The organism is Serratia sp. Z4, from assembly GCF_009900725.1.
GTDB lineage: Bacteria > Pseudomonadota > Gammaproteobacteria > Enterobacterales > Enterobacteriaceae > Serratia > Serratia nematodiphila.
Map to the genome: position 1 here is coordinate 1,072,434 of NZ_JAAABD010000001.1, position 220,271 is coordinate 1,292,704.

At 59.6% G+C, this 220,271-nt stretch carries 235 protein-coding genes, 2 tRNA genes, 1 other RNA gene and 4 pseudogenes (2 of these 242 cut by a window edge); 121 read left to right on the top strand and 121 right to left on the bottom strand.

Annotated elements, in window-relative coordinates:
• The 5 genes from mltG to ptsG form a co-directional block, all read left to right on the top strand.
• Positions 1-485 carry the final stretch of an endolytic transglycosylase MltG gene (gene mltG, locus GT753_RS05255; protein ID WP_015377454.1) on the top strand. 541 nt of this gene lie to the left of the window's left edge, so the window shows 485 of its 1,026 coding nt (coding positions 542-1,026); its start codon lies beyond the left edge, outside the window; the stop codon is at positions 483-485.
• On the top strand, positions 475-1,113 hold the full coding sequence (gene tmk / locus GT753_RS05260) for a dTMP kinase (RefSeq protein WP_015377455.1): 639 nt from the start codon (positions 475-477) through the stop codon (positions 1,111-1,113). The genes mltG and tmk overlap by 11 nt, the downstream gene beginning before the upstream one ends.
• The gene (holB, locus tag GT753_RS05265) at positions 1,113-2,120 is read left to right on the top strand and encodes a DNA polymerase III subunit delta' (protein WP_160125331.1); all 1,008 of its coding nucleotides are present in this window, start codon (positions 1,113-1,115) and stop codon (positions 2,118-2,120) included. The genes tmk and holB overlap by 1 nt, the downstream gene beginning before the upstream one ends.
• 19 nt (positions 2,121-2,139) lie before the next feature.
• A complete protein-coding gene (locus GT753_RS05270) occupies positions 2,140-2,916 on the top strand; it encodes a metal-dependent hydrolase (RefSeq protein WP_076740341.1) in 777 nt (258 codons plus the stop codon).
• Between the two features lie 343 nt (positions 2,917-3,259).
• Positions 3,260-4,693, top strand: coding sequence for a PTS glucose transporter subunit IIBC (ptsG, locus tag GT753_RS05275; protein WP_016928184.1), 1,434 nt, complete (start codon positions 3,260-3,262; stop codon positions 4,691-4,693).
• Between the two features lie 176 nt (positions 4,694-4,869).
• On the opposite strand, the gene GT753_RS05280 is transcribed toward ptsG, so the two are convergent.
• A complete protein-coding gene (locus GT753_RS05280) occupies positions 4,870-5,118 on the bottom strand; it encodes an ogr/Delta-like zinc finger family protein (protein ID WP_072062302.1) in 249 nt (82 codons plus the stop codon).
• Between the two features lie 45 nt (positions 5,119-5,163).
• Positions 5,164-6,318 (bottom strand): phage late control D family protein, encoded by a 1,155-nt coding sequence (locus tag GT753_RS05285; RefSeq protein WP_160125332.1) that lies wholly within the window; start codon positions 6,316-6,318, stop codon positions 5,164-5,166.
• 151 nt (positions 6,319-6,469) lie between these two features.
• Here GT753_RS05285 and GT753_RS05290 point away from each other — a divergent pair, with 151 nt between their 5' ends.
• From GT753_RS05290 to GT753_RS05315, 6 genes are read left to right on the top strand one after another with little or no spacing between them, the layout of a single operon-like run.
• Positions 6,470-7,651 (top strand): phage tail sheath subtilisin-like domain-containing protein, encoded by a 1,182-nt coding sequence (locus GT753_RS05290; RefSeq protein WP_160125333.1) that lies wholly within the window; start codon positions 6,470-6,472, stop codon positions 7,649-7,651.
• Complete coding sequence (locus GT753_RS05295) at positions 7,652-8,167, top strand: phage major tail tube protein (protein WP_160125334.1); 516 nt, start codon at positions 7,652-7,654, stop codon at positions 8,165-8,167.
• A gap of 58 nt (positions 8,168-8,225) precedes the next feature.
• Positions 8,226-8,525, top strand: coding sequence for a hypothetical protein (locus GT753_RS05300; protein WP_046687325.1), 300 nt, complete (start codon positions 8,226-8,228; stop codon positions 8,523-8,525).
• A gap of 8 nt (positions 8,526-8,533) precedes the next feature.
• Positions 8,534-8,698 carry a GpE family phage tail protein gene (locus tag GT753_RS05305; RefSeq protein WP_072055827.1) on the top strand — a complete coding sequence of 55 codons (165 nt, stop codon included), beginning with the start codon at positions 8,534-8,536 and terminating at the stop codon, positions 8,696-8,698.
• Complete coding sequence (locus GT753_RS05310) at positions 8,688-11,657, top strand: phage tail tape measure protein (RefSeq protein ID WP_160125335.1); 2,970 nt, start codon at positions 8,688-8,690, stop codon at positions 11,655-11,657. Before GT753_RS05305 ends, GT753_RS05310 begins: the two co-directional genes overlap by 11 nt.
• Before the next feature lie 14 nt (positions 11,658-11,671).
• Complete coding sequence (locus GT753_RS05315; protein WP_048233367.1) at positions 11,672-12,163, top strand: phage tail protein; 492 nt, start codon at positions 11,672-11,674, stop codon at positions 12,161-12,163.
• A 93-nt stretch (positions 12,164-12,256) separates the two neighbouring features.
• Here the strand turns inward: GT753_RS05315 and GT753_RS05320 are convergent, their stop codons facing one another.
• From GT753_RS05320 to GT753_RS05400, 18 genes are all read right to left on the bottom strand, one after another.
• Positions 12,257-13,348 carry a phage tail protein gene (locus GT753_RS05320; protein WP_160125336.1) on the bottom strand — a complete coding sequence of 364 codons (1,092 nt, stop codon included), beginning with the start codon at positions 13,346-13,348 and terminating at the stop codon, positions 12,257-12,259.
• 3 nt (positions 13,349-13,351) lie between these two features.
• On the bottom strand, positions 13,352-14,254 hold the full coding sequence (locus GT753_RS05325; protein ID WP_160125337.1) for a hypothetical protein: 903 nt from the start codon (positions 14,252-14,254) through the stop codon (positions 13,352-13,354).
• Between the two features lie 4 nt (positions 14,255-14,258).
• Positions 14,259-16,565 carry a hypothetical protein gene (locus GT753_RS05330; RefSeq protein WP_160125338.1) on the bottom strand — a complete coding sequence of 769 codons (2,307 nt, stop codon included), beginning with the start codon at positions 16,563-16,565 and terminating at the stop codon, positions 14,259-14,261.
• Positions 16,558-17,169 carry a phage tail protein I gene (locus GT753_RS05335; protein ID WP_160125339.1) on the bottom strand — a complete coding sequence of 204 codons (612 nt, stop codon included), beginning with the start codon at positions 17,167-17,169 and terminating at the stop codon, positions 16,558-16,560. The genes GT753_RS05330 and GT753_RS05335 overlap by 8 nt, the downstream gene beginning before the upstream one ends.
• A complete protein-coding gene (locus GT753_RS05340; protein ID WP_160125340.1) occupies positions 17,162-18,061 on the bottom strand; it encodes a baseplate J/gp47 family protein in 900 nt (299 codons plus the stop codon). Before GT753_RS05340 ends, GT753_RS05335 begins: the two co-directional genes overlap by 8 nt.
• Positions 18,048-18,416: a GPW/gp25 family protein gene (locus GT753_RS05345; protein ID WP_160125341.1), complete on the bottom strand. Its 369-nt coding sequence runs from the start codon at positions 18,414-18,416 to the stop codon at positions 18,048-18,050. Before GT753_RS05345 ends, GT753_RS05340 begins: the two co-directional genes overlap by 14 nt.
• Positions 18,413-18,997 (bottom strand): phage baseplate assembly protein V, encoded by a 585-nt coding sequence (locus GT753_RS05350; RefSeq protein ID WP_160125342.1) that lies wholly within the window; start codon positions 18,995-18,997, stop codon positions 18,413-18,415. Before GT753_RS05350 ends, GT753_RS05345 begins: the two co-directional genes overlap by 4 nt.
• Positions 18,997-19,635, bottom strand: a complete 639-nt coding sequence (locus GT753_RS05355; protein WP_094143755.1) for a phage virion morphogenesis protein — start codon at positions 19,633-19,635, stop codon at positions 18,997-18,999. The genes GT753_RS05350 and GT753_RS05355 overlap by 1 nt, the downstream gene beginning before the upstream one ends.
• Positions 19,632-20,093 carry a phage tail protein gene (locus tag GT753_RS05360; RefSeq protein ID WP_160125343.1) on the bottom strand — a complete coding sequence of 154 codons (462 nt, stop codon included), beginning with the start codon at positions 20,091-20,093 and terminating at the stop codon, positions 19,632-19,634. The genes GT753_RS05355 and GT753_RS05360 overlap by 4 nt, the downstream gene beginning before the upstream one ends.
• Positions 20,090-20,212, bottom strand: a complete 123-nt coding sequence (locus GT753_RS25910; protein ID WP_255612211.1) for a hypothetical protein — start codon at positions 20,210-20,212, stop codon at positions 20,090-20,092. Before GT753_RS25910 ends, GT753_RS05360 begins: the two co-directional genes overlap by 4 nt.
• Positions 20,213-20,234: 22 nt before the next feature.
• Positions 20,235-20,618 (bottom strand): DUF2570 domain-containing protein, encoded by a 384-nt coding sequence (locus GT753_RS05365; RefSeq protein ID WP_160125344.1) that lies wholly within the window; start codon positions 20,616-20,618, stop codon positions 20,235-20,237.
• A complete protein-coding gene (locus tag GT753_RS05370; RefSeq protein ID WP_160125345.1) occupies positions 20,615-21,169 on the bottom strand; it encodes a lysozyme in 555 nt (184 codons plus the stop codon). Before GT753_RS05370 ends, GT753_RS05365 begins: the two co-directional genes overlap by 4 nt.
• Positions 21,166-21,447: a hypothetical protein gene (locus GT753_RS05375; protein WP_049200211.1), complete on the bottom strand. Its 282-nt coding sequence runs from the start codon at positions 21,445-21,447 to the stop codon at positions 21,166-21,168. The genes GT753_RS05370 and GT753_RS05375 overlap by 4 nt, the downstream gene beginning before the upstream one ends.
• Positions 21,438-21,638, bottom strand: a complete 201-nt coding sequence (locus GT753_RS05380; RefSeq protein ID WP_033640714.1) for a tail protein X — start codon at positions 21,636-21,638, stop codon at positions 21,438-21,440. The genes GT753_RS05375 and GT753_RS05380 overlap by 10 nt, the downstream gene beginning before the upstream one ends.
• On the bottom strand, positions 21,638-22,135 hold the full coding sequence (locus GT753_RS05385; protein ID WP_160125346.1) for a head completion/stabilization protein: 498 nt from the start codon (positions 22,133-22,135) through the stop codon (positions 21,638-21,640). Before GT753_RS05385 ends, GT753_RS05380 begins: the two co-directional genes overlap by 1 nt.
• 101 nt (positions 22,136-22,236) lie before the next feature.
• Positions 22,237-23,106: a phage terminase small subunit gene (gene gpM / locus GT753_RS05390; RefSeq protein ID WP_160125347.1), complete on the bottom strand. Its 870-nt coding sequence runs from the start codon at positions 23,104-23,106 to the stop codon at positions 22,237-22,239.
• A 44-nt stretch (positions 23,107-23,150) separates the two neighbouring features.
• Complete coding sequence (locus GT753_RS05395) at positions 23,151-24,197, bottom strand: phage major capsid protein, P2 family (RefSeq protein WP_049200208.1); 1,047 nt, start codon at positions 24,195-24,197, stop codon at positions 23,151-23,153.
• Positions 24,198-24,236: 39 nt separating this feature from the next.
• Entirely contained in the window at positions 24,237-25,070 is an 834-nt protein-coding gene (locus GT753_RS05400) for a GPO family capsid scaffolding protein (RefSeq protein ID WP_160125348.1), read from the bottom strand.
• 159 nt (positions 25,071-25,229) lie between these two features.
• On the opposite strand from GT753_RS05400, the gene GT753_RS05405 reads away from it, so the two are divergent.
• The gene (locus GT753_RS05405) at positions 25,230-26,951 is read left to right on the top strand and encodes a terminase large subunit domain-containing protein (RefSeq protein ID WP_126171267.1); all 1,722 of its coding nucleotides are present in this window, start codon (positions 25,230-25,232) and stop codon (positions 26,949-26,951) included.
• Between the two features lies 1 nt (position 26,952).
• A complete protein-coding gene (locus GT753_RS05410; RefSeq protein ID WP_079449391.1) occupies positions 26,953-28,008 on the top strand; it encodes a phage portal protein in 1,056 nt (351 codons plus the stop codon).
• Positions 28,009-28,422: 414 nt separating this feature from the next.
• Here the strand turns inward: GT753_RS05410 and GT753_RS05415 are convergent, their stop codons facing one another.
• The 19 genes and pseudogenes from GT753_RS05415 to GT753_RS05505 form a co-directional block, all read right to left on the bottom strand.
• Positions 28,423-28,788 (bottom strand): type II toxin-antitoxin system HicB family antitoxin, encoded by a 366-nt coding sequence (locus GT753_RS05415; RefSeq protein ID WP_160125349.1) that lies wholly within the window; start codon positions 28,786-28,788, stop codon positions 28,423-28,425.
• Positions 28,785-29,060, bottom strand: coding sequence for a type II toxin-antitoxin system HicA family toxin (locus tag GT753_RS05420; RefSeq protein ID WP_049197967.1), 276 nt, complete (start codon positions 29,058-29,060; stop codon positions 28,785-28,787). Before GT753_RS05420 ends, GT753_RS05415 begins: the two co-directional genes overlap by 4 nt.
• Positions 29,061-29,152: 92 nt before the next feature.
• Positions 29,153-29,326 (bottom strand): annotated as a pseudogene (locus GT753_RS05425) (ClpX C4-type zinc finger protein); the annotation flags it as partial.
• Between the two features lie 192 nt (positions 29,327-29,518).
• A complete protein-coding gene (locus tag GT753_RS05430) occupies positions 29,519-30,214 on the bottom strand; it encodes a DNA adenine methylase (protein ID WP_160125350.1) in 696 nt (231 codons plus the stop codon).
• A 120-nt stretch (positions 30,215-30,334) separates the two neighbouring features.
• Positions 30,335-32,875: a replication endonuclease gene (locus tag GT753_RS05435; RefSeq protein ID WP_160125351.1), complete on the bottom strand. Its 2,541-nt coding sequence runs from the start codon at positions 32,873-32,875 to the stop codon at positions 30,335-30,337.
• Complete coding sequence (locus GT753_RS05440; RefSeq protein ID WP_254071032.1) at positions 32,872-33,921, bottom strand: phosphoadenosine phosphosulfate reductase family protein; 1,050 nt, start codon at positions 33,919-33,921, stop codon at positions 32,872-32,874. The genes GT753_RS05435 and GT753_RS05440 overlap by 4 nt, the downstream gene beginning before the upstream one ends.
• Positions 33,915-34,175, bottom strand: coding sequence for a DUF3850 domain-containing protein (locus tag GT753_RS05445; RefSeq protein ID WP_239505020.1), 261 nt, complete (start codon positions 34,173-34,175; stop codon positions 33,915-33,917). The genes GT753_RS05440 and GT753_RS05445 overlap by 7 nt, the downstream gene beginning before the upstream one ends.
• Positions 34,172-34,993: a Dam family site-specific DNA-(adenine-N6)-methyltransferase gene (locus GT753_RS05450; protein ID WP_160125352.1), complete on the bottom strand. Its 822-nt coding sequence runs from the start codon at positions 34,991-34,993 to the stop codon at positions 34,172-34,174. Before GT753_RS05450 ends, GT753_RS05445 begins: the two co-directional genes overlap by 4 nt.
• The gene (locus GT753_RS05455; protein WP_160125353.1) at positions 34,990-35,841 is read right to left on the bottom strand and encodes a 3'-5' exonuclease; all 852 of its coding nucleotides are present in this window, start codon (positions 35,839-35,841) and stop codon (positions 34,990-34,992) included. Before GT753_RS05455 ends, GT753_RS05450 begins: the two co-directional genes overlap by 4 nt.
• 3 nt (positions 35,842-35,844) lie before the next feature.
• Complete coding sequence (locus GT753_RS05460; protein WP_046687301.1) at positions 35,845-36,063, bottom strand: TraR/DksA family transcriptional regulator; 219 nt, start codon at positions 36,061-36,063, stop codon at positions 35,845-35,847.
• On the bottom strand, positions 36,063-36,788 hold the full coding sequence (locus GT753_RS05465; RefSeq protein WP_160125354.1) for a hypothetical protein: 726 nt from the start codon (positions 36,786-36,788) through the stop codon (positions 36,063-36,065). The genes GT753_RS05460 and GT753_RS05465 overlap by 1 nt, the downstream gene beginning before the upstream one ends.
• Positions 36,789-36,947: 159 nt before the next feature.
• Positions 36,948-37,145 (bottom strand): hypothetical protein, encoded by a 198-nt coding sequence (locus GT753_RS05470; protein ID WP_033640694.1) that lies wholly within the window; start codon positions 37,143-37,145, stop codon positions 36,948-36,950.
• Between the two features lie 74 nt (positions 37,146-37,219).
• Entirely contained in the window at positions 37,220-37,528 is a 309-nt protein-coding gene (locus tag GT753_RS05475; RefSeq protein WP_160125355.1) for a hypothetical protein, read from the bottom strand.
• Between the two features lie 95 nt (positions 37,529-37,623).
• The gene (locus GT753_RS05480; RefSeq protein ID WP_160125356.1) at positions 37,624-37,887 is read right to left on the bottom strand and encodes a hypothetical protein; all 264 of its coding nucleotides are present in this window, start codon (positions 37,885-37,887) and stop codon (positions 37,624-37,626) included.
• A gap of 11 nt (positions 37,888-37,898) precedes the next feature.
• On the bottom strand, positions 37,899-38,156 hold the full coding sequence (locus GT753_RS05485) for a hypothetical protein (protein ID WP_160125357.1): 258 nt from the start codon (positions 38,154-38,156) through the stop codon (positions 37,899-37,901).
• On the bottom strand, positions 38,153-38,401 hold the full coding sequence (locus tag GT753_RS05490) for a hypothetical protein (RefSeq protein ID WP_160125358.1): 249 nt from the start codon (positions 38,399-38,401) through the stop codon (positions 38,153-38,155). The genes GT753_RS05485 and GT753_RS05490 overlap by 4 nt, the downstream gene beginning before the upstream one ends.
• The gene (locus GT753_RS05495; RefSeq protein WP_160125359.1) at positions 38,398-38,610 is read right to left on the bottom strand and encodes a DUF4761 family protein; all 213 of its coding nucleotides are present in this window, start codon (positions 38,608-38,610) and stop codon (positions 38,398-38,400) included. The genes GT753_RS05490 and GT753_RS05495 overlap by 4 nt, the downstream gene beginning before the upstream one ends.
• 9 nt (positions 38,611-38,619) lie before the next feature.
• Positions 38,620-39,051 (bottom strand): GPO family capsid scaffolding protein, encoded by a 432-nt coding sequence (locus GT753_RS05500; RefSeq protein WP_160125360.1) that lies wholly within the window; start codon positions 39,049-39,051, stop codon positions 38,620-38,622.
• 31 nt (positions 39,052-39,082) lie between these two features.
• On the bottom strand, positions 39,083-39,352 hold the full coding sequence (locus tag GT753_RS05505; RefSeq protein WP_142815474.1) for a DNA-binding protein: 270 nt from the start codon (positions 39,350-39,352) through the stop codon (positions 39,083-39,085).
• A gap of 87 nt (positions 39,353-39,439) precedes the next feature.
• Here GT753_RS05505 and GT753_RS05510 point away from each other — a divergent pair, with 87 nt between their 5' ends.
• From GT753_RS05510 to GT753_RS05525, 4 genes are all read left to right on the top strand, one after another.
• Positions 39,440-39,739, top strand: coding sequence for a DNA-binding transcriptional regulator (locus GT753_RS05510; RefSeq protein ID WP_160125361.1), 300 nt, complete (start codon positions 39,440-39,442; stop codon positions 39,737-39,739).
• 121 nt (positions 39,740-39,860) lie between these two features.
• Positions 39,861-40,478 carry a type VI secretion system-associated protein TagO gene (locus GT753_RS05515; RefSeq protein WP_160125362.1) on the top strand — a complete coding sequence of 206 codons (618 nt, stop codon included), beginning with the start codon at positions 39,861-39,863 and terminating at the stop codon, positions 40,476-40,478.
• A 6-nt stretch (positions 40,479-40,484) separates the two neighbouring features.
• Entirely contained in the window at positions 40,485-41,483 is a 999-nt protein-coding gene (locus tag GT753_RS05520; RefSeq protein ID WP_160125363.1) for a tyrosine-type recombinase/integrase, read from the top strand.
• Complete coding sequence (locus tag GT753_RS05525; protein WP_160125364.1) at positions 41,476-41,724, top strand: hypothetical protein; 249 nt, start codon at positions 41,476-41,478, stop codon at positions 41,722-41,724. Before GT753_RS05520 ends, GT753_RS05525 begins: the two co-directional genes overlap by 8 nt.
• 150 nt (positions 41,725-41,874) lie before the next feature.
• Here the strand turns inward: GT753_RS05525 and GT753_RS05530 are convergent, their stop codons facing one another.
• Together GT753_RS05530 and mntR are read right to left on the bottom strand one after the other, a co-directional pair.
• Positions 41,875-42,240, bottom strand: a complete 366-nt coding sequence (locus GT753_RS05530) for a DUF4180 domain-containing protein (RefSeq protein WP_160125365.1) — start codon at positions 42,238-42,240, stop codon at positions 41,875-41,877.
• A 14-nt stretch (positions 42,241-42,254) separates the two neighbouring features.
• Positions 42,255-42,725 carry a manganese-binding transcriptional regulator MntR gene (gene mntR / locus GT753_RS05535; RefSeq protein ID WP_015377460.1) on the bottom strand — a complete coding sequence of 157 codons (471 nt, stop codon included), beginning with the start codon at positions 42,723-42,725 and terminating at the stop codon, positions 42,255-42,257.
• A gap of 230 nt (positions 42,726-42,955) precedes the next feature.
• Here mntR and GT753_RS05540 point away from each other — a divergent pair, with 230 nt between their 5' ends.
• Positions 42,956-44,260, top strand: a complete 1,305-nt coding sequence (locus tag GT753_RS05540; RefSeq protein WP_015377461.1) for an Nramp family divalent metal transporter — start codon at positions 42,956-42,958, stop codon at positions 44,258-44,260.
• A gap of 37 nt (positions 44,261-44,297) precedes the next feature.
• Here the strand turns inward: GT753_RS05540 and GT753_RS05545 are convergent, their stop codons facing one another.
• Complete coding sequence (locus tag GT753_RS05545; RefSeq protein ID WP_015377462.1) at positions 44,298-45,047, bottom strand: SDR family oxidoreductase; 750 nt, start codon at positions 45,045-45,047, stop codon at positions 44,298-44,300.
• A 99-nt stretch (positions 45,048-45,146) separates the two neighbouring features.
• Here GT753_RS05545 and GT753_RS05550 point away from each other — a divergent pair, with 99 nt between their 5' ends.
• Complete coding sequence (locus tag GT753_RS05550) at positions 45,147-45,524, top strand: helix-turn-helix domain-containing protein (RefSeq protein ID WP_075685547.1); 378 nt, start codon at positions 45,147-45,149, stop codon at positions 45,522-45,524.
• Here GT753_RS05550 and GT753_RS05555 read toward each other — a convergent pair.
• A complete protein-coding gene (locus GT753_RS05555) occupies positions 45,521-46,426 on the bottom strand; it encodes a transporter substrate-binding domain-containing protein (protein ID WP_160125366.1) in 906 nt (301 codons plus the stop codon). The genes GT753_RS05550 and GT753_RS05555 overlap by 4 nt on opposite strands.
• 221 nt (positions 46,427-46,647) lie before the next feature.
• Here GT753_RS05555 and hinT point away from each other — a divergent pair, with 221 nt between their 5' ends.
• The 9 genes from hinT to GT753_RS05600 all read left to right on the top strand — a co-directional run bounded on the left by hinT (position 46,648) and on the right by GT753_RS05600 (position 53,816).
• Positions 46,648-46,998 (top strand): purine nucleoside phosphoramidase, encoded by a 351-nt coding sequence (hinT, locus tag GT753_RS05560; RefSeq protein ID WP_004928776.1) that lies wholly within the window; start codon positions 46,648-46,650, stop codon positions 46,996-46,998.
• Between the two features lie 11 nt (positions 46,999-47,009).
• Positions 47,010-47,399 carry a YcfL family protein gene (locus tag GT753_RS05565; protein ID WP_015377465.1) on the top strand — a complete coding sequence of 130 codons (390 nt, stop codon included), beginning with the start codon at positions 47,010-47,012 and terminating at the stop codon, positions 47,397-47,399.
• A gap of 26 nt (positions 47,400-47,425) precedes the next feature.
• Positions 47,426-48,016: a penicillin-binding protein activator LpoB gene (gene lpoB / locus GT753_RS05570; protein ID WP_021504924.1), complete on the top strand. Its 591-nt coding sequence runs from the start codon at positions 47,426-47,428 to the stop codon at positions 48,014-48,016.
• Positions 47,997-48,863: a thiamine kinase gene (gene thiK / locus GT753_RS05575; RefSeq protein WP_015377466.1), complete on the top strand. Its 867-nt coding sequence runs from the start codon at positions 47,997-47,999 to the stop codon at positions 48,861-48,863. The genes lpoB and thiK overlap by 20 nt, the downstream gene beginning before the upstream one ends.
• 37 nt (positions 48,864-48,900) lie before the next feature.
• On the top strand, positions 48,901-49,920 hold the full coding sequence (nagZ, locus tag GT753_RS05580; protein WP_160125367.1) for a beta-N-acetylhexosaminidase: 1,020 nt from the start codon (positions 48,901-48,903) through the stop codon (positions 49,918-49,920).
• A 79-nt stretch (positions 49,921-49,999) separates the two neighbouring features.
• Positions 50,000-50,542 (top strand): alpha/beta hydrolase YcfP, encoded by a 543-nt coding sequence (ycfP, locus tag GT753_RS05585; RefSeq protein ID WP_015377468.1) that lies wholly within the window; start codon positions 50,000-50,002, stop codon positions 50,540-50,542.
• 332 nt (positions 50,543-50,874) lie between these two features.
• On the top strand, positions 50,875-52,179 hold the full coding sequence (locus tag GT753_RS05590) for an NAD(P)/FAD-dependent oxidoreductase (RefSeq protein ID WP_004928794.1): 1,305 nt from the start codon (positions 50,875-50,877) through the stop codon (positions 52,177-52,179).
• 356 nt (positions 52,180-52,535) lie between these two features.
• The gene (locus GT753_RS05595) at positions 52,536-53,072 is read left to right on the top strand and encodes a glycine zipper 2TM domain-containing protein (RefSeq protein ID WP_004928798.1); all 537 of its coding nucleotides are present in this window, start codon (positions 52,536-52,538) and stop codon (positions 53,070-53,072) included.
• A 264-nt stretch (positions 53,073-53,336) separates the two neighbouring features.
• Positions 53,337-53,816, top strand: a complete 480-nt coding sequence (locus GT753_RS05600; protein ID WP_015377469.1) for an Rrf2 family transcriptional regulator — start codon at positions 53,337-53,339, stop codon at positions 53,814-53,816.
• 64 nt (positions 53,817-53,880) lie between these two features.
• Here the strand turns inward: GT753_RS05600 and sdeB are convergent, their stop codons facing one another.
• The gene (gene sdeB, locus GT753_RS05605) at positions 53,881-57,024 is read right to left on the bottom strand and encodes a multidrug efflux RND transporter permease subunit SdeB (protein WP_021504928.1); all 3,144 of its coding nucleotides are present in this window, start codon (positions 57,022-57,024) and stop codon (positions 53,881-53,883) included.
• A gap of 24 nt (positions 57,025-57,048) precedes the next feature.
• Positions 57,049-58,236, bottom strand: coding sequence for a multidrug efflux RND transporter periplasmic adaptor subunit SdeA (sdeA, locus tag GT753_RS05610; RefSeq protein ID WP_076740337.1), 1,188 nt, complete (start codon positions 58,234-58,236; stop codon positions 57,049-57,051).
• A 295-nt stretch (positions 58,237-58,531) separates the two neighbouring features.
• On the opposite strand from sdeA, the gene GT753_RS05615 reads away from it, so the two are divergent.
• Positions 58,532-58,888, top strand: coding sequence for a helix-turn-helix domain-containing protein (locus tag GT753_RS05615; RefSeq protein WP_004928813.1), 357 nt, complete (start codon positions 58,532-58,534; stop codon positions 58,886-58,888).
• A 54-nt stretch (positions 58,889-58,942) separates the two neighbouring features.
• Here GT753_RS05615 and GT753_RS05620 read toward each other — a convergent pair.
• From GT753_RS05620 to GT753_RS05630, 3 genes are all read right to left on the bottom strand, one after another.
• A non-coding RNA gene (locus GT753_RS05620) (RtT sRNA) lies at positions 58,943-59,062 on the bottom strand.
• Between the two features lie 46 nt (positions 59,063-59,108).
• Positions 59,109-59,198, bottom strand: a tRNA-Ser gene (locus GT753_RS05625).
• Between the two features lie 472 nt (positions 59,199-59,670).
• Positions 59,671-59,760, bottom strand: a tRNA-Ser gene (locus tag GT753_RS05630).
• 447 nt (positions 59,761-60,207) lie between these two features.
• Here GT753_RS05630 and GT753_RS05635 point away from each other — a divergent pair.
• The 6 genes from GT753_RS05635 (at position 60,208) to GT753_RS05660 (ending at position 67,105) form a co-directional block, all read left to right on the top strand.
• On the top strand, positions 60,208-61,674 hold the full coding sequence (locus tag GT753_RS05635; protein ID WP_160125475.1) for a peptide MFS transporter: 1,467 nt from the start codon (positions 60,208-60,210) through the stop codon (positions 61,672-61,674).
• Positions 61,675-61,801: 127 nt separating this feature from the next.
• A complete protein-coding gene (ghrA, locus tag GT753_RS05640; RefSeq protein WP_015377473.1) occupies positions 61,802-62,743 on the top strand; it encodes a glyoxylate/hydroxypyruvate reductase GhrA in 942 nt (313 codons plus the stop codon).
• A 90-nt stretch (positions 62,744-62,833) separates the two neighbouring features.
• Positions 62,834-63,571: a phosphatase gene (locus GT753_RS05645; protein ID WP_004928821.1), complete on the top strand. Its 738-nt coding sequence runs from the start codon at positions 62,834-62,836 to the stop codon at positions 63,569-63,571.
• 42 nt (positions 63,572-63,613) lie between these two features.
• Positions 63,614-64,192 carry a molecular chaperone gene (locus GT753_RS05650; protein ID WP_160125368.1) on the top strand — a complete coding sequence of 193 codons (579 nt, stop codon included), beginning with the start codon at positions 63,614-63,616 and terminating at the stop codon, positions 64,190-64,192.
• 157 nt (positions 64,193-64,349) lie between these two features.
• Positions 64,350-65,003 (top strand): tellurite resistance TerB family protein, encoded by a 654-nt coding sequence (locus GT753_RS05655; RefSeq protein ID WP_099982672.1) that lies wholly within the window; start codon positions 64,350-64,352, stop codon positions 65,001-65,003.
• 68 nt (positions 65,004-65,071) lie between these two features.
• On the top strand, positions 65,072-67,105 hold the full coding sequence (locus GT753_RS05660) for a S9 family peptidase (RefSeq protein WP_160125369.1): 2,034 nt from the start codon (positions 65,072-65,074) through the stop codon (positions 67,103-67,105).
• A 35-nt stretch (positions 67,106-67,140) separates the two neighbouring features.
• Here the strand turns inward: GT753_RS05660 and exoX are convergent, their stop codons facing one another.
• Positions 67,141-67,809, bottom strand: coding sequence for an exodeoxyribonuclease X (exoX, locus tag GT753_RS05665; protein WP_033644251.1), 669 nt, complete (start codon positions 67,807-67,809; stop codon positions 67,141-67,143).
• 26 nt (positions 67,810-67,835) lie between these two features.
• Entirely contained in the window at positions 67,836-68,579 is a 744-nt protein-coding gene (locus tag GT753_RS05670; RefSeq protein WP_160125370.1) for a carbon-nitrogen hydrolase family protein, read from the bottom strand.
• Positions 68,580-68,948: 369 nt separating this feature from the next.
• On the opposite strand from GT753_RS05670, the gene dksA reads away from it, so the two are divergent.
• Positions 68,949-69,374, top strand: a complete 426-nt coding sequence (gene dksA / locus GT753_RS05675) for an RNA polymerase-binding protein DksA (RefSeq protein WP_019456414.1) — start codon at positions 68,949-68,951, stop codon at positions 69,372-69,374.
• Positions 69,375-69,378: 4 nt separating this feature from the next.
• Here dksA and GT753_RS05680 read toward each other — a convergent pair whose 3' ends face one another.
• Positions 69,379-70,275 (bottom strand): LysR family transcriptional regulator, encoded by an 897-nt coding sequence (locus tag GT753_RS05680; RefSeq protein ID WP_160125371.1) that lies wholly within the window; start codon positions 70,273-70,275, stop codon positions 69,379-69,381.
• Positions 70,276-70,423: 148 nt separating this feature from the next.
• Between GT753_RS05680 and GT753_RS05685 the strand changes: the two genes are divergently transcribed.
• Both GT753_RS05685 and pip read left to right on the top strand, forming a co-directional pair.
• Positions 70,424-70,819 carry a RidA family protein gene (locus tag GT753_RS05685; RefSeq protein WP_076740331.1) on the top strand — a complete coding sequence of 132 codons (396 nt, stop codon included), beginning with the start codon at positions 70,424-70,426 and terminating at the stop codon, positions 70,817-70,819.
• Positions 70,820-70,975: 156 nt separating this feature from the next.
• The gene (gene pip / locus GT753_RS05690; protein ID WP_025159932.1) at positions 70,976-71,929 is read left to right on the top strand and encodes a prolyl aminopeptidase; all 954 of its coding nucleotides are present in this window, start codon (positions 70,976-70,978) and stop codon (positions 71,927-71,929) included.
• Between the two features lie 31 nt (positions 71,930-71,960).
• Here the strand turns inward: pip and GT753_RS05695 are convergent, their stop codons facing one another.
• Entirely contained in the window at positions 71,961-72,191 is a 231-nt protein-coding gene (locus tag GT753_RS05695; RefSeq protein WP_019454717.1) for a DNA polymerase III subunit theta, read from the bottom strand.
• A 344-nt stretch (positions 72,192-72,535) separates the two neighbouring features.
• Here GT753_RS05695 and ftnA point away from each other — a divergent pair, with 344 nt between their 5' ends.
• From ftnA to GT753_RS05715, 4 genes are all read left to right on the top strand, one after another.
• On the top strand, positions 72,536-73,054 hold the full coding sequence (ftnA, locus tag GT753_RS05700) for a non-heme ferritin (RefSeq protein WP_015377481.1): 519 nt from the start codon (positions 72,536-72,538) through the stop codon (positions 73,052-73,054).
• A 291-nt stretch (positions 73,055-73,345) separates the two neighbouring features.
• The gene (yobA, locus tag GT753_RS05705; RefSeq protein ID WP_046686875.1) at positions 73,346-73,762 is read left to right on the top strand and encodes a CopC domain-containing protein YobA; all 417 of its coding nucleotides are present in this window, start codon (positions 73,346-73,348) and stop codon (positions 73,760-73,762) included.
• A 2-nt stretch (positions 73,763-73,764) separates the two neighbouring features.
• The gene (copD, locus tag GT753_RS05710; RefSeq protein ID WP_160125372.1) at positions 73,765-74,646 is read left to right on the top strand and encodes a copper homeostasis membrane protein CopD; all 882 of its coding nucleotides are present in this window, start codon (positions 73,765-73,767) and stop codon (positions 74,644-74,646) included.
• A 69-nt stretch (positions 74,647-74,715) separates the two neighbouring features.
• Positions 74,716-75,057: a YebY family protein gene (locus GT753_RS05715; RefSeq protein ID WP_004940890.1), complete on the top strand. Its 342-nt coding sequence runs from the start codon at positions 74,716-74,718 to the stop codon at positions 75,055-75,057.
• Positions 75,058-75,372: 315 nt separating this feature from the next.
• Here the strand turns inward: GT753_RS05715 and GT753_RS25805 are convergent, their stop codons facing one another.
• Complete coding sequence (locus tag GT753_RS25805; protein WP_021504855.1) at positions 75,373-75,543, bottom strand: tyrosine-type recombinase/integrase; 171 nt, start codon at positions 75,541-75,543, stop codon at positions 75,373-75,375.
• Positions 75,544-76,019: 476 nt separating this feature from the next.
• Between GT753_RS25805 and GT753_RS25955 the strand changes: the two are divergent.
• Positions 76,020-76,181: pseudogene (locus tag GT753_RS25955) on the top strand (hypothetical protein); the annotation flags it as partial.
• A 1-nt stretch (position 76,182) separates the two neighbouring features.
• Here the strand turns inward: GT753_RS25955 and GT753_RS05730 are convergent.
• The 3 genes from GT753_RS05730 to GT753_RS05740 are packed head-to-tail and all read right to left on the bottom strand — an operon-like array spanning position 76,183 to position 78,903.
• Positions 76,183-77,637: a glucosyltransferase domain-containing protein gene (locus GT753_RS05730; protein ID WP_230857978.1), complete on the bottom strand. Its 1,455-nt coding sequence runs from the start codon at positions 77,635-77,637 to the stop codon at positions 76,183-76,185.
• A 1-nt stretch (position 77,638) separates the two neighbouring features.
• Positions 77,639-78,550, bottom strand: coding sequence for a glycosyltransferase family 2 protein (locus GT753_RS05735; protein WP_160125373.1), 912 nt, complete (start codon positions 78,548-78,550; stop codon positions 77,639-77,641).
• Positions 78,547-78,903: a GtrA family protein gene (locus tag GT753_RS05740; protein WP_072271515.1), complete on the bottom strand. Its 357-nt coding sequence runs from the start codon at positions 78,901-78,903 to the stop codon at positions 78,547-78,549. Before GT753_RS05740 ends, GT753_RS05735 begins: the two co-directional genes overlap by 4 nt.
• A gap of 373 nt (positions 78,904-79,276) precedes the next feature.
• Between GT753_RS05740 and GT753_RS05745 the strand changes: the two are divergent.
• From GT753_RS05745 to GT753_RS05760, 4 genes and pseudogenes are all read left to right on the top strand, one after another.
• Positions 79,277-79,816: pseudogene (locus GT753_RS05745) on the top strand (DNA polymerase V subunit UmuC); the annotation flags it as partial.
• Positions 79,817-79,949: 133 nt separating this feature from the next.
• Positions 79,950-80,150, top strand: coding sequence for a hypothetical protein (locus GT753_RS05750; RefSeq protein WP_160125374.1), 201 nt, complete (start codon positions 79,950-79,952; stop codon positions 80,148-80,150).
• A gap of 177 nt (positions 80,151-80,327) precedes the next feature.
• Complete coding sequence (locus GT753_RS05755; protein ID WP_021504851.1) at positions 80,328-80,876, top strand: hypothetical protein; 549 nt, start codon at positions 80,328-80,330, stop codon at positions 80,874-80,876.
• Positions 80,877-81,189: 313 nt separating this feature from the next.
• The gene (locus tag GT753_RS05760; protein ID WP_160125375.1) at positions 81,190-81,594 is read left to right on the top strand and encodes a hypothetical protein; all 405 of its coding nucleotides are present in this window, start codon (positions 81,190-81,192) and stop codon (positions 81,592-81,594) included.
• On the opposite strand, the gene GT753_RS05765 is transcribed toward GT753_RS05760, so the two are convergent.
• On the bottom strand, positions 81,591-81,809 hold the full coding sequence (locus GT753_RS05765) for a hypothetical protein (RefSeq protein WP_044032093.1): 219 nt from the start codon (positions 81,807-81,809) through the stop codon (positions 81,591-81,593). The genes GT753_RS05760 and GT753_RS05765 overlap by 4 nt on opposite strands.
• A 74-nt stretch (positions 81,810-81,883) precedes the next feature.
• The gene (locus GT753_RS05770) at positions 81,884-82,234 is read right to left on the bottom strand and encodes a hypothetical protein (RefSeq protein WP_099982658.1); all 351 of its coding nucleotides are present in this window, start codon (positions 82,232-82,234) and stop codon (positions 81,884-81,886) included.
• A 248-nt stretch (positions 82,235-82,482) separates the two neighbouring features.
• On the opposite strand from GT753_RS05770, the gene GT753_RS05775 reads away from it, so the two are divergent.
• The gene (locus GT753_RS05775; RefSeq protein ID WP_004940949.1) at positions 82,483-82,833 is read left to right on the top strand and encodes a DUF4377 domain-containing protein; all 351 of its coding nucleotides are present in this window, start codon (positions 82,483-82,485) and stop codon (positions 82,831-82,833) included.
• A 39-nt stretch (positions 82,834-82,872) separates the two neighbouring features.
• Here GT753_RS05775 and GT753_RS05780 read toward each other — a convergent pair whose 3' ends face one another.
• The gene (locus tag GT753_RS05780) at positions 82,873-83,709 is read right to left on the bottom strand and encodes an aminoglycoside phosphotransferase family protein (protein WP_075685384.1); all 837 of its coding nucleotides are present in this window, start codon (positions 83,707-83,709) and stop codon (positions 82,873-82,875) included.
• Positions 83,710-83,910: 201 nt separating this feature from the next.
• On the opposite strand from GT753_RS05780, the gene fabV reads away from it, so the two are divergent.
• The 4 genes from fabV (at position 83,911) to GT753_RS05800 (ending at position 86,416) form a co-directional block, all read left to right on the top strand.
• Entirely contained in the window at positions 83,911-85,110 is a 1,200-nt protein-coding gene (gene fabV / locus GT753_RS05785) for an enoyl-ACP reductase FabV (RefSeq protein ID WP_021504847.1), read from the top strand.
• 226 nt (positions 85,111-85,336) lie between these two features.
• Positions 85,337-85,555 (top strand): hypothetical protein, encoded by a 219-nt coding sequence (locus tag GT753_RS05790; RefSeq protein ID WP_021504846.1) that lies wholly within the window; start codon positions 85,337-85,339, stop codon positions 85,553-85,555.
• Positions 85,556-85,726: 171 nt separating this feature from the next.
• The gene (locus GT753_RS05795; protein ID WP_004940954.1) at positions 85,727-86,032 is read left to right on the top strand and encodes a hypothetical protein; all 306 of its coding nucleotides are present in this window, start codon (positions 85,727-85,729) and stop codon (positions 86,030-86,032) included.
• A gap of 48 nt (positions 86,033-86,080) precedes the next feature.
• Entirely contained in the window at positions 86,081-86,416 is a 336-nt protein-coding gene (locus GT753_RS05800; RefSeq protein WP_004940957.1) for a hypothetical protein, read from the top strand.
• A gap of 37 nt (positions 86,417-86,453) precedes the next feature.
• Here GT753_RS05800 and dcuR read toward each other — a convergent pair whose 3' ends face one another.
• The 3 genes from dcuR to GT753_RS05815 all read right to left on the bottom strand — a co-directional run bounded on the left by dcuR (position 86,454) and on the right by GT753_RS05815 (position 89,747).
• On the bottom strand, positions 86,454-87,173 hold the full coding sequence (gene dcuR, locus GT753_RS05805) for a two-component system response regulator DcuR (RefSeq protein ID WP_004940959.1): 720 nt from the start codon (positions 87,171-87,173) through the stop codon (positions 86,454-86,456).
• Positions 87,166-88,779, bottom strand: a complete 1,614-nt coding sequence (locus GT753_RS05810; RefSeq protein ID WP_004940962.1) for a sensor histidine kinase — start codon at positions 88,777-88,779, stop codon at positions 87,166-87,168. Before GT753_RS05810 ends, dcuR begins: the two co-directional genes overlap by 8 nt.
• Positions 88,780-88,904: 125 nt before the next feature.
• The gene (locus tag GT753_RS05815) at positions 88,905-89,747 is read right to left on the bottom strand and encodes a class I fructose-bisphosphate aldolase (RefSeq protein WP_015377543.1); all 843 of its coding nucleotides are present in this window, start codon (positions 89,745-89,747) and stop codon (positions 88,905-88,907) included.
• Between the two features lie 483 nt (positions 89,748-90,230).
• Between GT753_RS05815 and GT753_RS05820 the strand changes: the two genes are divergently transcribed.
• The 5 genes from GT753_RS05820 (at position 90,231) to GT753_RS05840 (ending at position 95,663) form a co-directional block, all read left to right on the top strand.
• Complete coding sequence (locus tag GT753_RS05820; RefSeq protein WP_015377544.1) at positions 90,231-91,160, top strand: sugar ABC transporter substrate-binding protein; 930 nt, start codon at positions 90,231-90,233, stop codon at positions 91,158-91,160.
• A 75-nt stretch (positions 91,161-91,235) separates the two neighbouring features.
• Positions 91,236-92,720: a sugar ABC transporter ATP-binding protein gene (locus GT753_RS05825; RefSeq protein WP_015377545.1), complete on the top strand. Its 1,485-nt coding sequence runs from the start codon at positions 91,236-91,238 to the stop codon at positions 92,718-92,720.
• Positions 92,721-92,735: 15 nt separating this feature from the next.
• On the top strand, positions 92,736-93,776 hold the full coding sequence (locus GT753_RS05830; RefSeq protein ID WP_004940978.1) for an ABC transporter permease: 1,041 nt from the start codon (positions 92,736-92,738) through the stop codon (positions 93,774-93,776).
• A gap of 63 nt (positions 93,777-93,839) precedes the next feature.
• The gene (locus GT753_RS05835) at positions 93,840-94,760 is read left to right on the top strand and encodes a sugar ABC transporter substrate-binding protein (RefSeq protein ID WP_004940980.1); all 921 of its coding nucleotides are present in this window, start codon (positions 93,840-93,842) and stop codon (positions 94,758-94,760) included.
• Positions 94,761-94,898: 138 nt separating this feature from the next.
• Positions 94,899-95,663: an SDR family oxidoreductase gene (locus tag GT753_RS05840; protein ID WP_004940984.1), complete on the top strand. Its 765-nt coding sequence runs from the start codon at positions 94,899-94,901 to the stop codon at positions 95,661-95,663.
• Positions 95,664-95,709: 46 nt separating this feature from the next.
• On the opposite strand, the gene metQ is transcribed toward GT753_RS05840, so the two are convergent.
• On the bottom strand, positions 95,710-96,525 hold the full coding sequence (gene metQ, locus GT753_RS05845) for a methionine ABC transporter substrate-binding lipoprotein MetQ (RefSeq protein WP_048322963.1): 816 nt from the start codon (positions 96,523-96,525) through the stop codon (positions 95,710-95,712).
• A gap of 236 nt (positions 96,526-96,761) precedes the next feature.
• Here metQ and GT753_RS05850 point away from each other — a divergent pair, with 236 nt between their 5' ends.
• Complete coding sequence (locus GT753_RS05850) at positions 96,762-97,280, top strand: hypothetical protein (protein ID WP_015377547.1); 519 nt, start codon at positions 96,762-96,764, stop codon at positions 97,278-97,280.
• A gap of 148 nt (positions 97,281-97,428) precedes the next feature.
• Positions 97,429-97,854 carry a universal stress protein gene (locus tag GT753_RS05855; RefSeq protein WP_015377548.1) on the top strand — a complete coding sequence of 142 codons (426 nt, stop codon included), beginning with the start codon at positions 97,429-97,431 and terminating at the stop codon, positions 97,852-97,854.
• A 43-nt stretch (positions 97,855-97,897) separates the two neighbouring features.
• Here GT753_RS05855 and ygjK read toward each other — a convergent pair whose 3' ends face one another.
• Together ygjK and ygjJ are read right to left on the bottom strand one after the other, a co-directional pair.
• Positions 97,898-100,267 (bottom strand): alpha-glucosidase, encoded by a 2,370-nt coding sequence (gene ygjK, locus GT753_RS05860; protein ID WP_160125376.1) that lies wholly within the window; start codon positions 100,265-100,267, stop codon positions 97,898-97,900.
• Between the two features lie 17 nt (positions 100,268-100,284).
• Complete coding sequence (gene ygjJ, locus GT753_RS05865; protein ID WP_021504841.1) at positions 100,285-101,355, bottom strand: protein YgjJ; 1,071 nt, start codon at positions 101,353-101,355, stop codon at positions 100,285-100,287.
• A gap of 336 nt (positions 101,356-101,691) precedes the next feature.
• On the opposite strand from ygjJ, the pseudogene ebgR reads away from it, so the two are divergent.
• From ebgR to GT753_RS05900, 7 genes and pseudogenes are all read left to right on the top strand, one after another.
• Positions 101,692-102,671 (top strand): annotated as a pseudogene (ebgR, locus tag GT753_RS05870) (transcriptional regulator EbgR).
• A 167-nt stretch (positions 102,672-102,838) separates the two neighbouring features.
• Complete coding sequence (ebgA, locus tag GT753_RS05875) at positions 102,839-105,928, top strand: beta-galactosidase subunit alpha (RefSeq protein WP_015377552.1); 3,090 nt, start codon at positions 102,839-102,841, stop codon at positions 105,926-105,928.
• Positions 105,925-106,377, top strand: coding sequence for a beta-galactosidase subunit beta (locus tag GT753_RS05880; RefSeq protein ID WP_015377553.1), 453 nt, complete (start codon positions 105,925-105,927; stop codon positions 106,375-106,377). The genes ebgA and GT753_RS05880 overlap by 4 nt, the downstream gene beginning before the upstream one ends.
• Positions 106,378-106,435: 58 nt before the next feature.
• Positions 106,436-107,938: an amino acid permease gene (locus GT753_RS05885; protein WP_015377554.1), complete on the top strand. Its 1,503-nt coding sequence runs from the start codon at positions 106,436-106,438 to the stop codon at positions 107,936-107,938.
• 102 nt (positions 107,939-108,040) lie between these two features.
• Positions 108,041-108,355 carry a helix-turn-helix transcriptional regulator gene (locus tag GT753_RS05890; RefSeq protein WP_004941008.1) on the top strand — a complete coding sequence of 105 codons (315 nt, stop codon included), beginning with the start codon at positions 108,041-108,043 and terminating at the stop codon, positions 108,353-108,355.
• Positions 108,352-108,681, top strand: coding sequence for an SRPBCC domain-containing protein (locus GT753_RS05895; protein ID WP_015377555.1), 330 nt, complete (start codon positions 108,352-108,354; stop codon positions 108,679-108,681). Before GT753_RS05890 ends, GT753_RS05895 begins: the two co-directional genes overlap by 4 nt.
• 45 nt (positions 108,682-108,726) lie before the next feature.
• The gene (locus GT753_RS05900; protein ID WP_015377556.1) at positions 108,727-109,320 is read left to right on the top strand and encodes an ATP-dependent Clp protease proteolytic subunit; all 594 of its coding nucleotides are present in this window, start codon (positions 108,727-108,729) and stop codon (positions 109,318-109,320) included.
• 5 nt (positions 109,321-109,325) lie between these two features.
• Here GT753_RS05900 and GT753_RS05905 read toward each other — a convergent pair whose 3' ends face one another.
• From GT753_RS05905 to GT753_RS05930, 6 genes are all read right to left on the bottom strand, one after another.
• The gene (locus tag GT753_RS05905; protein ID WP_160125377.1) at positions 109,326-110,192 is read right to left on the bottom strand and encodes a hypothetical protein; all 867 of its coding nucleotides are present in this window, start codon (positions 110,190-110,192) and stop codon (positions 109,326-109,328) included.
• 43 nt (positions 110,193-110,235) lie between these two features.
• Complete coding sequence (locus GT753_RS05910) at positions 110,236-110,985, bottom strand: molecular chaperone (RefSeq protein ID WP_015377558.1); 750 nt, start codon at positions 110,983-110,985, stop codon at positions 110,236-110,238.
• A complete protein-coding gene (locus GT753_RS05915) occupies positions 110,985-112,325 on the bottom strand; it encodes a fimbrial protein (protein ID WP_015377559.1) in 1,341 nt (446 codons plus the stop codon). Before GT753_RS05915 ends, GT753_RS05910 begins: the two co-directional genes overlap by 1 nt.
• A 27-nt stretch (positions 112,326-112,352) precedes the next feature.
• Positions 112,353-114,884, bottom strand: a complete 2,532-nt coding sequence (locus tag GT753_RS05920; protein WP_160125378.1) for a fimbria/pilus outer membrane usher protein — start codon at positions 114,882-114,884, stop codon at positions 112,353-112,355.
• A 20-nt stretch (positions 114,885-114,904) separates the two neighbouring features.
• A complete protein-coding gene (locus GT753_RS05925; RefSeq protein ID WP_160125379.1) occupies positions 114,905-115,627 on the bottom strand; it encodes a molecular chaperone in 723 nt (240 codons plus the stop codon).
• A gap of 88 nt (positions 115,628-115,715) precedes the next feature.
• Complete coding sequence (locus GT753_RS05930; protein ID WP_118892123.1) at positions 115,716-116,249, bottom strand: fimbrial protein; 534 nt, start codon at positions 116,247-116,249, stop codon at positions 115,716-115,718.
• 480 nt (positions 116,250-116,729) lie between these two features.
• Here GT753_RS05930 and GT753_RS05935 point away from each other — a divergent pair, with 480 nt between their 5' ends.
• Positions 116,730-117,305 (top strand): LuxR C-terminal-related transcriptional regulator, encoded by a 576-nt coding sequence (locus tag GT753_RS05935; protein WP_031300100.1) that lies wholly within the window; start codon positions 116,730-116,732, stop codon positions 117,303-117,305.
• 7 nt (positions 117,306-117,312) lie between these two features.
• Here GT753_RS05935 and GT753_RS05940 read toward each other — a convergent pair whose 3' ends face one another.
• Complete coding sequence (locus GT753_RS05940; RefSeq protein WP_015377565.1) at positions 117,313-117,807, bottom strand: helix-turn-helix domain-containing protein; 495 nt, start codon at positions 117,805-117,807, stop codon at positions 117,313-117,315.
• Between the two features lie 155 nt (positions 117,808-117,962).
• On the opposite strand from GT753_RS05940, the gene GT753_RS05945 reads away from it, so the two are divergent.
• Both GT753_RS05945 and GT753_RS05950 read left to right on the top strand, forming a co-directional pair.
• The gene (locus GT753_RS05945) at positions 117,963-118,409 is read left to right on the top strand and encodes a tautomerase family protein (protein WP_021504831.1); all 447 of its coding nucleotides are present in this window, start codon (positions 117,963-117,965) and stop codon (positions 118,407-118,409) included.
• A 135-nt stretch (positions 118,410-118,544) separates the two neighbouring features.
• A complete protein-coding gene (locus GT753_RS05950) occupies positions 118,545-118,766 on the top strand; it encodes a hypothetical protein (protein WP_015377567.1) in 222 nt (73 codons plus the stop codon).
• An 84-nt stretch (positions 118,767-118,850) separates the two neighbouring features.
• On the opposite strand, the gene GT753_RS05955 is transcribed toward GT753_RS05950, so the two are convergent.
• A complete protein-coding gene (locus tag GT753_RS05955; protein WP_160125380.1) occupies positions 118,851-119,381 on the bottom strand; it encodes a hypothetical protein in 531 nt (176 codons plus the stop codon).
• A gap of 282 nt (positions 119,382-119,663) precedes the next feature.
• Positions 119,664-120,755 (bottom strand): redox-regulated ATPase YchF, encoded by a 1,092-nt coding sequence (gene ychF, locus GT753_RS05960; protein ID WP_033633304.1) that lies wholly within the window; start codon positions 120,753-120,755, stop codon positions 119,664-119,666.
• A 334-nt stretch (positions 120,756-121,089) separates the two neighbouring features.
• Here ychF and GT753_RS05965 point away from each other — a divergent pair, with 334 nt between their 5' ends.
• On the top strand, positions 121,090-122,619 hold the full coding sequence (locus GT753_RS05965; RefSeq protein ID WP_160125381.1) for a SulP family inorganic anion transporter: 1,530 nt from the start codon (positions 121,090-121,092) through the stop codon (positions 122,617-122,619).
• Positions 122,620-122,656: 37 nt separating this feature from the next.
• Here GT753_RS05965 and pth read toward each other — a convergent pair whose 3' ends face one another.
• The gene (pth, locus tag GT753_RS05970; protein ID WP_021504829.1) at positions 122,657-123,247 is read right to left on the bottom strand and encodes an aminoacyl-tRNA hydrolase; all 591 of its coding nucleotides are present in this window, start codon (positions 123,245-123,247) and stop codon (positions 122,657-122,659) included.
• Positions 123,248-123,548: 301 nt separating this feature from the next.
• Here pth and ychH point away from each other — a divergent pair, with 301 nt between their 5' ends.
• Positions 123,549-123,827 (top strand): stress-induced protein YchH, encoded by a 279-nt coding sequence (gene ychH / locus GT753_RS05975; RefSeq protein ID WP_004941056.1) that lies wholly within the window; start codon positions 123,549-123,551, stop codon positions 123,825-123,827.
• A gap of 185 nt (positions 123,828-124,012) precedes the next feature.
• On the opposite strand, the gene prs is transcribed toward ychH, so the two are convergent.
• From prs to lolB, 3 genes are all read right to left on the bottom strand, one after another.
• A complete protein-coding gene (gene prs / locus GT753_RS05980; RefSeq protein WP_004941061.1) occupies positions 124,013-124,960 on the bottom strand; it encodes a ribose-phosphate diphosphokinase in 948 nt (315 codons plus the stop codon).
• Positions 124,961-125,134: 174 nt separating this feature from the next.
• Positions 125,135-126,001: a 4-(cytidine 5'-diphospho)-2-C-methyl-D-erythritol kinase gene (gene ispE, locus GT753_RS05985; RefSeq protein WP_088381484.1), complete on the bottom strand. Its 867-nt coding sequence runs from the start codon at positions 125,999-126,001 to the stop codon at positions 125,135-125,137.
• Positions 125,998-126,621 carry a lipoprotein insertase outer membrane protein LolB gene (gene lolB / locus GT753_RS05990; RefSeq protein WP_160125382.1) on the bottom strand — a complete coding sequence of 208 codons (624 nt, stop codon included), beginning with the start codon at positions 126,619-126,621 and terminating at the stop codon, positions 125,998-126,000. The genes ispE and lolB overlap by 4 nt, the downstream gene beginning before the upstream one ends.
• Positions 126,622-127,088: 467 nt before the next feature.
• Between lolB and hemA the strand changes: the two genes are divergently transcribed.
• Genes hemA through kdsA form a run of 6 tightly spaced genes read left to right on the top strand, consistent with a single transcriptional unit; the run spans position 127,089 to position 132,462 of the window.
• Positions 127,089-128,351 (top strand): glutamyl-tRNA reductase, encoded by a 1,263-nt coding sequence (gene hemA / locus GT753_RS05995; protein ID WP_019454778.1) that lies wholly within the window; start codon positions 127,089-127,091, stop codon positions 128,349-128,351.
• A 31-nt stretch (positions 128,352-128,382) separates the two neighbouring features.
• Positions 128,383-129,468: a peptide chain release factor 1 gene (gene prfA, locus GT753_RS06000; RefSeq protein WP_015377573.1), complete on the top strand. Its 1,086-nt coding sequence runs from the start codon at positions 128,383-128,385 to the stop codon at positions 129,466-129,468.
• Positions 129,468-130,301, top strand: a complete 834-nt coding sequence (gene prmC / locus GT753_RS06005) for a peptide chain release factor N(5)-glutamine methyltransferase (protein ID WP_049188211.1) — start codon at positions 129,468-129,470, stop codon at positions 130,299-130,301. Before prfA ends, prmC begins: the two co-directional genes overlap by 1 nt.
• A 40-nt stretch (positions 130,302-130,341) precedes the next feature.
• Positions 130,342-130,743, top strand: a complete 402-nt coding sequence (locus GT753_RS06010) for a SirB2 family protein (RefSeq protein ID WP_172575150.1) — start codon at positions 130,342-130,344, stop codon at positions 130,741-130,743.
• Positions 130,740-131,549, top strand: a complete 810-nt coding sequence (gene sirB1, locus GT753_RS06015) for an invasion regulator SirB1 (protein WP_015377575.1) — start codon at positions 130,740-130,742, stop codon at positions 131,547-131,549. Before GT753_RS06010 ends, sirB1 begins: the two co-directional genes overlap by 4 nt.
• A 58-nt stretch (positions 131,550-131,607) precedes the next feature.
• Positions 131,608-132,462 (top strand): 3-deoxy-8-phosphooctulonate synthase, encoded by an 855-nt coding sequence (gene kdsA, locus GT753_RS06020; protein WP_004941087.1) that lies wholly within the window; start codon positions 131,608-131,610, stop codon positions 132,460-132,462.
• Between the two features lie 47 nt (positions 132,463-132,509).
• Here the strand turns inward: kdsA and dauA are convergent, their stop codons facing one another.
• The gene (gene dauA / locus GT753_RS06025) at positions 132,510-134,198 is read right to left on the bottom strand and encodes a C4-dicarboxylic acid transporter DauA (RefSeq protein WP_160125383.1); all 1,689 of its coding nucleotides are present in this window, start codon (positions 134,196-134,198) and stop codon (positions 132,510-132,512) included.
• A 232-nt stretch (positions 134,199-134,430) separates the two neighbouring features.
• Positions 134,431-134,916 (bottom strand): heme-degrading domain-containing protein, encoded by a 486-nt coding sequence (locus GT753_RS06030; protein WP_004941092.1) that lies wholly within the window; start codon positions 134,914-134,916, stop codon positions 134,431-134,433.
• A 200-nt stretch (positions 134,917-135,116) separates the two neighbouring features.
• On the opposite strand from GT753_RS06030, the gene GT753_RS06035 reads away from it, so the two are divergent.
• Positions 135,117-136,217, top strand: coding sequence for a GGDEF domain-containing protein (locus GT753_RS06035; protein ID WP_015377579.1), 1,101 nt, complete (start codon positions 135,117-135,119; stop codon positions 136,215-136,217).
• 32 nt (positions 136,218-136,249) lie between these two features.
• On the opposite strand, the gene mfd is transcribed toward GT753_RS06035, so the two are convergent.
• A complete protein-coding gene (mfd, locus tag GT753_RS06040) occupies positions 136,250-139,723 on the bottom strand; it encodes a transcription-repair coupling factor (RefSeq protein ID WP_160125384.1) in 3,474 nt (1,157 codons plus the stop codon).
• 309 nt (positions 139,724-140,032) lie between these two features.
• Here mfd and lolC point away from each other — a divergent pair, with 309 nt between their 5' ends.
• Genes lolC through cobB form a run of 5 tightly spaced genes read left to right on the top strand, consistent with a single transcriptional unit; the run spans position 140,033 to position 145,001 of the window.
• Positions 140,033-141,235, top strand: a complete 1,203-nt coding sequence (lolC, locus tag GT753_RS06045; protein WP_004941116.1) for a lipoprotein-releasing ABC transporter permease subunit LolC — start codon at positions 140,033-140,035, stop codon at positions 141,233-141,235.
• Positions 141,228-141,932 carry a lipoprotein-releasing ABC transporter ATP-binding protein LolD gene (gene lolD, locus GT753_RS06050; protein WP_075684739.1) on the top strand — a complete coding sequence of 235 codons (705 nt, stop codon included), beginning with the start codon at positions 141,228-141,230 and terminating at the stop codon, positions 141,930-141,932. Before lolC ends, lolD begins: the two co-directional genes overlap by 8 nt.
• Positions 141,932-143,179: a lipoprotein-releasing ABC transporter permease subunit LolE gene (lolE, locus tag GT753_RS06055; RefSeq protein ID WP_015377581.1), complete on the top strand. Its 1,248-nt coding sequence runs from the start codon at positions 141,932-141,934 to the stop codon at positions 143,177-143,179. The genes lolD and lolE overlap by 1 nt, the downstream gene beginning before the upstream one ends.
• A gap of 53 nt (positions 143,180-143,232) precedes the next feature.
• Entirely contained in the window at positions 143,233-144,153 is a 921-nt protein-coding gene (nagK, locus tag GT753_RS06060) for an N-acetylglucosamine kinase (RefSeq protein ID WP_015377582.1), read from the top strand.
• 11 nt (positions 144,154-144,164) lie between these two features.
• Positions 144,165-145,001: a Sir2 family NAD+-dependent deacetylase gene (gene cobB / locus GT753_RS06065; protein ID WP_015377583.1), complete on the top strand. Its 837-nt coding sequence runs from the start codon at positions 144,165-144,167 to the stop codon at positions 144,999-145,001.
• A gap of 45 nt (positions 145,002-145,046) precedes the next feature.
• Here the strand turns inward: cobB and potD are convergent, their stop codons facing one another.
• Together potD and GT753_RS06075 are read right to left on the bottom strand one after the other, a co-directional pair.
• Positions 145,047-146,090 (bottom strand): spermidine/putrescine ABC transporter substrate-binding protein PotD, encoded by a 1,044-nt coding sequence (potD, locus tag GT753_RS06070; RefSeq protein ID WP_033633291.1) that lies wholly within the window; start codon positions 146,088-146,090, stop codon positions 145,047-145,049.
• Positions 146,020-146,337 (bottom strand): hypothetical protein, encoded by a 318-nt coding sequence (locus tag GT753_RS06075; RefSeq protein ID WP_158497933.1) that lies wholly within the window; start codon positions 146,335-146,337, stop codon positions 146,020-146,022. Before GT753_RS06075 ends, potD begins: the two co-directional genes overlap by 71 nt.
• On the opposite strand from GT753_RS06075, the gene GT753_RS06080 reads away from it, so the two are divergent.
• Positions 146,327-147,037, top strand: coding sequence for a MurR/RpiR family transcriptional regulator (locus GT753_RS06080; RefSeq protein ID WP_160125385.1), 711 nt, complete (start codon positions 146,327-146,329; stop codon positions 147,035-147,037). The genes GT753_RS06075 and GT753_RS06080 overlap by 11 nt on opposite strands.
• 12 nt (positions 147,038-147,049) lie before the next feature.
• Here GT753_RS06080 and GT753_RS06085 read toward each other — a convergent pair whose 3' ends face one another.
• The 6 genes from GT753_RS06085 to GT753_RS06110 all read right to left on the bottom strand — a co-directional run bounded on the left by GT753_RS06085 (position 147,050) and on the right by GT753_RS06110 (position 153,275).
• Positions 147,050-148,435 (bottom strand): glycoside hydrolase, encoded by a 1,386-nt coding sequence (locus GT753_RS06085; protein WP_160125386.1) that lies wholly within the window; start codon positions 148,433-148,435, stop codon positions 147,050-147,052.
• Positions 148,436-148,459: 24 nt separating this feature from the next.
• The gene (locus tag GT753_RS06090) at positions 148,460-150,019 is read right to left on the bottom strand and encodes a PTS transporter subunit EIIC (RefSeq protein WP_015377586.1); all 1,560 of its coding nucleotides are present in this window, start codon (positions 150,017-150,019) and stop codon (positions 148,460-148,462) included.
• Positions 150,020-150,238: 219 nt separating this feature from the next.
• Complete coding sequence (gene potC / locus GT753_RS06095) at positions 150,239-151,021, bottom strand: spermidine/putrescine ABC transporter permease PotC (RefSeq protein ID WP_021504822.1); 783 nt, start codon at positions 151,019-151,021, stop codon at positions 150,239-150,241.
• Positions 151,018-151,878: a spermidine/putrescine ABC transporter permease PotB gene (gene potB, locus GT753_RS06100; RefSeq protein ID WP_004941149.1), complete on the bottom strand. Its 861-nt coding sequence runs from the start codon at positions 151,876-151,878 to the stop codon at positions 151,018-151,020. The genes potC and potB overlap by 4 nt, the downstream gene beginning before the upstream one ends.
• Entirely contained in the window at positions 151,862-152,977 is a 1,116-nt protein-coding gene (potA, locus tag GT753_RS06105) for a spermidine/putrescine ABC transporter ATP-binding protein PotA (protein ID WP_004941151.1), read from the bottom strand. The genes potB and potA overlap by 17 nt, the downstream gene beginning before the upstream one ends.
• 25 nt (positions 152,978-153,002) lie before the next feature.
• A complete protein-coding gene (locus GT753_RS06110) occupies positions 153,003-153,275 on the bottom strand; it encodes a hypothetical protein (RefSeq protein WP_126180994.1) in 273 nt (90 codons plus the stop codon).
• Positions 153,276-153,332: 57 nt separating this feature from the next.
• Here GT753_RS06110 and pepT point away from each other — a divergent pair, with 57 nt between their 5' ends.
• The gene (pepT, locus tag GT753_RS06115; RefSeq protein ID WP_004941154.1) at positions 153,333-154,562 is read left to right on the top strand and encodes a peptidase T; all 1,230 of its coding nucleotides are present in this window, start codon (positions 153,333-153,335) and stop codon (positions 154,560-154,562) included.
• An 87-nt stretch (positions 154,563-154,649) separates the two neighbouring features.
• A complete protein-coding gene (locus GT753_RS06120; RefSeq protein WP_075684745.1) occupies positions 154,650-155,738 on the top strand; it encodes a malate/lactate/ureidoglycolate dehydrogenase in 1,089 nt (362 codons plus the stop codon).
• Positions 155,739-155,779: 41 nt separating this feature from the next.
• On the opposite strand, the gene GT753_RS06125 is transcribed toward GT753_RS06120, so the two are convergent.
• The 3 genes from GT753_RS06125 to phoP all read right to left on the bottom strand — a co-directional run bounded on the left by GT753_RS06125 (position 155,780) and on the right by phoP (position 159,120).
• Positions 155,780-156,901: a cupin domain-containing protein gene (locus tag GT753_RS06125; RefSeq protein WP_004941161.1), complete on the bottom strand. Its 1,122-nt coding sequence runs from the start codon at positions 156,899-156,901 to the stop codon at positions 155,780-155,782.
• An 84-nt stretch (positions 156,902-156,985) separates the two neighbouring features.
• Positions 156,986-158,443, bottom strand: coding sequence for a two-component system sensor histidine kinase PhoQ (gene phoQ, locus GT753_RS06130; RefSeq protein ID WP_004941164.1), 1,458 nt, complete (start codon positions 158,441-158,443; stop codon positions 156,986-156,988).
• Positions 158,444-158,448: 5 nt separating this feature from the next.
• Positions 158,449-159,120 (bottom strand): two-component system response regulator PhoP, encoded by a 672-nt coding sequence (gene phoP, locus GT753_RS06135; RefSeq protein WP_004941169.1) that lies wholly within the window; start codon positions 159,118-159,120, stop codon positions 158,449-158,451.
• Positions 159,121-159,499: 379 nt separating this feature from the next.
• On the opposite strand from phoP, the gene GT753_RS06140 reads away from it, so the two are divergent.
• Positions 159,500-160,519 carry an ADP-ribosylglycohydrolase family protein gene (locus GT753_RS06140; protein ID WP_160125387.1) on the top strand — a complete coding sequence of 340 codons (1,020 nt, stop codon included), beginning with the start codon at positions 159,500-159,502 and terminating at the stop codon, positions 160,517-160,519.
• Positions 160,520-160,523: 4 nt separating this feature from the next.
• On the opposite strand, the gene GT753_RS06145 is transcribed toward GT753_RS06140, so the two are convergent.
• Entirely contained in the window at positions 160,524-161,288 is a 765-nt protein-coding gene (locus GT753_RS06145; protein ID WP_160125388.1) for a GntR family transcriptional regulator, read from the bottom strand.
• Positions 161,289-161,427: 139 nt separating this feature from the next.
• Here GT753_RS06145 and GT753_RS06150 point away from each other — a divergent pair, with 139 nt between their 5' ends.
• From GT753_RS06150 to GT753_RS06160, 3 genes are all read left to right on the top strand, one after another.
• Complete coding sequence (locus GT753_RS06150; protein WP_160125389.1) at positions 161,428-162,942, top strand: PLP-dependent aminotransferase family protein; 1,515 nt, start codon at positions 161,428-161,430, stop codon at positions 162,940-162,942.
• Between the two features lie 116 nt (positions 162,943-163,058).
• Positions 163,059-163,511 carry a GNAT family N-acetyltransferase gene (locus GT753_RS06155; protein ID WP_015377605.1) on the top strand — a complete coding sequence of 151 codons (453 nt, stop codon included), beginning with the start codon at positions 163,059-163,061 and terminating at the stop codon, positions 163,509-163,511.
• Between the two features lie 15 nt (positions 163,512-163,526).
• Positions 163,527-164,231: a GNAT family N-acetyltransferase gene (locus GT753_RS06160; RefSeq protein ID WP_015377606.1), complete on the top strand. Its 705-nt coding sequence runs from the start codon at positions 163,527-163,529 to the stop codon at positions 164,229-164,231.
• Positions 164,232-164,282: 51 nt separating this feature from the next.
• On the opposite strand, the gene purB is transcribed toward GT753_RS06160, so the two are convergent.
• Positions 164,283-165,653, bottom strand: coding sequence for an adenylosuccinate lyase (gene purB, locus GT753_RS06165; RefSeq protein ID WP_004941193.1), 1,371 nt, complete (start codon positions 165,651-165,653; stop codon positions 164,283-164,285).
• Positions 165,654-165,675: 22 nt separating this feature from the next.
• Positions 165,676-166,302, bottom strand: coding sequence for a high frequency lysogenization protein HflD (gene hflD, locus GT753_RS06170; RefSeq protein ID WP_004941196.1), 627 nt, complete (start codon positions 166,300-166,302; stop codon positions 165,676-165,678).
• Positions 166,303-166,633: 331 nt separating this feature from the next.
• Between hflD and kup the strand changes: the two genes are divergently transcribed.
• Positions 166,634-168,502 carry a low affinity potassium transporter Kup gene (gene kup / locus GT753_RS06175; RefSeq protein ID WP_015377607.1) on the top strand — a complete coding sequence of 623 codons (1,869 nt, stop codon included), beginning with the start codon at positions 166,634-166,636 and terminating at the stop codon, positions 168,500-168,502.
• A 50-nt stretch (positions 168,503-168,552) separates the two neighbouring features.
• On the opposite strand, the gene mnmA is transcribed toward kup, so the two are convergent.
• The 4 genes from mnmA to rluE form a co-directional block, all read right to left on the bottom strand.
• Complete coding sequence (mnmA, locus tag GT753_RS06180) at positions 168,553-169,653, bottom strand: tRNA 2-thiouridine(34) synthase MnmA (RefSeq protein WP_015377608.1); 1,101 nt, start codon at positions 169,651-169,653, stop codon at positions 168,553-168,555.
• 106 nt (positions 169,654-169,759) lie between these two features.
• Complete coding sequence (locus GT753_RS06185; protein WP_160125390.1) at positions 169,760-170,206, bottom strand: NUDIX hydrolase; 447 nt, start codon at positions 170,204-170,206, stop codon at positions 169,760-169,762.
• 9 nt (positions 170,207-170,215) lie between these two features.
• Positions 170,216-170,554, bottom strand: a complete 339-nt coding sequence (locus GT753_RS06190; RefSeq protein WP_015377610.1) for a lysozyme inhibitor LprI family protein — start codon at positions 170,552-170,554, stop codon at positions 170,216-170,218.
• Between the two features lie 22 nt (positions 170,555-170,576).
• Positions 170,577-171,203, bottom strand: a complete 627-nt coding sequence (gene rluE / locus GT753_RS06195) for a 23S rRNA pseudouridine(2457) synthase RluE (RefSeq protein ID WP_021505540.1) — start codon at positions 171,201-171,203, stop codon at positions 170,577-170,579.
• A 131-nt stretch (positions 171,204-171,334) separates the two neighbouring features.
• Between rluE and icd the strand changes: the two genes are divergently transcribed.
• A complete protein-coding gene (gene icd / locus GT753_RS06200; protein WP_015377612.1) occupies positions 171,335-172,588 on the top strand; it encodes an NADP-dependent isocitrate dehydrogenase in 1,254 nt (417 codons plus the stop codon).
• Between the two features lie 85 nt (positions 172,589-172,673).
• On the opposite strand, the gene uspF is transcribed toward icd, so the two are convergent.
• Positions 172,674-173,129, bottom strand: a complete 456-nt coding sequence (gene uspF, locus GT753_RS06205) for a universal stress protein UspF (RefSeq protein WP_004941216.1) — start codon at positions 173,127-173,129, stop codon at positions 172,674-172,676.
• Positions 173,130-173,957: 828 nt separating this feature from the next.
• On the opposite strand from uspF, the gene GT753_RS06210 reads away from it, so the two are divergent.
• The 3 genes from GT753_RS06210 to GT753_RS06220 all read left to right on the top strand — a co-directional run bounded on the left by GT753_RS06210 (position 173,958) and on the right by GT753_RS06220 (position 176,320).
• The gene (locus tag GT753_RS06210) at positions 173,958-174,557 is read left to right on the top strand and encodes a hypothetical protein (RefSeq protein ID WP_015377613.1); all 600 of its coding nucleotides are present in this window, start codon (positions 173,958-173,960) and stop codon (positions 174,555-174,557) included.
• A gap of 214 nt (positions 174,558-174,771) precedes the next feature.
• On the top strand, positions 174,772-175,269 hold the full coding sequence (tolA, locus tag GT753_RS06215; RefSeq protein ID WP_230857984.1) for a cell envelope integrity protein TolA: 498 nt from the start codon (positions 174,772-174,774) through the stop codon (positions 175,267-175,269).
• Between the two features lie 148 nt (positions 175,270-175,417).
• Positions 175,418-176,320: an HNH endonuclease gene (locus GT753_RS06220; RefSeq protein ID WP_015377615.1), complete on the top strand. Its 903-nt coding sequence runs from the start codon at positions 175,418-175,420 to the stop codon at positions 176,318-176,320.
• A gap of 30 nt (positions 176,321-176,350) precedes the next feature.
• On the opposite strand, the gene GT753_RS06225 is transcribed toward GT753_RS06220, so the two are convergent.
• Entirely contained in the window at positions 176,351-176,641 is a 291-nt protein-coding gene (locus tag GT753_RS06225) for a hypothetical protein (RefSeq protein WP_160125391.1), read from the bottom strand.
• Positions 176,642-176,787: 146 nt separating this feature from the next.
• Here GT753_RS06225 and GT753_RS06230 point away from each other — a divergent pair, with 146 nt between their 5' ends.
• Positions 176,788-177,207, top strand: a complete 420-nt coding sequence (locus GT753_RS06230; protein ID WP_015377617.1) for a GNAT family N-acetyltransferase — start codon at positions 176,788-176,790, stop codon at positions 177,205-177,207.
• On the opposite strand, the gene GT753_RS06235 is transcribed toward GT753_RS06230, so the two are convergent.
• Positions 177,204-177,416 (bottom strand): hypothetical protein, encoded by a 213-nt coding sequence (locus GT753_RS06235; protein ID WP_075684882.1) that lies wholly within the window; start codon positions 177,414-177,416, stop codon positions 177,204-177,206. The genes GT753_RS06230 and GT753_RS06235 overlap by 4 nt on opposite strands.
• A gap of 93 nt (positions 177,417-177,509) precedes the next feature.
• Entirely contained in the window at positions 177,510-178,625 is a 1,116-nt protein-coding gene (locus tag GT753_RS06240) for an AI-2E family transporter (protein WP_015377619.1), read from the bottom strand.
• Between the two features lie 294 nt (positions 178,626-178,919).
• Between GT753_RS06240 and GT753_RS25685 the strand changes: the two genes are divergently transcribed.
• Positions 178,920-179,057 carry a hypothetical protein gene (locus GT753_RS25685; RefSeq protein ID WP_004941229.1) on the top strand — a complete coding sequence of 46 codons (138 nt, stop codon included), beginning with the start codon at positions 178,920-178,922 and terminating at the stop codon, positions 179,055-179,057.
• Between the two features lie 84 nt (positions 179,058-179,141).
• Here GT753_RS25685 and GT753_RS06245 read toward each other — a convergent pair whose 3' ends face one another.
• Together GT753_RS06245 and GT753_RS06250 are read right to left on the bottom strand one after the other, a co-directional pair.
• On the bottom strand, positions 179,142-179,351 hold the full coding sequence (locus GT753_RS06245) for a 4-oxalocrotonate tautomerase family protein (RefSeq protein WP_015377620.1): 210 nt from the start codon (positions 179,349-179,351) through the stop codon (positions 179,142-179,144).
• 17 nt (positions 179,352-179,368) lie between these two features.
• A complete protein-coding gene (locus GT753_RS06250; RefSeq protein ID WP_015377621.1) occupies positions 179,369-180,109 on the bottom strand; it encodes an SDR family NAD(P)-dependent oxidoreductase in 741 nt (246 codons plus the stop codon).
• 122 nt (positions 180,110-180,231) lie between these two features.
• Here GT753_RS06250 and GT753_RS06255 point away from each other — a divergent pair, with 122 nt between their 5' ends.
• Positions 180,232-181,134, top strand: coding sequence for a LysR family transcriptional regulator (locus tag GT753_RS06255; protein WP_015377622.1), 903 nt, complete (start codon positions 180,232-180,234; stop codon positions 181,132-181,134).
• On the opposite strand, the gene GT753_RS06260 is transcribed toward GT753_RS06255, so the two are convergent.
• Entirely contained in the window at positions 181,109-182,317 is a 1,209-nt protein-coding gene (locus GT753_RS06260) for a CynX/NimT family MFS transporter (protein ID WP_160125392.1), read from the bottom strand. The two genes, GT753_RS06255 and GT753_RS06260, sit on opposite strands and share 26 nt — an antisense overlap.
• 228 nt (positions 182,318-182,545) lie before the next feature.
• On the opposite strand from GT753_RS06260, the gene GT753_RS06265 reads away from it, so the two are divergent.
• The 5 genes from GT753_RS06265 (at position 182,546) to GT753_RS06285 (ending at position 186,920) form a co-directional block, all read left to right on the top strand.
• Positions 182,546-183,004, top strand: a complete 459-nt coding sequence (locus GT753_RS06265) for a hypothetical protein (protein ID WP_004941243.1) — start codon at positions 182,546-182,548, stop codon at positions 183,002-183,004.
• Between the two features lie 98 nt (positions 183,005-183,102).
• Positions 183,103-183,519 (top strand): DUF2000 domain-containing protein, encoded by a 417-nt coding sequence (locus GT753_RS06270; protein WP_004941246.1) that lies wholly within the window; start codon positions 183,103-183,105, stop codon positions 183,517-183,519.
• 72 nt (positions 183,520-183,591) lie between these two features.
• Positions 183,592-184,623: a LacI family DNA-binding transcriptional regulator gene (locus GT753_RS06275; protein ID WP_015377625.1), complete on the top strand. Its 1,032-nt coding sequence runs from the start codon at positions 183,592-183,594 to the stop codon at positions 184,621-184,623.
• A gap of 186 nt (positions 184,624-184,809) precedes the next feature.
• Positions 184,810-185,733 (top strand): TIM barrel protein, encoded by a 924-nt coding sequence (locus tag GT753_RS06280; RefSeq protein ID WP_160125393.1) that lies wholly within the window; start codon positions 184,810-184,812, stop codon positions 185,731-185,733.
• Between the two features lie 14 nt (positions 185,734-185,747).
• Complete coding sequence (locus GT753_RS06285) at positions 185,748-186,920, top strand: Gfo/Idh/MocA family protein (protein ID WP_015377627.1); 1,173 nt, start codon at positions 185,748-185,750, stop codon at positions 186,918-186,920.
• A gap of 13 nt (positions 186,921-186,933) precedes the next feature.
• Here the strand turns inward: GT753_RS06285 and GT753_RS06290 are convergent, their stop codons facing one another.
• Complete coding sequence (locus GT753_RS06290) at positions 186,934-187,284, bottom strand: GFA family protein (RefSeq protein ID WP_044031402.1); 351 nt, start codon at positions 187,282-187,284, stop codon at positions 186,934-186,936.
• A gap of 141 nt (positions 187,285-187,425) precedes the next feature.
• Here GT753_RS06290 and GT753_RS06295 point away from each other — a divergent pair, with 141 nt between their 5' ends.
• From GT753_RS06295 to GT753_RS06305, 3 genes are all read left to right on the top strand, one after another.
• Positions 187,426-187,635 carry a hypothetical protein gene (locus tag GT753_RS06295; protein WP_004941260.1) on the top strand — a complete coding sequence of 70 codons (210 nt, stop codon included), beginning with the start codon at positions 187,426-187,428 and terminating at the stop codon, positions 187,633-187,635.
• Positions 187,636-187,789: 154 nt separating this feature from the next.
• Positions 187,790-188,911: an SMP-30/gluconolactonase/LRE family protein gene (locus GT753_RS06300; protein ID WP_160125394.1), complete on the top strand. Its 1,122-nt coding sequence runs from the start codon at positions 187,790-187,792 to the stop codon at positions 188,909-188,911.
• 26 nt (positions 188,912-188,937) lie between these two features.
• On the top strand, positions 188,938-189,582 hold the full coding sequence (locus tag GT753_RS06305; RefSeq protein WP_015377630.1) for a Qnr family pentapeptide repeat protein: 645 nt from the start codon (positions 188,938-188,940) through the stop codon (positions 189,580-189,582).
• Here GT753_RS06305 and GT753_RS06310 read toward each other — a convergent pair.
• The gene (locus tag GT753_RS06310; protein ID WP_015377631.1) at positions 189,572-190,189 is read right to left on the bottom strand and encodes a LysE family translocator; all 618 of its coding nucleotides are present in this window, start codon (positions 190,187-190,189) and stop codon (positions 189,572-189,574) included. The two genes, GT753_RS06305 and GT753_RS06310, sit on opposite strands and share 11 nt — an antisense overlap.
• A 279-nt stretch (positions 190,190-190,468) precedes the next feature.
• Between GT753_RS06310 and GT753_RS06315 the strand changes: the two genes are divergently transcribed.
• A complete protein-coding gene (locus tag GT753_RS06315; RefSeq protein WP_033633267.1) occupies positions 190,469-190,897 on the top strand; it encodes a universal stress protein in 429 nt (142 codons plus the stop codon).
• 315 nt (positions 190,898-191,212) lie between these two features.
• Positions 191,213-191,968, top strand: coding sequence for an SDR family NAD(P)-dependent oxidoreductase (locus GT753_RS06320; protein ID WP_015377633.1), 756 nt, complete (start codon positions 191,213-191,215; stop codon positions 191,966-191,968).
• Between the two features lie 43 nt (positions 191,969-192,011).
• Here GT753_RS06320 and GT753_RS06325 read toward each other — a convergent pair whose 3' ends face one another.
• The 4 genes from GT753_RS06325 to puuD are packed head-to-tail and all read right to left on the bottom strand — an operon-like array spanning position 192,012 to position 196,131.
• Positions 192,012-193,292 (bottom strand): FAD-binding oxidoreductase, encoded by a 1,281-nt coding sequence (locus GT753_RS06325; protein ID WP_160125395.1) that lies wholly within the window; start codon positions 193,290-193,292, stop codon positions 192,012-192,014.
• An 11-nt stretch (positions 193,293-193,303) separates the two neighbouring features.
• The gene (puuC, locus tag GT753_RS06330; RefSeq protein ID WP_160125396.1) at positions 193,304-194,800 is read right to left on the bottom strand and encodes an aldehyde dehydrogenase PuuC; all 1,497 of its coding nucleotides are present in this window, start codon (positions 194,798-194,800) and stop codon (positions 193,304-193,306) included.
• A 15-nt stretch (positions 194,801-194,815) separates the two neighbouring features.
• A complete protein-coding gene (puuR, locus tag GT753_RS06335) occupies positions 194,816-195,373 on the bottom strand; it encodes an HTH-type transcriptional regulator PuuR (RefSeq protein ID WP_015377636.1) in 558 nt (185 codons plus the stop codon).
• Positions 195,370-196,131, bottom strand: coding sequence for a gamma-glutamyl-gamma-aminobutyrate hydrolase (gene puuD, locus GT753_RS06340; RefSeq protein ID WP_160125397.1), 762 nt, complete (start codon positions 196,129-196,131; stop codon positions 195,370-195,372). Before puuD ends, puuR begins: the two co-directional genes overlap by 4 nt.
• 219 nt (positions 196,132-196,350) lie before the next feature.
• Here puuD and GT753_RS06345 point away from each other — a divergent pair, with 219 nt between their 5' ends.
• From GT753_RS06345 to GT753_RS06365, 5 genes are all read left to right on the top strand, one after another.
• On the top strand, positions 196,351-197,769 hold the full coding sequence (locus GT753_RS06345; protein ID WP_015377637.1) for a glutamine synthetase family protein: 1,419 nt from the start codon (positions 196,351-196,353) through the stop codon (positions 197,767-197,769).
• A 308-nt stretch (positions 197,770-198,077) separates the two neighbouring features.
• Positions 198,078-199,448 carry an APC family permease gene (locus GT753_RS06350; RefSeq protein WP_004941289.1) on the top strand — a complete coding sequence of 457 codons (1,371 nt, stop codon included), beginning with the start codon at positions 198,078-198,080 and terminating at the stop codon, positions 199,446-199,448.
• Positions 199,449-199,539: 91 nt separating this feature from the next.
• Positions 199,540-200,433: an aromatic amino acid DMT transporter YddG gene (gene yddG, locus GT753_RS06355; protein ID WP_048323071.1), complete on the top strand. Its 894-nt coding sequence runs from the start codon at positions 199,540-199,542 to the stop codon at positions 200,431-200,433.
• 73 nt (positions 200,434-200,506) lie between these two features.
• Positions 200,507-200,779, top strand: a complete 273-nt coding sequence (locus GT753_RS06360) for a hypothetical protein (RefSeq protein WP_004941292.1) — start codon at positions 200,507-200,509, stop codon at positions 200,777-200,779.
• Positions 200,780-201,141: 362 nt separating this feature from the next.
• Entirely contained in the window at positions 201,142-202,020 is an 879-nt protein-coding gene (locus tag GT753_RS06365; RefSeq protein WP_031300510.1) for a nucleoside-specific channel-forming protein Tsx, read from the top strand.
• A gap of 55 nt (positions 202,021-202,075) precedes the next feature.
• Here GT753_RS06365 and GT753_RS06370 read toward each other — a convergent pair whose 3' ends face one another.
• The gene (locus tag GT753_RS06370; RefSeq protein ID WP_031300509.1) at positions 202,076-202,255 is read right to left on the bottom strand and encodes a hypothetical protein; all 180 of its coding nucleotides are present in this window, start codon (positions 202,253-202,255) and stop codon (positions 202,076-202,078) included.
• A gap of 442 nt (positions 202,256-202,697) precedes the next feature.
• On the opposite strand from GT753_RS06370, the gene GT753_RS06375 reads away from it, so the two are divergent.
• Both GT753_RS06375 and GT753_RS06380 read left to right on the top strand, forming a co-directional pair.
• Positions 202,698-203,201 carry an anti-virulence regulator CigR family protein gene (locus GT753_RS06375; RefSeq protein WP_004941297.1) on the top strand — a complete coding sequence of 168 codons (504 nt, stop codon included), beginning with the start codon at positions 202,698-202,700 and terminating at the stop codon, positions 203,199-203,201.
• A gap of 114 nt (positions 203,202-203,315) precedes the next feature.
• Complete coding sequence (locus tag GT753_RS06380) at positions 203,316-203,846, top strand: chorismate mutase (RefSeq protein ID WP_031300507.1); 531 nt, start codon at positions 203,316-203,318, stop codon at positions 203,844-203,846.
• Positions 203,847-203,849: 3 nt separating this feature from the next.
• Here the strand turns inward: GT753_RS06380 and GT753_RS06385 are convergent, their stop codons facing one another.
• The 4 genes from GT753_RS06385 to hutC form a co-directional block, all read right to left on the bottom strand.
• Positions 203,850-205,385 (bottom strand): serine hydrolase, encoded by a 1,536-nt coding sequence (locus tag GT753_RS06385; RefSeq protein ID WP_015377642.1) that lies wholly within the window; start codon positions 205,383-205,385, stop codon positions 203,850-203,852.
• Between the two features lie 237 nt (positions 205,386-205,622).
• Positions 205,623-206,426, bottom strand: a complete 804-nt coding sequence (hutG, locus tag GT753_RS06390) for an N-formylglutamate deformylase (protein ID WP_004941302.1) — start codon at positions 206,424-206,426, stop codon at positions 205,623-205,625.
• Positions 206,423-207,646, bottom strand: coding sequence for an imidazolonepropionase (gene hutI / locus GT753_RS06395; protein ID WP_160125398.1), 1,224 nt, complete (start codon positions 207,644-207,646; stop codon positions 206,423-206,425). Before hutI ends, hutG begins: the two co-directional genes overlap by 4 nt.
• A gap of 157 nt (positions 207,647-207,803) precedes the next feature.
• Positions 207,804-208,559: a histidine utilization repressor gene (gene hutC / locus GT753_RS06400; RefSeq protein WP_015377644.1), complete on the bottom strand. Its 756-nt coding sequence runs from the start codon at positions 208,557-208,559 to the stop codon at positions 207,804-207,806.
• A gap of 181 nt (positions 208,560-208,740) precedes the next feature.
• Here hutC and GT753_RS06405 point away from each other — a divergent pair, with 181 nt between their 5' ends.
• From GT753_RS06405 to GT753_RS06415, 3 genes are all read left to right on the top strand, one after another.
• Positions 208,741-210,111 (top strand): formimidoylglutamate deiminase, encoded by a 1,371-nt coding sequence (locus GT753_RS06405; RefSeq protein ID WP_021505522.1) that lies wholly within the window; start codon positions 208,741-208,743, stop codon positions 210,109-210,111.
• The gene (locus GT753_RS06410; protein ID WP_021505521.1) at positions 210,111-210,674 is read left to right on the top strand and encodes a HutD family protein; all 564 of its coding nucleotides are present in this window, start codon (positions 210,111-210,113) and stop codon (positions 210,672-210,674) included. The genes GT753_RS06405 and GT753_RS06410 overlap by 1 nt, the downstream gene beginning before the upstream one ends.
• Positions 210,675-210,743: 69 nt before the next feature.
• Complete coding sequence (locus tag GT753_RS06415; protein ID WP_075684875.1) at positions 210,744-211,745, top strand: LacI family DNA-binding transcriptional regulator; 1,002 nt, start codon at positions 210,744-210,746, stop codon at positions 211,743-211,745.
• A gap of 41 nt (positions 211,746-211,786) precedes the next feature.
• Here the strand turns inward: GT753_RS06415 and GT753_RS06420 are convergent, their stop codons facing one another.
• From GT753_RS06420 to GT753_RS06430, 3 genes are all read right to left on the bottom strand, one after another.
• Positions 211,787-213,229, bottom strand: coding sequence for a glycoside hydrolase family 32 protein (locus tag GT753_RS06420; protein ID WP_075684874.1), 1,443 nt, complete (start codon positions 213,227-213,229; stop codon positions 211,787-211,789).
• Positions 213,226-214,485: an MFS transporter gene (locus GT753_RS06425; RefSeq protein WP_004941315.1), complete on the bottom strand. Its 1,260-nt coding sequence runs from the start codon at positions 214,483-214,485 to the stop codon at positions 213,226-213,228. The genes GT753_RS06420 and GT753_RS06425 overlap by 4 nt, the downstream gene beginning before the upstream one ends.
• 161 nt (positions 214,486-214,646) lie before the next feature.
• A complete protein-coding gene (locus GT753_RS06430; RefSeq protein ID WP_160125399.1) occupies positions 214,647-215,588 on the bottom strand; it encodes a LysR family transcriptional regulator in 942 nt (313 codons plus the stop codon).
• Positions 215,589-215,695: 107 nt separating this feature from the next.
• Between GT753_RS06430 and GT753_RS06435 the strand changes: the two genes are divergently transcribed.
• Positions 215,696-216,907: an MFS transporter gene (locus GT753_RS06435; protein ID WP_076740299.1), complete on the top strand. Its 1,212-nt coding sequence runs from the start codon at positions 215,696-215,698 to the stop codon at positions 216,905-216,907.
• A gap of 28 nt (positions 216,908-216,935) precedes the next feature.
• Here GT753_RS06435 and GT753_RS06440 read toward each other — a convergent pair whose 3' ends face one another.
• Positions 216,936-218,240: an MFS transporter gene (locus tag GT753_RS06440; protein WP_088381506.1), complete on the bottom strand. Its 1,305-nt coding sequence runs from the start codon at positions 218,238-218,240 to the stop codon at positions 216,936-216,938.
• A gap of 222 nt (positions 218,241-218,462) precedes the next feature.
• On the opposite strand from GT753_RS06440, the gene GT753_RS06445 reads away from it, so the two are divergent.
• Together GT753_RS06445 and GT753_RS06450 are read left to right on the top strand one after the other, a co-directional pair.
• Positions 218,463-219,374, top strand: a complete 912-nt coding sequence (locus GT753_RS06445; protein ID WP_160125400.1) for a LysR family transcriptional regulator — start codon at positions 218,463-218,465, stop codon at positions 219,372-219,374.
• Between the two features lie 167 nt (positions 219,375-219,541).
• On the top strand, positions 219,542-220,271 hold the 5' portion of the coding sequence (locus tag GT753_RS06450) for an alcohol dehydrogenase catalytic domain-containing protein (protein ID WP_160125401.1). Its footprint extends 293 nt past the window's final position; the window shows 730 of its 1,023 coding nt (coding positions 1-730); its start codon is at positions 219,542-219,544; its stop codon lies off the right edge, out of view.

Sequence of the window (220,271 nt, forward strand, 5' to 3'; positions counted from 1 at the left end):
GCGCACACGTGCGCATGAACAAAGCGCTGCAGGCCGCCTGGGCCGGCCGCGACACCAGCCTGCCGTACAAAACGCCGGAGGAGCTGCTGACCATGGCTTCGATCGTCGAGAAAGAGACCGCGGTCCCGGAAGAGCGCAGCAAGGTGGCGTCGGTGTTCGTCAACCGCTTGCGTATCGGCATGCGTCTGCAGACCGATCCGACGGTGATCTACGGCATGGGCGAAAGCTATAATGGCAACATCACGCGCAAGGATCTGGAGACGCCGACGCCTTATAACACCTATGTGATCGCCGGCCTGCCGCCAACGCCGATCGCCATGCCGGGTGAGGCCTCGTTGCAGGCGGCCGCCAATCCGGCCAAAACGCCTTATCTCTATTTTGTCGCTGACGGCAAGGGTGGGCATACCTTCACCACCAATCTGGCGAGTCATAACCAGGCGGTGCGCGTGTACCGTCAGGCGTTAAAGGAAAAGAATGAAAAGTAAATTCGTTGTTATCGAAGGGCTGGAAGGCGCGGGTAAAACCACCGCGCGCGATACGGTGGTCAATGTGTTGCGCGAACACGGCGTCAGCGACATCGTCTTCACCCGTGAACCTGGCGGTACGCCGCTGGCGGAGAAACTGCGCGATCTGTTCAAGCGCGGCATCGACGGCGAATTGCCGACCATCAAGGCCGAAGTCTTGATGCTGTACGCTGCGCGCGTGCAGTTGGTGGAAACCGTGATCAAACCCGCCCTGGCGCGTGGCGCCTGGGTGGTGGGCGATCGCCACGATCTCTCTTCACAAGCCTATCAGGGCGGCGGCCGTGGCGTGGATCCGCAGCTGATGGCCTCGCTGCGCGACACCGTACTGGGCGATTTCCGCCCGGACCTGACGGTCTATCTCGATCTGCCGCCGCTGGTCGGCCTGCAACGCGCGCAGGCGCGCGGCCAATTGGATCGTATCGAACAGGAGGCGCTGCCGTTCTTCGAACGCACCCGCGCGCGCTATCTCGAGCTGGCGGCGCAGGATGAAACGATCGTCACCGTTGACGCGGCCCAGCCGCTGGAGCAGGTGACTGCGGCGATCCGCGACTGCGTCTGCCGCTGGCTGCGGCAGCAGGAAGGCGCATAATGAACTGGTACCCGTGGCTGAATGGCCCTTATCGCCAACTGATTGGGCAGTACGCCGAGGGCCGCGGCCATCATGCGCTGCTGCTGCACGCGGCGGCGGGCAACGGTGACGACGCGCTGGCCTACGGCCTGAGCCGTTGGTTGATCTGTCAGCAGCGCAACGGTGAAAAAAGCTGCGGCGAGTGTCACAGCTGTCGGCTGATGCTGGCGGGCAACCACCCGGATTATCACGTGCTGGCGCCGGAAAAGGGCAAGAGCAGCCTGGGCATCGAACCGATCCGCCAGGTGATTGAAACGCTGTATGCCCACGCGCAGCAGGGCGGCGCCAAGGTGATTTGGCTGCCGCAGGCGGAACAGCTGACCGAGGCGGCGGCCAACGCGCTGCTTAAAACGCTGGAAGAGCCGCCGGAGAAAACCTATTTTCTGCTGGGTTGCCTTGAGCCGTCGCGGCTGATGGCGACGCTGCGCAGCCGCTGCCTGTACTGGCATTTGGCCAGCCCGGAGGAGCAGCTCAGCCTGCAGTGGCTGAGCCGGCAGGCGGCCGGCTCTCAGACGGACCGCCTCACGGCGCTGCGCCTGCACGACGGCGCGCCGCTGGCCGCCGAACAGCTGTTGCAGCCGCAGCAGTGGCAGCAGCGCAGTGCGCTGTGCGCCGCGTTGAGCGCCGCGCTGCCGCAGCGCGATATGCTGTCGATGTTGCCGGTGCTGAACCATGAAGACGTCGCCGAGCGCCTGCACTGGCTGTGCGCGCTGCTGGTGGACGCCATGAAGTGGCAACAGGGTGCACATCACTATGTATTGAATCAGGATCAGCAGCCGCTGGTGCATCAGTTGGCCAGCCTGCTGAGCAGCGCCTCGTTGCAACAGATCGTGCAGCAGTGGCTGAACTGCCGCCATCAGTTGCTCAGCGTGGTGGGCGTCAATCGCGAGCTGCTGCTGACCGAACAGTTACTTCGCTGGGAACAGATGCTTGGCGCCGCCGGCTATTCCCACCCTCACTCGCTGTAAAGTTAAAGAGTTAAAAATTATGTTGTTAGTCGATTCTCATTGCCACCTTGACAGTCTGGATTATCAGACGCTGCACCAGAATGTGGACGATGCGCTGGCCAAGGCCAAAGCGCGCGACGTCGGCTATGTGCTGGCGGTCGCCACCACGTTGCCGGGCTACCGCTCCATGACCGAACTGATCGGCCAGCGCAACGACGTGGCCTTCTCGTGCGGGGTGCATCCGCTCAATCTGGAAGAGGGCTATGATTACGCCGAGCTGCGTCGCCTGGCGGCGGCGGAGCAGGTGGTGGCGCTGGGGGAGACCGGGCTCGATTACTTCTACCAGAAGGACAACCTTGAGCTGCAGCAGGACTCTTTCCGCGAGCATATCCGCATTGGCCGGGAGCTGAACAAGCCGGTGATCGTCCACACCCGCGATGCGCGCGCGGATACGCTGGCGATCCTGCGTGAAGAGAACGCACAGGACTGCGGCGGCGTGCTGCACTGCTTCACCGAAGATCTGGCCACGGCCGAAGCTTTGCTGGATCTGGGCTTTTACATCTCTTTCTCCGGCATCGTGACCTTCCGCAACGCCGAACAGCTGCGTGAAGTAGCGCGCTATGTGCCGCTGGATCGCATTCTGGTGGAAACCGACTCGCCTTACCTGGCGCCGGTGCCGCATCGCGGCAAAGAAAACCAACCCGCCTATGTGCGCGATGTGGCTGAATACATGGCGGTATTGAAGGGCGTTAGCCTGGAACAGCTGGCCGAAGCCACCACTGCCAACTTTTCACGCTTATTTCACCTCGATCTGTGATCTTTGACCTAGGCTATAGCTGTAGGTCATTGTCTGCGTAATTTTTTTTAAGCTCGTAATTAATCACTGAAACGGGTAAGGTTCCCTCCCGTTTCAAGGTGGTTGGTGCGCGTTTTTTGTTCTGTTTTGCCAAAAAACAGCCGGTTTATGCAAAGTTACCGCGGCTCGATCATCGAAACGTGATTGTCATCAAACATTGCGCAGGCTATTTATTTTACTCTGCGTAATAAATTCAAGGGGTGCTCAGACACCCTGAATTGCAGGGGTTTTTCTCCCCCCCTTGCAGCGCGACGTATCGCGACAAGAAGTAGCAAAGCATTATTACTCAGGAGCACACTCAACTATGTTCAAGAACGCATTTGCAAACCTGCAAAAAGTAGGTAAATCGCTCATGCTGCCGGTGTCCGTGTTGCCTATCGCAGGTATCCTGCTGGGCGTCGGCTCCGCCAACTTTAGCTGGCTACCTGCGGTAGTCTCCCACGTGATGGCGGAAGCGGGCGGTTCGGTCTTCGCCAACATGCCGCTGATTTTCGCCATCGGCGTCGCCTTGGGCTTCACCAACAACGACGGCGTTTCCGCGCTGGCGGCGGTGGTGGCTTACGGCATCATGGTGAAAACCATGGCGGTGGTTGCGCCGCTGGTGCTGCACCTGCCGGCTGAAGAGATTGCGGCCAAACACCTGGCGGATACCGGCGTGCTCGGGGGGATTATCTCCGGCGCCATCGCGGCCTATATGTTCAACCGCTTCTTCCGCATTCAACTGCCGGAATACCTGGGCTTCTTTGCCGGTAAGCGTTTCGTGCCGATCATTTCCGGTCTGGCGGCGATCGTTCTGGGCGTAGTGCTGTCCTTCATCTGGCCGCCGATCGGTACGGCTATCCAGACCTTCTCGCAGTGGGCGGCTTATCAGAACCCGGTTGTAGCCTTCGGCATTTACGGCGTGGTTGAGCGTGCTCTGGTGCCGTTCGGTCTGCACCACATCTGGAACGTACCGTTCCAAATGCAAATTGGTGAGTTCACCAACGCGGCGGGCCAGGTGTTCCACGGCGACATCCCTCGCTACATGGCGGGCGACCCAACTGCGGGCAAACTGTCCGGCGGCTTCCTGTTCAAAATGTACGGTCTGCCTGCTGCGGCCATCGCCATCTGGCACTCGGCCAAGCCGGAAAACCGCGCGAAAGTCGGCGGCATCATGATCTCCGCCGCGTTGACCTCGTTCCTGACCGGTATCACCGAGCCGATCGAGTTCTCCTTCATGTTCGTCGCGCCGATCCTGTATGTGATCCACGCTATCCTGGCCGGCCTGGCGTTCCCAATCTGCATCCTGTTGGGCATGCGTGACGGCACCAGCTTCTCGCACGGCCTGATCGACTTTATCGTACTGAGCGGCAACAGCAGCAAAATCTGGCTGTTCCCAATCGTCGGCATCGTCTACGGTCTGGTGTACTACACCATCTTCCGCGTGCTGATCGCCAAGCTGGATCTGAAAACGCCAGGCCGTGAAGACACCGCTGCCGAGCAGACTGCGCAGGGCGGTTCCGAAATGTCCGCGGCGCTGGTTCAGGCCTTCGGCGGCAAAGAAAACATCACTAACCTGGATGCTTGCATCACCCGTCTGCGCGTCAGCGTGGCCGACGTGTCCAAAGTTGACCAGGCGGGCCTGAAGAAACTGGGCGCAGCCGGCGTAGTCGTCGCTGGCTCCGGTGTGCAGGCCATCTTCGGCACCAAGTCCGACAACCTGAAAACCGATATGGACGAATACATCCGTAATCACTGATTCAGGCAGGGGAGTTGCAAAGGGAGGCGAAAGCCTCCCTTTTTTGTTATTTATTTAATTGAAAAATATAAGTTTTATATTTTTATTGACCACATTTTTACCCATCTGGTTTGCTCTGTGGCTGGCATCTCTATGAAAACAGATGATAAAAAACCCCGCTCAAAGGCGGGGCCGGTTCATAGTGACAGGTTGAGCTGGTCACGCCCATAGTGGGACGTAGGGAAGGCGTCTTGCGGGATAAAGTCTGGCGGCAGCTCTTCGCGCGGGCCGCGCTTTGTTACCAGCTTTTCAACGCTGTTTAGCGTCGTGAACGTGATACTGCATTCGAAATTCTGACACTGATGATATTGGCGTATCGTCATTTCACTGAGACGGCGACTGGTGCGGGTGCGGGCCATAGCACCGCAGATCGGGCAAACAAACATGATGGCCTCCCATGGCGGGAGTTGAACTCCCCGTTATTATGGCCGTCACTTCTCACTTTCCGCAATCCATTCAGGTATTTTAGCCTCCAGTTCCAGCCGCGTGGTAAAGCCGTTCCCGTCGATCGAATGGCTCGCCCTGGCGATTATCCAATCCTGATTATCAATATCGGTTTTAAATCCTGATACCGTGCCGTGCTGCTCCGGGTATAAATCGGCGCGGCCGTAGGCCAGGGTAAGGGTAAATTCAGCCGCGCCGCGTTTCAGCTGCTGCCATTTTGCGGCCGCGGCCCGTTTGGCGGCCGTTTCGTTATTGTAGGTTTTGCGCAGGACATAGACGTTACCGTCGGCCCCCTCGATGTAATCACCCTCGCGGCTGCTGCTGCGCTGCACTTTCTTTTTCGCCGGCTTGCGGGCCTTCACCGTGACCTTTTTCTTTTTCCCGAACTCCAGATCGAGCCAGTACGCGCGCACGCCGGTATAGGCATCACGATCGGCAATGCGGAAGGCGTGACGATCACCGCTGCTGCGGGTGATGGCGAAGGAGGGCAGCGCCTTACCGTTGGCGCTGACGCCGCCACCGGGCAGGATGAACAGCAGACTGCCATTTTTCACCGTGGCAATGGCGCCCAGCATTTCGGCCATGCGCGTCAGGAAGGACATATCGCTTTCTTGCGTCTGGTCGGCGTGGTCGATCTCCAACTCCATCAATTGCTGCGAGATGATGGCCTTCAGGTTGTAGCGCCTGGCGATCGCTGACACCACCCGCTCTACGGTGACGTCATGCCAGGACACTTCTCGCTTGACGTTGAACTCGTCGCGAAAATCGGCACTTCTGGCGGTAATCGTCAGGGTGTCAGGCGGCCCGGCGTGCGCCACTTCATCGACGATAAAAATGCCTTTGTAAACCAGCGCTTCACCATGCCAGCCCATCGACGCGGACACTTCGGCACCGCGCGGCGGCAGCTGCAGCTGACCGTCAGTATCGTCCACGGTGATCGTCAGCTCGTCGGCCTCAAAGCCGCGGTTGTCGGTCATTTCCAGCGACAAAACGCGCTCATCCAGCGCGGTCAATTCTTTGCCGCCAAGCAGGACGCTGAACGCCGGCACGCGCGACAGCTCTGCCTGGTAATCGTTGAACGTGCTGGCGCCGCCACCCAGCAGTGATTTGGCCTTGTCGATTGCGTCAGTAGTCAGTGCCATGGCTCCCCCTTTGGCGCTGATGGTTTCATGCGCGCGCGACGGGGAAAACCGCGCGTTGTTGTCGCCGGCGGATGACAACCAGCGCCGCGTGTTGCGCCGGCGTTTTTCGGCGAATATCACCACGAACTCACAAGCATGATGGCGGTACAGTATGACCGACAATTTCTTCCATGGTGCGCGCGTCAAGGAAAACACCGACCTGCAGACCGCAATCAATGACGTTGACTCAACGGTCATTGGTCTGGTCGCGGTGGCGGATGATGCTGACGCAACCACCTTCCCGTTAGACACGCCGGTACTGATCACGCGGGTAATCAGCGTACTCGGCAAGGCCGGTAAAACCGGTTCGCTCTATAAATCCCTGAAGGCCATTTCCGATCAGGTCAGCACCCGCGTGATCGTGGTACGTGTAGCGGCAGCCGGCACGGAAGACGGCGCAAAAACGCAGTCGCAGCTGATTATCGGCGGTTCCCAGGCGGACGGCAGCTATACCGGCATGTTCGCGCTTTTGACCGCCGAGCAGAAAGTTGGCTACCGGCCGCGCATTCTTGGCGTGCCGATGTATGACACGCAGGAAGTCACCGCACAGCTGCGGGTGATTGCCAAGCAGCTGCGGGCGTTTTCCTACAGCTATTGCGACGGCTGCAAGACGATCGCCGAGGCGAAAATCTATCGCCAGCAGTTTGCCGAGCGTGAGGGCATGCTGATTTGGCCGAACTTTATCGCGTATAACCCGGTGAGCGGCGAAAACGAAGAGTTCCCGGCGGTGGCGTATGCGCTGGGGCTCCGGGCGAAGATCGATAACGAGCAGGGCTGGCACAAGTCGCTGTCAAACGTGGCGGTTAGCAATGTGCTGGGTATCTCGAAAGATGTGTTCTGGGCGTTGCAGGCGGAAGACTCCGATGCCAACGAACTGAACGCCAACGAAATCACCACGCTGATTAAGCGTGATGGTTTCCGCTTCTGGGGCAACCGCACCACGGACAAAGACGAGTACATCTTCGAGGTGTACACCCGTTCCGCGCAGATCCTGGCGGATACCATTGCGGAAGCGCAATTTACTACAGTTGACACCCCGCTTACGCCGGCAAACGTCAAAGATGTGACCAGCGGTATCAATGCCAAGTTGCAGGGGGAGGTCACTGCCGGCCGGCTGATTGGCGCCGCGTGCTGGTTCGATATCGTCGATAACCCGACAACCGGCATCCGCCAGGGTTCGGTTGTGGTGCGTTACAACTACAGCCCGGTGCCGCCACTCGAAGATCTGACCATGATCCAGACCTTCACCGATCAATACTACGAAGCGGCCTTCGCGTCGCTGGGAGGGGCATAAGTGGCTATCCCTAAAAAGCTCCGGCTGTTCACGTTGTATGCGGACGGCACCAACCACATCGGCAAGATCCCCAGCGTCACCTTGCCAAAAGTCACCCGCAAGACGGAGGACTATCAGGGCGGCGGCATGCAAGGCGCCGTAGCGGTAGACCTCGGCCTTGACGGCGGCGCGCTGGATGCGTCGATGGTGGTCGGCGGCGTCGTTGAAGAGCTGATCCTCAAATACGGCGGCGATATTGACGAAATGCGCCTGCGCTTCGTCGGTGAAATCTACAGCGGCGGCACCAGTTCACTGATGGAAGTGGAGATGCGCGGCCGCATCACCGAAATCGATCCGGGTGAGGCCAAGCAGGGCGATGACACCAACCACACCTATGCCATCAAGAACACCTACTACAAGCTGTCGGTGGATGATAAGGCGCTGCTGGAAATCGACCTGCTGAACTTTATCTACAAGCGCGACGGGAAAAACCTGTACCCCGATCGCATTGTGTCAGCTCTCGGCCTTGGCGGCTGATCGTTAACCCTTAACCTACTTTGAAGGCGGCACGCGTGGCCGCCTGGAGAACATGCACATGTCCGTAACGCTCACCACGCCGATTAAACGCGGCAACAGCGAGATCACCACTGTCACCATCACCGACACCATCAAGCAGGCCGGCTCGCTGCGTGGCCTGCGCCTGGTCGACGTGCTCAACTTCGACTATGACGCCGTTTCAACGCTGCTAACGCGCGTCACTGCGCCAGCGCTGACTGCCGCCGAGATCGCCACGCTGGATACCGGTGACTTTGTGGCGTTCATTGAAGAGATGACGCCTTTTTTGACCAAAGCGGCGCCGTCCGTACCGAACGTGGCGGAGACGGGGAACAAGTAAGGGAACCGCTGTTTGTCAGCGTTGACGATCTCATCGCTGACATTGCTGTAGTTTTTCACTGGCCGCCCTCCGAGATGTACGGCATGGAGCTGCGCGAGCTGATGGCATGGCGCCAGCGCGCCGCCATCCGCAGCGGCAACCATGACGATGACGAGGATGACCATGGATCTTAGTATTCGCGTCGCGTTCAACGCGATCGACAAGCTCACCCGCCCGGTTAAAGCCGCTAGCAAAGCTGTTAGCGGCCTTTCTGACTCCCTCAAGAAAACGCAAAACGCCGTTAAAGACCTGGACAAGCAAGCCGCCAGCTTTGACCGCTTGCGCTCGCAGGCCAACGACACGGCACAGAAAATCAACCGTGCGAAGCGCGAGTTTAACGGGCTGAATCAGACCGTTCGAGAGGGCGGGCAACTGACCGACGCCCAGGCCGCGCACCTGGAAAACCTGCGCGGCAAGCTCACCCGACTGACGCAAACCTACAGCCAGCAAACGGCCAAGCTGCGAGAGGCGGCCCAGGCGGTACGTCAACACGGGATTAATCTGTCTGCCGGCAGCGGTGCGGTACAAAGCGCCATTCGTCGAACAGAGCAATACAACCAGCAGCTTGAGCGGGAGCGGCGGCAGCTGGCCGCCGTTACCCAGGCGCAAACTGGCTACACCCGCGCCAAAGATGCCGCCGGCAAACTGCGCGGCGCTGGCATGGGGATGGTTGCCGGGGCATCGGTTGCTGGTTATACCGGCGGCCGCTTCCTGGCGCCGGCTGTGGGATTCGATGCCGAAATGTCGCGGGTGCAGGCACTGACGCGCCTGGATAAAAGCTCGTCGCAGCTGGCCGACCTGCGCGCCCAGGCGAAAAAGCTCGGCGCCGAAACGGCCTTTACCACCCGCGACGCGGCCAGCGGGCAGGCGTTCCTGGCGATGGCCGGCTTTACGCCGCAGGCGATTCAGGCCGCGTTACCTGGCGTGCTCAACATGGCGCTGGCCGGCGGCATGGATCTCGGCGAATCCGCGGATATTAGTTCGAACATCCTTTCTCAGTTCCGCCTCGATCCGAAGGAGATGGATCGCGTCAGTGACGTATTAACTGCGGCATTCACCCGTACAAATACAGGGTTAGCCGAAATTGGCGAAGCTATGAAATATGCGGGCACCGGCATGTCAGGCCTCAATGTTAGCGTTGAGCAGACAACGGCAATGCTCGGCATGTTGGCTAATGCTGGCTTGCGCGGCAGTATCGCCGGTACTGGTTTACAAACTACATTCTCCCGCCTAGCTGCCCCTACGGGGAGAGCAAAATCGGCTCTGAAAGAGCTGGGTGTCAGTGTGGCCGATGCTACTGGCAAGATGCGTCCCGCAGAGGTAGTTCTCGCCGATATCTATAAATCAATCAAAAAGTACGGTGATACCGATCAACTCTCGTTCTTCAAGGATATCGCGGGTGAGGAAGCTGCAAAGTCATTCCAGTCTCTGGTTTTATCTGCCGGCAGCGGGGAGTTGCAGAAGCTACTGGCCGACCTGAAGAAATCGCAGGGCGAGGCACTGAAGGCCGCCAAGGTGATGGCGGATAACCTCGGCGGCGACCTGAAGGAGCTGGACTCCGCCTGGGAAGGATTTCGTATTCAGGTTGAAGAGACTGCCGATGGCCCGCTGCGCAAACTGACGCAGGGGCTGAGTGAGGTGATCAACGCTGCGAGCCAGTGGGTGAAAGAAAACCCGCGGCTGGCGCAATCCATTCTGTTGACCGCCGGCGCTGTCACCGCCCTGGTGGCCGCGCTGGGGATCGCCAGCCTGGCGACCGGTCTGCTGATTGGGCCGCTGGCTAAGCTGCGTCTTGGCTTCATGCTGTTGACGGGCGGGCGCGGTCTGATGGGAACCGTTAGCGCGCTGCGGGGCTTCGTTGGCGCCGGCGGCAACGCCATGGCTAGGGTTAGCGGCTGGTCGCGTGTGCTGGCTTCGCTCTCTGGTGGCTTCCGTGGTCTGCTTGGCTCGCTGGTGCCGCTGCGCAGCATACTGATGGGCGTATTTATGGCGCCGTCGGCAGCGCTGGGTTCATTGGTGCGTGGTGTGATGGGGCTGGCGCTACGGCTGACGGGCCTGTCAACGCTATGGGGCATTCTCACCGGTGCTATTTCAGCGCTGGGGGCGGCGCTTTCGTTCCTGCTGAGTCCGATCGGGTTGATTGGCGCCGCCTTTGTCGCGGCCGGCGTGCTGATTTGGAAATACTGGGAGCCGATCAAGGCGTTCTTTGTCGGCTTTGGTGCTGGCGTCATGGCGGCGCTGGCGCCGCTGCGTGACGCATTTGCACGTATCGCACCGATCTTTGGCGTGATTGGCGACGCCCTCGGCCGCGTGTGGGACTGGTTCACCAAGCTGCTGACGCCGATGCAGACCAGCAAAGACACGCTGGACAAATGCGCCAGCGCCGGCGAGACGTTCGGACGAGTGTTCGGCACCGCGCTGCAGGTGCTGCTGTATCCGCTGTCAAAACTGATGGATGGTGTGGGCTGGCTGCTGGAGAAGATGGGCCTCATCCCGGATGGCATCGAGCAGGCCAGGCGTAAGGCCGAAGAGCTGCGCAATCAGCCCGCGATGTGGGAATGGGATCCGCAGCAGAAAAAAATGGTGAAGAAGGGGTGGAGCTGGGCCGGCCCCGGTCTGCCTACTGGCCCGGCAACTGTTGATCCGAAGCTGGGCGGCTCGCCACCCCCGGCACTGACTGGCGACACGGGCACGCTACGCCGCCTGAACGAGATCGCCGGCAATACCAAGGCGACCGCCGACAATACCAACGCCACCAAACGCATCGGGCCGGGGGATATCGTCTTCAAAAATCTGCCGCGCGCGCTGGCACTGCGTGGGGCGTACCAGGAAGCGCGGGTGATGCCGCAACCGGTGCCGCGTGTAGCGGCCGCTGCCGGCGGCGGGGTGCTCTCGGTGCCGTCGGCGTCACAACCGGCCGCGATGGCGCCCGTGTCCGCGCCTGGCGGCGGTGGCCCCATCTTCCAGTTGGTCTTTAACGACGTCGGCCAGCGTTCGGATCAGGATCTGGAACGGATGGTGCGCAGCGCGGTGCGCGATGCAATGGCCAGCACAGTCAGGGGTAACCGCGGGTCATTCCGCGATCGCGATTAACGGGAGTCAAAAACATGATGATGGTATTCGGGATGTTCGTTTTTACGCTGCGCACGGCACCTTATCAGCAGCTGCGCCATTCGCAGGACTGGCGTCACGTCAAGAACGATCGCATTAACCAGTCTGCCGGCTGGCAGTATATCGGGGCAGGGGATGACAGTATCACGCTTGATGGCGTGCTCTACCCGGAGATCACCGGCGGAAATCTGTCGCTGTCGAGCCTGGAAACGATAGGCTTTACCGGCCGGCCCTGGCCGCTGATTGAGGGGGACGGGCGAATTTACGGCATGTACGTGATGACGCGGTTAGAACGGGGTAAGTCGGAGTTTGACCGCTACGGCAACCCGAAAAAAATCGAGTTCTCCATCAGCCTTAGCCGTGTCGACAGCGATTTTCGCGAGAAGCTGCAAACGACGTCGGCGAGTGACGTGCTCGGTGAGCTGCGCACCAGCGCCAGCCGGGCGATCAACTCGGTGACAAAATCGGTAAACGGTCTGTTCGGGTGAGGTATAGCGTGATCTGTCTGTACTCGATACCGGCAGATATAGACGGCGCCGGCTGTACTGCAGGCGAAGAAAAAGCCCCGAAAGGGGCTTTTTTTATGCGGCTCGATACCAGCACATCAGCTTGATGTGGCTTTCAACAATGCTAAATTCCTTGCCGCCGCCGACTTCGGCAGACGTCAGTTCGATGCTGTGGCCGTGCCTACCAATGTCGACGGTGTGATTGTGCATGCCAATATCGACGGTGTGGCTATGGTTGCCGTTCTGGCTTGTCCAGTTCCGGGTGCGGTGGCTGTCATTGTCCGAACCGACGACGTAATCGCTATCCCACGCTTCACCGGGGGCCACCATGCCGCCCTGGTGCGCGTGCTCGCCGCCTTCTGACGTCCATTTCGTACCGTGGTCAAACTCCGACGCCCACTTGGTGCCGTGGTCAAACTCGCCCACCTTGCCGCTGACGCCGTGGTTGTGCTTCGGCATATTTTCAACGCTCAGTGTTACCGTGTCCGAACCGCCGGCGGTCATCACATCCGTTCCATCGGCCTTGCCAATGCGGATCGTTTTATTCTCGCCGGTATAGTGCCAGGTGGTGCCGGGCCACCGCTCGTTAGGGTTCAGGTTCGTCGCAAAGAAGATACTGATCCCCGGCGGGTAAATGTCATCGAACGCGGCTTTATTTTCCGCCAGCGCGTAGGCGTCGTCTGCACGGCCTTTTGCCTCATTGAACTTATTATCGACATAAGTCACTGGTGCTATTATGACGTCGGGGTCAACGATTAGCTCAACATCTGCCGTACTGCTAACCATCAACTCCATGCGTATAATCTGTAACCGGCCCGATCCCTCATCAAGCAGCGGTTTATACGTCTCCGGCATATTCGCAACGGCGATAAGATCACCATCATTGTCATATACACCGATCTCGCGCATCCACCATCCGCCAATATTCGCGGGTATCACCATATCAACAGCAATAACACGCTGATCGGCATTGCTGATGTTGAGTGAGTTGATGTCAGCGCGATAGCGCTCGTTCAGCAACTGCGTTTGCTCCGGGTGCGGTTGCGGTAGTGTCCCCAATCCGTCCCCGACCGCCATCACGGTTATCGAGAGCTTTTCCCCGATGGCTGCGGCCGCGGCGATTTTCTCCGCGCCGCGGTTGGTTATGATGCTGAAGAACTTGCCCATAAATTACGCTCGCTGTGAAATCAGTTTTGCCAGGTCTTCAGTGGCCTGCGAGAGTACTCGAATGCGGCCAATACACCCGTACGCGCCGTCTGATGATGTGAGATCGCTGGGATATCGGCCGGCGACTTGCAGATAACCCATTACGCCTGAAATATTCGGCGGCGGCGTTTTAATATCCTCTTTATACAACGTGCCGTTTTCGTACCCACGCATACGCTCACCCACAACATCAACCAGCGCAGCGGTGCGGGTGATCGTGCCGTCGAATGGCGCACGTGAAACATTCGCGCCGCCGGCGCCGGTCGGCGGATTAAACTGATCACAGGCGTAAAACCATGAGTATTTTTGGGACTGGCGACTTACCGACCAAAAATAGATGGCAGGGAAGTTTGAATTGATGAACGACACGGCGATACCGGTGTTGTCATTCAGATCGAGATCTAATGCACGTACGGCCATCAGGTACTGTGCATTTCGCGTTTTCTGGATCGGCAACATTCGGGCGGTGCGTAAATATGTCCCGCCGTTTTGCAACTTAATGTTCAGAACGGGGATTTCGCGTGCAGTGTCGAGCGTGATTGGGTTCACCGTTGTGCCTGCGACGACCGCCTCATAATCGGGGGTATCTCCCAGCCCGTACATTTTAATCACGTTCCCGTCGGCGTTCTTTTTTATCCCCCACTCAGGCGCTGCAAACGACGCCATATTTGTCCAGGCATCCTTTTCAACCAAAAAGTTGATTTCATCCATGAGCGACGCCTCATTGAGGATAATTCCGCCATCGTCAATTACGCGTTTTTTATGCTTGTCGAATATTTCTGCCGGCTTCAACAGGGAGCCAGCCAAATTAATAGAACTGCGAGAACCGTCGTACAGCTTACCCGTATCCATCGCCAGTGATGCCATTTTTTTACCCTCTTTCTGCTGGAACTGCAATGCGTGACAGTACGCACCAGTTTGTTAATTTGAATCCCTTTTTGTAATCGCTCATGATATTGGATTCGTCGCTGATGTTGACCAATGGATGTGTCCAATTGACGCCATTGAAATCTTTGTTGTCGATTGCATTAAACCCGAATCTGAAATAATCACCGGCGGCCGGTGGCCCGTTGGTGACAATGCGAAATACCCGATCCGAATTTTGCTGGACACTGTTTACTTCTGTTGATTTGAGGCTGAGATCGATACCCAGATTGGGTGCGGTGCCGATATCCGTGTTGATGCGTAGCGCACCGCCGAGTGGGCTATTGAGTGTGACATCAAATGTATTTTCATTGATGGCAACAATTGATTCCGGCTCTACCGGTCGCCACTTGCGCCCCTGTGGGTTGGTGAGGCGGTCATACAATGTAAAGTCCTCTGCCTGTCCCTGATACTCGCCCAGGATGCAATATCCCAGTCCGTTCAGGTGCTGGAAATCGCTGGCGAACTGGCGGTTCAAATGATATTTGGGGGTGCTCATGAATACATCCATGCGCGCTAACGATAATTCCCACTGATCGATAGCGATAATGTCGCCCCGCAGCGTGGACTTGCCCGGGCGTGGCACCACCATCACCGAACCTATCTGATCGAGGTCAATCAGAATGCGCGAGGCCTGGCCGGTAATTTTCATCAGGTCGGCCTGAGTGTCATTAATCCACTCATCCTGCATGGCCCTGAATTGCCCAAATTCGGAAACGAGTGCGGAGTCGTGTTCACCAAATGTATAGCCAACGCATTTGACAATAGGGATTTTCCCCACGGCGATGGCGCGATTTGTGAACGCCTGACAGGACGTCAGCCCATCAAGATACGGCAACGTGCCTTTTTTCAATCCCTCGTAGCCGGTTCCTGATTTTGCATCCATTCGCGTCAGAAGGATTGGCATGTCGTCTACTGCGATGCCGCGTTTTTTATGGCGGCGCAGCACATGCAGAGCGCCAGGCACCTGGCAGTTTTGTCGATACGGCAGGGGCTGCGCGTCGGTAAATCCGCCCAGGGTCGTGTCTGTTACCGGGCCATCTGGCGGCCATTGACAGCCCCTATCTTGCCCCGCGCCGGAAAACATGAGCAGGTGCCCCGCATACTCGGGATCGAAATCGGACAATCTGGCATCCTGTCCCACGCGCAGCGATTGCCCCCGGCCGTACAATGCGTGTATTTCTGCCGGTTTTAACGGCAACTCCCGGATAGGGTAGCCCTGATTAACGGGATATCTCAGGGGGAACAATCCGGCGCGCAGAACCGCATTTTCCTGAAAGATGAAGCTGACACCGTCGCGGGTGATGGGCGTGGCGCTTACCACGGGGGCGCGATCCCATACTGGCGTTTCAGCTGTTTTGTCTGCAAAGAGGGCGGGAATACCATTATGCGGACGCACCAGCCCCGGCCCGCTCGCGCTGAGAGCGTCTTGCACTGGTTCATTCATTCCCGGCAACCACAGCCCGCCATCATTATCAATCGCAAGAATCGCATCGCTGAGAGCCTTTGCGAACAGCACGAACTGGTATCCCTCAATGCGGCTACTGAAACCGGCCGGCTGGATGGGGGTGAGGTAATTTTGTACTGGCTCATCCATGCCCGGTAGCCATGCGCCGCCATCGTCATCAATGGCGAACAGGGCGTTTTTCATATCCTGCGCAAAAATAACAACCTGATAGCCCGCAATACGGTTAGAAAATGACGTTGAGACCATATTGCGCAGATAATCCTGCATTGGTTCATCTAACCCGGTTGCGACGAGGCCCCCGTCATCATCAATACCAAATAAACCCTTAATACCTGTACTGTCAGTTATCATGAACTGGTAGCCGGCCAAATTTGCGCCCAATTGACGCGGAATACGGGCATTGAGAAAATCAAGAGCTGAAGACAGCACTTCAACAAAAGCCAGGCTGGCGTAACTGTCACCGGTCGGCGTGGCGGTGCCGTTCTCATTTTTATATAGCTCTACGGCTTTTTCATTGTCTGCTGACAGAACGCTGAAAACTGCATCAAGGGGGATCGTCCCGCTATCTATTGCGGCCTGCGCCTTCTCAACACTGGAGTAGGGGCTTTCGCCGAGGGATACCATAGACATCAGTGTTTCAAACAGATTTTTTAGGTAGGTAGTTCTGGCGGCTAACTGCGATGCCTGGATATTTCCTACGCCGCTTTCTCCACCCTTAACTAAATCGCTATCTTCGATTTGATAGATATTTTCCGTCCACAATGAACGATTATTTAAATTACCCATAGTTTTTCCCACTGTAGGTGTGATTACCGATGTATTTAATACTGCCGTTGTAAGTAACGTCTGATTCAGGGATATACCTATCTGGATAAACAGTTATGATGTTTCCATCATGCACAGCAGTAGCGGCATAAATAAAACCGCTGACTTTTACTGCGATATTCAGCTGTGCAAGATGTCGGCTAACCGGTTTGGCATCAGAAATTAGACGATTTAGTTCAGCCAGCGTTTTTTCTGTTAATCCTACATCCCGAACGTCAATTTCAAGACGAAAGGTTCCTGGCCGATCGCCGGTGTCGAACCATTCGGCAAAGGTGGCCGAAAATCCCATGCTCTCTATCACCCGCCGCACAGCGGCGCGGGTGCCCTTACGACGGTGAATCCAGTAGGATTGCTGGATCGCCGCTATCTTTTTCTCTGCCGGCCAGTTCTTGTCCCAGCGGTCGACCGACAGTGCCCAGGCGAGATACGGCAGCAACTCAACCGGGCAGGCGGTCGGCGTCCACAGCGTGCGCAACGCGACGGTGATCGCCGACAACCGCGCGGTGACCGTTTCGGTGTGGCGCATCCAGGCGCTGGCGGACGGGGGGAGCAGGGTATTATTCATCCGTCCCGCCGTTCTCTACTGCATAGCCAACGTTGCGTGCGGCTTGCGTGTCGGAGATCTGCAGGTCAGTCGACGGCGAACGCAGCACCACACGTTGAACCCCCTGCACATGCAGTGAGGCGGAGATCGCCGACCTGGCAACGTCACGCCCGATCTTCTTGTCGTTGTCGGCCAAAAAACCACGCAGCGACGCCATGGCGGCGTTGATGATGGGTTCCGACTCCGGCCCCGGATACAGGAACAGCTCCGCATCAATCGAATAGTCGACGATATCCGCGCTGCGAACCGTCACGCGGTCGCCCAGCGGTCGAACTTCTTCATCGTTGACCGCGGCTGTCACGGCGGCCAGCAGCTCGGGCGAGGCAGTGCCATCGCCGTCGGTCGACAGGATGGCGATCACCACCTCCGCCGGCGCCGGGCTGGTTGCCCTGGCGTCGGCAACCTTGCCGCTGGCACTGCGGGCGAAATATTCATACGCCGCCGACGGGCCGGCCACGCTCATGCCCTCGAACGCGGATTGCGCGCGCAGGCGCAGGGCTTCGTCACTTTCCATCACCGCGTCGGACGTGTCCGTTTCCGGGGTGATCGTCAGGCGCTCGGTGTCGAGGTTGGCGGCTAGGTTGTCCAGGTCGGTGCCTTCGGCGTGACTCAGCATGCAGGCGGCGGCCCCCTCGTTGATTCGCCGGCGCAACAGCAACTCGCGGTAGGCCATCGCCTGGGCGATCACGTTGAGCGGCTCAGACTCCAGTGACAGGGCGGCGGCAACCGACGCCTGCTGGTCAGCAGGGAAGGCGGCGATCATCACTGCCTTGACGTCAACGAGGATCGTCTCGAAGTCGAGCGGCTCGATGATCTGCGGCGATGGCAGCTGCGACAGGTCAATCGTTGGCATCGTTGTGGCTCCTTAACTCAATCGTCCCTGCGCTTTTCTCCATGCTTTCCGTCAGCATGCCGGCCATCTCGGCCGTGACGGCGCCGGTGGGTGAATAGCTGATGTTGATGGCGTCCAGTGCGAGGCGAGGCTCCCAGGCCGCCAGCGCGATCACGGTCGCGCTCATGAGCTGCAGGCGGGTGACGTCGTTCTGCGGGCTGTCGAGCAGGTCTGGCACCAGGGAGCCATAGTTACGGCGCATGATGCGCGAACCGATGGGCGTCAGCAGAATGTCATTGGCTGACTGCCAGACGTGATCCGCATCGGTCAGCGTGCCGGTGCCGTTGTTATTCATGCCGCGGTACTTCTCGCTCATTGGATGCCCTCCGTCCAGTCGCCACCGCGCTGCACGCCGCCGTGGCCGTGATTGTCGACTTGCACGCCGTTCGACACGAAGGCGCCGCCGGTGTGATTGAAGTCACCGTGCATCTCGCCGCCCTCGGTGACGTCGAATCGCTTGGTTTTGAGCAGCTCGGTGCATTCGACGACGGGCGAATCCAGGATCACTTTGACCTCGGCAGTTAATTTGGCTGTTTTGATGCCACTGACTTCCAGCGCACCGGCGTCGGCGTCATAACGGAATTTGGCGCCGTCCGGGGCGGTGATCACCATCTCGTTACGCGAGCCGCCGGGGGCGGGGTGATCGTTGCTGTACAGGCTGCCGCCGATAATGGCCGTCTCCGGGTTGCCGCCGATGCACACCATCCAGACCTGCTCGCCGATGGATGGCGGCATCCAGATGTTGAATTCGCCGGCCCGCTGCGCATTCCAGCGCAGCCAGGTGCAATCCAGCTCGCCGCTGGCAACGCGCACGCGCCAGGCGTCTTCGTCGATTTCAGTGACCACGCCGATGCGGATCACGTTTTCCAGCAGGCGAATGAGTTCAGCCGTGTCCACTATTTCACCCCCAGCGAGTCAATTACCGAACGGGCGATCGCCATGCGGTCGGCCTTGGTGATCCCCAGCACCTCACGGCGTGGGTAGGACGCCATCGCGCCGGACTTGTTTACCCTGTCGCGCAGGCCGTACTGGTGCGTGCGTGCAATACGTCCCGCAACGCCGGTAAAACCGACGGTAGCGCCGCCGGCATCGGCGCGCGCCTTCAGGAAGCGCGCGGTGCGCAACCGGCGAAACATCGGATCGGTCTTGGTGGTGTCCTTGCGCGTCTGGCTGAAGTTGATATCGAGGTAACGCTCGATATCCTCGCGATAGAAGGAGCGGACTGCGCCGCGGCCTTCATCGAAACCGGTCAGCATGCGGCCGCGGCTGCCCTTGGTTGCCCGCCAGTTTTTCAGGCGGCGGGTTTCGCCGTTCCAGATAAAGCCAATCCCGGCCTGCGAGCGCAGCACCTTTCGGCGGCGCTTCTCGAATTTTGAGCCGTCCGGGTTTTCCTGGCGTGCAATGCGCCGCGACTGGCTCTGGCGCAGCATGCGGCCGACCTCGCGCGCGGTGCGTATACGCCCGGCTGGGGACATGCCGCCGAGAATATCGGCGAACACCTGATCCAGTTCATGAAACAGCGCGGCATCGGTCATGGCACAAGCTCCCCGCCACTATCAGGATCGAATACGATTTGCCAGTCGCCGCCGTTGATGCGTGGCTTGTCTTCCGCCAGGTGCTGCGCGACGGGCTTGCCGTTCTCGATAGTGACAATCACGCGCTCCCACACCGGCACCTTCAGCAGAATGTCGGCGCTGTCGTCGCTCACGATATCGGCGTCAAACTCAATCTTTTTGTTGCTGTCCGGGTTCAGCAGCAGGTCGGGCTGGTTCTCCCAAATCCACGCCAGCAGCGGCAGCATGAGGTCATCCAGTTGACCGGGGAAGTCCATTGCCAGTATCTGGATCGGGTAGACGTACATGAACGAGCTTTCGCCGGTGGACTGGATCTCGATATGGCCTTTTTCCACCCACACCGTAAACAGCTCAGGGTTGGCCTTGCACCAGGTGTTGGCCGCGATCAGCGCGTCGCGCAGCAGCTCGGTTTTTTTCACTTCATCCCCCTGGCGATACGCCGTAGTTCGAGTTCTCGTATGGCCGCCTTGTCGGCGTTGCAGGTGTCCAGCGCATCCAGCAGCCGATCCGCCCAGGGCGCCAGGCTGCCGTAAGTCATCGGTGACGGTGCTGCAGGTACATCAGTGTTTGCTGTCATGCTGGCCGGCAAAGGCTCCTGAATAATCTGCGGCGCGGACTTCCGCGGCACGCTTTTGCAGGCTGTCAGCGACAACAGCAGGCACAGGAGTAACGGCACACGTTTCGCCGTCCAGCGCAGTCTTGATGGTTTCACGTCGTTGTTCTCCGTTGGTGCCGCGCTTCTCGCTCAGCTTCTTCATTCCGGCCTCAATCTCGCCGACGTCGGCACGCAGGGCGCGCACTTCGGCCAGCACATCCCCGGTTTGCTCGACGGCGCGCTCGGCAATATCGCGGCGCTGTTCGGCCAGTTCCCGCTGATGCTTCTGCCATCCCATCCCGGCCAGCGCCGCCAGAAACAGCAGGATCAATACCGCGGCCGCTTTCATTCGGCGCCCCTGAGTGCCGGGTCAGACAGACACCAGGCTTTGAACTCTTCCCGACGGTTAACCAGCCCTTGCAGGCGCTTGCCGCCGGCGTTCACAAAGTCGGTCAGGCGCTGGCATGCGCCGGGCCAGTTGCCCGCCTGCGCATATTTCCACAGCGTGGTGCGCTGCTTTTTGCCCTGGCGATCGGTGAACCAACTGATCCCGGTGCAACCCACGTTGAAACTGACGTCGGTCAGCGCTTCAAACACGAATTGCGGGGCGGCGGCGCCGTTAAAGTTGCTGTTGATACACTTTTCCGCGCGTACCAGGTCGTTTACCCAACGCTCGGCGATCTCCGCTTCCGAGTACTGCCGATCCTCGACGCGGGTCGTTGAGCCCATGCCGATGGTCAGCACGCCGGCGGGGCAGTAGTAGGGCGTCTTGCGGCAGTCTTCATACTTCGCCATTTTTAACTGTGCCGCCTGGCTGGTGCGCACCTTCTCGGGCCACAGGGCACCGGCCAGCGCCACAATGGCGGCTACGCTGCAGGCGATAACGCTTTTTCGTCTCACCGGTGGCCCCCTTTCAGCTCGCTGATAAGCGCCTTCACATCCTGCCGGTTCTCGGCATCGCTGCGCACCGCGTCAACCAGCTGCGCCAGCAGGGCGTTGGTTGTCGCCTGGCTGCGCGCCACCCGGCGGCGGTGGATTTCGCCCAGCGCCGCGGCGATAAGGCCGATCACCAGCCCGCCGGTCGCCAGCCATTCGCGCTGCGTCATCATGCCGATGCCCATCAGCACGGTGGAATAGGAGTAGATCACCCAGCTCCAGAGGCGGTCGATTACGTCCATAGCTGCACCGTCTCCTGTTGGGTTGAACGTTCGATCTCCGGCAGCTCGACCACCTGGCCGGCGGTCAAAAATATCTGTTCGGCGATCCCCGGGTTGGCGGCCAACACGATTTCTGTCACGCCTTGCGTGGTGCCGTAGTGTCGCTGGCACAGCAGATCCAGCGTGTCGCCCTGCATTGCTTGCACCTTCACTAAAATGCCTCCGCAAAATTGCGCACTTCGTCGCGAATATCGGCGATAGCCCAGCGGGCATCCCGCCACAGATCTGCCGCCTGCAGCGTCAACCCGGCGGCGCGTTTCTCGCCGGCGTCGCCGGTGGTGTCGACGTCGCGATAGTTTTCGATCAGCAGCGCGCGGGTGATGCTGAATACCGCGCGGCGGTAGCGGTGGATCTTCACGCTCACGTCATTGATTTGACGGGCTGGCACGGTCTCCAGCGACGCGAAGCCGGCTTTTAACTGGTTTTCTTGCCAGCCCGTCAGCTGGTCGATCACATGGCCTGTCGCTTCAATCGCGGCCTGCTTTAAGCGGGTGGTGGTCACCGCGCCGGTGATGCGCATCTCAAGGCGCACGTCCTTGAGCGCAATCGTGGGCCAGAAGGGGCTGGCGGTGATGGTCTCGCCGCCATCGTCGGTATCTGGCACATCGTCAGCGGCGGGGGTGACGGTACGCCCGGCAACAAGGCTCATCCCAATCTCCTCAAAAGGTGGCGGTGAGCGGACGGGGAAAAGCACACGCGAAGCGCTGCAGATCTCCGCCCGCGCCGCCAGCGCACGGGGCGCAAGTCGTTTTATTCGGTGGCGTCCTGCTTGGCTTTCTTACCGGCGGCCTTGCCGGCGGGTTTTTTAGCGGCTGACGGCTTACGCGCGGTGCTGCTGCGCTGCCGGCGCGGGGTGGCCGGTACAGTCGTTTTTGATGCTGCTGCAGCGTCGGTTGTTGTCGCGGTGCCGGAGGTGTCGGCATCGTTATCGCCGGCGCCGCCGGTGTTCTGGCCGGCTTTCTTGACCTGGCGTGCCAGGCTCTCGATCGCTTTCTTCACGCCGGCGTTGGCGTCCAGTTTCAGCGCCTGGCGCAGCAGTTCCAGCGCCTTCGCCTGGGCGGCATCATCGCCACCGCGCAAGGCAAAGCCGCGCACCTTGAACAGCTTGGCGAGCACGACGTCAGGCATATCCTTGCCATCGACGATTTGCGCGAGCTCGTCCAGCACCTGCAGGTGTGCGGTCAAATCGGTGCTCTCGTCGGCCTTGACCTGCACCAGAATAGGATCGCAAAGCTCTTCCACGAGGGCCGTCGCTGCCGTGCGGCGGAACTGGTCAGGCATCGCGAGGTTGTGCTCGATGACATAGCGGCCGATACGCACCGCGAGCGGATAATCGCCGGCGTCAATCGCCCAGATCATCAGGGTGACGATGACCTCGTCCTGCCTGCCGCTGTTGCCGTCGAGCGTGCCTTCGATCCAGCCGTCGTACTGTGGCAACAGCTGCTTTTTCATCTCCGCTTTCGCCTGGTCGGACTGCACGCGTTTGAGTGCACTCTGATCCATGCGCAGGCGGTGCAGGATTTGTTCATGCGCGGTGCGGGCGGCTTCTGTGAACTCCTCGGTCTTACCGTGGCGTTCCGCCATCACGCGCTGAAAATGTCGTTGTGCCGGTGTCAGCATTGTCCTGTCCCCAAAGGGGGGCGGGCAGGTGCCCGCCCGGGTGATTAACCGCCGTTCTCAGGCTGCGCGAAGGTGATGCCGTCGATAAAGGCGACGTTGCCGTAGTCCTCGACCACGAAGTCATCGTTCGATGACTGGTAGGTCGCGACGCGGTTGTACTCCGGCTCTTCCTTGATGGTGCGACGCAGGCCGCCGCGCTGGTAGTAGATCGACAGGTTCTTAAACGGCGTGATCAGGATGCCGTTAACCGGGAAGAACGGCGCGATAAAGGTCGGCATGTTCCCGACGCGCTCCTGCGCAACAATGAGCTGACCGGCCAACATTTCGGTGTTCGGGTTGGTTTGGCTCATGGCGTTGATTGCCGGGAAATTGCTGGTTGTCAGCAGATCGCCGGCCAGGATCACCACGTTATCCGGGTTACGCTTGTGCCATTCGTCCATCAGGCTGTTTTTGGCGTCATACACCGCAGCCGATACGTTGCCGTAGGTGCCTTTGGTGATGATCTTGTTGTCGTCATCCCGCGAGGTGACCGTGATATTTGAAATAACGCGGTGTGGCGCTTCCTTACGGATTTTCTCAAGGAAGCCGATGCCGCAGTCCTGCAGCAGCGGGTTGGCGGCGCGGTTGGACGGATCGGCGTAGCTGGTGCCGTTGAAACCGATCATGATACGGTCAAGCGACATCTGGCGCGCCATTGCGCTGCTGATCAGCGGCTGGAAGTTAGGCTGATGCGCCCAGGCGTCCAATTGCTCGTAGCTGATGCCGTAGTCGTAGTTGACCTTGCGGCACATGTAGTCGTACGGCTCCATTTTGCTGTTATCGGCTGGATTGCGGCGCGTGGTGGTGCTGTTGTTCACGCCGGCCAGCGGGCCTTTGCTGCCGATCAGCACTTTCTGGCCGATCTGTTGGGTCACGCCGAAGACGTTAATCTTGCTCAGGAAAGAGTCGCTTTCCTGCGCAGCGGCTTCCAGCTTCTGCTGCACCGTCGGATCGACAGCGAATTTTGCCGCGACGGCGGCCGGCGATACGCGGTTTAGCTGGGCCTGCCGGCTGATGTACTGGTCGAACAGCTCGCGGGTAATGTTTTCCATGTTCGTTTCTCTTGTAGTGAATATCGGTCAGGCGCTGGCTTAGTAGTCAGCCAACTGCGCGTTGCCACCACCGCCAGCCGGCGGGCGACGGCTGAAGTTACCGTCCGTGGTTTCAACCTTCTGCTGCATTGCAGCCAGGTCAGCGGTCAACTTCGCGATGGCCTGCGTGTTGCTGGCGCTTTCCTGCGCAGTGGCGCTGAACTGGTCGGTCAAATCGGCCTGCGCCGTCGCCACGGCCTCTACCGCCTGATGCACCTGGCTGAAGCGTTCATCGTCGGTTTTCTTGCCCTTGCCGAGGATGCCCATGACGCGGGAGAACCACTCGTTGCCGGTGGTTGAGCGCGACTGGTCTGCCTGCATCAACTCAGCTTCGAAAGCGGCGGTGAACATCGTCGGCTCGGCATCTGCGGTGTTGAAGCGCATGATCTCCCCGCGCTTCTCTGCGGCGAATTTCAGCTTGTCAGTGCCCAGACTGGCCGGGGTATCGGTCATCGCCAGGCCGACCAGGTACGGGCCGTTGGTCAGTGAAAACTTTGGATGGATCTCGACGCTGGAATAAATCTTCTTCCCGTCGTCGGTCATGGTCTTCATGCGTGCCGTAGGCTCGATCTCTGCGTACAACGCAGCTTCGCCAGTCAGCGGGCCGTCGGAAATGTCCTCGGCGGACAGGGCCATCACGTCACCCATGGCGCAGAAGGTGCTGTCAGGGAACGGGGAAAGGTAGTGCTCGATATTGACGCGGGCGCCATACACCGCCGGGTTATACGACGCCGCCATCGCATGGATCTGATCGCGGGTGACCTGACGGCCGTCGATAGTGACGCCGGAGGTCATAACGCGGAATTTCTTACGGGTGCTCGTTGTGCTTGCCATGTCTGCTTGCTCACGATTCTGTTGAGTTCCCGGTGATGATGGCAGGGCGCCCGGCCCCGTCTCAACGCGTTGTTGTTGTCGGAGAACGGCGACAGCCGGCACCGCGAGAAAGCCCCCGCGCGCGCGGGTTAACCTCCCCGGCAGGACATGGGGGAGACAATGACGGTTCAGGAAACATTCACTAGGCACCGCGCACGACAGCTTTACTGGCAGGGCTATCCGCCGGCGGAAATCGCGCGCCTGATGGGTATCAACCAGAACACGGTTTACGCCTGGAAGAAGCGCGACGAATGGGACGAAACGCCACCGATCCAGCGCGTCACAACCTCGATTGATGCGCGCCTGGTGCAGCTGACGGGCAAGGACAAGAAGAGTGGCGGCGACTTCAAGGAAATCGACCTGCTGACGCGCCAGCTGAAGAAGCTGGACAACGGCACGCCGGCCACCCAGCCGAAAAAGAAGGTGCGCAAGAAGCAAAACTTCTTCTCTGAGTCGCAGATCGCGCAGCTACGGCAGAACATTCTGGGGTCGCTGCACTGGCACCAACGGGGCTGGTATGACAATAACCACCACCGCAACCGGGCGATCCTTAAATCTCGTCAGGTGGGGGCGACCTGGTATTTTGCGCGCGAGGCGCTGCTCCGCGCGTTATCTGATGATGTGAAAGAGACCTACCAGCGCAATCAGATCTTCTTATCGGCCAGCCGCCGGCAGGCGTACCAGTTCCGCAACTTCATTCGCTCCGCTGCGGCGGAGGTCGACGTCGAGCTGAAAGGCGGCGACATGATCCAGCTGTTCAACGGCGCCGAGCTGCATTTTCTCGGCACGTCGGCAGCGACGGCGCAGTCCTACACCGGAAACCTCTATTTCGATGAGTTTTTCTGGGTGGGCCAGTTCGCCAACCTGAAGAAGGTGGCCGGCGCTATGGCGACGCTGAAGGGGCTGACGCGTACCTACTTCTCCACGCCGTCGGCGGAAAGCCATGAAGCGTATCCGTTCTGGACAGGGGAAGCATTCAACAAGGGGCGCGCCAGCAATAGTCGCGTGGAGTTCGACACGTCCTGGAAGACGCTGAACAGCGGGCTGATGTGCCCGGACAAAGTCTGGCGCCAGATCGTCACGCTACAGGACGCCATCGATCACGGCTGGGATTTTACCGATCTCGATGAAATTCACGACGAGAACAGCCCGGAGGAATACAACCAACTTTACGGCTGCCAATTCATCCGCGACGGTGAAGCGGCCTTTGACTACAACATGCTGTTGACCTGTGCCGCTGATAGTTATGACGACTGGCTTGACTGGAAACCCTACGCCATGCGGCCGTTGGCCGACCGGCCGGTTTGGATTGGTTATGACCCCAACGGCGCCAGCGGGAAGGGTGATAGCGGGGGCATCTCCGTCAACGCCGTGCCGCTGGTCGCCGGTGGCAAGTTCCGCACCATCGAGACGCAGCGCATTCGCGGCATGGAGTTCGAGGCGCAGGCCAATCTGATCATTGGCATGCTGGATCGATATAACGTGCAGCATATCGGCATTGACGGGCAGGGGATTGGCGAGGCGGTTTGGCAACTGGTGAAGAAGCGGTTTCCGGCGGCGGTCTGCTACCAGTTCAACCCAGCCAGCAAGCGCATGCTGGTATTGAAGATGCTTCAACTCGTTCGTGGCGGTCGCTGGGAGTTCGACAGGGGAGAACGTGATCTGCTCACGGCATTCAGCGCGGTGCGCAAAGTGGTCACGCCTGGCGGGGTGATCACATATGACACCGACCGCAGCCGCGGCGTCAGCCATGGCGATCTTGCCTGGGCGACGATGCTGGCCATTATCAACGAGCCGCTGGGACAAGATGGCGGCAGCACTATGACGGTTATGGAGTATTAACGTGAGTAAACGAAAAACAGCGCGGCAGCGCCAGCAGCCCGCCGCAGACACGCAGCTTGATCTGGCGACCGAGCTGCAAAAACTCCCTGGCCTGAGTACCTTCTCATTCGACGGCCCCTGGCCGGTCAGCTCGTCCTATGACCTGCTCGACTCGATGTACTGCGCCGACAATGGCCGCTACTACGACACGCCGATCAGCTGGTACGGTCTGGCGCGCCAGTTCGGCCACGCCAGCTGGCACCAGTCGGCGCTGATATTCAAGCGTAATGTGCTGGCCGGTTGTTTCATCCCGCACAAGCTTCTGTCGCGCCAGGCGTTCTCGGCCTTCGCCATGGATTGGGTGGTGTTCGGCAATGCTTATCTGGAGCTGCGCCGCAACGTGTTAGGCGGGCCGCTGGCACTGCACCACACGCTGGCGAAGTACACCCGCCGCGGCTCTGACCTGGATACTTACTGGTTTATCCAGGCGGGGTTTGATGATTATCAGTTCCCTACCGGCGCCGTCTGCCATGTGATCAACCCGGACATTCACCAGGAGATCTACGGCATGCCGGAATACTTCGCGGGCCTGCTGTCCGCGAACCTTTCGCACTCGGCCGACACGTTCCGCAAGCTGTACTACGACAACGGCAGCCATGCCGGCTGCATCGTCTACGTCAACAGCGCCATCGCCGATCAGGAGAGCCTCGACAAGCTCAAGAAGACGCTGACCGACACGCGCCGCGGCGGGGCATTCAAAAACATCCTGCTGCACGCGCCGAACGGCGGTAAGGACTCGGTGCAGATCCTGCCGTTCAGCCAGATCTCAGCCAAGGATGAATTCCTGGGCGTCAAGTCCGCCACGCGTGACGATATCCTCGCCGCGCACCGCGTGCCGCCGCAGCTGATGGGCGCCATGCCGGAAGGTAATGGCACCTTCGGCGACGTTGAGAAGGCGGCGCGGGTGTTCGCCATCAACGAGCTGACGCCCATCATGGAAGCCATGAAGCACGTCAACGACTGGATGGGGGAGGAGGTGATCCGCTTCAACCCGTATGCACTGCTCGATGTAGAGTAGCCCCGGCGCTGCAGCACGGCCGCCGCTGTCTATGGCGGCCATCCCCCGCATCACGCGCCACGCCCATCACTTCTAACCGCTCCCCACCGCCAGCCGCGCTATGCGGGCCGCTGGCGCGTTAACGCTCGTTCATCACCTCAATAGCACCACGACGACGAGAGCCTCACAGCGGCCGATTCAGGCAACACACGACCCCCTTCCCATACCCCAAAGCGCGCGCTTGCTCCCCCGCCTCGCCTGCGCGCCTCACACCCTCTTTTTTGTGCAAGATCCAAAGTAGATCTAACCCGCGCCAGTACTGGCGCAGGTTCGCAATGGGGGAGATCGAATTATTGTGCAAAATTGTGCACGTTTTTGCATTGCAGATGACGCATTTTTGAGGCTCAACGGTTGAGCCTCGTGTGAGATGGAAAATCAGGCGTGTTTCATGCGCTCGTTGAGGGTTTCAACGATAAAAGCATTGACCGAAACCTCATGTTCTGCCGCTGCCTGATTCAGCCGTTCGCCGAACGATTCCGGGTAGCGCAGGGTAAACGTCTTGATTTTCTCCTGGCGCGCGTATGGCTCGATGCCGGCGGTGCTGCAATCGTCCAGATATTCGCGCAAAGAGATCTCGCCCTCTTTTTTCAGCCCCTGGATGCTGTCGGAAACGAAATCGCAGTAACCGGACAAGCCGAGGAATTTACCGCGGAACGCGCCCAGTTCCGGCACAAAACTGATTACCGCCGGTTGCCCGGCGATCTCCATGGTGTTTGGGGTTGCTGCTGCTGTCTTCGTCATGGCTTAACTCCTATGCTTTCCAGCCATTCGCGGAGGTTGACCACCGCGCCTTTGTCCGTGTCCGGCGATGGGTGGGGGCGGTGAAAGTTGGCGATGCTGCCATTAAGCAGGAACTTGCAACGTGAACCGCGGCCCTCTTTGACTTCGCCACCCAGCGCTTTTATCAGTGATTCCACATCTGACCATTTGATCCCGGAGAGAACAGGCGTTTTAAATATCTGTTCTAACGTGTTTTTTTGCCGCTTCCTTAACGCTGAAACTTGTTCTTTCATTTCGCAGTCCGTGAAGTCACTTTATGAAGTCATTTTGATGGTTTGATAATGTGAAGTCAAGTTGTGAAGTCACTTTATTAGCTTGTCCTAAAATCACTGATGATATCCTCGCAAAGATCGACACATTCATTGCAGATGTATACCCGCGGGCCAGCTATCATCCTGTTAACTTGATGATTACTCTTTCCACAAAAGCTGCAAAAGTACTCTTTGATTTCACCGATTTCTGATGGTGCAGGGGATTGGCGTTGCTCTTTTTCTCCCATTCCTTCAAATAGTTCGTGATTTTTCCTCACGATGCGGGCACACCCAACTAATTCATCTGCGGTGATGTTCGCGGTCAGCATGACGTTTTGTAGGCGGCTGGTGATACCGGCCATCTTTTTGGCGTGGTCGCTGTGATGATCTGGTTCTGGAATGTGGTGACGGTGTAGTTCGTGTGGCATAAATCCCCCTTATTACGGTTCTTGATGCGTTTCTAATAATGCGGCCATGATCGCTGCGCGCTCGGCAGCAGGCAGGGCGCTGTAGTTCTTGGCCCAGCGCTTCGCCTTACGCTTGATTCGTTGGCGATCGATGTAGTTCGCGCCGGCAAAGGCGTGGCTGTAGGCGTTCCCTTCGGCAAAGTTCATCCATAGCTGCTCGGTGCGCGGGCCGCCGCGAGTCATCACTTGAAATTGGATGCTGCGCCAGTCGCCGAGCAACTCGTCATAGAGCGCGGACGGATAGCCGGAGATCATGACGTTGGCGGGCACAGTGCGCAGCACGTCGATCAGGCGGCGGTGATCGTCGACGGTATACTCGTGACGATACCGCGCGCGGCTGGTGCGAGTTTCTGGGAGATAGGGCGGATCGACGTATATCAGCGTGCGGCCGTATTTTTCAAAAGGAACGGCACGCAGCAGCTTCACCGCGTCACCGATCTCAATCATAAGGCGCTCGGCCTGTTCGTCCAGGTAGTCTGGGTTTCCCTGGCAAAATGCTTCAACGGTTTCCGGATCGATATCCCACCCAATGGAGCGGGCCGCGGGTGGTTTACGTAACATGATGGTGCCACCGCCGAGGTGCGTTTCGATGTAAGTATCATGTGGCGGCATTTGGCTGATGATCGCCTGGTATGCTCCGCTCGCCGCTTTGCTCCCCAAATATCCCATTTGTCGGTACCTCATAGTTGTTAATGACGGTGCTGCAGCGCAGCTGTTTTTGTCTATGCCGCGTTATGGCCAGAACAGACAAATTCGTCTGTGCGCTCCGGCCAACATCGCCGGCTATGGCTATGAAATGCGGCGCAGCCGCTCGACGCGTGCCAGCAATTCCAGTGATTTGTGAAGATGATCCGGCTGGAGTGCCGACAAACTGCCATCGTGATTTGCGCGATAACGCTGTCCGGCCACGTTTAGCGTGGCGCCGTCAGCCAGGCTGAACGCCTCGCGCCTGGTTAACTCGATGCCAATACTGGATGCGGATTCGGCTATCAGTGCCGCGCGTGGTGCCAGCTGCTCTCGCCGCTTCTGCCGCTGCTCTTTTTGGCGGTGTAAATCATCCTCTGCGCGCAGTTCTTCAACTGATAACGGCGCTTTCTCCGACGGTGGGCCACCGTCCGGATCGTTTTTCAGTCGCCGGAGCAGTGCCCGCCGTTCTTTGCGGTCGAGGCTTTCAAAATCTATTGGCGCGTCAGCTGGCACAGTCGGCGCTGGCTGTACTCGATGCATTTCACTCGTGGATAAACTGCCGCTGTTTTTGCTCGGTTCTTGCTCAGGCGGACAGTTATTGCCACGAGTCCAAGGGGCGGCGGCTGCGCCGCCACCCTCAACGTCAACCCCCTGGCGCGCGGCTTCGCCACTCGCAGGTTTACGTTTGCGCTTCAGTGTCCAGGTGTCTGGGTGGGTGCAAATACGCGACGCCTCTCCGAGCATTGGTGACCAGACGCCGAAGATCTGAATGCCGAGTTCGCCGTAGTCGTTGGGTTTTTCTGCCTGAAGGTAGGCGGTGTGGACGATGTGATCGTTACGCGGCGTCAGTACGCCGCCTTGTTTCAATATGTACGTTGCAATGCAGCCGGCATCGGCGGCATTCATCACGTCATCCATGGCTTTATCGCTCAGTCGCTGGGTTTTCTTGGCGTCGATACCCTGCCGATCAAGCTGGGTCGCCAGCCGACGCAACTCGCGGTAAACCTGGCGTGATGGGATGCCGAAAAACTGGAATTGGTGCACGCGGTGCAGGCTGGCCCAGCCGAGCGCATGCTCGACCGTGTCGGCCATACTTTTGCCGCTTTCGTGGTCGACCGGCGGCTCACCGGTATCTTTGTTCGCTTTTCGCAAGGGCTCGGCGTCCAAGTTCTTACCGATATAGGTCGCGATGTAGCTGATTGGCGATCCCTTTTCCGCAGTGATCAGTTCGGTCTTGAAGCGCGGCGTTATGTCGTCGCCAAGCTCGGCGCGATCGTCGCGAATGGCGAACTCCTGCAGGATGCTGACAATGCCGTCGCGGTCATCTGGACGGCAAAAAACCATCATGTGCCAGTGGACAGTGCCGTCGTGATGCGGCTCGGCGACGCGAATACCGTACCAGCGCAGCCCCTGACGGTTCAGCTTTTTGCGGACGCTGGCAAAGAATCGGTTAACCAAATAATCGTTACTGTCTCGAACGGTTTTCGTTGCCCATTTAGGGTTTAGTCGCCCGTCGATCATGGTGGCGTGAAAACGTGATGGGGTGGTGATCGTGCACCAGACCGCGCAATCGCCGCGCATTTCGGCAATATCCTGCATGCCTTTGACCGTGGTCATCATCTCTATGCGGCGGTGGCGTGGATTGCTGGGGCCGGCGTAATAGGCATCTTCAAGATCGATGGAAAAGCCGTCTTCGTTGGTCAGCTCGAAGGCTTTCAGAAATTCACGGGTGCGCCGGCGTTGCTCGCGGAAGTGTGTCAGCGCGTCGGCGCTGATGTAGGCGGAATCCTGCTTACGTACCAGACCGGCGGCGCGCAACAGCTCTTCGCGCCAGCGGGAACGTAACGCCCACAAATTCGTAAACCACCAGTTCGCGCAGCACATTCTGGCGATGGCGCCGGGGATTTTGTCGTAAGGCGGTTCACCGCGTCGGCGCAGATAAGGGTTCAGCGAATGCCAGCAGGGCGGCGTCACGTTGAAGCGTTCGGCCTCAGTACCCAGCGACACGTAAACGCGCAGGATTTGTTCAAGCGTGGGATCGCAGGAAATATGGCGCGAGCTCTGCTGCTCGAGCAGGGTTTCAAAGTGGGCGGCGGTGAAGGTTGCCAGCAATTTTACCGCGCGCTTGTCCAGCTCAGGCAGGCGCAGCAAATCGTCTAGCCGCTCACGGCGGGCAACGAGCTGCAGGCCAAAGGTGAGCTGTTTGGCCTGCATCTTCTCGACGCGGGCCAGTATTGTCTTGATCGTCCGCAAGATGTAATTGCGGGAGAGTTTCTCACCGTTGCCTTTCTTGCTCTTACGAATGGCACTGATGCGTGCCAGCAGCGGCGAGCGAATAAAATCGGGCTGCGCCATCAGTGCGCCAAGTACCAACTGAACCTTGCCTTCACCGCGGCGCTGTTCCGCCAGAATGGAAAGCTGCGAATCGCGATCACGCTCCTGATCCGCGGTAACCTCAAGCCAACGTTGCCGGCGACGCTGCGCGTCGGTGAGTTTCAGTTCTTTTTCAGCGTCTTCGGTATACGGGTTGATCCCCCGCTTCGGTGCATTCCAGGGATAGGGCCAATCAAAAGCAACTGCGCCGCGGCCCGGGTAGGGGCGCGGCGGGGATGGTTCGCGACGGCCTTTGGTACTTTTAGTCATTCGCAAACGCCGGCGTAAACGCTACTGCAAGCGGTGTGATCGTTCATGGCGGCGATCAGATCGAACTGCTGCCCGCCCCTGGTGGTTAGGGCCCAATCGCGATAGGTTTCGATGCCATGCGATTCAACCGTGATGCACTCGATTCGGCTTTCCGCTTTTTTCGGATCTTGAGTCGCGGGAAAGAAGGTGCTGTTCTGGCGGCGAGAGCAAGCGGCGACCAGCTTTTCCCATCGTGCAACGCGGGCTATCTCTTCCGGCCAGCGGGTAAAGATCTCGGCCAGCTCGGATTTGCGAGCGTGAATACATGGCATGCAGCCGACGCGGCTACAGCCTTGTGTATACAGCGGATTCGGCTTGATGCCGTGGTGTTTGGCAATCGCGAAAACGTCGGCATGTTTCCAATCGAGAATTGGCCGATAAATATTTAGGCCCGGCGTTTTATCGGCATCGCTTTCCCACGCGGGCAACCCCGCGCGTTGCGGCGATTCCTCCGCCCGAACCCCTTGCCAACTGATCACCTCGTCATACTCGTCTAGCAAAGGCGCAACCAACTGATCGCGGATCGGGATGTGCTTTAACTCGAATGTGCAGAAGCGGGCCATTGTTGACGGAAAACGACCCTTCCACATGCAGAGATCAAGGAATGGCACGCCGGTTGGATGAAGGGTTTCAAGTGCCAGGGCAACGGTCTTTTTTGCCTCTTGCTCAGTCAGCCCACACTCAGTAACAAGTGTTACGGGCCAGTGCTCGGCAATAAACCGGCGCTTACCTTCAATGCGCGCGGTAAAGTCGGCTTTGACGCGGCGAATCGGCCCTAACTTGGATTCGAGATAATCCAGGTATTTCATTGTTAACGGGTGTTCGTGGCCGGTGTCAGCAAATGCGGGAATAATCTTGACGCCGGCAGCAAGTGCAAGCAGCCATTGCGCCAGGCTGTCTTTGCCGCCGGAAATACTGATCACGTTTATGGCGTCGGTAGCGAAGACACGATCGTCGATCAGCGCCGTTCCGGCAGGATATGAGATAGCACGCAAAGGCATCAGCATTTGAACGGCCCCCGCTCGATACTCAGCATCACGTAACCCGGCGCCCATTCGGCCAGGTCGGTGATGTGGGTGATACGCACCCAGATGTGCTCGCCGGTAAATCCTTCCAGGTGACCAAACTTTGTATAGCCGTTCAGACTCAGCAGATCGCCGACGGCAAAGTCACGGTCGTTAATACGGAATTCGGCTCTTTTCGCGCCACAGTTGACGGCGGCGAGGTGTTCCGGGTGGATCTTCAGGTGGTGTTTTTTCACGATGCCGCCCTCATGGTCGCGATGATCTCGCCAGCGTCTGCACGGCTGGCAGCTTTGGCGCTGACAGAGCGGCGGGCAGCGATCGAGGTGATAGTGAAATCGGCGTACAGCGCTTTGGCTGCATCCGTCTCACTGTTCGAGGCTACGACGTGGCGGCCCAGCTTGGCGGCGATACGAAGCATGCGCGCCAGCTTGCTCTGCTGCTCGTTGGTAAAGCCGTCAGTGTGATAACTGGTAAAGTTGGCGGATGCACTGGCTGGAATGTACGGCGGATCGCAATAAATCACGTCGCCGGCCTGAGCCATCCTGATCGCCTCGGGGAAGCTGCAGCACAGGAAAATGGCTTTCTTGGCCTGCGCCTTTTCCGCAAAGGCTCTGATCTCGTCTTCTGGGAAGTAGGGAGCTTTTCGATGACCGAACGGCACATTAAACTCGCCGCGTAGGTTGTAGCGGCAAACACCATTGAAGCCGTGGCGGTTCAGGTAAAGGAACTGAGCGGCGCGGTACAGGAAATTGCTATCACAGCGCAGATTGAATTCGGCCCGCACAGCGTAATATCCAGCCTCGCTGGCGTGCTCTTTGAACAGGTTGCGCGCTTCACGGATCAGAACGTCCGGCAGGCTTTTGGCGACGTTGTGGAAGTTGATCAGATCGCTGTTGATATCGCACAGCAGATAGCTGTCATAGTCGGTATTGAGGAAAACAGCGCCGGAGCCGACGAACGGCTCAACCAGGCGCTTACCTTCCGGCAGGTGCCGGCGCAGCGTGTCGATAATGCGAGCTTTGCTGCCGAGCCACTTCAGCGCCGTGCGGTTCATGCGTCACCGCCTGCAAAAACGACATCAGCTACAGCGAAACCCTTCAGCTCATTACCATCATAAATTGCTGCTATCACTTCAGGTGAAATCAGTGCATTGATGACGCCAATCATTCCGATGATATAGGTGCTGTCGCAGATACCTACCGTTGCCGCTGTCTTTTTGGCGAAATATTCAGAACACTTAACGCGATTATCAACCAGAGCTGTGATCGCATCTGGGTCTACCTGAAATAACCCGTTAAGGATATCGACAGCTTTCTGTGCCGTTATTCCGTGCGATGCGCGGCGATCACCTCCTGCCGCCATTTTCTTAATCACGCCGAGGGTGGTCAGGCAGTCAGAAAGGGCGCGATGCGGCGTTCCTTCAATAATGACGCCTTGCTGTTCAGCGGCGGCGGTCAGCTTTTGCCATTTATATCCGCCGCGCTCGCTTTTCTGGCCGTAAAATTCAGCGTATGCCAGCATGGCGCATTCAAACTCTGGTCGCTCGATATAAGATGGTTCTGTAAGCCCCCAATCATCATTGGTCTGATCTAACAGCCTGGTGTCATAGTCGCTGTTATAAACCACAATTTTTCGGCCGCTGATAAGTTGGTAAAACTTGGAGCGCACGTCCGGCCATGATGGCGCATCAGCTACCATTTCGTTTGTAATACCGTGAATGGCTATCGCGGAAGCTGGGATTACGCTTCGTGGTTTTATCAGCGTGTTGAGTAGAATCGTGCCGTCAGTGTCGATGATGGTGACTTCTACGATCTCGGCGTCATCGCCAAGCCCGGTGGTTTCGGTGTCCAGAATCAGGACGTTGTCGCGTAACCATTGCTGCGCTTGCTGTTGTGGTGTCATGACTTACCCCTTGATATGCCGTGCTTTGGCTTCGTGGATTTCCTGGCAGGTAACGCAGCGCGTTACGCCATGGACGATGGCGCGGCGCGCTTCAGATATCGGCGCGTCGCAGGTTTCACAGGTGAAAGCAGAAGGCCCGCATTGCTGCGGGCGGGCGTTGGCGATTTGAGACTCAAGAATCAGCTGGTGCCGTTCTTGTGCCATATCGATCTGATCAGCCATTACCATGTAACCCCGTTAGCTTCCGTTACTGGCTCTCCCGGGCGCTTTGCATAGGGCAGGTTGATCAGTACACGGATTGCCATGGCGCCAACTTGAGCGGCCTCGCGGCGCACTTTTTCTAGTGATCCGTTGTGATAGTGGTAATCGATCGCCGCCTGGGTCAGTTCGCCGGCCTCTTCGTTGAGAATGGCGGTTGCATGAACAACATCCGTCGGCCAGGTAGGGTGTTTGTTCTCAGCTGCGCTCAGCTCTTCCCTGATCTGAGTAATAGCAACGCTTCTCAGTACATCGCGGAAATACACGCCCCCTCCATAACGGGAGAATTTCGGGAAGGGGGAACTTACGTTAAATAGAAGATCTTCCTGGATTTGCTGACTGATGTTTTCGCTAACGGTTGCAGCAAAGTCGACGCCAACATAGGTGCATTTCAATTTGTCTTGTTCGGCAGTGACCTTTTTTAATGCCTGATTCTGATCTGCAATAAAATTGCGGGCTTTTTCCCACTCGCTTTCGCCGGTGTACTTTTCTAACCATTCCGGGTCAATTGAATGGATGATATTAACGAGGCTTAACCAAGCAGCTTTATATTCTTCATGCTGCCCAGCCTCATTAATGAAGTTTGCCACCGAGTTTAATTCACGTATTGAGTCATTACATGGTTCAATAGCACGAACAAAACCGATAGCACGATTTACAGCGTTCATTGCGTCTTGTTTGTTAGTCATCATTTTCACCTTTAAGTGATTAATCGTAATTACGTTGTTCAGGCTGCAAACACTGCCGATTGAATGCGCGGCAGAATTTGCAATAGCGGTAGGCAACCCAGCCAACCAGCCCAAACGCGACAACCGCCCAAACGGCGGCGAGAGTGAAGCAGAAAGCCATCATTGGGGCTTCTCCACTTTTGGTGCGTCGGTAGACCGGCGGATGTTGATCCAGTCCTTCAACGTGCTTAATACCTGATCGCGGGTGAAGTTATCCGCGGCCAGTCGGTCAAGTTTGCTTTCCAACAGCTCAAGCAGTTGCAGCCGCTCAGAGCGGCGGGCATTCATAAACGCTTTGTGTAATTCGTCGTCTTGCATATCCCCCTCCTGATTTCAGGGTGTAAGAAACCCGCCACCATGAAGGCGGCATTATTTTTAACAACGCTGTTTAATTAATCGCAGTCAGCAATATTTATTAGTGACGGGATATCGCGATTTAACTTTTGTAGAAGTTTTATTCCTCGGAAAACTGCACGCCTTTCTGCACGACTCATTTCCTCGAACTTCATTTCGATGTGTTGAGCTGTTAACTTTATGCGGCTATCAATATTACCTAATGTGCAAATGGCTTTTTTTTCACTCGCCATCAGCTTGTTATAAAAACAGGCAGTGTGATTTTTGTTTTTAGCGCGCGCCAGTAATGACTTGGCGTTATTGACGAAACGCTCACCGGATTTTATTTGCTCAACTGTCATGCTCATAAAAGCCCTCACACTGTTGCCTATCTGGGAGCGCATCCCGTGACGCCAATCACCCACCGTTAAAGGTTGAGATGCGCTCTCAGATAGGGCCGGGCTTACCCGGCTACGATTTTCTTGCTGACAACCGCTAACCAGTTTTCGTAAAAATTGACCTGGCTTTTCATGCCGTTGTAATACCAAGCGCGAGTTTCCTCTGCAATGAACAGGGAAAGTTTGTGATCAATGTTGTAGAGCGCATCTGCCGTGTGTTCGAGCGCCGTCAGAACAGACACAGCATCAAAACCGTCATTTTCATCCGGTTTGAAATACTCGGCGACCAGACTGTCAGCGGCTTTAAGCCAAATCTCTCTAATATCCATTGTTCGGCTCCTTACACTTCAGGTTGCGGAATATCGCCGTTGTTACAGCGCATGATCAAGCGATCGATAACGGCGGCGGCCGGGCCATCGCCAGCAGCCTCTGCCGTACTCAGCAGGCCAGTCAGTCCGATGCACAGGCGGAAGGCGTAATCGTTCAGCGATACCTGGCGAACCTCTGGCGCCACAGCGGAAGCTCTGTTCAGATTGGTCGCTTTGGTGTGGTACTGCAGCAGCAGCGTGTCGATCAGAATGCGGTAAGGCTGTTTCATGCTGGTGTGTCCTCTGAAAATGTCGCCGGCTTTTTGCCGTAGCACTGCCAATACTTCGCGGCGTTCTCGATAACGATGCTGGCAGCAGGGTGACCGGCATAGCGCGCGGCGTCTGCGATACGTCCGAGATTGATCACTGCATTCGCCGATTCGCCGACCGCGCGTTCGGGTTTCATGTACTGCATGCGCTTGGCGTATTGAGCGATCACGGCGTTTGCTGCGTCGTAGAATGGGTTGCCGCTCATGCTGGCCTCTTGCCGTTGATCATCTTGTCCACGGTGCGCATGGCTTCCGCAAGCGCGAAATCACGACCGAAATAATCCCCGTTGCTCACCAGCTGGTAGGCCGTGCGATTCGTTTCGCTATGGCGCGGGCACTTTTGAATAGTGAACCCGCGATAAACGAAAGTGTGTTTCGACAGCTGGATAAGGGCTTTAGGCTGGCAGTTGCTCATTATTCCGCCTTATTCCATCAACATGAATTTATTCAATGGTTGGAGGTTTTTAATTGCAGGTTTATCCGTCAACGTCACTCCGACTACGGAACCATCAACACGTTTTTTCCCCAAAGCATTAGATTCTTCGACGAATTCAATGGCTGGAAATATTTGTATTCTTTCCAGATAGTCGCGAGATCTGTAGCTAAACCATAATTCGTTTGGTTCTATGAGTGCGTACAGGCAAACATTATCGTTTTCAACTTCTGACTTAATCTCGATAACGCTCCCCATACTCACTAGGTATTCCTTCCTTGCATATCCAGCGCGTACGGAAGCTTGATATCTATGGCATGCATAATTTTCAGCCAATGCAATTAACTTTTCTGCGCTGATATAACGGCCGTCTGTTGTTTCCCCTTCACGCGCCAGCAAGATCCAGAATGGTGTTTTGTTCATGCTTTCTTCCTCAGCCCGATTGTGATTGGATTTATGACCCCATGCGCTCGACGTATTTTTCGGCGTTCCGTTTGGCGTTCAGATAAATCGCGTAAAGATTGACGCGGCGCTTTGCGCCTTTCTTCGCCTGCAAGATTGGCAGGGCTCCAGTGTCCGCCTGTGTGCGGATGGTCTGCGGATTCTTGCCGATACGACGCGCATACTCCGAGATCGACTCTTCCAGTAATTCACCGAAAGGGTAGTCGGCTGGAAGCTGGTTGCCCCTTGGCCCAATCACCTTTTTTTGTCGGTTTTTGCTCATAGTGATAACCTCTAGGATCGCGCAGTTTTAAGTTGTTACAGGTTCATATCTATGAACCAAGGTGACTTTAGTTCATAGGGATGAACCATGTCAAGCACTCTAGGCGACAAAGTAAAAGCGATCCGCAAGAGCGAAGGGGTCAGTCAGAGCGATTTTTGCGAATTAACAGGCATTTCAATTAGCACCGTGAAGAAATATGAAACCGGTGTGATAGAGCCTGGCGGGACAACACTGATGAAGATCACGCAACACCCTCGGTTTAAAAAATACACTATGTGGTTAATGACTGGGGATGCCGCACCGGAAATCGGGCAGATTTCTCCGGCTCTCTCCCCTGATGGGCTAGAGAGCACATCCAACCCCCCAAAAGGCCAGAAGGCTGGCTGATAGCTTGGAAGCTTATGAACGCGTGGGGCAGAGGTGGGATATGTGCAGAAAAAATAGCTTGGTCTGAGTGATAACCAAGAAGACAGGAAACAACTAATAATAGAACCTATGGGATATTAAAATGAAAAAAACATTATCTTTTATTGTATTTAGTTCCTTTTTTGGAATCGTTCATGCTGAAGCTAATATTTCTGACAAAATAGGCCAGTGTCAGAAACTCACCAGTGACACTGATAGACTGGCGTGTTTCGATAAGGTCGGTAAACTGAAACCAGATGCTAAAACTGAAAGCGCAGAATCTTTGTCTGTTGGTAAATGGGACTCAAGAACTGAAAAATCCCCCATTGATGATTCTAATAATGTGTATGTTTTTCTGCCGGCTGAAAATGAAGTCCAAGTTCAGTTTAAGGGAGCAATAGTCCCCACATTATATGTCACTTGTAGAGAAAAAAAGACAGAGCTATTTGTCGACTGGAATACTTTCATTGGGGTTGACCGGACACGTGTTCTTACCCGCATTGATGCCCAAAAAGCAGTGAATAGTACATGGCTCATTTCCAGTGACAGCAAGGCAACATTCCATAGCGGGCAAACTGTTTCATTTATTAAGCAGCTTATGAAAAGCAAAAAGATGTTCGTACAGGTCACCCCGTATGGTGACAGCCCTGCTCAAACCACTTTTGATTTATCAGGGCTTAGCAATGCCATTAAGCCATTGCGTGAATCTTGCAAGTGGTAAGTAAGCATGAGCATTAAATCTCTTGGTGCTGATGGCTACATGGTGGACGTGCGCCCCCAGGGTAGAACAGGAAAGCGTGTCCGCAAAAAGTTTAAGACGAAATCCGAGGCCCAACAGTTCGAACGTTGGATCATTGCGACGCGGAACAATAAAGACTGGATAGACAAACCAGCCGACCAACGACCGTTAACTGACCTTATCGATCTCTGGTGGGATCACCATGGTCAGCATCTGAAAGACGGGGTGAAGAGAGCGCAGAAATTACGCGTGATGGCTGAAAAAATGGGGTATCCCAAAGCCAGCCAGATCACCCGCACTTTCTTTGCCGATTACAGGGCGCTGCGATTTGCTGAAGGCAAGAAGGCCAAGACAGTCAATCTTGACCAGGAAATGCTGGGCGGCGTGTTCTCCGTTCTCATTGAGCTGGGGCATTACCACGGCGAGCACCCGCTCAAGGCCATGAAAAAAATGAAGCTGCCGGCGCAGGAAATGGGCTTTCTTACCCAGGCCGAAATTGCAGCGCTGCAAGGGCGGCTCGACGGCGAACACCTGAAAGCTGTCCGCCTTTGTCTGGCTACAGGGGCCCGGTGGGGCGAGGTGGTCAAGTTACGTAAAGAAGAGGTGATCGGCAACAAAGTCACCTATCTGAACACCAAGAACAACAAGAACCGGACGGTACCGATCTCGCCCGAACTCTGCAAAGAGATCACCAGTGGCGTCAAATCTGGGCCGTTGTTCAAGGATTTGAATTACCCCTACGTCAGGTTGTGCGTGAAGGAAGTGGCGCCCGGCCTGCCGGCGGGACAGGCGGTGCATGTGCTGCGGCATACGTTCGCCAGCCACTTCATGATGAACGGCGGCAACATTCTGGCGCTGCAGCGGATTTTAGGGCATTCGAGTATTTTGCAAACTATGGTTTATGCGCATTTTGCGCCTGATTATTTGGAAGACGCAGTAAGATTTAACCCACTTGTAAGCGTAAAGGAGAGCGTTACCCATGAGTGATAAAAATGAAATTCCTATGGAGGGATTGTATGTTTCCACGATCCCTGGCGGCGTGCGTTTAGTTGTAGTCGATGTAAACGTGGTCGATGAAGAGGAAGACGAGGAAGGGGATGACGTTTTCTTCCTGGTAACAGCAGTGAGAGAAGGCGACGAAGACGATATGTCTGCATCAAGCTGGGAGTATGATCCGGAGGAATGGCGTGAAGTTGTTGAGAGGAAAAAACTAAAATTCGTTGGCTAGGGCCATGATCCACAAATTGACCCAAACGCCCACGCTATACCCATTTTAAGCACGCAGTTACAGGTATCTAAATTACTGATAATCCTGTAACTGCTTGTTTTTATTACCCTCGAAATGGCGGCGAAAGCCTCCCTTTTTTATTGCCTGCTTTCAGGCGCCAAGGCGCTGTTCGAGCTCGGCGAGAGAAGGGAGGAACCAGACCTGTTCGCCGCGATTGGCTTCACGCACAAAGTCTTGCAGCGCGTTGCTTTGTGCCAGCCAGGGAGTGATATCGCCCAGCAGCGCCACACGCAGGCGGTAGTTGATGAATTTCTGCAATACGGCGCCGGCCACGCCGCTCCTCAGCTGGAAAAAGGCGGCGTCCAGGCGGCTGACGGGGAGGACGATCATCTCGGCCTCGTGTTCAAAGGCGGGCGCGATAAACAGGCTGACGTCATTTCCATCTTTCAGCATCGGCCCGGCCTCGGCGAAAACCACCAGGCGCAGATCATGAATTTGCTGCACGGCGTAGCTCATCGGCGCTCCGGGGCTCAGGGTTTGGCGTGCTGCTGCAGGTAGTGCTCGAACACCGCCAGCGTTTCGTCCGAGATATGGTGTTCAATCCCTTCGCTGTCCAGCTCGGCGGTTTCGCTCGGCACCCCGAGGCACATCAGCAGATCGACCACGATGCGGTGACGGCGGCGCACCTTCTGCGCCAGCTGCTCGCCTTCCTCGGTTAGAAACACCCCGCGATAAGGGCGCGACTCCACCAGCCCGGCGCTTTTGAGCCGCGCGATATTTTTGATCGCCGTCGGGTGAGACACGCCGAAACGGCGCGCGATATCGGTGGTTCTGGCTTCGCGGGTGCTTTGCAGCAAATCGGCGATCAGCTCAACGTAATCTTCGATCAGCGCATTGGACTGCGCTTCGCGGGCGCGGCTAAAACGCAGGGCGTGCTCGGCCTCGTCCGGCATGTCGGTCAGGGCGGAGCGGTCGGCGTTATCTGGCGCGCGGGTAACCATAGCGTGGGGCGTCCTGTAAGCATAAAAATGGTGTCTCCCGGCAATGCGGGGAGGGTTGCCCTAAGTTAGTCCAAATAGCACACATTATCAATTCGATGCCACGCATTGTGGTAGTTAGAAATATCTCTACACAAAGCCAATGAATTTCGCCTGTTGCATAAAGTGTAGCCGATGCTACATTGTCAGCATGACCGGTGGAAAAATAACCAGCAAAAGATTAAGGGCAATTCATGCGTGACGCGGCAACCCCCTCATCGTTAACCGAACGGACCAACATCGCGATTGGCGCCGCCCTTGCCGGACGCAAGCGCGGTGCCTTCACGCCGTTGCTGTTCGCCGGCCCGGCGGTGATTGCCTCTATCGCCTATATGGATCCCGGTAATTTCGCCACCAACATTCAGGCCGGGGCGAAATACGGCTACAGCCTGCTGTGGGTGGTGGTGATGGCCAACCTGATCGCCATGCTGTTTCAGGCGCTGTCGGCCAAACTGGGCATCGTCACCAACCGCAATCTGGCGGAAATGTGCCGTGACCAGTTTTCACGGCCGGTGGTGATCGGCATGTGGCTGCTCAGCGAAGTGGCGGCGATGGCCACCGATCTGGCGGAGTTTCTCGGCGGGGCGATCGCGCTGGCGCTGCTGTTCCATATGCCGCTGCTGGCGGGGATGGGGGTGACGGCGGTGATCACTTATGCGCTGCTGATGGTGGAGAAAAAAGGTTTCCGCCCGGTCGAGCTGATGATTGGCGGTCTGGTGGGCATCATCGCGCTGTGCTACCTGGTGGAGATGTTCATCGTGCCAGTGGACTGGCAGGCGGCCGGCCTCGGCATGGTGACGCCGCAGTTGCCGGATGCGCAGGCGCTGACCATCGCCGTCGGCATTATCGGCGCCACCGTGATGCCGCACGCCATTTTCCTGCACTCGGGGCTGACCCAGCACCGCAGCCCGGCCAGCGACAACGGCGAGCGGCGCAAGCTGCTGCGTTTTTCCAATATTGAAGTAGTGATCGCGCTGGCGCTTGCCGGGCTGGTGAATATTGCGATGGTGATCATGGCCTCGAGCGCCTTCCACGCCGGTAACAGCGACGTGGCCGAAATCGGCACTGCCTACCATACGCTGACGCCACTGTTCGGCGCGGCGGCGGCCGGCATCTTCCTGGCTTCGCTGATCGCCTCCGGCATTTCCAGTTCGGTGGTGGGTACCATGGCCGGGCAAATGATCATGCAGGGCTTCGTCGGCTTCCGCATTCCGGTGTGGGTGCGCCGCCTGGTGACCATGGTGCCGGCGTTTATCGTGGTGGCGATGGGCGTCAACGCCACCGACGCGCTGGTCTACAGCCAGGTGGTGCTGAGCCTGGCGCTGCCGGCGCCGATGATCGCGCTGGTGATGTTCACCCGCCGCCGCGACATCATGGGCGAGTTCGCCAACGGCCGCTGGACCAGTCTGGCGGCGGTGGTCGGCACGGTGGTGATCGTGCTGCTCAACGTGGTGTTGCTGCTGCAGACCTTTGGCGTCGACATCCCTGGATTGGGGTGATCTTGCGGGCCGCGCGGGGCGCGGCCGCGTCGCTAAATTATAAATTCCCCACGCCGCCGTCCATTTGCAGCTCCGCGCCGACCATAAATGCCGACTCGTCCGCCGCCAGAAACACCGCCGCTTTGGCCAGCTCCAGCGCGCTGCCCATGCGGCCGATCGGCACCAGCGCGCGGATATCGTCGCGTAAGGCCCGCTCGTCCGCTTCCGCCAACCCCAGTTTACCCAATGCCGGGGTTTCGGTCGGGCCGGGGCTGAGGCCATTAACGCGAATGCCGCGCGCGTGCAGCTCGCCGGAGAGCGTTCTGGCCAGCGATAACAAACCGGCTTTGCTGGCGGCGTAGGCGCTGCTCTGCGGCAGGCCGATATGGGCGCTGACCGAACCGCACAGGATCACCGAAGAAGGGTTGGCCAGCAGCGGCAGCAGCGCCTGGATCAGAAAGAACGGCCCCTTCAGGTTGATGTCCATCAGCCGCTGATAGCTTTGCTCATCCCACTCCTGCAGCGGGCGATGCGTGACGTCGCCGGCGTTGATGTACAGCACGTCCAGCCGCGGCCACCGCTGCTCCAACTGCTGCGCCAGCGCGCGCTGCTGTGGGATGTCGCCGGCGTCGCTCAGCAGCAACAGCGCCTTGTCCGCCAATGCCTGGCCCGCCGCGTCCAGGGCGCGTTGGCTGCGGCCGGTGATCGCAACCAAAGCGCCCTCGGCGATGAACTGGCGAGCGGTTTCCAGCCCGATGCCGCTGGTGCCGCCGGTAATCAATGCGTATTTGCCTTGCAGTCGTGACATAACCGATTCCTCTTTAGCGTCTGTTACGGCATTATTTGCGCTATAGTTCCTTTTGCATAGTAGGCACCTTTTGGATACTAAAGGACGAGGAGGGATGAAATGACGACGCAAGCGCCCTTAGAGGCAGAAAATAATTTGGCGGCCTTGCCGACGGCGGGCGAACCCTGCCCGATGGTGGACTTCGTCAATCTGGTGTCGGGTAAATGGGCGATACCGATCTTGTACCGGCTGATCATGATCGACGGCCCGGTGCGATTCAGCGAGCTGCAGCGGGCGGTGGCGCCCATTGCGCAGAAGGAGCTGACGCGCCAGCTGCGGCTGTTCGAACAGCGCGGCCTGGTGACGCGGCAGGTGTTTCCCGAAGTGCCGCCGCGGGTGGAGTATCAGGTCACCGCGCTGGGCAAATCGCTGCGGCCAACGCTGGACTCGCTGGCCGAGTGGATGCGTCGGCATGCGCCGCAGCTGATCGGCGGCTAGTCGCCGATGCCCGGCGGGTTGATGGTGGAACGCTCGACCTTTTCGTCGCCTTCGCCCCAGCGTTCCAGCACCTGCGCATATTCGCCGCTGACGATCGCGCCATTGATCGCGGCGTTGACGGCGTTCACCAGCCCGTTGCCTTTTTTGGTGGTGACCGCGACATAGGCCACGCTGGGGCCGATGCCGACCATTTTGGTTTTGCCGGTCAGCGCCGCCTTGTAGGCGCCGGTGGAGTGGGGGCCGAAGAACGCATCGGCGCGCCCGGACTGAATGCTGAGGTTGGTGGCGGCGTCGTCGGTCACGTAGATCGGTTGTACCGGCGGCAGCCCGGCGGCGCGATTTTGCTTATCCCATCCCAGCAGAATGTTTTCCTGATTGGTGCCGGATCCGACGATGATCCGCAGACCGGCGACGTCCTGCGGCCGGTTGATCGCGGTGATGTGGCTGGTGGATTTGACGTAAAAGCCCAGCGTGTCCACTCGGTAAGTGGCGAAGTCGAATTTGGTTTTACGCTGTTTGGTGACGGCGATGTTGAAGATTGCCGCATCGTATTTGCCCGTGCTGATGCCCAGCGGCCAATCTTCCCAGGAGGTGGGCACCAGATTCAGCTCCAGTCCGAGGCTATCCGCCACCAGGCGGGCGATGTCCGGATCGCTGCCGATCAGCGTTTTATTGTCTTCGGCGAACAGCGCCAGCGGCGGGGAGTTCTCGAATGCCACCGCCACCGTCAGCTTGCCTGGCACCGCGAAGTGAAAGTTCGCCGGGATCAGCGCGATAGCGGCGGGATTCTTCTCTGCGTGTATCGGCTGTCGGTTAGCCTGCAGGTCGATACCGCCCGTCGTGGCCGCCTGCACGGCGGCGCTCAGCAACAGCGCGCACAGCGCCGAAATTCTCGGTAACATAACACCCTCTATCCTTTGTTAATCATGGAGTTACTATTGGCGGCGGCGCGGGGCAAGTAAAGCAACAATAGTGAATAACCAAAGTGAAAAGATGCACAAGCGGGGGGCCGGGCTGCGCGAATCTGCAGCACTCGACGTGGAAAGTGCGCAATCAGGTTGAAAGCAGTAGAATTTGTCACTCATACTGCGTACAGATAATTGTGTAAAACAAGGAACGCCAGATGGCCGAAGAAACGATTTTCAGTAAAATTATCCGCCGCGAAATCCCTGCTGATGTGGTTTACCAGGATGAACTGGTGACCGCTTTCCGTGACATCTCCCCCCAGGCGCCCACCCATGTGCTGATCGTTCCCAACGTGCTGATCCCAACCGTCAACGACGTGACCGTGGAGCACGAAGCCGCGCTGGGCCGCATGATCACCGCCGCGGCGAAAATCGCCGAACAGGAAGGCATCGCCGAGGACGGCTACCGCCTGATCGTCAACTGCAACCGCCACGCCGGTCAGGAGGTCTATCATATTCATATGCACCTGGTCGGTGGCCGCTCGCTGGGGCCGCTGCTGTCACGTTAAGCGAGGAAATCATGCGCGGTAAAAAAACTCTGCGTGGTCTGATGGCGCTGGCGCTGCCCGCCGCGTTGTTGATGGGATGCAGCTCACCGCCCGGCATCGCGGTCAACCAAGGGCAGACGGTGGTGATGGATCCCTCGGTGCTGACCGCCGGAATTCTGGCCGATACGCCCTCGATTTCGAACGCTTCCGGGCGGGTGATGGCAACCTCGGTGCTCAATAACAGTCAGCCGACGCCGGTCACCGTACATTACCGTTTCTATTGGTACGACGCGCAGGGGCTGGATATTCGCCCCTTCGAGAAACCGCGTGAGATCGTGGTGGCGCCCGACTCGGACGCCAAAATCTACTCGATTAACGGCAATCTGGACGCTAAAAGCGCGCGTCTGTATCTGTACCTGTAAGCGCTTGCCAGGTTTGGAGAAAAAGCATGAAAAAGTACGTCTTAGTGGCGCTGGCCGCATTAACCCTGAGCGGCTGTCTGTCGCGCCCGCCTGAGCCGGAACAACCGTTGCCGCCGGTCACCGTCGAGCCGGATCAGCCGACGCCGCCGGTGGAGCAGCCGCAGCCGCCAACTACCGAGCCGGTGCCGCAGCCGCCGAAAATCCAGCAGCTCGACTGGCTGGGCAGCGTTCAGCCGCTGGTGGGGCAGATGTTGAAGGCCGATGGCGTCACGGCCGGCAGCGTGCTGCTGCTGGACAGCGTCAAGAACAACACCAACGGCTCGCTGCAGATGGGCAAAGCCACCGCGGCACTGTATAAGGCGTTGGCGTCGAACTCCACTTTCAGCGTGGTGCCGGAAGCGAAGCTGACCAGCGCCAGACAAACGCTGGGCCTGTCGGCGGATGACAGCTTCGGCTCGCGCAGTAAGGCGATTGGCCTGGCGCGCATCGTCGGCGCGCAGTACGTGCTGTACAGCGATGTCAGCGGCGACGTGAAGTCACCGGCGCTGGATATGCAGCTGATGCTGGTGCAAACCGGCGAGATCGTCTGGTCGGGCAATGGCGCCGTTAAACGCTGAGGCCGCGCTGCGACGACTGATGGAAACCAGACTGCCGGCGGTGAATACCGCCGGTTGTCATTTCAGCCCGGTGCAGGGGCTGACCGGCGAGAGCTGGCGCATCGACGGCTCGGGCGTCACGCTGCTGGCGCGGCAACATAGCGCGGAGAAACGCGCGCTGGGCGTGAGCAGGCGGCGGGAGGCGCAGGTCCTGCGTCGCTGTGCGCCGGGGCTGGGGCCACGGGTTTTCGCACAGAATAATCAGTGGCTTATCCTCGAATGGCTTGAAGGTGACGTCGTCACAAATTCCGAATTTGACGCGCTGAATCAGCGCGGCGAGCTGGCGGCGATGGTGGCGACGCTGCATCGGCGGCCGCTCAGCGGTTACCGGCTGGATCTGCGGCGGCAATTCCTCCGCTACTGGCAGCAGCTGGATACGCGGCGTTTAACCCCCGCCTGGCTGCGCCTGCAGCGTCATTTTTTACGCAGCGCCTTGCCACGGCCGCTGCGCCTGGCGCCGCTGCACATGGATATCCATCCGGGCAATCTGCTCACCACCGGCGAAGAGCTGCGGCTGATCGACTGGGAGTATGCCGCCGACGGCGACATAGCGCTGGATATCGCCGCGCTGTTTCGCAGCAACGGCTGGTCGGCCGAACAGCAGCAGCGCTTTTTGCAGCACTACGCGCATCAGGGCTATCGCGACGTCGCCCGGTTGCAGGCGCAGGTGCGCCGTTGGCTGCCGTGGGTGGATTATCTGATGCTGCTGTGGTTTGAAGTGCGCTGGCAGCAGAGCGGCGACGTTGAATTTTTGCGCTGGGGCGCTGCGGTGCGCCGGCGATTCTGTTTATCATCATCTGAATTCTGAACGAACAAAATGAAGTGAGGTGCCCGTGGGCCCAGTAATGCTAGATGTCGCCGGCTACGAGCTGGATGCAGAAGAACGCGAGATTTTGAAACACCCGCTGGTTGGCGGATTGATCCTGTTTACCCGTAACTTCCACGATGCGGAGCAACTGCGTGAGCTGGTGCGCCAGATCCGCGCCGCCTCGCACGATCGGCTGGTGGTGGCGGTAGACCAAGAGGGCGGGCGCGTGCAGCGCTTCCGCGAGGGTTTCACCCGTTTGCCGGCGGCGCAGTCGTTCGCCGCGTTGCACGATGCGCAGGAAGGCGGCCGTCTGGCGCAGGAGGCCGGCTGGCTGATGGCGGCGGAGATGATCGCGCAGGATATCGACATCAGCTTCGCGCCGGTGCTGGACATCGGCCACGGCAGCGCGGCGATCGGCGAGCGTTCGTTCCACAGCGATCCGCCGCAGGCGCTGGCGATGGCGGAGCGCTTCATCCTCGGCATGCACAGCGCCGGCATGAAAACCACCGGCAAACACTTCCCGGGGCACGGCGCCGTCAGCGCCGATTCGCACAAGGAAACCCCGCGCGATCCGCGGCCGCTGGCGCAGATCCGCGAGCACGACATGGCGATCTTCCGCGAGCTGATCAACCGCCAACTGCTGGACGCCGTCATGCCGGCCCACGTCATCTATACTGAAGCGGACCCGCGTCCGGCCAGCGGCTCGCCTTACTGGCTGCAGCAGATCCTGCGTCAGGAGCTGGGCTTCGACGGCGTGATCTTCTCCGACGATCTGTCGATGGAAGGCGCCGCCATCATGGGGAGCTACGCCGAGCGCGGCCAGGCGGCGCTGGATGCCGGATGCGACATGATTCTGGTGTGCAACAACCGCGCCGGTGCGGTCAGCGTGTTGGATAACCTGTCCCCGGTCAAAGCAGAGAAGGTGAAGCGGTTATATCATCGCGGTCAGTTCACCCGTCAGGAACTGCGTGACTCCGAGCGCTGGCAGCAGGCGCACAAGGCGCTCAGCGCGTTGTGCGAGCGTTGGGAGGAGCACAAGCAGCGTTCGCAAGGGTGAATCCAGGTGCCGCATCGCGGCGCAGAGCGGAAATGATGAGGGCCGCGCCCGCGGCCCTTGGCTTGTTGCGAGGATCCACATGATTATCTATTTGCACGGCTTCGATTCCACCAGTCCCGGCAATCATGAAAAGGTATTACAGCTGCAGTTTATCGATCCGGACGTGCGCTTTATCAGCTACAGCACGCTGCATCCGCGTCACGACATGCAGCATCTGTTGAAGGAGGTGGACAAGGCGGTGCAGCAGGGCGGCGATGCGCACCCGTTGATCTGCGGGGTTGGCCTCGGCGGCTTCTGGGCGGAGCGCATCGGCTTCCTGTGCGGCATTCGCCAGGCGATGTTCAATCCCAACCTGTACCCGGAAGAGCACATGCACGGCAAGATAGACCGGCCGGAAGAATATCGCGATATCGCCACCAAGTGCGTGGAGGATTTCCGCGAGAAAAACCGCGATCGCTGTCTGGTGGTGCTGTCGCGCCACGACGAGGTGCTGGATAACCGGCGCAGCGCCGAATTGCTGCATCACTACTACGAGATCGTGTGGGATGAACAGCAGACGCACAAGTTCAAAAACATCTCTCCGCATCTGCAGCGGCTCAAGGCGTTCAAGGCGCTGGGTTAACAGTTTCATAACGCTGCCGCGAGCCGCGCGCCCCGTTTTTCACCGGCGGAAAGTGCGGCTTTTTTGTACGTCAAAGCAAGATTCTGTGTGGCAATCGGCAAAATTTAAAACTGTGACTCAGCGCTAACTATTTGAATCACAATCCCCAAAAAATCCCCGCGTCCAGCCTTTAACCAAAAAAATTTGATGTACGTCAATTTTGGTATGACCAAATAACCTCACATGCTATTCTGGCTGCAGAGAGCCGATTTATTTTAAGCGAACCCTATGTATTCTAAGGATATTATTTATTTACCCTGGGATAACAAATGGTTCACATTTAGGGGGTTATTTTGACAACGCCAAAGAAGAAAATCGTTATTGTTGGCGGCGGCGCCGGTGGTCTGGAGCTGGCGACCAGCCTGGGCCATAAACTTGGCCGCAAGAACAAAGCCGAGATCACGTTGGTGGATCGCAACCACAGCCATTTGTGGAAACCGCTGTTGCACGAAGTGGCGACCGGTTCCCTCGATGACGGCGTAGATGCGCTCAGCTACCTGGCGCACGCGCGCAATCACCATTTCAGCTTCCAGCTGGGGTCGTTGACCAACATCAACCGTGAGACGCAAACGCTGCAGCTGGCGCAGATCTGCGACGAGCAGGGCGGCGAGCTGGTGCCGGCGCGCGAATTGCCGTACGACATTCTGGTGATGGCGCTGGGCAGCACCTCGAACGATTTCGGTACGCCAGGCGTGAAAGAGCACTGCATCTTCCTGGATAACCCCCATCAGGCACGTCGTTTCCACAACGAAATGCTCAACCTGTTCCTGAAGTTCTCGGCGCAGCCGGGGCAAAAAGAGCGGGTCAACATCGCTATCGTCGGCGGCGGCGCCACCGGCGTTGAACTGTCCGCCGAACTGCACAACGCGGTGAAGCAGTTGCACAGCTACGGCTTTGAAGGCCTGGACAACAGCGCGCTCAACGTGACGCTGGTGGAAGCCGGCGAGCGCATCCTGCCGGCGCTGCCGCCGCGCATTTCCGCCGCCGCGCACCAGGAGCTGATCAAACTGGGCGTGCGCGTGCTGACCAACACCATGGTGACCAGCGCGGACGCCAAGGGGCTGAACACCAAGGGCGGCGAATTCATCGACGCCGATCTGATGGTGTGGGCGGCCGGCATCAAGGCGCCGGACTTTATGAAGGACATCGGCGGCCTGGAAACCAACCGCATCAACCAGCTGGTGGTGGAGCCGACGCTGCAGACCACGCGCGATCCGAACATCTTCGCCATCGGCGACTGCGCTTCCTGTCCGAAAGAGGGCGGCGGTTTCGTGCCGCCGCGCGCACAGTCGGCGCACCAGATGGCTTCGCGTTGCGCCACCAATATTCTGGCGTTGATGAACGGCCAGACGCTGAAGCCTTACGTGTATAAAGATCACGGCTCGCTGGTGTCGCTGTCGCGCTTCAGCACCGTCGGCAGCCTGATGGGCAACCTGATGCGCGGTTCGATGATGGTGGAAGGGCGCATCGCGCGCTTCGTCTACATCTCGCTGTACCGCATGCATCAGGTCGCGTTGCATGGCTACATCAAAACCGGCCTGATGATGCTGGTGGGCGGCATTAACCGGGTGATCCGTCCGCGCCTGAAGATGCACTGATCCCGCCTTTGTCGACCAACCCGCGCCGGTTCGCCCGCGCGGGTTTTTTTATGGCGGCGCGAGCCGATCGGCGGCGGTTGCTTGATTCTTCTGCATAAGCCGTCGTTGGCATGGGTAAAATTCTTAAGATTCCTCCTAAACAACGGGAAAACGGCCGTTTTCCCGCATTTTTGGTCCCCTTGTCTTATTGCGGGCCTTCAGATCATTGTGCAGACTTTACCTCGTTTACAGACGGCGCGTCGCGCACGCCGTAAACCGGGATACCGCCAGCCGCCCATGCGCAAAATAATAAGCGCGGTGCCAGCCGGTAACAGACCCCGGAAAAAATGCGTGGTAACACTTTCAGGAGGTTTCCTGTGAACAAGTCAATGTTAGCCGGTGTTGGAATTGGTATCGCTGCCGCTCTGGGGATTGCCGCGGTAGCCAGCCTGGACGTCTTTTCTGCCGGTCCGCAATATGCGCAGGTGCTCGCCGCCACACCGATTAAAGAAACCATCAAAACGCCGCGTCAGGAATGCCGCAACGTCACCGTCACGCACCGTGCACCGGTGCAGGATGAAAACCGCATCGCCGGTTCTGTGCTGGGCGCAGTGGCGGGCGGCGTGATCGGCCACCAATTCGGCGGCGGTCGCGGGCGCGACGTGGCGACCGTGGTCGGCGCGCTGGGCGGCGGCTACGCCGGCAACCAGGTGCAAGGGGCGATGCAGAACAACGACGTCACCACCAGCGTTCAGCAGCGTTGCAAAACGGTCTACGACAAGTCCCAGAAAATGTTGGGCTATGACGTGACCTACAAGATCGGCAATCAGCAGGGCAAGATCCGCATGGATCACGATCCGGGCACGCAAATCCCGTTGGATAAAAACGGCCAGCTGGTGCTGAACAGAGCCTGATCGCCACATTCGAATTAAACCCGCGGGCAGTGTTAGTTCTGATCGTTTAACCCGGTTAAGCGAGCGGCGTTAACATTGACGCGGGTTTCTGTTTTCTGCCTGCCCAAAAGTTTGCGATCGTTCTAATGTCTGCGTGCGATATCGCTGGGCGAAACTTCAAAAAAGCCCCTGCGTTTGTTATATTATTGTGCAATTAAGCGGTGTTATCGGCGCCAATCGCCACACCGGCCAAACCCGAGTATTTCGTCTCGCAGAGATAACGACATGTTAGATTTTCGCTTTCCGACAGCGTTGCAAATGGTCCTTAGCGTCGCCGTAGCTGAGAAGCAGGGCATGCGTTCGACGAGCGCCACCCTCGCCGCCGCTCTGGAAGCCAACCCCAGCTTTATCCGCAAACTGATGGTGCCGCTGACCAAAGACGGCATCATCGTTTCCACCTTGGGCCGAAACGGCTCTATCCACCTCGGCCGCCCGGCGGAAGAGATCACCCTGCGGGACATCTATCTGGCGGTGATCGACGACAAGCGCATCTGGGCTTCCCGCCCTGAAGTGCCGGCTCGTTGCCTGGTGAGCGCCAACGCCTGCTGGTATTTCAAATCGGTGGTGAACGAGGCCGAGCAGGCTTCGCTCGCGGTGCTGGCGCGCCACACCGTGGCCGACTCGCTGGCCGAGCTGGAGCGGGGTGACAAGCGCGCCTGCGCGGAATACGCCGCCGAGCAAGAGGCTGAAGCCGCCGGTAAATAATGCCGGATGGAGCGCATAAAAAAGGTCGGGTATTGCCCGACCTTTTTGCATTTCAGGATGATGATTACGCCGTCTGCGGCTGCGCTTTGCGGGCCACCAGGCGCCGCAAGGTGACGTAGAACACCGGCGTCAGGAACAGCCCGAACAGGGTGACACCCAGCATGCCGGAGAACACCGTGATGCCGGTGACGCCGCGCACTTCGGCGCCGGCGCCATGGCCAAGGATCAGCGGGATGGTGCCGGCGATGAAGGCGATGGAGGTCATCACGATCGGCCGCAGCCGCAGGCGGCAGGCCTCCAGCGCCGCTTCGACGATGCCTTTGCCCTGCATTTCCAGTTCGCGGGCGAACTCGACGATCAGAATGGCGTTCTTGCAGGCCAGCCCCATCAGAACGACCAGCCCGACCTGAACGAACACGTTGTTGTCGCCGCCGGTCAGCCACACGCCGAACAGCGCCGACAGCATGGTCATCGGCACGATCAGGATCACCGCCAGCGGCAGCGTCCAGCTTTCGTACAGCGCCGCCAGCGCGAGGAACGCCAGCAGTACCGCCACCGGGAACACCACCAGCGCGGCGTTACCCTGGGTCGATTGCTGGTAACTCAGATCGGTCCACTGGATGTTCATGCCGTTCGGCAACAGCTTGCCGGCCATTTGCGTCAGCGCGCCCATCGCCTGGGTAGAGGAGAGCACGCGCGGATCGGCGTCGCCGATCAGATCCGCTGCCGGGAAACCGTTGTAACGGATCACCGGATCCGGGCCGTAGGTGGTGCCGATGCTGACCATACTGCCGATCGGCACCATTTCGCCTTTGTCGTTGCGGGTACGCAGGTTGGCGATGTCTTCCACGCTGTCGCGGAACTGGCCGTCGGCCTGCGCCATCACCTTCCAGGTGCGGCCGTAACGGTTAAAGTCGTTGATGTAAGACGAACCGAGGTAGGTCTGCAGCGTGCTGAACAGCGCATTGAGCGGCACCCCCTGGGCCTTGGCCTTGTCGCGATCGATTTTGGCGTCCAGCTGCGGCACGTTGGCCTGATAAGAGGAGATCGGGAAACCCATGCCCGGCGTTTGCATAATGGCGCCGGACATCGTGTTGATCGCGGTCTGCAGCGCGCCGTAACCCAGCCCGGCGCGATCCTGCACGTACAGTGAATAGCCGGAGCCCTGGCCGATGCCGAGGATCGGCGGCGGCATGATCGAGAAGGCGAAGCCTTCCTGGATCTGTGAAATGCGCGCGTTGATCTCGGCGTTGATCTGCGCCGCGGTGCGGGTACGGGTGCTCAATGACTCCAGCGCGAAGAACACCGTGCCGGTATTCGGCGTATTGGTGAACTGCAGCGCGTTCAGGCCGGGGAAGGCCACCGCATCGGTGACGCCGTCCACGCTCAGGCCGATGGCGCTCATCTTGCGGATCACCGCATCGGTGCGCTCCAGCGAGGCGCCTTCCGGCATCTTCACGCCGCCAATCAGGTATAGCTTGTCCTGCGTCGGGATAAAGCCGCCGGGCACGGTCTTGAACATCACGCCGGCGGCGGCCAGCAGCAGCAGGTAGACGACGAACACCGCGCCGCGTCGGCCCAGCACGCGGGATACCCCGTGCTGATAACGCTGCGAGCCGCTGGCGAAGAAGCGGTTGAACGGCCGGAACAGCCAGCCGAACAGCCGGTCGATCAGGCGCGACGGCAGGTCTTTCGGCGCGCCGTGCGGTTTCAGCAAGCGCGCCGCCAGCGCCGGCGACAGGGTCAGCGAGTTGATGGCGGAGATCACCGTCGAGATGGCGATGGTGACGGCGAACTGCTTGTAGAACTGGCCGGTGACGCCGGAAAGGAACGCCATCGGCACGAACACCGCACACAGCACCACGGCGATGGCGATGATCGGGCCGGAGACCTCGCGCATCGCCTGGTGCGCCGCCGCCAGCGGCGACAGCCCCTCTTCGATGTTGCGCTCGACGTTCTCCACCACCACGATGGCGTCATCCACCACGATGCCGATCGCCAGCACCAGCCCGAACAGGCTGAGGGTGTTGAGCGAGAAGCCCAGCAGATACAGCGCGGCGAAGGTGCCGACCACGGAGATCGGCACCGCCAGCAGCGGAATGATCGAGGCGCGCCAGGTCTGCAGGAACAGAATGACCACCAGCACCACCAGGATCACCGCTTCCAGCAGGGTATCTACCACCGCGCGGATCGAGTCGCGCACGAACACCGTCGGATCGTATGGCGACTTCCAGCTCATGCCGTCCGGGAAGCGGGTCGCCAGCTCGGCCATCTTGCCGCGCACCGCGTCCGACAGCTCGATGGCGTTGGCGCCCGGCGACTGGAAGATGCCGATGCCGACCGCATCCTTGTTATTGAGCTGGGCGCGCAGCGCGTAGCTGCCGGAGCCCATTTCGATGCGCGCCACGTCGCGCAGCCGCACGATCTCGCCGTTATCGCCGCTCTTGAGAATGATGTTGCCGAACTCTTCTTCGGTTTGCAGACGCCCCTGGGCGTTGATCGACAGCAGATAGTCGCTGCGCGTCGGCATCGGCTCCGCGCCAAGCTGGCCGGCGGAAACCTGCACGTTCTGCTCCTGCATGGCGCTCACCACGTCGGAGGCGGTCAGCCCGCGCGCGGCGACTTTGTTCGGATCGAGCCAGATGCGCATTGCGTATTCGCCGGCGCCGAAGATCTGCACCTGGCCGACGCCCGGCAGACGGGCCAGCTCATCCTTGACCTTCAGGGTGGCGTAGTTGCGCAGGTACAGCGAGTCGTACTTGCCGGAAGGCGATACCAGATGCACCACCAGCGTCAGCGCCGGAGACTGTTTCTGGGTGGTGATCCCCTGGCGGCGCACGTCTTCCGGCAGGCGCGCTTCGGCCTGCGCCACGCGGTTTTGCACCTGCACCTGCGCCTGATCGGGATCGGTGCCCGGGCGGAAGGTGACGGTGGTCACCAGCACGCCGTCGGAACCGGCGACCGATTTCATGTACATCATGTTTTCGACGCCGTTGATCGCTTCCTCCAGCGGCGTGGCCACCGTTTCAGCGATCTCTTTCGGGTTGGCGCCCGGGTATTCTGCACGCACCTGCACGCTGGGCGGCACCACGTCCGGGTACTCGCTGATCGGCAGCAGCGGGATGGCTATCACCCCGGCGACAAAAATCAGTATCGACAGCACCGCGGCGAAGATCGGCCGGTCGATGAAAAAGCGGGAAAAGTCCATGGGTCAGAAGTCTCTGCTGGGAGCTTAGTTAAGCGTGGAGGCGATAGGATTCATGGCGACGGCTTTCGCGTCGACCGGCATGCCCGGCATAAACACTTTCTGCATGCCGTCGACGATCACCCGATCGCCGTTTGCCAACCCTTTCTGCACGATGCGCAATCCTTCGGCCATGCGGCCCACGTCAATGTCGCGGCGCTGCGCCTTGCCGTCTTTATCGACGATGTAAACGAACTTGCGGTTCTGGTCGGTCATCACCGCTTTGTCGTCGATCAGCATGGCGTTGAACTCGGCGCTGCCGGGCATCTGTACCCGGGCGAACAGCCCCGGCGTGAAGCGGCGATCGCGGTTGTCGAGCAGGGCGCGCATGCGGATGGTGCCGGTCCCGGCGTTCAGTTGGTTATCGGTGAAGTCCACCAGCCCCTGATGCGGAGTGCCGTCTTCGCCTACCAGGCCGACTTTCACCGGCAGGCGGGCATCGTGCCGGCCTTGCTGCTGATAGCGCAGGAAGGTGGCTTCATCCACGTCGAAATAGACGTAGACCTTGTCGAGCGACACCAGCGTCGTCAGCACGCTGGCGCTGTCGCCGGCGGTGACCAGGTTGCCGGCGGTGATCATCGCGCGGCTGGCGCGCCCGTCAATCGGCGCGGTAACGCGGGTAAAGTCGAGATTCAGCTGCGCCATATCGAGCTGGGCCTGCGCCGCCAGCACGTTGCTTTGCGCCTGCGCGGCGGACGACCGGCGCTGCTCCCACACTTCCTGAGAGATGGCCTGAGTGCCGATCAGTTTCTCGGTGCGCGAGGATTCGCTGCGCGCCAGGGCGGCCTGGTTGCGCGCCCGCACCAGCTCTGCCTGCGCCTGTTCGCGCGCGGCGCGGTAGGTGCGATCGTCGATGGTGAACAGCACCTGGCCTTTCTTCACCTCGTCGCCTTCGGTGTAGTTGACCCGCTCGATGTAACCGGAGACCCGTGGGCGCAGTTGCACGCTTTGCACCGCTTCGACCCGACCGTTGAACGCATCCCACTGGCTGATCGGTTTGACCACCACGCTGGCGGCGCTGACCACCGGCGGCGGTGGCGGGGCGTTGTGCGCGACGCTGTTGTCACACCCGGCGAGCAGGGCGGCCAGCAGCGCCACCCCGGAGAGCCGCTGGCCCAGAGCGAAGGCGCGCGTGCGGCCGCCGGCGTTGAACGATGAGTTTGGTTGATTTGCCATTATTTTTATTCCGATAAGTAAGCGCGGTCAGGCCCCACACCCGGCCCTGTTCTCCGGGATTCGCCCCCGCACCGGCGTGCGGTGAGGGGGCGGCTGCGCCGTGCAGCGGCGCAACGTTAGGTTTTGAAACACATTGGTGTCACATTAATGTATCAATATCGGTTACATTAATTGGGTGGAGTATAGTGGCGGCTTTCCAATAAATGCAATAATAAAAATTGCATTTAAAGCGAAACTGTTGCAACGTATGTGCATCGGGCAGAGGGTGACCCTGCCGAATGATGGGAGCATCTGCATGAACACTACGGGCTTTATTACCGATTTGAAGGCGTGGATCGACAACAATCTGGAAGAGAAACTGGATATCAACACCGTGGCGGACCGCGCGGGCTATTCCAAATGGCATCTGCAGCGCATGTTCAAACGCCAGACCGGCTACGCGCTGGGAGAGTATATCCGCATGCAAAAACTGAAAGTGTCGGCGGAGCGCCTGGCCAACAGCGGCGAGCCTATCGTCAGCGTGGCGATCTCGCTCGGCTTCGACTCACAGCAGTCGTTCAACCGCAGCTTCAAACGCCAATTCGGCCAAACGCCGGGCGATTGGCGCCGCGCGCTGGCGCAGCCGGCGTCAATGGGGCGCACGCACCACTGAGCGGTTGGGGTATGGGGATAAAAAAGCCTGAATTTGCGTTCGGGCTTTTTTGTATGGCGGTGAGGGAGGGATAGATTCGCTGCGCTCACCCTGCGGGCCGCCGCTGGCGGTCCAAAACGCAGGCGTTTTGTCGAACCCTGTCGAGGGTTCTCACCCTCCCGGTCGGTGCGCTATGCATACAAAAAAGCCTGAACGTGAGTTCAGGCTTCTTCGTAGAATATGGCGGTGAGGGAGGGATTCGAACCCTCGATACACTTTCGCGTATACACACTTTCCAGGCGTGCTCCTTCAGCCACTCGGACACCTCACCATATTTTTTTGTTGCGAAATCATCGCTGCAACGGGGCGCTACTATAGGGAGTGGGGCCGATCCGGTCAAGAATAATTTCTGTGTTTTTGTTTGTCCGCTCAACCCGTGTTCACTTTGCTGAAAACTGCGGCGAACGGCAGGGCGGAAGCCATGAAAGAGCGAGAACATCAGGGGTAAGGTTCGTTGATAACCGGCGGAAATGGGAATCACGGTCACAGAGGGAGGGAGATGCGCTGCGCACGCCCCTCTCTGCGGTGCATCATGCAAAAAAAAGCCTGGACGCGAATCCAGGCTTTCTCTTTGAATTTGGCGGTGAGAGAGGGCTTGATTCGCTGCGCTCACCCTGCGGGCCGCCGTTGGCGGTCCAAAACGCAGGCGTTTTGTCGAACCCTGTCGAGGCTTCTCGCCCCTCTCGGCGGTGCGCCATGCAAAAAAAAAGCCTGGACGCGAATCCAGGCTTTCTCTTTGAATTTGGCGGTGAGAGAGGGGTTCGAACCCTCGATACACTTTCGCGTATACACACTTTCCAGGCGTGCTCCTTCAGCCACTCAGACACCTCACCGTTTTGTCGTCGATAACGCCTTGCGCTGTCGACGGGCGCTAATGTAGGAGAATCTGATCTCAGCGTCAACCCTCTTATTTCATTCTCATGACTGTTTAGCCAAACTTGCAGCAATTTGCTGATTTACCGAACGATATTCCCACTCTTGGCCGCCGGCGGGCAGGGCGGACTACGTTCAAAACGCGTGAAAGATGATTGTTTGACCTTTTTCTGTACGGGTAGCTCAATATATCGCCAATGAGATCGGTCTATTTGCTGTTATATGCATTAATACTGGATTATTAGTCAAATGTGTCGCTAAATGGAATTATGTCGGCGCGGCGTTTTTGGCAAGGAACATCACGGCGCCGCGCAGATTGCCGGGAGACAGGCCGGCGATATCGCAGACAGGGACAGACTCATTACATAATAATGCAGTAGAGGTTCGTTTTGACTCCTTCAGATGCCATGCCGGCGCCGCAAGCGCGCCATGCCATTCCCCCCGGTGCGGGGGCGCTGTTCTTCATCCAGATCTTCGCCACACTGGGCTTCGCCGTGCTTTACTCCACGCTGGTGCTGTACGCCACCAAGCGATTGGGCTTCAACGAAAGCAGCGCCAACGCCATGATGGGGGTGTTCGGCGCCTTCAACTATGGTCTGCACATGTTCGGCGGCTACCTCGGCGGCCGTTTCCTCAGCAACCGCAACCTGTTCGTGCTGGGCATGGTGCTGCAGGTGATCGGCTGCGCGCTGATTGCCGTCGCGGGCGTGTGGGGGCTGTACTGGGGGCTGGCGATGTTCCTGACCGGCAGCGGCCTTAACGTGACCTGCATTAATATGATGCTCACCCAGCGTTTCAAACCGGATGATGACCGGCGCGAATCGGCATTCCTGTGGAACTACGCTGGCATGAACCTCGGGTTCTTCGTTGGCTTTACCGTCGCCGGGTATTTCCAACTGACGGAAAACTATCGCGCGCTGTTCCTGTTCGCCACGCTGGGCAATGCGGCGGCGATCATCGTCGCCGTCTGCCGCTGGCGGATTCTGGCGGATCTCAATACGCCGCTGCACGATGCCAGCCGCAGTCAATACCGTTGGCGCATGCTGGCCGGGCTGGCGGTGCTGGTGGCGCTGGTGCCGATTATCCGCGTGATGCTGACCCACGCCGAGTTCAGCGGCCATTTCGTGATCGTGCTCGGCGCGCTGATCTTCCTGATGCTGTGCGTGGTGACGCTGCGCCACCATCCGCGCGATGAGCGCCGCAGAATGGCGGCCTATCTGATCCTGGCGCTGGGGTCGCTGGTGTTCTGGGCGCTGTATCAGCTGGCGCCGATGGGGCTGATGCTGTTCTCCGAGCACAACATCAACCTGAACGTTTACGGCATTCAGGTGGCGCCGCAGTGGATCCAGAATATCAACACGCTGGTGATCGTGGTGGGCGGCCCGCTGCTGGCCTGGTGGTTCAATCGCCTGCGCGCCCGCGGTTGCAACATCGACATTCCGCTGCAGTTCTCCGGATCGCTGTTCTGCATCGGGCTCGGCATGCTGGTGCTGCCGCTGGGCATCAGCATGGCCGGCGGCGACGGGCTGGTGGCGTTTAAATGGATCGTCATCAGCTATGTGCTGCAAAGCGTCGGTGAATTGATGATCTCGCCGATCGGTTACGCGATGATCGGCAAGCTGGCGCCGCCGCGCTATCAGGGCGTGATGATGGGCTGCTGGATGATGGTGACCGGCGTCGCCTCGGTGCTGGCGGGCTACGTCTCCGGCCTGATGCCGGAAAACAGCGGCAGTACGCCGCTGCAAACCAATCCCGGCTACAGCGAAATCTTCAGCGCACTGGGCTGGGGGGCGACGGGCGTCGGCGTGGCGATGCTGATCCTCATTCCGCTGCTGCGGCGTCTTATCCGGCGCGACGGCGCGTCTGCCGCCTGATTTTGCGCACATGCACAACAGCCCCACTGGTCGGGGCTGTTTTTATTTTGGGCTTTAACGCTTGCATCCGGCGGCGAATCGCGGAAGGCTGAAGGAAAACCAATAAAAACAAACCGGAGCCCGCAGTATGAACATCATCTATTACCACCCCTTGTTTAACGCCCAGGAATGGCTGATCGGCATCAAGCAACGCCTGCCGCAGGCCGAGATCCGCGAATGGCAGCGCGGCGACGAGCGGCCGGCGGATTACGCGCTGGTATGGCGCCCGCCGCACGAGATGTTAGCCAACCGCCGCGATCTGAAAGCGGTGTTCGCCCTCGGCGCCGGCGTCGACGCCATTCTCGATCAGGAGCGCAAACACCCCGGCACACTGCCCGCCGGCGTGCCGCTGCTGCGGCTGGAGGATACCGGCATGGCGCAGCAGATGCAGGAATATGCGCTGAGCTATGTGCTGCGCTATTTCCGCCGTTTCGACGAGTATCAGGCGTTGCAGCAGCGGCAGGAATGGCAACCGCTCGATCCGCACTCGCTGGATGATTTCACTATCGGCATCCTCGGCGCCGGCGTGCTGGGGCAGAGCGTGGCGCGCAAGCTGACCGAGTTTGGCTTCAGCGTACGCTGCTGGAGCCGCAGCGCCAAACAGATCGACGGCGTGCAAAGCTTCGCCGGAGAGGCGCAGCGCGGCGCCTTTCTCGACGGCGTCAAACTGCTGATCAACCTGCTGCCCAATACGCCGGAGACCGTCGGCATTCTCAACCGTGAGCTGTTCGCGCAACTGCGGCCGGGAGCTTACCTCATCAACATCGCGCGCGGCGCGCATCTGGTGGAGGCCGATCTGCTGGCGGCGCTGGAGCAGGGGCAACTGGCCGCCGCCACGCTGGACGTGTTCGCCCGCGAGCCGCTGCCGCAGGATCACCCGTTCTGGCGTCATCCGCGTGTCACCATTACCCCGCATATTGCTGCCATCACGTTGCCGCAGCAGGCGATGGATCAGATCGCCGCCAACATCCGCGCGCTGGAGGCGGGGCATGCCCCGGCCGGCGTGGTCGACAGGCAACGGGGTTACTGAGCCTTCAGCCGCCGTTCGGTAACTGATAAGCTGTTATCGTCATCGCGCCTGTCCGTACCTTTGCGGGCGGGCCCTCTGGAAGGAGAAACAATGTACCCCGTTGATTTGCATATGCACACCGTCGCCAGCACCCACGCTTACAGCACGCTGCACGATTACATCGCCGAAGCCCAGCAGAAGGGCATCAAGCTGTTCGCCATCACCGATCACGGCCCGGACATGGCCGATGCGCCGCACTACTGGCACTTCATGAACATGCACGTGTGGCCGCGCCGGGTGAACGGCGTGGGCATTTTGCGCGGTATCGAAGCCAACATCAAAAACCTGCAGGGCGATATCGACTGCACCGGCCCGATGCTGACGGCCACCGACGTGATCATCGCCGGTTTCCATGAGCCGGTGTTTGCGCCGCAGGATAAAGCGTCCAATACTGAAGCGATGATCGCCGCGATGGCGCAGGGAGACGTGCATATCATCAGCCACCCCGGCAACCCGCGTTACCCGATCGATATTCCCGCCGTCGCGGCGGCGGCGGCCAAATACGAGGTGGCGCTGGAGCTGAATAACTCGTCGTTCACCCACTCCCGCAAGGGCAGCGAGGCCAACTGCCGGGCGATCGCCGCCGCGGTGCGCGACGCCGGCGGCTGGCTGGCGCTGGGTTCGGATTCGCACGTCGCTTTTTCACTGGGTAATTTCGAGCACTGCGAGCGCATCATCGAAGAGGTGGGCTTCCCGCAGGAGCGCATTCTCAACGTCAGCCCGCGCCGGTTGCTGGATTTTCTCGAGCGGCGCGGCAAGCCGGCGATTGCGGAATTGGCCGATTTGTGACATCGTCCCGGCAAAATTTTCCGTATTGTATAAGGCATTATCATGAATGAGTTTTCCATTGTCTGCCGCGTGCTGGGTACGCTGTTCTACCGCCAGCCGCAGGATCCGCTGCTGGTGCCGCTGTTCGCGCTGATCAAAGAGGGCAAGCTTCAGCAGCACTGGCCGCTGGAGCAGGATGACCTGCTGAAGCGCCTGCAGCAGGGCTGCGACGTCAACCAGCTGGCGACCGACTTTAACGCGATGTTCGTCGGCAGCGAATGCAGCGTGTCGCCGTTCCGCTCCGACTACGTCGAAGGCGCCAGCGAAGCGGAAGTGCGCACCTTCCTGCAGCAGCGCGGCATGCCGCTGGCGGAGGCGCCGGCCGACCATTTCGGCCAGCTGCTGCTGGCCGCTTCCTGGCTGGAGGATCAGTCGCAGGAAGATGAAGCGCAGGCGCAGATCGCGCTGTTCGACGAGTTTCTGCTGCCGTGGTGCGGCCGCTTCCTCGGCAAAGTGGAAGCGCACGCCACCACCGGTTTCTACCGCACGCTGGCGCTGATGACCCGCGACGCCATCCAGGCGATGCGCGACGAGCTGGCGGAGTACGAGCAGGAAGACGAAGCGGGCGACGAAGACGCGTAACGCCGCAGCCATCCAGGCGGGCCGCCCGGCCCGCCGATCCGCTAAACACAGGTTTGCATCCCCCAGACGTAAATTGACAAAAGATCCCCTAATCTGGCGGTTTACCGTCGGTTCGGCCGCGCCTGCGCGCCGCGCTTTTTCACGCAAGGGGTAGATGATGAAAAGTAACTGGATGCAGCAGATTCAAACGTTGATCGGGCAGAAGGCCGGCGCGATGGGCGGGGCGGAAGGCATCGGCAAGCTGCTGGCGCCCACGGCGCTGGGCGGTTTGGTCGGCGTGCTGTTGGCCAACAAATCCTCGCGCAAGCTGGTGGGTAAGTTCGGCAAGAATGCGCTGATTATCGGCGGCAGCGCGGCGGTGGGCGCGGTGCTGTGGAACAAGTATAAGCAGCGGGTGAAAGAGACCCATCAGGACGAACCGCAGTTCGGTTTGCAAACCACGCCGGTAGATCTGCGCGCCAAGCGTTTGGTGCAGGCGTTGGTGTTCGCCGCCAAGAGCGACGGCCATATCGATGCCGACGAGCAGCGCGCCATCGATCACAGCCTGTCGCAGCTGCAGGTGGGGGAAGAGGCGCAGGCCTGGGTGCAGGAAGCGCTCGATCAGCCGCTCAACCCGGAATTGATCGCCCGCAGCGTGCAAAATGAAGACGAGGCGCTGGAGGTTTACTACCTGAGCTGTCTGGTGATCGACGTCGATCACTTTATGGAGCGCGGCTACCTCGATGCGCTGGCGCAGGCGCTGAAGATCCCGGCGGACGTCAAGCAGGGCATCGAGAGCGACGTCAACGAGAAAAAGCGCGAGCTGGCGTAGCGCCGCTTGGCAAGCCGGGGGGAATCGTGTCACTCTTGCCGCAATCTATGTAAGCGGATGATTTAGCAATGATGACCCCACCGAAAGCGGAAAAACGCCCTTATCCCATCACCATTCACGGCGACACGCGCGTGGATGACTACTACTGGCTGCGCGACGACGAGCGCGCAGACCGCCAGGTGCTGGACTACCTGCAGGCGGAGAACGCCTACACCGATGCGATGCTGAAACCGCAGCAGGCGCTGCGCGAAACCCTGTACGAAGAGATGGTGGCGCGCATTCCGCAGCAGGAACATTCGGTGCCTTACGTGCGCCACGGCTATCGCTATCAGACGCGCTACGAGCCGGGCAACGAATACGCGATTTATGTGCGCCAGCCGCAGGCCGAGAGCGAGCACTGGGAAGTGCTTATCGACGGCAACCAGCGCGCCGAGAACCACGAGTTTTACACCCTGGGCGGGCTGGACGTCAGCCCAGACAATCAGCGGCTGGGGGTGGCGGAGGATTTCCTGTCGCGCCGTCAGTATGACATTCGCTTCAAGAACCCGGCCGACGGCAGTTGGGCGGAGGAAGTGTTGGAAAACACCTCCGGCAGCTTCGAGTGGGCTAACGACTCCTCGACGGTGTACTACGTGCGCAAGCACGCCAAGACGCTGTTGCCGTATCAGGTCTATCGCCACGTGGTGGGCAGCGATCCGCAGCAGGACGAGCTGATTTACGAAGAGCTGGACGATACCTTTTACGTCGGGCTGGAGAAGACCACCTCCGAGCGTTTTATCCTGATCCACCTGAGCAGCACCACCACCTCGGAGATCCTGCTGCTGGACGCCGATCGTGCGGACGCCAAGCCGCAGCTGTTCGTGCCGCGCCGCAAGGATCACGAGTACGCCATCGATCACTATCACCAGCATTTCTACATCCGCTCCAACAAGGACGGCAAGAACTTCGGCCTGTACCAAAGCGAGCAGGCGGACGAAGCGCAGTGGCAGACGCTGATCGCCCCGCGCGCCGACGTAATGCTGGAGGGCTTCAGCCTGTTCCGCGATTGGTTGGTGGTGGAAGAGCGCAATGCCGGCCTGACGCTGCTGCGCCAGATCCACTGGCAGACGGGCGAAGAGAAGCGCATCGCCTTCGACGATCCGACCTACACCACCTGGCTGGCGTATAACCCGGATCCGGAAACCGCGCTGCTGCGCTACGGCTATTCGTCGATGACCACCCCGACCACGCTGTACGAGCTGAATATGGACAGCGGCGAGCGGACGATGCTCAAACAGCAGGAGGTGAAGAACTTCACGCCGGAAAACTACCGCAGCGAGCGGGTGTGGGTGAAGGCGCGCGACGGCGTCGAGGTGCCGGTCTCACTGGTGTATCGCCAGGACAGCTTCCAGCGCGGCGCCAACCCGCTGATGGTGTACGGCTACGGCTCTTACGGCAGCAGCATGGATCCGGCGTTCAGCGCCAGCCGCCTGAGCCTGCTGGATCGCGGTGTCGTGTTCGCGCTGGCGCACATTCGCGGCGGCGGTGAGCTGGGGCAGCTGTGGTATGAAGACGGCAAACTGTTCAACAAGCAGAACACCTTCAACGACTTTATCGACGTGACCGAAACGCTGATCGCCCAGGGGTACGGCGACGGCAAGCGGGTGTTCGCCATGGGCGGCAGCGCCGGCGGCCTGCTGATGGGCGCGGTGATCAACCAGGCGCCGCAGCTGTTCCACGGCGTGGTGGCGCAGGTGCCGTTCGTCGACGTGGTAACCACCATGCTGGACGAGTCGATCCCGCTGACCACCGGCGAATACGACGAGTGGGGTAACCCGAACGAGCAGGCCTATTACGACTACATCAAACAGTACAGCCCGTACGATCAGGTGAAGGCGCAGGCATACCCGCATCTGCTGGTGACCACCGGCCTGCACGATTCGCAGGTGCAGTATTGGGAGCCGGCCAAGTGGGTGGCCAAGCTGCGCGAGCTGAAAACCGACGATCGGCAGCTGCTGCTGTATACCGACATGGATGCCGGCCACGGCGGCAAATCCGGCCGCTTCAAGGCCTATGAGGATATTGCGCTGGAGTACGCCTTCATTCTGGCGCTGGCGGAGTAACGGCGAACAGCGGGCGGCCTGCGCCGCCCGCTGTTCTAGCCAATCAGATAGTATTTCAGCGTGTGTTTCATGTCCGGGCTCAGATCGTCGATGGATTTCAGCATCCAGCGCAGATAGCCGGGATCTTCCTGGGCGATGCGATCGATTTCCTGCCCGCGATACTTGCCGAATTTGAACTTCTTCAGCAGCACCGGCTGTTCGGTGATCTGCACCATTTGCTCCGGCGTCCAGCCCGAATCCTTGATGATGCGCTGCAGCAGCGCGGCGGTGACGTAGCAGTCGTACAGCGCGCGGTGCGGGTACAGCGTGGCGTCAGCCGGCAGCTGCACGTCCAGGTTCAGCGCGTAGCGCAGATACTGGTTGCCGTACTTGATGTCCGGATACAGCGTGCGCGCCAGCTTGAGGGTGCAGATCCAGGCGCCGTTCATCTCCGGCAGCACGCCGCGATCGAAAGCGGCGTTGTGTGCCACATAGTAGGGGCTGCCCTGATAGCGGCCGATCGCCACCGCAATGCGCGGTTTGCCTTCCACCATCTGTTCGGTGATGTGATGAATCGCCATCGCGTCCAGGCTGATGGGGCGATCCGGGCTGATCAGATCGCTCATCGGGTTGGTTAACTGGCCGTCGAGCAGATCGAGGGAGGCCACTTCCACCACGCCGCCGTCCAGCCCGCAGGTCTCGGTATCTATTACGCGTAACGTCATGCTTTCCTCCGCGTTGCCGTCAGGCTCTAGCTTAACCGGCACAGGTGGCCGTGCCAACCGTCGGCGCTCCTGCTCGCGATGACCAGCCCGGGGGCGTCGCCCGGCGCGGCAATCAGGCGCTCTCCCGTTTCATCCCAGATGGCGCTGCGGCCCGCTGGGATCCAGCCGCCGGTCGGTGCCGCATGGTTGGCCATCAGCGTGAGCATGCCGTAACGGCGGGCATAGTCCGCCAGCGCGGCGCAGTCTTTCGCGTAACCCGCTTCAGAGATCAGTACGCCGGCGGCATAAATATGCGCACCCGCCTGTGCGGCGGCACTGGCATGAGCGGGTTGCGAGGTGTCGGCGCAGATAGCCAGCGCGATACGTTGCTGGTGCATTGCCAGCAACGAGCCGCCCACACCGGGCGAGAAGTATTGCTGTTCCGCGCCGTGCAGATGCTGTTTGGTGTAGGTGGCTAGCGCGCCGCTGGGGTGAAAAATCAAGGCGGCGATATACAATGCCGGGCCGCTGCGTAAGGGCGCGCCGACGATGATCGTCATCTGCCGCGCTCGCGCCGCCGCACTGAGCGGCTGCAGGCGGGGATCATCCAGAGTCAGCGCCAATGCAGGCGCCTCGGCCAACTCATAGCCGCTTAGCGACAGTTCGGGAAACACCAGCAGCTGCACCTGCCGATCGGCTGCCTGCGCGATAAATTCAAGATGACGCTCAAGATTGCAGGCGATATCGGCGGCGGCGGGGTATTGGGCGGCAGCGAGGGTGAAGCGGGGCATCGGCCATCTCTCCTGTAAGGCAATAAAAAACCCGCCTTGGCGGGTTTAATGACGGATGGAAGGACGCTTACTCACCAGACGGATGCGCTTTTTTGGCGCGTTTCTCCGCACGTTTCTCAGCTGGGGTTTTCAACGGCTTCTTCTTCGCATTTTTTTTGCTATCCATTCCCTTACTCATGATGGCCTCTCGTTACCTATGATTGGGTGGCTTGCTCAGCCATTAACCGCCTAAAGCCGGCAGGATGCAAGCGACAAAGTGCGAATTGCTCTTAACCGGCTGTTTGCACGTGAAATTTTGTTTTTGGATGACCGGGTGATAAAAATAATTATTATGTTATAATATTACACTTTTAATGTTCGGAGAACGCAATGACTGTGATGGCATTACCGGATGCGCAGCAACTGCTGGCCATGCCGGATTCTGATTATATGAACTCGGTTCAACGGGCGTTTTTCCGTCAGCTGCTGCAGGATGAGCGGCAAAAGCTGCTGTTGCATATCGATGAGCTGAAGAGCGAGATCGACGGCGGCGAAGCGACGGGCGATGAGGCCGACAAGGCGGCGCGCGAAGAGGATCTGCGCTTGCTGTTCCGCCAGTTGGATCGCGAAAGCCGCCTGTTGCCGAAAATCGATGCGGCGCTGGCGCGTTTGCAGAACGGCGAATACGGCTACTGCCGCGAAACCGGCGAACCCATCGGGCTGGCGCGCCTGCTGCTGCGCCCGACGGCGGAGCTGAGCATCGAGGCGAAAACCGCGCAGGAGATGCGCGAGCCGCATATGCGTAAAGGCGGGTAAGGTTTCAGCCGCCTAGCGTATCCACCAAGAGATCGAGAAAGCGCCTGACACGGGGTTCCAGCAGGCGCTTATTCGGATAGAGCGCCACAATCCTGACTTCTTCACCCTCCACGGCGCGCAGCACCTGCTGCAGACGACCGGTGGCCAAATCCTCCGCAATCATAAACTCCGGCAGATACGCGATGCCCAACCCAGCCAAAGCGGCATCGTGCAGCGCTTCTCCGCTGTCCAGCCGCAGGCGGCCGCGAACTGGAGCCTTGACCCATTCGCCGCGCTCGTCACGCAACCGCCAGAGCTGTTTTTGGTTGCGGCTGCTGAACAGCAGAGCCTCGTGCCCGGCGAGCGACTCAACGGTATGCGGTTCGCCACGGGCGGCGAGGTAGGCGGGGGAGGCGCACAGCAGGGCGGGATACCTGGCGAGGGTTCTGGACACCAGCCGGGTATCCGGCGCCGTGACGCCGATCCGTACTGCCAAATCAAACCCTTCTTCCACGACATCCGCCAGGCGATCGGAAAAACTGATCTCCACCTGCACCTCAGGCCAGGCGACGAGAAATTTCGGCACCAGCGGCAACAGGATCCGTCTGCCGAAGGCGGAAGGGGCGGTCAACCGCAGCACTCCGCGTGCGGTGCCCTTGTCGCCGGCCACGCTGGCCTCGGCATCGTCGACCGATGCGAGGATCTGCAGACCGCGCCGATAAAACTCCCGCCCCTCGTCGGTCAGGCCAAGTGAACGCGTGGTGCGATGTAACAGCCGCACGCTCAGCCGCTGCTCCAGACGCGCGATGGCTTTGCCCGCCGCCGAGCGCGACAGCCCCATCGTCTGTCCGCCGGCGACAAAACTGCCGGCGTCGACGACGGCCATGAAAACCTGAATGTCATTGAGATTCGCCCGCAACATGCCGCCCCCCGAGATTCGATGATAAGATAATTAATTTAACATATTCAATGAATTAACTGCATATCCAATGTCGTTTCAGTGACGACGTCCATTCGTCAATCAAACGATTATAGTCGCCATGGAAACGATAAACGGTTGGAGAAGCAGCATGAAAAATGGCATCACGCACTACCAGCACGGGGTCATTTGGGAAGAGGAGAATGGCGTGTCCCAAGGCTATCGCGTCAAGGATACCCTCTACATCTCGGGGCAGTTTTCCCATGATATGCAGGGGGAGTTTGTCGGCCCGGGCGATATCGAACGGCAAACCCAACAGACGTTGGACAATCTGGATCGGGTATTGGCGGGATTCGGCGCCGAACGTTCGAACCTGGCGTATGTGGAGATCTATCTGACCGATGTACAGGCGCATTTTGAACCCTGCGTTGCGTTGTTCAAACGCTATGTCGGCGATCACCGGCCCGCCGGTTCGCTGATCGGCGTCACCGGGCTGGCTTCGCCCGAGCAATTGGTGGAGATCAGTGCGATTGCGCACCTGAACTGATCGGGCCTGTGGGCGTTTTGCAAGCAGGTCGTTGTGATTTTGAGCAAACGCGCGCCGAGTTCCCGGCGCGCGTTTGAGTTTTCAGGTTTTACCGTTGACCTGCCGGGCGGCTTCCGCTTTGATGAAAGCATGACTCACAGAGAGACGGAAAGCGCCATGGAACAATTACGAGGTTTGTACCCGCCGTTAGCGGCATACGACAGCGGTTGGCTGGACACTGGGGATGGCCACCGGATCTACTGGGAGCTGAGCGGTAACCCGAACGGTAAGCCGGCGGTTTTCATTCACGGCGGGCCGGGCGGCGGCATCTCTCCGCACCATCGCCAGCTGTTCGATCCCGAACGCTATAAGGTGTTGCTGTTCGATCAGCGCGGCTGCGGCCGTTCCCGTCCGCACGCCAGCCTGGACAACAACACCACCTGGCATTTGGTGGCCGATATTGAGCGGCTGCGGGAAATGGCCGGCGTCGAACAATGGTTGGTGTTCGGCGGTTCCTGGGGATCGACGCTGGCGCTTGCCTATGCGCAGACCCACCCGGAACGCGTCAGTGAAATGGTGCTGCGCGGCATCTTCACCCTGCGCAAGCAGGAGCTGCATTGGTATTACCAGGACGGCGCTTCGCGCTTCTTCCCGGATAAATGGGAGCGCGTGCTGTCCATCCTCTCGGATGACGAGCGCAAAGACGTGATCGCCGCCTACCGGCAGCGGCTGACCTCGACCGATCCGCAGGTGCAGCTCGAAGCGGCCAAGCTGTGGAGCGTGTGGGAAGGGGAGACCGTCACGCTGCTGCCGAGCCGCGAGTCTGCGTCGTTCGGCGAGGATGATTTCGCGCTGGCGTTCGCCCGTATTGAAAACCACTACTTCACCCATCTGGGGTTCCTGGAAAGCGACGACCAACTGCTGCGCAACGTGCCGCTGATCCGCCATATTCCGGCGGTGATCGTCCACGGCCGTTATGACATGGCCTGTCAGGTGCAGAATGCCTGGGACCTGGCCAAGGCCTGGCCGGAAGCGGAGTTGCATATCGTGGAAGGGGCGGGGCATTCGTATGACGAACCGGGCATCTTGCACCAACTGATGATCGCCACCGACCGGTTCGCCGGCAAGTGACGCAAAAAACCCGCCGTTACGGCGGGTTTTTTTATTTGGCCTTTGGCTCGTACGGCAGGCGCGAAAACCTGTGGGATTCCGCGCGGTAATGCGCCACGCGCTCGCGAAAATAGTCGCGCAGCGCTTCCGGCTGCTCGCGCTCTACCACTTCCGGGATCACCGGCATGTTGTAGCGCTCTTTGTACGCCACGCCTGAGGCGGCGAGATCCACATTCACCCTGTCCATTTCCTCTTTGGGCAGCTCGGCCAGATTGTAACCCACGCTATGCTCCTTACTTACTTTGCCGCATTGAATCTGCGCAGAAGGTAATCCACCCGGCGGCGCTTGGCAAGCCCATTACGCCGTTGCCGGGAGCGATATTTATCCAGCAGTAATGCAATCTATTTATTCTTTTAAATAAGAATGATTCGCTTTTTGATTAAACTAAAAGATGAAAATAATTATCATGTGAATTCTCAACGTGGGGTTGATATTTTAATTTATTGATATTTATGATTTTTATAATTAATGTTTGCTTGGTGTGAATAATGTGTTTTTATTTTTACGGCAGCAAGGCATAATGCGCGGAAATTAAATTCATGACCTGCAAAATAAAAGGAATCATTATGCTGACGCAAGAAATGACTCAAAAGCTGAATGAGCAACTGAATCTGGAGTTCTACTCCGCCAACCTGTATCTGCAGATGAGCGCATGGTGCAGCGATAAAGGCTTTGAAGGCGCCGCCGCATTTCTTAAAGAGCATTCTCAGGAAGAGATGCAGCATATGCAACGTTTGTTCGACTATCTGAGCGACACCGGCTCTCTGCCGCTGCTGGGCACCATCGCCGCGCCGCCGGTGGCGTTTGAGTCGCTGGCGGACGTGTTCCAGCAGACCTACGAACACGAACAGCTGATCACTCGTCAGATCAACGAACTGGCGCACGCCGCCATGACCGCACACGATTACTCCACCTTCAACTTCCTGCAGTGGTACGTGGCGGAGCAGCATGAAGAAGAGAAACTGTTCAAATCCGTGCTGGACAAGCTGGCGCTGGTGGGCACCAGCGGCAAGGGCCTGTTCTTCATCGACAAAGATCTGAAGAAAATGGGCGCGATGGGCCAGGGCGGCAACGACCAGGCCTGATCTGCACCAGAGCATCGAAAAACCGCGCGCGGGCGAGCCTGATGCGCGGTTTTTTTTACCCTGCGTTTATCGCGGTTATGCGGCGATACGTGCTGCCGGATCGCAAAATGCCAGTGATGTGCTCGACTTGCCGCGGCGTGGTCGTTATGATTTACCGCGATACGCTACAGGGATGGTAGAGTCAAAACAGCGGGTTAGCCGATACAACCCGTTTTTCTGTTTACCCGTGGCGCAATCATTGCGGTGGGTTGGGGCCGCTGATACATCGCCTTGGCTGTGGCCTTAACCCTTATGACCCTCTTTATATTGTTAAGGGATACCACTGTGATCGGTAAAATTCGTTCCTCCTGTCGCCTGCTTTCCACCGTTTTCGTTCTGTTCGTCGGCCTGTCTTCGCAGCAAGCGCTGGCGCACGCCCACCTGAAAGTGGAAACGCCGAAGGCCGACGCCAGCGTCAGCCCGGCACCGAAGGCGCTGACCCTCAGCTTCTCCGAAGGCATCGAGCCGAACTTCAGCGGCGTGAAAATCACCGGCCCGGACAACGCCGTGGTGAAAACCGGCAAGCTGCAGCTCGATCCGAACAACAACACCCAGGTCAACGTGCCGATTGAAGGCGAGCTGAGCGCGGGCAAATACAACGTCAGCTGGCATGTGGTGTCGGTCGACGGGCATAAAACCAAAGGCCAGTACAGCTTCACCGTAAACTGACCGTGAGTCTGGCGACCCTGTTCGTTCTGTGTCGCTTGGTGCACTTTGCGGCGGTGATGCTGATGTTCGGCATCAGCCTGTTCACCGCCTTATTGTCACCGCAGCGCCTCTCCCCGATCCTCTCCCGCGATGTGCGTCCGCTGCTGCTTGCCGGCACCTGGATTGCCGGGCTTTCCGCCGTGGCGCTGCTGGCCATCCAGGCCGGGCAGATGGGCGACGGTTGGCAAGACGCCTGGCGGCTGGAGGTCTGGTGGGCGGTGCTCGGCACCACCTTCGGCGAAGTGTGGCGCTGGCATCTGGGCCTGACGCTGCTGGCGATCCTGGGCCTGCTGCTGCCGGAACGGCCGCGCGCGCATGCGTTGGTGCTGTGCTCGGCGCTGCTGCTGGTGAGCCTGGCGTTCATCGGCCACGCGGCGATGCATGAAGGCGCGTTGGGCGCGCTGCACCGAGCCAACCATGCGGTGCACCTGCTGGCCGCAGGCTACTGGTTCGGCAGCCTGGCGCCGCTGCTGGTTTGCCTGCGTTACCTGCAGCCGCCGCAATGGCGCAGCGACGCCATCACCACGCTGATCCGTTTCTCGCGCTGGGGGCACCTGGCGGTGGTGGCGGTGATCGTCACCGGCATCGTCAACAGCCTGATCATTCTCGGCGGTTGGCCGCTCAACCTCGGCTCGCCTTATCAGCGCCTGCTGCTGATCAAAACCGCGCTGGTGGCGCTGATGGTGATGGTGGCGCTGGCCAATCGCTACGCCATCGTGCCGGCGATGAGCCGCGTACCGGCGCTGGCGCAGCGTGGCGTGGTGCTGGCCTGCTGGCTCGAAGTCGGGTTGGGGATGGCGGTGCTGCTGCTGGTCAGTTTATTTGCAACCTATGCGCCGGTATGACATTTCAGCTTGCCGCAACCGGGCAAGCTGCGGGAAAATCGGCGCGAATAGCAACCTTAAGGCCATCACATGAAATCGGTATTACTCGGCATTACGCTGCTGGCAACCGCGACCGGCGCGCTGGCGGCAGACAAACTGGTGAACATCACCAAACTGGAGTACGGCAAACAGTGGGCGTTCACCAAGGAAGAAGTGACGCTGCAGTGCCGCAGCGGCGGTGCGCTGTTTGTGCTGAATAACAGCACTCTGATGCAATATCCGCTCAACGACGCGGCGGAGCAGCAGGTGAAGAAGGGCCATCAGCGCGCGCAGCCGCTGGAAGTGATCCTGCTGGACGACCCTGCCGAACCGGGGAAAAAAATGAGCATGGCGCCGTTTATCGAGCGCGCCGAGAAGCTGTGCGCTGACTAACCGCTTGTTTGCCAACGCCTTGCCCAGCGTGCGCAGATTGATGCGCATTTGCCGCATAGTTATTTCGTCACGAAACTATCACGCGGCCGCCGGGCGGCTGGCAAAACTGGCGCGGTAGGCTACTCTTAAAGTGCACGGCTGAACAAGCCCTGCATTAAATGCCAACTTTTAGCGCACGGCTCTCTCCCAAGAGCCATTTCCCTAGACCGAATATAGGAATCGTATTCGGTCTTTTTTTGTGTGATTGATTTATAAGTGTTTTTTCTGAAAAATCGAAATTACTCGAAATTTACTCGAATTTTGATATTCGGTCTTTTACAGCATTACGTACTCTTTCCCCCTCGTGTTGAGATATTTCAACGTCATCGTTTCTGATGAATGCCCCAGCAGTTTTTGCGCAAAATCTTTCCCTCTTTCCTTCTCATACAGCCGGACAGCCAAACTGCGGACCTCGTGACAGGTCGGCGGACTTTCCTCGAAGGACAAACCTGAAGCCTTCCGCGCGGCAACAAATTTTTTCGTTAGCCTGTCCGGATGTAATGAGCCATCAGGGCTGTTTTTGTGTAATCATAAAATCTGTTGTGTTAACCAACCGACAGCGGTCAATCATGGCGCCAAGAACCCCCATGCATTTCAGCTGCAGGTCAAGGGGGAGGGAAAATCATAGCCCCCGTTTTACCTTACTCAATCTGCAGGCAGCCCACTAGAACGTGACGGTCATACACCGCGAAATACAAAAATGCGCGGCAAGGTTACCCCCACATGAAAAAGACGTCATGCGCCGCTTGGCCTGCCATTAAATCGAACCTGCCGTGCGACGGTATGCCATCAACGAGGTATTTTGCAGTCAGTAACTTTGATGCAGCGTAGTTTGGCTCTTGCCCTGCTAAAAAACTCAAGATGGTGCTGGGGGAGAAAGAACGTCGTATTGCGCGTGTGAATCAGGTTACGCAGCCCTAAATAATAAGTTGCTATTGGGTATGGCCACCGATGAAGATAAAGCCAAATTGTGGATATGGATAGACTACCTTAACGAGGTCGAGAAAATTAGCGAAGACGCAGCTCCTGAAAGATCGTGTGGCCGGAACCGAAAAATAAAGCCCTCAGGGCAGAGGGCTGAATAGATCAATTATTATTCGTTCCCAATGATACAATGGCTGTATTATCAGAAATGAACAGAGAGTATTCCTTATTAGTTGAGATTGGCTTAATGCCACTGCTGATCATACGAGAAAGCGCATTTTTATTGCTTTGCTCATCTCCGTAACCATGTAGTGTCTGCGGAAATCCTTTATTAATTAGTTGAAAAGAGGCTAAAAACTCAGATGCAGGGCTAAGGAAATAGCCTATTAATGGTTTGTTGTCCATTAACAATTTAGCCCTTTCATTTATATTGACCTGGCCAACTGTTCCGATGGTGGTAATTTCATTATGAGTGAGCAAGTCACGACTGATCATGTTAAAAATAAAATCTTCATACTCGCGCTGTGATTTAATGGCACTGCCTAGTTGTGCGCTGAATGCAATTGCTGTAATAACAGGAATTAGTGATAAATATTTCAGTTTTGGTAAAAAACAAACAATGGGGATCGAAATTAAAACAAGACACGCTGAGAAGGAAACCAAAGTCCTCGGGAATACCGGAGCATCTTTAATAAATATCGTTGGCCCCATCAGTGAAACTAAAAATATAAATAGGGAAATAACCCAATAAAGACTGAATGATAATATAGATTTTTTCTTATGGCGATTTGCAAACAACATGAAAATCAAGCCAGCAACAACTGGAATCAAAAAATAAATATAAACTGGGCCATGGAAATATGATAGCACCATGTTTTTTAATGAACTAAGCGTAGAGGCTAAATGCTCTAGCCCTTCAGTATTAGCTGATATGATCTCTGCGCGTGAATTACTTTTTGCAGCAAAGAATAACATGTAAACCATGTAAAAAGAGACGAATAAAGCCGTTTTGTTAAGTATTCTTTTTATAATGTCAGTGGCTTTACAGTCATTTTTTACTGCTGCGATCATTACGTCTACAGCAAGTAAACCAATAAATACATTTGCACATGGTTGGTATATGGTTAAAGATAGTACGCCAGCGAACAGTTTTACTAAAGTTTGTCTGGTAGGATTACTGGCTGTATAGGTATAAGCCATAACCGCTAGGAAAAAAGCAATGGACATGCCTAAAGAGTCATATCTGTAAGCGATATTTTGCAGCATGAATGGATTAAAAATTAGAAGAGCCGCAACTAATTTGTGTGAAGGAATTTCTAACCTCGATAAATGGTCGCTAAGTAAAAGCGATGCCCCACCGATAAACAAGCAGGAAGCAATCATAGTATAGGGGTATAGATCAAGGTTATAGTGGCCACTGGCGGATAAAACTTTCATGAGAATATCTGCAACAGGCCGACCTAATCCTCTCCATCCATACTGACCAGTTATGGTTCTATCTAGATCATCCCTATAAAAAATACCAGCTTGGATTAATGGATAAATAAAAAGAAGAGCAATCCCTGAGTAAAGGAGCAGTGCTTTTTTGTCGATTTTACAAAACATTTTAATTCTCATCTCACTTCTTTATTATATAGCGTGGGCGACGTTTGGTCTCAATGTATATTCTACCAATGTATTCCCCAAGCACTCCGATTCCTATAAGCTGTACACCGCCAAGGAAAAGAATGGAAACAATAATTGAAGGGTAGCCAGCTACCGGGTTGCCCCAAATAACCTTATCTATGATCATCCATGCGCCATACATGAAGGAAATTGCAGCAACAAAAAATCCAATGTAAGCCCAAACACGAAGAGGGAAGGTGGAAAAACTTGTAATTCCCTCTATTGCCAAATTCCAAAGCTTCCAGCCATTAAATTTGCTGGTTCCTGCGACTCGCTCAGCTCTAGAGTATTCAACAATTTCAACATTTCCGCCAACCCAGCTAAGGATACCTTTCATAAATAGGTTTCTCTCTGGAAGTAATTTAATGCTTTCTACCACTTCCCTGGTCATCAGCCTAAAATCACCTACATTCTCTTCTATGGCCGGTTTACTTATTTTATTGTGTATTCGATAAAACCATTCTGCTGTTTTTCTCTTCATTCGGCCATCGCATTGCCTATCCATACGTTTAGCCAACACCACATCTGCACCATCTTGCCACTTATTTAATAATAGTGGGATAACATCAATTGGATCTTGAAGGTCAACGTCAATTGGGATAATAGCATCGCCGGTAGCGGCTTCCAAACCAGCAAATAATGCAGGTTCTTTCCCGAAATTCCTGGAAAAATTTATCGATTTAACATTTTGATCATCATTAGATAAGGAAGACAGTATTTCTTCCGTTCTATCTGAGCTACCATCGTTGACGAAAACGATCTCTACATCTATATGCTGAAAAGGTTTGAACTGACGCACAGATTGGTAGAATAGAGGAATTGCTTCTTCCTCGTTGAATACGGGAACTACAAGTGAAATTTTCATTTATCTTCCCTGAAGACAACTAACTTAGAATAAATGAAGCCACAGATTAGGCTGATCACTGAAAAAGTAACGAGAGTTACAATTGGGTTTGCATGTAGCGTATCTGCTGCCCAACCGACAGAGAATGCCATACCTCCCATAAACAACACATACACCATATAGCGGTAAGTTGTAGCTTGAGCCTTGAACGTCCACTTGGCGTTAGCAAAGAACGAAACGGTTACAGCGATGCCAAAAGCGACAACATTTGAAACTGATTGTGAGAAACCGCTAAAGAGCATGAGCCCAAAAACAGCCCAGTGAGCCAGGGTATTCATTACCCCTACAGATGCATAACGTATAAAAGTATTCAATGCGTAAAATTCTTAAATGTTGGTTTGCTATATTCTGCCATCGCATGATATTGATGGCAAAATTTTCTAGCCCATCAAGATGATAAGTAAGCACAATCACCATCGTTAGGGCATGGTGACGTACTGTAGTAACAACGTATGACTCCCAGCACGCCGTCCGTCAGCGTTGCCTCACGCCACCTGATAGTTGGGTTCTGGCGCTCCTCTCAGACTGATATCTCAAGGGATAATGTCGCGATAAACATCAGCCCAGTGTTCTATCTGTGGACGCGAAAACGCGCGCTATGCGCGATTCAACGCGTTGAAGGTGGAACTACCGTCGTGAGTTGTCGCCTGGAGGGAACCCGGCTATTCATCAAAGCTATCTTTCTTTACGTTATGGCGTCCAGATCTGCGAGGGCGTCCTGTCGTCGTTCTGTCGAACAACGACGGCTGCGCCGTAGCCAGGAACAAGGAGGCGAAGGCGTTAGGCTTAAAGATGGGAGAACCTTATTTCAAGATTAAGCGGGAATTTGAGCGCGCAGGGGGCATCGCGTTCAGCGGCAATTATGAGCTATACGCAGATATGTCTCAGCGTGTGATGGTTGTTTTAGAAGAGATGGTGCCACGTGTAGAAGTGTATTCAATTGACGAAAGTTTCCTCGATCTGACTGGCGTTCGTAATTGCATTGATCTTGAGACTTTCGGTCGCCAGGTAAGAGCGAAGGTACTGCGCAACACAGGGCTAACGGTGGGTGTTGGCATGGCCCAAACCAAGACGTTGGCCAAGCTGGCAAACTTCGCGGCGAAGAAGTGGGAAAAGACCGGCGGGGTGGTGGATTTGTCAAACGAAGGGCGCCAGCGCAAATTGATGGGGCTAGCGCCTGTAGAGGAGGTTTGGGGTATCGGACGCAGAATCTCGAAAAAGCTCAACATTTAACTTTCTATGAGCCGATACTGTATCGACTATCTTAATAATATTGAGGTCTTTGTATTTATATGAGAGTGAAATTAATTATTGTGTTTTTTTGGGGGACATTTCAACATCAATGTATGGATGGCAGTAGATGGAATTTAAATTTTTGAAGCAAACGGTTGATTGTATTTTCGATGTTACAGATGCAATGACAACGTTACACTCCGCGGCTGGGAAAAGAATGATGCGTCGGGGCTTGAATAATATAGAAGGTAATTTCCGAACCTGTACCAAAGCCATTGGTATCAGAAAAGGAAATATCAAACTTGTTGTGGAACAATACGAAAGATAGCACCACTGAGGAAAAAGCACAGATACGATATCATATATCATCATTCGGATTGATTAAAAACCACGCATTAGGTTATTGAGTTCAGAGAGAAATTATTAGTCAGAAAAGGATGCTTTGCTTTGCCATAGTTGTACTCTCTGTTAACATATGACGACTTGTTATTTTTGAGGATGGAATATGAAGAAGGGAAAGATATGGAGTGTGGTTCTTGGGGGAGTAGTGCTTGTTCCTGTCATTATGATTTTATCGGTGCCCAGTGAAAAAGCAGAAAAAGTGAGTATGGTTTCGGTTTGCAGTAATTTAACGAAGGACAGGATGAAATCGCCAAGCTCTTATATTCTTGGTGAGTCAGTCGTTCTAGTTAAAGAGGCCAGTGCGAGTGATATAGCCGCTAAGTTTGGTGATGAATCAAAAGCTCGCTTGCGGCGCTTCATTGAAGGTGGTCAATTACAGTATAAACTTGCAGAAGTTTATATAGACTACGAAGCTAAAAACTCATTCGGTACTCTGCTTAAAAATAGTGCGGCTTGCTACTACGATATCATATCGTCAGACTCAGGAAATTCTTACACTATGGCTCGTGCGGATATTGGTGGCCACAGTTTTTCGGGGGCGGACCTGGGGATTATGGTTGGTGTTGATGATGGCAGGATCGGTCGGGGTGGTTTCATGCAAAAATATGAGTATTTGAAAACGGTTCTCTCAGGAGTAATGCGTACAGGATAAATATATTGCGTTAGCCTTACCACCGCTTGGGTGGGGGGGGTTATGCCAAAATTTCAACATATGGCAGCCTTAAATAATAGGTTATTCCCCCCGCAGGCATGCTGTGCGATGCTAAGATTACTGCCACTTATTTATCTTAGGGGCGTTTTTCTGCCCCTATCCCACCCGCACCTATCGCTAATTTAGCAGCACTAAAAGTCATTACGTCATCTATGGCGCTGATAAGCTTCGGCCATTGCTCCCATCAACGGTTTAACGAGAGTGTCATTATGGGAAATATCCCGGCATCAGGCGCTATAAAAGGTAACCCGCAGTGAACGAGCAACTGAGTCAATTAAAGATGATGTTGCCCGGCTATCTCAATGCGTGGCGTGAGGGGGCCTTACCCTCTGACTGGGGGCAGGTGGCTAATCCTGAAGTGGTTGCCGCCCTGTTGGCGGAGTGGGAGGCGCTAAGCGAGTTGGCGTCTCAGTTCGAAACCGCCACTGAAGCCCCCTCCGAACCGGCCGCCTTTTGGCAGGCGCGCGCCGAGCTGATGGCGCAGCGCAATCGTGAGCTTATGGCCCAACTGGCGACGCCAGTCCGTTTGCCCGGCGCACGGGTGGCCTTTTTTGGCTATGTGAAAACGGCCGTGATGGACGCCAGGCAGGTTAAGGCGGCGATTCGCGATGCCGGTTTTATCGTTGCGGGCGGCGCCCCCAACGAGAACACGGCTTAACGCGGTTTCTTCTCAAATTTCTCGGCAAAAAAGAACCGCAGCAATTTATGGGTCCACAGCAGGATGGCGCCAACCACCACCAGCGAGACGACGAAATGCGACAGATTTTTAGGCGCGGCGTAGCCGTGGGTAAAGGAGACCCCCGCGCCGCTGAGCAGCAGGGTGGCGATCCAGAAGCTGAGCAGCAGGCATAAGGTACGAAACAGTTTAAACATGGTTATCACCAAAAATACGGAAAGCACCGACCGAACGGAGAGGCTCAGCCGGGGCTTTGATTAATTAAAACCGCTTAGCGCGAACAGGTATTGCCGCCTTTATTGCTATTGTTATTGCAGCTGCTGCCGCTGTTTTTGTTGCCGCCTTTCCCCATGCCGACGTTGCCGCCGCCTTTGCTGCCCTCCTTGAAGCAGCCGCCGTTGAGCGCGCCCACAGCCAGGCCGCCAAGGCCGCCCAGAGAACCGGTGATCACGCCGTTAACGCAATCCGGCGAGGTGTGCTTGCCGTAGAATCCCTGATTGGATGACCCGCCCCCGTTCTTGTTGCCGCCGTTGTTGTTGACGCGGCCATTGCTGCCGCGGTTGTCGGCAAAGTTACCGGCACCGGCGATCAGGTGAAAGTGTTTGGCATCGATCTCTTGCATAAAATTCCCTCTTTATCGATTCAGTTAAATTCAGTAAAGCTTGCGCAAGCCAGCTGTTTTTAACAGAAAAAATAGCGGGGGTAATTACCGGTTCGGATAAGAACAGGGGGTTTATTTTGCGATATTTTCCAGACTGATAGAGCACAGAGGAATGATATTTGGGGCGTGTGGAACCGTAGCGCTATCTGTTCTCTTGGGTCGGTTAATTTGTTAGCATGGCGCCCCTGGATGACTATTGGTGCAGTACATTGAAAATTAAAGCGTTGTTATTTGTTGCGTTGGCCGCGCTGGCCGGCTGCAGCCAGGAGGGAACCTCGATGAATCAGCCCGCAAACGAGAAAGGCGGCCAAACGGAAGTGTTGCTGGTCAACAGCGCGCTGGTGGACTGCGTGGGCGTCGGCCCGATGAAGTGCATGCAGGTGCGCCGCTCCGCGCAGCAGCCGTGGGAGTTGTTCTATACCGGCATCGAGGGCTTCACCTTCGAACCTGGCTATCAGTATCGATTGAAAGTGCGCGTCACCCCGGTTGAGAACGTACCGGCCGACGCCTCATCGCTGCGTTACACGCTGATCGAGCAGCTGGAAAAAAACAAGGCGTAATGATTATCAGGCCGGGCGAAGTGCGCCCGTCCTGCTGTTTTATAGCGTCAACCCCATCTCCGCCGCGACCTGCTCCAGCTGGTAGCGTGATGTGCGCGTGAGTGAAGGCTCCTTATCGACATAGTAGATGTAAGCGATAACGCCAATCGACAGCGCCCAGGCGCGGCCGCGCCGCCAGGTCTCATCGTCCACTTTCACCGCCTGGCGGAAATGTTCGCGGGCTTCCGCTCCCATCAGGTTCCAGGCAACTATCATATCGACCGCAGGATCGCCGATGGCGATACCGCCCCAGTCGATCACCGCCGCCAACTCACCGTTGTCGATCAGCACATTGCCGGGTTGAATGTCCGTATGCAGCCAGCATGCGCCGCCGGTGTTTTCACTCACCTGGCTCACGCTGTCCCATGCTTGCAGTAGGGCGGCAGCGTCGAGGTGAGGGGCGCACTGGGCAATAGATTCGCGAGTGAGGGCATCTCTGGCGCTGACCGGGCCGCCGCGATAAGCGCTGATCGCGTAGCCTGCGGTTGGGATGGCGTGGAGTGCGCGCACGAACTCACCCAATTGCGTCGCCAGCAGCGGGCTGCACTCGCCGCAGGTGGGCGTGCGGCCGGTGATCCAGCGGCCGATGCTCCAAGCGAAAGGATAGTGGACGTTCGGCTTACCCTGGGCCAAGGGCGCGGAAATCGTCACTGGCAGATGAGGTGCCAGCAACGCGGGGTAGCGGTTCTCGCGCGCCAGCGCTTCGGCCGCCGAGGCGGTACGCGGCAGACGAATCAACAGCTCGTCGCCTAGCCGCAGCATCACGTTGTCGGTACCGCCGGTGGTGACGAGTTCGATGGGCAACGCCGCCCAGGCCGGGAATTGTTCGGCGAGCATGGCTCGGACATGGGGGAGGGAAATCTCGGCCTCATCGGCATGTATTTTGGGAATGGCATTCACCCGGTACGGCTCCTTCACTGGCGCGGGGGGGCGGCCCCGACTGGTCTGTTCACTGCGCTTGTTTTCGCACTTTCTTAAGTATATCGAGAAAATCAGGTATATTGTCCTTCGGTTTTTAGCTACCAAGAAAAAATTACTATGATTATCAAACCTAAAATTCGTGGTTTTATCTGCACCACCGCTCACCCGGCAGGCTGTGAAGCCAACGTCCGTGAGCAAATCGCCTACGTTAAGTCACGCGGCGAACTGAAAAACGGGCCTAAAAAGGTGCTGGTCATTGGTGCATCCACCGGTTACGGTCTGGCCTCGCGCATCAATGCCGCTTTCGGCAGCGGTGCGGCCACCATCGGCGTATTTTTCGAGAAGCCTGGCAGCGAAGGCAAAACCGGTTCCGCCGGTTGGTACAACTCCGCCGGTTTCGACAAGGCAGCTAAAGAAGAAGGCCTGTACGCGAAAAGCATCAACGGCGACGCATTTTCCAACGAGTGCCGTCAGACCGTGATCGATCTGATCAAAAAAGACCTGGGTCAGGTTGACCTGGTGGTTTACTCGCTGGCTTCGCCGGTGCGTAAGATGCCGGAAACCGGCGAAGTGGTGCGTTCCGCACTGAAGCCGATCGGCGAGCCATACAAATCCGTCGCGCTGGACACCAACAAAGACGTGCTGGTTGAAGCCGTGGTCGAGCCGGCCAACGAGCAAGAAATCGCCGACACCGTGAAGGTGATGGGCGGCCAGGACTGGCAGCTGTGGATGGACGCGCTGGACGAAGCGGGCGTGCTGGCGGATAACGCGCAGTCGGTCGCTTACTCCTACATCGGTACCGATCTGACCTGGCCAATTTACTGGCACGGTACGCTGGGCAAGGCGAAAGAAGATCTGGATCGCGCAGCGCACGCCATCAACCAGAAGCTGCAGGCCAAAGGCGGCGCGGCTTACGTTGCGGTGCTCAAGTCGGTAGTGACTCAGGCTTCCTCCGCCATTCCGGTGATGCCGTTGTATATCTCTATCGTGTTCAAAATCATGAAGGAGCAGGGCATTCACGAAGGCTGCATCGAGCAGATCCAGCGTCTGTTCGCCACCAAGCTGTACAGCGGTGCGGCGCCGGATACCGACGAGAAACACCGTCTGCGCCTGGATGACTGGGAACTGCGTGACGAAGTGCAGGAAACCTGCCGTAAAATCTGGCAGCAGCTGAACGACAGCAACATCAACGAACTGACGGATTACCAGGGCTACAAGGCGGAATTCCTGCGCCTGTTCGGCTTCGGTCTGCAGGGCGTTGACTACGACGCCGATCTGAGCGGCGAAGCCAATTTCGATGTGATCGAGCTGGTCTAAGCGCGTCGAGCGGTCAAACAAGGTCGGGTTAGCCCGGCCTTTTTTATTGCCTGCGAATTATCGGGTGGCTAAGCGAAAATGTTTATTTCGGGTTAACAGAGGAACCGGGTGGTTAACATCGGCAGTCGGATGGTGAAATAACGGCGGTTATTAAACTAAAGAAAGTCATTTTTTATTTACCCTTGCCGCCGGCTGCGGGTATTTTATTTCCTTTAAGGAGAAAACCATGACATGGCGTTATTGTGCCACGGTATCGTTGTTTTTGTTGGGCGGCTGCAGCGCGATCCAGCCAACGTCGACGTCCCCGGACTGGTCTCAGCCTCAGCCGGCCACGCGGGAACAGCGGCAACGCATCATGGCGGGTGAGTCTGCCTCGTCGGTATTGCATGAAGGTAATATCGGTATTGGCGGCACGTTAGATGGGGCGAAAATATTCGATCGTTAAACCGCTAAATATATTCAGCCAAATTAATGCGCGCATTCTGCCGATATTGTCGGAGGGTTTACCTTTCCTGCGTTATTCTGCCGTGGCTTGACCATTCATTGCGTTAGCAGACAATTCGTTTTCCTTATAGGGAACCGCCGGTTTATTTCGGCGTAATCAAAGGAGTTGCCCATGACGAAGAACATGGCCGCGATCTTTCTCTTGCTGTTGCCGCCGCTAAGCCAAAGCGCCGGCGCAGCGCGCTACGACAGGCCGTGCGAAGGAGTGTCGCCGGTGCTGTTTCAAAAGCGCCTGAAAGCGCTGGCGCAGGATCTGCGGCAGGAAATGAGCGAGGAAGCGCCGCCGACAGAGCGCGATGCGGAAGAGCTGGCGCGGTTGGCGGAGTGCGCTATCGAGCCCGGCAAAGCGCCCGTCACCGGCGGGCAGCGCGTCTCCCGTTCAGAGGAAAAGCCGACGGCATCGCCGAACGGTTGCTGAGCCGGCGTGCGCGCAGAGTCAAGCGATGTAATGTAAAAGGAGTCATTGATGAAAAGGATCGTGTTGGCCGGCGTGGCCCTGTGTTGTTCCAGCTTCGCGCAGGCGCGGGTGGATCTGGAATACCATGCGGCGGCGCCGAAGGACAGTAAGGTCACCGAGGAGTACCAGAAAAAGCGCGACGCATTGCGCCACAAGGTGTGGAATGTCGATAACCTGACGCTGGCCAACGAGCAGGCGATTGCACGCGAACAGCAGCGCGAAGCCGCTGAGACCGCCGAGCGGCAGCAGCGGAACCTGGAACAGCAGCAGAAAAAGCAGCGCTGCCTGCGCAGACACTCGAAAGATCCTCATCCCGAGGCGAAGTGTTACATGCACAACTTCTAACCTTTAACGTCCGGGCGCTTTCTGCGCCCGACGTCGTTTAGGCCGGGCGGCAATGCTCTTTCAGCATGGCGATCGCGTCCGGTTTCAGCTGATACAGATAGACCGGCCGGCCGGTGGCGCCGTACAGAATACGGGTGCCGAGGATACCGCTTTCCGCCAGATAGATGAGGTACTTGCGGCAGGACACCCGCGAAATGCCAATGGCGTTGGCCAGATTGTCGGTAGAGAATTCGCTGTCGTGCTGTTGCTCGATCCACTCGCACACCGTGCTCAGGGTGATGCTGGTCAGGCCCTTCGGCAGCTTTTTGCTCTCCTGGCCGCCGGGCTGGCGGCGCAACAGGCTGTCGACGTCGGCCTGCGAAAACTCGCGTTGCGCCAAGAGCTGTGACTGCTGCCGGTAGTGGCTCAGCGCCTCCTTGAAGCGGCTGAACTGGAACGGCTTGATCAGATAATCCACCACGCCGTAGTGCAGCGCTTTTTGCACCGTGTTCACGTCGCTGGCGGAGGAGATGATGATCACATCGGTCTTTTCGCCGAGTTCGCGCAGGCCGGGCAGCAGATCCAGCCCGTTCTCCTGCTGCATGTAAATATCCAGCAACACCAGATCGATGCTGACGCTGGCGTCGGCCAGCAGGGCACGCGCCTGGCTCAGGGTCGCGACCGTCGCCTGGCAGTGAAAACCGCCGACCTGGCTCAGGTAGTATTTATTCAGCTCCGCCACCATCGGGTCGTCGTCGACAATCAGTACGTTAATCATGGGCTCTGCTCTTGGCCTGATAGGGAAGGTGCACGAAAAATTGGGTCAGCTCGCCCGGTTCGGATTCGAAATCGATGCTGCCGCCCAGTTTCTCCAGATGGCTGCGGATCAGCGCCAGGCCGATGCCGCGTCCCGTTCCCTTGGTGGAAAATCCGTGTTCGAAGATGCGCGCGCCGATCGCCGGATCTATGCCGGGGCCGTCGTCGCTGACGATACAGTGTAATTGATCGTCGTGATGATGGAAGCTCAGGCCGATCTCGTGGCCCTCAACGCCGTCGATGGCGTCGATGGCGTTTTCGATCAGGTTGCCGAGCACGCTGATCAGCACGTGGGTGGTTTCCGCATCGTCGGTTTCCGGCAGCAGGCTGTTTTCCTCGATGGTCAGTTCGATGCCGGCCTCGTGGGCGCGGCTGATCTTGCCGATGAAGAAGCCCGCCACCTCCGGCGAATGGATCTTGCGCAGCAGCGCGCCGATCTCTTCCTGATAGTTGCTGGCGGTGTTGATGATGTAGTTTTCCAACTGCTGATAGGCCTTCATATGCAGCATGCCGAGTATCACATGCAGCTTGTTCATAAATTCGTGCGACTGCACCCGCAGGGCGTCGGCGTAGTGCGCCATGCCGCTCAGCCGCTGCAGCAGGCGGCTGATCTCGGTCTTGTCGCGGAAGGTGGCGATGGCGCCGGTCACCTGGCCGTTGACGATCACCGGCACGGTATTGGTCAGCAGTTCGCTGCCGTTGAAGCTGATCTGCCGATCGCGCAGCGGTTCGCCGCTGGCCAGCACCTCCGCCAGATGCAGCTGCGCCGGCCAATGTTTGCTGGCGGCTTCCAGCAGCAGGTTTTCCACCGGCCCGCTCTGGCGCAGCAGGCGCTTGGCTTCGTCATTGACGATGGTGATGCGGGATTCATTATCGACCGCGATCACGCCTTCTTTAATCGATTGCAGCATGGCGTTGCGCTGTTCGAACAGGTTGGAGATTTCGTAAGGCTCGAAACCCAGCATGATGCGTTTGAGCGCAGAGACCAGGAAAAAGGTGCCCAGGCTGCCGACCAGGGCGGCGAAGGCGATGGTCCAATAGATGATCCATCGGCTTTCCGCCACCACCCGCTGCACGGTGTCCAGCGCGATGCCGAGCGCCACCACGCCGATTTGTTTTTTCTGATCGTCATACACCGGCACGAACACCCGCAGCGCCGGAGCCAGCGTGCCGCGGTTGATGGCGCTGTTGACGTTGCCTTGCAGCGCGGGCGCCAAATCGTCGCCGATAAAATGCTTGCCGATCAGCCAGGGTTTAGGGTGCGAATAGCGGATGCCCTGCATATCCACCACCACCACGAACAGCAGCTCGTTTTGATGGCGCACCTGCTCGGCGAAGCGCTGAATGGCGCCGCTGTGATCGCGCCGCTGCAGGCCGTCGATCACGGTGTTGGAGAGCGCCAGCGTGTTGGCGACGGCGATGGCTTTTTGCTGCAGCTGATCTTGCCCCTCGCGGCTCATCTGCACGAAAAACAGCGCGAATACCACCAGCAGCACCGAAGCGATGATGGCGGACACCATCAGCGTGATGGAGGTGCTCAGCTTGAGCGGCACCCGTTGTTTTGGCATGGCGGTTCTCCGAATGGCGATATCACGGCGTATTCTAGCGAGGAATGCGGCAAGCTGCAGTTACCGGCAGCAGGTTATAGCACGCTGCCGGGGTGTGGAGGGGTTATTTTAGTTACAAAAGCGGGTTACTGCTGGTGGTAGATCTCCAGCGCCTGTTGGCCGCTGGCGCCTTGATGGATGATCGCCATCAGAGCGCGCACCACCTGCGACGGATTACTGTGTTGATAGACGTTGCGACCATAGACCATGCCGGAGGCGCCCTGGGCCATCAGCGCGGCGGATTTCTCCAGCACCGGGCCCAGCTCTCCCTTGCCGCCGCCGCGCACCAGCGTCGGGCAGCGCGCCGCTTCCACCACGCGGTGGAAATCTTCCACCCGATCGGTCGGATCGGCCTTGATGATGTCGGCGCCCAGCTCGCGCGCCAGCCGCACCAGCGGCACGATCTTCTCCACGTCACCCAGCGATCCGTAGGCGGCGCCCTGGCCGGCCGGGGCCATCACCAGCGGTTCGATCATCAGCGGCATGGCGTAGCGATCGCAGGCGTGGCGAAGGCGGCCGATGTTTTCTACGCACTGACGGAAAATGCCGGGTTCATCCGGGATCATATAGAGGTTGACCACCACCGCGGCGGCGTCCATTTGCAGCGCGGCCAGGATCGGCGCTTCCGGGTTGTGCAGCACCGCCCACATTTCGCGGTGGCGTGCGGCGTTATAGGCGTTGCCGACGTCGGTGCGCATCACCAGCGCCGGTTTTTCGCGCTGCGGCGCGCGCTGCAGCAGATCCGCCTGCCCGTAGTTGACCTGAATCGCGTCGGGGCGCGCGGCGATCAGGTTGCCCATCACCCGTTCGATATCTTCCAGCCCGATTAAAAAATCCGGTTCGTTGGCGATGCCGTGATCGATCGCCACATCCAGGCACTTGCCGTTGTTGAACAGGCGGTTCATCCGCACCTTACTGCTGAGCTGCATGTCAGGTCCTCCTGAGATAGGGATATGTCCATTATTGCCGAGTAAGGATGGTCGGGAAACGCGGAAACCGCAAACTGCGCGCCCGCTCGCAGTTTTTGCCGGCGCACGAAAGGGGAACGCTCGCGGGCGGCTTTCATTTCATTTGTTAGATCCGTGTCATGTTTTTGTTAATAAGCCATTCCAAAACGCATGTTTCGCTTGTTTGGGTTAAAAAGTTTCAATAGTCTAAATTATGAAATAAACATTTAAAAAGCGGCGAGGACGCGACTTGCTCCACCAGGGGTTTATTTCAATTGATTGTTTTTAATCTGTTTTGAGATATCGATCACCATTTTGTTCACGGCCTTAATACGGCGATAACGCGGTAATTTCGCCGTATCAAAGGGATAACACCGACCGTATTGTTGTTTGAATGTAAAAAATATTTTTCATTAGCTGTCAACCAACAGACCTCTTCATTCTAACGATTAAAGGGTAACGAACATGAAGCTGAAGAAATTGATCGCCGCCTCGGTACTGATGTGCATGCTGCCGGCCAGCGTGTTGGCGAAAGACATCAAGATCGGCGTTTCCATGGCTTACTTCGATGACAACTTCCTCACCATTCTGCGCCAGTCGATGCAAAGCAAAATGAAGGCCGACGGCAACGTCAGCGGCCAGTTCGAAGACGCCAAGGGCGACATCGCGCAGCAAATTCAACAAATCGAAAACTTCGTCAGCCAGGGCGTCGACGCCATCATCCTCAACCCGGTGGATACCCAGGGCGTCAAGCCGATGATCAAACTGGCCGAGAACGCCAAGATCCCGCTGGTGTTCGTCAACCGCAAGCCGGAAGTGACGCTCCCGGCCGGCATGGCCTACGTCGGCTCCGATTCCAAGCTGGCCGGCAAACTGCAGATGGAAGCGTTGGCCAAGCTGATGAACGGCAAGGGCAACGTGATGATCCTGATGGGGGAACTGTCGAATGAATCGACCCGTGACCGCACCCGCGGCGTGGAAGAGGTGGCGGCCAACTATCCCGGTATCAAGATTGTCGATAAGCAAACCGCCAAGTGGACGCGTAAAGATGCGGTGGATATCACCACTGACTGGGTGCTGACCGGCCAGCAGATCGACGCTATCGCTTCCAACAACGACGAAATGGCCATCGGCGCCATCCTGGCGCTCAAGCAGGCTAAAAAGTCCGGCGTGCGGGTGGCCGGCGTGGATGGCACGCCCGATGCGCTGGAATTCATCAGAAAAGGCGATCTGGCGCTGAGCGTGTTCCAGGACGCCAAAGGCCAGGGCGAGGGTGCGGTGCAGACCGCCGTTCAACTGGTGAAAGGCGAGAAAGTGGAGAGCAACGTGCTGATCCCTTACCAGCTGATCACCCAGGCCAATTACCAGCAATTCGCCGATAAAAACAAGAAATAAGCCTTGAAGCCCGCCGCGGGCGCCGGTGTGGGGCGAGCGCGGCGGAAAACGTGGGTCAGTGCGGAGGTAAGCGGTATGTACCCTTATGTTCTTGAGGCCGAAGGCATCAGCAAGCAGTTCCCCGGCGTCAAAGCGCTGGATAAGGTCTCGATTAAAATCAAACCCGGCAGCGTGCACGCGCTGATGGGGGAAAACGGCGCAGGCAAATCGACGCTGATGAAATGCCTGATCGGCATCTACCACCCGGATGAAGGCTCGATAAAAATCAAAGGCCGGCCGGTCACCTTCAGCGACACGCTGCAGGCGCTGCATTCGGGCATTTCCATGATCCACCAGGAGCTGAACCTGGTGCCTTATATGACGGTAGCGGAAAACATCTGGCTGGGGCGCGAGCCGGCGCGGTTGGGGTTCGTCAACCACGAGCAGCTGAACGAGAACACCCGCGAGCTGCTGGCGCGGCTGAACATCAAACTGCAGCCGGACACGCTGGTGGGCGAACTGAGCATCGCCAACCAGCAGATGGTGGAGATCGCCAAGGCGGTGTCCTACAACGCCGACGTATTGATCATGGACGAACCGACCTCGGCGCTGACCGAAGGTGAAGTGGTGCACCTGTTCGCCATCATCCGCGAACTGCGCGAGCAGGGCAAAGGCATCATCTATATCAGCCACAAGATGGACGAGATCTTCGCCATCACCGACGAAGTGAGCATTTTCCGCGACGGCACTTTCATCGCCTGCGACAAGACCGAAAATCTGACCAAACAGTCGCTGATCACCATGATGGTGGGGCGTGAACTGACGCAGATGTTCCCCAAATTCAACAACAATATCGGCGAGGAAGTGCTGCGGGTGGCGGGGCTGCGCCGCAGCGGCTGGTTCCACGACGTGTCGTTCAGCGTCAAACGCGGCGAGATCCTCGGCGTCGCCGGGCTGGTGGGCGCCGGGCGCAGCGAAGTGATGGAAAGCCTGTTCGGCATGCACCCGGCGGAAGGCGGCGAGATCTTTATCGAGGGCCAGGCGGTGAAGGTCGATTCCCCGGCGAAGGCGATCGAGAGCGGGTTGGCGTTCCTCACCGAAGACCGCAAAAAATCCGGCCTGTTTTTGGTGCTGTCGGTGGTCGAGAACATGAGCATCGTCAACCTGTCGGAATACATCGGCAAGAACGGTTTCGTCAGCCACGTGCAGATGGCCAAAGACTGCATGGATCAGATCAAAAAGCTCAACATCAAAACGCCGACCATGGATCAGATCATCAATAACCTCAGCGGCGGCAACCAACAGAAGGTGCTGATTGCGCGCTGGCTGCTGGCGCAGCCGAAAATCCTGATCCTCGACGAACCGACGCGCGGCATCGACGTGGGAGCCAAAGCGGAAATCTACCGCCTGATCAGCGAGCTGGCCAACCGCGGCGTCGCCATCATTCTGGTCTCCTCCGAGCTGCCGGAGATCCTCGGCATGAGCGACCGGGTGATGGTGATGCACGGCGGCCGCATCACCGGCATTTTGGACAAAGACGACGCGGACCAGGAAAAGATCCTGGCGCTGGCCTCAGAATAACGAAGGGTGAACATCATGAGTAACGTAAAGATTGAGAAGCCGCTCTCCGCCGATTCAACGAGCAAGGGAACGCTGTTCTCCGGGCTGAGCGGCAAAATGCCGAAGGATACCGGCATCTTCATCGTGATGCTCGGCATCGCGCTGGTCTTCGAAATCCTCGGCTGGTACATGCGCGATCAGTCGTTCCTGCTTAACCCGAACCGCCTGCTGCTGATCGTGCTGCAGGTGGCGATCATCGGCATCATCGCGGTGGGCGTCACCCAGGTGATCATCACCACCGGCATCGATCTCTCCTCCGGTTCGCTGATTGCGCTGACTGCGGTGGTGGCGGCCAGCCTGGCGCAGACCTCGGACAGCATTTCGCCGATGTACCCGGGGCTGCTCGATCTGCCGGCGGCGATCCCGATCGGCGCGGGGATTGGGGTGGGCATTGTCTGCGGCTTTATCAACGGCTTCCTGATCACCCGCACCGGCATTCCGCCGTTCATCGCCACGCTGGGGATGATGGTATCGGCGCGCGGTCTGGCGCAGTACTACACCAAGGGTAACCCGGTCAGCTTCCTGTCGGACGGCTTCACGTCAATCGGCCAGGGCGCGATGCCGGTGATCATCTTCCTGGTGATTGCGGTGATCTTCCATATCGCGCTCAAACACACCCGCTACGGCAAATACATCTACGCCATCGGCGGCAACATGACCTCGGCGCGGGTGTCCGGCATCAACGTCAACAAATATCTGGTGACGGTTTACACCATCGCCGGCGGGTTGGCGGGACTGGCGGGCGTGGTGCTGGCGGCGCGCGTCAGCAGCGGCCAGTCGAGCATGGGGATGTCGTACGAGCTGGACGCCATCGCCGCGGCGGTGATCGGCGGCAGCAGCCTGATGGGCGGCGTCGGGCGCATCACCGGCACGCTGATCGGCGCGGTGATCCTCGGCCTTATCAAAAGCGGCTTCACCTTTATCGGCGTCGATTCTTACATTCAGGACATCATCAAAGGCGTGATTATCGTCGCCGCCGTGTCGATCGACATGCGTCGCAACCGCAAGAAACACTGATTGCCGTGAATTGCCGCCGGCGCCAGGGTTGGCCGGCGGTGTTTTTTTACCGGGGGGCACATCATGAATTACCTGAAAGGGCTGTGGCTGGCGGTGGCGCTGTGTGCGTCCACCCCGGCATGGGCGCAAACCATCGGCGTATCGATGGCCTATTTCGACCAGAACTTCCTCACCATTATCCGCCAGGCGATCGACAAGGAGGCCAAGGCGCGCGGCATTACCGTGCAGTTCGAGGACGCGCGCGGCGACGTCGGCCGCCAGACCGACCAGGTGCAAAGCTTTATCAGCGCCGGGGTGGACGCGATTATCGTCGATCCGGTCAACTCGGCCAGCACGCCGGTAATGACCAAAATGGTGCAGGCCGCCGGCGTGCCGCTGGTGTACGTGAACCGCACGCCGGGCGACGCCAAACTGCCTCAGGGCGTGGTGTTCGTCGGCTCCGACGAGCGGGAGTCCGGCACGCTGCAAATGGAAGAGTTGGCGCGGCTGGCCAACTATCAGGGCAACGTGGCGGTGATGATCGGCAACCTGACCGACGCCGGCGCGCTGCAGCGCACCAAAGACGTGGAGCAGGTGGTGGCCAAATACCCGAACATGAAGGTGGTGCAGAAGCAGAGCGCCAACTATTCACGCAGTGAAGGCATGGATCTGATGATGAACTGGCTGACCAACGGCGAAGCGATCGACATCGTCGCCGCCAACAACGACGAGATGGCGATCGGCGCGATCATGGCGCTGCAGCAGGCGGGCAAGGCGGACAAGAAAGTGCTGATCGGCGGCATCGACGCCACGCCGGACGGCCTCAAGGCGCTGGCCTCCGGCAAGATGCAGGTCACGGTGTTCCAGGACGCGATCGGCCAGGGCAAGGCCTCGGTCGAGGTGGCGCAGCGCATGATCAACGGCGAAAAGCTTGAGCCGTATTACTGGATTCCATTCGAGCTGGTGACGCCGGCCAATCAGGAGAAATACGCGGCCAAACCGTGAGTTCGCCGTCGGATCCGCGTTGCCGGGGCGCTGCTTGCAGCGCCTTTTTTATTGCGCCAATTGCATGTCCGCTTGCGGCCAGCGCGGCGTCGAACCTTGCCTCACACTGAGGATCTTTAAACAGCGTGAGGATGAGCGATGAACGCATTAAACGGCAAGGTGGCGGTGATCGGCGGCGCCAGTTCAGGGATCGGCAAAGCGGCGGCGCTGCTGTTCGCCCGGCAGGGGGCGGCGCTGGTGTTGGGCGCCCGGCGCGCGCCGCTGTTGGCCGAGCTGGTGGAGGACATTCGGCGCGAGGGCGGCCGGGCATTGGCGGTGGCGGGTGACGTGCGCGATGAAGCCTTCGCCGAACGGCTGACGGCGACGGCGGTCGACGAATTCGGCGGCCTGGATATCGCCTTCAACAACGCCGGCACGTTGGGGCCGCTGGGGCCGTCGCTGGCGCTCAGCGCGTCAGAATGGCGCGAGGTGCTGGAAACTAACCTGTCCAGCGCCTATTACGGCGCCAGGCATCAAATTCCCGCCATGCTGGCGCGCGGCGCGGGCTCGGTGATCTTCACCTCCACGTTCGTCGGCCACACCGCGGCGTTTCCCGGCACGGCGGCCTATGCGGCCGGCAAATCGGGGCTGATCGGCCTGACGCAGGCGCTGGCGGTGGAGTTTGGCGGGCGCGGCATTCGGGTGAACGCGCTGCTGCCGGGAGGCACCGATACGGCGATGGGGCGGCAGATGAGCAATACCCCGGAAGCCTTGGCGCAGGTGGCCGACCTGCACGCGCTGAAGCGGCTGGCGATGCCGGAGGAGATCGCGCAGGCGGCGCTGTATTTGGCGTCTGACGCCTCCTCATTTGTCACCGGCACCGCGATGCTGGTGGACGGCGGCGTGTCCATTCAGCGCGGCTGAGGTTGGCATGGCCCGTGGCCTGGCGCCACGGGCATACGGGAGAGCGTTACCAGCCTTTGACGGCGTCGCCTTTGTAAATTTCGGCGGCGCTGGCCGCCACTTCGTCGGTCTGATAGGCCTTGACCAGATCCTTCACTTTCTCGCTGTCTTTGTTGTCGATGCGGCTGGCGAAAATGTTGACGTAAGGCGAGTTTTTGTCTTCGACAAACAGCCCGTCCTTGGCCGGCGACAGGCCAATCTGGCTGGAATAGTTGGTGTTGATGATCGCCAGCGTCACCTGTTGGTCGTCCAGCGCGCGCGGCAGCTGCGGCGCTTCAATCTCGACGATCTTCAGCTTTTTCGGGTTGCTGACGATGTCCAGCGCGGTCGGCAGCAGGCCGACGCCCTCTTTCAGGGTGATCAGCCCCTGTTTTTGCAACAGCAACAGCGAGCGGCCCAGGTTGGTCGGATCGTTCGGCACCGCCACCTGCGCGCCGTCCGGCAGCTGGCTGAGTGCGGTTATCTTCTTCGAATAGCCGGCGATCGGGTAGACGAAGGTGTTGCCCACCGCCGCCAGTTTGTAGCCGCGCTCCTGCATCTGCTTGTCCAGATACGGTTTGTGCTGGAAGGCGTTGACGTCCAGATCGCCGTTGTTCAGCGCTTCGTTCGGCAGCACGTAGTCGTTGAAGGTCACCACCTCCACGTCCAGATCGTATTTCTGCTTGGCGACCTTTTGCACCACCGCCCACAGCGACTGATCGATACCGGCGCTGATGCCGACCTTGATGTGGTGATCGTCCTGTGCGGTTGGGCCGCAGGCGGTCAGCAGCAGCGTGCCGGCGGCGGCCAGCGCCAGGGTGAGGTTTTTCAGCGTAAATGTCATTTTCCCAGGGTCCTTGTCAACATTGCCTGCTAATTTTGGCGGGCAGAATAGTGGCAGTGACTGTAGGTAATCGCTGGGCTAAAACAAAATACTGATTCACTATGACTCATAGCGATTAGCTATGAGCGGCCGCCGCACCGCGCGGTGCGGATTGTTTTGACGGCGAATCGGCGGGCTTATTATGATAGCCGTTGGCCCGCGAGGGCAGACTGGGTACTGAAACGAAGGAAAAGACAATGCGATTGAACACTTGGAGCAAGGCGCTGCTGCCGCTGGTGGTGTTGGCCTGCGTCTCGGCGACTCAGGTTCGGGCGGCGGAAAGCGATACCGGGCCGATCCCCAAACAGCTGCTGGGTAACTGGCGCGTCAGCAAGATCGTGCCGACCCAGACCACCGGCTGCTGGGATCAACAGCAGGCGCAGAGCCTGATCGGCGGTAAAATCAGCTACAAAGCGGATGCGTTCAGCTGGAACGGCACGGCGCTGAAAAGCGAAGGGGCCACCGTCAGCACCGTAGAAGCGCAGGAGTTCGTCGAGGACAACGCCGGCAGCAGCTCCTACATCGATTTCCCGATGCTGGGCATCAGCACGCCGTCGGTCGAGCGCGTGGCCATTCAGCACGCGGATACCGCCATCAAAGGCATCACCGATCAGGGCACCGATGGGGTGCCCGGCGATAACGTGCTGGTGAAAGACGCCAACACGCTGATCCTGTCGCTGTGCAACGTCTGGTTTGAGGCACAGCGCGAGAAATAATTTTTTGCCTTCAGCCCCGGCGACGGGGCTTTCCCACTGCATCACCTCCCGCCACGAGCGCCATTTCTGAACTAAAATTAATCATAACGATATGACCCCAGCGTGATATCGGAGCCTCGGCTCAACCGAGTCCATGACAGGAGGCGCTATGTGTTACCACCATATTGTCATCGCCACCGATCTGAGCGATGACGGCAAACGGCTGGTCGAAAAAGGGGCGTTGCTGGCGGAGGCGCTGCAGGCCAAACTCTCGCTGATCTATGTGGACGTCCACTACGACACCTACCACGCGGCGATCGGCTTTTCGGAGCGCAGTTATGACGGCGTGCCGTTCGAAGAGAAGATCCGCAAAGAGCTGGAACCCACCACGCAAAACGTCAATTATCCGATCGCGGAAGTGATTATCGGGCGCGGCGGCTTCGTTGACGAACTGCGCACGGCGGTCGTGGACAAGAACATCGATCTTCTGGTGTTCGGCCATCACCACGATCTGTGGAGCAACCTGTTTTCTTCTACCCGCAACGCCATCAACCAGCTGAATATCGACGTGCTGGTGATCCCGATCCGATCATAAACGCGGGCCACCGCCGGGCAACGATGGCGGTGGCCGCCGCGGCTTATTGCGTGAAGAAGTCGTTATACAACATGTACAGATGCGCCGCGCTCCAGGAGAAGTTCGGCGCGCCTTGCTGTTTGCCGGTGAGCGGGTTGTAGTTCTCGCGGATCGGCCCGTCGGCGACCAGGCCGTCGGCGTGGCGGAAGAAGGCCTGCGCCATCGCTACCGCGTCGTCGCGATAGCCGTAGCGTTCCATGCCCTTGAGGCCGAAATACAACTGATCGACCCACACGCGGCCGCGCCAGTAGATGTCCGCGCCGAACGCCGGGTTGGTCAGCGCCGCGGTGCCGAGCGGCACGTAGGTATTGAACTCGCGCGGATCCTTCATCACCCTGACCACCGCATCGGCGTGCGGCTGGCTGGCGGCGCCGTTGAACAGCGGCGACCAGCCTTCCGGCCCTTTGCCGCGTTCGACGATCGGTTTGCCGGCGCAGCCGTTGGCCAACGGCCGGCTTTCGATGCGGATGTCGTAGAAGAAACCGCTCTGTTTATCGAACATGCAGGTGTTGATGTAGGCCGCCAGCCGGTCGGCTTTGGCGCGGAAGGCGGCGGCTTCCGCGCCGCGGCCCAGAATATCGGCCATCTCCGCCAGGTAGCGGTTGTCGCTGTACATATAGCTGGCCTGATCCACCGACTCCTGCAGCAGCGAGTAGCCGAGCAGCGTGCCGTCCGGCGCGCGGTTTTCGGCGAATTTCACCTGCCAGTCTTCGCGTTTGCCGCCCTGCGCCACGTAGCGCGCCAATTGATCCGGATCGATAAAGCCGAATACCGCCGCATCGTCACGGCCCGACTCCCAGGAGGCGGCGGTCTGCGCCGGGATCGCGATGCTGTCGTAATGCCCCTCGCGCACGATGCGATCGTAGTTGTCGAGGCCGGCCAGCGTTTGCTCGCGTTGCCCGCGTTTGACGGTAAACAGCATGCGCCCGTCGGGCGTATTGTGCGCTTTGTCGCGGGTGGCGCCGTACTCCGGCACGCCGTTGCCGTTGTGATCGCGGTTGCGCAGCCACCAGTCATGGTAAGCCACCAGCTTCGGGTACATCTCCGCCAGCCAGCCCTTATCGCCGGTGACGCGATAGACCTCCATCACCGCCCAGGCCGCCAGGCTCGGCTTGGTGTTGCGTTCGTTCCAGTTGCCGCCGTCGCCGCCGCGCTCCGGGCTGGGGTTGTAGGCGATAAGGTCGGGCAGGAAACCGGCGTCCCACGGCCGCAAAGCGTCGCCCGGCCGGATCTGGTAGGCGAACACCGCGCGAATGTTGTCCTTGGCCACGTCCGGGTTGAAGTGCGCCATGGCGTAGGCCTGTTTCCAGGTGTCCCACGGCCAGGTCTGGTTGCCGGAGAACCAGCGCCCGGTGACCGACGGGGTGACCGAGTCGAACTTCATCGCCCCGGCGGCGCCGCGCCAGTTGCCGTTCAGCGTTTCTATCGCTTTGACCGCCACACGCGTTTGTTCCGCCGTGGCGTGCGGGTTGCGGAGCCCGGCGGCGAGATAGCGTTCCCAACGCTGGGCCGATGCGGCCATATAGCGCTGCGGGTGAGCGAGGATGTCGGCGATAGCGCGCTGTTCGCGCTGCGCCTCGTCGGCGGTGAGCAGGTGCGAATAGGTGGTGTACAGCGTGGTGGTGCCGGCGATGCGCGCCGTGGCGCGGAAGCGGTGGCCGTCGACCGTGGTGCGCTGCGGCAGCGATTTATGGATCTGATACTCGGACTGGCCGGAGGTCATCAGCTGCGACGGCGCACGCACCTTGCCGAAGGTGACGCGCAGGCCGTCCGCCGTCGGCACAATGCGGCGCGTGTAGTTCGGAAACGCCTGTTCGAGGGTCGCCGGCGGCTGCGGTTTTTGCTCTTTGGCCGCGTAGCGCTCCAGCAATTCGCCATCCCACACCAGCTCCAGCGGCGCATCGGTGATAATTTGCGTCTCCAGCAGCGAGGTGCGCGCACTGGCGAAGCGCAGCGTCAGGTTGACGGTAACTCCCGGCGCGCTGAGCCGCTGCACCAGGGCGCCGGGCAGGCTGTAGGCCGTCATGGTGAAAGACACCGGCTTGCCGTTGCGATATACGCTGAGCCGATCGAAATTGTTGGCCATAAAGTTGATGTATTCTTCGGTCAGCAGCGCCGGGCCGGGGAAACCGCCCATGCCTTCCGGGCCGCTCGGCAACAGGTGGCCATGCCAGGCGCCGAGATCGAAGAACGGGTTGAAGCGTTGATGATCGTCGAAGTCGTAGTCGAGCATAAAATGCGGCGCGCCGTGGCGATCGATAACGTTTGGGTAGCGTTCGGCCTGTGGGGCGGCGGGCGTTTTCGGCGCGCAGCCCGCCAGCGTCAGCGCGAGGGTGAGGGCGGTGGCCAGCGGCGTCAGGGGAGTCATGTTCATCGTAGGGGCCTCAACGGTTACCAATAGAAATATTGCATCAGAAACACCGAGTTGCTGGCGCCGGTGCTGTCATTGCGCATAAAGAATTTGCTGTCCAGCGCGGTGGCCAGCTTACCGCCGGCATATTCGTACCAGACGCCGAACTGGGCGTAGGAGGTGGCGGTATCCGCCGCGTTATCAAACCGGTGGCGGGCGTAGCTGTAGGCGGTGGAGAGGTACAGCCCTTTGGCGGTTTCCGTCATCGCGCTGAGCATCAGGCCCGATTCGCTGCCGGGATGGCCGCCGCTGTCGCCTTTGCCAGTGTGGTGCCAGACGCGGCCGGCCAGGTGTTTGCCGCGCAGCCCCAGCAGAAACAGCTGCCCCAGGCCGTCGGTCACCTCCAGGCCGTTCAGCAGCGTCAGACCGTCCTGCAGATCGTACTGGGTGTAGCCGTTGATCATCGCCCGGTAGGTGTATTTGTCGGAGTAGCGGTCGTATTTGCCGAAGTGCAGCAGCGCCTTGCTCTCGTCGATGCGGCTTTCCGGCGCCGCCGTCACGCTGTAGCGAAAGCGCCCGGTCAGGTTTTGCAGCTTGGCGGCGTAGCTGAGATCGCGGGTGTTGGGGATCACGTAGCCGTACTCCGGCGTGAAGTCGCCCCACCATTGCAGATCGTCGAGCGACGAGTCGTTGCGTACGCTGAGCATCATCTCGGTGCCGTCATCGGTACGGTAACCGCCGTAGAAACGGTTCAGGCCCCCCTCGAAGCCGCCCCAGCCGTGTCCGGGCGTCCAGGCGTGGCCCTGGCTGTCGGCCTGCACGGTCCAGCCCTCGCCGTAAATCAGGCCGAACCAATGGCCCTGTTTGATCTCGAGGCCGCCTTCGATGTAGGTGCCGTCGCTGTATTTATGTTGATGTTCGCCGTTCAAATAGACGCTGCCGCCGATGCCGAGCTCGCCGTAAAAGCGCAGGGCGGTCGCGGCGGTTTCGGGCAACGGCGGCGGCGGCAGCTGATTGCGCTCCGCCGGGGTAACGGGTTCCTGCGCCGCCCAGACCGGCGCGCTGAGTATCAGTAACAAGGGCAACAGGGCGTGATGATTTATTGATGTCATGGGGCATGTGCCTGGTGTTGGATGGATCGGCGCGTCAGTCGAACGGCGGCTCACGCAAGGTCGCTCCCGGCTCCTTGGGAGAAGAGATAAAGTCCGCCCGGTCGCGGGCGGTAAACGGCAGGTATATTAGTAAAATATTTAGTAAAAAATACGCTTTAATCAGTAAATCGTTAACTTGATCACAACGGGTGAAATGGGTATCTTTCGCTGCAGGCGCCCGGCAGCGGTTTGTATGAGCGAGCGCCGGCCCGGTCTGGGAAGAGAGGGGCGGGCGGCACTGTACGTTGCGCCGCTATCCGATTAAGCTACCGTTTTTCGTCTGTGCATTGGGACTCTATGGCCACACTGAAGGAAATTGCTGAAGCCGCTAATGTGTCCGTCGCCACCGTTTCGCGCGTGTTGAATGACGACCCCACCCTGAGCGTGAAGGCGCAAACCCGCCAGAAGATCCTGGAAGCGGCGGAGCGCCTCGAATACAAGATTGCGCCTTCCAAACGGCAAAGTGGGCAACGCCTGCAATTCGCCGCGCTGTTCACCTATACGCAGGGTGTGGAGATCAACGATCCCTATTACCTGGCGATGCGCTACGGCATCGAAACGCAGTGCGAAAAACTGGGCGTGATGTTGAGCGCCGGTTACGACTTTACCGGCGACAAGGCGCTGCCGGCGGCCGACGGCCTGCTGGTGATCGGCCGGCCACAGCCCGCGCTGTATGAGCAGCTCAGGCAGCAGGAAACGCCGGTGGTGTTTATCGACGGCGTGGTGGACGATGAGCGTTTCGACTGCGTCAATGTCGACCTGTACAAGATCAGCCGCAAGGTGATCGATTACTTCATCGGCCGTGGCTATCAGCGCATCGGCTTTATCGGCGGGCGCGACCATCCGGCCGGCATCGACCAGCGCGAGCAGGCGTTCGTCGAGTATGGCCGGCAGCAAAACGTGGTGCGGCCGCAGGATATTTACCACGGCGATTTCAGCAGCCAGTCGGGCTACCAGTGCGCCAAAGCGATGTTGCAGAGCAAGAATGGCTATCCGCCGGCGCTGCTGGTGGCGACCGATTCGATCGCCATCGGCGTGCTGCGCGCGCTGCATGAACACGGCATTCAGGTGCCGGGGCAGATCGCGTTAATCAGCGTCAACGACATTCCCACCGCCCGCTTTATTATCCCGCCTTGTCCACGGTGCGCATCCCTTCGGAAACCATGGGCGCACAGGCCGTCAACCTGCTGGCGGAGCGGCTGCGCGATGAGCGCGCCGTCCCGCTGTCGATCTTCGTTCCCAGCTCGCTGCAGCTGCGTGACACCACCGTCGCCTGACCGCCCCCCGCCTCGGCGGGGGGCGTTGGCGCTCAAAATTAACGTCATGATAAAAAAAGGCATTTGAGATTTATTGTGATCCTGTCGTCATTTGGTAAATATCGGCTGTAGTTTTTACTAAATATTTACTATCGTTTCCGCATTGCACAGGTGTCGGGAGACGTGACGTGAATAATTGGGAAAACATTGAAAAACAGTCGGAGCACCGGTTGGCGCCGCGCGCGAGCTTCTTCAGCTACGCGGACTCCGAGCAGGCGCTGAGCTTCGATCGCAACGCCAGCCGGCGTTTCCAGCTGCTGAGCGGCCGCTGGCGCTTTCGGTTCTTCGAGCACCCGGCGCAGGTGCCGGCGGCGTTTTACCGTGAGCCGATGAGCGACTGGGGCGATATGGCGGTGCCGGGCATGTGGCAGCTGGAAGGGCACGGCCACCTGCAGTATACCGATGAGGGCTTCCCGTTTCCGATCGACGTGCCTTACGTGCCGACCAACAACCCCACCGGCGCCTATCAGCGCCACTTTACGCTCGACGCCGGCTGGCGGGACCAGCAAGTGCTGATCAAATTCGACGGCGTGGAAACCTACTTCGAGGTGTACGTCAACGGCGGCTATGTCGGCTTCAGCAAGGGCAGCCGACTGTGCGCCGAATTCGACATCAGCCCCTATGTGCGGCAGGGCGAGAACCTGCTGTCGGTGCGGGTGATGCAGTGGGCCGATTCCACCTACATCGAAGATCAGGACATGTGGTGGATGGCCGGCATCTTTCGCGACGTTTATCTGATCGGCCAGAGCGCCACTCACCTTCACGACCTGACGCTGGTCACCACCTTCGATGAGCGCTATTGCGACGCGCAGTTGGCGATCGACGCCGAGCTGCGCCATCTCGGATCGCCGGCCGCCGAGGGCTGCCGCCTGCAGGCGCAGCTGTTCGACGGCGATCGCTGCGTGGCGGAGCAGTGGCGCGACGATCTGCGCATCGAGCGGGCGCTGATCTGCCGTTTCGAGCTGCCGGTCAGCCGCCCGCAGCAGTGGAATGCGGAAAATCCCTATCTGTATCAGCTGTTGCTCAGCCTGTATGACAGCGCCGGCAACCTGCTGGGCGTGGTGCCGCAGCGGGTGGGCTTCCGCGAGATCGCGGTGCGCGACGGGCTGATGTACGTCAACGGGCGTTACCTCAAACTGCACGGCGTCAACCGCCACGATCACGATCACCGAAAAGGGCGCGCCGTCGATATGGCGCGGATGGAGCGCGACATCGTGCTGATGAAACAGCACAACATCAACTCGGTGCGCACCGCCCATTATCCCAACGATCCGCGTTTTTACGAGCTGTGCGATCTCTATGGCCTGTTTGTGATGGCGGAGACCGATCTGGAGAGCCACGGCTTTGCCAACGTTGGCGATCTGAGCCGCATTACCGACGATCCGCGCTGGGAGCAGGCTTACGTCGAGCGCATCGAGCGCCACGTGGCGGCGCAGAAAAACCACCCGTCGATCATCATCTGGTCGCTCGGCAACGAGTCCGGCTACGGGTGCAACATTCGCGCCATGGCCCGGCGCTGCAAGGCGCTCGATCCGACCCGCCTCATCCACTACGAAGAAGACCGCGACGCCGAAGTGACCGACGTGATCAGCACCATGTATTCCCGCGTGGCGATGATGAACGCCTTCGGTGAATACCCGCACCCCAAACCGCGCATTCTGTGTGAATACGCCCACGCCATGGGCAACGGCCCCGGCGGGCTGTTCGAATACCAGTCGGTGTTCAACCGTCACGCCAGTTTGCAGGGGCACTATATCTGGGAATGGTGCGATCACGGTCTGCTGAGCCACGACGAGCAGGGGCGCGAGCGCTACCAGTACGGCGGCGATTACGGCGACTTCCCGAACAACTACAACTTCTGCATGGACGGCCTGATCTACCCGGACCAGCGCCCCGGCCCCGGCCTGCGTGAATATCAGCAGGTGCTGTGCCCGGTGGAAGTGACGGCGGAAGAAGGCGCAGGCGACGTGCTGCGGGTGAAAAACCGCTACTGGTTCAGCTCGCTGGCGGACATCACGCTGAAGGTCAGCGTCAAGACCGACGGCCGCAAGGTGGCGAGTTACGAATTCAAGCTGCCGCATCTGCAGCCGGGCGAGAGTGAAGACATGCACCTGCCGGTGCTGGCGCTGGGGCAGGGGGAAACGCTGATCGACGTGGCGGTGCATAAAGACAGCGCCACCCGCTACAGCGAGAGCGGCCAGCGGCTGGGGCATTACCAGCATCTGCGCCAGGCGACGACGCGGCTACCGACTCCACCGGTGGTCGATGCGCCGGCGCTGCAATGCCGCGAGGAAAATCATCAGCTGCTCGTCAGCGGCGGCCGGTTCCAGCTGGTGTTCTCGCTGCTGAGCGGCGAACTGCTGTCGTGGCGGGTAGACGATGAAGAAATAGTGGGACGCGCGCCGCGCATCACCTTCTTCAAACCGGTGATCGATAACCATAAACAGGAATATGAGGGGATTTGGCTGCCGTATCACTTCCCCATCATGCAACAGCATTTCCGCCGCCTTAGCCGGCAATGGCAGGGGGACGATCTGCTGATCGAGGTGCGCAGCCTGATCGCGCCGCCGGTGTTCGACTTCGGCATGCGCTGCACCTATCGCTGGCGCATCTCTCCGCAGGGCTGTGTCAGCCTGGATCTGGCCGGGGAGCCTTACGGCGATTTCCGGCAGGTGATCCCGAAAATCGGTCTCGATTTCGGCATCAGCCGCCGCTTCGAGCAGGTGGAATACTACGGCCGCGGGCCGGGTGAGAACTACCGCGACAGCTGCCGGGCCAACCTTATCGGCCGCTACCGGCAGCGCGCCGATGCGCTGTTCGAACACTATCCGTTCCCGCAGGACAACGGCAATCGGCAGGACGTGCGCTGGCTGAGCCTGCAGGACGCGGCGGGCAAGGGGATCTTCATCCAACCGCGGCGGCCGATCAACTTCAGCCTGTGGCCGTACAGCGCCGAGATGCTGCATCAGGCCCAGCACATCAACGAGCTGGAGCCTGACGATTGCCTGACGCTGAACCTGGACGATCAGGTGCTTGGCCTCGGCTCCAACTCCTGGGGTTCCGAGGTGCTGGACACCCACCGGGTCTATCTGGCGCCGTTCAGCTACGGCTTCACGCTGGTGCCGTTCGACGGCCGGCAAACGGACGGCGCCGCGCTCGCCGGTTATGACTTCGCGCCGGCCCCTCATCACCCGCAGTCTGCGGAGGAAAACGCATGATCATTCTCGAATCCCTGACGGAGTTTCAGCGCATTTATCACAGCGGCAAGAAATGGCTGCGCTGCATGGAGGCGATCGCCAATGTCGATCGCATCAGCCCGAACGTGTGCCATTCGATCGGCGACTCGCTGACCTATCGGCTGAGCGTCGGCGCCGGCCGGCAGCACGGCTGGCTGGAAGGCAACCGCCGCTACTTCGACGTGCACTACTACCTCGAGGGAGAAGAGATCGTCGAAGTCGCCGACAAACGGGCGCTGACGACGGTGGCGCCCTATCAGGACGAAACCGACCGCGAGTTTTTCAGCGGCGAAGGCGAGAGGCGCCGGGTTGGCAAAGGCAACGTGGTGATCTTCGAAAACCACCAGGCTCACCGCTTCAAAGAAAGCGGCAAGGTAAAAAAAGTCATTTTAAAAGTGACGGTGGAAGACAGCTATTTCATCAACAAATAGCGCGACCGCCGATCGATAACAACAAACCGAAGTCCCCTACACCATTCGGAGAATCTCTATGGCTGCGTCGAACAGAAACACCATCGGCAAGTTTGGCCTGCTGTCGATGACGTTTGCGGCAGTGTTCAGTTTCAACAACGTGATCAACAACAATATTCAGCTCGGCATCGCCTCGTCGCCGGTATTCCTGGTGGCGACGATCATTTACTTCATTCCCTTTTGCCTGATCATCGCCGAGTTCGTCTCGCTCAACCGCAACTCCGAGGCCGGCGTCTATGCCTGGGTCAAAAGTGCGCTCGGCGGGCGCTGGGCGTTTATCACCGCCTACACCTACTGGTTCGTGAATCTGTTTTTCTTCACCGCGCTGCTGCCGCGCGTCATCGCCTACGCTTCTTACGCGTTTTTAGGTTACGACTACGTGTTTACGCCGCTGACCACGGCGATCATCAGCATCTTCCTGTTCGCCTTCTCGACCTACATCTCCAACAGCGGCGCAAAACTGCTGGGGCCGATGACCTCCGTCACCTCGTCGCTGATGCTGCTGCTGACGTTTTCCTACATCATCCTGGCGGGCGCGGCGGTGCTGGGCGGCATCGAGCCGGCCGATCCGATCAACGTGCAGGCGATGACGCCGAACTTCAACTGGGCGTTCCTCGGCATTACCGCCTGGATCTTCCAGGCGGCGGGCGGGGCGGAATCCGTGGCGGTGTACGTGAATGATGTGAAAGGCGGCAGCCGCGCCTTCGTGAAGGTGATCATCGTTTCCGGGCTGTTCATCGGCGTGCTGTATTCGGTGTCATCGCTGCTGATTAACGTATTCGTGCACCGCACCGACCTGCATTTTACCGGCGGTACGGTACAGGTGTTCGAAGGCTTGTCGGCGCACTTTGGCCTGCCGACGGTGCTGATGAACCGCTTTGTCGGCATCGTTTCCTTCACCGCCATGTTCGGTTCGCTGCTGATGTGGACGGCGGCGCCGGTGAAAATTTTCTTCACCGAGATCCCGAAGGGCATTTTCGGCGAGAAAACCATCCGCCTGAACCGGCACGGCGTGCCGACGCGCGCCGCCTGGATCCAGTTCTTCATCGTTATCCCGCTGATGCTGATCCCGACGCTGGGCTCCAGCAGCGTGCAGGATTTGATGAACACGCTGATCAACATGACCGCCGCCGCCTCGATGCTGCCGCCGCTGTTCATCATGCTGGCCTACCTGAATCTGCGTCTGAAGTACGATCGGGTGGCGCGCGATTTCAAAATGGGCTCGCGCCTGCAGGGCATCGCCATCGTCAGCGTGCTGATCGCCATCTTCACCGTCGGCTTCTTCGCCTCGACGTTCCCGACCGGCGCCAGCATCATGACCATCGTGTTCTATAACGTCGGCGGGCTGGTGGTGTTCCTCGGCTACGCCTGGTGGAAGTACAACCGCTACTCAAAGACTCTGAATGCCGAGGCGCGCTACCACGAAGACATGCCGCTGGCGCGTCTCGCGCTGGAAGCGCAGGAGGGGGCGCCTGCCGGTCAACCGGCGCTGACCACGCCCGCATGCAATAAACCGCTGTAATTGCTCACCTCTCGACTCCGCGCCCCGGCGCGGAGTCTCGCCTTGCGAAAAAAATCTGCCTCTGCGTTTGCATAATACATAAGTGAATACTAATGTGTTTGTATGAACGAAAATGACATCTTCAAGGCGTTGGCCGATCCGACCCGCCGCAGCATCTTCGACAAACTCGCTGTCGCCAGCATGAACGCCAGTGCGTTGCGCGAAGGGCTGCCCATCAGCCAGTCGGCGATGTCGCAACACCTGGCGGTGCTGCGTAACGCCGGACTGGTACGCGAGACGAGGCAGGGGCGCTGCGTCAATTACCAGGTCGACCCGGAAGGGCTGGCGCAGATCGCCCAGTGGCTGGCGAAGTACCGCGCCTACTGGCCGGCGCGCATCGACGCGCTGCAAACTTTGCTGAAGGACATGGATCAATGAACAAACAGGCTGAGCGGCCGCCGCGCGACCGGCTGGTGTTGGAATATTCGCTCGAGGCGCCGCCGGAAAAAGTGTGGCGGGCGCTCAGCGTTCCCGAATTGCGTGAGCAGTGGCTGCCGACGGGGGATCTGGCGCAGGCCGAGCCGCTGGCCGCCACGCCGGGCGAGGCGGTGAGCTATCGCTTGCGCGACGACCAACCGCCGTTTCTCGAAAGCGTCGTCACCCTGCAGATCGTGCCGGACGCCGGCGGCGGCAGCCTGCTGCGGATTATCCACCAGCTCGATGCCGCCAACGATGGCCCGCCGACGGTGATGCGCGCCGCCTGACGCGTTAAACACATTTCCCTTTGTTGCCAACCCAGGAGTTCACCGATGCGTGAGAAGATGATGCTCGTCCCGATGGTGGTGGAACAGACCAGCCGGGGAGAACGTTCCTTTGATATTTATTCGCGTCTGCTGCGCGATCGGATCGTGTTCCTTAACGGCGAAGTCAACGACGACGTGGCCGAAATGCTGTGCGCCCAGCTGCTGTTTCTGGAGGCGGAAAACCCGGAAAAACCCATCCATCTTTATATCAACTCGCCGGGCGGAGTGATCACCAGCGGGTTGGCGATTTACGACACCATGCAGTATATCCGCGCCCCGGTGCATACGCTGTGCATGGGCACCGCGCGCTCGATGGGCTCGTTCCTGCTGATGGCCGGCGAATCGGGGCACCGCATGGCGCTGCCTAATGCCAGCCTGCACGTGCACCAGCCGCTGGGTGGCTTTCAGGGGCAGGCCTCCGACATCTTGATCCACGCCGAAGAGATGAAGCGCACCAAAGACACGGTGATTCGGTTGTATGCCCAACATTGCGGCCTAAGTTATGAAGAGGTGGAGCGGGTGTTGGATCGCGATCGCTTTATGACCGCCGACGAAGCGGCGGCCTGGGGGCTGATCGATCGGGTGCTGCGGGCGCGCTAAAGGGCTCAGGAGTGCGTGGCGGATTGTAGCGTTTGCCAAACCCGTTCAAGTCCGAATTCGACCATCGCGAAATAGAGACTAAAATAGCGCTCCGCCATGATGAAGAACGAACTGTTGAGTTCGATCACCACATTATTGGTGGTGGTCAGCAGGCCGGATTTTTCCGCCGCCTGCAGAATGCGGTTCACGTGCGCGCGTGAGACGGAGCAGGACTTGGCGATTTTCGCCGAGGAGAGCAGCAGAAAGGGGGAGTCCTGTCGGATGCTTTCGATAAACAACATCAACAGCACCATGTGGCCGGCATCTTTGCTGATGAACAGCGCGGATTGCGGCACCAGGTCGATCAGGTAGACCTCCTTGAGCATCAGTTGCCCGTAGGCGGCGAAAAAAGTGGACAGAAAGTCGGGCGCCGCCAGCAGCACCGCGATGGGCATCTGTGGCGCCAGCGCCTGATAAGGGCGCGCCATTGAGGCGATCAGCGCCTGGGTTTCCGCCAGCGCGTGCGGCGTAGGCTTATAGCGTAACTGGCGTTTGTCATGCTCGCAGGGTTTGACCTCCAGCCGGCGCCCGACCCGTAAAAAGAACAGAAAGGAATCCAGGGAATTCTCGCTGATCATATTCTTCCCTTTGAAAAAGGCTTTGATGTCTTTCAGCGCGGCGGCGTGCTGGTGGTAATAAATGGACAGGATGGTGGAGCAGATGATGAACCGGCTGTTCCTGAAAATGATTTTGTAAAACAGCGGATGCTTCTTGTAGGTCTCCCTCAATAATTCCCCGTGTTTGACGATGGCGGCGTGGAACGCCGGTGACTGCCTGATGATGTTGGCCTGTTTCTCCAGGTGAAACTGTAGCTGGAATCTGCTTAGACTCATTTTCCCTATTTCCTGTACTTAAAAAATGTGCTGCTTTTTATCGTTATGGGTTTGCTGTGTATGGCTTGACGATCTGTTGGCCCTGGTCGTTGATGAGAGTGGCCTGAACGGTGACCTGAGAAGGGAGTGTCGGCGCTGCAACGCCGTCCAGGTGATAATCTCGCGTGCTGAACGGCGCGGTCATCATGTCGCTTTCTTGCCGCACCGGGTAATCGCGCCTGTCGGCGTGCACGGCGATGCGCGCGAACGAGAGATAAAACGCCGATCGGTTTTGACAGCGCAGCAGATAACCGTCCGGCGATTTTTGCAGCGTGAATGAGACGGCCTCGGTCGCGTTCTCGGCTTTCCCCTGCAGCGCTCTGGGCCGGTAGAAGATCTTCATCTGGGTGTTCATCGCCAGCGTCACGCGCGACGCCAGCGGCGGCGTGGTCGGCGGGTTAGGCGGGATCTCATACAGGTTGAGCCAGAATACCGACTCCCGGTCGGCGGGCAGGTTAGCGCCGGCAAACAGGATGCGCAGCCCTTTCAGCGCAGAAGGCGGCAGGGCGAAAACGCTGGGCAGGGTGACAAACGGCGCGCGGGACAGTTCGGGGGCGGCGTTGACGTCACCGTTATCGACCCAGGTTTGCGCCACGATCGGGTAGCCGTTGGTGTTGAGCAGCATCAGGGTTTTTTCCGTCTCGCCCTCATGAAAGATCACCCGCGTGGCGGAGGCGATGATGCCCGCCTGCGCGCCGATGGAAGCCAGCGCCAGCAGCAGGGCGCATCCCATCGTCAGATATTTCTTTCTCATCATTGCACCTTAACCCAGACGTAGGCCCTGGCGTCCACCTTGCCGGCGGTGACGGTTTGGCCGGGCAGCCGGGCGAGCGTGGCGGTGAGCTGGGTGGTGTAGTGGGTAAACCCCGCCGCGGTGCTGCCGCCGCCGCTGGCGCCGTTGAGCACCGGGTACCAGCCGGCGTCGTTGCCCTGCGGGCATTGCCCGGCGCTGCAACGCGCCCAGCCGACAAAGTTCATCGGCGCGCCGTTGCCGGCGTTGGCGAGCGCGATGCCCACGCCGGTGGCGATGCTGCTGTCAGTGCCGTAGCCGCTGGAGAGCAGGTAGCTCACGCCGCCGTTGGCGCTGACCAGCCCGAGCTGCTGCGCCGCGACATAGCTTTCATACGGTACCTGCAGGCCGAGGGCGGTATTGTTGCTGCTGACGCCGGACACGGCGGCGTTGTCGCATTCGATATTGATAGTGAACTGCGCCTGTGAGGTTTGCCCGGCGGTCAACTGGCTGACGGAAATGGTCGGCAGGATCACCAGCGGCGTGACGTTGCGCGCCACGCAGGTGGCGGTATAGGTCAATGAGGAGATCGGTGCGGTGCCCATGCCCATCGCGTTCCAGCGCCCGGTGCCCCAGGTGGCGTAGTTGGTGGCGGAATCGCTGCCGATAGGATCCGAAGCGATGCCGGGCCCCTGAAAGGTAACATAGCCGTTCGGCTGCGTGCAGGTATAGTTCGAATTGCCGGTGGTCGACGCCATGCCCACCAGCGGGTTGCCGGCGCTGTAGCCGCAGTAGTTGCTGGCGCCCGCGCCCGGCAGCGAGCTGATGCGGATCAGATCGGCGCGGATGGCGCTGAAGTCTTTCACCCGGATCTGGATTTTGTTGCCGACGGTGGCGTAGCGGGTAATCGGCGCCGACTGCCAGTAACGGGTAAAAACCTTGCCGGAATCCAGGTGGGTCAAACGGATGCCGACGTAAGGGAAGTAGGTGGCGTAATAGTTGGGGTTGCCGTCCCTGGCGCCCAGATCGAAATAGCCGCCGACGCGATCGTCGCCGTTGGTGGCGAAGACTTCATAAATTTGCCCGACATCGCCGGCATCGCATTCATACAGCACCTTGTTTGGGTCGGGATAGCGGGTGCCGGAGGTCAGATCGAACACGCTGGTGCCGAGCGGCGTGCCGACGGGCTGCAGATAGGTGCTGGTCAGGTTGACCCGGCCCAGCGCCGTGCCTACCCCGCAAGGATCGCAGCCGGAGTCGATCCAGGGGGCGACACGCGTGCATTGCGCCAGCGCCGCGGGCGCGCCGAACAGCGACAGGGCGAACAGCGCCGGGGCGGCGACCAGATAAGAAATGTGTTTCATCGTCTCTCCTGAGATCAGTTAAACGGGCTAGCGGCATGGGGCGCTGAGCCGCTGAATCGGGCTGTCTTCCGCGGCGGGCAGGCGATAATGCAGCGTGCACTGCTGGCCGGGCGCGGCGCCCCAGTTCAGCGTCAGTTCGCCGGCGCTCCGATCGCTGCGTAGGTACACCTGGTTGGCCTGGCCGACCATGCCCACGCTGTTGCCTGCCGCGTCAAGGACGTTGGCGCCCATTGGGATCGGTGCGTTATCGGGCCGCTGTGCGGTGATCAGCAGCGCCTGGCCGCGCACGGTGTTGAAGCGCAGGCGCACCGTGGCACCGGCATAAGGAGCCACGCGCCGCTGGCCGTCTTCCAGTTCCGCTTTGTCGTTCATGCCCTCGGGGTTCAGCGCGACGGTGTTGTAGTGATAGGGCACCAGCGACGGAGCCAGCGCATAGCCGAAGCGATCGACGCGCGCGCCCTGGCCGTCCATCACCCGTGCGCCGCTGGCGCCGGGCGCTTCGATCAGGGCGAAGGTGTCGCCGACATACGGCCCTAATGTCACGCCGCCGCGGTGCGCCACCACCGCGCCCTGCAGCGACAGGGAGCCTTGTCGGTACTGGCGCGCGGTGGAGAACGAGCCGGTGACGTTGGCGTAAGGCAGGCGGGTTTGCAGGTTGCCGCCCCAGACGCTTTGTTGGCGATCGTCGTCGGTGGTGAAGTTCAGGCCGTAACTGACCGGCTGTTCGTCGCCGACGCTGCCCGACAGCGCAGCCTGATAGTTGCCGCCCTGACCCTGGCTGTGGTTGGCCAGCAGCGAGACGCTGGGGGCGGATGATGAACGCCCGAGCGGGAAGCTCAGCGACAGGGCGGTGACGGTCTGCGCGTTCTGCGCCAGCGGCGCGCTGTAGACGTTATCCAGCGGCCCGTAGCCGCGGTAGTCGCCGTTGCTGTAGCCCAGGCTGCGGGTGCGGGTGACGGAGAGGTTAAGCGCCACGCCGTTGCCGAAGGTTTTCCCCCAGCCCAGCTGGAGCTGATTGTCGCGGCCGCGCTGATCGCGGTAGTCCTGAGTCGAGCCGGACATCGTCAGGCTGCCGAACGCGCCCATGCCCTGATTGACGGCCACCTCGAAACGCGAACGCTGGCGGTAGGAGTCGGACTGCCAGTTTTGGCCGGTAACGGCGGCGCGCCGCACGCCGAGCACGTCGCTGAGATCGCGGAAACCTTCGGTGGAGTAGCGGTAGCCGGCGATGGATAAGGTGGTGTCCGTCGGGCTGAAGGTTCGGCTGTAAGAGAGGTGCAGCATCCAGCCGGAGGCGCCGCTGTCCGGCAGGCTGGCGTGGGAATAGGTGGTATCCATGCCGAAGGCGCCCAGCCAGCTGCTGTACACGCCGCCCAACATCATCGCCTGGTAGCCGTCCGCCAGCTGATTGCCGAGGTTGAAGGTCAGGGCGTTGGTCAGGCCGTGCTGCCAGGTCACTTCGCTGAACAGATCGTTGTCGCCGACGTAGCGGGAACGGCCGACGATGGCGGAGTAGCGCGACTGGCCGGGGCGAATGGATTCCGGCACCGCGGCGAACGGCACGGTGAAGGTGCTGACGCTGCCGTCGGCTTCGGTCACCACCACGGTCAGATCGCCGGCGTAGTTGGTGGCGTACAGATCGTTGATGGCGAACGGCCCCGGCGCCACGGTGGTTTCGTACAGCGTGCTTTTACCCTGCAGCACCGTCACGCGCGCGTTGCTTTTCGCCACGCCGCGCACCACCGGCGCATAGCCGCGCTGTGAATCCGGCAGCATGCGATCGTCCGAGCTGAGCTGAATGCCGCGAAAGCCCAGGCCGGAGAAGAAGTGCCCGTCGGTAAAGCCTTCGCCCAACAGCATTTCGCTGCGCCAGGGCAGGATTGCGCGCTGCACGTAGCGGCGGCTGGTGTCCAGGTGACCGCCGAACTCCCGATCGTAGCGGTAGCTGGACTGCTGGCGGTAGCGCCAGAGCCCGAGGTTGAACCCGCCGTTCAGGTTGGCGTAGGTCGAATCGAGATCGCGGGTTTGCCCCTGCCGGTAGCTGACGTGGTACTGGTTGAGGTTGTAATTGACGAAGGCCATTGATTCGCCGCTGTCCAGGCTGGCGGGATTGACGCTGCCGCGCGGCCGGCCGTTCAACAGCGCCTGCGGAATGCTGAGATCCAGCCGCAGCCGCGAGATATCGGCGTTCACCATGATGTCCTTCAGATCCCGGCCGGGCAGCAGGCATGCCGTTTTGGCCGCCGGCGGATTTTTCAGCCCGAAGCGCGTCAGCTGCGGCCGATCGAAACAGGGCAGCACCTGCTGGCCTGCGCGCACGAAGCGAATTTGATCGCGCTCGAGAAACTGGCCGTTGAGGTACAGATCGATCTGATAGCTGCCGGGGGCGACGGCGTCCTGCTGGTTGAACTGGCTCAGGGCGCTGTTGCTCAGCACGCTGCCGCGCAGCAGCGCGGGATCGAAGGTGTAGCCGTCGGCGGCGGCGCAGCCCAACGGCAGCGCCAGCAGCGCGCAGCACCAGCGTGCGGGCAACGGCGTCGCCTTGCGGACATCGAACATGAAAACCTCCCTGTCTGGTTTCAGCGCGCGACGTTCAGGGTGCGCGTGATTTCCACCCCGTAGTCATTGATGACGTGCAGCGCGACCTGCCGCACTTCCCCGTTCACCGGCCAATTGGCCTGTGAAAACGGCGGGATCAGATCCGCCTGCGGAATGGCGCTGCGCTTCGCGCCGCTCAGAATTACCGCCTGGCTGACGTTGGCGTAGTAGCCGGTCGGGTTGTCGACGCGCAGCGCGTTGCCGACCTGACGCAGGCTAAGGCGATCGATGACGTGGTTGGCGTCGCCGGCCAGCCCGGCCGGGCGATAGAACACTTTCAGCCGGTTGGTGACCACCAGCAGCAGTTTGTTCTTGTCGCTGTCCGTCTGACGCACGGCGGGGACCTGCAGGAAGTTGAGGTGGAACAGCGATTCGCGATCGCGCGCCAGCGGCTGGCCGACGAACGACAGCCGCACCATTTGCCCGCTGTGCGGATCCATGCGGAAGATTTGCGGCGAGGCGACAAAGGGCGCATCGGCGTTTTCCGGCGTGGACTGCGGGTTGTTGATGTCGAGCCAGATCTGCATCAGCGCCGGGGCGCCGTCATCGTTGGTGAACTGCAGCGTTTTTTCCCGCGCCTCGGCGGGGTAGATCACGCGATTGCCGAGCAGCGTGACGCTGGCCAAGGCGTGGGTGGCGGCAAAACTCATCAGGCAAAGCGACAGGGCGGCCCATCGGCGGGCGGAACGGGATATCTGCGGCATAAACGTGAACCGATAAAGAAGCGAGTCATTCAGCGCCGTCCGCTAAGGAACGGCGCTGGCATCAACAGGTATGGCGCCTGACGCCGGCTTATTTGTAGCTAATGGCGAACTGGGCGGTGGCGATCACCGAACCGGCCGCCACGCCGGCGTCTTCCGCGTAGTAGCGGGCCACCAGGTTCTGCGAGGTGGAGGTGGCGTCTTTCGCCAGCGTCATCGCCGACGTGGTGACGGTCGAACCGCTGGCGAACGACAGCGGCGTGGTGGCGTCGCTGTCCAGCAGTTGAATGGACACCTTGGCCGCATCGCCCGCGTTGCCCAGGTTGCCGTTGGTGGTCGGGTTGTTGCCCGCCAACACGGTTTTGATCGCCGTATCGCTGGTCGCCGCCGCACAACCCGTGACGTTAACGGTAAAGGTGGTGTCGCCGGCGGTGGCGCCTTTGGTGGCGAGTTTGCTGGCGGCGACGGTTGGCAGCAACACGACCGGGTTGGATTGGTTGCCGTTAATATTCACCGAACAGGTTTGCGTGCTGACTTCGCCTTTGAATTGCACGGTATTGGACGAGGCGGCCGCACAGGCGCCGGAGAGAGCCAGCATGGATAATGCGACTAATTTAACATTCATGTGAAATACCCTTTAATTAACTTTAGAGAAAAGCTTTCCTGACAGTAATAAATTACTGACGTGCGTTTGTTGATTAATCATGTTGCGCAATTGTTTTTTAAACGCGTCGGCAAACATGGATTTTCATCCTAACAAACTAAGAATTTTCCCTATAGGTGTTTTCCGCATGGTAATAAGTTGGTGGTGCGGGTTGTTACATTTATTTTCATTTTTGCTTATATCATACAAAATGGAAAATAGATCTATATCATTGCGTTGCGTTTTTATTGGATCGTCGGTTTTTGTTTATGAAATAATTTGAAACATTCATGCCTTTTTTGCGTATTAATCAAAGTGCTGGCTGTTGCGTGATTATTTGAAAAACATGTTATCAAGTTGTTTTATATCGGTGTGCTTTGCAGGCGAATTACCCCAAAAAAGAGCAGCGACAAGCCGCCTGAGGTATGGAAGCATACTTTCACGCTGATAAGGAGAATTAAAGTGAGAGTGATTTATATCGACGGTTCGCCGCTATGCCGTTTGGGGATGAAAACATTATTGGGAGAAGGAATGATAACCTTATCCTCGCCCAATATTAATATCATTAAAAATATAAGCCCTGCGCCTGATTTAATTATCATGGATTTTCCCCATGAAATTTACCGGTTCGAAGCGTATTTGCGATTTATTCACGCCTCACGTGCTGAATATGAAGGCGTCCGGATACTGTTCTTCGTCGATAAGACTTCGCCGCTGATCCTGGCATTTATCGCGGCGGCGCAGCCGGATGCGATTTTGCACAAACGGGAAGCGCTGCGGGTGGTGTGGGAAACCTGCGCGGCGCTAGTCCGCCGTGAAGAGGCGGGCGAACGGCGCGTGGTGAGCCGGCGGGCGGCGGCGATCACGCCTGGCGAGGCTGCGGTGTTGTGTGAAACGGCCCGTACGGAAGATATCCGCCTGACCGCGCGGCGGCTGAATTTGCACCCGAAAACCGTTTATTCGCACCTCAACAATGCCGGCAAGAAGTTCGGCATCCGTAATCGGGTGGAACTGCTGAAGATGATTGCGCTGCTGTAGCGCGCCGTTAACGGGCCTGGCCTACGGCCAGCCGCCATCGCGTGATCTCATCGGCGCCCGGCCCGGCGGCCAGCGCCAGGCTTTGCGGCGGCAGAGATTCGCCGGTCACGGCATCTACCACGCGCAGGGTGGCGGGGTGGCCGGTTACGCGGTCAACCACGCGCAGCGGCGGCCCGGCCAGCTCGGACAGATTCCATTTGTCGCCAATCTGAATCATCGCCATCACCAGCAGCCCGAGATCTTTTCCCTTCTCCGTCGGCAGATACTCGTAGCGATCGGGACGCGTCTGGTATTGCCGCTTTTCGATAAGGCCGTGGCTTTCCAGGGCCTTGAGGCGATCGGTCAGCGTATTGTTGGTGATGCCGGTCGATTGGCGCAAATCGTCATAGCGCGAGAGCCCCAGCAATAGATCGCGCATGAGAATCGCGCCCCAGCGATCGCCCAGTGCCGACAGCACGTGCGCCACCGAGCACGTCATACCTTCAAACCCTTTTGCTTTCACGTTGCCTTACCTCCGCTTGCCGCCTGATTGCCGAGAATGTTATCGCCTCGGCTTGATGACTTCAATAATTGGAGTTATTACTCTTATTATTGGAGTTTTCGTTTAACAACGGCTGATGGCCTGAACGCCGGCCGGAAAACCTAGGAGACAACGCGATGCCACTGTGGCAGATTTACCACCCGGAGCCGGCCTTCAGCGCCGCCGATAAACGCGCGATTGCGCAGAAGGTCACCGCCCTGTACCAGGACTTTTTGCCGCGTTTCTACGTCAACGTCTTCTTCCATGCGTTGCCGACAGGTTCGGCCTATCTTGGCGGCGAACCGGCCGATGACTTCGTGCGCGTGACCATCGACCATATCGCGCGCGCCATGGACAACGACGCGGAGCAGCAGCAATTTCTGGCGGCCTGCACCCGCATCCTGCAACCCTACATCGCCGCACGCGGGCTGCGCTGGGAGCTGCACGTGGACGAAACGCCGTTCTCGCTGTGGACGATAGACGGATTGAAACCGCCGGCGCCGGGGACGGCGGCGGGGGAGAGGTGGCGCAGCGAGAATCGGCCTTCGGTGTGGGAGGGGGATAACCGCGAGAAATGGACATAATGAGCAACGGTAACCGCTTGTGGACTATGAAATAATGCGTACTGTATCTGCCGAAAAAAATTGAAAGGCAGCCTCCAGGAGGCTGTTTTTCGGAAGTGTTAGAATGGATAAAAATGTCGCTTGCAGGGAGAAGCCATGTCTCATTCATCAGCGAGGAAAAAAGTGTTGAATACAGCAATGCCGCTGGCACACAGAGCGTCTCACGCGCGCAGTTGTGCTAACCATGTGGCAAACCGGTTGGGAATGACTCGCAGTGAGCTTCTAATAAAAGTTGAGAAAGAGTCAGGCTCAAATCTGGAATCACCGTTAACTGAAGAAGAGCTGATGAACGCATTCAACTATATGGAAAGCCTTTAGGATTAGGCCGCTTTAAGCCGCACAAACATCTAATATTGAGCGTTCAGATTGGAAAAGAGGCCAGTACCGTTCTTTAAGCATTGATCATGGGATGGGATACTTTAACTCTATTTCAGGTGCATCAGCTAAATGTCTGCCAGAGCGGGCCATTAAATAGCCGGCAATCTCTTCAGTTGTCAGTTCAACATGGAACATATCAGGATCCTGGAACCATTCATCCGGCCAAAAAATGAGGTCTGATGGATTGCCATCAAAATTTTTCTCAAGCAGTGCAAGAGCGAAATTTTGTTCTGATTCTTTACTTTTGGCATCAGACACACAGCGAAGTGTCTGAACCAATTCATCCCAGGTAAAATCCGCATAGAATTTTTCCAGATTGAAAGCCATGCGGGTAAACTCCTTGGCACTGGCCCAGGAGGAGAAACCTCTGAAATCTGAAAACGTATAGGGGCATGCAACCTGGCTGTTCCATTCGACTATCATTGCTTCTAAAACGGAATCTTGTTCGTCAAAACCTTCGTCAATTCTTGAAAGTATCTGCTTAGCTTTGTTTGCCAGCTCATTGATCTTTTTGCTACTGACTTTTGTGGGTCTCATTCGGTTAGGTAGAGGCATCGCTATCATCCCTGTCTAGCTTACTCATATCCAATGGGGGAACTATCTTACTGCAGATGCGGAAGTATTAAGTAGCATAAAATTCAATCATGCCGGATAGATGGGTAAACTTTCCGTTGCGCATCGCAATGTTAAGTACGTTTCGCCTCCAGCATTAGATCCCAATAGATCCCAATCTTTACTCCGATAAGCCAAAACGCAGAACCGAGAGACAAAAAAATCCACGCCGAAGCGTGGATTTTTCCGTTTCCGGCAGCGGAGAGAAACGCTGCGGGGAAGGGGTTAGACGTTGAACAAGAAGTTCATCACGTCGCCGTCTTTGACGATGTAGTCTTTACCTTCGGAACGCATTTTGCCGGCTTCTTTGGCGCCTTGCTCACCCTTGTAGGTGATGAAGTCGTCATAGGAGATGGTTTGGGCGCGGATAAAGCCTTTCTCGAAGTCGGTGTGGATCTTGCCGGCCGCCTGCGGGGCGGTGGCGCCGACCGGGATGGTCCAGGCACGCACTTCTTTCACGCCGGCGGTGAAGTAGGTCTGCAGGTTCAGCAGCTCGTAACCGGCGCGGATCACGCGGTTCAGGCCCGGCTCTTCCAGGCCCAGCTCGGCCATGAACTCGTCGCGCTCTTCGTCTTCCAGCTCGGCGATATCGGATTCCACAGCGGCGCACACGGCAACTACCACGGAGCCTTCGGCATCGGCGATTTTACGCACGGTGTCCAGGTACGGGTTGTTCTCGAAGCCGTCTTCGTTGACGTTGGCGATGTACATGGTCGGCTTCAGCGTCAGGAAGCTCAGGTATTTGATCGCCGCTTTGTCTTCCGCAGTCAGATCCAGCGCGCGCAGCATGCCGGCGTTTTCCAGGTGCGGCAGGCATTTCTCCAGCGCCGCCAGCTCGGCCTTGGCGTCTTTGTCGCCGCCTTTGGCTTTTTTCTGCACGCGGTGGATAGCGCGTTCGCAGGTGTCTAGGTCAGACAGCGCCAACTCGGTGTTGATGACGTCGATATCTTCGGCCGGATCGACCTTGTTGTTGACGTGAATGATGTTGTCGTTCTCGAAGCAGCGCACCACGTGGCCGATGGCTTCGGTTTCGCGGATGTTGGTCAGGAACTGGTTGCCCAGGCCTTCACCTTTAGACGCGCCTTTCACCAGGCCGGCGATGTCGACGAATTCCATGGTGGTTGGCAGAATGCGCTGCGGCTTGACGATCTCGGCCAGCTTATCCAGACGCGGATCGGGCATCGGCACCACACCGGTGTTCGGTTCAATGGTGCAGAACGGGAAGTTGGCTGCTTCAATGCCCGCTTTGGTCAACGCGTTGAACAGGGTGGATTTGCCTACGTTAGGCAGGCCGACGATACCGCATTTGAATCCCATGTTGTAATCACCTTAAATATCTTAACTATCAGCTGGTTAGATTTAACCGACTGCATAAAGGGCAAAATAATGCCGCCATTATACACGTAATGGGCGTTTATCTCGATCAGACTTGCTTGGCCGGGGCGAACGCAGCGCGGACGGCCGGTTTTTATTTGAGATTTGGATCACATTTACCCATACTGGCCATTCCGATTAACCGACAGGAAACGCGCCGGATGTATTTCTTGCCTACGCCACCCTGAGCTGTGCCCGCCTGCACTCTGCCGCCCCTTGCGGCTCCCCATACCCGCTACGCGGGGAGATGATGTCATCTGTCATAAGTGAATAATGCATGTTTAATCTGAGTAACGTCAGGATCGCGGACGTTAAAAATGAAGTCCTGGCAGGCTTTGTGGTGGCGGTTTCGATGATCCCCGAGGCGGTCGGCTTTTCGCTGGTCGCCGGTCTTTCGCCAATTGTCGGCTTGCATACCGCGTTTATTATCGGCCTGGTCACGGCGCTGTTCGGCGGCAAACCGGGCATGGTTTCCGGCGCCGCCGGCTCCATTGTGGTGGTGCTGATGAGCCTGGCGGCGCAGTACGGCATGGGTTACGTGCTGTGGGCCACGCTGTTTGCCGGGGCGATTCAAATCCTGATCGGCGCCTTCCGGCTGGGCAAGTTCATTCGTCTGGTGCCGCTGCCGGCGATCCACGGCTTCGTCAACGGCCTGGCGATCGTCATCATGCTGGCGCAGCTGAAGATGATCGCCGGGCAGGGGCCGCTGATGTACGGCCTGGTGGCGCTGGCGATTGCGGTGGTGGTGCTGTTCCCGCGCCTGACCAAGGCCATTCCGTCTTCGCTGGCGGCGCTGCTGGTGGTCTCGGCGTTGGCCATCGGCCTCAACCTGCACACGCTGCGGGTGGGCGATCTGGCGGACATTTCCGGCGCGCTGCCGCACTTTAGTCTGCCGACGGCGCCGTTTACCCTGGAGATGGTGCGGGTGGTGCTGCCCTATGCGGTGGTGATCGCCCTGGTCGGTTTGATTGAATCGCTGCTGACCATGACGGTGCTGGATGAAATGGGCGGCAAGAAGGGCAACGGCAATCGCGAGAGTATCGCGCAGGGCGCCGGTAACGCGGTATGCGGCCTGTTCGGCTGCTTCGCCGGCTGCGCGATGATCGGCCAGTCGATCATCAACTTCACCTCGGGCGGGCGCGGGCGCATCTCCGGTACGGTGGGCGCCATCCTGCTGATTCTGTTCGTGGTCAGCCTGTCGCGCTATATCGGCCTGCTGCCGGTGGCGGCGCTGGCCGGGGTGATGCTGGTGGTGTGTTACAACACCTTCGAGTGGAGCTCGCTGCGCCGCTTGCGCCGCATGCCGAAAGCCGACGCGCTGGTAATGATCGTCGTCACGCTGATCACCATCTTTACCGATCTGGCGGTGGCGGTGATCAGCGGGGTGATTATCTCGGCGCTGGTGTTCGCCTGGCAGCAGGCGCGCATCCGCGTGCGCCAGCGGCAGGTGACGGGCGACGTGGCGGTGTATCAACTGGATGGCCCGCTGTTCTTCGGCTCCGCCGCCGCTTTCGCCGAGCTGTTCGATCCGCAGAACGATCCGCAGAGCGTGGTGCTGGATTTTGCCGGCACCCGGGTGATGGATTCCAGCGGCGTGGAGGCGATCGATAAGCTGACGGCGCGTTATCTGGCGGCGGGGAAAAGCATTCGTCTGCGCCACCTGAGCGCTGACTGCGTGCGCCTGCTCAAACGCGCCGGGCCGTTCTGCAGCCATGAGCTGGACGATCCGCAGTATTACGTGGCGGAAGAGGGCTTCACCGCCGATGAGCGCCGGGTGGGCGAGGAAACCTTCAACCCGCGCGGCTAAAAGCAAGCAGCGGGCAGGGCGCCCGCTGCGGCAAGGATCAGGCCTGCGCCTTGAAGCTGTGCAGGCGCTGAACGGTTTTTTCCAGCCCGTCCTTCATCAGCATTTCGGTGCAGCGCAGCGACTCGTCGATCGCTTCGTCAATCATCTTCTGTTCGCTGGCCGGCGGCTTGCCGAGCACGAAGCCCACCACCTTGTTCTTGTCGCCCGGATGGCCGATGCCGATGCGCAGGCGATAGAAGTTCGGGTTGTTGCCGAACTTGTTTTGGATGTCTTTCAGGCCGTTGTGGCCACCGTTGCCGCCGCCGAGCTTGATTTTGGCCACGCCGGGCGGCAGATCCAGCTCGTCGTGCGCCACCAGGATCTCGCTGGGTTCGATGCGGTAGAAGTTGGCCATCGCCAGCACCGCTTTGCCGCTCAGGTTCATGAAGGTGGTCGGCACCAGCAGGCGCACGTCGTTGCCCGCCAGGTTCAAACGGGCGGTGTAGCCGAAGAACTTGCTCTCTTCTTTTAACTGCTGATTGTGGCGCTGGGCCAGCAGATCGACGTACCAGGCGCCGGCGTTGTGGCGTGTCTGGGCGTATTCCGCGCCCGGGTTGGCGAGGCCGACTATCAATTTAATACTGCTCACTGGGAGATTCGCTATGATCAGGGTAATGGAAAGTGCCTTAGTCTACCTGTCGGGGCGATGAATGACAAAACCCGATCTCTGCCGTCACCCTGGGTAAGAAAGACGAATGATTCATTAGCTGAATAATTCAATTTGTCCGCTAATTTTCAGTGCCGTGTTAAGAAGTGTCAATAATTCTTTACCATTTGTGATCGCCTCCGCAATCCCCTTGCCGCAACAGGGACTATACTTAACTTATCAAAGTAGGTTAACAAGTTGCAGCGTTATCCCGGTTGGCACATGGCAATCATGGAGGTGGCATATGAAACGTAGAAGCGCGGACAGAGTGGGCAACTTTTTTATGGGGCTGGGGCTGGTCGTGATGATCGGCGGCGTCGGATACTCAATTATTGCTGAAGTATCCCAGTTCAATCTGCCGCAATTTTTCGCCCACGGCGCCATCATGAGCATCTTCGTCGGCGCGCTGTTGTGGCTGGTGGGCGCACGTATCGGCGGCCGCGAACAGGTGGCGGATCGCTACTGGTGGGTAAAACACTTTGATAAACGGTGCCGCAACGATCAACATCGTTCGTCGCATTGATTAAAAAAGCAGAAGGGAAGCAAGAGCGGGGCAAGGGAACATCTGCCGTGCATTAAGGTTTGAGGTCATGTCGGACTACAAGTAGAAAACCCGTTGTTGCTCGCGCACCAACGGGTTTTTCTTTTTCTGCTGTCGGGCGCGCTATCTTTCCGGCGCAGTGGGCGCCGCACCGGAAAGACGACGAATTAATGCTCGAACATCGCAGAGATCGACTCTTCGTTGCTGATGCGGCGGATGGCTTCAGCCAGCATGCCGGACAGGGTCAGAGTGCGAACGTTTTTCAGTGCCTTGATTTCCGGCGACAGCGGAATGGTGTCGCAGACGATCACTTCATCAATCACCGAGTTCTTGATGTTGTCCACGGCGTTGCCGGAGAAGATCGGGTGCGTCGCGTAGGCGAATACGCGCTTGGCACCGCGTTCTTTCAACGCTTCAGCCGCTTTACACAAGGTGCCGCCGGTGTCGATCATGTCGTCGACCAGCACGCAGTCGCGGCCTGCCACGTCACCGATGATGTGCATCACCTGAGAAACGTTCGCGCGCGGGCGGCGTTTGTCGATGATGGCCATGTCGGTGTCGTTCAGCAGTTTGGCGATGGCGCGGGCGCGCACGACGCCGCCGATGTCCGGGGAAACCACGATCGGGTTTTCCAGGTTCTGCTGCAGCATGTCTTCCAGCAGGATCGGGCTGCCGAACACGTTGTCTACCGGTACGTCGAAGAAGCCTTGAATCTGCTCAGCATGCAGATCCACCGTCAGAACGCGGTCAACCCCTACGCTGGAGAGGAAATCGGCAACCACCTTGGCGGTGATTGGCACACGCGCGGAACGCACGCGGCGATCCTGGCGGGCATAGCCGAAGTAAGGGATAACGGCGGTAATACGACCTGCGGAGGCGCGACGCAGGGCGTCGACCATCACAACCAGTTCCATCAGGTTGTCGTTGGTCGGGGCACAGGTGGACTGGATGATGAAAATATCACCGCCGCGTACATTTTCGTTGATTTGCACGCTCACTTCGCCGTCGCTAAAACGACCTACAGCGGCGTCACCAAGGCTGGTGTACAAACGGTTGGCAATACGTTGTGCTAGTTCCGGGGTGGCGTTACCAGCAAAAAGCTTCATATCAGGCACGAGAAGAACCTCAGGCTTGCGTCCAGAGAAGATATTGTCATACGACATCGCCAAGGGGCAGTCGGCGACGCCGGCGCAATATACATACGGGTATGTAAAACTAAAATTGAGACCGCAGGCAGCGCAGGGATAACAGGGCCAGGTGTGCATGACCCTGCGCAGCGAAACGTTGAGCTACGACTCAAACCGCCCGGAACGAATGCGATGTAGTGGGGAGACGTTAACGCCGCGCGCTACAAAACCACACAACCACTCCGGGGCTTGATTTAACACCTGACGGGCGGCGATTTCTGTGTCGAATTCAGCAAACACACAAGCACCTGTGCCAGTCAGGCGTGACGGGGCGTATTCTAACAGCCATGAAAGAAGCTGTTCAACCTCGCGAAAACGTTTTCTTGCGATCGGTTCGCAATCATTTGCGTACGGCGCCTGCAACAGCTCACTTAAGGAGCGAACCGGGGTGTCCCTTTTCAATTCGGCGTCGCCGAAGATAACCGGCGTCGGGATGCCGACGCCGGGATGCGCCACCAGATACCATTTTTCCTGCGGCTCGGCCGGCTGCAGGCGCTCGCCGATGCCTTCGGCGAAGGCGGCGTGGCCGCGCACGAACACCGGCACGTCGGCGCCGAGGCTGAGCCCCAGCTCTGCCAGTTGGTCGTCGTCAAGGCCGCAGCGCCACTGTTCGTTCAGCGCCACCAGCACGGTGGCGGCGTTGGAGGAGCCGCCGCCCAAACCGCCGCCCATCGGCAGGCGCTTGTCGATGCTGATGTCGGCGCCGCGCGGTGCGGTCTGCAGACCCTGTTCATCACAATAGCGCTGCAGCAGGCGGGCGGCGCGCACGATCAGGTTCTGCTCGTCCGGCACGCCGTCGACCGGCGTCAGCAGGTTAATGCGATCGTCCTGGCGCGGGTCAATGGTCAGGGTGTCGCCGTAGTCCAAAAACTGGAACAGCGTCTGCAGCAGGTGATAGCCGTCTTCACGACGGCCGGTGATGTACAGAAACAGGTTGAGCTTCGCGGGGGAGGGCCACTGGCGGATCATTTGAGCGTCCAGTTATCCATTTTCAGTTTGATGCGTTGGTCGCCCTGCTGCAGCTCCAGACGGTTCGGCAGCGTCGGCTGCACCTCGGTGCTGTAGCTCTGGTAATCCACCTTCCAGGTTTGACCGCCTTGCTGGTAGGTCAGTTTGCTCAGGCGATATTGGTCATCCAGCGCAAAATCGCTGGCTTCGCCCGGCAGGCCGACCATCCACTGGCGCAGGTTGTTCAGCGGGATCGCCATCCCGGTCAGCTTGCGGATCATCTCTTCCGGGTTGTCGCTGACGTAGCGTTTGCCCTGGTTGTCGGTCAGATGCACCACGTTTTTCTGTACGTTGAGATCCATTTCCGTGCTGCCCAGCGGGTTAGTCAGCAGCAGGCGGTAGCGCTCCGGCGAAAACTGCTGCCAGAAGAAGCGGGCATAGACTTTTTTCTGATCAGACAAGTAGGCGAAGGAGCCGCGGGTCTGATAGGTGCTAAGCTGCTGCACCGCCTGCTCATGGGCGCGCCACTGCGGTGAGGTCGGGCTGGTGGCCGGGCCGGTTGGCTTGGTGGTGGTACAGGCGGCCAGCACCAGGCTGGCCAGCGGGATCAGACGGAGCAAACTAACTTTGCGTATTGGCATAACTTTTTCTTGTCCTTTTGTCCTTGCGGGCATGCGCGACGAAACCCGGGTTCAGCGCTCACGCTAACGGGGCGGCGGCGGCGCGTCAATTTTTTGCTGCATCGCGTTGAATCTTGCCGCGTTTATCGGCGTAGTGCCAACGCGGCGCGCGCGTCGGGGTTGCCATTAAGCGTAACACAATCGCCTGAAGGCGGGGGAGGCGCTCCCGATAAGCGGTGCAGAGTTGCGCAAACGCCAGCGTTATGTGCGCCGAATAGCGTGCGCGTCTTCGCAAACTGCGCTAAAATTTAAACCATCAACCCACCCTTTGACTATTTATCCCGCTGTATTTATTACTTATTCATTAATTGATGTCATCTATGACAGCGATTGAACGGAAGATGCGGTTGTTACTTTTATTGATCCCGCGCATCAAGTAGAATGCCGTTCAACGAGAACCCGTACCAACATAAGTATTACTCGAAGCAATGACCCTGCTGGCGTTAGGTATAAATCACAAAACCGCTCCGGTTTCTCTGCGTGAAAGGGTGACCTTCTCGCCAGAGTCCATCGATGAGGCGCTGACCAGCTTGCTCCAACAACCGTTGGTGCAGGGCGGCGTCGTGTTGTCCACCTGCAACCGCACCGAGCTGTACCTCAGCGTGGAGCAGCAGGAGCACATGCACGAACAGCTGGTCGCCTGGCTGTGCGCCTACCACAATCTGCGTCCGGAAGAGGTGAAGAAAAGCCTCTACTGGCATCAAGGCAACGACGCGGTCAGCCATCTGATGCGGGTGGCCAGCGGGTTGGACTCACTGGTGCTGGGCGAACCGCAGATCCTCGGCCAGGTGAAAAAGGCCTTCGCCGAGTCGCAACGCGGCCAGTCGCTGTCCGGCGAGCTGGAGCGTCTGTTCCAGAAATCCTTCTCCGTCGCCAAGCGCGTGCGCACCGAAACCGAAATCGGCGCCAGCGCGGTCTCCGTGGCGTTCGCCGCCTGTACGCTGGCGCGGCAGATCTTCGAATCGCTGGCCGATCTCAACGTCTTGCTGGTGGGCGCCGGTGAAACCATCGAGCTGGTGGCGCGCCACCTGCGCGAACACAAAGTGCGGCATATGATCATCGCTAACCGCACCCGCGAGCGCGCGCAATTGCTGGCGGACGAAGTCGGCGCGGAAGTGATCACCCTGCCGGAGATCGACGAACGCCTGGCGGACGCCGACATCATTATCAGTTCCACCGCCAGCCCGCTGCCGATCATCGGCAAAGGGATGGTGGAGCGGGCGCTGAAAGCGCGCCGCAACCAGCCGATGCTGCTGGTGGATATCGCCGTGCCGCGCGATATCGAGCCGGAGGTCGGCAAACTGGCCAACGCCTATCTGTACAGCGTGGACGATCTGCACGCCATCATTCAAAGCAACCTGGCGCAGCGCAAAGCGGCGGCGGTGCAGGCGGAATCGATCGTGCAGCAGGAAAGCACCAACTTTATGGCCTGGCTGCGTTCGCAGGGCGCGGTGGAAACCATCCGCGACTACCGTTCGCAGGCCGACCAGATCCGCGCAGAGATGGAGGCCAAAGCGCTGGCCGCCATCGCGCAGGGCGCCAACGTGGAGCAGGTTATTCACGAGCTGGCCCATAAACTGACCAACCGTCTTATTCATGCCCCTACCAAATCCCTCCAGCAGGCCGCCGGCGACGGTGACGTGGAGCGGTTGCAGTTATTACGCGACAGCCTCGGGCTGGATCAGCATTAGTTTTCTCTATTAACAGGGTTTATTACCACGCATGAAGCCTTCTATTGTTGCCAAACTGGAAGCGTTACAAGAGCGCCATGAAGAAGTGCAGGCGCTGCTCGGCGATGCCGGCGTCATCGCCGACCAAGACCGGTTCCGCGCGCTGTCGCGAGAATACGCGCAGCTGACCGACGTCAGCCGCTGCTTCCTGGAATGGCGTCAGGTGCAGGAGGATCTGGAGACGGCGGAAATGATGCTGGACGATCCGGAAATGCGCGAGATGGCGCAGGAAGAGCTGAAACAGGCGCGGGCGAGCAGCGAAGCGCTGGAACAGCAGCTGCAGGTGTTGCTGCTGCCGAAAGATCCGGATGATGAGCGCAGCTGTTTCCTCGAAGTGCGCGCCGGCACCGGCGGCGATGAGGCGGCGATCTTCGCCGGCGATCTGTTCCGCATGTACAGCCGTTACGCCGAAGGCCGCCGCTGGCGCGTCGAGGTGATGAGCGCCAACGAAGGCGAACACGGCGGCTTCAAAGAAGTGATCGCCAAAGTTTCCGGCGACGGCGTGTACGGCCAGCTGAAGTTTGAATCCGGCGGCCACCGCGTGCAGCGCGTGCCGGAAACCGAATCCCAGGGGCGCATCCACACCTCCGCCTGCACCGTGGCGGTGATGCCGGAAGTGCCGGAAGCCGAGCTGCCGGACATCAACCCAGGCGATCTGAAAATCGACACCTTCCGCTCCTCCGGCGCCGGCGGCCAGCACGTTAACACCACCGATTCGGCGATCCGCATCACCCACCTGCCGACCGGCATCGTGGTGGAGTGCCAGGACGAACGTTCACAGCACAAAAACAAAGCCAAGGCGATGTCGGTGCTGGGCGCGCGCATTCGTGCCGCCGAGATGGCCAAGCGCCAGCAGGCCGAGGCGTCCACTCGCCGCAACCTGCTGGGCAGCGGCGATCGTTCCGATCGCAACCGCACCTACAACTTCCCGCAGGGGCGGGTGACCGACCACCGCATCAACTTGACGCTTTACCGCCTGGACGAAGTGATGGAAGGCAAACTGGACATGCTGATCCAGCCGATCGTGCAGGAGTATCAGGCCGATCAGCTGGCGGCGCTGTCCGCCGAGCAAGAGTGATGGATTATCAACACTGGCTGAAAGCCGCCGCCGCGCGTTTGACCCACAGCGACAGCGCCCGGCGTGACGCGGAAATCCTGTTGGGTTTCGTGACCGGCAAGGCCAGAACCTTCCTGATGGCGTTCGGGGAAACCCTGCTGACGCCGCCGCAGCAACAGCAGCTGGAGACGCTGCTGGCGCGCCGCGAACGCGGTGAGCCGGTGGCCTATCTGGTGGGCGAGCGCGAGTTTTGGTCGCTGCCGCTGTCGGTCTCGCCCGCGACGCTGATCCCGCGCCCGGATACCGAATGCCTGGTGGAACTGGCGCTGGCGCGCCTGCCGCCGCAACCCTGCCACTTCCTCGATCTCGGCACCGGCACCGGCGCCATCGCGCTGGCGCTGGCCAGCGAGCGCCCGGATTGTTCGGCTATCGGCGTCGATGTGCAGCCGGAGGCGGTTGCGCTGGCGCAGCACAATGCGCACAAGCTGAAGATCGACAACGTCCGATTTTTACAGGGCAGCTGGTTTGCGCCCGTCGCGGGGCAACGTTTCGCGCTGATCGCCAGCAATCCGCCCTATATCGACGCCGCCGATCCGCATTTGTCACAGGGCGACGTGCGCTTCGAGCCGGGCAGTGCGCTGGTCGCCGCCGAGCATGGCTTGGCGGATCTGGCCGCCATCGTGCGCCAGGCGCCGCACTATCTGCAGCCGCAGGGCTGGCTGCTGTTGGAACATGGCTGGCAGCAGGGTGAGAGCGTGCGCGCGTTGCTGCAGGCCGCCGGATTTTCCGCTGTCGCCACCCACCGTGATTACGGCGACAACGACCGCGTGACGCTCGGCCAATGGCCGGGATAAGCGCCCTCATAATAACGACGCCCGGGCCATTTAAGGGAGCATCATGACTGCATACACCGCGTTGAAACATTTCCATTTGCTGACGGTCGCCATCAGTATTACCTTGTTTGTGCTGCGTTTCTTTTGGCAGTGGCGCCGTTCGCCGATCATGGGCCGCCGCTGGGTCAAGATAGCGCCGCACCTGAATGACACGCTGCTGTTCGTCAGCGGCATCGCGCTGGTGGTGACGTTCGGGTTTTATCCGCTGCTGGGTATGGACTCATGGCTGACCGAGAAGCTGTTTGGCGTTATTATCTATATCCTGCTTGGCTACGTCGCATTGGGCAAGAAGACCAAAAATCAGCGGCTGCGAACCGTGGCGTTCGTGCTGGCGTTGGGCTGCCTGTACCTGATAATTAAACTTGCCACGACGAAAATACCGTTTCTGATGGGATACCTATGAGTAGCATTGCTGATTTTGAATTTAACACCTCGCCGCTGAGCGAAGGGGTGATCCTGGTGTCGCAGTCGGTGCGGCGCGATTTCCCGGCTGCCGACGTGGAGCGCAAGCTGCAACAACTGGTGGACGAAGCGCGCGCGGTGGTGCCGGCCGATATCACTCAGGAGCAGCAACTGGATGCGCTCATTGAACTGTTCTACAAGACCTGGGGATTCGGCGGCGCCAGCGGCGTGTACCGCCTGTCGGACGCCATCTGGCTGGACAAGGTGCTGGAGGGGCGGCAGGGCACGCCGGTTTCGCTCGGCACCATCTTCCTGCACATCGCCAACGCGCTGGATCTGCCGCTGCTGCCGGTGATTTTCCCCACTCAGCTGATCCTGCGCGCCGATTGGCTGGATGAAGAGCTGTGGCTGATCAACCCGCTGAACGGCGAAACCCTGAGCGAACACCAGCTGGAAGTGTGGATCAAGGGCAACCTGGGGCTGGGCGCCGAGCTGGAAGACGACGATCTCGACGAATCCGAGAATATCATGGTGGTGCGCAAGATGCTGGATACGTTGAAGGCCGCCCTGATGGAAGAAAAGCAGCTGGAAATGGCGCTGCGCACCAGCGAAACGGTGCTGTGCTTCGATCCGGAAGATCCGTACGAGATCCGCGACCGCGGGCTGATTTACGCCCAGCTGGAGTGCAACCATATCGCGATTTCCGATCTCAACTATTTTGTCGAGCAGTGCCCTGAGGACCCGGTCAGCGAAGTGATCAAAGTGCAGATCCATTCGATTGAGCCGAAACAGGTGACGCTGCATTAATTCAATGACTCCGTGCAGTTTGCAAGGCGACGGTTACAACCTTAACAAAGGCGAAAGCATGAAACAGAAAGTGGTTAGCATTGGCGACATCGACGTAGCAAACGATCTGCCGTTTGTGCTGTTTGGCGGTATGAACGTGCTGGAATCGCGCGACCTGGCGATGAGCATCTGCGAGCACTACGTCACCGTGACGCAAAAACTGGGCATTCCTTACGTATTCAAAGCCTCTTTCGACAAGGCCAACCGTTCTTCCATTCACTCGTACCGCGGTCCGGGCCTGGAAGAAGGGATGAAGATCTTCGAAGAGCTGAAAAAAACCTTCGGCGTGAAAATCATCACCGACGTGCACGAAGCGGCACAGGCGCAGCCGGTTTCTGAAGTGGTTGACGTGATCCAGCTGCCGGCCTTCCTGGCGCGTCAGACCGATCTGGTGGAAGCGATGGCGAAAACCGGCGCGGTGATCAACGTCAAGAAGCCGCAGTTCGTCAGCCCGGGGCAGATGGGCAACATCGTCGACAAGTTCAAAGAGGGCGGCAACGACCAGGTGATCCTGTGCGATCGCGGCAGCAACTTTGGCTATGACAACCTGGTGGTCGACATGCTGGGCATCAACGTGATGAAGAACGTGACCGGCGGCCATCCGGTGATCTTCGATGTGACCCACGCGCTGCAGACCCGCGATCCGTTCGGCGCCGCGTCCGGCGGCCGTCGCGCTCAGGTGGCCGAGCTGGCGCGTGCCGGCATGGCGGTTGGCCTGGCAGGGCTGTTCCTCGAAGCGCACCCGGATCCGAACAACGCCAAGTGCGACGGGCCGTCCGCGCTGCCGTTGGACAAGCTGGAACCGTTCCTGGCGCAGATGAAAGCCATCGACGACCTGGTGAAGAGCTTCCCGGAGCTGGATACCAGCAACTAAGCGCTCATCGCCAAAAAAAAAGCCCGACGCGTCGGGCTTTTTTACGTTTAGGCGCCGGTGGCCGCCAGCGCTTCCGGCAGCGTCGGGTAGAACTGCAAGCGGCCCTCGATCGGCTGCACCCGCGCGCGCGCCAGGGTTTTCAGCGGCTGGAACGGCACGTCGGTGATCACCAGCTTTTTATCCGCCGGCAGCGCGTCGATAAAACGCCGCAGGGCGTTCAGGCCGCCGGCGTCGAGCACCGGCACCGCATCCCACTGCAGCACGATCGTCCGGTAATCCTCGCTGCGCGCCAGCAGTTCGCTAAAGATGCGCTCGGCGGCGGCGAAGAACAGCGGGCCATTCACTCGCAGCACCAGGCGGCCATCGTCGGCGCTCAGCTCGCTCAGCCGCGTCATGCGGGCGATACGGCGCATAAACAGTAGCGACGCCAGCACGATGCCCACGGTAATAGCGATCACCATGTCGAACAGCACCGTCAGCGACATGCACAGCAGCAGCACCAGAATGTCGTCCTTCGGCGCCCGGCGCAGCAGGTAAATCACTTTGTGCGCCTCGCTCATGTTCCAGGCGACCATCAACAGCAGCGCCGCCATCGCCGCCAGCGGCAGATAAGAGAGCCACGGCGCCAGAACCAGCAGCGCCAACAGCACCAGCAGTGCGTGGATGATGGCGGACACCGGCGAGGTGGCGCCGGCGCGCACGTTGGCGGCCGATCGGGCAATCGCAGCGGTCGCGGTGATGCCGCCGAAGAACGGCGCGATGATGTTGCCCGCACCCTGGCCGATTAATTCGCTGTTCGAGTTATGCTTCTTGCCGGTCATGCCGTCGAGCACCACCGCGCACAGCAACGACTCAATCGCGCCGAGCATTGCCATTGAAAATGCCGCCGGTAGCAGCGCGGAAACGGTTTGCCAACTCAGGGTGAACGGTTGCCCGCCGCCGCCCGGCAGATCCCAGGGCAGCAGCAGCTGCGGCAAGATAGGCGGAATGCCCTGACCGCTGCTGCCGTCGGCCAGCAGGTAGCTGAAGCGGGAGCCGATGGTCGCCACCGGGTGGTCAAACAGCGTCAGCAGCCCCATCAGCGCAGTGCCCGCCAGCAGCGCCGGCAGGTGGCCGGGCACCCGCAGGCCGAGCTTGGGCCAGAAGATCAAAATCAGCAGCGTCACGGCGCCGATCAGGGTATCGCCGAAATCCAGCGTCGGCAGCGCCTGCAGCAGGGCATACAGCTTGCCGACGTAATTTTCCGGCGTGTGCGTCAGCTGCAGGCCGAAGAAGTCCTTGATCTGCATGGTGGCGATGGTGATGGCGATGCCGGAGGTAAAGCCGAGCGTCACCGGCAGCGGAATGTACTCGATCAGCCGGCCAAAGCGCGCGAGCCCCATCAACAGCAGAAATACCCCGGAGATCAGCGTGGCGACCAGCAGGCCGGCCAGGCCGAACTGCTGCGAGACCGGATAGAGGATCACCACGAAGGCGGCGGTGGGGCCGGAGACGCTGTAGCGCGAACCGCCGCTGACGGCGATGACGATGCCGGCGATGGCGGCGGTATACAGACCATACTGCGGCGGCACGCCGCTGGCGATCGCCAACGCCATCGCCAGAGGAATGGCGATAATACCGACCGTCACCCCGGCGATAGCGTCTTTCAGCAACCGCGCCAGGTTATAAGGTTCCCGCCAGCAGGCGTCTATCAGCGCGCTGAAGGGGCGAATTTTGTTTATTTCATGCGTTTTCATCTACGGTGCGTACCAAATCTTCAAAAGTGAAAGGAATGGCGGGCCCGATGAGGTCCGTCTTGTCACGTGACAGATACCATACGCCTTTTGTTCAGCGGATTACCAGACCTGTATCAATTTGGCGCAGGAAATCAGAGAGTCGCCCTTTTGTTCGGCGCTAAATTTCGATAATAGAGAAGTCAGCCGCAGATTCTGCGGCTGAAAAGAAAGGTGACAGTCAAGGTTTTAACGGTTATTGCAGGGCGGGCAGGGATAAGCCGAGAAAATGGGCTAAAGTGCTCACCAGCAGCTGATGATCTTCCTTCTGCGGCGCGCCGGAAATGCTGATGCTGCCGACGCAGCCGAGGCCGGTCAGGGTGAGCGGGAAGGCGCCGCCGTGCACCGAATAGTCACGCACGCTCAGCCCGTAACGCTCCTCCAGCGACGTTTGCCGCTGCTGCAGGCGCAGGCCGATGGCGTAAGAGCTTTTGTGAAAATGGTTCACCAGATTGCGCTTGCGCCGCACCCAGTCGGCAATGTCCGGCGTTGCCCCCGGCATGGCGTAATAAAACAGCGTCTGCCCGGCCAGTTGGATCTCGATGGCGATGCTCAGGCCGCGCCGCTCGGCGGCGGTTTTCAGCGCCGCGCCCAGTTCCCAGGCGGTGGCGGCGTCAAAATGGGTAAAGGCCAGCGTCGCTTCCTGTTCGCTGAGCGCTTGCAGTTCATCGTCGATATTCATGCGGTTCTCCCCCGATAACACAACGCACAGAGTAGCCTGAAGCGGGCGTCGTGAGATAGACGGCTTGGCGATAAGATAGAACTGCTACTCTATTAATAGACTGTGTAAAATGGCCGCCGCCGAAGCGGAGACGACAGGGATGCGTTATTCAACGTCTGCACATTACCCCCTGGCGATCCCGAGGAGCGCGCTGACTATTTATGACTTACATTGCGTCCATTTCTACCCTTTACAGCGACGCCTGCATCACCTACGCCACGCTGTCGATAAGCTATTTCCTTCTCAGCAAGAATGCCCCTTTTTCTTATCAATCCGCACTGTGGAAGCGGGTTGTTTTCGGCCTGCTGGCCGGGGTGGCGGTGCTGTATTTGAGCCAGGATCGGCTGGAGCTGACCGATAAGGTGCATTACAGCTTTGCGATGATCCCGATGATATTGGTGACTTTCTTCGGCGGCGGCGTCAGCGGGCTGGTGAGTTTTCTGTTCGCCATGACGCTGACCGGCGGTTTCACCGTCGATAACCTGTTCATCGCCTCGATCGTCGCGCCGCTGCTGTTGTCGCGCGTGTGGCTGAAAAAATCCCACCGGACGTTTTACCTGACGATCGGCATCATCGCGCTGTATCGCATCGCGGTGGTGTGGCTGCTGGTGGACATGAGCGGGCTGTGGCCGGATGTGTTGCTGTACCAGGCGGTTTCCGCGCTCTGTCTGGCGATTTGCTATCATGCGCTGAATTTCAAAGAGCGCCATATCTACGCCTATTTCGCGATGCGCGCGCGCGCCACCACCGACAGCCTGACCCACATCAACAACCGCGCCAGCGTCGATTATCAGCTGATGCTGCAGCGTGCCGAGCGCCGCCCGTGCGGGCTGATGATCCTCGATTTGGATAACTTCAAAAGCATCAACGATACCTACGGCCATCCGGCCGGTGACGTGCTGCTGGCCAGCGTCGGCCGGCTGCTGCAAAACAGCGTGCGCAATGAGGACTTCGTCGGGCGCTACGGTGGCGAGGAGTTTATGGTGATCACCGCCAGCTACGATCCGCAGGTCATCGGCGGGGTGGCGGAGCGCATTCGCAGCGCGGTTGAAAGCTCGACGTTCTTGCTGAATGCGCACGACGAAGCGCACATCACGCTGTCGATCGGCGTGTCGCTGTATCTGCCGGGCATGAGGCTGGACAAGGCGATCGCCATGACCGACGAGGCCTTGTATGAGGCGAAGCGCAGCGGCAAAAACCGGGTGGTGACCAGCCGCGTGATGCAGCTGGCGCCGCTGGGCGCCGGATTCCCGCGCGAATAAGCCGCCCCCGCCGTCACGGCGGGGGCATTGGCTCAGACCGCCAGCGTGTGTTCGCGGAAGGCGTTCAGCAACTCTTCGGTGAACGTCAGGCGCTTCTGACGATCGGCCAGATCGAGCGTGAACTTCAGCTTGCTCGGGCCGTCCAGGCGGTAAACCTGCGGATTGCCCTGCAGCAGACCGATCAGATAGCCGGGATCGACGCGGTTATTGTCGCCGAACTCGATAAAGCCGCCGCGCTCGTTGCTCTCGATGCGTTTGATCCCCAGCTTCTGCGCATGCAGGCGCAGCGCCGCGCACTGCAACAGGTTGCGCGCCGCATCCGGCAACTGGCCGAAGCGGTCGATCAGCTCGACCTTCAGCTCGTCAAGCTCACCGTCGTTCTTCGCGCTGGCGATGCGCTTATACAGTGACAGGCGGGTATTGACGTCGGGAATGAAATCTTCCGGCAGCAGCGCCGGCATGCGCAACTCTACCTCGGTCTGGTTGCTGGTGAGATCTTCCAGCGACGGTTCGCGGCCGTTTTTCAACGCGTCGACGGCGCTTTCCAGCAGCTCCATATAGAGCGAGAAGCCGACGGTGGTCATCTGGCCGCTCTGGTCTTCGCCCAGCAGTTCGCCGGCGCCGCGGATCTCCAGATCGTGAGTCGCCAGCGCGAAACCGGCACCGAGATCTTCCAGCGACGCGATGGCCTCGAGCCGTTTATGAGCGTCGGTGCCCATGGCTTTCGGGTTTGGCGTCAACAGATAGGCGTAAGCCTGATGGTGGGAACGCCCGACGCGGCCGCGCAGTTGGTGCAGCTGCGCCAGGCCGAAGCGATCGGCCCGCTCGATGATGATGGTGTTGGCGCTGGGGATATCGATGCCGGTTTCGATGATGGTCGTGCACACCAGCACGTTGAAGCGCTGGTGGTGGAAATCGTTCATCACCCGTTCCAGATCGCGTTCGCGCATCTGACCGTGACCGATGGCGATGCGCGCCTCCGGCACCAGCTCAGCCAGGCGTTGCGCCGCTTTCTCGATGTTTTCCACGTCGTTGTAGAGGTAGTAAACCTGGCCGCCGCGCAGCACTTCGCGCAGGATCGCCTCGCGCACCACCAGACTGTCGTATTCGCGCACGAAGGTCTTCACCGCCAGCCGGCGCGCCGGCGGAGTGGCGATGATCGACAGATCGCGCATGCCGCTCATCGCCATGTTCAGCGTACGCGGGATCGGCGTGGCGGTCAGCGTCAGGATATCGACGTCGGCGCGCATCGCTTTGATGCGCTCCTTGTGGCGCACGCCAAAGCGGTGTTCTTCATCGACGATCAGCAGCCCCAAATCCTTCCAGCGCAGATCGCTCTGCAGCAGTTTGTGGGTGCCGATGATGATGTCCACTTTGCCATCGGCCGCGTCGTCCAGCACCTGCTGCTGCTCTTTGGCGCTGCGGAAGCGCGACATCATCTCGATGCGGATCGGCCAGGTGGCGAAGCGATCGCGGAAGTTGTCGAAGTGCTGCTGCGCCAGCAGGGTGGTCGGCACCAGCACCGCCACCTGCTTGCCGTTTTCCACCGCCAGGAAGGCGGCGCGCATCGCCACTTCGGTTTTGCCGAAGCCGACGTCGCCGCACACCAGGCGGTCCATCGCCAGCGGCTGGCACATGTCGCTCAGCACCGCGTTGATCGCCTGTTCCTGATCCGGCGTGGTTTCGAACGGGAAGGTCTGGCAGAACAGCTGGTATTGTTCGCGGTTATGCTTGAAGGCGAAACCGGCCTTGGCGGCGCGCTGGGCGTAAATATCCAGCAGCTCCGCCGCGACGTCGCGCACCCGTTCGGCCGCTTTTTGCCGCGCGCGTGTCCAGGCGTCGCCGCCCAGTTTGTGCAACGGAGCGTTTTCATCCGCGCCGCCGGCGTAGCGGCTGATCAGATGCAGCGAAGACACCGGTACGTACAGCTTGTCCTCACCGGCGTAGGAGAGGATCAGGTATTCAGCCTTGATGCCGCCGGCTTCCAGCGTGGTCAGGCCGACATAGCGGCCAACGCCGTGCTCCAGGTGCACCACCGGCTGGCCGGGATGCAGCTCCGCCAGGTTGCGGATCAGGGTATCGGTGTTGATGGTGCGCCGGTTGTCCTGCCGGCGGCGGCTGACGCGCTCGCCGAGCAGATCGCTTTCGCAGATCAGTGCACGCTGGCGCAGGCCGTCGAGGAAACCGTGTTCGGCGGCGCCGACCATCATGTAACGGCCCGCGGTTTCCGCCTGATCGAGACGCTGGATCAGCGCCGGCACCAGCTTGATGCGGCCGAGCAGATCCTGCAGCGTTTCACGCCGCCCCTCGCTCTCGACGGAGAAAATCACGCTGCCGTCGAAGCCTTCGATAAAACGCCGCAGATTATCCAGCGGGGATTTATGCTGCGCCTGCACCGCCAGATCGGGCAGGGCATGGTAATCCAGATTGGTATTGCCGGCCTTGGCCGGCAGCTCATCAGTTTTCAGCGCGATGCGCGGCCAGGCTTTCAGCTCGCCGAACAGCGCGTCAACGCGCAGCCACAGCGTATCCGGCGCCAGCAGCGGGCGCATCGGATCGACGCGGCGGCTTTCGTAACGCTGGTTGACGTCCTGCCAGAAGCGCTCGGCGGCGCCCTCCAGATCGCCGGTATTGACGATCAGCGTATTGGCCGGCAGGTAGCTGAACAGCGACGGCAGCGGCTGGCTGAAGAACAGCGGCTGCCAGTATTCGATACCGGCGGGCCAGGCGCTTTTGCTGACCTGCTGATAGATGTGCTCGGCGTCGCGACGCACCTCAAACTGCTCGCGCCACTGGCTGCGGAACAGCTCGATGGCGTTCTTGTCGGTGGGGAACTCGTGGGCCGGCAACAGATTGATGGCCTCGACTTCGCTCAGCGTGCGCTGGGTATCGACGTCGAAGATGCGCAGGCTGTCGATTTCGTCATCGAAGAAGTCGATGCGGTAAGGCTCATCGCTGCCCATCGGGTAAAGATCGAGCAATGCGCCGCGGGTGGCGAATTCGCCGTGCTCCATCACCTGATCGACGCTGCGGTAACCGGCCTGTTCCAGCTGCGCGCGCAGCTTATCGCGCGACAGGCGCTGGCCTTTCTTCATCACCAGCGCGTGGCCGTGCAGGAATTCGTGCGGGCAGACGCGCTGCATCAGGGTGTTGACCGGCAGAATGATCACGCCGCGCGCCATGGTCGGCAGGTGATACAGGCTCGACAAACGATCCGAGATGATTTCCTGATGCGGCGAGAAGCTGTCGTACGGCAGGGTTTCCCAGTCGGACAGTGTGGTCACCATCTGATCGGTGAACTGCTGGATCTCGTCGCGCAGCCGCAGGGCGTTTTGCATATCCGGCGCGATCAGCATCACCGGGCCAGGGTGGCGCTCGACGATCTCGGCGCACTCCACGGCGCAGGCCGCGCCGGTCAGTTGCCCCAGCTGGCGCAGATCGCCCGCGCGATCGGGCAGAGAATAACGAGGGGATGAAGAACGGTTACGGCTATCGGAAGTGCTCATTCAGGTATCTTTAATCAATGTGTTAGAGGGCGTCCCGGCACGGATAACCCAGTGCTTTTATGCTGTTTATAGTAGCCCAGCGGCCGGCAAACTGACACAGCAAAAAGCGCTGCCCATCGCTTTTTTGCCGGTTATTTAACCGGTTAACGTCGTCGATTTTTTGCAGCGACGGGTAAATCTTGCGCTAATCTGCCGCCACCGCTCTCGTCTGCGCCACGCAATAAAAGGCCGTCGGGTGTTCCCTAAACGAGGGAGAGCCTTTATTATCCATGATCACTTTGCTTAAGCCACGGCTATCAAACGGATTTCATGTATCAACCTGTCGCGTTATTCATTGGCCTGCGCTACATGCGCGGGCGAGCCTCAGACCGCTTTGGGCGGTTTGTATCCTGGCTTTCCACCATCGGCATTACGCTGGGGGTGATGGCGTTGGTCACCGTGCTGTCGGTGATGAACGGTTTCGAAAAGGATCTGGAGAACAACATCCTCGGCCTGATGCCGCAGGCGCTGGTCACCAGTCCGCAAGGATCGGTCAACCCGCAGCAGCTGCCGGCCTCCGAGGTGCAGAAGCTGCAGGGCGTCACGCGCGTTGCGCCGCTGACCACCGGTGACGTGGTGCTGCAAAGCGCTCGCAGCGTGGCGGTAGGGGTGATGCTCGGCGTGAATCCCGACGAGGCCGACCCGCTGACCCCGTATCTGGTCAACGTCAAGCAGCAACAGCTGCAGCCGGGCCAATACAACATCATCATCGGCGAACAGCTGGCGGGGCAACTTGGCGTCAAGCGCGGCGATTCGCTGCGCGTGATGGTGCCGAGCGCCAGCCAGTTCACGCCGATGGGCCGCATTCCCAGCCAGCGTTTGTTCACTCTCATCGGCACCTTCCACGCCAACAGCGAGGTGGACGGCTATCAGCTGCTGGTCAACCAACAGGATGCTTCGCGCCTGATGCGCTACCCGGCCGGCAACATCACCGGCTGGCGTCTGTTCCTGCAACAGCCGCTGACGGTCGATACCCTCAGCCAGCAGGCGCTGCCGGCGGGCACCGTCTGGAAAGACTGGCGCGATCGCAAGGGCGAGCTGTTCCAGGCGGTGCGTATGGAGAAGAACATGATGGGGCTGCTACTCAGCCTGATCGTGGCGGTGGCGGCGTTTAACATCATTACCTCGCTCGGCCTGCTGGTGATGGAGAAGCAGGGCGAGGTCGCCATTCTGCAGACTCAAGGGCTGACTCGCCGCCAGATCATGTCGGTATTTATGGTGCAGGGCGCCAGCGCCGGCATCATCGGTTCGCTGCTCGGCACGCTGCTCGGCGTGCTGCTGGCTACCAATCTGAACAATCTGATGCCGATCCTCGGCGCCTTGATCGACGGCGCTTCGCTGCCGGTGGCGGTCGATCCGCTGCAGGTGACGATTATCGCCGTGGTGGCGATGGCGGTTTCCCTGTTGTCCACGCTCTATCCTTCATGGCGCGCTGCCGCCGTACAACCCGCTGAGGCTTTACGTTATGAGTAACCATCTTTTGCTGCAGTGTGACAACCTGTGCAAGACCTATCAGGAAGGCAACCTGCACACCGACGTGCTGCGCAACGTCAGCTTTGCCATGCAGCAGGGCGAGATGATGGCGATCGTCGGCAGCTCGGGTTCCGGCAAGAGCACCCTATTGCACCTGCTGGGCGGGCTGGACTCGCCGACCTCCGGCGAGGTGATCTTCAAGGGCGAATCGCTGAACGCCATGTCTTCGGCGGCCAAGGCCGAGCTGCGCAACCGCCAGCTGGGCTTCATCTATCAGTTCCACCATCTGTTGCCGGACTTCACCGCGCTGGAAAACGCCGCCATGCCGCTCTTGATCGGCGGCGTCAAGCCGGCTCAGGCGCAGGAGAAGGCGCGGGAGATGCTGGCGGCGGTCGGGCTGGAAAAACGCAGCAAGCACCGCCCGTCCGAGCTCTCCGGCGGCGAACGTCAGCGCGTGGCGATCGCGCGCGCGTTGGTCAACAACCCGGCGTTGGTGCTGGCGGACGAACCGACCGGTAACCTGGATAAACGCACCGCGGACAGCATCTTCGATCTGCTGGGCGAGCTGAACGTGCGCCAGGGCACCGCTTTCCTGGTGGTGACACACGATCTGCAGCTGGCCAAGCGCCTGAGCCGCCAGCTGGAAATGGCCGACGGCCACCTGCAGGCGCAGCTGACCCTGATGGGGGCCGAGTAATGGCGGGAGCCTCACTGTCCTTCCTGACGGCCCTGCGTTTCAGCCGCGGCCGTAAACGCGGCGGCATGGTGTCGCTGATCTCGGTCATCTCCACCATCGGCATTGCGCTGGGGGTGGCGGTGCTGATCGTCGGGCTGAGCGCGATGAACGGCTTTGAGCGCGAGCTGAAGAACCGCATTCTGGCGGTGGTGCCGCACGGCGAGCTTGAGCCGGTCAATCAGCCGTTCAGCGGCTGGCCGTCGATTCTGCAGCGGGTGGAAAAGGTGCCGGGTATCTTGGCCGCCGCGCCGTACATTAACTTTACCGGCCTGATGGAAAACGGCGCGCAGCTGCGCGCGGTGGAAGTCAAAGGCGTGGATCCGCAGCAGGAGAGCCGGCTGAGCGCGCTGCCGCAGTATGTGCAGGGCGACGCCTGGGCCAACTTCAAGCCCGGCGAGCAGCAGGTGATCCTCGGCAAGGGCGTGGCCGACGCGCTGGGCGTCAAGCAGGGCGCCTATGTCACGGTGATGATCCCCAACAGCGACCCGGAGATGAAGCTGCTGCAGCCGAAGCGCATTCGCCTGCATGTGACCGGCATTTTGCAGCTCAGCGGCCAGCTCGATCACAGCCTGGCGCTGGTGCCGCTGGCCGACGCGCAGCAGTATCTCGACATGGGTGACAGCGTCACGGGTATCGCGCTCAAGATGAACGACGTGTTCGCCGCCAACAAACTGGTGCGCGACGCCGGCGAAGTGACCAATTCTTATATCTACATCAAAAGCTGGATCGGCAAGTACGGTTACATGTACCGCGATATCCAGATGATCCGCGCCATCATGTATCTGGCGATGGTGCTGGTGATCGGCGTGGCCTGCTTCAACATCGTCTCCACGCTGGTGATGGCGGTGAAAGACAAAAGCGCCGACATCGCAGTGCTGCGCACCCTGGGCGCTAAAGACGGCTTTATTCGCGCCATCTTCATCTGGTACGGGCTGTTGGCCGGGCTGCTGGGCAGCCTGAGTGGCGTGGTGATCGGGGTGATCGCTTCGCTGCAGCTGACCAACATCATCCGGGGCATCGAGAAACTGGTCGGTCATTCCTTCCTGTCGGGCGATATCTACTTCATTGACTTCCTGCCTTCCGAGCTGCACTGGCTGGACGTGCTGATCGTGCTGGCGACCGCCATCGTGCTGAGCCTGTTGGCCAGTTGGTATCCGGCGAGGCGCGCCAGCCGCATCGATCCGGCGCGGGTGCTGAGCGGACAATAACACCGACGGGGAGGCAGCGATGCCGCCCCGTTTTTTTAGCCTGGGGATGGGTTATGTACTACGGTTTCGATATGGGCGGCACCAAGATTGAGCTGGGGGTGTTCGACGGCAACCTGCAGCGCATTTGGCAAAAGCGGGTGCCGACGCCGCGTGAAGACTACCGGCAACTGCTGGCCACGCTGTGCGATCTGACCCTTGAGGCGGATGCGTTTTGCGGCCGGCGCGGCAGCGTCGGCATCGGCATACCGGGCCTGCCCAACGACGATGACGGCACGTTGTTTACCGCCAACGTGCCGGCGGCGATGGGGCGGCCGCTGCCGCGCGATCTGGCGGCGCTGATCGGGCGCGAGGTGCGCGTCGATAACGACGCCAACTGCTTTGCGCTGTCGGAAGCCTGGGACGACGAGTTCCGCCGCTACCCGACGGTGCTGGGCATCATCCTCGGCACCGGCGTGGGCGGCGGCCTGATCGTCGATGGCAAGACGGTGCCTGGGCGCAACTATATCGCCGGCGAGTTCGGCCATTTGCGCCTGCCGGTGGACGCGCTCGAGGTGCTGGGGCGTGATGTGCCTCGCGTTGCCTGCGGGTGCGGCCATCAGGGTTGCATTGAAAATTACATATCGGGCCGCGGTTTCGAATGGATGTACGCCCATTTCTATGGCCGGCGCTTGCCTGCCACCGAGATCATTGCGCATTATCAGGCGGGCGAGCCGCAGGCGGTGGCTCACGTCGACCGCTTTATGGACGTGCTGGCGATCTGCCTGGGTAACCTGCTGACGGTGCTGGATCCGCATCTGGTGGTGATCGGCGGCGGGCTGTCGAATTTCGACGCCATTTACCAGGCGTTGCCGCAGCGGCTGCCGGCGCACTTGCTGCGGGTGGCTCGGCTGCCGCGCATCGAGAAGGCGCGCTATGGCGACGCCGGCGGCGTGCGCGGCGCAGCGTTCCTCAATTTGGTAAACAGGGAAAAGTAAGGAGAGAGTTAATGCACACTCGCCATCGGCTGTGTCAGTTTCGCAAGAGTAAGCATGTGCTGCATCAGCGCTTTCGTTCACGCATTTTTCACCGTGACACCATGGCGGCGGCCGAGCTGAAAAAGCCGTTTGTGGTGGTGTTGACCGGGGCCGGCATTTCGGCCGAGTCGGGCATTCGCACCTTCCGCGCCGCGGATGGGCTGTGGGAAGAGCACCGGGTGGAGGACGTCGCCACGCCGGAAGGTTTCCAGCGCGATCCGGCGCTGGTGCAGGCGTTTTACAATGAACGCCGCCGCCAGCTGCAGACGGAGGAGATCGCCCCGAACGCCGCGCACCGCGCGTTGGCGGATTTGGAAGAGTGGTTGGGGGACAACTTCCTGCTGGTCACGCAAAACATTGATAACCTGCATGAGCGCGCCGGCAGCAAGCGGGTGCTGCACATGCACGGCGAACTGCTGAAGGTGCGTTGCACCCAGTCGGGGCAGGTGTTCGAATGGCCCGGCGATCTCAGCGTTGACGATCGTTGCCATTGCTGCCAGTTCCCGGCGCCGCTGCGGCCGCACGTGGTGTGGTTCGGTGAGATGCCGCTGGGTATGGACGACATCTACCAGGCGCTGAGCAAGGCCGATTTCTTCGTCGCCATCGGCACCTCCGGCCATGTCTACCCGGCGGCCGGCTTCGTGCATGAGGCGCGGCTGGGCGGCGCTTACGCCATGGAGCTGAACCTGGAACCGAGCCAGGTAGAGAGCCAGTTCGATGAGAAACACTACGGTCTGGCCAGCGAAGTGGTGCCGCGTTTTGTGCACAAGTTCCTGGTGGGCAAGGTGGCGCGGGCCGACCGGCCCTGAGAAAGGCATCAGGGCGCAATGCGCCCTGATGGGATGGCGGGCGTATTAGCGCCCGGCTTTCAGCTTTTGGAAGTAGCTTTCGTACAGCGTGCTGGCGTCGCCGACGTCGTTTTGCCACTCGCCGTGCTCAATCACCGCCTTATCCGGGTAGAGTGACTTGTCGTTGGCGATCTCCGGCGACAGCAGCTTCTTCGCCGCCAGGTTCGGCGTCGGGTAACCGATGGTCTCCGCCACCTGCACCGCGATTTCCGGCCGCAGCAGGAAGTCGATCAGCTTAAGCGCCCCTTCGACGTTGCGCGCGTTGGCCGGAATGGCCAGGCTGTCCATCCAGAAGATCCCGCCTTCCTTCGGCCAGACGATCTCCAGCGGCGTGCCGGCCTGGCGCGCCACAAAGGCCGAGCCGTTCCACACCATGCCGACGTTGACTTCCCCTTCCATAAACGGGTTGCCCGGGTTGTCGGAGTTGAAGGCCAGCACGTTCGGCATCAATTTCTGCAGTTCGTGGTAGGCGGCTTCGATCTCTTTCGGGTCAGTGGTGTTGCCGGAATAACCCAGCTTGAGCAGCGCCATCTGGAACACTTCGCGCGCGTCGTCGGTCAGCAGCAGGCGGCCTTTGTACTGCGGTTGCCACAGATCGGCCCAGGCGGTGACGGTGGACGGATCCTGCGCGTCGCTGTTGACGCCGATGGCGGTAGCGCCCCAGATATAAGGAATGGAGTAGTCGTTGTTGGGATCGAACGGCTTGTTCAGCAGGGTAGGATCAAGATCCTTGAAGTGGCTGAGCTTGCTCTTGTCGATTTTTTGCAGCATGCCTTCCTTGCTCATCTTGGCGATGAAGTAGGTGGAAGGCACCACCAGATCGTACGCGCCGTCTTTGTAGGTCTTCAGCTTGGCGTACATGCTTTCGTTGGATTCATAGGTGGAATAGATCACCTTGATGCCGGTTTCTTTGGTGAACTGCTCCAGCAGCCCCGGCGGGACGTATTCAGTCCAGTTATAGAAATACAGCGTTTTGCCGTCAGAGGCGTTTGCAGAGCAGAAACTCAGCGCCATCATCCCGGCTGCGAGCAGATGTGACCACTTTTTCATGCAGCGTATCCTTCAGCAGTAGTGAGCCGAACCCGTATGGGCCGCCGTTTTCGGCCGCGCCATACCCCAGAAAGGGGCCATTATAGGGGCCGGGGCGGGGTGGGTAAAGGCGGTTATCCCACTGGCAAATCAAGGGGTTCAGCGCCTTAAAGCGCATCACAATTTGTGTGTCTCGCGCTGGACAGGCGGTGAAGCGCGTGCGAAACAATAATTTTGGCGAATAAACGAGGGCAGCGATGAATTTCAAACAGGTCTTCAGCCAGGCTGAGCTCAGCAAGACGGATCTGACGATTTTGCACTGCATTCTCGACAACCCGGACGCCTGCATCGACGACGGCATCCGTGCGGTGTCCGCACGCTGTTACAGTTCCCCCTCGACGCTGGTGCGGCTGGCTAAAAAGCTGGGCTTTCGCGGCTATCTCGAACTGGTCTATTTCATCAAGTTCAACCTGACGATGGCGCCGGCCTACCAGGCGGAACGCGCTACGTCGGCGGCACCGCCGGCCCAGCAGGCGCAGTTTCTCGATCTGCTCGACAACGGCAAGATCCTGATCCACGGCAGCGGTTTTTCGCAGCTGGTGGCTCAATATATGTACAACAAGTTTATGACGCTGGGTGTAGACAGTTATCTGTCGCTGTGGCCGGATTTCGACATTCTTGACCGTGAGACGCGCTTTCGCTTCGACATGGTGATCGTGATTTCAAAGTCGGGCAACAGCGGCTCGGCGCTGAGCTGGGGCGAAGCGGTGAAACGTAACCGCATTCTGCTGGCGGCCTTCTGCGGCGACGGCGACAGCCCGCTGGCGCAGCAGGCCGACATGACCTTTCTGTTTGAGGACCGGCAAAAATACGATCACGATATCTACTATCCCAACCCGTTTTTCGGCCACTGTCTGTTGGGATTCGAGAATGTGATCACCGCCTGGTTTGAACGACGCGGCCGCTGACGGCCGCGCCGTTTAGCGCCAGTGCCCGGCATACGCGCGGTGGGCCTGCAGGTACTCCTCCACCAGCGTTTTCGCCAGCGAGTAGGAGTTGACCAGCGGGTGCACCATCAGCGCTTTGATGGCCAGTTGGCGGTTGCCGGTCAGGATCGCCGCCACCGCCAGCCGTTCGTACTCTTTCACCTGCGAAATCAGGTTTTTCTGGGTGTCGGGAATATCGCGCATTTTGACCGGCTGAATGCCGGCGCTGCTCAATTCGCAGCTGATTTCGATCACGTCATCCGGGTGCAGAAAATCGAGCGTGTCGCGGTTTTGCATCGACACCACCACGCGTTTTTGCCGGCCGCTGTTGACCGCCTCCAGAATGTCGATCGCCACCCCGGCATAGCCGCCGCTGTCCGGCTGCTCGATAAACTGTTGCAGCGTCAGCATCTCGCGCGTTTTCACCTTGCCCTGGTTGGACTCGCGCTGCATGTAGGAGTTTTCGCGCTGCAGATAATGGCTGAAATAGACAGAGAAGGCGTGTTCCAACTGGTGGGGGATGTCCAGCACGCCTAACTCTGACAGCATTTGGCGGTTGATCGCCGCGATTTGTTCGCCGCGGGTCTCGCCGCCCGCGACGATGGCGGCGATCGCCTGCTCACGATAGTAGTAATAATAGAGATACTCGTTGAGCATCAAATTGTCCGACAGCGCCACCAACTCCGGCGAGAAGTATTTCATGCAGGTATCACGATACAGGCGCGGATCCGCCAGCAACCGCTCCGTGACCGGTTCGCCGTTGACGCGCGCATTGCGGAACCAGGAAAGATGGTTGAGGCCGAAGCAGTCGACGCTCAGTTGGTCTTCGCGGCAGTCCAGCAGCTCGGCCAGTTCGCGGATAAACTCGCTGGGGGCGTCGCAGATGCCATAGACCCGGCGCTGGAAGCCGGATTTGATGATCGCCTCGGTCACCATGCCGGAAGGATTGGTGAAGTTGAACAGGACCGCGTCCGGTGAGGAAACCTGTTCGATCAGGCGGCAATAGTCGAGGATCGCCGGAATCGAACGCATCGCCATGGCGAAGCCGCCGGCGCCGGTGGTTTCTTGCCCGAGCAACTGGTGATTGAGCGCGATGCGCTCGTCATGGATGCGGCCCTCCTCGCCGCCGATGCGCAGGGTGGTGATGATGTAGTCGGCGCCTTGCAGCGCCTGGCGCGGATCGCTGCTGAGGCTGAAAGTAATGTCGCCGCGAATGCGCTGGAATACGCCCTGCGCGAGGGCACCGTAGACCGCCAGATGGCGCTCATCGGTATCCATAAACACCACTTCGGTAATGCCGATGCGATGGGCGTTATAGGCGATGGATTTGGCGAGGAACGGGGAACGCACGCCGCCGCCGCCGAGAACGGTTAATTTCATTCGATATCTCCCATTAATAAAGCGTTAGAGTGTCGCTAAATATTTTTCTACCTGATTTTTGACCTTGCCGACCGTGACGCCGTAAATTACCTGCACTTCACGGCGATTCTTCACTACGCCTTTGGCGCCGGTGCTTTTTAACGCGGCTTCATCCACCCGTGTCATATCCTTTAATTCCACCCGCAGTCGGGTAAAACAGTTATCGACGGAAATAATGTTTTCCTTGCCGCCCAGCGCGCGAATAATGATGCCGCTCGGCTCGTCCGGGGTATTTTTGCGGTTCCGGTAATCCTGTTTGGAATAGAGTCTGACGTCCTGATCATCTTCACGGCCCGGCGTCTTCAGATTGAGCTTCAGCACCAGCGTTTTGAACACCAGGTAATACACCGCAAACTGCACCAGGCCGATGACCACGTACAGCGGCCAGCGGGTGAGGGAAACCGGCAGCGGCAGGTTATAGGCCAGGAACTCGACCAGCCCGCTGGCGCCCCAGGGGCGCACCTGGAACAGGTTGCAGACCACCTGCGACAGAGCGGTCAACACGGCGTGGATCACCCACAGCAGCGGAGAGATAAACAGGAAGGTGAACTCTATCGGCTCGGTGATGCCGACCAGGATCGAGGTGGTGATGGCCGGGATTAGAATCGCCTTGGCCAGCATTTTCTTTTCCGGCTTGGCGGTGTGATAGAAAGCCAATGCCGCGCCCGACAGGCCGAAGATGGTCACCATCCCTTGCTGCGAGAAGCGCAGCGCTTCGTTCATCAGCGGCGAGATGCTCGGGTCGCGCATATAGGCCAGGAAAATCGCCTGCGAGCCGGAGACGGTCTGGCCGTCCTGCACGATCGAACCGCCGATGCTGGTAAGCTGGAACGGCGACCAGATAAAGTGGTGCAGCCCGGTGGGGATCAGGAATTTCTCAAAGAAGCCGTAGACGAATACCCCGAGCGAGCCGGCGCTTTTCATAAAGCCGGTCAGCGCGATCAGGCCCTGTGAGATCGCCGGCCACAGGTAGCTGAAGGCGACGGCGTACAGCATGATGATCGGCGTCATGGCAATCAGCACCAGCTTGGCGCCGCCGTAGACCGAGAACACGCCGTTGAGTTCGACGTTGCACAGGCGGTTATGCACCCAGGCGATGGTGACGCCGAGGATAAGACCGAGGAAAATGCCCATATCCACCACGGTAAAACCCAGCAACTCCGTCTGCCCGGTGCCGTAATATTCGCCGTTGATCTTGGCCGCGACATGGCCGCTGAATTGCAGATAAGAGGCGTTGGCGCCGAGGAACATGATAAAGCACATCACGGCGACCAGCGCCGCTTCGCTTTTCTTGTCTTTGGCCAGACCGTAGGTAATGCCGATGCAGAAAATCAGCCCGAGGTTGCCGAATAATGGCCAGAAGGTATCGCCGATCATTTTACCGATAGAGAAGACGGCGGAATGTTCATTTATTAATGTGGCATTGGTGAGAATAGAACTGAGCGCCAGGATCAGACCGATTACCGGCAGGAAAAATATCGGCCCCATCATGGCTTTGGAGAAAAGCTGCAGCTTGCTTAAGATATTATCGATAATACCTTTCATGGCAGTTCCTTTTTATATTTTAATGGATGACGACGTTGCTGAATAAACTCCCTGGAAGCGAGAAAAAAATAAGGCACCTTGCCTGAGTTCAGTTATAGGGGGAAGTTTTCGCCGCTGCAATCGGCGGGGCGGAAATAGGCACCGATGGTCAGGGAGTGACAACCGGTGCCGGTTGTGAAGGGGATCACAACCGGGCGCCGCAGCGCCCGGCGGGATGGGTTACTCGGCCTTGGGCGAGCGATCGCGCATCACCCACTGGCTGGCGATCACCAGCACCAGCGACAGCAGCAGCAAAATGGTGGCCAGCGCGTTGACCTCCGGTGAGACGCCGACTTTCACCATCGAGTAGATCTTCAGCGGCAAGATCTCGTAGCTCGGCCCGGTGACGAAGGAGGAGACCACCACGTCGTCCATCGACAGGGTGAAGCTCAGCAACCAGCCGGCCGCTACCGCCGGCAATGCCAACGGCAGGATGATCTTGCGCAGAATGGTGAACTCGCTTGCGCCGAGATCGCGCGCGGCTTCCAGCATCTTCACGTCGAAGCCTTTCAGGCGCGCGTAGACGGTCACCACCACGAACGGCAGGCAGAAGGTGATGTGCGAGAACAGCAACGACCAGAAGCCGAGCGAAATGCCCAGCAGCATGAACAGCACCAGCAGCGAGATGGCCATCACGATGTCCGGCGACATCATCACCACGAACAGCATGCCGCCGACAAACGGTTTGCCGCGGAAGCGGTAGCGGTACAGCGCCACCGCGGTCAGCGAGCCGATCAGCGTGGCGAAGGTGGCGGAGAGCACCGCCATGGTCAGCGAGTGGCCCGCGGCCTGCAGCAGGCTGTCGTTATTCAGCAGGGTGCTGTACCACTTGGTGGTAAACCCTTGCCAATTGATGCCGAAGCGCGAGGCGTTGAAGGAGTTGACGATCAGGATGACGATCGGGATATACAGATAGGCGTATACCAGCGTCATAAAGCCGCCGCGCAGCAGACGTCCGATCATGCCAGATCCTCCTTCTTGTTCAGCAGGCGTGCGGCCCGGTAATAAACCAGCAGCAACAGCCCCATCACCAGCGTCAGGCAGATGCTGGTGGCCGCGCCGAACGGCCAGTCGCGGATATTGAGGAACTGGCTTTTAATCACGTTGCCGATCAGCAGGTTTTTGGCGCCGCCCATCAGATCGGCGACGAAGAACAGCCCCATCGCCGGCAGCACCACCAGCAGGCAGCCGGCGATAATGCCCGGCATGGTCAGCGGCACGATGATGCGGATAAAGGTTTGCAGCTTGCTGGCGCCGAGGTCGCGCGCCGCCTCCAGGCAGGACTTATCGAGCTTTTCGATGCTGGAGTAGAGCGGCATCACCATAAACGGCAACAGGATATACACCAGGCCGAGGACGACCGCTTCCGAGGTGTACATGATGCGCAGCGGCTTGTCGATGACGCCGATCCACAGCAGCGCGTCGTTGAGATAGCCGCGGGTGCTGAGAAACAGCTTCAGGCCGTAGATGCGGATCAGCGAGTTGGTCCAGAAGGGCACGATCAGCAGAAACAGCAGCAGCGGCCGCACCTTCTGCGGCAACCGCGCCAGGATAAAGGCGAACGGATAGCCGATCGCCAGGCAGCACAGGGTGGCGATCAGCGCCATGTTCAGCGAGTGCAGCAGCACTTGGGCGTACAACGGATCGAACAAGCGCCGGTAGTTGTCCAGCGTGAACACCATCTGCACCAGGTTGGCGTCGTCGCGGGTCAGGAAGCTGGCGCCGATGATCATCAGGTTCGGCATGAACACGAACAGCAACAGCCAGGCGACGACGCCGACGATCACCACATTCTGGAAGACTTTACGCGATTTCTTCATCGGCCAGCACCACCTCCCAGCTTTCAACCCAGGTTACCGCCATCTTCTGATTGAGCGAGTGATCGACGTCCGGATCGTCTTCGTTGAAGAACTCGCTGACCATCACCGTTTTGCCGCTCTCCAGCTCGACCACCGATTCCAGCGTCATGCCTTTGTAGTTGCGCTCGCGCACGTAGCCGATCAGCCCGTCGTGCTGCGCGCTGTCGTTCACTTCTTCCACCCGCAGATCCTCCGGACGCAGCAGCACCTTCAGCTTTTGGCCCGGCTCTACCGGTAGATCGGCGTAGATGTCGCACTCGCGGCCTTCCACGTTGGCGCGCACCCGCTGCGGATCGAGGCGTTGCAGGACCACCGCGTCGAAGATGTTGATCTCGCCGATGAAGCTGGCGACGAACAGGTTCTTCGGCTCTTCGTAGATCTCACGCGGCGTGCCGTCCTGCTCAATGCGGCCTTCGCGCATCACCACGATGCGATCCGACATGGTGAGCGCTTCTTCCTGATCGTGGGTGACGAACACGAAGGTGATGCCCAGTTTGCGCTGCAGCGCTTTCAGTTCGTTCTGCATCTGCTTGCGCAGCTTGTAGTCCAGCGCCGACAGCGATTCGTCCAGCAGCAGCACCTTCGGCTTGTTGACCACCGCGCGGGCGATGGCCACGCGCTGCTGTTGGCCGCCGGAGAGCTGGCCCGGCCGCCGCTTGGCAAAGTCGTCCAGCTGCACCATGCGCAGCGCCTCTTCGACGCGCGGCGTCAGTTCCGCCGCCGGCACCTTTTGCATGCGCAGGCCGAAGGCGACGTTGTCGAACACCGACATGTGCGGAAACAGAGCGTAGCTTTGAAACACGGTGTTGACGTGGCGATGTTCGGCCGGAATGGCGGTGATGTCCTGGCCGTCGAGCACGATGCGGCCCACATCGGCGTCTTCCAGACCGGCGATCAGGCGCAGCACCGTGGTTTTGCCACAGCCGGAGGGGCCGAGAATGGTGAGGAATTCGCCGTGGTTAATCGTCAGATCCAGATCGGCAATGATGGTTTTGCCATCGAACGCTTTGCTCAGGGCATGCAGTTCAACAAGGGGAGTCGGAGAGGATGTCTCAGTCATTTATCGTATTACTCTATCCCGTGGGCTAATGCAGATAGAACCGCAACTGGAAAAGACTGCCGGAGCTTGCGGGATACCCGCTGATCAAATGAAGCTCAAACCAGTTACGCCAATGGAAATTTTTCGAGCGCGCATGATAGACGCTGAATGCCGGAATTGAAAGCCGATCCGGCCCAGATGCCGCGTTTTTCATCATGATAGCGACAAATGACCCTGTGATGACAGCATTATTCCCCTCAGAAATCATCACAAAGATTAATGATATTGGCGAATTCTGGTTAAAAATGACCTGACGCAATATTTGATCCTGATCGGTTCCGCATAATGAAACGCGATATTCTGAGGGGCCGCTACCATGGACAAATTACTTGACCGCTTTTTCAACTACGTCTCTTTCGACACCCAGTCCAAAGCGAACGTAAAGCATGTGCCGAGCACCGACGGGCAGTTGAAGCTGGCGCGTGCGTTGCAGCAGGAAATGATCGCGCTCGGCTTCGAGCGGGTGTCGCTCAGCGAACACGGCTGCGTGATGGGCACCTGGCCGGGTAACGTCGCCTGGCCGGTGCCGGCGGTCGGTTTTATCGCCCATCTGGATACTTCACCGGATTTCAGCGGTAAACACGTCAATCCGCAGATCGTCGAGAACTATCGCGGCGGCGACATTGCGCTCGGCATCGGTGATGAAGTGCTGTCGCCGGTGATGTTCCCGATCCTGCACCAGATGCTGGGGCAGACGCTGATCACCACCGACGGAAAAACGCTGCTGGGCGCCGACGACAAGGCGGGCATCGCCGAGATCCTCACCGCCATGGTGCGCCTGCGCGCGCGCAAGATCCCGCACGGCGACATCCGCGTGGCCTTCACTCCGGACGAGGAGGTGGGCAAGGGCGCGCAGCTGTTCGACGTGGCGGCCTTCAATGCGGAATGGGCCTACACGGTGGACGGCGGCGGCGTCGGCGAGCTGGAGTGCGAAAACTTCAACGCCGCCTCGGTGACGATCAAAATCCTCGGCAACAGCGTGCACCCCGGCAGCGCCAAGGGGGTGATGGTCAACGCGCTGTCGCTGGCGACCCGCATTCATCAGGCGCTGCCGGCGGACGAAGCGCCGGAGACCACCGAAGGCTACCAGGGCTTTTATCATCTCAGCAGCATCAAGGGCAGCGTAGAGCGCGCCGAAATGCACTATATCCTGCGCGACTTCGAGCGCGAAGGGTTCGAGGCGCGCAAGCGCAAGATGGTGGACATCGCTCGCGAGGTCGGCAAAGGCCTGCCGCGCGATTGCTATATCGAAGTCAGCATCGAAGACAGCTATTACAACATGCGCGAACAGGTGGCGGAGCACCCGCACGTGATCGCGCTGGCGCAGCAGGCGATGCGCGACTGCGACATCGAACCGGTGATGAAGCCGATCCGCGGCGGCACCGACGGCGCGCAGCTGTCGTTCCGCGGCCTGCCGTGCCCGAACCTGTTCACCGGCGGCTACAACTACCACGGTAAGCACGAGTTCGTGACGCTGGAAGGCATGGAGCAAGCGGTGGCGGTGATCATGCGCATCGCAGCGCTGGCCGCCGAGCGGGCGCGGTAAACACGCTTGCGATCGGCATAATCGCTTGCCGAAACAAGGTGTTGCTCATAGTGTGGAGGTACATTCCCCACGCATAAGGACCGCATGATGAGCACCGAATACCGCATCGCCGGCTCGTATTTGACGCAGTTCGTTCAGGCGATTTGGCGCCAGGCCGGCAGCACGGCGCGCGAAGCCGAGCTGGTGGCCGATCACCTGGTGCAGGCCAATCTGGCCGGGCACGACTCGCACGGCGTCGGCATGATCCCCAGTTACATGGCATCGTTGGCGCAGGGGCAATTGCAGCTCAATCAACATGCCGAGGTGGTGCGCGACGCCGGCGCGGTGCTGACGCTCGACGGCGCGCGCGGCTTCGGCCAGGTGGTGGCCAGCGAAGCGATGGCGCTGGGCATTGAACGCGCCGGCAAGCTGGGCCTGGCGGCGGTGGCGCTGCACAACGCGCACCATATCGGCCGCATCGGCCATTGGGCGGAGCAGTGCGCCCGCGCCGGTTTTATCTCGATTCACTTCGTCAACGTGGTGGGCGATCCGATGGTGGCGCCGTTCGGCGGCAGCGATCGCCGCTTCGGCACCAATCCGTTCTGCGCCATTTTCCCGCGGCCGGGCCGCACGCCGCTGCTGTTGGATTTCGCCACCAGCGGCATCGCCTTCGGCAAGACTCGGGTGGCCTATAACAAAGGCTTGTCGGTGGCGGCGGGCTATCTGATCGACGAACACGGGCAACCCACCACCGAACCGAAGGTGATGCATGAAGCGCCGTTCGGGTCATTGTTGCCGTTCGGTTTGCACAAAGGCTATGCGCTGGCGGCGATGAGCGAGATCCTCGGCGGCGCGCTCTCCGGCGGCCGCACCACCCACGACGCCACGCTGAAAGCCGACAGCGACGCCATCTTCAACTGCATGACGACCCTGATCCTCGATCCTCAGGCCTTCGACGCCCCGCAAATGCAGGCCGAGGCCGAAGCGTTTATCGGCTGGGTGAAGGCGTCGCCGCCGAGCGGCGAACAGCCGATCGCGGTGCCGGGAGAATGGGAAGAGGCCAACCGCGCGGCGCGGCTGGAGCAGGGCATACCGATAGACGCCAATACCTGGCGGCAGATTTGCGCGGCGGCGGAGCAGGCGGGCATGGCGAATGAAGCGCTGGCCGGTTTTCGCGCGCAGGCGCGGCAAGCATAAAAAAAGCCACCCGATAGGGTGGCTTGTTCGCGTACTCGCAATCAGTCGTTAAAGTACCAATAGCCGCTGTTGACCAGCGCGGTCAGCAGCGCCAGGAACGACGGATCGTCCACCGCGTCGCCGAGCAGGGCGGCATCGACGCTGAAGTGCTGGCACAGGGCGTCTGCGGCCTGCAGCTGGTCGGTGTCGATCAGTTCACCGTTGACGAAGCAGCGATCGCCGACGCGCAGCACGCGCAACCCGCCCAGGCGCTGCAGCGCTTCACCCTGTTGCAGCAGTTCGTAGATTTCCCCGGCCTGATACGGCGGCTCCGGCGGCGCCAGATCCAGCTCGTGGCGCGATTGGGAGATAAACTCGCCGAACCAGTGCTGGAAGTGTTCCGGCTGTTGCACCAGATCCAGCATCATCTGCCGTAAGGCGTCCACTTCCTGCGGCAGGATCTCCGCCGGGTGTTCGCGCAGTTTAACGTCCGGATCGCCGTAGCGCTTGCTGCCGAGCTCGCGCGCCAGCACGTAGTCGGCGAAGCCGCTCACCAGCTCGCGGCCGTTCGGCGCGCGGAAGCCCACCGAGTAGTTGAGCGCGTTTTCCAGCGCGTAGCCTTCATGCGGGAAGCCCGGCGGAATATAGAGAATGTCGCCCGGCTCCATCTCTTCGTCGATGATGGCGTCGAACGGTTCGACCTGCAGCAGATCCGGGTGCGGGCAGTGCTGTTTCAGCGGCGTTTTTTCCCCAACGCGCCAGCGGCGGCGGCCGGTGCCCTGAATGATGAACACGTCGTACTGATCGAGGTGCGGGCCGACGCCGCCGCCCGGCACCGAGAAGGAGATCATCAGGTCATCCATCCGCCAGTCCGGCAGTTGGCGGAACGGGCGCATCAGCGCGGCGGAAGGCTCATGCCAGTGGTCCACCGCCTGCACCAGCAGCGACCAGTTGTTTTCGCTCAGGTGGTCGAAGCTCTCGAAGGGGCCGTGCGCAACCTGCCAACGGCCGTCCTGGTGGCTGACCAGGCGGCTGTCCACTTCGTTTTCCATCGCCAGCCCGGCCAGCTCATCCGGGGAGATCGGATCGATAAAGTTTTTGAAGCCGCGCTTCAGAATCACCGGACGCTTTTGCCAATAACGTTGCAAAAAATCGTTCCAGTCCAGATCTAATTGATAATCCATGTTCTATTCCAGGATAGGGGAGTGAGCCTGAGTGCGATTATAACGGAAGTTTGGCCCCGTGGATCGGGGCCGCAGCGGCATAATTTACTCGTTGTGGTGGGTGTCGTGCTGGCGGGCGAAGGTGACCTGCATGCGCGCGCCGCCGAGCGGGCTGTCGCTGATGACGATTTCGCCGTCGTATTGCTCGATGATCTCCGCCGCCACCGACAGGCCAAGGCCCTGGCCGGGGCGCAGGGTATCCACCCGCTGGCCGCGCTGGAAAATCAGCTGGCGCTTGCTTTCCGGGATGCCCGGGCCGTCGTCGTCGATAACGATGGTGAGGTTTTTCTCGGAGTGCAGCGAGGTGATCTCCACGAACTCCAGGCAGTATTTGCAGGCGTTTTCCAACACGTTGCCCATCACTTCCATAAAATCGTTCTTCTCGCCCATAAAGGTCACTTCCGGCGAGATGTCCAGCGTGATCACCACCCCTTTGCGCTGGTAAACCTTGTTCAGCGCCACCACCAGGCTGTCGAGCAGCGCCGGCACCGAGTGGATCTCGCGCGTCAACACCGTCTGGCCGGAGTTGATGCTGGCCCGGTGCAGGTAGTAACCGATCTGCTGCGAGATGCGCCCGATCTGATCCAGCATGATCGGCTCGGCTTCTTCGATGGTGGTTTGCTTGCCGCTGCGCAGCGAGCGCAGGGTGCTTTGCAGCACCGCCAGCGGCGTTTTCAGGCTGTGGGTCAAATCCGACAGGGTGGTGCGATATTTGGTGTAGCGCTGGCGCTCGTTGCGCACCAGAATGTTCAGATTGCGCACCAGCCCGCGCAGCTCGCTGGGCGGGTTCTCATCCAGCTGATCGCGCTCGCCGTTCTCCAGCTCGCCCACCTGATTGACCAGCGCCTTGATCGGCCGCAGGCTCCAGTAGGCCGCCAGCCACAGCAGCGGCACCACCAGCAGCAGGTTGGCCAACAGCACGTAGCTGAACCACTCCCACACCACGTCGGATCGCTGTAGCTCCTGCGGAATGCTGTCGACCACCACGATGGTCAGCGCCGGCAGGCGAGGCGTGGCGGCATAGGTGTTGACCGCCACCGAGTGGGTCAGCGCGTTTTGATCGGTATCGTCGTAATTCTTCAGCTGATCCTGCGCTTTGGGGTTGTCCCCCAGCACTTCGCTACTGACGCGGGTGTCGGTGTCGATTTCGTAGAAGCCGGACTCCTCCAGCCATTCCTTGTTGATCAGCTTCTCGAGCTCCGGCACCTTGCGCTGGCTCCACAGCAGGTTGCCTTTATCGTCGTAGATAAATACCAGCGTCGGGAAGTTGAGATCGAGATCGGGGGGAATGGCGATGGTGAGCTTGTTGTCTTTCCACTGCGCCAGGCTGAAGAACAGGTTGCTCTCGCCGCGCAGCAAACGGAAGGCGGTTTTGTCGAAGCTGACGATATAGCCGACGACCGCCACCAAACCGTAAGAGAGCGACAGCGCCAGGATCACCCCGGCGGTCGCCATCAGGAAGCGGGCACGCAGCGAAAACGGTTTTTTATTCTTGTTGAACATCATGTTCACTTCGCGTCAAAACGATAGCCCTGGCCACGTACCGTGGTGATCACTTCATGCGGGTATTCCGCCTGCACTTTCTTGCGCAAGCGGCCCATCAGCACGTCGATGGTGTGGCTTTCACGCAGTTCGGCGTCCGGGTAGAGCTGCAGCATCAACGAATCCTTGCTCACCACCTTGCCGGCGTTGCGGATCAGGGTCTCGATGATGGTGTATTCAAAGGCGGTCAGCTTGATCTGTTGATCGTTGACGCTCAGTTCGCGGCGCGACAGATCGATCTGGAACGGCGGCAGCACGATCACTTGCGAAGCCAGGCCGCTGTTGCGGCGCATCAGCGCCTGCATGCGGGCGATCACTTCTTCCAGGTGGAACGGCTTGGTGACATAGTCGTCGGCGCCGGCTTCCAGCACCGCCACTTTGTCCTGCCAGCTTTCGCGGGCGGTCAGCACCAGGATCGGCAGCTTGGTCTGATGGGCGCGCCAGCGGCGGATCAGGCTCAGGCCGTCTTCACCCGGCAGGCCGAGATCGACGATGGCGATATCCGGCGCGTGTTCCTGCAGGAAATAATCGGCTTCCTTGGCGTCTTCGGCCGCGTCGACCTGATGGCCCATCTCGCGCATCTGAACGGAAAGGTGGTGACGCAGCAAACCATTATCTTCAACAACCAGTACTCGCATGGCGAACTCCTGTGACTATGCGGGTGAACGTCCTGTCACCCACGCGATAAAAGGGAACACGCTCTGCGGCGTGTCAGGGAATAACGCGGCCACCTGAACCATTTTGACAAAAAGTGCTGAGGCTATGGTAGGTATAACCCGCCCGGCTCGCAAGAGAGCCGAAGCAATGTATTAAAATAAGCGTTATCAATTTGTTCGCCGACATTATCGACAAGCTCTGATAAACATCGGATAAACAGCGGCGGGGCAACATTAAACGCAACTTAAACGCCCCAGGCATTGCCCGCGAAAGGGAAGTGTGAGCCGGGGCGCTTGATAAGCTTTAAAGGTACTAATAAGGTATTATTGAGGCAACGGTACATTTTCTCAGGAGCGACGGATGAAGCAATTAACCCAGGCAGAACGCATAGCGGGCGCACTTTACGGACAGATGCTGGGCGACGCGCTCGGCATGCCTTCCGAGCTGTGGCCGCGCGAGCGGGTTAAGCGCCATTTCGGCTGGATAGACGGCTTTCTCGATGGGCCGGCGGAGAACACCGCCGCCTGTTACTTCAAGGCCGGGCAATATACCGACGATACCGCGATGGCGTTAGCGCTGGCCGATGCGTTGCGGGAAGCGGAAGGCGAGGTGGTGCCGGAACTGATCGCCCGCAACGTGATCCGCTGGGTGGACAGTTTTGACGCCTTCAACAAGAACATTCTCGGCCCCAGTTCCAAACTGGCGTTGAGCGAGCAGAAGGCGGGCACGCCGATCGCCGAGTTGGAAAACAACGGCATCACCAATGGCGCGGCGATGCGCATTTCGCCTTTGGGCTGCGTGCTGCCGTCCGCGCCGCTGGAGGATTTCTGCCAGCAGGTGTGGCTGGCCTCCAGCCCGACGCACAAATCCGACATCGCCGTCGCCGGTGCGGTGGCGATCGCCTGGGCCGTCGCGCGAGCGGTAGAGGGCGCGGACTGGGCCTCAATTCGTCTGGCGCTGCCGGGCGTGGCGGAGTATGCCCAGCACCGGCAGGAGACGACGTTCAGCCCCTCGCTGGCGGCGCGCATCGAGTTGGCGTTTCAGGTGGTGGATGAGGCCGCCGATCCCGAGCAGGCCTCTGAGCGGATATATCAACTGATCGGCGCCGGGGTGAGCACCATCGAGTCGGTGCCGGCGGCGCTGGCGATGGTGCAGCTGGCGCAAACCGATCCTACCCGTTGCGCGGTGCTGTGCGCCAACCTGGGCGGCGATACTGACACCATCGGCGCGATGGCCACCGCTGTCTGCGGTGCGCTGCACGGTGCAGAAGCGATCGAACCCGGATTGCTGGCGGAGTTAAAACGGGTGAATCCGCTGGACGTTGAGGCGTATGCCCAGGCGTTCGTGCGTTTTCGCCGCCGCCGACAGGGCGAGGCGTAACGGATCAGCTTTCGCTGGTAAACTCGTACATGTCGCTGCGGCAGAAGCTTTCGCTGTATTCGACAGGCTTCTTGCGGTGGTCGAACAACGTCTGGCGCACGATCAGCAGCGGCATCGGTTCTGATAGCTGCAGCGCCTGGCGGATATCGTCGTCGGCCATCGCCGCGCTGACCTGGCTGCGCAGCGAGCCCATCTCCACATTATTGCGCCGGAAGTAATCGTAGAGCGAGATGCCAATCTCGTCGATGTTGGCAATCGCCGCCGCCACCACGTAGGACACCGCCACCGACATCGGCCGCCGATCGATAAAGTGAATGCGCTTGAGTTGGTAGATCGGCGCTCCAACCTCCAGCTGGAGCCTTTCCGCCAGTGCGGCGCTGGCCGGCACCCGCTCGCGGCTGATCCATTGCGTGTCCGGCTGACGCCCCTGTTGCGCCGCCTCGCGCGAGAACCCTTTGATGTCCGCTAAGGAATAGCGCAGCTTCGGCGCGGGCCGTTGCGGCTGGATGAAGGTGCCGTAGCCGCGTGAACGGCCGATGATGCCGTCTTGCTCAAGGCAGGCCAGCGCTTTGCGCACCGTGATGCGCGAGATGCCGAGCCGTTCGGTGAACAGGCGCTCGCTGGGCAGGAAATCCCCCGCGCTCAGCAATCCTTGCTCGATAGCCTGGCGCACCGAGGCGTTAAAGCGCAGATACAGCGGCATCGCGCCCGCGCTGGCCAGATCCTGCAGCAGTTTTTCCAGCAGACGCTGGTTGATCTCCTTGCTCATAGCTGACGGAAGTCCTGTAGCCGCAATGCGATGGCTTATTTAAGGGGATTTCGCCGGGCAGCGCAACCGCCGCCGCCGCTGGGAGAAAATGAGGTAGAGTAGTGTGCAATCGCCCCAGGCTCGGAGAAACAGACTGCCCATGAGTGACACCCCACGACACGCGGACGACGCGGCAATCCTGGCAGCCTTCTCCCAGCAGCGTCAGCAGGGGCTGACCCGACGTTCGGCGCTGCACCAGGCCCTGTTGCGGCTCATCACCGCCGGGGAACTGCCGTGGCGGGCGAAGCTGCCGCCGAGCCGCGTGTTGGCGGCCCGGCTGGCGGTGGCGCGTGACACGGTGGAACAGACTTACGCGCGGCTGGAGGCGGAGGGGTTCATCAGCCGAACGGTGGGGCGCGGCAGCTTTGTGCGTTATCGCTGCGATACGCTGCTCGGCCGTGAACTGCTGGCGACGCAGGCAGGCCAGGAGGCGCGGCTGGCGGAACGCGAGTTAAGCGATCGCGGCCGGGCGTTGCTGGCGGTCAGCCATACGCCGCACACCAGCCGCCAGGCCTCGTTGACGCCCTCGCTGGCGGATCTGCGGGCGTTTCCCATCGATTCATGGCTGCAGTGGGAAAAGCAGGCGCTGCGGCGGCACGGCGAGCGGCTGTTGGGGTATGCCGATCCGCAGGGCTTGCCGGAGCTGCGTGCGGAGATCGCGCACTATTTGCAGCGGGAGCGGGGCGTCAAGGCGACGGCGGAGCAGGTGATCGTGGTCACCAGCTCTCAGCAGGCGCTGGCGCTGTGCACGCAGGTGCTGTTCGATCCCGGCGATGCGGTATTCGTCGAAGAGCCGGGTTACCAGGGGGCGAAAAAGCTGGTGCAGTCGGCGGGGCTGCAGGCGCGGCCGATCGGCATTGATGAGCAGGGGCTGGACGTCGGGCAGCTGATGCAGGCTGCGGGCGGCGGGCGGGGCGTTTACATCACGCCGTCCCATCACTACCCGCTGGGGTACTCGCTGAGCCTCGAGCGGCGTCTGGCGCTGTTGCAGTGGGCCCAGCGTCGGCGGGCCTGGATCATCGAAGACGATTATGACGCCGAGTTCAACTACGATCGACAAACCAAGGCGGCGCTGCAAGGGCTGGACAGCGGCGGGCGCACGCTGTACATCGGCACCTTCAGCAAGACGCTGTTTCCGGGGCTGCGCATCGGCTTCATGATTGCGCCGCCGCAGCTGGTGCGGCCATTGGTCGCCGCCAGGCAGTTTCAGGACGGCTACACCTCGGCGCTGGCGCAGATGACGCTGTTCCACTGCCTGCACGAGGGCGGCTACGCCGAGCATCTGCGCAATATGCGCACGCTTTACAAGGCGCGGCTGGATGTGCTGTACGACGCGGTGCAACGCCATCTCGCGCCCTGGACGCGCCCGGCGCTGCCGCAGGGCGGGCTGCAGCTGGTTTGCCCGCTGGCGGATGTGGCGACGGAGCGGCGGCTGGTGGCGGCGGCGGCGGAACGGGGCATCCGGCTGTACGGCCTGGCGGACTTCTACACCGGCGCGCCGCAGCGCGGGGCGCTGGTGCTCGGTTTCTCGGCCTATACGCCGGACGAGATCGTGCGTTTTATCGCCACGCTGGCGCAGGTGTTCAACGCGCTGCCGCGGGAAAACGGCGGTTAAAATTGGTCTGCCCGGCGTTTTGAATTGGTCCGTATTACGCCGTCGCTGCGCGGTGTATTCTGCCGCTATTCGGTTATTTCCCTAATGGAAATAATATCTTAACCCCGTGAGGCGCTATGAACCCATCAAATCGTGAAGTGACCATCCGCAGAATCAATGGCGACGACAGAGCGCAATGGCTGGCGTTGTGGCAGGGCTATCTCGACTTTTACCGCGCCGAGGTGGCGCCGCAGGTGACCGATCGCACCTTCGAACGCTTGGGGCAGGATGAACAGGTGTACGGGCTGGTGGCGGAGGATGCCGACGGCCGGCTGCTGGGGCTGATGAACCTGGTATTCCATCCGTCCACCTGGAGCGCGGTGGGCTATTGTTATATCGAAGATCTCTATGTGTCGCCGCAGGCACGCGGCCATAAAGTGTCGGAAAAACTGTTCGAACAGGCGTATCGGCTGGCGGAGGCGCGCGGCAGCGATCGGGTCTATTGGATGACCCAGGAGTACAACGCGCCGGCGCGTTCGCTGTACGACAAAATCGGCAGAAGAAGCTCGTTTATCGTGTATACCCGTTAACCGCAGGAGGCGCGTATGGCAATGAATCGTTATGGTCAGCCGATTGGCGAACCGATGCCGGATTGGCAGCCGGCTCGCCGCCCGGGCGGCGTGACGCTCGGCGGGCGTTTCTGTTCACTGGCGCCGCTCGATCCGCAGCGGGATTACGCCGCGCTGTATGACGCTTTCCAGCTGGCGCCGGACGGCCGCGACTGGACCTATCTGTCTATCGAACGGCCCGACACGCCGGCGGCGATGTTGCAGCACCTGGAGACGCTGCAGGCCAACCCGACGCTGGTCAATCTGACGGTGTTCGACGCCGCCAGCGACGCGCCGGTGGGGACGGTGGCGCTGATGCGCATCGACGAGGCCAACGGCGTGCTGGAGATCGGCCACGTCAGCTGGTCGCCGTTGATGAAACAGCGCTCCAGCGCCACCGAAGCCATCGCGCTGCTGCTGCGTTATGCCTTCGACACGCTGGGCTATCGCCGCTGCGAGTGGAAGTGCGACAGCCATAACGCGCCGTCGCGCCAGGCCGCGCTGCGCTTCGGCTTCCGTTACGAGGGCAACTTCCGCTTTGCGGTGATCGTCAAGGGGCGCAGCCGGGATACCGACTGGTTCGCCATCACCATTGACCGTTGGCCGGCGGTGCGGCAGGCGCTGGCGCGTTGGCTGAGTGCGGACAACTTCGATGCGCAGGGGCGGCAGATTGCCCGGCTGCAGGTGTTGCGCGGCGAATAATAAGCAAAAAGGCGGCCCGTGGGCCGCCTTGTCGTTGTGGGTCTAACGCGCTTACTTCAGCTCGTCGACCATGGTGGTGGCGCGGCCGATATAGTTGGCCGGGGTCATCGCCTTCAGACGGGTTTTCTCTTCTTCCGGCAGCGCCAGGCCATCGATGAACGCCTGCATGCCGGCGGCGTCCACGCGCTTGCCGCGGGTCAGCTCTTTCAATTTCTCGTAAGGCTTTTCGATGCCGTAGCGGCGCATCACGGTCTGGATCGGCTCGGCCAGCACTTCCCAGTTGTGATCCAGTTCGTCCAGCAGGTGCGCCTGGTTGACTTCCAGCTTGCTGATGCCCTTCAGGGTGGCCTGATAGGCGATCAGCGCGTAACCCAGGCCCACGCCCAGGTTACGCAGCACGGTGGAGTCGGTCAGGTCGCGCTGCCAGCGGGAAACCGGCAGTTTGCCCGCCAGGTGGCCCAGCACGGCGTTGGCCAGCCCCAAGTTGCCTTCGGAGTTTTCGAAGTCGATCGGGTTGACCTTGTGCGGCATGGTGGAAGAACCGATTTCGCCGGCGATGGTCTTCTGCTTGAAGTGGTTCAGGGCGATGTAGCCCCAGATGTCGCGGTCGAAGTCGATCAGAATGGTGTTGAAACGCGCTACGCAGTCGAACAGTTCGGCGATGTAGTCATGCGGTTCGATCTGGGTGGTGTACGGGTTCCAGGTGATGCCGAGCGAGGTGACGAACGCTTCGCTGAACTGATGCCAGTCCACTTCCGGGTAGGCGACGATGTGGGCGTTGTAGTTGCCGACCGCACCGTTGATTTTACCCATGATCTCCACGCGCTCCAGTTGGCGGTACTGGCGCTCCATGCGGTAAGCCACGTTGGCGAACTCTTTACCGACGGTTGACGGGGTCGCCGGCTGGCCGTGGGTGCGCGACAGCAGCGGGATATCGCGGTATTCCTGCGCCAGCCCTTTCAGCGCGTCGATGATCTTGCGCCAGTAAGGCAGCACCACGTCCTGACGGGCGCTTTGCAGCATCAGCGCGTGCGACAGGTTGTTGATGTCTTCGGAGGTGCAGGCGAAGTGGATGAACTCGGACACCGCGTGCAGCGCAGGCACCGCCGCCACTTTTTCCTTCAGGAAATACTCGACCGCTTTCACGTCGTGGTTGGTGGTGCGCTCGATGGTTTTGATGCGCTGTGCGTCTTCTTCATTGAATTCCGCGACGATTTTGTCGAGGAAAGCGTTTGCGTCGGCGTCAAAAGCGGGAACTTCCTTGATTTCTGCGCAGGCGGCCAGTTTTTGCAGCCAACGTACTTCAACCTGTACGCGGAATTTCAGCAGACCGTATTCGCTGAAAATGGGGCGCAGTGCGCTGACTTTATCACCGTAGCGTCCATCAACGGGGGAAACGGCGGTCAGTGAGGATAATTCCATCGGTAGCAACTCCTGGGATCGATTAACAATGAGCAACGATATTTTGCGCCTGCTTGAACAGACGATTACGGGAAAACATTAACTGCAGGCGGCTGCCGCCGACCTGTTGCCACAGCACGGCGGCGCGAATGCCGGCCAGCAGCGTGGCGCGAACCTTGGCCTGCACCTGCGGGTTCTGCAGGATGGCCGGCGAGCCGGTCACCTGGATGCGCGGCCCGAGCGGGCTGACCACGTCGACGTAAATGCCGGCCAGCGCGCTGATGATGGTGTCCGATTCAAGATCGAAGTGCGCCAGCTGGCGCTCGAGCTGGCCGAGGCGTTCGCCGAGCGTGTTCATCGCCTGTTTGTTGGCGTTGAGCTTGCGCTCCAGCACCATCAGGCTGATGGTGTAGCGGGTCAGTTCCGCGCCCGGCCCTTTGTTGTTGGCATTCAGCACGCCCATCAGGGTTTCGAGGCCGACCATCAAATTGCGTTCTTCGCCGCCGAACACCGCCAGCGTGGAGGGCGGATCCATTTGCAGCAGGCTTTTCAGCGAGGTCTGAAACGCTTCGCGGTTGCATTGCCCTTCATGGGCCAACTGCTGAACCAAACGCGCCGACTGGCTGATGCCCGCCATGGCCAGCGTGATGTCATAATAATTCTTCGCCACGATGACTCCTGTAAACGCGGTGAACGGTACATGGCTTACTGCATAAGGTTGTGTGTATCGCAGGGGTAACGGCGGCGGCCGCGAACGGTAACGATCGGGCGTGGCTGTAACAACGATGACAACGAATGCCGCGGATCATGCCACAAAATCGAGGGTAAACCCAGCGTCTAATACGTCTGCGGTGAGGCGGAGGTGCCGTGCGGCGCAGAACTGCGCAAATAGGCGACGAAAATCGCCGGCGCGGCGGCGCGAACTTATTGTTGCTGCGGCAAATAAAGTGCGGCGGCTGCATCTATACTGCCAACGTGAACCCTCAAATAAAGACCTTTATATGCACGTAAAAAACAAGCAGCCACTGCCGGCGGTGACGCTGGCGGCCATCGGCGTGGTGTACGGCGATATCGGCACCAGCCCGCTGTATACCCTGCGCGAATGCCTGACGGCGGAGGAGGGCATCACCCTGACGCCGGCCTCGATTTACGGCTTTTTATCGCTGATTTTCTGGCTGCTGACGCTGGTGGTGTCGATTAAATACATTTGTTTCGTGATGCGCGCCGACAACGACGGCGAGGGAGGCATTCTGACGCTGATGTCGCTGGCGATCCGCAAGCTGGATGCGCGCTGGGTGCCGGCGGCGGTGCTGATCGGGCTGGTGGGCGGCAGCTTCTTTTACGGCGATGGGGTGATCACCCCGGCCATTTCGGTGCTCTCGGCCATCGAGGGGCTGCAGATTATCGCCCCCGAGCTGGACAGCTTTATCGTACCGCTGTCGCTGCTGGTGCTGACCGCATTGTTCGCGATCCAAAAACGCGGCACCGGCAGCGTCGGCAAACTGTTCGCCCCGGCGATGGTTATCTGGTTCCTGACGCTGGCGCTGCTGGGCCTCGGCGGCATTTTGCATCACCCCGGCGTGCTGCGGGCGCTGAACCCTTACTGGGCGGTGAATTTCTTCCTCGAATACAAGGCCGTGTCGTTCTTTGCGCTGGGCATGGTGGTGCTGTCGGTCACCGGCGCTGAAGCGCTGTACGCCGATATGGGCCACTTCGGTAAAAAACCGATCCGCCTGGCGTGGTTTACGCTGGTGGCGCCGGCGCTGGTGCTGAACTACTTCGGCCAGGGGGCGCTGCTGTTGGCCAACCCGGCGGCGATCAATAACCCGTTCTTCCTGCTGGCGCCGACCTGGGCGCTGATCCCGCTGCTGGTGATCGCTACGCTGGCGACGGTGATCGCCTCGCAGGCGGTTATCTCCGGCGTGTTCTCGCTGACGCGGCAGGCGGTGCGGCTGGGTTACCTGCCGCCGATGCGCATCATCTATACCTCCGATCAGGAGTCCGGGCAGATCTACATTCCGGTGGTGAACTGGCTGCTGTTCGCGGCGGTGCTGATCGTGATCGTCAGCTTCAAACACTCCAGCAACCTGGCCTCGGCCTACGGCATCGTGGTAACCGGCACCATGCTGCTGTCGTCGATTCTGCTGAGCATCGTGGCGGTGAAAAACTGGGGCTGGCCGCGCTATCTGGGCGGGCTGATGCTGCTGGTCATGCTGTGCATCGACGTGCCGCTGTTCGGCGCCAACCTGATCAAGCTGGCGACCGGCGGCTGGCTGCCGGTGGCGCTCGGGCTAATCATTCTGCTGATCATGCTGACCTGGAAGACCGAGCGTTCGCGCCTGATCCGCCGATTGCGCGACAATCAGGAAGGGCTGAGCGCGCTGATCGAGTCGCTGGAGAAGGCGCCGCCGAAGCGGGTGCCGGGCACCGCGGTGTTTATGGAGCGCACGCCGCATGCGGTGCCGCTGGTGCTGTTGCATAACCTGAAGCACAACAAGGTGCTGCACGAGCGCGTGGTGCTGCTGACCATCGTCACCACCGACATGCCGTACGTGCACAACGTGCAGCGGGTGGCGATCGAACAGCTGTCGGCGAGTTTCTGGCGGGTGGTGGCGAGCTACGGCTGGCGCGAGACGCCCAACGTGACGGACATTCTTTACCGCTGCGGGCTGGAGGGGATGAGCTTCACCATGAACGAGACCTCGTTCTTCATGTCGCGCGATACGCTGGTGCTGGGCAAACGGCCCTGGTATCTGCGCGTGCGCGGCAAGGTGTTCCAGCTGTTGCAGCGCAACGCGCTGCGGGCGCCGGACCTGTTCGAAATCCCGCCGAACCGGGTGATCGAGCTGGGGGCGCAGGTGGAATTTTGAATAAAAAAACGCTGCGGTAAACGCAGCGTTTTTCTTGGGCGGCAGGCGAATTACGCCAGGCGCTGTTCGATGATGCCGCCGCCGAGGCAGATTTCGCCCTGGTAGAATACCGCCGACTGACCGGGGGTGACGGCGGAGACCGGCTCGTCGAAACGCACTTCGATGCGTTCGTCGTCGAGCGGGGTCACGGTGCAAGGGATATCCTGCTGGCGATAGCGGGTCTTCACCGTGCAGCGGAACGGGCCGCTCAGCGGCAGACGATCCACCCAGTGCAGCTGCTGCGCGATAAGGCCTACGGACATCAGGCGCGGATGATCGTGCCCCTGCGCGACGACCAGCACGTTGTTGGCCACGTCTTTATCCACCACGTACCACGGATCTTCGCTGCTGTCTTTCAGGCCGCCGATGCCCAGCCCTTTGCGCTGGCCCAGGGTGTGATACATCAGGCCCTGGTGTTCGCCGACGGTCTGGCCGTCAACGCTGACGATCGGGCCCGGCTGCGCCGGCAGGTAGCGGCCGAGGAAGTCGCGGAACTTGCGCTCGCCGATAAAGCAGATGCCGGTAGAGTCTTTCTTCTTGGCGGTGACCAGCTCCAGCTGCTCGGCGATGCGGCGCACCTCCGGCTTCTCCAGCTCGCCGACCGGGAACAGGCTCTGCGCCACCTGCTCGTGGCTCAGGGTGTAGAGGAAGTAGCTCTGATCTTTGTTGCCGTCGACGCCGCGCAGCAGGCGGCTCTTGCCGTCCACATCCTGGCGGCGCACGTAGTGGCCGGTGGCGATGAAATCGGCCCCCAGATCTTCGGCGGCGAACTCCAGGAAGGCTTTGAATTTGATCTCTTTATTGCACAGGATGTCCGGGTTCGGCGTGCGGCCGGCCTTGTACTCTTCCAGGAACAGCTCAAACACGTTGTCCCAGTATTCCGCCGCAAAGTTCACCGTGTGCAGTTCGATGCCCAGCTTGTCGCAGACCGCTTGCGCATCGGCCAGATCGGTCGCGGCGGAGCAGTACTCTTCGTCGTCGTCTTCTTCCCAGTTCTTCATGAACAGCCCAGCGACCTGATAGCCCTGTTGCTGTAACAGATAGGCGGTAACGGAAGAGTCGACGCCGCCGGACATACCGACGATTACTTTTTTCTGGCTGTTGTCTGACATGGGGATCTCACGAACTTGAACACGAACCGTGCTGATAAAAACAAGCGCAGGATTTTACCACGTTGGCCGAGCCGGCGCACTGTTCATCTTGTGCTGCCCGGCGCCCTTAATGCGGCCAGGCGAAGCTGCCGACCAGCGACAGCGGGTAGCGCTCCGGCTGCTGATAGCTGCGAATGCTCTCCGCCACCAGTGCGGAACGCAGGTTGGGCGCCTGCAAAATCTCGTCGGCGCTCAGCCACAGGCAGCGATCGATGTCGCTGTCGTGCGGCTCGGTCGGCAGCGACTGTTCCAGCTCGATGACGAAGCAGAAGCGCAGGAACGGCGTGCGATCCGGCGCGATCCACTGGTGCAGGCGCAGAAACGCCTGCGGCGTGGCGCGGATGCCGGTCTCTTCCCACAGCTCGCGTTCGGCGGCCTGCACCAGCGTCTCGTCGGCCTCCAGATGGCCGGCCGGCTGATTCCACAGCGTTTTGCCGTTGATGGTTTCTTCGACAATTAAAAATTTGCCGGCGGCGTGCACCACGCAGGCGACGGTGACGTGCGGTTTGAACATGCGGTCTCCTTACAGCGGTTTATCGATGCGCCGGTAGATGTCGTCCAGCTCGGCGATGCGGGTGCGGTAGCTTTTGAGCAGACAGGCGGTGTCACCGCCGCACCGCTGGCGCTTGGTCAGCCAGGCCTGCTGGCTGTCCTGCATCGCGCCGCGCGCGCCCATGGCGAACAGGCCGCGCAGGAATTGATATTTGGTGGCCATTTGCACGTCCAGATCGTTCAGCGTGCGGTCGGCGCAGATGGCGCGTTCATCGCTGCCTGCCGCCTTGGCGCAGTCGAAGCTGGCGGCAGGGGCGGCGAACGGGGCCGCCAGAGCGGCGAGCAGCAGCGCGATCGGGGTAGATTTCATGGCGCCTCCATCAGTTATCGGTCTACAGGGAATCGATGATTTTCCATTCACCGGGCTGCAGTGAACCCAGCGAAAGATTACCCATACTGTAGCGAATCAGGCGCAGGGTAGGGAACCCGATATGCGCCGTCATGCGACGCACCTGGCGGTTTCGCCCTTCGAACAGGGTGATTTTCAACCAGCTGGTGGGGATGGATTTGCGTTCGCGGATCGGTGGGTTGCGCGGCCACAGCCACTGCGGCTCGGCGACCAACTCCACCCCGGCGGGCAGCGTCGGGCCGTCTTTCAGCGTGACGCCGCTGCGCAGCGGCGCCAAATCGCTCTCCTGCGGCGCGCCCTCGACCTGCACATAGTAGATTTTGCCGGTGCGCTTGCCCGGCTGGGTGAGCTGCGCCTGCAGCTGGCCGTCGTTGGTCAGCACCAGCAGCCCCTCGCTGTCGCGATCTAGGCGCCCGGCGGCGTAAACGTCGGGGAAGGGGATGTACTCTTTCAGCGTGGCGCGGCCGGCTTCGTCGGTGAACTGCGGCAATACGTCGAAGGGCTTGTTGAATAACACAATGCGGCGCGGCCCCTTCGGCGCGGCGGGTTTGGCGGCATTCGGCTTGCTGAATCGTTTAACGTTGTGATTTCTAACAGAGAATTTTTTCATAACGGTTGAGATTACGGATGATAAGCGCATTATAACCGAATCCGTTTCGGATTGGCGCGGACCGAATATTCAAGTAGTATCTACACGCATCTTACAAAGCATTAACAAAATTGCGCTTGAAGGAGAGGTTGATGGAAAGCAAAGTAGTTGTTCCGGCAGAAGGTAAAAAAATCACGGTTGACGCCCAGGGTAAACTGGTTGTTCCTCATAACCCGATCATTCCGTTCATCGAAGGCGACGGCATCGGCGTTGACGTGACTCCTGCCATGATCCACGTGGTTGATGCGGCCGTTAAAAAGGCTTACCACGGCGAACGTAAAATCTCCTGGATGGAAATCTACACCGGCGAAAAATCTACCCACGTTTACGGTAAAGACGTGTGGCTGCCGGACGAAACTCTGGACCTGATCCGCGACTACCGCGTCGCCATCAAAGGCCCTCTGACCACCCCGGTCGGCGGCGGCATCCGTTCTCTGAACGTGGCCCTGCGCCAGCAGCTGGACCTGTACGTGTGCCTGCGCCCGGTGCGTTACTACCAGGGCACCCCAAGCCCGGTGAAACAGCCTGAGCTGACCGACATGGTGATCTTCCGCGAAAACGCCGAAGACATCTACGCTGGCATCGAGTGGAAAGCCGGCTCCGCCGAAGCGGACAAAGTGATCAAATTCCTGCGCGACGAAATGGGCGTGAAGAAAATCCGCTTCCCGGAGCAGTGCGGTATCGGTGTGAAGCCATGCTCCGAAGAAGGGACCAAGCGTCTGGTGCGTGCGGCGATCGAATACGCCATCACCAACGACCGTGACTCCGTGACCCTGGTTCACAAAGGCAACATCATGAAGTTCACCGAAGGTGCCTTCAAGGATTGGGGCTATGAGCTGGCGCGCGAAGAGTTCGGCGGCGAGCTGATCGACGGCGGCCCATGGCTGAAGATCAAGAACCCGAACACCGGCAAAGAGATCGTGGTTAAAGACGTGATCGCCGACGCCTTCCTGCAGCAGATCCTGCTGCGCCCGGCGGAATACGACGTGATCGCCTGTATGAACCTGAACGGCGACTACATCTCCGACGCCCTGGCGGCCCAGGTAGGCGGCATCGGTATTGCGCCGGGCGCCAACATCGGCTCCGACTGCGCCCTGTTCGAAGCGACTCACGGCACCGCGCCGAAGTACGCCGGCCAGGACAAAGTGAACCCAGGCTCCATCATCCTGTCCGCAGAGATGATGTTGCGCCACATGGGCTGGTTCGAAGCGGCTGACCTGATCGTTAAAGGCATGGAAGGCGCCATCGCTGCCAAGACCGTGACCTATGACTTCGAACGCCTGATGGAAGGCGCTAAATTGCTGAAATGTTCAGAGTTTGGCGACGCTATCGTTAAACACATGTAAGTGTGTTCAGCGCTTGAATGAGAGCGGGAGCCTAAGGGCTCCCGTTTTTTTTACGGTTCAAATATGTGTGAGGTGTCGGACAGGCTCACTGAGTGGCGTTAGCCGATTCACGCACCACCAGCACCGGGCAATTGGCGTGGCGGACGACAGCGGTGGCATTGGAGCCGAGGAGATAAGTGATCGCAGAAGGGCGGTTGGAACCCATCACGATAATCTCCGCGTTGAGCGCATCGGCGAGCTCCAGGATCTGATCTTTAGGATCGCCGACGGCAACGTGCGTGGTCACTCTATCTTCAGGCACGCTGAATTCTTTAGCCGCTTTTGCCAGCCCCTCGGTTGCTACCGCAATGATTTCGTCTTTGGTTTCTATCGCCGCCGTGGCGGCAAAGCCGAAAGCGGCATAGGTGGCGCGCGACGGGATCACCGCCAGGAAATGGACGTGGGAGTCTTCGAGCCTGGCGAGCGCGTTGACATGCGGGATGACCTGCTGTGTTAATTCCGGTTCGGTAATATCCACGGGAACCAAAATAGTTTTGTACATACTCCCTCCTTATCGTTTTCAAAAAACTCCACTTTTTGGATTATAGCTGCTTAACGCAGGGAAAGGGGAGATCCTGGTGGCAGAACTAAAGAAATTGGCCGCCAACAATCGGAGATAATCGCTACCTTGGTTATAGAGTATAAACAGAGAATATCAGATGAACTAAGGGATAAACAGCAAGAAAAACTAAATAATTATTTTTATTCAATGGGTTATGAGTGCGCCTGGATAGTCAATACAAAAACAGTTTTGCTAAATTAGCAATACTAATCGAAAGCTTGCTACTGGACGATTAGTCTAACACTCTACTACCTGGGGGTGAGGTTTACCTGGACGTTAGAGGCATAGAAGGTGCTAATTTGCTGAAATGTTCAGAGCTTCGTGGTGCTACCTTTAGGCATATTTAATACGTTCGGTGTTTTAATGGAAGACAAATCTCAGCGTGTTCGTCTTGATGCATATGTAATAATCATTGACATAATTCCGTAAGGTGACTTGTTAATGATTCGGAAAAATAATGTACCTGAATATAGGCATTTTTCGGTTGTATTATTTTAACGTTTTTATGATTTTTATTAGTATTGAGGAATCTATTTTTAGGTCAAAATAGACTATCGATCTTCTATGGGTTATGGCTTGCCGATATGGTTTCTATGGCTTTTTTTTGATATAGGTATAGATGATTATGTAGGAACTTAACCCACCATGTTTTTACATTTTCTAATAATACCTAATTGAACTGTTTTGTTTGGAATAATTTGATGGTTTAGTGTTATAGATAATAGTTGCCTTTAACATAAATTTTTAATGACGATCAAGAGGTGCATAATGAATTTTAGTTTGATACTTTACAGATATAATACTGCTCTGGATAGAGGCAGAAAAACAGTACAATTATCAATTGCAATAATGACTATTTGGATGGCGTTATGTGTATTCGTTTTTAAAATTGTTGATCTTTCATTCAATAAGGGTGACTTAAACGCCAGTATTCATGTTGACTTTGACTGGGATGTGTTTTCTTCATGGGGGATCGTGATATTTATTACATTGATTGGTGCCGTGTTCCATGGATTCCATGCGTCTAATGCTGAATTAAAAAATGCGAATGCAATAATAGACGACTTATTTATATCCGAAGATAAAGATATGGACAAAAAGTTAACCAGTCTGAACAATATCGCCAGCGAGCTTGAGCGTTATTGTATCAAAGCATCTGCGCTGAATTTGATTTCATTTATGCTTATTTTCTTCAGTTTCCTTCATGGTTATCTATCAATTGGAGAAATAATCCAAGGGCTTAGGGAGAGTAATTACCTGGCTTTGATAGTCGTGTCTGTATTTATATTGGCTTTTGTTGCATATTATCATGATGTGATTGTTTTTCTTAATGACCGAAAACGAAAGCGCAACAAAGAAAAGGTGTAAATTATTAATAATTTCAGTATGTTGATTGTTAATGGGGATTGATGTGTCTTATCGCTATATACATTTTTTTCATTTTTTTAAATTGAGAGTGTATTTGACATGTGAAGAAAATATGCGTTTAACCTTAAGGGAGAGGGCTGTTTCATCGAAACTCTCGTCTTCTACGCTGACGGCTGCTTTTTATGAGTCTTACATCACTTTTCGATTGTGAATATTGAGCTGCTATTGTTATTGTTTTTCAACTGACAACATCCATAAGGACAGGGATATGAAAATAACGCATTCAGGCTATAAAACCGGCGTTGCTACAGTATTGGCGGCGATGACCGCGCTGGCATTAACGGGGTGTGCCAAGAGCACGGCCCCCAGCCAAACCGATCCGGTAAATAAAGAGGTTGACGATCTTTTCACCAACCTTGGCGACCCAAAGACGCCGGCACCGGGAAAAGAGAAAGAACACTATATCGCCCAGTTGCAGGCCGCGATTCAAAGCCATTTGAAAGATGCCGAAGCCTACTCAGGCAAGCGTTGCACATTGAGCATCAAGCTGGCGCCGGACGGTATGCTGATCAGCATTCAGGCTGAACAAGGGGAACCGGAACTTTGCCAGGCCGCGATCAAAGCAATCGCCAATGCGCGTCTGCCTAAGCCGCCAACGGCCGCGGTTTACGAAGCGGTCAAAAACAGCACGTTGGAATTTCGCCCGCAGTGAATAAACAATGCTGTTTCCGTGCAACGCTATCCCGGTCAAGGCCGGGATTTTTTATTGCCGTCACCCTGCGTTAATGGGTGAAAATCACTAAAGCCTTTGATGAATGGTGACGATAACCCTTAAAACTCCTGATTATAAAAGAGTGGCCATGCGTTTTTTCTGGGTCAACATCGGTGGCAGCGTCGCGGAAGTTTTGAAGGGCGAATTCTTGTGGGCGCCGCAATATGGAATAAATAAGACTGGGAACATGTTTAAACCTGCCGGGTGGGAAACGGTCAAAAAAGTCAAAGAGGGTGACCTGATTTTTTGCCACAAGGGTAGGAAGATTATCGGCGTGGCGACAGCGGTACGCGATGCTTACTCTGCACCGCGGCCTGAGCATCGGGTCGCGGGACCGCCGCATATTGCGGGTACCCAAGTCGATTTGGAACTGACGCGTCTTGAACTCCCTATTGATGTTTCCCTTTTTAATCAGGCGTTCATACGCATGCACAACCAGGCTTGCCTTCCGCGCGTTTTTAATAAGAAAGGCGGATGCACCGAAAACTATATGTGCGAGATCCCCGCGCCGGCAGCCGCGTTGATCGCCGGTTTTATCTCGGAAAATCTCTCTATCAACCTCCATGCGGATACCGTCGAAATCACCAGAGAGGTCGGTGGTGAGCAAGAAAGGGTGATTCAGGCGCGGATTGGGCATGGTCCCTATCGCGATAAAATGTTTAAGCGGTGGGGAAATCGGTGTGCGGTCACGGGGATTGCTGAGCCGTCCATTCTCATTGCCTCTCACATCGTTGCCTGGTCGATTGCGACCCCAGAAGAGAAAGTGGATCCGCACAATGGTCTGCCGTTAATCCCCAATCTGGACAAGCTGTTCGATCGCGGCACGATCAGTTTTGCCGATGACGGACGTTTGCTGTATCCGCAGACGAAGAGCAGCTTGTTAGATGAGTTAAAGATCCCGCTGGATGCGAACATTAGCGGGTTGTCTGAAAAGAACAGAGCTTACCTGCGGCGGCATCGAGCGAGATGGGGTTTTGAAGTAGAGCCCTGATGCAGGTTTGCCAAATCAGGACCGGGGCTCTTACCGATACATCATCGCGCTCACGCGCTCGCTTCGGTCTTTAAAACCGTTGCTGCGCATCGTGACCACATAGTAGCGATAGTGATGTTTCTGTGCGTATTCGCGCACCAGATCTTCGGCGAACAGGCCGCTGAAGGTGACGGTGGTGACAAACGTCAGGCCTTTCACTTCGTAGGTGCTGATCTCTTGCGGGGGGCCGATATACGGCGGCGGGAACACGGTTTTGTGGAACTGGCAGCCCGCCAGCAGCAGGGTAAACAGCAGGGCGGCGGGTATTTGCGGTATGCTCATCGGGAAAAGCTTTCCTTCCTTGGCGTGTGTTTTAGTAACTCTATAATAGGATTACAAAATTCGGCGGGGATGTAAAAATTATCCCGCTTCGGTTGCCGTTTCGTTGAAGCGGTGTCGCCGCCCCCCATCAGAAGGAAGGGATAAACATGTTTGTTCGTCTTGCCACTGAAACCGATGTCGCAGCCCTGATCGCCCTCGACAGCGTCGCCGAACACGAACCGCAGCGCGCGGCGCAGATCCGGGCCTGGTGCGGGCAGGGGGATTGCTATCTTGCCGAGGAACAGGACGTGGTGATGGGCTATGGCGTACTGCACTATCACTTCTTCGGCTGCGGTTTTATCGAGATGCTGATGGTCGGCGAGCGCTATCGCCGCCGGGGCGTCGGGCAGGCGTTGATTACGGCATTGAAGTCCCATTGCCGACACCCGAAGCTGTTCACTTCCACCAATCGTTCCAACCTGCCGATGCAGCGGCTGCTGCTGAACGCCGGATTTGTCGCCAGCGGCCAGATTGACAATCTCGATGACGGCGATCCGGAGCAGGTCTTTTTTATCCCGCTGCGCTAATACAACCGGACATCGACCGCCTGCTGTTGCAGCCAGGTGCTGACGTAGCCATAAGCGGCATAGAAGGCCAGCAGCGCGAAGAGCAGCACCGAAAGCGAGGCCAAAAATTTGACGTCGCCGTGCTTCGAAAGCTGGTAAGCGCAAGAGATAAAGGCCAGCAGGCACAGCAGGGTGAAGGCGATGGCCAGCGTGGCGTAGAAAATAAGCATAACGAAACCCGTTCTTCCTTGTGAGCCTGGCAAGGATACCACAGACAAAAAAAGGGGCCCAAACGGGCCCCTGCGTGATTCGCTGCGGGAGGTTTACTCCACCGCGTCGGGATGGTTTTTGCCTTCCTCGATAAATTCTTCGTCGATCTCTTCGATATTCTCCTCGCTGTCGCGGCCGGACAGGATGTTCCAGCAGGCGATGAACAGCGCGGCGATCAAGGGGCCGATAACGAAGCCGTTGATGCCGTAGATCTCCATGCCACCCAGGGTGGAGATCAGGATCAGGTAGTCCGGCATTTTGGTGTCTTTGCCCACCAGCAGCGGGCGCAGGATGTTGTCCACCAGGCCGATCACCACCACGAAGAACACTACCAGGAAAATGGCTTTCCACAGCATGCCGGTGGCGAAGAAGTAGATCACCGCCGGCACCCAGATGATGGCGGAGCCCACGGCCGGGATGATCGACAGGAACGCCATCAGCGCGCCCCACAGCAGGCTGCCGTCGATGCCGGTAAAGTAAAACGCCAGCCCGCCGAGCGCACCTTGCACCACGGCGACCACCACCGTGCCCTTGACGGTGGCGCGGGAGACGGCGGCGAACTTCACGAACAGATGGTGTTTCACGTGCTGGGAGAGCGGCAGCGCTTCGAGCGCCAGGTTCACCAGATAGGGGCCGTCTTTCAGCAGGAAGAACAGCAGATAGAGCATCACGCCGAAGCCGACGACGAAGTTGAAGGTGCCCTTGCCGATCAGGAACACGCTGCCCGCCAGATATTGCCCGCCCTTGAGCGCCACCTCGGAAAGCTGCTTTTGGATCTCGGCGGCGCTGTTGAGGTTATGCTCCGCCAGGAAGCGCTGCGCCCAGCTGGGCAGGTGGCGCATAAAGTCCGCCAGCATGGTCGGCAATTGGCTGTTGTTGGTCTGCAGCTTGGTGTAGATCACGTTGAATTCCATCGCCAGCGACGAGGCGATGATCGCCAACGGCGTGAACACGATCAGGCAAATCAGCGCCACCGTCAGCAGCGACACCACGCCGTTGCGTTCGCCGACGTACTGCTTCAACTTCTTTTTCACCGGATGGAAAATCACCGCCAGAATAACCGCCCACAGCACCGAGGAGTAATAAGGCCCCAGCACGTCGAGAAAGGCGGCGGTAACGATGAACAGGATCAGAATAAAGAATCCCTTGGAAATGCCTTTAGACATCATAGTCGTCCCTCAAAAGATGAATTTTCAGCATAGATGAACTGAATGAAAACAACACTATCATCACCTTTGCTTAACCGGTAGGGGATTTTTAGTGGCGTATTCCATAGGGTTATTAAGGGCAAGGCGGGCGCCGCACGGTGAACAGGCGGCGGCGTGAGAAAAGAAAGAGGGCTAAATAATTAACAAAATTTATCGATTGTGTTTCATTTTGTGAGCCGCGCTTGCCGCCTGCGCCAGGCTTTCCTAGTTTTTAGGAGGGCGGCCGTTCGCCCGATACCACGAAGGAGTATGCAAATGACTGAACACAAACGACTTGCCGTTATCGAAAAGGTGCTGCTGATCGCTTTCGCCGGTGTGCTGGTTTATCTTGCCGCGACCGGCGCCTTGTCATTATCGGGTCTGGACCATCACTGGCCTTATCCTTCGCGCTGAGCGTGATTGATCTCACCACGCAGACCCGATAACGATAACTAGCAGCTGTACCCTACAACACTGGATCCCAGAATAAATCGCCCGTCATTCGCCTCGTTCTTTGGCGCGCAGGGCGGTGACGCTCTCTCCGCCGACGCCCCAGTTGTCGGTGGCTACCTCGTCAATCACCACGAAAGTGGTGTGGCGTGGCTTATTCAGCACCTGCTCCAGCAGCGCGGTGGTTCCCTCGATCAGCATGCGCTTTTGCGCGGCGCTGACCCCTTCGTCGGTCACTTTAATGTTGACGTATGGCATGGCGTTTCTCCCCGGTTTCACCAGACGCCGGCGGTGGCGCCGCCGTCAACCGCGAGCGCCGCGCCGGTAACGAAATTGGCGTCGGTCAGATACAGCACCGCATCGACGATGTCCTGCGGCTGGCCGACGCGGCCGGTTGGCGCCAGTTGCCGCATCTGCGCCAGACTCTGTTCATCATTTTGATGCATCGGCGTGGCGATGATGCCGGGCGCCACGGCGTTGACCATCACGTTGTGCGGCGCTAACTCCAATGCCAGCTCGCGCACGGCGTGGTTAAGGCCGCCTTTAATCAGCACCGGCAGCAAAGCGGGCACTTTGCTGTTGGGCTGCATGGCGATCGACGCGGTGATGGCGACGATGTGGCCGGCACCGCGTTGCTGCATATGCCGGGCGGCGGCCTGCGCCGGGTAGAAGAAGCCTTTCAGATTGGTTGCCACCATCGCGTCGACCTCCTCCGGCGTATAGTCGGCGATCGGCTTGGCGATAAATATGCCGGCGTTATTGATGAGAATATCTACCTGACCAAAAGCCTGTATCGCCAGGCTGAACAACCGTTCGGCGGTTTCCGGCAGCGCGATGTCTCCCGGCGCCAGCAGCAGATTGGCCGGGCGGCCGAGTTTGTCCGCCGCCGCCTGCAGCCGTTCAAGCGAACGGGCGTTTGCGACAACCTGATAGCCGCGCGCCAGGTAGGCTTGCGCGATGGCGAAGCCCAAGCCGCTCGATGCGCCCGTGACGATGACCGTTTTTACTTTGCTCATTTTCTCTCCTCGACAGGATAGGGATTGATCGTACGTGAACGGTAATCCATACCTGATGATTGAAAAATGAGGGGGAAAGAACTTTAATTTATACCTTATGTAATGAATTAGCAGGGAGAGACATGCAACGCCATTTTGACGACGTTCAGGTGGGCAGCATCGAGCTGTTTTGCCTGACGGTAGAAACCGGCAGCTTCACCGCAGCGGCCAATGCCGCCGGGATAACCCCTGCGGCGGTCAGCCGCTCGGTCGCGCGTCTGGAGACGCGATTGCAGGCGAAGCTGTTTATCCGCACCACACGCCAGATGCGCGTCACGGATGCCGGCCAGCGTTATTACCTGGAATGTCGCCGGGCGCTGAGCCAGCTGATGGAGGCCGAGGCGAGCATTTCCGGCGAACGGGACAAACCGGTGGGCACGCTCAGCATCAGCGCGCCGACGCTGTACGCGCATTTTAGGCTGTTGCCGCGTTTGCCCGAGTTTGCGCAACGCTATCCCGATCTCAAGCTGAATCTGCACGTCAGCAATCAGAATATCGATTTCTCCGAAGATAAATTCGACGTCGCCATTCGCGGCAGCGAGCTGAACGACTCCGGCCTGGCAGCGCGGCGTCTGGAGGAGGCTGAACTGATCGTGGTGGCGACGCCGGGCTATTTGCAACGCCACCCTGCGCCGCTCACGCCGGCGGATCTGGCCCGGCACGATTGCATTCAGTATGCGTTGCCCAGCACCGGCAGAAAAACCGCCTGGACGTTTAAGGTTCAGGGCGAAAACAGCAAAGTGGATACTGCCGGGCGCTGGCTTTGCCAGGAAGATTACCTCGCCACGCTGACGCTGGTGAAAAGCGGCGCCGGACTGATGCAGGTGTATCGCTTTACCGTCGAACAAGAGTTGAGCAGCGGGGCGCTGGTCGAGGTATTGAAAGATTACGCCGGCGCCTCGCGTCCCTTCATCCTGCTTTACCCCTATGCGCGCTTTGTCCCGCTGAAGGTGCGGAAATTCATCGATTTCCTGACGCAAGCGTAGCCGCCAGCGCCAATACCGCTCCAGACGCCGCCGCCGCCAGCACCAGCCACGCCGGGGCAGCCCAGCCGGCTGCGGCCACGATGGCGCTCAGCGCGACCGGGCCGATCACCTGGCCGAGGTAGTTTCCCTGCATCACCAGCCCGAGGCTCAGCGGCAGCAGCGTCGGTTCCGGCGTCGCCGCCGGCGTGGCGGCCAAAATGGTGGCGGGCAGTATGCCGGCGATGGCGCAGAACAGGAAACACAGCGGGATCAGCAGGCCGTTGGGCGTCATCGGCAGGAAAATGCCGACGCCGAAGACCCCGATCAACAGGCTGGTGGCGGCGAGCAGCGTTCTGGCGGGTAGCCCGCGCGACAGCAGCACGCCGGCGGCGAGGTTGCCGACGATGTTGGCCGCCACCGCCGCCGCGCTGATGCCGCCGGCGGCCGCCAGTGACAGACCGATGCGCTGCATCAGAAAGATCGGCAGAAAGGTCATCACCGAGAAAAACTGCAGGTTGTATGTGGTGAACATCAGCGCCAGCAACAGCGGCTGGCGCGCCCGCAGCATCGCGCCCAGCGCTTGTCGCAGCGGCAACGGCGGAACGTGCGCCTTGGCGACGCGGCGGGACGTGGTCAGCGGCAGCAGCAGGGCGGCCAGCAGCGTCAACGCCGCACCGGCCTGCCAGCTCTGCTGCCAGTCGGCCAGATGCGGGCCGAAAAACAGTGAAATGGCGATGCCCGCCGGCATGAAGGTGCTCCAGATGCCGAACACCAGGTTGCGCTGCGCCGGGGCGACGATGCGGTTCAGCACCGCCGGCGAGGCAACCACCACGATCACGAAGCCGAGGCCTTCGACAAAGCGGCTGACGATCAGCCCGCTGAAGTTGTGCAGCGTGGCGCCGGCGAAGCTGGCGGCGCTGATGATCAGCAGCCCGAGCGCCAGCAGGCGCCGGTCGCCCCAGCGGCGCACCAGCAGCCCGGCGGCGATGCCGCCGAACACTCCGACGAAGGGAAAGGCCGAAATGACCCAGCTGAGCGCCTCCAGCGAGCGGCCGAACTCGGCCTGCAGCGCCGGCAGCGCGATGGTGGCCTTGCCCACGTGCAGCGCCGCGGCGATGCCGGCGAACAGCACGTTGATGACGGCCAGCCAGGGCGTGGCGGCGGGGGAAATGCGGTCGATGGCGTCCGGTTTAATCGCAGTCATAACACTCTCCAGTGGCGGTAACGCCCTCACTATGCGTCTGCGCTACGACAGAAGTCGTTCAAATGCTGCGCTGTCACGTGGGGAAATTATTCATTTCGAGCTTTATTTTGCGCGCCTCGTTGTTTGGTGCGCCAGCGTGCCGCCCGGCGTGGACGCGGGTGCCCGTTCAGCGGTTTACTGTTCCGGCACGCAGCAGGCGTGTTGAATTCACTTTATAAGGAGCAGTGTATGTCAGAGATGATGAACGAGAGTAGGGCGCCGGCCATTGAATGGAGCTATGGCGGCCGGGGCGATGATATCAGCAGCAGCCTGAGCCTCGACACGGTAGAGGAACAGCCGCAGGGTTTCTTGATGACGGTCGATCGGCCGGTGCAGATCTTTACAGAGGCGCTGTCGCCGATGATGGCCTTTGTCACGCTGCTGCGCCCGCTGTATGCCAAGACCAGCGCAGGCTTCCAGTATGTGCCGGTTTCCCACCCCTGGACCGACGTGCAGCGCCTGCCGGCCAGCGCCGGTTATCTGGGGGTGCAGGTCAACGCCGGGCTGTTCTTCCACGGGGCCAAACCGACGCACTATAAAGATCGCGACGGCCAGATGAAACCGATCGACGGCGGCACTATTTTGCAGAACATCACCGTGCTGCATCAGGTGGCCCAGCCGCTGGGGCCTGGCGAAGGCGCGGTCTGAGCCGGCAGTGCTACCACGGGGCCGGACGCGGCCCCTTATCGCGCCTTGAAACCGTGCGCCGGTTGGGTAAAACTGGCTGTCTATTCAAGGAGAAGAGTATGTACAGCGACAACGAGAAAAAGTTTTATATCATCCTCAACCGCAATCACGAACCGGCCACGCTGTTTAACGCCTCCTGCCATCTGACGGCGGGCATCACCGATCTGATCGAGCAGCGCGAGTTTCACCACTATCCGAGCAGCCTCGACGGCGTCAGCGCCAATATGAGCCACTACCCGATCGTCATCCTGCAGGCTAAAAACAGCAGCCAGCTCAGCAACCTGATCCTCAAATGCAAGGAGGAGGGCGTGCTGTCCAACTTCTTCACCACCACCATGCTGTCGCACTCCGCCGAGCAGCAGATCGCCGACACCGCCAACACGCCTTACGAGCAGTTGGATTTCGTGGCGGTGGCGCTCTACGGCGACACTGAACAGCTTAAGCCGCTCACCAAGAAGTTCTCCGTCTACCGTTAATCGCGAACGGCATCACATCAGGGGCGGCAACGGCTATGATATTTTTCCATCAAATCGTTGATGGAGATGAACATGAGCGGCAAGAAAACCACCATGGCGGCCATCGCCAGAGAGGCGCGGGTCGGCATCGCCACCGTCGATCGGGTGATCAACCAACGCGCGTCGGTGCGGCCCGTCACCCAGCGCCGGGTGATTGAGGCGGCGAAAAAGTTGGGGTTCGCGTTGGAGAAGTCCCACTGCCTGTCGGCGGTGCTGGGCAGGCCGGAACGCCGCCTGAGAATGGGGTTCATCCTGCTGCGGCGCGAACACTCTTTCTATGCGCAACTGGCCGATGAGCTGATGGCGCAAGCGGCGCCGTATCATGAGCCGGGTCAGCCGCCGCAGTTTATCTTTCACTCTCTCAATGCCATCGGCGACACCGCCGCCGCCATTAGCCAATTGAGCCGCCAGGTGGAAGCGATCGGCGTGCTGGCGCTGGATCACCCCCTGATCCACTATGCCGTAGAAGAAGCCGCCCAGGCGGGCATCAACGTTTTCGCGCTGCTGTCGGATTTATCGGTGCCCAGCCGCGCCGGCTACATCGGTCTGGATAATCAAAAAGCGGGCCGCACCGCCGGCTGGGCGGTGGATCGTCTGTGCCGGCGGCAGGGCGACGTCGGCGTGATCATCGGCGACAACCGTTTTACGTGTCAGGAGGCCTGCGAGATCGGTTTCCGCTCCTATCTGCGTGAGCAGATGAGCGGTCAGCGCGTGCTGGAGCCGGTGCGCAGCCATGAGGACGCGGAAACGGCGCGCCGGGTCACGCGTGAACTGCTGGCGAGCCACCCGGAGCTGGCGGCGCTTTACGCGCCGAGCGGCGGTGTGGAGGGCATTATTCAGGCGTTGCGAGAGAGCGGCCGGCAGCGCGACATCACGCTGGTGTGCCACGGCCCGGTGCAGGGCGGTGAAATGGCGCTGCTCGACGGCACGGTGGATCTGCTGCTGTGCCACCGCATTCCCGAATTGGCCGCCACGATCGTCGAGACGTTGCTCGCCGCCGATGAACAACCGGGATTACGCCACATCATTAATCGCTTCGATGTGATCACCAAAGAAAACCTCTGACGGCCGATGAGTGGTGGTTGCCGAGAGCAGCGCGCAACCAGGCGCCGCCTATATTTGATTAAAAACCATCAAATATTTTATCAAAAATAGCGCGATCTCTATCAAAAAATAAAATTTTCATTATTGATGGTTTTGGAATTTTTGTTTGATACTGCCGGCATTCCCTGCAAAAAAGGAGCCGTCGCCATGACTTTGCCTATCGCCAATGCGCCCTGCAGTTGGGGCGTAGATGATCCGAACAACCCCCATTTGCCGCCCTACGCCACGGTTCTGCAAGAAGCGTCGGCGGCCGGCTACCGCAGCATCGAGCTGGGGCCGTGGGGCTATCTGCCGACGCAGAGCGAGGCGCTGTGCGCCGCGCTGGAGCAGCATCGTCTGTCGCTGGTGGCCGGCACGATTTTTGACGATCTGGTCAGCGAGGCGAACATTGAGCGCCTGCTGGATCTGACGCATCGGATTTGCCGCAACCTCTCGCGGGCGCCCAGGGCGGAGCCGAGCGAGGGCGATCGCGCCGCGCCGCCGTTCCTGGTAATTATCGATTTCGGCAATCCGCAACGCGCCAGATTCGCCGGGCGTTCAGATTTAGCACCGCGTTTGTCGCAGGCGGAGTGGCAGAGGATGATCGGGCACATTACGCGCATCAGCGAACTGGCCTGGCGGGAATACGGCGTGCGGCCGGTGGTGCATCCGCACGCCGGCGGCTGTATCGAGTTCGCCGACGAAATCGACCGGTTGGCGGCGGACATTCCGCATCACACCGCCGGATTGTGCCTGGATACCGGCCATCTGTATTACGCCGGGCTGGACCCGGCTGCCTGGCTGAGCAAGCACTTTGATCGCCTCGATTATCTGCACTTCAAAGACGTCGATCCGCAGGTGTTCCGCGAGGTGCTGGCGCGCGGCGTCGATTTCTTCACCGCCTGCGCCGAGGGCGTCATGTGCCCGTTGGGCAGCGGGGCGATCGATTATCCGCAGCTGCGTGCGCTGTTGGCCGAGCGCGGATACCGGGGCTGGATCACTATCGAGCAGGAGCGCGATCCGCGCAATGTGCAGGGCAGCCTGCAGGACGTCACCGCCAGCTTGCGCTACTTGCGCGGCCTCGGCTTTTAATCAGGAGAAACACGATGATCAACGGCAGCAAACCTTTGGCGAGATCGTTGCGCTGGGGCATGGTCGGCGGCGGCGGCACCAGCCAGATTGGTTACATCCACCGTTCGGCGGCCTTGCGCGACGGCGCGTTTACTCTGTTGGCCGGCGCGTTCGACATTGACGCTGAACGCGGGCGTGATTTTGGCCGGAGTCTGGGCGTGGCGGCGGAGCGCTGTTATGCGGATTATGCCGAGATGTTCCGCGCCGAAGCCGCGCGGGCGGACGGCATCGAAGCGGTCTCGATCGCCACGCCGAACAACACCCATTACGCCATTTGCCGGGCGGCGCTGGAGGCGGGATTGCACGTGGTGTGCGAGAAGCCGCTGTGTTTCAGCGTCGAAGAGGCACAGGCGCTGGCGGCGCTGTGCGAGCGGCAGCGCAAAGTCATCGGCGTGACCTACGGCTATGCCGGGCACCAGATGATTTTGCAGGCGCGGCAGATGATTGCCGATGGCCGGCTGGGTGAAATCCGGCTGGTGAATATGCAGTTCGCCCACGGCTTTCACGCCGCGGCGGTGGAGCAGGATAATCCCAGCACTCGCTGGCGGGTCGATCCGCGCTTTGTCGGCCCCAGCTATGTGCTGGGCGATCTGGCGACCCACACGCTGTTCCTGGCGGAAACCATGGCGCCGCAGCTGAAGATCCGGCGGCTGATCTGCAGCCGACAAAGCTTTGTGCCGTCGCGCGCGCCGTTGGAGGACAACGCCTATGTGCTGATGGAGTATCACAACGGCGCCATCGGCTCCGTGTGGGCTTCGGCGGTCAACTGCGGTTCGATGCACGGCCAAAAGGTGCGCATTGTCGGTGAAAAGGCCAGCCTGGAGTGGTGGGATGAACAACCCAATCAGCTGCGCTTCGAAGTGCAGGGCGAACCGGTGCGGATCCTGGAGCGCGGCATGCCGTATCTCGCCGCGTCGGCGCTGGCGGACGATCGCATCGGCGGCGGCCATGCGGAGGGGCTGTTTGAAGCCTGGTCGAATCTCTACCGCCGCTTCGCGCTGGCGATGGACGCCACCGATCGGCGCGACGCGGCCTTCCTGGCCGACTTCTGGTACCCGGACGTGCAGGCCGGCGCGCTGGGCGTGAAGTGGGTGGCGCGCTGCGTGCAATCCGCCGAAACCGACGCCGGCTGGGTCGCCTTCGACTGAGCGCGCGATTCGCTCAGACGCTGGCCCCGTCGTAGCTGTGGATCTGTAACGCATCGAGCGCGACGTCAGGCACGCAGCGCAGGTTGACGGCGCACATCGCGGCGCCGTCCGGCGCGGTGCCGTAGGCAAAGGGCTGGGCGCCGCAGACTCGGCAGAACTGATGGCGGATCTTGTGCTGATTGAAGGTGTAGGTGCTGAGCCGGTCTTGGCCGCTGCTGAGCGTGAACGCGCTGATGGGAAAGAAAGACAGCAGCAGGCCTTTGCGGCGGCAGATCGAGCAGTTGCAGCTGAGGGCTTCGGTCGGCAGTTCGGCGTCTACGGAGAAGGTGACGGCGCCGCAGTGGCAGCTTCCCTGGAATGACATGACGATGATCCTGTAACAGGGGAGGGTGTTTGCCCAGTATAGTGCAATTTATCGTCACTCGGCCGCACCCGGTCTGGTTTCCTTAGTAAATGCACGGTTTTCTGGTAGGTTAGAGGTTAACGTCATCAAAAGGAGATCGCGATGTTAGAACATTACTATCCGGCCAATATGGGCGCCGAACCGGTCACGGACGAACAGCACAAACGGCTGGTGGCGGTGCAGGCGGCGCTGGAACTGATCAAGGCCACGCTGTCGGATACCAACGACGGCAACGGCGTGGACTTCCAGCTGAAGGCGGCGGAGAAGCACATCGGTCCGATGGCCGACGCCATTCAGGAAGCCCTGAAGTAACGGTTCGCCGTCACGTCAACCGCCCGTATCGGGCGGTTTTTTTTTTGCGCCGATTACTGCGATTTTTTTAGTGGCGCATTGCCTTTTTCCCGGCTGGTGCCATGAGCGGCGCGATCCTACTCTAGCGATCCGAGTCCTCATCAGGGTCATGCTCATGTTCCGCTTCAGCTTCTTTTCTTTCTTATTGCCGTGCCGCCGATGCGTCACCCAGTTGGCCGGCGCTGCGCTGTTGCTCTGCGGCGTTATGCAGGCGCAGGCCACGCAACGCATCGAGTTTTCACCGGACCCCGCCGGCGCCTACCCTGAGGGCATTGCCTGGAATGCACGCGCCGGTGCGTTCCTTATCTCCTCCCTGCGCGGCGGGCAGCTTGGCCTGGTCTACCCGGATGGCCGCTATCGGCGGTTTTCCACCGGCACGGGGCTTATCACCACCTCCGGCATGCTGGTGGACGCCGAACGCAACCGGGTGCTGGTGTGCAACGAAGACGTGGGCGTGTCCCGCAACTCTGCCGCCGGCACGCGCAATCGCGTGGCGCAGGTGCTGGAGTTCAGTCTCGATACCGGCGTGCTGCAGCAGACGTACGACCTTTCATCGCTAAGCCATGGGCCGACGCTGGCCAACGATCTGACGCTCGACGCACAGGGCAATATCTACGTCACCGACAGCTTCCAGCCGCAGATTTACAAGATGGATCGGGCAACGCGCCAGGTGTCGATTTTGGTGCGCTCAGCGCGCTTGATGCCGGCCGACGCACCCGCCGCTGCGCAGGGCACGCGGCCCTATCTCAATGGCGTCGTGTATCACCCGGACGGCTTCCTGATTGCGGCGGACTACACCCGCGGGCTGCTGTGGAAGGTGACGCTGGATACCACGCCTGCGATAAGTGAAATCAGGCTGCCGCAGCGGCTGAAAGGGCCGGACGGGCTGCGGCTCAAAAACGCCCATGAATTGGTGATCGTACAGTCTTTTCCGGGTGAAAAGGGGAGCATGTCCGGTGACGTGACGCTGCTCTCCTCGACCGACGGCTGGGCCAGTGCGCGTATCGCTGCGGTCGCCGCGCCGCCGGGATTGGATGGGCCGACCGGCGCCGCGCTGCGCGATGGCGAGGTATGGGTCGTCAACTCCCGTTACCCCCGGCTGTTTGCTGACGTCGCTCAGGCGGAAAGTACCAAGACGTTCAGTATCGTCAAGGTAGCGTTCGAACCGGTCGCAGCGGATGGCCGCCGATCGGCGACGGTTGCCAACCCGGCCGGAATAGGATTAAATGCGCACTGACTGTATAAATAAACAGGTGCGCTGCGATGAGTCTGATGTTGAAGGGTGAAAAGATTGACCGTAACCGCTTTACCGGCGAAAAAATTGAAAACGGCAGTTTTATGCTGTGCGATTTTTCGGGCGCCGATTTGACCGGCACCGAGTTTATCGGCTGCCAGTTTTACGATCGCGACAGCCGACAGGGCGGCAATTTCAGCCGCGCGATACTGAAAGACGCCAGCTTCAGAAGCTGCGATTTGTCGATGGCCGATTTCCGCCATGCCAGCGCGCTGGGGGTGGAGATCCGCGAATGCCGCGCGCAGGGCGCCGATTTTCGCGGCGCCAGCTTTATGAACATGATCACCAGCCGCACCTGGTTTTGCAGCGCCTATATCACCAAAAGCAACCTGAGCTATGCCAACTTCGCCAAGGTGGTGCTGGAGAAATGCGAGCTGTGGGAAAACCGCTGGCACGGGGCGCAGGTGCTCGGCGCCAGCTTCAGCGGTTCCGATCTGTCCGGCGGCGAATTCTCCGGTTTCGACTGGCGTGCCGCCGATGTCACCCAGTGCGATCTGAGCAACGCGGAACTGGGTGAGTTGGATTTACGCACCACCGATCTGCAGGGCGTTAAAATGGACAGTCACCAGGCCGCTCAACTGCTGGAGCGGCTGGGGATCGCGATCATCGGCTGAGTAACTGCCGCAGTCCCAGTGCGATGATCAAGGTGCCGCAGGCGCGATCGATCCAAGCCTTGCTGCGGCGGTAGGCGCCGGCGACAGGCGCGTGCGACAAGACCAGCGCCACCAGCCCGTACCACAAGCTGGCTATCACCGCGACCTCCAGCAGCATGGCGAGAAAAGTCGGTGTAGAAACATGGCTGGGCGCCGCTGATGAGAAGACGGCGGCGTAAAACGCAATGGATTTGGGGTTGGCGATGTTGGTGGCGATACCCTGTAGAAAGGCGGCGCGAAAACCGCTTTTTCCGGTGGCCGCTGGGGTGCCGGAAGAGGGCGCCGCCTGGGCGATAAGCCGATAGCCGAACCACATTAAATAGCCAGCGCCGGCGACTTTAATCGCCATAGCCAACCAAGGGAACAGGGCGAAAACCACGCCGATGCCAAGAAGGGCGCTGCTCGCCCAGAACAGATTGACCAGCACGATGCCGGCCACCAAGGCAAACGCCTCTGTCCGGCGTGCTGAAACGGCTTTGTGAGCGACAGCGACGAAATTGGGGCCGGGGATCACCACGCCGACAATATACACGGTGAAAACGGCGAGTACGGCGGACATATCGATCATGGAAGATTGCCTGTTACAACAAGAGTACCGTTAGTTTTATAACGAATCCCGCACAGAATCCACCCGACCGATCGCGCCGCCGCTCCGATGACGGCCGGGAAGAGTTACGCATGCGGCACATTCCGGTGAATGCCTGGGGCACCGAGGCGATGGCGCTCGTCGACCGTTTGCCGAGGGGGCAGGCGAGCGGCCCGGCGCTGGGCTAAACTTAAGATGCATAAGAAACATGCGGCAAGGAGCGCCATCCTGTTTACGGATCTAACGAGGAGGGCCGCCATCATGGCTTACCGGCATATCGTTGTCGCCACGGATCTCAGCGAAGACGCCGAGTTCCTGCTGGGCAAGGGCGCCAGACTGGCCGCCGCGCTCAATGCCAAACTTTCCCTGATCTATATCGACATCCACCGCGCCGGCTATTACGTCGATCTGGGCGTGGGCGATTACAACTACACCGATCGCACCTTTTCGGAGCGGGTGAAGAATATGCTCAATGCGATCAAAGGGCAGTCGTCGTATCCGGTGGAAGAGGTGATCGTCAGCCGCGGCGCGTTGACGGAAGAGCTGAACCGGGTGGCGAAGGAAAAAGGGTTCGATCTGGTGATCTTCGGCCACCATCATGATGTCTGGAGCCGACTGGTCTCTTCGGCGCGTCAGGCGATCAACGAGCTGAACGTTGATCTGCTGGTTGTTCCCATCGAGAAAAAATAGTCGCGGCCGCCGACGGGCGGCTGCCGTTTTCCATTCGCATCGCTTATCTCTGGGTGAAGATAACCGCATACCTGCAATAATTCCGCTTGCTGACAATCCGCCCGAAAAATAGTGACTGCCTGGAATTTTATTTTTTCCATCAATATGTTGGCCAAAATCCGATAAAGGTTAATCCAGCGCATTGAAATCACTGTCATACCTCCTTTTGGTTAATAAACCGCACGTTTTGACTGGCTCTCCGCGAAGAGGCGTCTTATCCTCGGGGTAATGAGATTTGTATGACTTATATAAATACGTTCACATGGAGGAGGTCTCATGCGTTTTGACAATAAAGTCGTGGTTATCACCGGTGCGGGCAATGGCATGGGGGAAGCGGCGGCGCGGCGTTTCTCCGCCGAGGGCGCGATCGTGGTGCTGGCCGACTGGGCCAAGGAAGCGGTGGACAAGGTCGCCGCTTCGCTGCCGCAGGGCCGGGCGATGGCGGTGCATATCGATGTGTCCGATCACGTCGCGGTTGAAAAAATGATGAACGAGGTGGCGGAAAAACTGGGCCGCATCGACGTCCTGCTGAACAACGCCGGCGTACACGTGGCGGGCAGCGTGCTGGAAACCAGCATCGACGACTGGCGTCGCATCGCCGGGGTCGATATCGACGGCGTGGTGTTCTGCTCCAAATTCGCCTTGCCGCACCTGCTGAAGACCAAGGGCTGCATCGTCAATACCGCGTCGGTGTCCGGCCTGGGCGGTGACTGGGGCGCGGCCTATTACTGCGCGGCGAAAGGCGCGGTGGTCAATCTGACGCGCGCCATGGCGCTCGATCACGGCGGTGACGGCGTGCGCATCAACTCGGTCTGCCCGAGCCTGGTCAAAACCAACATGACCAACGGCTGGCCGCAGGAGATCCGCGACAAGTTCAATGAGCGCATCGCGCTGGGGCGTGCGGCGGAGCCGGAAGAAGTGGCGGCGGTGATGGCGTTCCTGGCCAGCGACGACGCCAGCTTTATCAATGGCGCCAACATTCCGGTCGATGGCGGGGCGACCGCCTCGGACGGCCAACCGAAGATCGTCTAAGCGTTAACGCACAGGCCCGGCCATGATGACCGGGCCTGCTGTTTTAGACGCCGATGCGGTCGCGCAGCGTGTAGTAGGCCGCGCCGATGGCGGTGAACGGGATCTGCAGGTTGCGTCCGCCGAAGAACGGCAGGTGCGGCAGCTTGGCGAAGGCGTCGAAGCGTTCGGCGTCGCCGCGCATCAGCTCGGCGATCAGCTTGCCCGCCAGATGGGTGCAGGTCACGCCGTGGCCGCTGTAGCCCTGCATGTAGTACACGTTATTCTCCAGCCGGCCGAACTGCGGCATGCGCGACAGCGTCAGCAGGAAGTTGCCGGTCCAACGATAGTCGATACGCACCCCTTTCAGCTGCGGGAAGGTCTTCAGCAGCTTTGGCCGGATCAGGTTGTCGATGTCGTCCGGATCGCGCGCGCCGTACACCACGCCGCCGCCGTACAGCAGGCGATGATCGGCGGTGATGCGGTAGTAATCCAGCAGGTAGTTACAGTCTTCCACGCAGTAATTCTGCGGGATCAGCGCCTGCGCGATCTCCGGCGCCAACGGTTCGGTGGTCACCACCTGAGTGCCGCACGGCATGCTGCGTTTGGCCAGCCGCGGCTCCAGCTTGTCGCCCAGGTAGGCGTTGCCGGCGACGATGACGAAGCGCGCCTTCACCTGGCCGTTGGCGGTGCTGATGAGCGCCGGTTCGCCGTGGCGGATGTTCGTCACCGCCGATTGCTCGAAGATGCGCCCGCCCTGCAGGCGAATCGCCTCGGCCTCGCCCAGCGCCAGATTGAGCGGATGGATGTGGCCGCCGCTGTGATCGAGCAGCGCGCCGACATAGCGATCGCTGGCGACCTCCTGGCGCACCCGGTCCGCATCGAGCAGCTCGAGCTGGGTATTGCCGTAGCGCTCCCAGTTGCGTTTTTGCTCGATCAGCGCATGGAACTGCTTGTTGTTCAGCGCGGCGAAGATGCCGCCGGGGTGGTAGTCGCAGTCGATGGCGTAGCGGCTGATGCGGCTGCGAATGATCTCCGCGCCTTCAAACATCATGCTGCCGAGCAGGCGGGCGCTTTCCGCGCCGTAGCGCTCCTCGATCACATCGATGTCGCGGCTGTAAGAGTTGACCAACTGGCCGCCGTTGCGGCCGCTGGCGCCGAAACCGATGCGCGCCGCTTCCAGCACCACCACGTCGTAACCGGCTTCCACCAGGAACAGCGCGGAGGAGAGGCCGGTATAGCCGCCGCCGATCACGCAGACGTCGCATTCGATCGATTCATTCAGTTGCGGATAGGGCTGATGAGCGTTGGCCGTGGCCGCATAATAGCTTTTTACGTGTTCAGTCATGATGTAAGCCCTTATTCCAGCGAGATCCAGGTGGTTTTCAATTCGGTGAATTTGTCCAGCGCATGCAGCGATTTGTCGCGGCCGTTGCCGCTCTGCTTATAGCCGCCGAACGGCACGGTCATGTCGCCGTCGTTGTAGTTGTTGACGAACACCGTGCCGGCCTTCAGCTGGCGCGCCATGCGGTGCGCGCGCGCCAGATCGCGGGTCCAGACCGCGGCGCCGAGGCCGTAGTCGCTGTCGTTGGCCAGCTGCAGCGCCTGTTGCTCGTCGTCGAACGCCGTCACCGCCAGCACCGGGCCGAAGATTTCATCGCGCGCCACGCTCATGGCATTGTCCACCTGGGTGAGGATGGTCGGCCCCAGATAGCCGGCGTGGTCGCCCTGCGGATGGTCGCGCCCGTCGAGGAACAGCGCGGCGCCTTGGCTCAGCCCCCGATCGATATAGCCGGCCACTTTCTCGCAGTGGCCGCTGTCGATCAGCGTGCCCATCACCGTGGCGGGATCGAGCGGGTCGCCGGGCACGAAGGCCGCCGCGTGTTTGCGCAGCGCCTGCAGGAACGCGTGCTCAATGCTCGCTTCGACCAAAAGGCGAGTGCCGGCGATGCACACCTGCCCCTGATTGTAGAAGATGCCGGCGGCGGCGCTGCGGGCGGCCTGATCCAGATCCGGGCAGTCGGCGAAGACGATGTTGGCGCTCTTGCCGCCGGCCTCCAGCCAGACGCGCTTCATGTTCGATTCGCCGGCGTAAATCATCAGCTGTTTCGCCACCAGCGTAGAGCCGGTAAAGGTGAGGGCGTCGACGTCGCGGTGCAGCGCCAGCGCCTTGCCGGCGTCGTGGCCGTAGCCGGGCACCACGTTCAGCACGCCGTCCGGCAGCCCGGCCTGTTGCGCCAGTTTGCCGAGCAGGATGGCGCTCAGCGGCGATTTTTCGGAGGGTTTGAGCACCACGCTGTTGCCGGCGGCCAGCGCCGGGCCGAGTTTCCAGCAGGCCAGCAGCAGCGGGAAGTTCCAGGGCACGATGGCGCCGACCACGCCGATCGGCTCGCGTTCGATCAGCGCCAGCGCATCGCGGCCGGTGGGGGCGATTTCGCCGTACACCTTATCGATCGCTTCGGCGTACCAGCGGATGCAGCGGATAGCGCCCGGCACGTCGTCGCGCAGGCTGTGGCGAATCGGTTTGCCGGTGTCCAGCGTTTCCAGCAGCGCCAGCTCTTCGTGATGCTGCTCCATCAGATCGGCGAAGCGCAGCAGCGTGGCTTTGCGTTGCGCCGGCGCGGCCTGCGCCCAGTCGCCGCGTTCAAAGGCGGCGCGCGCCGCGCTGACCGCCCGATCGATGTCGGCGGCTTCACCGCGCGCGACCTGCGCCAGCTCACGGCGGCCGGCGGGATCTTCCACGGCGAAACGCTTCCCCGCGGCGGCCGGTTGGTAGCGGCCGTCGATAAACAGCTGGTGCTCAATCTTCAGGGCCTGCGCCCGTTGTTGCCAATACTGCAAATGGTGAAAGTTCATGCCTGGCTCCGTTGATCAGAATGTCGTCGGCGTATGGGCGCTGATAATCCGGCAAATGCGCGCCGACGTGTTGCTGAAGCTGTGGGGAATGCCGGTATTGATGGCGTAGCTCTGCCCGGCCAGCAGGTGATAGCTCTGGCCGTTGACCTGCAGCACCACTTCGCCCTCCAGCAGCGTGCCGATCTCTTCCCCTTGGTGTTTGATGCGCTCGCCGGTGGTGGTGCCCGGTTCGTAGGTCTCGATCATCATTGCCAGCGTGCGGTTCGGATCGCCGTTGTGGATCAGCTTCATCGAAACGCCCTGGCTGCCGATTTCGATCAGATCGTCACTGCCTATCACGATCTGCGGCTGCGCCGGTTTTTCCGGCTCGGCGAAAAACGCCGACAGCGACAGACCGTATACCGTCAGCAGCTTTTGCAGCGTGCTGATGGCCGGACTGACTTTATCTTGCTCGATAGTACTGATGGCGCTGTGGGTTAACCCAGACAGTTCGGCGACCCGGCGCTGCGACAACCCCAATTGTTGACGGATCTGCGACAGACGTTTTCCCGGTGCCAAGCTGACGTCGCTCATGGGCGTTTTTCCTTTTGATAGTTCCGACAGGCGGTAATGAAACCATCAAACAACAGGCGCGACAGGGCGTACTCGTCGCTGTTCCACTCCGGGTGCCACTGCACGCCGAGCGCGAAGGGCTGATCGCGCACGCTGATCGCCTCCACCAGTCCGTCGGCGGCGTGCGCCTCGATGCGAATGCTCGCGCCCAGGGTTTTGGCGCCCTGGCCGTGCAGCGAGTTCACCCAGAATCTGTTGCAATCCGGTATCAGTTGCGAAAGCAGCCCCCCTTCCTGAACGATGACTTCATGGGCGGGGGCGTATTGCTGTTCCAGCGGCAGGTCGTGATCTTCACGATGCTCCAGCAGCTCGGGCAGTTCGTACAGGCGGCGATGCAGGGTGCCTTGGGTGGCGACCACCATCTCCTGCATGCCGCGGCAAATGGCGAAAAGGGGAATGCGCCTGTCGAACGCCTGGCGGAGCAGCGCCAGGCTCAACGCGTCTCGGCCAGGATCGGCGTCAGGCTCATCGCCGTTTTCACCATAAAGGTGCGGCTGCACATTACTGGGGCTGCCCGGCAGCAAAATGCCGTCGAGGCGCGGCAACAGTTCCGCCAGCATTTCCGGCTCCGCCAGCGCGTGCGGCAGGGCGATCGGCAAGCCGCCGGCGGTGATAACGGCATTCAGGTACTTTTCTTGCAAGGTCTGTGTGAGGTGCCCGTTTAACCTATACCTGCACATGACGACGCCGATGACTGGTCTGTTAAATATATTGTCCATGCTATCCCCTTGGTACGTTCGAAATTATGAACGATAAGCTTCTCCACCGCCGATTTCGTTCAATATTCTATAAATCTAGCAGTCGATTGGCCAATATTCAAACCAAAAGTAACACTTGCAAAACAAATTTGTTTCATCTACGTTTCAATTGTGGGCATTATATTGAACAAGACGGTCAATAAACATCGACGACAGCAAAACACAAACGGCGGGTGAACCATGCAGACCAACATCGTAGAAGTGGAAAACTTTGTTCAGCACAGTGAAGAGAGACGAAGTAGCGCGTTCCAGCGCGAAGTGAAGAAGTATTTGGAACGTTATCCGTTAACCCAACATGTCGACGTACTGCTGACCGATCTGAACGGCAGCTTCCGCGGCAAACGCATCCCGGTCGGCGGCCTGAACAAACTGGAGAAGGGCTGTTATTTCCCTGCGTCGGTATTTGCGATGGATATTCTCGGCAACGTCGTAGAAGAGGCCGGGCTGGGGCAGGAGTTGGGCGAGCCGGATCACGTGTGCGTGCCGGTGCCGGGCACGCTGACGCCGTCGGCGGCGGATCCGCAATATATCGCGCAGGTGCTGCTCACCATGCTGGATGAAGATGGCACTCCCTTTGACGTTGAACCGCGCAATGTGCTGAACCGAGTGTGGCAGCGTTTGCGTCAGCGCGGGCTTTCCCCCGTGGTAGCGGTAGAGTTGGAGTTCTATCTCATCGATCGTCAACGCGATGCGGAGGGCTATCTGCAGCCGCCTTGCGCGCCGGGAACCCAGGAGCGCAACACCCAAAGCCAGGTGTACTCCGTCGATAACCTGAACCATTTCGCCGATGTGCTGAGCGAAATCGACGAGCTGGCCCGTTTGCAGGGCATTCCGGCGGACGGCGCGGTGGCGGAGGCGTCGCCGGGGCAGTTCGAAGTCAACCTGCACCATACCGATGATGTGCTGCAGGCCTGCGACCATGCGCTGGCGCTGAAACGGTTGGTGCGCATGGTGGCCGAGAACCACAACATGCAAGCCACCTTTATGGCCAAGCCGTATGAGGAGCACGCCGGCAGCGGCATGCACGTGCACATCAGCATGCTGAATGCGCAAGGCGACAATGTGTTCGCCGACGACGACGGCGAAGATTCGGCGCTGCTGAAACAGGCGTTGGCGGGCATGATCGCCCTGATGCCGTCCTCGATGGCGCTGCTGGCGCCGAACGTCAACGCCTATCGCCGTTTCCAGCCCGGCATGTATGTGCCGACCCAGGCTTCCTGGGGGCATAACAACCGCACCGTGGCGCTGCGCATTCCCTGCGGCGATCGCGACAACCACCGCGTGGAGTATCGCGTGGCGGGCGCCGACGCCAACCCTTATCTGGTGATGGCGACCATTCTGGCCGGCATCGTCTACGGCCTGGAAACCGCATTGCCGCTGCCTGAGCCGGTGACCGGCAACGGGCTGGAGCAGGACGGGCTGCCGTTCCCAATCCGCCAGAGCGACGCGCTGTACGAGTTTGAACATCAGCCGGTGCTCAATGCATTGCTGGGCGAACGCTTCAGCCATGTCTACCTGGCCTGCAAAACCGACGAGCTGGTGCAGTTCGAGCGTCTGATCACCGAAACCGAAATCGAGTGGATGCTGAAAAACGCCTGATCCCGCTCACCTAACGACTACCGCGCGCGTCCGGCGCATTTCATCGGCTCTCCTGTGGCCGGTGAGGCTGCGCGCTGCGGTACAGAATTTCTTCTATCACGGCGTACAGGACGCCGACGAGGAAATAACCATGACTCAGTCATCCCCATGCGCAGGCGTCTGCCTGTGCCGCAGTGCCTACGGACCGGTCGCCGGCCGCCCGACAGTGACCCTAAATCGTTTTTCCCGCCGCCTGAACAGCAGTTTCCCCGCGGCCTCTCTGAATGACGTTGCACGGTTGACAGCAGAGGACCAAAAGGGGAACTGCCATGACGATTAAAGCCATCGACAGCGGCCCGGCGGGCAAACCGCAGCTGCGCAAATCCCTCAAACTGTGGCAGGTGGTGATGATGGGCCTGGCCTATCTGACCCCGATGACAGTGTTCGACACCTTCGGCATTGTCTCCGGCCTCACCGACGGCCATGTGCCGACCTCCTATTTGCTGGCGCTGGCCGGCGTGTTGTTCACCGCCATCAGCTACGGCAAACTGGTGCGCCAGTTTCCTACCGCCGGCTCTGCCTACACCTATGCGCAGAAGGCGATCAACCCGCACGTCGGTTTTCTGGTGGGGTGGTCGTCGCTGCTGGATTATCTGTTCCTGCCGATGATCAACACGCTGCTGGCGAAGATTTACCTGACCGCGCTGTTCCCGGAAGTGCCGCCCTGGGTGTGGGTGGTGGGCTTCGTTATCCTGATCACCGCCATCAACCTGAAAAGCGTCAATCTGGTGGCCAACTTCAATACCCTGTTCGTGCTGGCGCAGGTGGCGATCATTCTGGTATTTATCTACCTGGTGGTGCGCGGCCTGCACAACGGCGAGGGGATGGGCACGGTGTGGAGCCTGCGGCCGTTCCTCAGCGAGAATGCCCACCTGCTGCCGATCATTACCGGCGCGACTATCCTGTGCTTCTCGTTCCTCGGTTTTGACGCGGTCACCACGCTGTGCGAGGAGACGCCCGACGCCGCCAAGGTTATTCCGCGCGCCATCTTCCTGACTGCGCTGTACGGCGGGGTGATCTTTATTAGCGTTTCGTTCTTTATCCAGCTGTTTTTCCCGACCATTCAACGCTTTCACCAACCCGACGCCGCGCTGCCGGAGATCGCGCTGTACGTCGGCGGCAAGCTGTTCCAGTCGATCTTCCTGTGCGTGACCTTTATCAACACGTTGGCTTCCGGCCTGGCGTCGCACGCCAGCGTGTCGCGCCTGCTGTATGTGATGGGGCGTGACAACGTGTTCCCGGAGAAATTCTTCGGCTATATCCACCCCAAATGGCGCACGCCGGCGCTGAACGTACTGATGGTCGGGCTGGTGGCGTTGTCGGCGCTGTCGTTCGATCTGGTGACCGCTACGGCGCTGATCAACTTTGGCGCGCTGGTGGCCTTTACCTTCGTTAACCTGTCGGTGATCAGCCACTTCTTTATTCGCGAAGGGCGCAACAAAAGCTGGAAGGATCGCTTCAACTTCCTGTTCCTGCCGCTGGTGGGGGCGTTGACGGTGGGGGTGCTGTGGCTGAACCTGGAGAAGAGCTCGCTGACCATGGGGCTTATCTGGGCGACGCTGGGCTTCGGCTACTTGGCCTGGCTGACCCGGCGTTTTCGCCAGCCGCCGCCGCAGCTGGAGCGGCAACCGCAGCAATAAATTCACAGGCGGGAGTTTCCCGCCTTTCTTTTTGGCGCGTGCGGCAGTAGAGTGAAAAAACTGATAAAAAATAACCTATTGGACCTGCCTTATGCCCGCTTTGCCCTTGCGTACCCGCGCCACGTTGCTCGGTTTGTTGGCCATCGTGCTATGGAGCAGCGTCGTCGGCCTGATCCGCAGCGTCAGCGAAGGGCTGGGGCCGATCGGCGGCGCGGCGATGATCTACAGCGTCAGCGCGGTGTTTTTGCTGGTGGCGCTCGGCGTGCCGAAATGGCGCAGCTTTCCGCGGCCTTATCTCATCGTCGGCAGCCTGCTGTTCGTCAGTTACGAGATCTGCCTGTCGCTGTCGCTCGGCTACGCCAATACCCGCCTGCAGGCGATAGAAGTGGGCATGATCAACTACCTGTGGCCCTGTTTCACCGTGCTGATGGCGTTGGCGCTTAACGGCCAAAGAGCGAAATGGTGGCTGCTGCCGGGGCTGCTGCTGTCGCTGTTCGGCATCGGTTGGATCATGAGCGGCGAGGGCGGCTGGTCACCGGCGCAGATGCTGGCCAACGTGCGCAGCAACCCGCTCAGCTACGCGCTGGCCTTCAGCGGTGCGGTGATCTGGGCGCTGTATTGCAACCTGACCAAGAAGATCGCCCAGGGCAGCAACGGCGTGGTGCTGTTCATCGTGCTGACCGCGCTGGCGCTGTGGCTGAAGTACGCCTTCAGCGCGGAAAGCGGCATGCAGTTCAGCCTCGGCGTGACCGTAACGCTGCTGTGCGCCGGGGTGGCTATGGGGGCGGGGTATGCCGCCTGGAACGTCGGCATCTTGCACGGCAACATGACGCTGCTGGCCACCGTCTCCTATTTTACCCCGGTGCTGTCGGCGGTGTTCGCCGCGTTGGTGTTGCACACCTCGCTGACCGTCAATTTCTGGCAGGGCGTGGCGATGGTCACTCTCGGTTCGCTGATCTGTTGGCGGGCAACTCGCGGAAATTAACGGAAATTATCCGCTGTCGTCGCAATGTTGAACTAGAATTTAACTAGCCATGTTGCCTGAAGGAACGACGACGATGAGAAGCGACATTCAATTTATTCAACAGCCTGAAATCGACGTGCATCACTATGAGCGCGGCGATACCGTTCGCCTGACCACGGCGAATTTGCGACATGAATATCAGCTCGACGTTTATATTTTGCGTCGCGACGACAAGCTGATTTACGGCTCGGTCGTCGCGGCGGCGCCCAAGACCGATATTCCGGTCGCCAGTTGGGAGGTGAAAAACGGTGAAGAGGTGGCGTTCCGCCAGGAAAACATCGCCAAAGCGGTGCCGGCGGTGAACTGATTTCACGTTCCGTACTTTCTCCTGATGCTGATGAAGGCCGGCGCTGGCGCGTCGGCTTTTTCTTTTCCACCTCGTGATGACGCCCTGGTGTCATTTGGCTCAAAAACTGCGCTAAAAAACGCGGTGCATGACAAAAATCACAGCGAATGTGAATTTGCATGAAACATAATTTGACAAATGTGAACGCAATCGATTACCTATTCGCGAAATGCGTAACTGGATCACAGATTCTTACAGTCAGTGGTTTCTATAATGCGCGCGTCATCCGAGTTTCTGTGTGAAGACAACGCCAGGTGTCGGCAGACTCATTGTCATCTTTTCTAAACGGGCAGGAAATGGCCCTTTAAGCATGTGGTAATAAAATGAAAAAAATAGCTCTCGCAGCAGGTGTACTGCTCGCAGCGTCTTACAGTGCATCATCAATGGCTGATAGCAAAGACAGTCAATATGTCTCCGACTGGTGGCACCAGAGCGTTAACGTGGTGGGCAGCTACCACACCCGTTTCGGGCCGCAGCTGAATAACGATGTGTATCTCGAATACGAAGCCTTCGCCAAGAAAGACTGGTTCGATTTCTACGGTTACGTTGACGTGCCGAAGTTCTTCGGCGTAGGCAACACCCCGGATCGCGGTATCTGGGACAAAGGCTCCCCACTGTTTATGGAGATTGAACCACGTTTCTCCATCGACAAACTGACCGGCACCGATCTGAGCTTCGGTCCGTTCAAAGAGTGGTACTTCGCCAACAACTACATCTATGATCTGGGCCACAACGCCGACGGCCGTCAAAACACCTGGTACATGGGTCTGGGCACCGATATCGACACCGGCCTGCCGATGAGCCTGTCGATGAACATCTATGCCAAATACCAGTGGGAAAACTACCAGGCTGCCAACGAGAACAGCTGGGACGGTTACCGCTTCAAGGTGAAATACTTCGTACCGCTGACCCAGGTGTGGGGCGGCAACCTGAGCTACATCGGCTTCACCAACTTCGACTTCGGTTCCGATCTGGGCAAGGACAGTGGTAACGCGATCAACGGCAAACAGGTGCGCACCGGCAACTCTATCGCCTCCAGCCATATTTTGGCGCTGAACTACGATCACTGGCACTATTCTTTCGTGGCGCGTTATTTCCATAACGGCGGTCAGTGGCAGGATGGCGCGGATATCGGCACCCCGCAGGGCCCGATCAAGTCTACCGGTTGGGGTTATTACCTCGTGGTCGGCTATAACTTCTGATTTTCCGTGCTATCAGAAACAGAAAACCCCGCCTGGCGGGGTTTTTTTTTCGTCATCACTGGGCTTGTTCAACCGGGAGATGCTTCACCGGCATAAACAGTCTGCCTTTGATCACGTGACATTCATTATTTATCCAACTAATGATTTGTTCACGGCTGACGCCTTCCGACTGCGCGTACTGATGAAGATCGCCGTTAAAGTGCCGAGTGATGTATTCCATGAGGGTCATTTGCACGTCTTTTGCTCCTGAACGCCCACCCGTTGCCAGCCTGGCCACCGCGGGAGGTTGAGGTTTCTCAGACAGCGAATGTAAATTATCGGCAACGAAATCTCAACATAAAGCACCAGATTGGGGCGACAGCGGCGGGAAAAAGAATCCCGCACGGAGAGGCGGGAAATGTTCGCTATTATCATTATGGATGATAAGAATAAGATTTGAGGTGCGACGAAAAAGAGCACGCTAACTCTTTTTTGTTACCTTCCCACGCTAGCGTAAGGCTTATTTTTCTTCAAGAAAAATCTGAGACAAGCATCGGCATTTTCGAGGCATTTTGCGTTAAAACAAGAGAGTGGCGCGAATGCCGTAAAACCGCACTGTCATCTCGGAGTTTTCCTTATACTTTGTCTGGAAAAGGCCAGCTATAGTCAACAGAGTCACCCACGCAGGAATACACAACATGAACAAACGTCGTACGACTCTCACGGTGTTGGCGCTGATTGCATCGCTGGGGTTGTCATCCGCCCCGGCCTTGGCCGACAAAGGCGGCAATGGTAACGGCAACGGAAACGGCCATGGCAACAGCGGCAATCACGGCAATAACGGTAACCATGGCAACAACGGTAACAACGGCAATCACGGCAACAAAGGCAATAAAGATAAAGGCGGCTATAGGAACGACGATAATCTGGTATCCGTCAGCCTCTCGCGCGACCGCGCCCGTTCGCTGGCGCACAACTATGGCCTGACCGGCTACAGCTCGCTGCCACCGGGCATCGCCAAAAATCTGGCGCGCGGTAAACCGCTGCCGCCGGGTATCGCCAAAAAAGTGGTGCCTTACTCGATGCTGCGTGAGTTGCCGCAGTACCCGGGTTATGAGTGGCGTATCGCCGGCGACGATCTGGTGCTGGTCGCACTCAGCACCGCGATTGTGGCCTCCGTGATCAATGGCGTTTTCGACTAACGTTTGTCGAGCGTTATCGGGCCTCGCTGCGGCGGGGCCTTTTTATTTGCCAGCGCGGGGCGGACGTGGTGAACTTTGGGCCTTACGTTTTCACTGCATCATAAGGGAGGCGCCATGTTCAGGGCGTTATTGATAGCCTGCTGTTTGACCAGTTTTCCCGCGTTGGCGGGCGGCGCCGCCGCCATCGGCGAGCTGGTGAACCAACGGCTGTCGTTGATGAAAGACGTTGCCGGTTACAAGGCGCAGCAGCATTTACCGATCGAAGATCTGGCGCAGGAGGCGAAGGTGTTGGCCAGCGCGCAGGCGGAGGCGGGGCGTTTGGGGCTGGAGCCGGCGTCGGTACGGCCTTTTATCACCGCGCAGATGGACGCCGCCAAGGCGATTCAGTACCGCTATCGCGCCGACTGGTTGGCGAACCCGGGATCCGGCTGGGAGCCGCGCCCGTTGGCGCAGGTGCGCCCGCAGATCGCGCAACTGAGCAGCCAGATATTGCAACGGTTGGCGGAGCGGCTGCGTGCCGGCCCGCTCGGCGAGGCGGATCGGGCGGCGTTTATGGCGTCGGTGGATCAGGTGAATCTCAGCGACGCCGACAAACGGCGGCTGGCGGATGCGCTGCTGGCGGTCAAAACCGGCAGCGCACGCTGAGCGTCAGTCGCGGCCGACGGTGCTGCGGCGGAAGGTCAGCATCCGGCTGCGGTTGGCGATGAGATCCACGTTGTAACCGCGGAAATAGAGGCAAAAGCGTTTTAACCACGGGCCGTCCTGGCACTCCACCAGCATGCGGCCCTGGCCGAGCGGGCTGAGTGTGCCGGTCTGCGCCGCCGGGCCGACGCCGATATGCACCCGATTGCCGCGAATTTCAAAGGCGGTGCGATAGTGCGGGTGATACCACAGCCCCTGCACATGCTTCAGGCAGTCGCCGTTGGCCGTCACCGGCAGGAAACGGCGCGCCACATGCCCGACTTCGCCCTCGATCGCTTCACCGGTCCATTTCAATTTGATCGGCATATGGGCGGACAGCGACACCGCGTACCCATCCTCGCCCTGATACAGCGGCTCTCCGCTGCCCAGATAGGCCAGATTGCCGTCTTTGACCTCCAGCCAGTGCGGCTCGGCCAGGGTGGCATAGAGGCCATCGGGGATCGCCGCGCTGCGCTGCGGCAGCGGTTCGCCCAGCAGCGTCGCCATCACCTGTAAGACCATGCCGAAGCTGTCGCAGTCTTCGCGGTTGGCCACCAGCGCGACGCCGGCCTGACGGTCGGGCGCCAGCAGGAAATAGGTTTTGTAACCGGCGTGGGAACCGCCGTGGCCGAGTAAGCGGCGGCGGCCCAGCGGGGTTTGCGCCAGACCCAGGCCATAGGCGCTGAGCTGGCCCTGATTAAGGCGGCGCGGTGCGCCGAGTTGCGCCAGCACGCCTTGGCCGGGGCCCTCGTCGGCCAGCAGCGTTTGCAACCAGCGGGTGAGGGCGTTGAGGCTGCCGGTCAGGCTGCCGGAGGCGGAAAGGTGCAGGCCGGCGCTGGCGTGTTGCCAGCCCTGCGGCGCACGCCAGTAACCCGGCACCAACCCCGGCACCACGTCGAACCAGCTTTCCGGCGCCCGCATCTGCACCTGCAGCGGCCGGGCGATGTGCTGTTGCACCAGTTGGTCAAAATCATACCCTTTGCTGCGCAGCGCGGCTTCCAGCAGCCGATAGCCGGTATTGCTGTAGGCGATCTCGCTGCCGGCTTCGTAGTTCAATTTCTCCAGACCCTCGACAAACTGCATCACCGGCTGCGCCTCGCTGACGGCGTGCAGCGAGATGCCCAGCAGGCCGAGCGTCTCGCGCACGTCGGGCAGGCCGCCGGTCATGTCCAGCGCCTGGCCGACGGTAACGTCCGCCAACGCGGGCTGCAGGGCGGGGAGCAGTTCACCCAGGCGTTGCTCCAGCCGAATGGCGCGCTCGGTGGCGTTCAGCGCCAGCGCGGCGAAGATATGCTTGGTCACTGAGGCATAACGCACCACGCTGTCGGCGGTGAAGGGGGTGTTCTGCGCCAGATCGGCCAGGCCGGCGCAGGCGGTGGCGCGGCGTTGTTGGGCGTCAAACAGGGTGATGGCGCCGCCGGGTTCGCCATGCCGTTGCCAGCCGGCCAGCAGTTGTTCGGCCAAAGCGCCGGCAGCGCGCCAGTTTAACGGTGTTACAGACATAGGGCCTCCAGAGAGTATTCGAAATGGGCCTGCTCGGCCACACGCCGCCCGGCGCTGAGCGCGGGCTTTTGGGCTGATTGTGGCGCAGTGCGTTTTTCGTCGGCCGCCGTTTTGTGCGCTGTTTGGACCAGCTAGCGGGGAATCACGCGAAACTTTGATATAGCGCGCAGATTGCTGCTGGCGTTGCGGTTAGAGGCAGGAGAAAAACAGGCGCCCGGCGGCGCCTGTAAAGGGGGATCAATTCAGTCTGGCGGCACCGTCCAACAGGCTTTCAATCATCTGCTTGAGCAGGCGCTGCAGCGAGGCGGCGCGCTGGGGCTCGAACGCAAAAGGATACTGTTCGGACATGTAGTTGACCTGCGCCAGTTCGAGCTGGATCGCATGCTGTTGCTGCTGCGGTTGACCATAGGCGCGGGTGATATAACCGCCCTTGAAGCGGCCATTCAGCACGTGGGTGTACTGCTGTTGCTGCTCGCAGCAGGCGACCAGCCGATCGCTCAGCGCCTGGGCGCAGCTTTCACCGCCGTTGGTGCCGAGATTGAGATCCGGCAGCTGGCCGTCGAACAGCCGTGGGATCACCGAGGCGATCGAGTGCGCGTCGAACAGCAGCGCATAGCCGTGGCGCGCTTTGAGGCGCGCCAGTTCGTTCTGCAGCTGCTGATGATAAGGTTGCCAAATTTGCTGCAGGTAGAGGGCGCGTTCTTCGTCCGTAGGCGCTTTGCCCGGCAGGAAGCTTGGGCGACCGTCGAACAGCACGTCGGGATACAGGCCGGTGGTGGCGGTGGTGTACAGCGGCTTGTCGTCCGCCGGGCGGTTCAAATCGATGACGAAGCGCGAGTAGTTGCCGACCAGTACGCTGGCGCCCATCGCCCGGGCGAAGTCGTACAGCTGCGGAATGTGCCAGTCGGTATCGGGCAGCGGGCGAGCGTCGTCGGTCAGCCCGGCTTCGACCGCCGGCGTCAGTTGTGTGCCGGCGTGCGGGATGCTGATCAGCAGCGGCAGGCTGCCGGTCTGGAAGCTAAAAGGATCGCGAATGGTCATTGACGTACTTCTCCTCGGAAAATCACCGTACAGGGCAGCTGGCCGCCCAACCAATAAGCCAGTTCCGCCGGCCGCGACAGCGGCCAGTGAACGAAGTCCGCCACCTTGCCGGTTTCCAGCGTGCCGTGGCTGTGCTGCAGCCCCAGCGCTTTGGCGGCGTGGGTGGTGACGCCCGCGAGCGCCTCTTCCGGCGTCAGGCGGAACAGCGTGCAGGCCATGTTGATCATCAGGCGCAGCGACAGTGCCGGCGACGTGCCGGGGTTGGCGTCGCTGGCGATCGCCATCGCCACGTGGTGTTTGCGGAACAGCTCTACCGGCGGGCATTGGGTTTCACGCAGCAGGTAGTAAGCGCCCGGCAGCAGCACCGCCACGGTGCCGGCGTCGCCCATGGCGCGGGCGTCTTGCTCGGTAGCGTATTCGAGATGGTCGGCGGAGAGCGCGTGATGGCGCGCCGCCAGCGTGCTGCCGCCGAGGGCGGAGAGCTGTTCGGCGTGCAGTTTGACCGGCAGACCGGCGGCTTCGGCGGCGGCGAAGACGCGCTCCACCTGCGCCGGTGAGAACGCCAGATGCTCGCAGAAGGCGTCGACCGCATCCGCCAGACCGGCGGCCGCCGCCTGCGGGATGATGGTGTCGCAGACCAGATTGATGTAGTCGTCGGCGCGGTTGGCGTATTCCGGCGGCAGCGCATGGGCCGCCAGACAGGTGGTTTTCACCTCGACCGGCAGCAGCTCGCCCAACTTGCGCGCCACCCGCAGCATTTTCAGTTCGCTCTCCGGGCTGAGGCCATAGCCGGATTTGATCTCCACGCAGGTGACGCCTTCCGCCAGCAGCGGCCGCAGGCGGAACAGCGCCTGCTCCAGCAGCAACGCTTCGTCGGCCTCGCGGGTGGCTTTCACGGTGGAGATGATGCCGCCGCCCTGCGCGGCGATGTCGGCGTAGCTTACGCCGTTCAGCCGCTGTTCGAACTCGCCGCTGCGATTGCCGCCGAACACCAGGTGCGTGTGGCAGTCAACAAAGCCGGGGGTGATGATGCCGCCGTCGAATTTCACCGTTTCGTCCGCGATAAGATCGGGCGGCAGCGCCGCATGTTCGCCAATCCAGACAATCTTGCCGTCGTGTACGGCGATCGCGCCGTCGGTCAGGGTGTGATATTTACCGTCGCGCATGGTGACGATATCGGCGCCGTGCCACAGGCTGTCACAGTGGATCTCAGACGTCATTGCTTTCCTCCGCCGGAGCCGCAGCTCCCACATGGTTGTATATACAATTAAAAATAACCTAACGCATTCACCGGGATGTCACAAGAGGCGGGCGAGATTTTGTTATCAGGATGTGATCGACAGCGGAGATGCGGGCGCAGGGCGCGCCCGCCGGGGTTCAGACTTCGCTGGTGAAGCGGCCGAACAGCTGATAGCGGCTGCCGGGGTACAGCAACCGCGCCGAGGTCACCACGGTTTTGCCGGACCAGGTGCGGCGATGGATCAGCAGGCCGGGTTCGTGATCCTCCAGCTGCAGCAGCTCGCGCTCCCGCCGGGTGGGGATCACCGCTTCGACGATGTGTTCGCCGGCGGTCAGCGGCGCGGCCTGCGTCAGGTAGGTGTAAGGGGTGACGCGGTCGAAATCCTGCTTCAGGTAATCCGGCGCCACCAGCGGGTTGACGCAGCGGTCTTCCACCTGCACCGGCACGTCGTTTTCGTAATGCACGATCTGGGAGTAGAACAGCCGTTGGCCGGGCTGAATGCCCAGCGCCGTCGCTTCTTCCTCGCTGGCCGGGCGGGCCTTCAGCTCGAGGATTTTACTGCTGTGGCGATGACCGCGCGCGGCGATCTCATCGGCGATGTTGTGCACTTCCAGCAGTGCGGTATGCGCCTTGGCTTCGGCGACGAAGGTGCCGACGCCCTGCATGCGGATCAAAAAACCTTCGCTGGTCAGCTCGCGCAGCGCGCGGTTGATGGTCATGCGGCTGACGCCCAGTTCCGCCACCAGTTCACTTTCGGAGGGCACGCGCTGGTGCGGTTGCCAATGCCCCGCACGGATTTGATTCACGATCGCCTGTTTGACCCGTTGGTAGATCGGGGCGGGGGCATCGCTCATTGCAGCCGCCAGTTGTAACACGGTCTGTTGTTCAGCCACGACGTTAACCTCGTCAAATAAAAAAATAATAACACCAGTTTACTGTTGATGTCGGCGTATGTATATGTATATACAACTAGTGGCCGTCGCGCCAGAAACTTGCCGGCGGCCGCCAAAAAATTCCTGAATGCGCGCCATCGCCGCGCCTCATTCACCGTTACATCAACCGTGGAATACTGACATGCCTGCTTATTTTGCCCCACGCGCTTTGCTCCCTGAGGGCTGGGCGCATAACGTCCGGCTGGACGTCGATGCGCAAGGTTACCTGACTCAAGTTACCGCCGACGCTGAACCGCAAGGCTGCACCCGGCTGCACGGCGACGCGGTGCCGGGCATGCCGAACCTGCACTCCCACGCTTTCCAGCGCGCGATGGCGGGGCTGGCGGAAGTGGCGGGCAACCCGCAGGACAGTTTCTGGACCTGGCGCGATCTGATGTACCGCCTGGTGCAGCGTCTGACGCCGGAGCAGGTGGAGGTGGTCGCCCGTCAACTGTATATCGAAATGCTCAAGGGCGGATACACCCAGGTGGCCGAATTCCACTACCTGCATCACGACGCCGACGGCAAGCCTTACGCCGATCGCGGTGAGATGACCGGCCGGCTCAGCGAGGCGGCGCATCAGGCCGGCATCGGCATGACGATGCTGCCGGTGCTGTACAGCTACGCCGGTTTCGGCGCGCAGCCGGCCCAACCGGGGCAGAAACGGTTTATCCAGGATGCCGAAGGCTATCTGCAACAGCAGCAGGTGATTGCCCGCCAGCTGGCGGATCGCCCGTTGCAGAATCAGGGGCTGTGCTTCCACTCGCTGCGTGCGGTGGAGCTGGGGCAGATGCAGCAGATTTTGGCCGCGTCGGATCGCACCTTGCCGGTGCATATTCATATCGCCGAGCAGCAAAAAGAGGTGAACGATTGCCTGGCGTGGAGCGGGCAGCGCCCGGTGGCCTGGCTGTATGACCATCTGCCGGTGGATCAGCGCTGGTGTCTGGTGCACGCCACCCATCTGGATCGCGACGAGCTGGAAGCGCTGGCGCGCAGCCGCGCGGTGGCCGGCCTGTGTCTGACCACCGAAGCCAACCTCGGCGACGGTATTTTCCCCGGCGACGCGTACCTGCAGCAGCAGGGGCGCTGGGGCATCGGTTCCGACAGCCACGTTTCGCTCAACGTGGTGGAAGAGCTGCGCTGGTTTGAATACGGCCAGCGGCTGCGCGATCAGCGTCGCAATCGCCTGACGACGCCGGAACAGTCGGCGGTGGGCGATGTGCTGTACTCGCAGGCGCTGCAGGGCGGCGCGCAGGCATGCGGCGCGCCGATCGGTCGGCTGCAGAGCGGCTATCGCGCCGACTGGCTGGTGCTGGACGGCGACGATCCGTATCTGGCGGCGGCGCCGGACGCCTCGATCCTTAACCGCTGGCTGTTCGCCGGCGGCAAAGAGCAAATTCGCGACGTATTCGTCGGCGGCCGGCAGGTGATCGAGCAGGGACGGCACGCGCTGCAGCAGCAGAGCAGCGCCGAGTTCCTGCAGGTGCTGAAAACCTTTCAGCAGGAGGCGTAATGGGCCTGACCCGTTTTAACTTTGCCGCGCTGCCGGTCAGCCCGTGGCGCAACGGCGGTGGGGAAACCCGCGAAATCGTCAGCTGGCCGCCGGGCGCGCAGGATTTTGACTGGCGCGCCAGCATCGCCACCATCGCGCAGGACGGGCCGTTTTCCGCTTTTGCGGGCATCGATCGTTCGATCACCCTGCTGGAAGGCGACGGCGTGCGGCTGTTCAGCGCTGGGCATATCGACCATCAGTTGGCGCGCGTCGGGGAGCCGTTCGCGTTTTCCGGCGACGTGGCGCTGGAAGCGACGCTGCTGGGCGGCGCCAGTCAGGATTTCAACATCATGACGCGCCGCGGCCGGCAGGCGGCCGAGGTGCGGCGCAGCACGGCGCCCGTCACCCTGCTACCCAACCGGGCGGGCGTGCTGTATGTGCTGAGCGGGGTCTGGTCGCTGCCGGGGGGCGGCGAGCTGCGGGCGCGCGAAGGCGTCTGGTGGGCGGCGCAGGCGGTGAGCGGCGAGGTGAAGCCGCTGACGGCCGACGGCGCTATTCTGTGGGCGGACATCACAGCCTGCTAACGCGGAGTAGAGTCCTGCGCCTGGTTATGGGATTATTCACTTTTCCTCATTAATCATAAAGAAGGGCGCATGGCTTCGCTGAAAGACGTCGCAAAACTTGCCGGAGTCTCGTTGATGACGGTGTCCCGCGCCATCAATGAGCCCGGCAAGCTGCGGCCGGAAACCTATCGGCGCGTCAAACAGGCTATCGACCAATTGGACTATGTGCCGGATCTGTCGGCGCGGCGTATTCGTGGTGACGGAAATCGCGTACAGACGCTCGGCGTGCTGGCGCTGGACACCGCCACGACGCCGTTCTCGGTGGACATGATCCTGTCGATTGAAAAAACCGCGCGCGAGCACGGCTGGAACAGCTTCGTCGTCAATCTGTTTGCCGACGACAACGCCGAACAGACCGTCGATCTGCTGCTGGCGCATCGCCCGGACGGCGTGATCTTCACCACCATGGGGCTGCGTCAGGTGGATGTGCCGGCCAAACTGTTGGACAAAAGGCTGGTGTTGGCCAACTGCGTCAGCCCGGCGCATTCGATCGCCAGCTACATTCCTGATGACGAGCAAGGGCAGTATGACGCCACGCGCACGCTGATCGCCAAAGGCTATCGTTCGCCGCTGTGCATACATTTACCGGCGGATACGCTGGCGGCGGGGCTGCGCCGCCGCGGTCTGGAGCGCGCCTGGCGCGATGCAGGGCGCGATGTTGAACAGCTGCGGCAGTATCATCTCGATCTGAGCGGCGGCGATCAAGGCTATCGCGACTGCGTCGCGCTGCTGGCGCGGCATTTCTCTGCCGGCCGGCGCGATTGCGATGTCGTGGTATGCGGGAACGATCGGATAGCCTTTCTGGTTTATCAGGTATTGCTGGCGCAAGGATGGCGGATACCGCAACAGGTGGCGGTGCTGGGCTACGACAACATGGTTGGCATCGGCGAGCTGTTCCTGCCGGCGTTGACGACGGTGCAATTGCCGCACTACGAGCTGGGCCGCCTTGCGGCGCTGCATGTGATCGAGCAGCGGGAACAGTGTGATACGGTGAAAGTGCCTTGCCCGCTGTTGGAGCGTGGTTCGCTGTAACCGCACCGGGTGCGTCGCTGCGCGCCCGGTGCTCATTCCCACTATCCCCAGATGCTAGCCAACTGCCATCCTGTGATGGGCTCGAACTCTGCCCGTCCGCCCTCGGCAAACAGGCTGAGGCGGCGATCCTCCTCCGTCGGATAAATGCGGCTGGTCAGGCAGGCCAATCCCTGATTAACGAAAATCTCCAGCGATGAACGGTCGATAAAGATCCGCAGCGACAGGATGTCACCCTCCGGCAGCGGCACGCTGCGGCAGGTGCTCAGGGCGGGGTTTTCATGAAAACGTTCCAGTACCAGTCGGTGCGCCTGATTATCGACGAACAGCCGCGCTGCACTCCCGATGGCCAGCCCGTAACGCTCGGCGTCGTTGTCGGCCGGTCTCAATGTCAGAGTGAGTTCCTGCACATCGTTCGCCAGCGGCAAATGCTGATTGGTCAGCGTCTGCGCCAAAAACGAGTGCGATTCTCGGCGCAGCGCCGCCAGTTCACGCGCCGGGTTCATGCGAACGCTGCCGTCGGCGGCCAGCGTCAGCTCGCGCGGCAGGGTGAGGGCGCCGGCCCAACGGTGCGCTTTGCTGGGCATCGGTGATTCCCACATATCCATCCAGGCAAACAGCAGCCGACGGCCGTCGGCGGCGGTGAAGGTCTGCGGCGCATAGAAATCGTGGCCGGCATCCAGCTCGCAGAAGGGCTGGGTCACCCTGAAGTCGCCGTCCGGCCGCCAATGGCCGAGCAGATAGCCGCTCTGGAAGCGATTGCGGTAGCGGTAGCCCTGCGCCGCCAGGCCCTGCGGCGAGAACAGCAGCAGGTGCTGTTCCCCCAGCGGGAAGAAATCCGGGCATTCCCACATATACCCTTGATGCGCCGTTTGCGCGCCGACCAGCACCCGATCGAAGCGCCAGGCGCGCAGGTCTGCAGAACGGTACAGGCGTACCTGGCCCAGGCCGTTTTCTTTAGCGCCGACCACCAGCCACCATTCGCCGTTCTCGCGCCAGACTTTCGGATCGCGGAAATGCTGAATGCCGTCCGGCGGGGCCAGCACCGGCCCGTGCTTGACGAAGCGTATGCCGTCTTCGCTGGTGGCCAGACATTGCACTTCCCGCACCTGGCTGTCGTCGCCGGGCTCGCCCAGCCACACGTGGCCGGTGTAAATCAGCGTCAGCACGCCGTTGTCATCCACGGCGCAGCCGGAAAAGCAACCGTCTTGGTCATAGGGCGCATCGGGTGCCAGGGCGATGGGCTGGTGCTGCCAGCGGATCAGATCGCGGCTGGTCGCGTGCCCCCAGTGCATGGGCCCCCAGTGTTCGCTATAGGGGTGATGCTGGAAGAAGGCATGATAGACGCCGTCAATACAGATCAGGCCGTTGGGATCGTTGATCCAGCCGGCGGGCGGCGCGAGATGGAACTGCGGATAGTAATCGTCTCGGCGCTCTGCGCGCAGGGCCTCGACCGCATGGTCGGCTTGAGCTAAGGCAGTGTTCATTGGACAGACTCACTTGATTTAATGGCGGATGGAAAGGGCGCTGCCGTGGCGGAACGTTCGCCGCGCAGCAGGAAACAGGAAACAAGCGTCGTGGCGGCGACCGCGCAGCCCATCAGCAGATAGGTGTCGGCAAAGCCGATGCGGTCATAACCGTAGCCCGCCAGCGGCGACAGGAAGCTGGCCATCACCTGGGTGATGAATTGAAAGCCCACCAGGTACAGCGTGGAGGAGAGGCGGCTGTCGAAGCGGCTGGCGATGTATTTGAAGATAGCGATCAGCAGGATCGGCAACTCTACGGCGTGCAGCAGTTTCATGGCGGAGATCATCAAGGCGCCGCTGACCAAGCCGGAGCCGAACATGCGCAGCGCCATCACGCTGCCCGCCAGCAACAGCCCCTGCTTGGCGCCGATGCGGTTCACCAACAGCGGAGCCAGAAACATACCGCCGGCTTCGAGGAAGACCTGCAGCGAGTTGAGAAAACCGTACATCTCGTTGCCCTGTTCGCGTGACGCGAACTGTGAGGCGAAGTAGACCGAAAATTGCTGATCGAAAACGTTGTATACGCTGATGCCGAGCACAAACACCACCAACGCCCAGAAGCCCGGCATGCGCAGCAGCGCCAGCGCGTCCTGCAGCCGCAGGTTCTCCGGTTTGCCAAACGCCAGGCCGGCCATGGCGTTCGGCTTCAGCTCGCGCACCTGGCTGAGCAGCACCAGGAACACCACGGCGGCGGCGGAGGCCAGCCAGAAATTGATGTTCGGATCGATATTGAAGATAAAACCGGCCAGAAAGGTGGCGCTGGCCCAGCCGAGCGAGCCCCACATGCGGGCGCGGCCGAATTCGAAACCGCTGATGCGGCTGACGCGCTCGGTATAAGATTCCAGCGCGCCGATGCCGGCGAAGAAAGTGGCACCGATGAACAGCCCGCCGACCAACGCACCCAGCGGCAGGCTGCTCGCCAGCAGCGGGGCGTAAACGTAGATAAAGAACGGGCCGGTCAGCAGCAGCATCACGCCGAGAAACTGCAGCAGGTGCTTGCGCAGCCCAAGTTTGTCCTGAATAAACCCGTACAGCGGCTGTGCGCACAGCGCCACCAGCGAGATAGCGGAGAAGATCAGGCCGGTCTCGGCGCCTTTAAGACCGATCTTCTGATTCAGCCAGAGTGAGATCAGTGAAAAGCTGGAAGACCAGGTGAAGAAAAAGAAGAACAGCAGGCCGCTGAGCAGCACGTAATATTTTTTCGTTTCGCGGTTCATGGATAAGGTCCCGGTGAGTGAAATCAGCTTTATTGTTAACGTTAACTCGCGAAGGGATGAAGCTGTCCGATATCACACATGCGATGTTAATCACAAAAGTTAACGTTAACATTATTGATTTGTGATGTTTCTCACGCAGAGACGCGGATTAACGAGCGTGGTTACTCATCCTGCGGGGGGACATGAAACGGCGGTGATTGGCTGGCGGCCGCAAAGCGGGCGATCAAGAAATCCAACAGCAGGCGCACGCGCGGCGGCTGATAGGGCGAGCGGCGAAACACGGCGTAGATCCCGGCTTCATGCGGGGTGAAGTCGGGAAGAATGACGTTCAGACGCCCGCTGCGGATATCGTCCGCCGCATCCCAGATGGTTTTACGCGCGATGCCGTGCCCCGCTAAAGCCCACTGGCGCGCCAGCGCGCCGTCATTGGTCTCCCAGGCGCTCTCCAGCGGCACCGTGTGGCTCCAGGCCTGGCCGTCCAGGGAGAAATGGAACGTATTCAGCGGGCCGGCTGCGGTCACCAGTACGATAAAACGATGGCCGGTGAGATCGGCCGGCGTGCGCGGCTCGCCATATTGCGCCAGATACGCCGGAGAGGCGCACAGCACGCGTCGGCTGGCGGCCAGGCGCCGCGCGATGAGCGTTTCTTCGCGCGGCGCGCCGAAACGAATGGCGATATCCAGATCGTCCTGCAGCAGGTTGGATAGGGAGTCCGACAGTGTCAGCGCGATCTGCAGCCGGGGGTGTTCGGCGCAAAATTCTTCAATCCACCGATTGAGAAGGTTGCGCCCGAAATCGGCGGAGGCCGAGAGGCGAAGTTTACCGCACACGCCGCTTTGGCTGGCCTGCAGAGCCGCCTCGCCGTCGGCAATCGCCTGCAACGCGAGGGTGCAGTGTTGCAGATAAATGCGCCCTTCTTCAGTGAGACGCAGGCGGCGAGTGGTGCGATCGAAGAGTTTACTGTGCAGCGCCGCTTCCAGCTTGAACAACCGCGCGCTGGCGGCGGCGGGGGAAAGGCCGAGTTTGCGGCCGGCGGCAGAAAGGCTGCCCGATGCCGCCGCTTCGGCAAATAAACGCATGTCGCCCAGTCTGTCCGTTGCCATTTTTATCAATCTGGATTTGAAAATAATTCAAATGGTAGGCCAATTATCAATCCGTATGCAAGGTGAGACGCTGATGACTCTGCAATTGACCATGGGAGTTGTTAGTAATGAATGTTCACTCTGTTTCCACCGATAACGATAATGCGCATGGCGCGCTGCCGCCGCTGAAAGCATTGCTGGCGCTGACGATGAGCAGCTTCATCGCGACCGCTAATGAGACTGTGCCGGCCGGCATGCTGCCGCAGATAGCCCGAGGCATGAGCATCAGCGAGGCGTGGGCGGGGCAAATGGTGACGTTGTGCGCGCTGGGCGCCGGGGCGGCGGCGATCCCGCTGACGTTGGCGCTGGGCGGGTGGCCGCGTCGCCGACTGCTGCTGTTGGCGATCGGCATCTTTTTGATCTGCAACGCGGTGACGGCGTTGTCACCCTGTTTTGGCGTGACGCTGGGGGCGCGCTTTTTGGTCGGCATCGCTACCGGGGTGACGTGGAGTCTGCTCGCGGGTTACGCGCGCCGCCTGGCCATCGTCTCATTGCAAGGGCGGGCGATGGCGATCGCCATGCTGGGGATCCCGCTGGCGTTGGCGTTGGGCGTACCGATGAGCGCCTGGCTTGGCGAACTGTTGGATTGGCGCTGGATTTTTGCCGTGCTGGCGAGCTTGAGCGCGTTGCTGCTAGTGTGGATCCGGCTGACGCTGCCCGAATTTTACGGTCGCCGAACGCCAGGCAATGCGCGTTTGCGCGAGGTTTTCTGTCTTCCCGGCGTGCGGCCGATCCTTGCCGTATTGGCGTGTTGGATCCTGGCTCATTACACGCTGTATACCTATCTTGCGCCCTATCTTGCCGCGCGCGGCCTGGCGGCCAGAGTGGATTTGGCGCTGTTGGCGTTCGGCATCGCCGCCGTTGCGGGCATTGCGCTGACCGGCTTATGGGTGGATCGCTGGCTGCGTGCGCTGGTGCTGTTCAGCCTGGCGGCCTTCGCGTTGGTGGCGCTGGCGTTTGGCGTGAACGGTTTGCCCGCCGGGGCGGTTTACGTTGGCATGGCGGCATGGGGATTGAGTTTCGGCGGTGCGCCAACGCTGTTGCAGACATCACTGGCGGATGCAGCGGGTGAGCATGCCGATCTCGCCCAGTCGCTGCTGGTCACTTTCTTTAATCTGGCTTTTGCCGTCAGCGGCGCGTTGGGCGGAATTCTGCTGGCAAACGTCGGCGCTAACGCCATCCCGTGGATGGCTTTTGTCCTGTTGCTGGTGGGGTGGAGCATTGCCTGGGGCAGTGCAAAGCGCGGCTTCAGCGCCGAACGCCGCGCCGCGGCGCGCTGAGGGGGCGGCGTCGCCCCCTGTAGCGAGATTAACGTTCGTTCAGCGAACGCAGGTGATCGTCACGGCGCAGCGTCATCAGCGCAAACAGGCTGACCACCGACGTGGAGACCACGTAGTAGGCGGGAATATCGATATTGCCGGTCTGTTTGATGAGGCCGGTGATAATCAACCCGGCCGAGCCGGAAAACACCGCATTGGAAAGTGAGTAAGCCAGCCCCAAACCGGTATAACGCACCCGGGTCGGGAACATCTCCGCCAGCATCGCCGGGCCGGGACCGGCCAGCAGGCCGACTACGGCGCCGGCGATCATCACTGCCAGCCCTTTGACCCACAGTGAACTCTGCGCATCCTGCAACAGGTGCAGCAGCGGAAAGGTGAACAGGATCACCGCCGCCACCGCCGTCAGCATCACCGTTTTTCGTCCCAGCCTGTCGCTGATGATGCCCGCCGGCAGAATAGTCAGGGCGAAACCGACGTTGGCCAGCACCGTCGCCACCAGCGCCTGTTGGAAGGTGGCGTGCAGCGAGGTTTGCAAATAGGAAGGCATCACCACCAGGAAGGTATAACCGGCGGCCGACCAACCCATCATGCGGCCGATGCCGATCAGAATGGTTTTCACCACGCCGCCCAGTTTCGCTTCCGGCGGTGGGGCGGCGTGTTCCGCACGTTGCTGCGCCTGGGTGAACGTGGGCGTTTCCTCGAGCTTGAGCCGCAGCCACAGCGCCACGGCGCCCATCGGCAGCGCCAGCAGGAAGGGAATACGCCAGCCCCAGTCATGCAACTGCTGAGCGCTGAGCAGCGCGGCCAGCAGCGCCACCAGTCCGGCGCCGGCCAGCAGGCCGAGCGCGACGGTCAGCGATTGCCAAGCGCCGAACAGCCCGCGCTTGCCCTTGGGAGCAAACTCGGTCATCAGCGATACCGCGCCGCCGAATTCGCCGCCGGCGAACAACCCCTGAAACATGCGCAGCAGCGTCAGCAGCAGCGGGGCGGCGACGCCGATCGAAGCGTAGGTCGGCATGACGCCGATCAGCGCGGTGGCCAGCGTCATCAGCAGCAGAACCGCAATCAGCGTCGGCCGGCGGCCGATGCGATCGCCGATGCGGCCGAAGATCACCGCGCCGATCGGTCGGCAGAAAAACGCCAGCGCAAAGGCGGCGTAGGTGAGGATCAGGCTGGTGATTTCATTTTCACCCTGCAGGGTGAAAAAATTGGCGGCGATAACGGTGGCCAGGAACCCGTATACGCCGAACTCATACCATTCGATAAAGTTGCCGACCGAGCCGGCCAGCAACGCCTGACGCGAGCGGCGCGCGTCGAGAGTCTGTTGATTCATCCCCGTTCCCATACTTTTGAATTATTGTTCATCTGTTCTAAATTTATACGACAAAACAATCAATTGATTTCAGCGGGAACTGTGAGGCGCTCAGCGCATGCCCTCGATGCGCCACCATCCGGGGCACACATCGGCGAAAACGCGGATTGCGCCGCATTGTGAGCCGCATTCATCTGTGGCATGTTAATTGTTCAATTTATGTCACTATTTTGCGATGCCCCCATGAATGCTGCTTACCCGTTCAAACAGGGCGATCTGTTCGCCTTGACCGTTTTTCTGGCCGTCGCCACCCATCGCAGCTTTCACGCGGCGGCGGTGGAGCTGGAGGTGACGCCGTCGGCGGTCAGCCACTCGATAAAAAACCTGGAACAGCGGCTTGGGGTGAGGCTGTTCAACCGCACCACGCGCAGCGTGGCGCCGACCGAAGCGGGTGAGCGTTTGGCGGCGCAGCTGCGCCCGGCGCTGTCGTCTATTTCGCAGGCGCTGCATGAAGTGGATGAATGGCGCGCCACGCCGAGCGGCACCGTGCGCATCAACGCCAGCGAAGGGGCAGTCAGGCTGGTATTGCGTCCGTTGCTGGCTGATTTTCTGCGCGAGTACCCCCATATCCACCTGGATATCGTCTGCGACGGCAAGTTGAGCGATATCGTCGCCGAGGGGTTTGATGCCGGCATTCGGCTGGCGGAAGCCGTACCGCAGGACATGATCGCGATGCGCGTCAGCCCGCCCGTGCGTTTCGCCGCCATCGCCGCGCCCGGCTATTTCGCCGTCCATGGGCGCCCGGCGACGCCGCAGGATTTGCTGTGTCATAACTGCATCCGCTTTCGCTTCGACAGCGGCACGATTTACCGCTGGGAATTCGAACGTGATGGCGTGAGCGAGTCGATCGGCGTTACCGGCTCGCTGACGCTGACCGATCAGCCTCTGATGGTGGACGCCGCCATCGACGGTATCGGCATCGCTTTCGTTCCTGAACATTTGGCGCTGGAAGCGCTGCACGATGGGCGCCTGGAGCGCGCGCTGGACGCGTGGTGTCCGGCTTATCCGGGGCTGTGCCTCTATTACTCCGGCCATCGCCACGTGTCGGGCGCGCTGAAGGCGTTGATCGAGTATCTGCGCGCGGCGCAGTCCTGATGCGTTCGCGTTCTGCTTTTGGCTACGCCAATTAGTGAGCCGCCTTCATCTCCACAGTGAGGTTCGCCTGCATTGTTGCGGCGTGGAGCCTGCCTTACGCTCATGAGGAGACGCCGGGCAACCGCCGGGCGCCACCCTGCTGCGAGGAGTTGATGATGGATAAGAAGATGAAAGCGGTAGTTATGACCGGCGCCAACCGGCCCTGGGAAATCAGACAGGTGCCGATGCCCCGCACAGAGCCGGGCCAGGTTCTGGTCAAAGTGCACGCCTCGGGCATGTGTTATACCGACGTATGGGCGACGCAAGGATATGGCGGCGATATCTACCCGCAAACGCCCGGCCATGAAGTGGTGGGGGAAGTGGTTGAGGTAGGGGCCGGCGTGCATACGCGGCAGATTGGCGATCGCGTCGGCACCACCTGGGTGCAATCGGCCTGCGGCCGCTGCCCGTACTGCCGTGAGAATCGGCCGCTAACCGGGCAAACGGCGATGAACTGCCCGGCGCCGCGCACCACCGGTTTTGCCGCCCAGGGCGGCCACGCCGAGTATATCGCCATCGCCGCTGAAGGCACGGTGTTGCTGCCGGACGGGCTGTCTTACATCGACGCCGCGCCGATGATGTGTGCGGGGTATACCACCTGGAGCGGCCTGCGCGACGCGGCGCCGCTGCCGCATGAGACGGTGGCGGTGTTAGGCATTGGCGGGCTGGGGCACGTCGCGTTGCAACTGTCGAAAGCCTGCGGTTTCGATACCGTTGCCATCACCCACTCGCCGGACAAGCACGCGCTGGCGAAGCAACTGGGCGCCGATCGCATCGTCGCCTCCGGCCAGGCGCTGCGGGAGAACGGCGGCGCGGACATTCTGCTGGTGACCACCAATGACTTCGACTCCGCGCAGG

What these genes read in the sequence shown, in the direction of transcription:
- GT753_RS06210 (WP_015377613.1), top strand. Translation starts at nt 173,958, where the DNA reads ATGAATTTTAGTTTGATACTTTACAGATATAATACTGCTCTGGATAGA.
- GT753_RS06300 (WP_160125394.1), top strand. Translation starts at nt 187,790, where the DNA reads ATGTTCCGCTTCAGCTTCTTTTCTTTCTTATTGCCGTGCCGCCGATGC.
- GT753_RS05270 (WP_076740341.1), top strand. Translation starts at nt 2,140, where the DNA reads ATGTTGTTAGTCGATTCTCATTGCCACCTTGACAGTCTGGATTATCAG.
- GT753_RS05925 (WP_160125379.1), bottom strand. Translation starts at nt 115,627, where the DNA reads ATGCCGCAGATATCCCGTTCCGCCCGCCGATGGGCCGCCCTGTCGCTT.
- rluE (WP_021505540.1), bottom strand. Translation starts at nt 171,203, where the DNA reads ATGAAAAAATTCTCTGTTAGAAATCACAACGTTAAACGATTCAGCAAG.
- GT753_RS05905 (WP_160125377.1), bottom strand. Translation starts at nt 110,192, where the DNA reads ATGAGTCTAAGCAGATTCCAGCTACAGTTTCACCTGGAGAAACAGGCC.
- GT753_RS06090 (WP_015377586.1), bottom strand. Translation starts at nt 150,019, where the DNA reads ATGAAAGGTATTATCGATAATATCTTAAGCAAGCTGCAGCTTTTCTCC.
- GT753_RS25685 (WP_004941229.1), top strand. Translation starts at nt 178,920, where the DNA reads ATGACTGAACACAAACGACTTGCCGTTATCGAAAAGGTGCTGCTGATC.
- icd (WP_015377612.1), top strand. Translation starts at nt 171,335, where the DNA reads ATGGAAAGCAAAGTAGTTGTTCCGGCAGAAGGTAAAAAAATCACGGTT.
- GT753_RS06255 (WP_015377622.1), top strand. Translation starts at nt 180,232, where the DNA reads ATGCAACGCCATTTTGACGACGTTCAGGTGGGCAGCATCGAGCTGTTT.
- GT753_RS06190 (WP_015377610.1), bottom strand. Translation starts at nt 170,554, where the DNA reads ATGAAATCTACCCCGATCGCGCTGCTGCTCGCCGCTCTGGCGGCCCCG.
- GT753_RS05480 (WP_160125356.1), bottom strand. Translation starts at nt 37,887, where the DNA reads ATGGATATTAGAGAGATTTGGCTTAAAGCCGCTGACAGTCTGGTCGCC.
- GT753_RS06380 (WP_031300507.1), top strand. Translation starts at nt 203,316, where the DNA reads ATGTTCAGGGCGTTATTGATAGCCTGCTGTTTGACCAGTTTTCCCGCG.
- GT753_RS06150 (WP_160125389.1), top strand. Translation starts at nt 161,428, where the DNA reads ATGAGTGACACCCCACGACACGCGGACGACGCGGCAATCCTGGCAGCC.
- GT753_RS05405 (WP_126171267.1), top strand. Translation starts at nt 25,230, where the DNA reads ATGACGGTTCAGGAAACATTCACTAGGCACCGCGCACGACAGCTTTAC.
- GT753_RS05320 (WP_160125336.1), bottom strand. Translation starts at nt 13,348, where the DNA reads ATGGGCAAGTTCTTCAGCATCATAACCAACCGCGGCGCGGAGAAAATC.
- GT753_RS05880 (WP_015377553.1), top strand. Translation starts at nt 105,925, where the DNA reads ATGATCATTCTCGAATCCCTGACGGAGTTTCAGCGCATTTATCACAGC.
- GT753_RS05945 (WP_021504831.1), top strand. Translation starts at nt 117,963, where the DNA reads ATGCCACTGTGGCAGATTTACCACCCGGAGCCGGCCTTCAGCGCCGCC.
- GT753_RS05680 (WP_160125371.1), bottom strand. Translation starts at nt 70,275, where the DNA reads ATGTTGCGGGCGAATCTCAATGACATTCAGGTTTTCATGGCCGTCGTC.
- GT753_RS05895 (WP_015377555.1), top strand. Translation starts at nt 108,352, where the DNA reads ATGAACAAACAGGCTGAGCGGCCGCCGCGCGACCGGCTGGTGTTGGAA.
- GT753_RS06295 (WP_004941260.1), top strand. Translation starts at nt 187,426, where the DNA reads ATGTTAGAACATTACTATCCGGCCAATATGGGCGCCGAACCGGTCACG.
- GT753_RS05475 (WP_160125355.1), bottom strand. Translation starts at nt 37,528, where the DNA reads ATGAGCATGACAGTTGAGCAAATAAAATCCGGTGAGCGTTTCGTCAAT.
- yobA (WP_046686875.1), top strand. Translation starts at nt 73,346, where the DNA reads ATGACCCTCTTTATATTGTTAAGGGATACCACTGTGATCGGTAAAATT.
- GT753_RS06265 (WP_004941243.1), top strand. Translation starts at nt 182,546, where the DNA reads ATGTCAGAGATGATGAACGAGAGTAGGGCGCCGGCCATTGAATGGAGC.
- GT753_RS05890 (WP_004941008.1), top strand. Translation starts at nt 108,041, where the DNA reads ATGAACGAAAATGACATCTTCAAGGCGTTGGCCGATCCGACCCGCCGC.
- GT753_RS06435 (WP_076740299.1), top strand. Translation starts at nt 215,696, where the DNA reads ATGAATGTTCACTCTGTTTCCACCGATAACGATAATGCGCATGGCGCG.
- mntR (WP_015377460.1), bottom strand. Translation starts at nt 42,725, where the DNA reads ATGGTTACCCGCGCGCCAGATAACGCCGACCGCTCCGCCCTGACCGAC.
- GT753_RS05715 (WP_004940890.1), top strand. Translation starts at nt 74,716, where the DNA reads ATGAAATCGGTATTACTCGGCATTACGCTGCTGGCAACCGCGACCGGC.
- cobB (WP_015377583.1), top strand. Translation starts at nt 144,165, where the DNA reads ATGCACACTCGCCATCGGCTGTGTCAGTTTCGCAAGAGTAAGCATGTG.
- GT753_RS06415 (WP_075684875.1), top strand. Translation starts at nt 210,744, where the DNA reads ATGGCTTCGCTGAAAGACGTCGCAAAACTTGCCGGAGTCTCGTTGATG.
- GT753_RS05485 (WP_160125357.1), bottom strand. Translation starts at nt 38,156, where the DNA reads ATGAAACAGCCTTACCGCATTCTGATCGACACGCTGCTGCTGCAGTAC.
- ftnA (WP_015377481.1), top strand. Translation starts at nt 72,536, where the DNA reads ATGCTGACGCAAGAAATGACTCAAAAGCTGAATGAGCAACTGAATCTG.
- GT753_RS06145 (WP_160125388.1), bottom strand. Translation starts at nt 161,288, where the DNA reads ATGAGCAAGGAGATCAACCAGCGTCTGCTGGAAAAACTGCTGCAGGAT.
- GT753_RS05780 (WP_075685384.1), bottom strand. Translation starts at nt 83,709, where the DNA reads ATGCTCGCCGAACAATTCCCGGCCTGGGCGGCGTTGCCCATCGAACTC.
- GT753_RS05790 (WP_021504846.1), top strand. Translation starts at nt 85,337, where the DNA reads ATGACATGGCGTTATTGTGCCACGGTATCGTTGTTTTTGTTGGGCGGC.
- GT753_RS05755 (WP_021504851.1), top strand. Translation starts at nt 80,328, where the DNA reads ATGAAGAAGGGAAAGATATGGAGTGTGGTTCTTGGGGGAGTAGTGCTT.
- prmC (WP_049188211.1), top strand. Translation starts at nt 129,468, where the DNA reads ATGGATTATCAACACTGGCTGAAAGCCGCCGCCGCGCGTTTGACCCAC.
- GT753_RS06405 (WP_021505522.1), top strand. Translation starts at nt 208,741, where the DNA reads ATGCCTGCTTATTTTGCCCCACGCGCTTTGCTCCCTGAGGGCTGGGCG.
- GT753_RS05820 (WP_015377544.1), top strand. Translation starts at nt 90,231, where the DNA reads ATGAAGCTGAAGAAATTGATCGCCGCCTCGGTACTGATGTGCATGCTG.
- GT753_RS05525 (WP_160125364.1), top strand. Translation starts at nt 41,476, where the DNA reads ATGAGTGATAAAAATGAAATTCCTATGGAGGGATTGTATGTTTCCACG.
- GT753_RS05355 (WP_094143755.1), bottom strand. Translation starts at nt 19,635, where the DNA reads ATGACCGATGCCGCGCTGTTTCATGAACTGGATCAGGTGTTCGCCGAT.
- ycfP (WP_015377468.1), top strand. Translation starts at nt 50,000, where the DNA reads ATGATTATCTATTTGCACGGCTTCGATTCCACCAGTCCCGGCAATCAT.
- hutI (WP_160125398.1), bottom strand. Translation starts at nt 207,646, where the DNA reads ATGACGTCTGAGATCCACTGTGACAGCCTGTGGCACGGCGCCGATATC.
- GT753_RS06420 (WP_075684874.1), bottom strand. Translation starts at nt 213,229, where the DNA reads ATGAACACTGCCTTAGCTCAAGCCGACCATGCGGTCGAGGCCCTGCGC.
- GT753_RS05530 (WP_160125365.1), bottom strand. Translation starts at nt 42,240, where the DNA reads ATGAGCTACGCCGTGCAGCAAATTCATGATCTGCGCCTGGTGGTTTTC.
- GT753_RS06080 (WP_160125385.1), top strand. Translation starts at nt 146,327, where the DNA reads ATGAATTTCAAACAGGTCTTCAGCCAGGCTGAGCTCAGCAAGACGGAT.
- ygjK (WP_160125376.1), bottom strand. Translation starts at nt 100,267, where the DNA reads ATGAACATGACTCCCCTGACGCCGCTGGCCACCGCCCTCACCCTCGCG.
- hutG (WP_004941302.1), bottom strand. Translation starts at nt 206,426, where the DNA reads ATGACCATTCGCGATCCTTTTAGCTTCCAGACCGGCAGCCTGCCGCTG.
- nagZ (WP_160125367.1), top strand. Translation starts at nt 48,901, where the DNA reads ATGCTAGATGTCGCCGGCTACGAGCTGGATGCAGAAGAACGCGAGATT.
- GT753_RS05465 (WP_160125354.1), bottom strand. Translation starts at nt 36,788, where the DNA reads ATGACTAACAAACAAGACGCAATGAACGCTGTAAATCGTGCTATCGGT.
- gpM (WP_160125347.1), bottom strand. Translation starts at nt 23,106, where the DNA reads ATGCTGACACCGGCACAACGACATTTTCAGCGCGTGATGGCGGAACGC.
- lpoB (WP_021504924.1), top strand. Translation starts at nt 47,426, where the DNA reads ATGAAAAAGTACGTCTTAGTGGCGCTGGCCGCATTAACCCTGAGCGGC.
- GT753_RS05800 (WP_004940957.1), top strand. Translation starts at nt 86,081, where the DNA reads ATGAAAAGGATCGTGTTGGCCGGCGTGGCCCTGTGTTGTTCCAGCTTC.
- GT753_RS06160 (WP_015377606.1), top strand. Translation starts at nt 163,527, where the DNA reads ATGGCAATGAATCGTTATGGTCAGCCGATTGGCGAACCGATGCCGGAT.
- GT753_RS05685 (WP_076740331.1), top strand. Translation starts at nt 70,424, where the DNA reads ATGAAAAATGGCATCACGCACTACCAGCACGGGGTCATTTGGGAAGAG.
- GT753_RS05850 (WP_015377547.1), top strand. Translation starts at nt 96,762, where the DNA reads ATGCGATTGAACACTTGGAGCAAGGCGCTGCTGCCGCTGGTGGTGTTG.
- GT753_RS06035 (WP_015377579.1), top strand. Translation starts at nt 135,117, where the DNA reads ATGACTTACATTGCGTCCATTTCTACCCTTTACAGCGACGCCTGCATC.
- nagK (WP_015377582.1), top strand. Translation starts at nt 143,233, where the DNA reads ATGTACTACGGTTTCGATATGGGCGGCACCAAGATTGAGCTGGGGGTG.
- GT753_RS06315 (WP_033633267.1), top strand. Translation starts at nt 190,469, where the DNA reads ATGGCTTACCGGCATATCGTTGTCGCCACGGATCTCAGCGAAGACGCC.
- GT753_RS05400 (WP_160125348.1), bottom strand. Translation starts at nt 25,070, where the DNA reads ATGGCAAGCACAACGAGCACCCGTAAGAAATTCCGCGTTATGACCTCC.
- sirB1 (WP_015377575.1), top strand. Translation starts at nt 130,740, where the DNA reads ATGAGTAGCATTGCTGATTTTGAATTTAACACCTCGCCGCTGAGCGAA.
- GT753_RS05750 (WP_160125374.1), top strand. Translation starts at nt 79,950, where the DNA reads ATGGAATTTAAATTTTTGAAGCAAACGGTTGATTGTATTTTCGATGTT.
- GT753_RS05910 (WP_015377558.1), bottom strand. Translation starts at nt 110,985, where the DNA reads ATGAGAAAGAAATATCTGACGATGGGATGCGCCCTGCTGCTGGCGCTG.
- GT753_RS05330 (WP_160125338.1), bottom strand. Translation starts at nt 16,565, where the DNA reads ATGGGTAATTTAAATAATCGTTCATTGTGGACGGAAAATATCTATCAA.
- GT753_RS05955 (WP_160125380.1), bottom strand. Translation starts at nt 119,381, where the DNA reads ATGCCTCTACCTAACCGAATGAGACCCACAAAAGTCAGTAGCAAAAAG.
- prfA (WP_015377573.1), top strand. Translation starts at nt 128,383, where the DNA reads ATGAAGCCTTCTATTGTTGCCAAACTGGAAGCGTTACAAGAGCGCCAT.
- GT753_RS06350 (WP_004941289.1), top strand. Translation starts at nt 198,078, where the DNA reads ATGACGATTAAAGCCATCGACAGCGGCCCGGCGGGCAAACCGCAGCTG.
- GT753_RS06290 (WP_044031402.1), bottom strand. Translation starts at nt 187,284, where the DNA reads ATGTCATTCCAGGGAAGCTGCCACTGCGGCGCCGTCACCTTCTCCGTA.
- GT753_RS05495 (WP_160125359.1), bottom strand. Translation starts at nt 38,610, where the DNA reads ATGAGCAACTGCCAGCCTAAAGCCCTTATCCAGCTGTCGAAACACACT.
- GT753_RS06125 (WP_004941161.1), bottom strand. Translation starts at nt 156,901, where the DNA reads ATGGATTATCAATTAGATCTGGACTGGAACGATTTTTTGCAACGTTAT.
- GT753_RS05840 (WP_004940984.1), top strand. Translation starts at nt 94,899, where the DNA reads ATGAACGCATTAAACGGCAAGGTGGCGGTGATCGGCGGCGCCAGTTCA.
- GT753_RS05855 (WP_015377548.1), top strand. Translation starts at nt 97,429, where the DNA reads ATGTGTTACCACCATATTGTCATCGCCACCGATCTGAGCGATGACGGC.
- GT753_RS05660 (WP_160125369.1), top strand. Translation starts at nt 65,072, where the DNA reads ATGATGACCCCACCGAAAGCGGAAAAACGCCCTTATCCCATCACCATT.
- lolB (WP_160125382.1), bottom strand. Translation starts at nt 126,621, where the DNA reads ATGCCAATACGCAAAGTTAGTTTGCTCCGTCTGATCCCGCTGGCCAGC.
- lolD (WP_075684739.1), top strand. Translation starts at nt 141,228, where the DNA reads ATGAGTAACCATCTTTTGCTGCAGTGTGACAACCTGTGCAAGACCTAT.
- GT753_RS05770 (WP_099982658.1), bottom strand. Translation starts at nt 82,234, where the DNA reads ATGCAAGAGATCGATGCCAAACACTTTCACCTGATCGCCGGTGCCGGT.
- GT753_RS05835 (WP_004940980.1), top strand. Translation starts at nt 93,840, where the DNA reads ATGAATTACCTGAAAGGGCTGTGGCTGGCGGTGGCGCTGTGTGCGTCC.
- GT753_RS05340 (WP_160125340.1), bottom strand. Translation starts at nt 18,061, where the DNA reads ATGCCAACGATTGACCTGTCGCAGCTGCCATCGCCGCAGATCATCGAG.
- GT753_RS06445 (WP_160125400.1), top strand. Translation starts at nt 218,463, where the DNA reads ATGAATGCTGCTTACCCGTTCAAACAGGGCGATCTGTTCGCCTTGACC.
- kdsA (WP_004941087.1), top strand. Translation starts at nt 131,608, where the DNA reads ATGAAACAGAAAGTGGTTAGCATTGGCGACATCGACGTAGCAAACGAT.
- metQ (WP_048322963.1), bottom strand. Translation starts at nt 96,525, where the DNA reads ATGACATTTACGCTGAAAAACCTCACCCTGGCGCTGGCCGCCGCCGGC.
- GT753_RS06365 (WP_031300510.1), top strand. Translation starts at nt 201,142, where the DNA reads ATGAAAAAAATAGCTCTCGCAGCAGGTGTACTGCTCGCAGCGTCTTAC.
- ychF (WP_033633304.1), bottom strand. Translation starts at nt 120,755, where the DNA reads ATGGGATTCAAATGCGGTATCGTCGGCCTGCCTAACGTAGGCAAATCC.
- GT753_RS05540 (WP_015377461.1), top strand. Translation starts at nt 42,956, where the DNA reads ATGCGTGACGCGGCAACCCCCTCATCGTTAACCGAACGGACCAACATC.
- GT753_RS06280 (WP_160125393.1), top strand. Translation starts at nt 184,810, where the DNA reads ATGACTTTGCCTATCGCCAATGCGCCCTGCAGTTGGGGCGTAGATGAT.
- GT753_RS05515 (WP_160125362.1), top strand. Translation starts at nt 39,861, where the DNA reads ATGAAAAAAACATTATCTTTTATTGTATTTAGTTCCTTTTTTGGAATC.
- lolE (WP_015377581.1), top strand. Translation starts at nt 141,932, where the DNA reads ATGGCGGGAGCCTCACTGTCCTTCCTGACGGCCCTGCGTTTCAGCCGC.
- GT753_RS06375 (WP_004941297.1), top strand. Translation starts at nt 202,698, where the DNA reads ATGAACAAACGTCGTACGACTCTCACGGTGTTGGCGCTGATTGCATCG.
- hemA (WP_019454778.1), top strand. Translation starts at nt 127,089, where the DNA reads ATGACCCTGCTGGCGTTAGGTATAAATCACAAAACCGCTCCGGTTTCT.
- uspF (WP_004941216.1), bottom strand. Translation starts at nt 173,129, where the DNA reads ATGTACAAAACTATTTTGGTTCCCGTGGATATTACCGAACCGGAATTA.
- potD (WP_033633291.1), bottom strand. Translation starts at nt 146,090, where the DNA reads ATGAAAAAGTGGTCACATCTGCTCGCAGCCGGGATGATGGCGCTGAGT.
- GT753_RS06425 (WP_004941315.1), bottom strand. Translation starts at nt 214,485, where the DNA reads ATGAACCGCGAAACGAAAAAATATTACGTGCTGCTCAGCGGCCTGCTG.
- GT753_RS06285 (WP_015377627.1), top strand. Translation starts at nt 185,748, where the DNA reads ATGATCAACGGCAGCAAACCTTTGGCGAGATCGTTGCGCTGGGGCATG.
- GT753_RS05375 (WP_049200211.1), bottom strand. Translation starts at nt 21,447, where the DNA reads ATGGACGTAATCGACCGCCTCTGGAGCTGGGTGATCTACTCCTATTCC.
- holB (WP_160125331.1), top strand. Translation starts at nt 1,113, where the DNA reads ATGAACTGGTACCCGTGGCTGAATGGCCCTTATCGCCAACTGATTGGG.
- puuD (WP_160125397.1), bottom strand. Translation starts at nt 196,131, where the DNA reads ATGGACAATATATTTAACAGACCAGTCATCGGCGTCGTCATGTGCAGG.
- fabV (WP_021504847.1), top strand. Translation starts at nt 83,911, where the DNA reads ATGATTATCAAACCTAAAATTCGTGGTTTTATCTGCACCACCGCTCAC.
- GT753_RS05885 (WP_015377554.1), top strand. Translation starts at nt 106,436, where the DNA reads ATGGCTGCGTCGAACAGAAACACCATCGGCAAGTTTGGCCTGCTGTCG.
- GT753_RS06140 (WP_160125387.1), top strand. Translation starts at nt 159,500, where the DNA reads ATGAAGCAATTAACCCAGGCAGAACGCATAGCGGGCGCACTTTACGGA.
- GT753_RS05455 (WP_160125353.1), bottom strand. Translation starts at nt 35,841, where the DNA reads ATGACACCACAACAGCAAGCGCAGCAATGGTTACGCGACAACGTCCTG.
- GT753_RS06305 (WP_015377630.1), top strand. Translation starts at nt 188,938, where the DNA reads ATGAGTCTGATGTTGAAGGGTGAAAAGATTGACCGTAACCGCTTTACC.
- GT753_RS05915 (WP_015377559.1), bottom strand. Translation starts at nt 112,325, where the DNA reads ATGAAACACATTTCTTATCTGGTCGCCGCCCCGGCGCTGTTCGCCCTG.
- ychH (WP_004941056.1), top strand. Translation starts at nt 123,549, where the DNA reads ATGAAACGTAGAAGCGCGGACAGAGTGGGCAACTTTTTTATGGGGCTG.
- GT753_RS05505 (WP_142815474.1), bottom strand. Translation starts at nt 39,352, where the DNA reads ATGAGCAAAAACCGACAAAAAAAGGTGATTGGGCCAAGGGGCAACCAG.
- hinT (WP_004928776.1), top strand. Translation starts at nt 46,648, where the DNA reads ATGGCCGAAGAAACGATTTTCAGTAAAATTATCCGCCGCGAAATCCCT.
- ghrA (WP_015377473.1), top strand. Translation starts at nt 61,802, where the DNA reads ATGAACATCATCTATTACCACCCCTTGTTTAACGCCCAGGAATGGCTG.
- GT753_RS06185 (WP_160125390.1), bottom strand. Translation starts at nt 170,206, where the DNA reads ATGTTCAAACCGCACGTCACCGTCGCCTGCGTGGTGCACGCCGCCGGC.
- GT753_RS05430 (WP_160125350.1), bottom strand. Translation starts at nt 30,214, where the DNA reads ATGGGATATTTGGGGAGCAAAGCGGCGAGCGGAGCATACCAGGCGATC.
- GT753_RS05315 (WP_048233367.1), top strand. Translation starts at nt 11,672, where the DNA reads ATGATGATGGTATTCGGGATGTTCGTTTTTACGCTGCGCACGGCACCT.
- GT753_RS25910 (WP_255612211.1), bottom strand. Translation starts at nt 20,212, where the DNA reads ATGACTTACGGCAGCCTGGCGCCCTGGGCGGATCGGCTGCTGGATGCG.
- lolC (WP_004941116.1), top strand. Translation starts at nt 140,033, where the DNA reads ATGTATCAACCTGTCGCGTTATTCATTGGCCTGCGCTACATGCGCGGG.
- GT753_RS06220 (WP_015377615.1), top strand. Translation starts at nt 175,418, where the DNA reads ATGCGTTTTTTCTGGGTCAACATCGGTGGCAGCGTCGCGGAAGTTTTG.
- GT753_RS06320 (WP_015377633.1), top strand. Translation starts at nt 191,213, where the DNA reads ATGCGTTTTGACAATAAAGTCGTGGTTATCACCGGTGCGGGCAATGGC.
- GT753_RS06385 (WP_015377642.1), bottom strand. Translation starts at nt 205,385, where the DNA reads ATGTCTGTAACACCGTTAAACTGGCGCGCTGCCGGCGCTTTGGCCGAA.
- tmk (WP_015377455.1), top strand. Translation starts at nt 475, where the DNA reads ATGAAAAGTAAATTCGTTGTTATCGAAGGGCTGGAAGGCGCGGGTAAA.
- GT753_RS06085 (WP_160125386.1), bottom strand. Translation starts at nt 148,435, where the DNA reads ATGAAATTAACCGTTCTCGGCGGCGGCGGCGTGCGTTCCCCGTTCCTC.
- GT753_RS05435 (WP_160125351.1), bottom strand. Translation starts at nt 32,875, where the DNA reads ATGACTAAAAGTACCAAAGGCCGTCGCGAACCATCCCCGCCGCGCCCC.
- GT753_RS05650 (WP_160125368.1), top strand. Translation starts at nt 63,614, where the DNA reads ATGAATGAGTTTTCCATTGTCTGCCGCGTGCTGGGTACGCTGTTCTAC.
- GT753_RS05335 (WP_160125339.1), bottom strand. Translation starts at nt 17,169, where the DNA reads ATGAATAATACCCTGCTCCCCCCGTCCGCCAGCGCCTGGATGCGCCAC.
- pepT (WP_004941154.1), top strand. Translation starts at nt 153,333, where the DNA reads ATGGACAAATTACTTGACCGCTTTTTCAACTACGTCTCTTTCGACACC.
- potC (WP_021504822.1), bottom strand. Translation starts at nt 151,021, where the DNA reads ATGATCGGACGTCTGCTGCGCGGCGGCTTTATGACGCTGGTATACGCC.
- GT753_RS05810 (WP_004940962.1), bottom strand. Translation starts at nt 88,779, where the DNA reads ATGCCAAAACAACGGGTGCCGCTCAAGCTGAGCACCTCCATCACGCTG.
- GT753_RS05655 (WP_099982672.1), top strand. Translation starts at nt 64,350, where the DNA reads ATGAAAAGTAACTGGATGCAGCAGATTCAAACGTTGATCGGGCAGAAG.
- GT753_RS05325 (WP_160125337.1), bottom strand. Translation starts at nt 14,254, where the DNA reads ATGGCATCACTGGCGATGGATACGGGTAAGCTGTACGACGGTTCTCGC.
- GT753_RS05450 (WP_160125352.1), bottom strand. Translation starts at nt 34,993, where the DNA reads ATGAACCGCACGGCGCTGAAGTGGCTCGGCAGCAAAGCTCGCATTATC.
- thiK (WP_015377466.1), top strand. Translation starts at nt 47,997, where the DNA reads ATGGCGCCGTTAAACGCTGAGGCCGCGCTGCGACGACTGATGGAAACC.
- GT753_RS06230 (WP_015377617.1), top strand. Translation starts at nt 176,788, where the DNA reads ATGTTTGTTCGTCTTGCCACTGAAACCGATGTCGCAGCCCTGATCGCC.
- GT753_RS05730 (WP_230857978.1), bottom strand. Translation starts at nt 77,637, where the DNA reads ATGAGAATTAAAATGTTTTGTAAAATCGACAAAAAAGCACTGCTCCTT.
- exoX (WP_033644251.1), bottom strand. Translation starts at nt 67,809, where the DNA reads ATGACGTTACGCGTAATAGATACCGAGACCTGCGGGCTGGACGGCGGC.
- dauA (WP_160125383.1), bottom strand. Translation starts at nt 134,198, where the DNA reads ATGAAAACGCATGAAATAAACAAAATTCGCCCCTTCAGCGCGCTGATA.
- GT753_RS06240 (WP_015377619.1), bottom strand. Translation starts at nt 178,625, where the DNA reads ATGATGTCTAAAGGCATTTCCAAGGGATTCTTTATTCTGATCCTGTTC.
- GT753_RS06250 (WP_015377621.1), bottom strand. Translation starts at nt 180,109, where the DNA reads ATGAGCAAAGTAAAAACGGTCATCGTCACGGGCGCATCGAGCGGCTTG.
- mnmA (WP_015377608.1), bottom strand. Translation starts at nt 169,653, where the DNA reads ATGTCAGACAACAGCCAGAAAAAAGTAATCGTCGGTATGTCCGGCGGC.
- GT753_RS06430 (WP_160125399.1), bottom strand. Translation starts at nt 215,588, where the DNA reads ATGGCAACGGACAGACTGGGCGACATGCGTTTATTTGCCGAAGCGGCG.
- GT753_RS05500 (WP_160125360.1), bottom strand. Translation starts at nt 39,051, where the DNA reads ATGAACAAAACACCATTCTGGATCTTGCTGGCGCGTGAAGGGGAAACA.
- puuC (WP_160125396.1), bottom strand. Translation starts at nt 194,800, where the DNA reads ATGAACTTTCACCATTTGCAGTATTGGCAACAACGGGCGCAGGCCCTG.
- sdeA (WP_076740337.1), bottom strand. Translation starts at nt 58,236, where the DNA reads ATGGCAAATCAACCAAACTCATCGTTCAACGCCGGCGGCCGCACGCGC.
- GT753_RS05735 (WP_160125373.1), bottom strand. Translation starts at nt 78,550, where the DNA reads ATGAAAATTTCACTTGTAGTTCCCGTATTCAACGAGGAAGAAGCAATT.
- GT753_RS05825 (WP_015377545.1), top strand. Translation starts at nt 91,236, where the DNA reads ATGTACCCTTATGTTCTTGAGGCCGAAGGCATCAGCAAGCAGTTCCCC.
- GT753_RS06155 (WP_015377605.1), top strand. Translation starts at nt 163,059, where the DNA reads ATGAACCCATCAAATCGTGAAGTGACCATCCGCAGAATCAATGGCGAC.
- GT753_RS06225 (WP_160125391.1), bottom strand. Translation starts at nt 176,641, where the DNA reads ATGAGCATACCGCAAATACCCGCCGCCCTGCTGTTTACCCTGCTGCTG.
- yddG (WP_048323071.1), top strand. Translation starts at nt 199,540, where the DNA reads ATGCCCGCTTTGCCCTTGCGTACCCGCGCCACGTTGCTCGGTTTGTTG.
- GT753_RS05670 (WP_160125370.1), bottom strand. Translation starts at nt 68,579, where the DNA reads ATGCCCCGCTTCACCCTCGCTGCCGCCCAATACCCCGCCGCCGCCGAT.
- GT753_RS06440 (WP_088381506.1), bottom strand. Translation starts at nt 218,240, where the DNA reads ATGAATCAACAGACTCTCGACGCGCGCCGCTCGCGTCAGGCGTTGCTG.
- puuR (WP_015377636.1), bottom strand. Translation starts at nt 195,373, where the DNA reads ATGAGCGACGTCAGCTTGGCACCGGGAAAACGTCTGTCGCAGATCCGT.
- GT753_RS05920 (WP_160125378.1), bottom strand. Translation starts at nt 114,884, where the DNA reads ATGTTCGATGTCCGCAAGGCGACGCCGTTGCCCGCACGCTGGTGCTGC.
- kup (WP_015377607.1), top strand. Translation starts at nt 166,634, where the DNA reads ATGCACGTAAAAAACAAGCAGCCACTGCCGGCGGTGACGCTGGCGGCC.
- GT753_RS06325 (WP_160125395.1), bottom strand. Translation starts at nt 193,292, where the DNA reads ATGACTGAACACGTAAAAAGCTATTATGCGGCCACGGCCAACGCTCAT.
- potB (WP_004941149.1), bottom strand. Translation starts at nt 151,878, where the DNA reads ATGAAGAAATCGCGTAAAGTCTTCCAGAATGTGGTGATCGTCGGCGTC.
- GT753_RS05565 (WP_015377465.1), top strand. Translation starts at nt 47,010, where the DNA reads ATGCGCGGTAAAAAAACTCTGCGTGGTCTGATGGCGCTGGCGCTGCCC.
- GT753_RS05345 (WP_160125341.1), bottom strand. Translation starts at nt 18,416, where the DNA reads ATGAGCGAGAAGTACCGCGGCATGAATAACAACGGCACCGGCACGCTG.
- GT753_RS05440 (WP_254071032.1), bottom strand. Translation starts at nt 33,921, where the DNA reads ATGCTGATGCCTTTGCGTGCTATCTCATATCCTGCCGGAACGGCGCTG.
- GT753_RS06410 (WP_021505521.1), top strand. Translation starts at nt 210,111, where the DNA reads ATGGGCCTGACCCGTTTTAACTTTGCCGCGCTGCCGGTCAGCCCGTGG.
- GT753_RS06345 (WP_015377637.1), top strand. Translation starts at nt 196,351, where the DNA reads ATGCAGACCAACATCGTAGAAGTGGAAAACTTTGTTCAGCACAGTGAA.
- GT753_RS05930 (WP_118892123.1), bottom strand. Translation starts at nt 116,249, where the DNA reads ATGAATGTTAAATTAGTCGCATTATCCATGCTGGCTCTCTCCGGCGCC.
- GT753_RS05460 (WP_046687301.1), bottom strand. Translation starts at nt 36,063, where the DNA reads ATGGCTGATCAGATCGATATGGCACAAGAACGGCACCAGCTGATTCTT.
- GT753_RS06235 (WP_075684882.1), bottom strand. Translation starts at nt 177,416, where the DNA reads ATGCTTATTTTCTACGCCACGCTGGCCATCGCCTTCACCCTGCTGTGC.
- GT753_RS05555 (WP_160125366.1), bottom strand. Translation starts at nt 46,426, where the DNA reads ATGTTACCGAGAATTTCGGCGCTGTGCGCGCTGTTGCTGAGCGCCGCC.
- ptsG (WP_016928184.1), top strand. Translation starts at nt 3,260, where the DNA reads ATGTTCAAGAACGCATTTGCAAACCTGCAAAAAGTAGGTAAATCGCTC.
- GT753_RS05600 (WP_015377469.1), top strand. Translation starts at nt 53,337, where the DNA reads ATGTTAGATTTTCGCTTTCCGACAGCGTTGCAAATGGTCCTTAGCGTC.
- GT753_RS06245 (WP_015377620.1), bottom strand. Translation starts at nt 179,351, where the DNA reads ATGCCATACGTCAACATTAAAGTGACCGACGAAGGGGTCAGCGCCGCG.
- sdeB (WP_021504928.1), bottom strand. Translation starts at nt 57,024, where the DNA reads ATGGACTTTTCCCGCTTTTTCATCGACCGGCCGATCTTCGCCGCGGTG.
- ispE (WP_088381484.1), bottom strand. Translation starts at nt 126,001, where the DNA reads ATGATCCGCCAGTGGCCCTCCCCCGCGAAGCTCAACCTGTTTCTGTAC.
- GT753_RS05470 (WP_033640694.1), bottom strand. Translation starts at nt 37,145, where the DNA reads ATGCAAGACGACGAATTACACAAAGCGTTTATGAATGCCCGCCGCTCT.
- GT753_RS05300 (WP_046687325.1), top strand. Translation starts at nt 8,226, where the DNA reads ATGTCCGTAACGCTCACCACGCCGATTAAACGCGGCAACAGCGAGATC.
- GT753_RS05900 (WP_015377556.1), top strand. Translation starts at nt 108,727, where the DNA reads ATGCGTGAGAAGATGATGCTCGTCCCGATGGTGGTGGAACAGACCAGC.
- GT753_RS05280 (WP_072062302.1), bottom strand. Translation starts at nt 5,118, where the DNA reads ATGTTTGTTTGCCCGATCTGCGGTGCTATGGCCCGCACCCGCACCAGT.
- ygjJ (WP_021504841.1), bottom strand. Translation starts at nt 101,355, where the DNA reads ATGACATCAATAAATCATCACGCCCTGTTGCCCTTGTTACTGATACTC.
- GT753_RS05290 (WP_160125333.1), top strand. Translation starts at nt 6,470, where the DNA reads ATGACCGACAATTTCTTCCATGGTGCGCGCGTCAAGGAAAACACCGAC.
- GT753_RS05490 (WP_160125358.1), bottom strand. Translation starts at nt 38,401, where the DNA reads ATGAGCGGCAACCCATTCTACGACGCAGCAAACGCCGTGATCGCTCAA.
- GT753_RS05385 (WP_160125346.1), bottom strand. Translation starts at nt 22,135, where the DNA reads ATGAGCCTTGTTGCCGGGCGTACCGTCACCCCCGCCGCTGACGATGTG.
- GT753_RS05830 (WP_004940978.1), top strand. Translation starts at nt 92,736, where the DNA reads ATGAGTAACGTAAAGATTGAGAAGCCGCTCTCCGCCGATTCAACGAGC.
- GT753_RS05545 (WP_015377462.1), bottom strand. Translation starts at nt 45,047, where the DNA reads ATGTCACGACTGCAAGGCAAATACGCATTGATTACCGGCGGCACCAGC.
- GT753_RS05420 (WP_049197967.1), bottom strand. Translation starts at nt 29,060, where the DNA reads ATGAAAGAACAAGTTTCAGCGTTAAGGAAGCGGCAAAAAAACACGTTA.
- GT753_RS05635 (WP_160125475.1), top strand. Translation starts at nt 60,208, where the DNA reads ATGCCGGCGCCGCAAGCGCGCCATGCCATTCCCCCCGGTGCGGGGGCG.
- GT753_RS06310 (WP_015377631.1), bottom strand. Translation starts at nt 190,189, where the DNA reads ATGATCGATATGTCCGCCGTACTCGCCGTTTTCACCGTGTATATTGTC.
- GT753_RS05965 (WP_160125381.1), top strand. Translation starts at nt 121,090, where the DNA reads ATGTTTAATCTGAGTAACGTCAGGATCGCGGACGTTAAAAATGAAGTC.
- GT753_RS05765 (WP_044032093.1), bottom strand. Translation starts at nt 81,809, where the DNA reads ATGTTTAAACTGTTTCGTACCTTATGCCTGCTGCTCAGCTTCTGGATC.
- GT753_RS05550 (WP_075685547.1), top strand. Translation starts at nt 45,147, where the DNA reads ATGACGACGCAAGCGCCCTTAGAGGCAGAAAATAATTTGGCGGCCTTG.
- GT753_RS05285 (WP_160125332.1), bottom strand. Translation starts at nt 6,318, where the DNA reads ATGGCACTGACTACTGACGCAATCGACAAGGCCAAATCACTGCTGGGT.
- phoP (WP_004941169.1), bottom strand. Translation starts at nt 159,120, where the DNA reads ATGCGAGTACTGGTTGTTGAAGATAATGGTTTGCTGCGTCACCACCTT.
- GT753_RS06030 (WP_004941092.1), bottom strand. Translation starts at nt 134,916, where the DNA reads ATGAATATCGACGATGAACTGCAAGCGCTCAGCGAACAGGAAGCGACG.
- GT753_RS06270 (WP_004941246.1), top strand. Translation starts at nt 183,103, where the DNA reads ATGTACAGCGACAACGAGAAAAAGTTTTATATCATCCTCAACCGCAAT.
- GT753_RS05645 (WP_004928821.1), top strand. Translation starts at nt 62,834, where the DNA reads ATGTACCCCGTTGATTTGCATATGCACACCGTCGCCAGCACCCACGCT.
- mfd (WP_160125384.1), bottom strand. Translation starts at nt 139,723, where the DNA reads ATGAGCACTTCCGATAGCCGTAACCGTTCTTCATCCCCTCGTTATTCT.
- GT753_RS06360 (WP_004941292.1), top strand. Translation starts at nt 200,507, where the DNA reads ATGAGAAGCGACATTCAATTTATTCAACAGCCTGAAATCGACGTGCAT.
- GT753_RS05520 (WP_160125363.1), top strand. Translation starts at nt 40,485, where the DNA reads ATGAGCATTAAATCTCTTGGTGCTGATGGCTACATGGTGGACGTGCGC.
- dksA (WP_019456414.1), top strand. Translation starts at nt 68,949, where the DNA reads ATGACTGTGATGGCATTACCGGATGCGCAGCAACTGCTGGCCATGCCG.
- GT753_RS05510 (WP_160125361.1), top strand. Translation starts at nt 39,440, where the DNA reads ATGTCAAGCACTCTAGGCGACAAAGTAAAAGCGATCCGCAAGAGCGAA.
- phoQ (WP_004941164.1), bottom strand. Translation starts at nt 158,443, where the DNA reads ATGTTCAACAAGAATAAAAAACCGTTTTCGCTGCGTGCCCGCTTCCTG.
- GT753_RS06275 (WP_015377625.1), top strand. Translation starts at nt 183,592, where the DNA reads ATGAGCGGCAAGAAAACCACCATGGCGGCCATCGCCAGAGAGGCGCGG.
- GT753_RS05415 (WP_160125349.1), bottom strand. Translation starts at nt 28,788, where the DNA reads ATGACGAAGACAGCAGCAGCAACCCCAAACACCATGGAGATCGCCGGG.
- dcuR (WP_004940959.1), bottom strand. Translation starts at nt 87,173, where the DNA reads ATGATTAACGTACTGATTGTCGACGACGACCCGATGGTGGCGGAGCTG.
- GT753_RS05795 (WP_004940954.1), top strand. Translation starts at nt 85,727, where the DNA reads ATGACGAAGAACATGGCCGCGATCTTTCTCTTGCTGTTGCCGCCGCTA.
- GT753_RS05615 (WP_004928813.1), top strand. Translation starts at nt 58,532, where the DNA reads ATGAACACTACGGGCTTTATTACCGATTTGAAGGCGTGGATCGACAAC.
- GT753_RS06120 (WP_075684745.1), top strand. Translation starts at nt 154,650, where the DNA reads ATGAGCACCGAATACCGCATCGCCGGCTCGTATTTGACGCAGTTCGTT.
- GT753_RS06260 (WP_160125392.1), bottom strand. Translation starts at nt 182,317, where the DNA reads ATGACTGCGATTAAACCGGACGCCATCGACCGCATTTCCCCCGCCGCC.
- GT753_RS05950 (WP_015377567.1), top strand. Translation starts at nt 118,545, where the DNA reads ATGTCTCATTCATCAGCGAGGAAAAAAGTGTTGAATACAGCAATGCCG.
- pip (WP_025159932.1), top strand. Translation starts at nt 70,976, where the DNA reads ATGGAACAATTACGAGGTTTGTACCCGCCGTTAGCGGCATACGACAGC.
- purB (WP_004941193.1), bottom strand. Translation starts at nt 165,653, where the DNA reads ATGGAATTATCCTCACTGACCGCCGTTTCCCCCGTTGATGGACGCTAC.
- GT753_RS05310 (WP_160125335.1), top strand. Translation starts at nt 8,688, where the DNA reads ATGGATCTTAGTATTCGCGTCGCGTTCAACGCGATCGACAAGCTCACC.
- GT753_RS05815 (WP_015377543.1), bottom strand. Translation starts at nt 89,747, where the DNA reads ATGCAGCTCAGCAGTAAGGTGCGGATGAACCGCCTGTTCAACAACGGC.
- potA (WP_004941151.1), bottom strand. Translation starts at nt 152,977, where the DNA reads ATGACTGAGACATCCTCTCCGACTCCCCTTGTTGAACTGCATGCCCTG.
- GT753_RS05365 (WP_160125344.1), bottom strand. Translation starts at nt 20,618, where the DNA reads ATGAAAGCGGCCGCGGTATTGATCCTGCTGTTTCTGGCGGCGCTGGCC.
- GT753_RS05395 (WP_049200208.1), bottom strand. Translation starts at nt 24,197, where the DNA reads ATGGAAAACATTACCCGCGAGCTGTTCGACCAGTACATCAGCCGGCAG.